Annotated in this window: 211 protein-coding genes, 7 tRNA genes, 1 pseudogene and 1 riboswitch (2 of these 220 cut by a window edge); of the genes and pseudogenes, 155 read left to right on the plus strand and 64 right to left on the minus strand. The window is 71.4% G+C overall.

Going from position 1 to position 230,116, the window contains the following annotated elements; translation table 11 throughout:
- Positions 1-59, minus strand: partial view of a RecB family exonuclease gene (locus tag ACIOGX_RS31795; protein WP_384765773.1) — the 5' end (the start) only. 841 nt of this gene lie to the left of the window's left edge; only the first 59 of its 900 coding nucleotides appear in the window; its start codon is at positions 57-59; its stop codon lies off the left edge, out of view.
- A 106-nt stretch (positions 60-165) separates the two neighbouring features.
- On the opposite strand from ACIOGX_RS31795, the gene ACIOGX_RS31800 reads away from it, so the two are divergent.
- The 3 genes from ACIOGX_RS31800 (at position 166) to ACIOGX_RS31810 (ending at position 3,176) form a co-directional block, all read left to right on the plus strand.
- Positions 166-1,413, plus strand: a complete 1,248-nt coding sequence (locus ACIOGX_RS31800; protein ID WP_129772610.1) for a site-2 protease family protein — start codon at positions 166-168, stop codon at positions 1,411-1,413.
- A gap of 62 nt (positions 1,414-1,475) precedes the next feature.
- The gene (locus ACIOGX_RS31805; protein ID WP_356514135.1) at positions 1,476-2,378 is read left to right on the plus strand and encodes a tRNA (adenine-N1)-methyltransferase; all 903 of its coding nucleotides are present in this window, start codon (positions 1,476-1,478) and stop codon (positions 2,376-2,378) included.
- A 204-nt stretch (positions 2,379-2,582) separates the two neighbouring features.
- Positions 2,583-3,176: a hypothetical protein gene (locus ACIOGX_RS31810; RefSeq protein ID WP_383960824.1), complete on the plus strand. Its 594-nt coding sequence runs from the start codon at positions 2,583-2,585 to the stop codon at positions 3,174-3,176.
- A gap of 44 nt (positions 3,177-3,220) precedes the next feature.
- Here the strand turns inward: ACIOGX_RS31810 and ACIOGX_RS31815 are convergent, their stop codons facing one another.
- Positions 3,221-3,541 carry a ferredoxin gene (locus tag ACIOGX_RS31815; RefSeq protein WP_356514131.1) on the minus strand — a complete coding sequence of 107 codons (321 nt, stop codon included), beginning with the start codon at positions 3,539-3,541 and terminating at the stop codon, positions 3,221-3,223.
- A 253-nt stretch (positions 3,542-3,794) separates the two neighbouring features.
- On the opposite strand from ACIOGX_RS31815, the gene arc reads away from it, so the two are divergent.
- The 5 genes from arc to prcA all read left to right on the plus strand — a co-directional run bounded on the left by arc (position 3,795) and on the right by prcA (position 9,564).
- Positions 3,795-5,561, plus strand: a complete 1,767-nt coding sequence (arc, locus tag ACIOGX_RS31820; protein WP_129772613.1) for a proteasome ATPase — start codon at positions 3,795-3,797, stop codon at positions 5,559-5,561.
- A 242-nt stretch (positions 5,562-5,803) separates the two neighbouring features.
- On the plus strand, positions 5,804-7,315 hold the full coding sequence (gene dop / locus ACIOGX_RS31825; protein WP_345790167.1) for a depupylase/deamidase Dop: 1,512 nt from the start codon (positions 5,804-5,806) through the stop codon (positions 7,313-7,315).
- A 134-nt stretch (positions 7,316-7,449) separates the two neighbouring features.
- Complete coding sequence (locus tag ACIOGX_RS31830) at positions 7,450-7,668, plus strand: ubiquitin-like protein Pup (RefSeq protein ID WP_030754525.1); 219 nt, start codon at positions 7,450-7,452, stop codon at positions 7,666-7,668.
- 143 nt (positions 7,669-7,811) lie between these two features.
- Positions 7,812-8,657 (plus strand): proteasome subunit beta, encoded by an 846-nt coding sequence (prcB, locus tag ACIOGX_RS31835; protein WP_401918110.1) that lies wholly within the window; start codon positions 7,812-7,814, stop codon positions 8,655-8,657.
- Positions 8,658-8,709: 52 nt separating this feature from the next.
- Positions 8,710-9,564, plus strand: coding sequence for a proteasome subunit alpha (prcA, locus tag ACIOGX_RS31840; protein WP_401918112.1), 855 nt, complete (start codon positions 8,710-8,712; stop codon positions 9,562-9,564).
- An 83-nt stretch (positions 9,565-9,647) separates the two neighbouring features.
- Here the strand turns inward: prcA and ACIOGX_RS31845 are convergent, their stop codons facing one another.
- Entirely contained in the window at positions 9,648-10,685 is a 1,038-nt protein-coding gene (locus tag ACIOGX_RS31845) for a LacI family DNA-binding transcriptional regulator (RefSeq protein ID WP_356514125.1), read from the minus strand.
- A gap of 149 nt (positions 10,686-10,834) precedes the next feature.
- Between ACIOGX_RS31845 and ACIOGX_RS31850 the strand changes: the two genes are divergently transcribed.
- The 11 genes from ACIOGX_RS31850 to ACIOGX_RS31900 all read left to right on the plus strand — a co-directional run bounded on the left by ACIOGX_RS31850 (position 10,835) and on the right by ACIOGX_RS31900 (position 22,048).
- On the plus strand, positions 10,835-12,094 hold the full coding sequence (locus tag ACIOGX_RS31850) for an MFS transporter (protein ID WP_401918114.1): 1,260 nt from the start codon (positions 10,835-10,837) through the stop codon (positions 12,092-12,094).
- Between the two features lie 9 nt (positions 12,095-12,103).
- Positions 12,104-13,465: a Pup--protein ligase gene (pafA, locus tag ACIOGX_RS31855; RefSeq protein WP_030354603.1), complete on the plus strand. Its 1,362-nt coding sequence runs from the start codon at positions 12,104-12,106 to the stop codon at positions 13,463-13,465.
- Positions 13,466-13,587: 122 nt separating this feature from the next.
- The gene (locus ACIOGX_RS31860; protein WP_356514121.1) at positions 13,588-14,523 is read left to right on the plus strand and encodes an FKBP-type peptidyl-prolyl cis-trans isomerase; all 936 of its coding nucleotides are present in this window, start codon (positions 13,588-13,590) and stop codon (positions 14,521-14,523) included.
- A gap of 42 nt (positions 14,524-14,565) precedes the next feature.
- A complete protein-coding gene (locus tag ACIOGX_RS31865) occupies positions 14,566-14,940 on the plus strand; it encodes an FKBP-type peptidyl-prolyl cis-trans isomerase (RefSeq protein ID WP_356514119.1) in 375 nt (124 codons plus the stop codon).
- Between the two features lie 138 nt (positions 14,941-15,078).
- Complete coding sequence (locus ACIOGX_RS31870) at positions 15,079-16,035, plus strand: WYL domain-containing protein (protein WP_356514117.1); 957 nt, start codon at positions 15,079-15,081, stop codon at positions 16,033-16,035.
- Positions 16,036-16,052: 17 nt separating this feature from the next.
- Positions 16,053-17,009, plus strand: coding sequence for a helix-turn-helix transcriptional regulator (locus ACIOGX_RS31875; protein WP_401918117.1), 957 nt, complete (start codon positions 16,053-16,055; stop codon positions 17,007-17,009).
- A 34-nt stretch (positions 17,010-17,043) separates the two neighbouring features.
- Positions 17,044-17,304, plus strand: a complete 261-nt coding sequence (locus ACIOGX_RS31880) for a hypothetical protein (RefSeq protein WP_356514113.1) — start codon at positions 17,044-17,046, stop codon at positions 17,302-17,304.
- Positions 17,305-17,398: 94 nt separating this feature from the next.
- Positions 17,399-17,596: a hypothetical protein gene (locus ACIOGX_RS31885; protein ID WP_129772622.1), complete on the plus strand. Its 198-nt coding sequence runs from the start codon at positions 17,399-17,401 to the stop codon at positions 17,594-17,596.
- Between the two features lie 209 nt (positions 17,597-17,805).
- Positions 17,806-18,099: a Sec-independent protein translocase subunit TatA gene (gene tatA / locus ACIOGX_RS31890; protein WP_356514111.1), complete on the plus strand. Its 294-nt coding sequence runs from the start codon at positions 17,806-17,808 to the stop codon at positions 18,097-18,099.
- Positions 18,100-18,161: 62 nt separating this feature from the next.
- Entirely contained in the window at positions 18,162-19,115 is a 954-nt protein-coding gene (tatC, locus tag ACIOGX_RS31895) for a twin-arginine translocase subunit TatC (protein WP_401918120.1), read from the plus strand.
- A 104-nt stretch (positions 19,116-19,219) separates the two neighbouring features.
- Entirely contained in the window at positions 19,220-22,048 is a 2,829-nt protein-coding gene (locus ACIOGX_RS31900) for a DEAD/DEAH box helicase (RefSeq protein WP_383960846.1), read from the plus strand.
- Positions 22,049-22,180: 132 nt separating this feature from the next.
- Here ACIOGX_RS31900 and ACIOGX_RS31905 read toward each other — a convergent pair whose 3' ends face one another.
- The 5 genes from ACIOGX_RS31905 to ACIOGX_RS31925 all read right to left on the minus strand — a co-directional run bounded on the left by ACIOGX_RS31905 (position 22,181) and on the right by ACIOGX_RS31925 (position 27,598).
- On the minus strand, positions 22,181-22,843 hold the full coding sequence (locus ACIOGX_RS31905; RefSeq protein ID WP_401918122.1) for a fasciclin domain-containing protein: 663 nt from the start codon (positions 22,841-22,843) through the stop codon (positions 22,181-22,183).
- 103 nt (positions 22,844-22,946) lie between these two features.
- The gene (locus tag ACIOGX_RS31910; RefSeq protein WP_401918314.1) at positions 22,947-24,548 is read right to left on the minus strand and encodes a molybdopterin-dependent oxidoreductase; all 1,602 of its coding nucleotides are present in this window, start codon (positions 24,546-24,548) and stop codon (positions 22,947-22,949) included.
- A gap of 233 nt (positions 24,549-24,781) precedes the next feature.
- A complete protein-coding gene (locus ACIOGX_RS31915) occupies positions 24,782-26,152 on the minus strand; it encodes a cryptochrome/photolyase family protein (RefSeq protein WP_401918124.1) in 1,371 nt (456 codons plus the stop codon).
- Between the two features lie 109 nt (positions 26,153-26,261).
- The gene (locus ACIOGX_RS31920; protein WP_401918126.1) at positions 26,262-27,017 is read right to left on the minus strand and encodes an anti-sigma factor domain-containing protein; all 756 of its coding nucleotides are present in this window, start codon (positions 27,015-27,017) and stop codon (positions 26,262-26,264) included.
- A complete protein-coding gene (locus ACIOGX_RS31925) occupies positions 27,014-27,598 on the minus strand; it encodes a sigma-70 family RNA polymerase sigma factor (protein WP_129772632.1) in 585 nt (194 codons plus the stop codon). The genes ACIOGX_RS31920 and ACIOGX_RS31925 overlap by 4 nt, the downstream gene beginning before the upstream one ends.
- Positions 27,599-27,844: 246 nt before the next feature.
- Between ACIOGX_RS31925 and ACIOGX_RS31930 the strand changes: the two genes are divergently transcribed.
- From ACIOGX_RS31930 to ACIOGX_RS31940, 3 genes are all read left to right on the plus strand, one after another.
- A complete protein-coding gene (locus ACIOGX_RS31930) occupies positions 27,845-28,525 on the plus strand; it encodes a PadR family transcriptional regulator (protein ID WP_401764761.1) in 681 nt (226 codons plus the stop codon).
- 251 nt (positions 28,526-28,776) lie between these two features.
- Positions 28,777-29,844 (plus strand): ATP-binding cassette domain-containing protein, encoded by a 1,068-nt coding sequence (locus ACIOGX_RS31935; RefSeq protein WP_387015173.1) that lies wholly within the window; start codon positions 28,777-28,779, stop codon positions 29,842-29,844.
- Between the two features lie 29 nt (positions 29,845-29,873).
- Positions 29,874-30,620, plus strand: a complete 747-nt coding sequence (locus ACIOGX_RS31940) for an ABC transporter permease (RefSeq protein WP_401918316.1) — start codon at positions 29,874-29,876, stop codon at positions 30,618-30,620.
- A gap of 98 nt (positions 30,621-30,718) precedes the next feature.
- Here the strand turns inward: ACIOGX_RS31940 and ACIOGX_RS31945 are convergent, their stop codons facing one another.
- Both ACIOGX_RS31945 and ACIOGX_RS31950 read right to left on the minus strand, forming a co-directional pair.
- The gene (locus ACIOGX_RS31945) at positions 30,719-31,564 is read right to left on the minus strand and encodes a siderophore-interacting protein (protein ID WP_401918128.1); all 846 of its coding nucleotides are present in this window, start codon (positions 31,562-31,564) and stop codon (positions 30,719-30,721) included.
- A gap of 48 nt (positions 31,565-31,612) precedes the next feature.
- Positions 31,613-32,518, minus strand: coding sequence for a 5'-3' exonuclease H3TH domain-containing protein (locus ACIOGX_RS31950; RefSeq protein WP_383961085.1), 906 nt, complete (start codon positions 32,516-32,518; stop codon positions 31,613-31,615).
- A 409-nt stretch (positions 32,519-32,927) separates the two neighbouring features.
- On the opposite strand from ACIOGX_RS31950, the gene ACIOGX_RS31955 reads away from it, so the two are divergent.
- The 4 genes from ACIOGX_RS31955 (at position 32,928) to ACIOGX_RS31970 (ending at position 38,357) form a co-directional block, all read left to right on the plus strand.
- On the plus strand, positions 32,928-34,073 hold the full coding sequence (locus tag ACIOGX_RS31955; RefSeq protein ID WP_401918130.1) for a glycine betaine/L-proline ABC transporter ATP-binding protein: 1,146 nt from the start codon (positions 32,928-32,930) through the stop codon (positions 34,071-34,073).
- Positions 34,066-36,702, plus strand: a complete 2,637-nt coding sequence (locus tag ACIOGX_RS31960) for an ABC transporter permease/substrate binding protein (RefSeq protein ID WP_401918132.1) — start codon at positions 34,066-34,068, stop codon at positions 36,700-36,702. Before ACIOGX_RS31955 ends, ACIOGX_RS31960 begins: the two co-directional genes overlap by 8 nt.
- Positions 36,703-37,030: 328 nt before the next feature.
- Positions 37,031-37,582, plus strand: a complete 552-nt coding sequence (locus tag ACIOGX_RS31965) for a helix-turn-helix domain-containing protein (protein WP_129772637.1) — start codon at positions 37,031-37,033, stop codon at positions 37,580-37,582.
- Positions 37,583-37,592: 10 nt separating this feature from the next.
- The gene (locus tag ACIOGX_RS31970) at positions 37,593-38,357 is read left to right on the plus strand and encodes a helical backbone metal receptor (protein WP_401918134.1); all 765 of its coding nucleotides are present in this window, start codon (positions 37,593-37,595) and stop codon (positions 38,355-38,357) included.
- Here ACIOGX_RS31970 and ACIOGX_RS31975 read toward each other — a convergent pair.
- The gene (locus ACIOGX_RS31975) at positions 38,296-39,447 is read right to left on the minus strand and encodes a TDT family transporter (protein ID WP_401918136.1); all 1,152 of its coding nucleotides are present in this window, start codon (positions 39,445-39,447) and stop codon (positions 38,296-38,298) included. The two genes, ACIOGX_RS31970 and ACIOGX_RS31975, sit on opposite strands and share 62 nt — an antisense overlap.
- Positions 39,448-39,518: 71 nt before the next feature.
- Here ACIOGX_RS31975 and ACIOGX_RS31980 point away from each other — a divergent pair, with 71 nt between their 5' ends.
- Positions 39,519-40,502, plus strand: a complete 984-nt coding sequence (locus ACIOGX_RS31980; protein ID WP_401918138.1) for a LysR family transcriptional regulator — start codon at positions 39,519-39,521, stop codon at positions 40,500-40,502.
- A 25-nt stretch (positions 40,503-40,527) separates the two neighbouring features.
- Here ACIOGX_RS31980 and ACIOGX_RS31985 read toward each other — a convergent pair whose 3' ends face one another.
- The 3 genes from ACIOGX_RS31985 to ACIOGX_RS31995 form a co-directional block, all read right to left on the minus strand.
- Positions 40,528-41,232 carry a gamma-glutamyl-gamma-aminobutyrate hydrolase family protein gene (locus tag ACIOGX_RS31985; RefSeq protein WP_401918140.1) on the minus strand — a complete coding sequence of 235 codons (705 nt, stop codon included), beginning with the start codon at positions 41,230-41,232 and terminating at the stop codon, positions 40,528-40,530.
- A 63-nt stretch (positions 41,233-41,295) separates the two neighbouring features.
- Positions 41,296-42,780 carry an ethanolamine permease gene (eat, locus tag ACIOGX_RS31990; protein WP_384765738.1) on the minus strand — a complete coding sequence of 495 codons (1,485 nt, stop codon included), beginning with the start codon at positions 42,778-42,780 and terminating at the stop codon, positions 41,296-41,298.
- Positions 42,781-42,984: 204 nt separating this feature from the next.
- A complete protein-coding gene (locus ACIOGX_RS31995) occupies positions 42,985-43,719 on the minus strand; it encodes a FadR/GntR family transcriptional regulator (RefSeq protein WP_401918318.1) in 735 nt (244 codons plus the stop codon).
- A 99-nt stretch (positions 43,720-43,818) separates the two neighbouring features.
- Between ACIOGX_RS31995 and ACIOGX_RS32000 the strand changes: the two genes are divergently transcribed.
- From ACIOGX_RS32000 to ACIOGX_RS32015, 4 genes and pseudogenes are all read left to right on the plus strand, one after another.
- Complete coding sequence (locus ACIOGX_RS32000) at positions 43,819-45,183, plus strand: glutamine synthetase family protein (RefSeq protein WP_384765736.1); 1,365 nt, start codon at positions 43,819-43,821, stop codon at positions 45,181-45,183.
- Positions 45,184-45,191: 8 nt separating this feature from the next.
- Entirely contained in the window at positions 45,192-46,568 is a 1,377-nt protein-coding gene (locus tag ACIOGX_RS32005) for an aldehyde dehydrogenase family protein (RefSeq protein ID WP_401918143.1), read from the plus strand.
- A gap of 6 nt (positions 46,569-46,574) precedes the next feature.
- Positions 46,575-47,366 carry a 3-oxoacyl-ACP reductase gene (locus tag ACIOGX_RS32010; protein WP_356514075.1) on the plus strand — a complete coding sequence of 264 codons (792 nt, stop codon included), beginning with the start codon at positions 46,575-46,577 and terminating at the stop codon, positions 47,364-47,366.
- 45 nt (positions 47,367-47,411) lie between these two features.
- Positions 47,412-47,570 (plus strand): annotated as a pseudogene (locus ACIOGX_RS32015) (hypothetical protein); the annotation flags it as partial.
- On the opposite strand, the gene ACIOGX_RS32020 reads toward ACIOGX_RS32015, so the two are convergent.
- A complete protein-coding gene (locus ACIOGX_RS32020) occupies positions 47,540-48,742 on the minus strand; it encodes an amino acid deaminase/aldolase (protein WP_383960904.1) in 1,203 nt (400 codons plus the stop codon). The pseudogene ACIOGX_RS32015 and the gene ACIOGX_RS32020 overlap by 31 nt on opposite strands.
- A gap of 603 nt (positions 48,743-49,345) precedes the next feature.
- Between ACIOGX_RS32020 and ACIOGX_RS32025 the strand changes: the two genes are divergently transcribed.
- Entirely contained in the window at positions 49,346-50,317 is a 972-nt protein-coding gene (locus tag ACIOGX_RS32025; protein WP_401918145.1) for a hypothetical protein, read from the plus strand.
- A gap of 8 nt (positions 50,318-50,325) precedes the next feature.
- Positions 50,326-51,552 carry a type VII secretion-associated serine protease mycosin gene (mycP, locus tag ACIOGX_RS32030; protein ID WP_356514069.1) on the plus strand — a complete coding sequence of 409 codons (1,227 nt, stop codon included), beginning with the start codon at positions 50,326-50,328 and terminating at the stop codon, positions 51,550-51,552.
- Here mycP and ACIOGX_RS32035 read toward each other — a convergent pair.
- Positions 51,527-52,207 carry a serine hydrolase gene (locus ACIOGX_RS32035; RefSeq protein WP_401918148.1) on the minus strand — a complete coding sequence of 227 codons (681 nt, stop codon included), beginning with the start codon at positions 52,205-52,207 and terminating at the stop codon, positions 51,527-51,529. The genes mycP and ACIOGX_RS32035 overlap by 26 nt on opposite strands.
- 41 nt (positions 52,208-52,248) lie before the next feature.
- On the opposite strand from ACIOGX_RS32035, the gene ACIOGX_RS32040 reads away from it, so the two are divergent.
- The gene (locus tag ACIOGX_RS32040; protein WP_356514065.1) at positions 52,249-52,983 is read left to right on the plus strand and encodes an SseB family protein; all 735 of its coding nucleotides are present in this window, start codon (positions 52,249-52,251) and stop codon (positions 52,981-52,983) included.
- Between the two features lie 103 nt (positions 52,984-53,086).
- Here the strand turns inward: ACIOGX_RS32040 and ACIOGX_RS32045 are convergent, their stop codons facing one another.
- Positions 53,087-53,449 (minus strand): DUF1844 domain-containing protein, encoded by a 363-nt coding sequence (locus ACIOGX_RS32045; RefSeq protein WP_129772650.1) that lies wholly within the window; start codon positions 53,447-53,449, stop codon positions 53,087-53,089.
- Positions 53,450-53,814: 365 nt separating this feature from the next.
- Between ACIOGX_RS32045 and infC the strand changes: the two genes are divergently transcribed.
- The 10 genes from infC to ACIOGX_RS32095 all read left to right on the plus strand — a co-directional run bounded on the left by infC (position 53,815) and on the right by ACIOGX_RS32095 (position 65,005).
- On the plus strand, positions 53,815-54,477 hold the full coding sequence (infC, locus tag ACIOGX_RS32050; protein ID WP_129772651.1) for a translation initiation factor IF-3: 663 nt from the start codon (positions 53,815-53,817) through the stop codon (positions 54,475-54,477).
- Positions 54,478-54,601: 124 nt separating this feature from the next.
- Positions 54,602-54,796 carry a 50S ribosomal protein L35 gene (gene rpmI / locus ACIOGX_RS32055; RefSeq protein WP_030355333.1) on the plus strand — a complete coding sequence of 65 codons (195 nt, stop codon included), beginning with the start codon at positions 54,602-54,604 and terminating at the stop codon, positions 54,794-54,796.
- A gap of 100 nt (positions 54,797-54,896) precedes the next feature.
- Entirely contained in the window at positions 54,897-55,283 is a 387-nt protein-coding gene (gene rplT / locus ACIOGX_RS32060; protein ID WP_030355332.1) for a 50S ribosomal protein L20, read from the plus strand.
- A gap of 156 nt (positions 55,284-55,439) precedes the next feature.
- Positions 55,440-56,279 carry an RNA methyltransferase gene (locus ACIOGX_RS32065; RefSeq protein WP_356514061.1) on the plus strand — a complete coding sequence of 280 codons (840 nt, stop codon included), beginning with the start codon at positions 55,440-55,442 and terminating at the stop codon, positions 56,277-56,279.
- 84 nt (positions 56,280-56,363) lie between these two features.
- The gene (locus tag ACIOGX_RS32070) at positions 56,364-57,569 is read left to right on the plus strand and encodes an ATP-binding protein (protein WP_356514059.1); all 1,206 of its coding nucleotides are present in this window, start codon (positions 56,364-56,366) and stop codon (positions 57,567-57,569) included.
- Positions 57,570-57,692: 123 nt separating this feature from the next.
- Positions 57,693-58,820, plus strand: a complete 1,128-nt coding sequence (pheS, locus tag ACIOGX_RS32075; RefSeq protein ID WP_383960920.1) for a phenylalanine--tRNA ligase subunit alpha — start codon at positions 57,693-57,695, stop codon at positions 58,818-58,820.
- Complete coding sequence (gene pheT / locus ACIOGX_RS32080; RefSeq protein ID WP_383960923.1) at positions 58,820-61,348, plus strand: phenylalanine--tRNA ligase subunit beta; 2,529 nt, start codon at positions 58,820-58,822, stop codon at positions 61,346-61,348. Before pheS ends, pheT begins: the two co-directional genes overlap by 1 nt.
- 204 nt (positions 61,349-61,552) lie before the next feature.
- Positions 61,553-62,677: a PP2C family protein-serine/threonine phosphatase gene (locus ACIOGX_RS32085; RefSeq protein ID WP_356514053.1), complete on the plus strand. Its 1,125-nt coding sequence runs from the start codon at positions 61,553-61,555 to the stop codon at positions 62,675-62,677.
- Between the two features lie 370 nt (positions 62,678-63,047).
- Complete coding sequence (locus tag ACIOGX_RS32090) at positions 63,048-64,388, plus strand: transcriptional regulator (protein WP_356514051.1); 1,341 nt, start codon at positions 63,048-63,050, stop codon at positions 64,386-64,388.
- 86 nt (positions 64,389-64,474) lie between these two features.
- Entirely contained in the window at positions 64,475-65,005 is a 531-nt protein-coding gene (locus ACIOGX_RS32095; protein ID WP_030355325.1) for an NUDIX hydrolase, read from the plus strand.
- A gap of 90 nt (positions 65,006-65,095) precedes the next feature.
- Here the strand turns inward: ACIOGX_RS32095 and ACIOGX_RS32100 are convergent, their stop codons facing one another.
- Positions 65,096-65,353, minus strand: coding sequence for a hypothetical protein (locus ACIOGX_RS32100; protein WP_129772659.1), 258 nt, complete (start codon positions 65,351-65,353; stop codon positions 65,096-65,098).
- A gap of 173 nt (positions 65,354-65,526) precedes the next feature.
- Positions 65,527-66,387 (minus strand): 3-hydroxybutyryl-CoA dehydrogenase, encoded by an 861-nt coding sequence (locus ACIOGX_RS32105; RefSeq protein WP_356514242.1) that lies wholly within the window; start codon positions 66,385-66,387, stop codon positions 65,527-65,529.
- A 193-nt stretch (positions 66,388-66,580) separates the two neighbouring features.
- Between ACIOGX_RS32105 and ACIOGX_RS32110 the strand changes: the two genes are divergently transcribed.
- A complete protein-coding gene (locus ACIOGX_RS32110) occupies positions 66,581-67,819 on the plus strand; it encodes a glycoside hydrolase family 10 protein (RefSeq protein ID WP_384765719.1) in 1,239 nt (412 codons plus the stop codon).
- A gap of 121 nt (positions 67,820-67,940) precedes the next feature.
- Here the strand turns inward: ACIOGX_RS32110 and ACIOGX_RS32115 are convergent, their stop codons facing one another.
- On the minus strand, positions 67,941-68,981 hold the full coding sequence (locus ACIOGX_RS32115) for a DMT family transporter (protein WP_401918154.1): 1,041 nt from the start codon (positions 68,979-68,981) through the stop codon (positions 67,941-67,943).
- On the opposite strand from ACIOGX_RS32115, the gene ACIOGX_RS32120 reads away from it, so the two are divergent.
- Together ACIOGX_RS32120 and ACIOGX_RS32125 are read left to right on the plus strand one after the other, a co-directional pair.
- A complete protein-coding gene (locus ACIOGX_RS32120) occupies positions 68,980-70,416 on the plus strand; it encodes a PLP-dependent aminotransferase family protein (RefSeq protein ID WP_401918156.1) in 1,437 nt (478 codons plus the stop codon). The two genes, ACIOGX_RS32115 and ACIOGX_RS32120, sit on opposite strands and share 2 nt — an antisense overlap.
- 122 nt (positions 70,417-70,538) lie before the next feature.
- Positions 70,539-71,114 (plus strand): histidine phosphatase family protein, encoded by a 576-nt coding sequence (locus ACIOGX_RS32125; protein WP_356514042.1) that lies wholly within the window; start codon positions 70,539-70,541, stop codon positions 71,112-71,114.
- A gap of 55 nt (positions 71,115-71,169) precedes the next feature.
- Here ACIOGX_RS32125 and ACIOGX_RS32130 read toward each other — a convergent pair whose 3' ends face one another.
- Entirely contained in the window at positions 71,170-72,009 is an 840-nt protein-coding gene (locus ACIOGX_RS32130) for a hypothetical protein (RefSeq protein ID WP_401918158.1), read from the minus strand.
- 44 nt (positions 72,010-72,053) lie between these two features.
- Positions 72,054-73,874, minus strand: coding sequence for a DNA helicase RecQ (recQ, locus tag ACIOGX_RS32135; RefSeq protein ID WP_356514038.1), 1,821 nt, complete (start codon positions 73,872-73,874; stop codon positions 72,054-72,056).
- Positions 73,875-74,198: 324 nt separating this feature from the next.
- Between recQ and ACIOGX_RS32140 the strand changes: the two genes are divergently transcribed.
- The gene (locus tag ACIOGX_RS32140) at positions 74,199-74,975 is read left to right on the plus strand and encodes a VOC family protein (RefSeq protein ID WP_401918160.1); all 777 of its coding nucleotides are present in this window, start codon (positions 74,199-74,201) and stop codon (positions 74,973-74,975) included.
- A 100-nt stretch (positions 74,976-75,075) separates the two neighbouring features.
- Here the strand turns inward: ACIOGX_RS32140 and ACIOGX_RS32145 are convergent, their stop codons facing one another.
- The 7 genes from ACIOGX_RS32145 to ACIOGX_RS32175 all read right to left on the minus strand — a co-directional run bounded on the left by ACIOGX_RS32145 (position 75,076) and on the right by ACIOGX_RS32175 (position 84,781).
- Positions 75,076-75,267 (minus strand): DUF1059 domain-containing protein, encoded by a 192-nt coding sequence (locus tag ACIOGX_RS32145; RefSeq protein ID WP_129772666.1) that lies wholly within the window; start codon positions 75,265-75,267, stop codon positions 75,076-75,078.
- Positions 75,268-75,352: 85 nt separating this feature from the next.
- A complete protein-coding gene (locus ACIOGX_RS32150; protein WP_401918162.1) occupies positions 75,353-76,618 on the minus strand; it encodes an RNA polymerase sigma factor in 1,266 nt (421 codons plus the stop codon).
- Between the two features lie 42 nt (positions 76,619-76,660).
- Positions 76,661-77,017, minus strand: a complete 357-nt coding sequence (locus ACIOGX_RS32155; protein ID WP_356514031.1) for a YciI family protein — start codon at positions 77,015-77,017, stop codon at positions 76,661-76,663.
- Positions 77,018-77,165: 148 nt separating this feature from the next.
- A complete protein-coding gene (locus ACIOGX_RS32160) occupies positions 77,166-77,528 on the minus strand; it encodes a hypothetical protein (RefSeq protein WP_356514029.1) in 363 nt (120 codons plus the stop codon).
- A gap of 86 nt (positions 77,529-77,614) precedes the next feature.
- Positions 77,615-78,610, minus strand: a complete 996-nt coding sequence (locus ACIOGX_RS32165) for an ABC transporter ATP-binding protein (protein WP_401764694.1) — start codon at positions 78,608-78,610, stop codon at positions 77,615-77,617.
- Positions 78,607-81,420, minus strand: a complete 2,814-nt coding sequence (locus tag ACIOGX_RS32170; protein WP_401918165.1) for an ABC transporter permease — start codon at positions 81,418-81,420, stop codon at positions 78,607-78,609. Before ACIOGX_RS32170 ends, ACIOGX_RS32165 begins: the two co-directional genes overlap by 4 nt.
- A gap of 1 nt (position 81,421) precedes the next feature.
- Positions 81,422-84,781 (minus strand): FtsX-like permease family protein, encoded by a 3,360-nt coding sequence (locus ACIOGX_RS32175; protein ID WP_401918320.1) that lies wholly within the window; start codon positions 84,779-84,781, stop codon positions 81,422-81,424.
- Between the two features lie 152 nt (positions 84,782-84,933).
- On the opposite strand from ACIOGX_RS32175, the gene ACIOGX_RS32180 reads away from it, so the two are divergent.
- From ACIOGX_RS32180 to ACIOGX_RS32205, 6 genes are all read left to right on the plus strand, one after another.
- Positions 84,934-85,668 (plus strand): ABC transporter ATP-binding protein, encoded by a 735-nt coding sequence (locus tag ACIOGX_RS32180; RefSeq protein WP_356514023.1) that lies wholly within the window; start codon positions 84,934-84,936, stop codon positions 85,666-85,668.
- Positions 85,669-85,787: 119 nt separating this feature from the next.
- Positions 85,788-86,825: an N-acetyl-gamma-glutamyl-phosphate reductase gene (gene argC / locus ACIOGX_RS32185; RefSeq protein ID WP_356514021.1), complete on the plus strand. Its 1,038-nt coding sequence runs from the start codon at positions 85,788-85,790 to the stop codon at positions 86,823-86,825.
- The gene (argJ, locus tag ACIOGX_RS32190; RefSeq protein WP_401764685.1) at positions 86,822-88,006 is read left to right on the plus strand and encodes a bifunctional glutamate N-acetyltransferase/amino-acid acetyltransferase ArgJ; all 1,185 of its coding nucleotides are present in this window, start codon (positions 86,822-86,824) and stop codon (positions 88,004-88,006) included. The genes argC and argJ overlap by 4 nt, the downstream gene beginning before the upstream one ends.
- A complete protein-coding gene (gene argB, locus ACIOGX_RS32195; protein WP_356514017.1) occupies positions 88,003-88,908 on the plus strand; it encodes an acetylglutamate kinase in 906 nt (301 codons plus the stop codon). The genes argJ and argB overlap by 4 nt, the downstream gene beginning before the upstream one ends.
- Entirely contained in the window at positions 88,905-90,098 is a 1,194-nt protein-coding gene (locus ACIOGX_RS32200; protein ID WP_401918168.1) for an acetylornithine transaminase, read from the plus strand. The genes argB and ACIOGX_RS32200 overlap by 4 nt, the downstream gene beginning before the upstream one ends.
- A gap of 14 nt (positions 90,099-90,112) precedes the next feature.
- On the plus strand, positions 90,113-90,649 hold the full coding sequence (locus ACIOGX_RS32205) for an arginine repressor (RefSeq protein WP_030355301.1): 537 nt from the start codon (positions 90,113-90,115) through the stop codon (positions 90,647-90,649).
- A gap of 74 nt (positions 90,650-90,723) precedes the next feature.
- Here the strand turns inward: ACIOGX_RS32205 and ACIOGX_RS32210 are convergent, their stop codons facing one another.
- The 5 genes from ACIOGX_RS32210 to ACIOGX_RS32230 form a co-directional block, all read right to left on the minus strand.
- The gene (locus ACIOGX_RS32210) at positions 90,724-91,497 is read right to left on the minus strand and encodes an FAD:protein FMN transferase (RefSeq protein ID WP_401764678.1); all 774 of its coding nucleotides are present in this window, start codon (positions 91,495-91,497) and stop codon (positions 90,724-90,726) included.
- Positions 91,497-91,988, minus strand: a complete 492-nt coding sequence (locus tag ACIOGX_RS32215; RefSeq protein WP_387015110.1) for an FMN-binding protein — start codon at positions 91,986-91,988, stop codon at positions 91,497-91,499. Before ACIOGX_RS32215 ends, ACIOGX_RS32210 begins: the two co-directional genes overlap by 1 nt.
- A gap of 17 nt (positions 91,989-92,005) precedes the next feature.
- Complete coding sequence (locus tag ACIOGX_RS32220; RefSeq protein WP_401918322.1) at positions 92,006-93,373, minus strand: ferric reductase-like transmembrane domain-containing protein; 1,368 nt, start codon at positions 93,371-93,373, stop codon at positions 92,006-92,008.
- 110 nt (positions 93,374-93,483) lie between these two features.
- The gene (locus ACIOGX_RS32225; protein ID WP_356514009.1) at positions 93,484-94,215 is read right to left on the minus strand and encodes a L,D-transpeptidase family protein; all 732 of its coding nucleotides are present in this window, start codon (positions 94,213-94,215) and stop codon (positions 93,484-93,486) included.
- Between the two features lie 155 nt (positions 94,216-94,370).
- Entirely contained in the window at positions 94,371-94,952 is a 582-nt protein-coding gene (locus ACIOGX_RS32230; protein WP_356514007.1) for a pyridoxamine 5'-phosphate oxidase family protein, read from the minus strand.
- Between the two features lie 83 nt (positions 94,953-95,035).
- Here ACIOGX_RS32230 and ACIOGX_RS32235 point away from each other — a divergent pair, with 83 nt between their 5' ends.
- The 3 genes from ACIOGX_RS32235 (at position 95,036) to argH (ending at position 98,201) form a co-directional block, all read left to right on the plus strand.
- Positions 95,036-95,434, plus strand: coding sequence for a DUF488 domain-containing protein (locus ACIOGX_RS32235; RefSeq protein ID WP_401918172.1), 399 nt, complete (start codon positions 95,036-95,038; stop codon positions 95,432-95,434).
- Positions 95,435-95,496: 62 nt separating this feature from the next.
- A complete protein-coding gene (locus tag ACIOGX_RS32240) occupies positions 95,497-96,690 on the plus strand; it encodes an argininosuccinate synthase (protein ID WP_356514003.1) in 1,194 nt (397 codons plus the stop codon).
- A gap of 83 nt (positions 96,691-96,773) precedes the next feature.
- Positions 96,774-98,201: an argininosuccinate lyase gene (gene argH, locus ACIOGX_RS32245; protein WP_356514001.1), complete on the plus strand. Its 1,428-nt coding sequence runs from the start codon at positions 96,774-96,776 to the stop codon at positions 98,199-98,201.
- Positions 98,202-98,256: 55 nt separating this feature from the next.
- Here argH and ACIOGX_RS32250 read toward each other — a convergent pair whose 3' ends face one another.
- Positions 98,257-98,793 carry a hypothetical protein gene (locus tag ACIOGX_RS32250; RefSeq protein ID WP_401918174.1) on the minus strand — a complete coding sequence of 179 codons (537 nt, stop codon included), beginning with the start codon at positions 98,791-98,793 and terminating at the stop codon, positions 98,257-98,259.
- 116 nt (positions 98,794-98,909) lie between these two features.
- Between ACIOGX_RS32250 and ACIOGX_RS32255 the strand changes: the two genes are divergently transcribed.
- Both ACIOGX_RS32255 and ACIOGX_RS32260 read left to right on the plus strand, forming a co-directional pair.
- The gene (locus ACIOGX_RS32255) at positions 98,910-99,458 is read left to right on the plus strand and encodes a helix-turn-helix domain-containing protein (RefSeq protein WP_356513997.1); all 549 of its coding nucleotides are present in this window, start codon (positions 98,910-98,912) and stop codon (positions 99,456-99,458) included.
- On the plus strand, positions 99,455-100,996 hold the full coding sequence (locus ACIOGX_RS32260; RefSeq protein WP_384765683.1) for an MFS transporter: 1,542 nt from the start codon (positions 99,455-99,457) through the stop codon (positions 100,994-100,996). The genes ACIOGX_RS32255 and ACIOGX_RS32260 overlap by 4 nt, the downstream gene beginning before the upstream one ends.
- A 107-nt stretch (positions 100,997-101,103) precedes the next feature.
- Here the strand turns inward: ACIOGX_RS32260 and ACIOGX_RS32265 are convergent, their stop codons facing one another.
- Positions 101,104-101,733: a 1-acyl-sn-glycerol-3-phosphate acyltransferase gene (locus tag ACIOGX_RS32265; protein ID WP_240046022.1), complete on the minus strand. Its 630-nt coding sequence runs from the start codon at positions 101,731-101,733 to the stop codon at positions 101,104-101,106.
- A gap of 277 nt (positions 101,734-102,010) precedes the next feature.
- Here ACIOGX_RS32265 and ACIOGX_RS32270 point away from each other — a divergent pair, with 277 nt between their 5' ends.
- The 3 genes from ACIOGX_RS32270 (at position 102,011) to ACIOGX_RS32280 (ending at position 104,455) form a co-directional block, all read left to right on the plus strand.
- Positions 102,011-103,174, plus strand: a complete 1,164-nt coding sequence (locus ACIOGX_RS32270) for a glycerophosphodiester phosphodiesterase (protein ID WP_356513993.1) — start codon at positions 102,011-102,013, stop codon at positions 103,172-103,174.
- 128 nt (positions 103,175-103,302) lie between these two features.
- Positions 103,303-103,899, plus strand: a complete 597-nt coding sequence (locus ACIOGX_RS32275; RefSeq protein WP_356513991.1) for a sigma-70 family RNA polymerase sigma factor — start codon at positions 103,303-103,305, stop codon at positions 103,897-103,899.
- A 37-nt stretch (positions 103,900-103,936) separates the two neighbouring features.
- Positions 103,937-104,455, plus strand: coding sequence for a GNAT family N-acetyltransferase (locus ACIOGX_RS32280; protein WP_356513989.1), 519 nt, complete (start codon positions 103,937-103,939; stop codon positions 104,453-104,455).
- A 75-nt stretch (positions 104,456-104,530) separates the two neighbouring features.
- Here ACIOGX_RS32280 and ACIOGX_RS32285 read toward each other — a convergent pair whose 3' ends face one another.
- Both ACIOGX_RS32285 and ACIOGX_RS32290 read right to left on the minus strand, forming a co-directional pair.
- The gene (locus ACIOGX_RS32285) at positions 104,531-105,001 is read right to left on the minus strand and encodes a hypothetical protein (protein ID WP_383960991.1); all 471 of its coding nucleotides are present in this window, start codon (positions 104,999-105,001) and stop codon (positions 104,531-104,533) included.
- 4 nt (positions 105,002-105,005) lie between these two features.
- Positions 105,006-105,365, minus strand: a complete 360-nt coding sequence (locus tag ACIOGX_RS32290) for a hypothetical protein (RefSeq protein WP_401918178.1) — start codon at positions 105,363-105,365, stop codon at positions 105,006-105,008.
- A gap of 656 nt (positions 105,366-106,021) precedes the next feature.
- Here ACIOGX_RS32290 and ACIOGX_RS32295 point away from each other — a divergent pair.
- From ACIOGX_RS32295 to cobA, 7 genes are all read left to right on the plus strand, one after another.
- Positions 106,022-107,146, plus strand: coding sequence for a methionine ABC transporter ATP-binding protein (locus tag ACIOGX_RS32295; RefSeq protein WP_401918180.1), 1,125 nt, complete (start codon positions 106,022-106,024; stop codon positions 107,144-107,146).
- The gene (locus ACIOGX_RS32300) at positions 107,143-107,814 is read left to right on the plus strand and encodes a methionine ABC transporter permease (RefSeq protein ID WP_356513981.1); all 672 of its coding nucleotides are present in this window, start codon (positions 107,143-107,145) and stop codon (positions 107,812-107,814) included. Before ACIOGX_RS32295 ends, ACIOGX_RS32300 begins: the two co-directional genes overlap by 4 nt.
- Positions 107,815-107,887: 73 nt before the next feature.
- A complete protein-coding gene (locus tag ACIOGX_RS32305; RefSeq protein WP_356513979.1) occupies positions 107,888-108,748 on the plus strand; it encodes a MetQ/NlpA family ABC transporter substrate-binding protein in 861 nt (286 codons plus the stop codon).
- 147 nt (positions 108,749-108,895) lie between these two features.
- Positions 108,896-109,534 carry a GNAT family N-acetyltransferase gene (locus ACIOGX_RS32310; protein ID WP_356513977.1) on the plus strand — a complete coding sequence of 213 codons (639 nt, stop codon included), beginning with the start codon at positions 108,896-108,898 and terminating at the stop codon, positions 109,532-109,534.
- Between the two features lie 205 nt (positions 109,535-109,739).
- Complete coding sequence (cbiE, locus tag ACIOGX_RS32315; RefSeq protein WP_356513975.1) at positions 109,740-110,960, plus strand: precorrin-6y C5,15-methyltransferase (decarboxylating) subunit CbiE; 1,221 nt, start codon at positions 109,740-109,742, stop codon at positions 110,958-110,960.
- A 344-nt stretch (positions 110,961-111,304) separates the two neighbouring features.
- Positions 111,305-114,634: a nicotinate-nucleotide--dimethylbenzimidazole phosphoribosyltransferase gene (cobT, locus tag ACIOGX_RS32320; protein ID WP_401918183.1), complete on the plus strand. Its 3,330-nt coding sequence runs from the start codon at positions 111,305-111,307 to the stop codon at positions 114,632-114,634.
- A 449-nt stretch (positions 114,635-115,083) separates the two neighbouring features.
- Positions 115,084-116,418 (plus strand): uroporphyrinogen-III C-methyltransferase, encoded by a 1,335-nt coding sequence (gene cobA / locus ACIOGX_RS32325; protein ID WP_401918185.1) that lies wholly within the window; start codon positions 115,084-115,086, stop codon positions 116,416-116,418.
- A 49-nt stretch (positions 116,419-116,467) separates the two neighbouring features.
- Here cobA and ACIOGX_RS32330 read toward each other — a convergent pair whose 3' ends face one another.
- Positions 116,468-117,448: an aldo/keto reductase gene (locus tag ACIOGX_RS32330; protein ID WP_401918187.1), complete on the minus strand. Its 981-nt coding sequence runs from the start codon at positions 117,446-117,448 to the stop codon at positions 116,468-116,470.
- A 176-nt stretch (positions 117,449-117,624) separates the two neighbouring features.
- Here ACIOGX_RS32330 and ACIOGX_RS32335 point away from each other — a divergent pair, with 176 nt between their 5' ends.
- Together ACIOGX_RS32335 and ACIOGX_RS32340 are read left to right on the plus strand one after the other, a co-directional pair.
- Positions 117,625-118,536, plus strand: a complete 912-nt coding sequence (locus ACIOGX_RS32335) for a helix-turn-helix transcriptional regulator (RefSeq protein WP_401918189.1) — start codon at positions 117,625-117,627, stop codon at positions 118,534-118,536.
- Between the two features lie 214 nt (positions 118,537-118,750).
- Positions 118,751-119,569, plus strand: a complete 819-nt coding sequence (locus ACIOGX_RS32340) for an RNA methyltransferase (RefSeq protein ID WP_356513965.1) — start codon at positions 118,751-118,753, stop codon at positions 119,567-119,569.
- 33 nt (positions 119,570-119,602) lie between these two features.
- On the opposite strand, the gene ACIOGX_RS32345 is transcribed toward ACIOGX_RS32340, so the two are convergent.
- Positions 119,603-120,823 carry a protein kinase gene (locus ACIOGX_RS32345; protein WP_401918324.1) on the minus strand — a complete coding sequence of 407 codons (1,221 nt, stop codon included), beginning with the start codon at positions 120,821-120,823 and terminating at the stop codon, positions 119,603-119,605.
- A gap of 205 nt (positions 120,824-121,028) precedes the next feature.
- Between ACIOGX_RS32345 and ACIOGX_RS32350 the strand changes: the two genes are divergently transcribed.
- The 4 genes from ACIOGX_RS32350 to ACIOGX_RS32365 all read left to right on the plus strand — a co-directional run bounded on the left by ACIOGX_RS32350 (position 121,029) and on the right by ACIOGX_RS32365 (position 123,320).
- The gene (locus ACIOGX_RS32350) at positions 121,029-121,298 is read left to right on the plus strand and encodes a hypothetical protein (protein WP_383961014.1); all 270 of its coding nucleotides are present in this window, start codon (positions 121,029-121,031) and stop codon (positions 121,296-121,298) included.
- A gap of 186 nt (positions 121,299-121,484) precedes the next feature.
- Entirely contained in the window at positions 121,485-121,691 is a 207-nt protein-coding gene (locus tag ACIOGX_RS32355; protein WP_356513961.1) for a hypothetical protein, read from the plus strand.
- A 206-nt stretch (positions 121,692-121,897) separates the two neighbouring features.
- Complete coding sequence (locus ACIOGX_RS32360) at positions 121,898-122,932, plus strand: phosphotransferase family protein (RefSeq protein WP_401918192.1); 1,035 nt, start codon at positions 121,898-121,900, stop codon at positions 122,930-122,932.
- A 79-nt stretch (positions 122,933-123,011) separates the two neighbouring features.
- Positions 123,012-123,320 (plus strand): zf-TFIIB domain-containing protein, encoded by a 309-nt coding sequence (locus ACIOGX_RS32365; RefSeq protein WP_030355449.1) that lies wholly within the window; start codon positions 123,012-123,014, stop codon positions 123,318-123,320.
- An 81-nt stretch (positions 123,321-123,401) separates the two neighbouring features.
- Here ACIOGX_RS32365 and ACIOGX_RS32370 read toward each other — a convergent pair.
- The 5 genes from ACIOGX_RS32370 to ACIOGX_RS32390 all read right to left on the minus strand — a co-directional run bounded on the left by ACIOGX_RS32370 (position 123,402) and on the right by ACIOGX_RS32390 (position 123,851).
- Positions 123,402-123,473 (minus strand) — tRNA-Val (locus tag ACIOGX_RS32370).
- A 29-nt stretch (positions 123,474-123,502) separates the two neighbouring features.
- Positions 123,503-123,574, minus strand: a tRNA-Val gene (locus ACIOGX_RS32375).
- 20 nt (positions 123,575-123,594) lie between these two features.
- A tRNA-Val gene (locus tag ACIOGX_RS32380) sits at positions 123,595-123,666 on the minus strand.
- Between the two features lies 1 nt (position 123,667).
- Positions 123,668-123,741, minus strand: a tRNA-Cys gene (locus ACIOGX_RS32385).
- Positions 123,742-123,778: 37 nt separating this feature from the next.
- Positions 123,779-123,851 (minus strand) — tRNA-Gly (locus ACIOGX_RS32390).
- 155 nt (positions 123,852-124,006) lie between these two features.
- On the opposite strand from ACIOGX_RS32390, the gene ACIOGX_RS32395 reads away from it, so the two are divergent.
- The 3 genes from ACIOGX_RS32395 to ACIOGX_RS32405 all read left to right on the plus strand — a co-directional run bounded on the left by ACIOGX_RS32395 (position 124,007) and on the right by ACIOGX_RS32405 (position 126,795).
- Positions 124,007-125,062 carry a chorismate-binding protein gene (locus ACIOGX_RS32395; protein ID WP_383961021.1) on the plus strand — a complete coding sequence of 352 codons (1,056 nt, stop codon included), beginning with the start codon at positions 124,007-124,009 and terminating at the stop codon, positions 125,060-125,062.
- A complete protein-coding gene (locus tag ACIOGX_RS32400) occupies positions 125,063-125,884 on the plus strand; it encodes an aminodeoxychorismate lyase (protein WP_356513957.1) in 822 nt (273 codons plus the stop codon).
- 71 nt (positions 125,885-125,955) lie between these two features.
- Positions 125,956-126,795 (plus strand): GNAT family N-acetyltransferase, encoded by an 840-nt coding sequence (locus ACIOGX_RS32405; RefSeq protein WP_401918195.1) that lies wholly within the window; start codon positions 125,956-125,958, stop codon positions 126,793-126,795.
- A 41-nt stretch (positions 126,796-126,836) separates the two neighbouring features.
- Here ACIOGX_RS32405 and ACIOGX_RS32410 read toward each other — a convergent pair whose 3' ends face one another.
- Positions 126,837-127,349: a DsbA family protein gene (locus tag ACIOGX_RS32410; protein ID WP_401764630.1), complete on the minus strand. Its 513-nt coding sequence runs from the start codon at positions 127,347-127,349 to the stop codon at positions 126,837-126,839.
- Positions 127,350-127,530: 181 nt separating this feature from the next.
- On the opposite strand from ACIOGX_RS32410, the gene ACIOGX_RS32415 reads away from it, so the two are divergent.
- Together ACIOGX_RS32415 and ACIOGX_RS32420 are read left to right on the plus strand one after the other, a co-directional pair.
- Positions 127,531-127,980, plus strand: coding sequence for a hypothetical protein (locus ACIOGX_RS32415; protein WP_356514232.1), 450 nt, complete (start codon positions 127,531-127,533; stop codon positions 127,978-127,980).
- Between the two features lie 198 nt (positions 127,981-128,178).
- A complete protein-coding gene (locus tag ACIOGX_RS32420) occupies positions 128,179-128,331 on the plus strand; it encodes a hypothetical protein (RefSeq protein WP_165372044.1) in 153 nt (50 codons plus the stop codon).
- A 6-nt stretch (positions 128,332-128,337) separates the two neighbouring features.
- Here ACIOGX_RS32420 and ACIOGX_RS32425 read toward each other — a convergent pair whose 3' ends face one another.
- Together ACIOGX_RS32425 and ACIOGX_RS32430 are read right to left on the minus strand one after the other, a co-directional pair.
- Complete coding sequence (locus tag ACIOGX_RS32425; protein WP_356513950.1) at positions 128,338-128,913, minus strand: CGNR zinc finger domain-containing protein; 576 nt, start codon at positions 128,911-128,913, stop codon at positions 128,338-128,340.
- A 208-nt stretch (positions 128,914-129,121) separates the two neighbouring features.
- The gene (locus ACIOGX_RS32430) at positions 129,122-129,535 is read right to left on the minus strand and encodes an SsgA family sporulation/cell division regulator (protein WP_003959770.1); all 414 of its coding nucleotides are present in this window, start codon (positions 129,533-129,535) and stop codon (positions 129,122-129,124) included.
- 190 nt (positions 129,536-129,725) lie between these two features.
- On the opposite strand from ACIOGX_RS32430, the gene ACIOGX_RS32435 reads away from it, so the two are divergent.
- The 3 genes from ACIOGX_RS32435 (at position 129,726) to ACIOGX_RS32445 (ending at position 130,575) form a co-directional block, all read left to right on the plus strand.
- Positions 129,726-130,196: a TIGR02611 family protein gene (locus ACIOGX_RS32435; RefSeq protein WP_383961031.1), complete on the plus strand. Its 471-nt coding sequence runs from the start codon at positions 129,726-129,728 to the stop codon at positions 130,194-130,196.
- Positions 130,197-130,250: 54 nt separating this feature from the next.
- A tRNA-Val gene (locus ACIOGX_RS32440) sits at positions 130,251-130,322 on the plus strand.
- Positions 130,323-130,503: 181 nt separating this feature from the next.
- Positions 130,504-130,575: transfer RNA gene (locus ACIOGX_RS32445), tRNA-Val, on the plus strand.
- A gap of 89 nt (positions 130,576-130,664) precedes the next feature.
- On the opposite strand, the gene ACIOGX_RS32450 is transcribed toward ACIOGX_RS32445, so the two are convergent.
- Positions 130,665-131,399: a 3'-5' exonuclease gene (locus tag ACIOGX_RS32450; RefSeq protein ID WP_356513945.1), complete on the minus strand. Its 735-nt coding sequence runs from the start codon at positions 131,397-131,399 to the stop codon at positions 130,665-130,667.
- A 262-nt stretch (positions 131,400-131,661) separates the two neighbouring features.
- Between ACIOGX_RS32450 and thrS the strand changes: the two genes are divergently transcribed.
- Positions 131,662-133,638, plus strand: a complete 1,977-nt coding sequence (gene thrS, locus ACIOGX_RS32455; RefSeq protein WP_129772709.1) for a threonine--tRNA ligase — start codon at positions 131,662-131,664, stop codon at positions 133,636-133,638.
- A gap of 131 nt (positions 133,639-133,769) precedes the next feature.
- On the opposite strand, the gene ACIOGX_RS32460 is transcribed toward thrS, so the two are convergent.
- On the minus strand, positions 133,770-134,459 hold the full coding sequence (locus tag ACIOGX_RS32460) for a potassium channel family protein (RefSeq protein WP_356513941.1): 690 nt from the start codon (positions 134,457-134,459) through the stop codon (positions 133,770-133,772).
- A 66-nt stretch (positions 134,460-134,525) separates the two neighbouring features.
- Here ACIOGX_RS32460 and ACIOGX_RS32465 point away from each other — a divergent pair, with 66 nt between their 5' ends.
- Positions 134,526-135,086 carry an HIT domain-containing protein gene (locus ACIOGX_RS32465; RefSeq protein ID WP_356513939.1) on the plus strand — a complete coding sequence of 187 codons (561 nt, stop codon included), beginning with the start codon at positions 134,526-134,528 and terminating at the stop codon, positions 135,084-135,086.
- 44 nt (positions 135,087-135,130) lie between these two features.
- On the opposite strand, the gene ACIOGX_RS32470 is transcribed toward ACIOGX_RS32465, so the two are convergent.
- Together ACIOGX_RS32470 and ACIOGX_RS32475 are read right to left on the minus strand one after the other, a co-directional pair.
- A complete protein-coding gene (locus tag ACIOGX_RS32470) occupies positions 135,131-136,786 on the minus strand; it encodes a hypothetical protein (protein WP_356513937.1) in 1,656 nt (551 codons plus the stop codon).
- Positions 136,787-137,014: 228 nt separating this feature from the next.
- On the minus strand, positions 137,015-139,222 hold the full coding sequence (locus ACIOGX_RS32475) for an elongation factor G-like protein EF-G2 (RefSeq protein ID WP_401918200.1): 2,208 nt from the start codon (positions 139,220-139,222) through the stop codon (positions 137,015-137,017).
- Between the two features lie 286 nt (positions 139,223-139,508).
- Here ACIOGX_RS32475 and pgsA point away from each other — a divergent pair, with 286 nt between their 5' ends.
- The 15 genes from pgsA to ACIOGX_RS32550 all read left to right on the plus strand — a co-directional run bounded on the left by pgsA (position 139,509) and on the right by ACIOGX_RS32550 (position 154,894).
- Entirely contained in the window at positions 139,509-140,177 is a 669-nt protein-coding gene (gene pgsA / locus ACIOGX_RS32480; protein ID WP_401918202.1) for a phosphatidylinositol phosphate synthase, read from the plus strand.
- Positions 140,174-141,079, plus strand: a complete 906-nt coding sequence (locus ACIOGX_RS32485; RefSeq protein ID WP_129772715.1) for a phosphatidylinositol mannoside acyltransferase — start codon at positions 140,174-140,176, stop codon at positions 141,077-141,079. The genes pgsA and ACIOGX_RS32485 overlap by 4 nt, the downstream gene beginning before the upstream one ends.
- Positions 141,076-142,266 (plus strand): glycosyltransferase family 4 protein, encoded by a 1,191-nt coding sequence (locus ACIOGX_RS32490; RefSeq protein ID WP_129772716.1) that lies wholly within the window; start codon positions 141,076-141,078, stop codon positions 142,264-142,266. Before ACIOGX_RS32485 ends, ACIOGX_RS32490 begins: the two co-directional genes overlap by 4 nt.
- A 246-nt stretch (positions 142,267-142,512) precedes the next feature.
- The gene (locus ACIOGX_RS32495) at positions 142,513-143,058 is read left to right on the plus strand and encodes a hypothetical protein (protein ID WP_129772717.1); all 546 of its coding nucleotides are present in this window, start codon (positions 142,513-142,515) and stop codon (positions 143,056-143,058) included.
- A 108-nt stretch (positions 143,059-143,166) separates the two neighbouring features.
- Entirely contained in the window at positions 143,167-144,081 is a 915-nt protein-coding gene (gene pdxS / locus ACIOGX_RS32500; RefSeq protein WP_356513928.1) for a pyridoxal 5'-phosphate synthase lyase subunit PdxS, read from the plus strand.
- Between the two features lie 6 nt (positions 144,082-144,087).
- Positions 144,088-144,678, plus strand: a complete 591-nt coding sequence (gene pdxT / locus ACIOGX_RS32505) for a pyridoxal 5'-phosphate synthase glutaminase subunit PdxT (protein WP_356513926.1) — start codon at positions 144,088-144,090, stop codon at positions 144,676-144,678.
- A 62-nt stretch (positions 144,679-144,740) separates the two neighbouring features.
- Complete coding sequence (locus ACIOGX_RS32510; protein WP_249951051.1) at positions 144,741-145,493, plus strand: YebC/PmpR family DNA-binding transcriptional regulator; 753 nt, start codon at positions 144,741-144,743, stop codon at positions 145,491-145,493.
- Between the two features lie 128 nt (positions 145,494-145,621).
- Positions 145,622-146,179, plus strand: a complete 558-nt coding sequence (gene ruvC / locus ACIOGX_RS32515) for a crossover junction endodeoxyribonuclease RuvC (protein WP_401764611.1) — start codon at positions 145,622-145,624, stop codon at positions 146,177-146,179.
- Entirely contained in the window at positions 146,176-146,799 is a 624-nt protein-coding gene (gene ruvA, locus ACIOGX_RS32520; RefSeq protein ID WP_356513921.1) for a Holliday junction branch migration protein RuvA, read from the plus strand. Before ruvC ends, ruvA begins: the two co-directional genes overlap by 4 nt.
- A 77-nt stretch (positions 146,800-146,876) precedes the next feature.
- Positions 146,877-147,959 carry a Holliday junction branch migration DNA helicase RuvB gene (ruvB, locus tag ACIOGX_RS32525; RefSeq protein WP_356513919.1) on the plus strand — a complete coding sequence of 361 codons (1,083 nt, stop codon included), beginning with the start codon at positions 146,877-146,879 and terminating at the stop codon, positions 147,957-147,959.
- A 165-nt stretch (positions 147,960-148,124) separates the two neighbouring features.
- Complete coding sequence (yajC, locus tag ACIOGX_RS32530) at positions 148,125-148,577, plus strand: preprotein translocase subunit YajC (RefSeq protein WP_356513917.1); 453 nt, start codon at positions 148,125-148,127, stop codon at positions 148,575-148,577.
- Between the two features lie 144 nt (positions 148,578-148,721).
- Positions 148,722-150,509, plus strand: coding sequence for a protein translocase subunit SecD (gene secD, locus ACIOGX_RS32535; protein WP_401918207.1), 1,788 nt, complete (start codon positions 148,722-148,724; stop codon positions 150,507-150,509).
- 1 nt (position 150,510) lies between these two features.
- Positions 150,511-151,638, plus strand: coding sequence for a protein translocase subunit SecF (gene secF / locus ACIOGX_RS32540; RefSeq protein WP_356513913.1), 1,128 nt, complete (start codon positions 150,511-150,513; stop codon positions 151,636-151,638).
- Positions 151,635-152,180 (plus strand): adenine phosphoribosyltransferase, encoded by a 546-nt coding sequence (locus ACIOGX_RS32545; RefSeq protein WP_356513911.1) that lies wholly within the window; start codon positions 151,635-151,637, stop codon positions 152,178-152,180. Before secF ends, ACIOGX_RS32545 begins: the two co-directional genes overlap by 4 nt.
- Positions 152,181-152,338: 158 nt before the next feature.
- Entirely contained in the window at positions 152,339-154,894 is a 2,556-nt protein-coding gene (locus tag ACIOGX_RS32550; RefSeq protein WP_356513909.1) for a bifunctional (p)ppGpp synthetase/guanosine-3',5'-bis(diphosphate) 3'-pyrophosphohydrolase, read from the plus strand.
- A gap of 131 nt (positions 154,895-155,025) precedes the next feature.
- On the opposite strand, the gene ACIOGX_RS32555 is transcribed toward ACIOGX_RS32550, so the two are convergent.
- On the minus strand, positions 155,026-156,255 hold the full coding sequence (locus tag ACIOGX_RS32555) for a DUF349 domain-containing protein (protein WP_129772727.1): 1,230 nt from the start codon (positions 156,253-156,255) through the stop codon (positions 155,026-155,028).
- A 150-nt stretch (positions 156,256-156,405) separates the two neighbouring features.
- Positions 156,406-157,203: a peptidylprolyl isomerase gene (locus ACIOGX_RS32560; protein ID WP_356513907.1), complete on the minus strand. Its 798-nt coding sequence runs from the start codon at positions 157,201-157,203 to the stop codon at positions 156,406-156,408.
- A gap of 141 nt (positions 157,204-157,344) precedes the next feature.
- Between ACIOGX_RS32560 and ACIOGX_RS32565 the strand changes: the two genes are divergently transcribed.
- From ACIOGX_RS32565 to ACIOGX_RS32580, 4 genes are all read left to right on the plus strand, one after another.
- Positions 157,345-158,067, plus strand: a complete 723-nt coding sequence (locus ACIOGX_RS32565; protein WP_356513905.1) for an MBL fold metallo-hydrolase — start codon at positions 157,345-157,347, stop codon at positions 158,065-158,067.
- Between the two features lie 13 nt (positions 158,068-158,080).
- Positions 158,081-159,343: a histidine--tRNA ligase gene (hisS, locus tag ACIOGX_RS32570; protein WP_401918210.1), complete on the plus strand. Its 1,263-nt coding sequence runs from the start codon at positions 158,081-158,083 to the stop codon at positions 159,341-159,343.
- A gap of 183 nt (positions 159,344-159,526) precedes the next feature.
- Positions 159,527-160,162, plus strand: coding sequence for a vitamin K epoxide reductase family protein (locus tag ACIOGX_RS32575; RefSeq protein ID WP_356513901.1), 636 nt, complete (start codon positions 159,527-159,529; stop codon positions 160,160-160,162).
- A 69-nt stretch (positions 160,163-160,231) separates the two neighbouring features.
- Positions 160,232-161,587 carry a replication-associated recombination protein A gene (locus tag ACIOGX_RS32580; RefSeq protein ID WP_356513899.1) on the plus strand — a complete coding sequence of 452 codons (1,356 nt, stop codon included), beginning with the start codon at positions 160,232-160,234 and terminating at the stop codon, positions 161,585-161,587.
- Positions 161,588-161,590: 3 nt separating this feature from the next.
- Here the strand turns inward: ACIOGX_RS32580 and ACIOGX_RS32585 are convergent, their stop codons facing one another.
- Positions 161,591-162,292: a DUF2470 domain-containing protein gene (locus ACIOGX_RS32585; protein WP_401764596.1), complete on the minus strand. Its 702-nt coding sequence runs from the start codon at positions 162,290-162,292 to the stop codon at positions 161,591-161,593.
- Positions 162,293-162,468: 176 nt separating this feature from the next.
- Between ACIOGX_RS32585 and rpsD the strand changes: the two genes are divergently transcribed.
- A complete protein-coding gene (gene rpsD, locus ACIOGX_RS32590) occupies positions 162,469-163,083 on the plus strand; it encodes a 30S ribosomal protein S4 (protein ID WP_030355486.1) in 615 nt (204 codons plus the stop codon).
- A gap of 15 nt (positions 163,084-163,098) precedes the next feature.
- Here the strand turns inward: rpsD and ACIOGX_RS32595 are convergent, their stop codons facing one another.
- A complete protein-coding gene (locus ACIOGX_RS32595) occupies positions 163,099-165,330 on the minus strand; it encodes an ATP-binding protein (RefSeq protein ID WP_401918213.1) in 2,232 nt (743 codons plus the stop codon).
- 169 nt (positions 165,331-165,499) lie between these two features.
- Between ACIOGX_RS32595 and ACIOGX_RS32600 the strand changes: the two genes are divergently transcribed.
- The 14 genes from ACIOGX_RS32600 (at position 165,500) to nusB (ending at position 179,242) form a co-directional block, all read left to right on the plus strand.
- Positions 165,500-165,943 carry a DUF948 domain-containing protein gene (locus ACIOGX_RS32600; RefSeq protein WP_356513892.1) on the plus strand — a complete coding sequence of 148 codons (444 nt, stop codon included), beginning with the start codon at positions 165,500-165,502 and terminating at the stop codon, positions 165,941-165,943.
- Between the two features lie 7 nt (positions 165,944-165,950).
- The gene (locus tag ACIOGX_RS32605; RefSeq protein ID WP_356513890.1) at positions 165,951-166,313 is read left to right on the plus strand and encodes a DUF6167 family protein; all 363 of its coding nucleotides are present in this window, start codon (positions 165,951-165,953) and stop codon (positions 166,311-166,313) included.
- Entirely contained in the window at positions 166,313-168,982 is a 2,670-nt protein-coding gene (gene alaS, locus ACIOGX_RS32610) for an alanine--tRNA ligase (protein WP_356513888.1), read from the plus strand. Before ACIOGX_RS32605 ends, alaS begins: the two co-directional genes overlap by 1 nt.
- A 6-nt stretch (positions 168,983-168,988) precedes the next feature.
- Complete coding sequence (ruvX, locus tag ACIOGX_RS32615; RefSeq protein ID WP_129772738.1) at positions 168,989-169,453, plus strand: Holliday junction resolvase RuvX; 465 nt, start codon at positions 168,989-168,991, stop codon at positions 169,451-169,453.
- 123 nt (positions 169,454-169,576) lie between these two features.
- Positions 169,577-171,400 (plus strand): endolytic transglycosylase MltG, encoded by a 1,824-nt coding sequence (gene mltG, locus ACIOGX_RS32620; RefSeq protein ID WP_401918216.1) that lies wholly within the window; start codon positions 169,577-169,579, stop codon positions 171,398-171,400.
- Positions 171,397-172,260 carry a shikimate dehydrogenase gene (locus tag ACIOGX_RS32625; protein WP_356513883.1) on the plus strand — a complete coding sequence of 288 codons (864 nt, stop codon included), beginning with the start codon at positions 171,397-171,399 and terminating at the stop codon, positions 172,258-172,260. The genes mltG and ACIOGX_RS32625 overlap by 4 nt, the downstream gene beginning before the upstream one ends.
- 171 nt (positions 172,261-172,431) lie before the next feature.
- Positions 172,432-173,616 carry a chorismate synthase gene (gene aroC / locus ACIOGX_RS32630; RefSeq protein WP_356513881.1) on the plus strand — a complete coding sequence of 395 codons (1,185 nt, stop codon included), beginning with the start codon at positions 172,432-172,434 and terminating at the stop codon, positions 173,614-173,616.
- Between the two features lie 65 nt (positions 173,617-173,681).
- Positions 173,682-174,239 carry a shikimate kinase gene (locus ACIOGX_RS32635; RefSeq protein ID WP_401918219.1) on the plus strand — a complete coding sequence of 186 codons (558 nt, stop codon included), beginning with the start codon at positions 173,682-173,684 and terminating at the stop codon, positions 174,237-174,239.
- A complete protein-coding gene (aroB, locus tag ACIOGX_RS32640) occupies positions 174,236-175,330 on the plus strand; it encodes a 3-dehydroquinate synthase (protein ID WP_356513877.1) in 1,095 nt (364 codons plus the stop codon). Before ACIOGX_RS32635 ends, aroB begins: the two co-directional genes overlap by 4 nt.
- Positions 175,327-175,767, plus strand: coding sequence for a type II 3-dehydroquinate dehydratase (gene aroQ, locus ACIOGX_RS32645; RefSeq protein WP_129772743.1), 441 nt, complete (start codon positions 175,327-175,329; stop codon positions 175,765-175,767). The genes aroB and aroQ overlap by 4 nt, the downstream gene beginning before the upstream one ends.
- 129 nt (positions 175,768-175,896) lie before the next feature.
- On the plus strand, positions 175,897-176,880 hold the full coding sequence (locus tag ACIOGX_RS32650) for an AAA family ATPase (RefSeq protein WP_401918221.1): 984 nt from the start codon (positions 175,897-175,899) through the stop codon (positions 176,878-176,880).
- Between the two features lie 199 nt (positions 176,881-177,079).
- Positions 177,080-178,195, plus strand: coding sequence for an aminopeptidase P family protein (locus ACIOGX_RS32655; protein ID WP_129772745.1), 1,116 nt, complete (start codon positions 177,080-177,082; stop codon positions 178,193-178,195).
- Between the two features lie 49 nt (positions 178,196-178,244).
- Positions 178,245-178,811, plus strand: a complete 567-nt coding sequence (gene efp / locus ACIOGX_RS32660; RefSeq protein ID WP_129772746.1) for an elongation factor P — start codon at positions 178,245-178,247, stop codon at positions 178,809-178,811.
- A 2-nt stretch (positions 178,812-178,813) separates the two neighbouring features.
- Positions 178,814-179,242 carry a transcription antitermination factor NusB gene (gene nusB / locus ACIOGX_RS32665; RefSeq protein ID WP_030355501.1) on the plus strand — a complete coding sequence of 143 codons (429 nt, stop codon included), beginning with the start codon at positions 178,814-178,816 and terminating at the stop codon, positions 179,240-179,242.
- A 259-nt stretch (positions 179,243-179,501) separates the two neighbouring features.
- Here the strand turns inward: nusB and bldD are convergent, their stop codons facing one another.
- A complete protein-coding gene (bldD, locus tag ACIOGX_RS32670) occupies positions 179,502-180,002 on the minus strand; it encodes a transcriptional regulator BldD (RefSeq protein WP_030355502.1) in 501 nt (166 codons plus the stop codon).
- 221 nt (positions 180,003-180,223) lie between these two features.
- Between bldD and pyrR the strand changes: the two genes are divergently transcribed.
- The 14 genes from pyrR (at position 180,224) to ACIOGX_RS32740 (ending at position 197,450) form a co-directional block, all read left to right on the plus strand.
- Entirely contained in the window at positions 180,224-180,853 is a 630-nt protein-coding gene (pyrR, locus tag ACIOGX_RS32675) for a bifunctional pyr operon transcriptional regulator/uracil phosphoribosyltransferase PyrR (protein WP_356513869.1), read from the plus strand.
- 82 nt (positions 180,854-180,935) lie between these two features.
- A complete protein-coding gene (locus ACIOGX_RS32680; RefSeq protein WP_356513867.1) occupies positions 180,936-181,952 on the plus strand; it encodes an aspartate carbamoyltransferase catalytic subunit in 1,017 nt (338 codons plus the stop codon).
- A 2-nt stretch (positions 181,953-181,954) separates the two neighbouring features.
- A complete protein-coding gene (locus ACIOGX_RS32685; RefSeq protein ID WP_129772748.1) occupies positions 181,955-183,244 on the plus strand; it encodes a dihydroorotase in 1,290 nt (429 codons plus the stop codon).
- Positions 183,241-183,819: a hypothetical protein gene (locus ACIOGX_RS32690; protein WP_401918225.1), complete on the plus strand. Its 579-nt coding sequence runs from the start codon at positions 183,241-183,243 to the stop codon at positions 183,817-183,819. Before ACIOGX_RS32685 ends, ACIOGX_RS32690 begins: the two co-directional genes overlap by 4 nt.
- Positions 183,816-184,988: a glutamine-hydrolyzing carbamoyl-phosphate synthase small subunit gene (gene carA, locus ACIOGX_RS32695; RefSeq protein ID WP_356513863.1), complete on the plus strand. Its 1,173-nt coding sequence runs from the start codon at positions 183,816-183,818 to the stop codon at positions 184,986-184,988. Before ACIOGX_RS32690 ends, carA begins: the two co-directional genes overlap by 4 nt.
- Positions 184,981-188,316, plus strand: a complete 3,336-nt coding sequence (gene carB / locus ACIOGX_RS32700; protein WP_356513861.1) for a carbamoyl-phosphate synthase large subunit — start codon at positions 184,981-184,983, stop codon at positions 188,314-188,316. Before carA ends, carB begins: the two co-directional genes overlap by 8 nt.
- 101 nt (positions 188,317-188,417) lie before the next feature.
- Entirely contained in the window at positions 188,418-189,527 is a 1,110-nt protein-coding gene (locus ACIOGX_RS32705) for a quinone-dependent dihydroorotate dehydrogenase (RefSeq protein WP_401918227.1), read from the plus strand.
- Positions 189,524-190,420 carry an orotidine-5'-phosphate decarboxylase gene (gene pyrF / locus ACIOGX_RS32710; protein ID WP_401918229.1) on the plus strand — a complete coding sequence of 299 codons (897 nt, stop codon included), beginning with the start codon at positions 189,524-189,526 and terminating at the stop codon, positions 190,418-190,420. The genes ACIOGX_RS32705 and pyrF overlap by 4 nt, the downstream gene beginning before the upstream one ends.
- A gap of 344 nt (positions 190,421-190,764) precedes the next feature.
- A complete protein-coding gene (locus ACIOGX_RS32715; protein WP_030355512.1) occupies positions 190,765-191,088 on the plus strand; it encodes an integration host factor in 324 nt (107 codons plus the stop codon).
- Between the two features lie 38 nt (positions 191,089-191,126).
- Positions 191,127-191,690, plus strand: a complete 564-nt coding sequence (gmk, locus tag ACIOGX_RS32720) for a guanylate kinase (RefSeq protein ID WP_356513854.1) — start codon at positions 191,127-191,129, stop codon at positions 191,688-191,690.
- A 77-nt stretch (positions 191,691-191,767) separates the two neighbouring features.
- Entirely contained in the window at positions 191,768-192,040 is a 273-nt protein-coding gene (gene rpoZ, locus ACIOGX_RS32725) for a DNA-directed RNA polymerase subunit omega (protein ID WP_030355514.1), read from the plus strand.
- Between the two features lie 190 nt (positions 192,041-192,230).
- Complete coding sequence (locus tag ACIOGX_RS32730) at positions 192,231-193,532, plus strand: bifunctional phosphopantothenoylcysteine decarboxylase/phosphopantothenate synthase (RefSeq protein ID WP_356513852.1); 1,302 nt, start codon at positions 192,231-192,233, stop codon at positions 193,530-193,532.
- A gap of 412 nt (positions 193,533-193,944) precedes the next feature.
- Positions 193,945-195,153: a methionine adenosyltransferase gene (metK, locus tag ACIOGX_RS32735; protein WP_356513850.1), complete on the plus strand. Its 1,209-nt coding sequence runs from the start codon at positions 193,945-193,947 to the stop codon at positions 195,151-195,153.
- Between the two features lie 152 nt (positions 195,154-195,305).
- Entirely contained in the window at positions 195,306-197,450 is a 2,145-nt protein-coding gene (locus ACIOGX_RS32740) for a primosomal protein N' (RefSeq protein WP_387378434.1), read from the plus strand.
- Positions 197,451-197,634: 184 nt separating this feature from the next.
- Here ACIOGX_RS32740 and ACIOGX_RS32745 read toward each other — a convergent pair whose 3' ends face one another.
- Positions 197,635-198,159: a hypothetical protein gene (locus ACIOGX_RS32745; RefSeq protein WP_356513846.1), complete on the minus strand. Its 525-nt coding sequence runs from the start codon at positions 198,157-198,159 to the stop codon at positions 197,635-197,637.
- A 229-nt stretch (positions 198,160-198,388) separates the two neighbouring features.
- Here ACIOGX_RS32745 and fmt point away from each other — a divergent pair, with 229 nt between their 5' ends.
- Positions 198,389-199,327, plus strand: coding sequence for a methionyl-tRNA formyltransferase (gene fmt / locus ACIOGX_RS32750; protein ID WP_401918233.1), 939 nt, complete (start codon positions 198,389-198,391; stop codon positions 199,325-199,327).
- Positions 199,328-199,430: 103 nt separating this feature from the next.
- A complete protein-coding gene (locus ACIOGX_RS32755) occupies positions 199,431-200,864 on the plus strand; it encodes an RsmB/NOP family class I SAM-dependent RNA methyltransferase (protein ID WP_401918235.1) in 1,434 nt (477 codons plus the stop codon).
- Positions 200,865-200,892: 28 nt separating this feature from the next.
- Here ACIOGX_RS32755 and ACIOGX_RS32760 read toward each other — a convergent pair whose 3' ends face one another.
- Entirely contained in the window at positions 200,893-202,692 is a 1,800-nt protein-coding gene (locus tag ACIOGX_RS32760) for a TIGR03086 family metal-binding protein (RefSeq protein ID WP_401918237.1), read from the minus strand.
- Positions 202,693-203,008: 316 nt separating this feature from the next.
- On the opposite strand from ACIOGX_RS32760, the gene rpe reads away from it, so the two are divergent.
- The 4 genes from rpe to ACIOGX_RS32780 all read left to right on the plus strand — a co-directional run bounded on the left by rpe (position 203,009) and on the right by ACIOGX_RS32780 (position 207,698).
- Complete coding sequence (gene rpe, locus ACIOGX_RS32765; protein ID WP_356513838.1) at positions 203,009-203,692, plus strand: ribulose-phosphate 3-epimerase; 684 nt, start codon at positions 203,009-203,011, stop codon at positions 203,690-203,692.
- A 118-nt stretch (positions 203,693-203,810) separates the two neighbouring features.
- Positions 203,811-204,860 carry a sugar-binding domain-containing protein gene (locus tag ACIOGX_RS32770; RefSeq protein WP_356513836.1) on the plus strand — a complete coding sequence of 350 codons (1,050 nt, stop codon included), beginning with the start codon at positions 203,811-203,813 and terminating at the stop codon, positions 204,858-204,860.
- Between the two features lie 333 nt (positions 204,861-205,193).
- Complete coding sequence (locus tag ACIOGX_RS32775) at positions 205,194-206,642, plus strand: GuaB1 family IMP dehydrogenase-related protein (protein ID WP_401765031.1); 1,449 nt, start codon at positions 205,194-205,196, stop codon at positions 206,640-206,642.
- A gap of 189 nt (positions 206,643-206,831) precedes the next feature.
- Entirely contained in the window at positions 206,832-207,698 is an 867-nt protein-coding gene (locus ACIOGX_RS32780; protein WP_401764532.1) for an RNA polymerase sigma factor SigF, read from the plus strand.
- A 144-nt stretch (positions 207,699-207,842) separates the two neighbouring features.
- Here ACIOGX_RS32780 and ACIOGX_RS32785 read toward each other — a convergent pair whose 3' ends face one another.
- A complete protein-coding gene (locus ACIOGX_RS32785; RefSeq protein WP_401918240.1) occupies positions 207,843-208,250 on the minus strand; it encodes an ATP-binding protein in 408 nt (135 codons plus the stop codon).
- Positions 208,251-208,410: 160 nt separating this feature from the next.
- On the opposite strand from ACIOGX_RS32785, the gene ACIOGX_RS32790 reads away from it, so the two are divergent.
- The 3 genes from ACIOGX_RS32790 to ACIOGX_RS32800 all read left to right on the plus strand — a co-directional run bounded on the left by ACIOGX_RS32790 (position 208,411) and on the right by ACIOGX_RS32800 (position 211,835).
- The gene (locus ACIOGX_RS32790) at positions 208,411-208,884 is read left to right on the plus strand and encodes an Lrp/AsnC family transcriptional regulator (protein WP_356513830.1); all 474 of its coding nucleotides are present in this window, start codon (positions 208,411-208,413) and stop codon (positions 208,882-208,884) included.
- 186 nt (positions 208,885-209,070) lie between these two features.
- A complete protein-coding gene (locus ACIOGX_RS32795) occupies positions 209,071-209,919 on the plus strand; it encodes a carbon-nitrogen hydrolase family protein (protein WP_401918242.1) in 849 nt (282 codons plus the stop codon).
- A gap of 194 nt (positions 209,920-210,113) precedes the next feature.
- Positions 210,114-211,835, plus strand: a complete 1,722-nt coding sequence (locus tag ACIOGX_RS32800; protein ID WP_401918244.1) for a flavin monoamine oxidase family protein — start codon at positions 210,114-210,116, stop codon at positions 211,833-211,835.
- 113 nt (positions 211,836-211,948) lie between these two features.
- Here ACIOGX_RS32800 and ACIOGX_RS32805 read toward each other — a convergent pair whose 3' ends face one another.
- A complete protein-coding gene (locus tag ACIOGX_RS32805; RefSeq protein WP_356513824.1) occupies positions 211,949-212,878 on the minus strand; it encodes an LLM class F420-dependent oxidoreductase in 930 nt (309 codons plus the stop codon).
- A gap of 316 nt (positions 212,879-213,194) precedes the next feature.
- Between ACIOGX_RS32805 and ACIOGX_RS32810 the strand changes: the two genes are divergently transcribed.
- On the plus strand, positions 213,195-214,472 hold the full coding sequence (locus ACIOGX_RS32810; RefSeq protein WP_401765028.1) for an alginate lyase family protein: 1,278 nt from the start codon (positions 213,195-213,197) through the stop codon (positions 214,470-214,472).
- 48 nt (positions 214,473-214,520) lie between these two features.
- Here the strand turns inward: ACIOGX_RS32810 and ACIOGX_RS32815 are convergent, their stop codons facing one another.
- Positions 214,521-215,747, minus strand: coding sequence for an MFS transporter (locus tag ACIOGX_RS32815; RefSeq protein WP_356513822.1), 1,227 nt, complete (start codon positions 215,745-215,747; stop codon positions 214,521-214,523).
- A gap of 158 nt (positions 215,748-215,905) precedes the next feature.
- Between ACIOGX_RS32815 and ACIOGX_RS32820 the strand changes: the two genes are divergently transcribed.
- The 11 genes from ACIOGX_RS32820 (at position 215,906) to ACIOGX_RS32870 (ending at position 226,434) form a co-directional block, all read left to right on the plus strand.
- The gene (locus ACIOGX_RS32820; RefSeq protein WP_401918247.1) at positions 215,906-217,117 is read left to right on the plus strand and encodes an ROK family transcriptional regulator; all 1,212 of its coding nucleotides are present in this window, start codon (positions 215,906-215,908) and stop codon (positions 217,115-217,117) included.
- A gap of 170 nt (positions 217,118-217,287) precedes the next feature.
- Positions 217,288-217,418: riboswitch (FMN riboswitch) on the plus strand.
- 182 nt (positions 217,419-217,600) lie between these two features.
- Complete coding sequence (gene ribD / locus ACIOGX_RS32825; protein WP_401918327.1) at positions 217,601-218,767, plus strand: bifunctional diaminohydroxyphosphoribosylaminopyrimidine deaminase/5-amino-6-(5-phosphoribosylamino)uracil reductase RibD; 1,167 nt, start codon at positions 217,601-217,603, stop codon at positions 218,765-218,767.
- Positions 218,768-219,433: a riboflavin synthase gene (locus ACIOGX_RS32830; RefSeq protein ID WP_401918249.1), complete on the plus strand. Its 666-nt coding sequence runs from the start codon at positions 218,768-218,770 to the stop codon at positions 219,431-219,433.
- Positions 219,430-220,080, plus strand: coding sequence for a nicotinamide mononucleotide transporter family protein (locus ACIOGX_RS32835; protein WP_356513815.1), 651 nt, complete (start codon positions 219,430-219,432; stop codon positions 220,078-220,080). Before ACIOGX_RS32830 ends, ACIOGX_RS32835 begins: the two co-directional genes overlap by 4 nt.
- A 5-nt stretch (positions 220,081-220,085) precedes the next feature.
- Positions 220,086-221,375 carry a bifunctional 3,4-dihydroxy-2-butanone-4-phosphate synthase/GTP cyclohydrolase II gene (locus ACIOGX_RS32840; protein WP_384772959.1) on the plus strand — a complete coding sequence of 430 codons (1,290 nt, stop codon included), beginning with the start codon at positions 220,086-220,088 and terminating at the stop codon, positions 221,373-221,375.
- Positions 221,376-221,439: 64 nt separating this feature from the next.
- Entirely contained in the window at positions 221,440-221,952 is a 513-nt protein-coding gene (gene ribH, locus ACIOGX_RS32845) for a 6,7-dimethyl-8-ribityllumazine synthase (RefSeq protein WP_356513811.1), read from the plus strand.
- Positions 221,953-221,960: 8 nt separating this feature from the next.
- Complete coding sequence (locus tag ACIOGX_RS32850) at positions 221,961-222,233, plus strand: phosphoribosyl-ATP diphosphatase (protein WP_356513809.1); 273 nt, start codon at positions 221,961-221,963, stop codon at positions 222,231-222,233.
- A gap of 88 nt (positions 222,234-222,321) precedes the next feature.
- The gene (gene hisG, locus ACIOGX_RS32855; RefSeq protein WP_356513807.1) at positions 222,322-223,170 is read left to right on the plus strand and encodes an ATP phosphoribosyltransferase; all 849 of its coding nucleotides are present in this window, start codon (positions 222,322-222,324) and stop codon (positions 223,168-223,170) included.
- 112 nt (positions 223,171-223,282) lie between these two features.
- Positions 223,283-223,747, plus strand: a complete 465-nt coding sequence (locus ACIOGX_RS32860) for a PH domain-containing protein (protein ID WP_401918252.1) — start codon at positions 223,283-223,285, stop codon at positions 223,745-223,747.
- Positions 223,748-223,957: 210 nt separating this feature from the next.
- Complete coding sequence (locus ACIOGX_RS32865; protein ID WP_401764509.1) at positions 223,958-225,334, plus strand: hemolysin family protein; 1,377 nt, start codon at positions 223,958-223,960, stop codon at positions 225,332-225,334.
- Positions 225,331-226,434 carry a hemolysin family protein gene (locus ACIOGX_RS32870; RefSeq protein WP_240046012.1) on the plus strand — a complete coding sequence of 368 codons (1,104 nt, stop codon included), beginning with the start codon at positions 225,331-225,333 and terminating at the stop codon, positions 226,432-226,434. Before ACIOGX_RS32865 ends, ACIOGX_RS32870 begins: the two co-directional genes overlap by 4 nt.
- 119 nt (positions 226,435-226,553) lie before the next feature.
- Here ACIOGX_RS32870 and ACIOGX_RS32875 read toward each other — a convergent pair whose 3' ends face one another.
- The gene (locus ACIOGX_RS32875) at positions 226,554-228,458 is read right to left on the minus strand and encodes an AAA family ATPase (RefSeq protein WP_383974407.1); all 1,905 of its coding nucleotides are present in this window, start codon (positions 228,456-228,458) and stop codon (positions 226,554-226,556) included.
- Between the two features lie 371 nt (positions 228,459-228,829).
- Positions 228,830-229,459 carry a uridine kinase gene (locus ACIOGX_RS32880; protein WP_401764502.1) on the minus strand — a complete coding sequence of 210 codons (630 nt, stop codon included), beginning with the start codon at positions 229,457-229,459 and terminating at the stop codon, positions 228,830-228,832.
- Between the two features lie 253 nt (positions 229,460-229,712).
- Between ACIOGX_RS32880 and ACIOGX_RS32885 the strand changes: the two genes are divergently transcribed.
- Positions 229,713-230,116 carry the start of a peptidase C39 family protein gene (locus ACIOGX_RS32885; RefSeq protein WP_356513797.1) on the plus strand. The gene runs 997 nt beyond the window's last position, so 404 of the gene's 1,401 nt are visible here — the first part of the coding sequence; it begins with the start codon at positions 229,713-229,715; the stop codon falls past the right edge of the window.

A 230,116-nucleotide genomic window follows, 5' to 3' on the forward strand; every position in this document is an offset into this window, starting at 1 on the left:
TCGCCCGGAGACGCGGCGGGCGGCAAGCTCGGAGACGTGGGCGGCAGGCTCGTACTCATGACGCAGACCCTATGACCCGACACTGACAGCGATCCGAATACCATCGACTACAGAGCCTCTCGCACTGCATGATCGAGCGAGCGACGCTGCCGACGAAGGGAACCCGTGAAAGAGGACGACGAGCGCGGCGAGAGCAAGCCGTCGCAGCCCGGCAAGGGGGATACGGGCCCCGGCGGCAAACCGCCGCGCCGCGAAGACCCGGGCGGTGGCATTCTCATGGGCCGCCCCTTCGGCGTGCCGGTCTACGTCGCCCCGAGCTGGTTCCTGGTGGCCGCGCTCATCACCTGGATCTTCGGAGGCCAGCTGGAGCGGGTCCTCCCTCAACTGGGCGGCCTCCGCTATCTGCTGGCGCTCTTCTTCGCCGTCGCCTTCTACGCCTCCGTACTCGTCCACGAACTGGCCCACACCGTCGCCGCGCTCCGCTTCAAGCTGCCGGTGCGCAGGATCCAGCTCCAGTTCTTCGGCGGCGTCTCCGAGATCGAGAAGGAGTCCGAGACCCCGGGCCGTGAATTCATCCTGGCCTTCGTCGGGCCGCTGCTCTCGCTGGTGCTCTCCGGGATCTTCTACCTCGGCCTGCTGGCCGTCGAGCCCGGTACGGTCCCCGGCGTCCTGCTCGCGGGGCTGACGATCTCCAATCTGATCGTCGCCGCCTTCAACCTGCTCCCCGGCCTTCCACTGGACGGTGGCCGGATGCTGCGCGCGGTCGTCTGGAAGATCACCGGCAAGCCCATGAGCGGCACCGTCGCCGCCGCCTGGGTCGGCCGGGCGCTCGCCGTCGCCGTCCTGATCGGCCTGCCGCTCCTCACCCGAACGGGCGCCCTGGGCACCTCGGCCAGGAACGTCAGCGGCATGGAGACCGTCACCGACGCGCTGCTCGCCGCGATCCTCGCCGCGATCATCTGGACCGGCGCGGGCAACAGCCTGCGGATGGCCAGGCTCCGCGAACACCTCCCCGAACTCCAGGCCCGCGCCCTCACCCGGCGCGCGGTTCCGGTCGAGTCCTCCACCCCGCTCTCCGAGGCGCTGCGCCGGGCCAACGAGGCGGGCGCCCGCGCCCTCGTCGTCGTCGACGGCCAGGGCGACCCGACGGCCCTGGTCAGGGAGTCCGCGATCGTCGGCGTACCGCAGCACCGACGCCCCTGGGTCGCGGTCAGCGGCCTCGCCCAGGACCTCACGGAGGGCATGAAGGTACCCGCGGACCTGGCGGGCGAGGCCCTCCTCGAACGGCTCAGGGCCAGTCCCGCGACGGAGTACCTGGTGCTGGAGGAGACGGGCGAGATCTACGGAGTCCTCTCGACCGCCGACGTCGAGCGCGCCTTTGTCGCGGCGATGGCCCGCCCGCAGGGGAAGTGAGCACCGCCGGGGCCGCCCACCGGGCGAAACGAGCCCCCGGAAAAAGCGGCTAAGCTTCAAACATGTCCGAACCGACCGGTGCCGCCCGACGTCGCGGCCCCTTCAAGGTCGGGGACCAGGTTCAGCTCACCGACCCCAAGGGACGCCACTACACCTTCACGCTCGAAGCCGGGAAGAATTTCCACACCCACAAAGGGTCCTTCCCGCACGACGAGCTGATCGGTGCTCCCGAGGGCAGTGTTGTCCGTACCACGGGAAACGTCGCCTATCTCGCGCTGCGCCCCCTGCTCCCCGACTATGTCCTGTCCATGCCCCGCGGCGCCGCGGTGGTCTACCCGAAGGACGCCGGCCAGATCCTGGCCTTCGCCGATATCTTTCCCGGCGCGCGCGTCGTCGAGGCGGGCGTGGGCTCCGGCTCGCTCAGCAGTTTCCTGCTGCGCGTCATCGGGGACCAGGGCATGCTGCACTCCTACGAGCGCCGCCAGGACTTCGCCGACATCGCCCAGCAGAACGTGGAGCGCTACTTCGGCGAGCCGCACCCCGCCTGGCAGCTGACGGTCGGTGACCTCCAGGACAATCTGTCCGACACGGACGTCGACCGCGTGATCCTCGACATGCTCGCCCCCTGGGAGTGCGTCGAGGCCGTCTCCAAGGCGCTCGTACCCGGCGGCATCCTCTGCGCGTACGTCGCGACGACCACCCAACTCGCCCGTACCGTCGAGACGATCAGGGAGTTCGGCACGTTCAACGAGCCGGCCGCCTGGGAGTCGATGATCCGCAACTGGCACGTCGAGGGTCTCGCCGTACGTCCGGACCACCGGATGATCGGCCACACCGGCTTCCTGGTGACCGCGCGCCGGCTCGCGGACGGCGTCGAGCCGCCGCTGCGCCGCCGCCGTCCCGCCAAGGGCGCGTACGGCGACGACTACGACGGTCCCGGCAGCGGCAGCGGCTCGCGCGGCTGACCGGCTCTCCCTCCCGCCACGGCGACCGTCAACACGGCGACAGCGCCGCCGAGTTCCCCTCAGGAACGGGGGAACTCGGCGGCGCTCTCTTTACGTTGGTCTTACGGACCCCGCTGTTCCGCCGCCCTGTGACGTGTGGCACGATGCTGTCTCCCTCCCACCGTTGGTCATTCGCCGTCACCGCCTTCACAGGAGACACTCCGCGTGCAGCTCTCCGACGTCCCGGACCTCGCGCACACCCGGCCCCGCGCCGTGCACTGGCTCGCGACGGCCACCGCGATGGCCGCTGTCGTGGCCCTGGCGGGCCTGCTCCAGCCCGGCGCCGCGACGGCGTCCCAGACGGGCTCGGGATCCCCGAAGGCCGCGGACCCGGGCCGGGCCCCGCTGCCCGCCCCCGACCCCTCCGGCGTGGACTTCCCACTGGAGTGCGGGGGAGTGGGCACGACCGTCACGAAGAAGGCCTCGGGCGATCTCGACGGGGACGACAACCCCGAGACCGTGGCGGTCGTACGCTGCGCGGCCGGATCCGGCACCCCGCCCAACGGTGTGTACGTACTGACCAGGGCCGGAAGCGAGGGCGGGCGGGCCAGGATCGTGGCGACGCTGGTGGACCCCGCGGACAAGCTCACCGTCGGTCCCGACTTCGCCGTGCGCGACGGGGAGATCCTCGCGACCCTGTTCGGCTACTCGGGCCCCACGGTCCCCAGCTGCTGTCCCGACGAGGAACAGCGGGTCTCCTGGCGGTGGCAGAACGGCGCGTTCGTACGCGGTGAGCGTCCCGTCGCACGGAGTGTGTGAAAGATCACCACCGATGGCGCCATGCGACGGGCCGTGACAGGGAGTTACGCCGCGTCGGGGCCGTAGACCTCGACCTGGTCCGTCACACGGCGTACATGGATGCAGTCACCGGGACACTCCTTGGCGGAATCCACCACATCGCGCAGCAGCGGCAGCGGTACGCGCGTGGTCGCGCCCGGGGCCTGGAGCAGCTCGTCGTCGGGGCTCTTCACATAGGCCAGGCCGTCGATGTCCAGCTCGAACACCTCAGGGGCGTACTGCGCACAGATCCCGTCCCCGGTGCAGAGGTCCTGGTCGATCCAGACCTCCAGCGGCTCACCGTTCTCGGTGACGCCTTCGGTGGGAGCCTCCTGCTGCACGGTCATCTCTCCTGCCGTTTACTGCGCCGGGCAGCGCATTATGGAGTAAGTCGCTGCGGCCCTGACGGGTGTTGAACGCTTCGACGATACAACCGACAGCTTTCCGATGTTCCTGGGTGGGTATTCCCCTGGCGTGAGGGAGGGCGCAAGGGTGAAGATCGGACCTACCCCGACAGTCTTTGTGATCTAGGGGTTTCAATCATCACCCACCCAGGTAGGGTCAGGAAGCGTCCAGCTCCCCTTGGAGGAGGTGAGGACCGTGGCAGCCCACGACGACGACATCAACCGCGGCATCCGGCCCGGGCGGGGGTCCGAAGACCCAGCCGGCCAGGTTGCCTATCTCGAGCAGGAAATCGCCGTCCTGCGACGTAAGCTCGCCGACTCTCCGCGGCACACGAGGATTCTCGAAGAGCGGATCGTCGAGTTGCAGACGAATCTTGCGGGTGTGTCCGCACAGAACGAGCGGCTCGCCAATACGCTGCGTGAGGCCCGCGATCAGATCGTGGCCCTCAAGGAGGAGGTCGACCGGCTCGCGCAGCCGCCGGCCGGATTCGGTGTCTTTCTGCAGGCCAATGAGGACGGCACGGCCGATATCTTCACCGGGGGCCGCAAGCTCCGGGTGAATGTCAGCCCCGGCGTCGAGCTCGAAGAGCTACGGCGCGGCCAGGAAGTCATGCTCAATGAAGCGCTCAACGTGGTCGAGGCCATGGAGTACGAGCGCGCCGGGGACATCGTCACCCTCAAGGAGATCCTCGAGGACGGCGAGCGCGCCCTGGTGATCGGGCACACCGACGAGGAACGGGTGGTGCGGCTCGCCGAGCCTCTGCTGGACATCACCGTCCGTCCCGGCGACGCCCTCCTGCTCGAACCCCGCTCCGGCTACGTCTACGAAGTGGTTCCCAAGAGCGAGGTCGAGGAGCTCGTCCTCGAAGAGGTTCCGGACGTCGATTACAACAAGATCGGCGGTCTGGGCGGCCAGATCGAGATGATCCGCGACGCGGTCGAGCTTCCGTACCTCCACCCGGACCTCTTCAAGGAGCACGAACTGCGACCGCCGAAGGGCATCCTGCTCTACGGCCCTCCCGGCTGCGGCAAGACACTGATCGCCAAGGCCGTGGCGAACTCCCTCGCCAAGAAGGTCGCCGAGGTGACCGGCCGGCCCGCGGGGAAGAGCTACTTCCTCAACATCAAGGGTCCCGAGCTCCTCAACAAGTACGTCGGTGAGACCGAGCGCCACATCCGCCTGGTCTTCCAGCGTGCGCGGGAGAAGGCGAGCGAGGGCACGCCCGTCATCGTCTTCTTCGACGAGATGGAATCCCTCTTCCGCACCCGCGGATCCGGTGTCAGCTCGGACGTGGAGAACACCATCGTCCCCCAGCTGCTCGCCGAGATCGACGGTGTGGAGGGTCTGGAGAACGTCATCGTCATCGGCGCCTCCAACCGCGAGGACATGATCGACCCCGCGATCCTGCGGCCCGGCCGGCTCGATGTGAAGATCAAGATCGAGCGTCCGGACGCGGAGGCGGCGAAGGACATCTTCGCGAAGTATCTGACGCCCTCGCTGCCGCTGCACGTGGACGACGTCTCGGAGCACAACGGCTCCAAGGAGGCCGCGGCCCACGGGATGATCCAGTCCGTCGTGGAGCAGATGTACGCGGAATCCGAGGAGAACCGCTTCCTGGAGGTCACGTACGCGAACGGCGACAAGGAAGTCCTGTATTTCAAGGACTTCAACTCCGGTGCGATGATCCAGAACATTGTCGACCGGGCCAAGAAGATGGCCATCAAGGCATTCCTCGACCACGACCAGAAGGGCCTTCGGGTCTCCCATCTCCTCCAGGCCTGCGTGGATGAGTTCAAGGAGAACGAGGACCTGCCGAACACCACGAACCCGGACGACTGGGCCCGTATCTCCGGTAAGAAGGGCGAGCGGATCGTCTTCATCCGTACCCTGGTGACCGGAAAGCAGGGCGCGGACACCGGACGCTCCATCGACACGGTGGCGAACACCGGTCAGTACCTGTAGAGCGCGGCCCGGCTGCGGATGTCCGGAAGGGCATCCGCAGCCGGTTGCTTTCCCCGTACCTTCCACCACACCAGGCCAATGACGGAAATGATCTCCCCACCGGCCCGGAGGCGTTCTAGGCTCTTTCCTACCGCCGCGTCGCGCAGTGCGGGGTCGGGCACCGCACACGCATACGCGACGGAGAGACAGCGGTACTTGAGCGGCGCTTCCGGAGGGGAGTGCCGCCGGGCAAGGAGGGCCGCATGACCGTACGGCGAGTAATGGGCATCGAGACGGAGTACGGCATCTCCGTTCCGGGTCACCCGAACGCCAATGCCATGCTCACCTCGTCCCAGATCGTCAACGCCTACGCGGCGGCGATGCACCGGGCACGACGTGCCCGCTGGGATTTCGAGGAGGAGAATCCGCTGCGGGACGCCCGTGGCTTCGACCTCGCCCGCGAGACGGCCGATTCCAGCCAGCTCACCGACGAGGACATCGGGCTGGCCAATGTGATTCTCACGAATGGCGCACGGCTGTATGTCGACCACGCCCACCCGGAATACAGCTCTCCCGAGATCACCAATCCGCGCGACGCCGTTCTCTGGGACAAGGCGGGCGAGCGCATCATGGCCGAGGCCGCGGAACGAGCGGCACAGCTTCCGGGCGCCCAGCCGATCCATCTGTACAAGAACAACACCGACAACAAGGGCGCGTCCTACGGCACGCACGAGAACTATCTGATGAAGCGGGAGACCCCGTTCTCGGACATCGTGCGCCATCTGACGCCGTTCTTCGTCTCCCGGCAGGTCGTCACCGGTGCGGGCCGGGTCGGCATCGGCCAGGACGGGCACGAGCACGGCTTCCAGATCAGCCAGCGCGCGGACTATTTCGAGGTCGAGGTCGGCCTGGAGACCACGCTCAAGCGCCCCATCATCAATACCCGCGACGAACCCCATTCCGACGCGGAGAAATACCGCCGGCTGCATGTGATCATCGGCGACGCGAATCTGTCGGAGATCTCCACCTATCTCAAGCTCGGCACGACCTCGCTCGTCCTCTCCATGATCGAGGACGGCTTCATCAACGTCGATCTCGCCGTCGACCAGCCGGTCCGCACGCTGCACCAGGTCTCGCACGACCCCGGCCTCGGCCGGCTGGTCACGCTCCGCAGCGGACGGACACTCACCGCTGTCCAGCTCCAGATGGAGTACTACGAGCTGGCCAGAAAGTATGTGGAGGAGCGCTACGGCGTTGACGCCGACGAGCAGACCAAGGACGTCCTGGGCCGCTGGGAGGACACCCTCAACCGGCTGGAGAACGATCCGATGAGCCTGTCGGGAGAGCTCGACTGGATCACCAAGCGGGAGATCCTGGAGGGCTACCGGCGCCGGGACAACCTGGACTGGGACGAGGCCCGGCTGCACCTCGTGGACCTCCAGTACGCCGACGTACGCCCCGCCAAGGGCCTCTACAACCGTCTGGTGGCCCGCGGCAAGATGCGGCGGCTCCTGGACGACCAGGACGTCGAGCGGGCCAGGACGAAGCCTCCGGAGGACACCAGGGCGTATTTCCGGGGACGGTGCCTGGAGCAGTACGCGGACGACGTGGCGGCAGCCTCGTGGGATTCGGTCATCTTCGACCTGCCCGGCCGTGACTCGCTCCAGCGCGTACCCACCCTGGAGCCCCTGCGGGGCACCCGGAACCACGTCAAGGAGCTGCTCGACCGGTGCCGCACGGCGGAGGAGCTGGTCCGGGTGCTGTCCGGAGGCTGAAACGGTCCCGGTCCGGGAATGATCGAGGTGGTACCCGGACGTTGTCAGAAGTGCGGGGCCGATGTCGGACCCTCCTTGTAGGGTCTGATCTTGTAGGTCACATCGAGCGGGGCGAACCGAGCGGGGTGAGGGTTATGGCGACCAAGGACACCGGCGGCGGACAGCAGAAGGCGACGCGTTCCACCGAGGAGACCGAGGAGCAGGCGCAGGAGGCGCAGGCGTCCGAGGACCTCAAGGAGCGCCAGGAGAAATTGTCCGATGACGTGGACTCCGTCCTGGACGAGATCGACGACGTCCTCGAGGAGAACGCCGAGGACTTCGTGCGCTCCTTCGTCCAAAAGGGCGGCCAGTAGCAGCGGTTGTCCGTCCCGGTGCGCCGGTGAAAGCCGGTCGCACCGGGACGGATGACACGCGGCGGCGCGGGTAAGGTCCGTGCACAGTTCTTAAGATCGGCCCGGCGCGAGCGGCGGGCCGCCGCCCATCCGGAAGGAAACGCGTGGAAGCCAACCCTCGTAACAACGGGCGTCTGCCGGCGGCCTTCCTGACGCCCGGCTCGTCCTCGTTCATGGACTTCCTGTCCCACCAGTCGCCGGAGATGCTGCCCGGCAAGCGCTCGCTGCCGCCCCTCCAGGGCGCCATCGAGGCGCCGCACGGCACGACGATCGTCGCGGTCAGCTTCCCCGGCGGTGTGGTGCTCGCCGGTGACCGGCGAGCGACGATGGGCAACATGATCGCCCAGCGCGACATCGAGAAGGTCTTCCCGGCCGACGAGTACTCGGCCGTGGGCATCGCGGGCACCGCGGGTCTCGCCGTGGAGATGGTCAAGCTCTTCCAACTGGAGCTGGAGCACTTCGAGAAGGTCGAAGGAGCGCAGCTCTCCCTGGAGGGCAAGGCCAACCGGCTCTCCACGATGATCCGCAGCAATCTGGCCATGGCCATGCAGGGCCTGGCCGTCGTCCCGCTCTTCGCGGGCTGGGACGTGGACCGCGAGAAGGGCCGCATCTTCTCGTACGACGTGACGGGCGGCCGTTCCGAGGAGGTGGGCTACGCGTCCACCGGCTCCGGCTCGATCTTCGCCCGTGGCGCGATGAAGAAGCTCTACCGCGAGGATCTGACCGAGGACCAGGCCACCACCCTGGTCATCCAGGCGCTCTACGACGCCGCGGACGACGACTCGGCGACGGGCGGCCCCGATGTGGCCCGCCGGATCTATCCCATCGTCACCGTCATCACCGAACAGGGCTTCCGGAAGCTGACCGACGAGGAATCCGCCGAGATCGCCCGCTCGATCCTGGAGCGCCGGCTGGAACAGCCCGACGGCCCGCGCGCCGCGCTGCTCTGATGCCGCTCTCTTCTGAAAAAACATGCCACTGACAGAAAGGGACGGATAGCCGGTGTCGACGCCGTTCTATGTCTCACCCCAGCAGGCCATGGCCGACCGGGCGGAATACGCCCGCAAGGGCATCGCCCGCGGTCGCAGCCTGGTCGTGCTGCAGTACGCCGACGGCATTGTCTTCGTCGGCGAGAACCCGTCCCGCGCACTTCACAAGTTCAGCGAGATCTATGACCGGATCGGCTTCGCGGCCGCCGGGAAGTACAACGAGTACGAGAATCTGCGCATCGGCGGGGTGCGCTACGCGGATCTGCGCGGATACACCTACGACCGCGACGACGTGACCGCCCGCGGTCTCGCGAATGTCTACGCCCAGACGCTCGGCACGATCTTCTCCAGCGCCGGTGAGAAGCCGTACGAGGTGGAACTGGTGGTCGCCGAGGTGGGCGCCACGCCGGACGGCGACCAGATCTACCGGCTGCCGCACGACGGCTCGATCGTGGACGAGCACGGCTCGGTCGCGGTCGGCGGCAGCTCGGAGCAGATCAGCTCCTATCTGGACCAGCGGCACCGCGACGGCATGTCCCTCGCCGAGGCCCTGAAGCTGGCCGTCCAGGCGCTCTCCAGGGACACCAACGGCGGCGAGCGGGAGATCCCGGCCGAGCGGCTTGAGGTGGCGGTCCTGGACCGTACGCGGCCGCAGCAGCGCAAGTTCAAGCGGATCGTCGGCCGCCAGCTCTCCCGGCTGCTGGAGGCGGACGGCGCGGCCTCCACGCCGACCGACGCCCCCTCGGACACCGAGGAGCCGGACGGCGCCACGCCCGCCCCGGCGAAGACGCCGTCCAAGGCCCCCGAGGCGTCCGAGGGCAAGGACAGCGGCAAGCCGGACGGGAAGGACAAGGACTCCGGCGAGTAGCCCGGCGGAAACGTCTCACCATGCCCCGGCGCGCTCGTACGCGCCGGGGCATCGCCGTGTCGCGGCGCGGGTCGCCCGTCGTGTCAGGGCACGGGTCGTGCGGGCGGCGGGGGCGCCGTGGAGTCCCGGACCGCCAGCGAGACCGGGAGATCGCCGGTCTCCGGCCGGCGGCCGTCCAGGACGGCCAGCAGGGCCGACATCCCGCGCTCGCCCACCCGTTCGGCGGGCAGCCGTACCGTTGTCAGCTCCGGCTCGACCGCCGTCGCGAGCGCCAGATCGTCGAAGCCGCTGACCGAGATGTCCTCCGGCACCCGCAGACCGAGCCGCCGTACGGCCTTGCAGGCGCCCGCGGCCAGGATGTCGTCGTCGCACACCAGCGCCGTCGGCCGGGGCCCGGGACCGGCGAGGGCGCGCTCGGTGGCCTCCCGTGCGGCGCCCACCTCCAGCGGCGCGGAGATCGTGCTCAGGACCGCGCCCGGCACCCCCCGTACCGTCTCGGCCAGAGTCGCGGCCCGTACGTCGAAGGTCCAGGAGGCGACGGCGGAGGAGAGATGGACCAGCCGCCGGTGGCCGAGGCCCAGCAGGTGCCCGGCGACCTGCCGCATGCCGTCGGCGATGTCGAGGTTCACCCGAGCGGCGGCTCCGGGAGCCGCCGGATCGCTGTCGAGCATCACCAGCGGCAGATCCGCGCCGTCCGAGCCGCGGATCGCGTCCAGCGCGTCGGTCGCCATCGAGGAGGCGATCACCCCGTCCAGCGCGGCCCGCGCGGAGGCGAACGGGTCCTTGGCGGGACCGACCCCCGCCGGTGACGGGTAGAGGACGACTCCGAAGCCGTGCTCCGCGGCCACCCTGGCCGCTCCCGTGTAGACACGGGCGAAGAACTCGTTGGTGAGCGCGGGAACGACCAGGAGCGCCGTTCTGGTGGTGCCGAGCCGCAGATTGCGGGCCGCGAGATTGGGCCGGTAGCCCAGAGCGCGCGAGGCCTCCCGCACCAGCCCGGCGGTCCGCTCCGAGACCCTGCCCCGCCACTTGTCGCCGAGGACGAGGGAGACCGTCGCCTGGGACACTCCCGCGGCGCGCGCCACGTCCTTGCTGGTGGGCCTCGCGGACTGCTCTGTCATGACTGCCGTTCTCCGTCGCGCGGTGAGGCTCGCGGTGGACCCGCGGACTGCGATCATGGTACGTATGGCGCTGCACGTTATACGTAAAACCGCACGGACGGGACCGGACGGCGCTGCCCGGGGACGAGCCGAGGGAAAGAAGAGGCGACATGGCCACGGGGTATCTGGACATCCTCAAGGCGCCGTACGCCGCACGGCTGCTCACCGGCACGCTGGTGGGCCGGCTGCCGAACGCCACGGGCCCCATCGCGATCGTCCTGTTCATCCGGGCCGATGACGGCGGCTACACCCTGGCCGGGGTGTTCGTGGCGCTCTACGGCATCGCCACGGCCATCGGCCAGCCGCTGCTGGGCAGGGCCGTGGACCTGTTCGGGCAGCCCCGTGTGCAGCTCCCGGCGGCGCTGGTCTCGGGCCTCGGCATGGTGGTCTTCGTGGCCGTCGGCACAGACGTGCCGGCCCTCGCGTACCCCGCCGTGGCGATCGCGGGCCTCTTCACCCCGCCGCTGGAGGGCGGCCTCAGGGCGCTGTGGCCGAGTGTGCTGGGCAGCGAGGACCGGGTGCACCGGGCGTACGCCATGGACGCCGTGGCCCAGGAGGTCATGTTCACGGTCGGTCCGCTCCTCGTCACCCTGCTGGTCGCGCTCTGGTCCCCGGGCGCCGCGCTGTTCGTCATCAACATCGTCGGCATACTCGGCGCGCTCTCCGTCGTCCTGTCCGGGCCCTCCAGGGCCTGGCGCTCCGCGCCCCGGGAGGCGCACTGGCTCGGCGCCCTGCGCTCGCCGGGGCTGCTCGCCCTGCTCGGCGCGTTCCTCTTCGTCGGCATGGCCCTCGGCTCCATCACCGTCGCGGGCGTCGCCTACGCCGACGACCACGGCGACGCGTCCGTGTACGGCTGGCTGATGGCCGCCCTCGGCCTCGGCGCGCTGATCGGCGGCGTGGCGTACGGATCGCGGCAGTGGGCCGGAGGCCCCGAGCGCCGGCTGCGGGGCATCGTCGCCCTGCTGGCCCTCTGCTACCTCCCGCTGATGCTCACCCCCGGGGTGGTCGCGATGACCGCGCTGTCCGCCCTCGCGGGTGTCTTCCTGGCGCCGGCGCTGGCCTGCGCCTTCATCGTCGTCGACCGGCACGCCCCGCGCGGCACGGTCACCGAGGCGTTCTCCTGGCTCGTCACCACGTTCGGTGTCGGCGCCGCGCTCGGCACCGGCGCCGCCGGCCCCGCCGTGGAGGCCGGCGGCACCGTGGCCGGCTTCGCCGTGGCGGGGGGAGGGGGTTTCGCCGCGCTCCTGGTACTCCTGGCCACCCAGCGGGTCCTGAAGGCTCCCACCGCCCCTTCGGATGCCACCATCCGGACGGAAAATGATCGAAGCGGTGCGGCCCAACCCGGTTTCAGCTCTGGTCATCAGGCGTAATGTTCAGACATGGACCGCCGCATTTTCGGGCTGGAGAACGAGTACGGCGTCACGTGCACGTTCAGGGGACAGCGCCGACTGTCACCTGACGAAGTGGCGCGCTACCTCTTCCGCCGTGTTGTCTCATGGGGCCGCAGCAGCAATGTCTTCCTGCGGAACGGCGCCCGCCTCTACCTCGACGTGGGTTCGCATCCGGAATACGCAACTCCCGAATGCGACAACATCTCCGAGCTGGTCACGCACGACAAGGCGGGCGAGCGCATTCTGGAGGGGCTGCTCGTCGACGCCGAACGCCGCCTGCACGAGGAGGGAATCGCGGGCGACGTCTATCTCTTCAAGAACAACACCGATTCCGCCGGAAACTCCTACGGCTGCCACGAGAACTATCTGGTCGCCCGCCACGGGGAGTTCTCCCGGCTCGCGGACATCCTCATCCCCTTCCTCGTCACCCGCCAGCTGCTCTGCGGCGCCGGCAAGGTACTCCAGACCCCGCGGGGCGCGGTCTACTGCGTCAGCCAGCGCGCCGAGCACATCTGGGAAGGCGTCAGCTCCGCCACCACCCGCTCGCGTCCGATCATCAACACCCGTGACGAACCGCACGCGGACGCGGAGCGCTACCGCCGCCTCCATGTCATCGTCGGCGACTCGAACATGTCCGAGACGACCATGCTGCTCAAGGTCGGCGCCACCGATCTCGTCCTGCGCATGATCGAGGCGGGCACGGTGATGCGCGATCTCACCCTGGAGAACCCGATCCGGGCCATCCGCGAGGTCAGCCACGACCTCACCGGCCAGCGCAAGGTGCGCCTGGCGAGCGGCCGGGAAGCCTCCGCCCTGGAGGTCCAGCGCGAGTACTACGAGAAGGCCGTCGACTTCGTGGAGCGCCGGGGCATCCGCACCGGCACCGTCGACCAGGTCCTGGAGCTCTGGGGCCGCACGCTCGACGCGATCGAGGCCGAGGATCTCGACCGTATCGGCACGGAGATCGACTGGGTCATGAAGTACCAGCTCATCGAGCGGTACCGGGCGAAGCACAATATGACGATGTCGCATCCGAGGGTCGCTCAGATAGACCTCGCCTATCACGACATCCACCGCCGCCGCGGTCTCTACTACCTGCTGGAGAAGAAGGGCCAGGCCGCCCGCATCTGCAACGACATGAAGATCTTCGAGGGCAAGTCGGTGCCCCCGCAGACCACCAGGGCGCGACTGCGCGGCGACTTCATCCGCCGGGCGCAGGAGCAGCGCAGGGACTTCACCGTCGACTGGGTGCATCTCAAGCTCAATGACCAGGCACAGCGCACGGTGCTCTGCAAAGACCCGTTCCGCTCGGTGGACGAACGGGTGGAGAAACTGATCGCCGGTATGTGAGCGGGCCGGGGAGACACGCATTGGTGGAATGTGCGGAGGGCCTCGTACGTATCGCGTACGAGGCCCTCGGCACGCCTTAGAGTGGCGGGCAACTACTGTGCCGTCTGAGATCTGAGGAACACGTGCGCCGACTTGCCGGCCTCATCGTCGTCCCGTTGCTGCTGTTGTCGACAGCGGCCTGTGGCAGCGATGGAGGCTCCGACTCCACCCCGTCCAAGAACGGGCTTCCCGCGATCAGCTCGGGTGCCAAGTTCGGTCAGAAGCCGACCCTCGAGAAGGGGGAGGGCACGCCGCCCAAGGAGCTGAAGGTCGACGTCCTCAGCAAGGGTGACGGAGCGACGGTCAAAAAGGGCGATGCGATCCAGGTCAACTATCTGGGCCAGAGCTGGGACTCCGACAAGCCGTTCGACAACAGCTTCGACCGGAAGCAGCCGTTCGATCTGACCGTCGGGGCCGGCATGGTCATCAAGGGCTGGGACCAGGGTCTGGAAGGCCAGAAGGTCGGCAGCCGTGTCGAGCTGGGCATCCCGCCGGAGCTCGGCTACGGAGCCCAGGGCCAGGGCGACATCAAGCCCAACTCGACGCTCGTCTTCGTCGTCGACATCCTGAAGGCCACCCAGGTCCCCGCCTCCGCCAAGGGAACCGCGGTCGCGCAGGACAACATCGACCTGCCCAAGGTCGGGACGAACGACGACGGCAAGGAGCCGACCGTCACCGTCCCGAAGAGCGCCCCGCCCAAGAAGCTGGTCTCCAACTACGTGCTGGAGAGCGACGGCGAGGCCGTCAAGGACTCGGACACCGTCGTGCTGAACTACGCCGCGTACATCTGGAAGGACCGCAAGCAGTTCGACAGCACGTACAAGACCGGCCGCACGCAGACCTTCCCGCTGCCGCAGCTCACGCTGAAGGGCCTCAAGACGGGCATCGTCGGCAAGAAGGTGGGCAGCCGGGTCCTCATCGTGATCCCGCCGGACCAGGCCTTCGGCAACCAGGAGCAGCAGGGCATCCCGAAGAACTCCACGCTGGTCTTCGCGGTGGACATCCTGGCGAAGGTGTAAGACTGTCCCGGTTGCCCGTTCATCATTTAGAGGAGCAGTTCAGTGAGCATCGAGAAGCCCGAGGTCGACTTCCCGGGTGGCGAGCCGCCGGCCGATCTGGAGATCAAGGACATCGTCGAAGGCGATGGCGCGGTGGCCAAGGCGGGCGACTCCGTGTCCGTCCACTACGTGGGCGTCGCGTTCTCCACCGGTGAGGAGTTCGACTCCTCCTGGAACCGCGGTACCCCGCTCCAGTTCCAGCTCGGCGCCGGCCAGGTCATCAAGGGCTGGGACGAGGGCGTGCAGGGCATGAAGGTCGGCGGCCGTCGCCAGCTGATCATCCCCTCGCACCTGGCGTACGGCGAGCGCGGCGCCGGCGGCGGCCGTATCGCCCCCGGCGAGGCGCTGATCTTCGTCTGCGACCTGGTCGCTGTCTGATCACATCAGGACACCCGAGGGCCCATGCTGTCCGGCATGGGCCCTCGGCTTTTACCACGACACCCCGGGGCGGTACGGTCAGCGGGGTGAGCGCGGCACGATCACAGCGCGGCACGATCAAAGGGGTGCGAGGCGTCGATGGCCATTGCCAAGGCCGAGCGGTTGATGAATCTGGCGCTGTGTCTGCTCGGGACCCGGCGTCCGCTCAGCAAGCGTGAGCTGCGGGGCTCCATCGAGGCCTATCTGGAGGCCGGGACCGACGACTCGTTCAACCGGATGTTCGAGCGCGACAAGGACGATCTGCGCGAACTCGGCCTGGTCATCGAGACGGTGGAGAACCTCGACGGCGACACCGGCTATCTCGCCCGCCGCGACAGCAACCGGCTGCCCGCCATCACCCTCGACGCCGAGGAGGCCGCCGCCCTCGGTCTCGCCGCCAAGGTCTGGCAGCAGGCACGGCTGGCCGGTGCGGCGAGCGGCGCCTTGCAGAAGCTGCGCGCCGCCGGGATGCCGGAGGCCGAGGACGCGTACGAGGCACACCACGGCGCGCTCGAACCCCGTATCCCCGTCCACGAGGCCGCCTTCGAACCGCTGATGCTCGCCTGCCGGGACCGGCGCCCCGTCGTCTTCGACTACCGCAAGGCCAACGCCGCCCGCCCGGAGCAGCGCCAGGTCGAGCCATGGACGCTGGAGTGCTGGCGCGGCCACTGGTATCTGGCCGGCTGGGACCGGGACCGCGGCGCCGAGCGGGTCTTCCGGCTCTCCCGGATCACCGGCCGGGTCCGCTCCCGCACGGGCGTCTTCAGCGCGCCCGTACCGGACGTCGTCACCGTACGGGAGACCGTGGAGAGCTGGGCGGGCGAGACCGCGACCCGCTCCGCGCTGATCAAACTGCGCTCCGGGTGCGGCTATCCGCTGCGCGCCAAGGCACTGTCGTCACGGGAACTGGGCGACGGCTGGGACGAGCTGGAGGTCCCGTACGGACACGGGCTGGACGCCTGGCTGGTGGAGTTCGGCCCGGACGTGGTCGTACTGGAGCCCGCGGACCTGCGGGCCGATGTCCTGGACCGGCTGCGCGCCGTGGCCAAGGGCTGAGGGGGACTCGTACAACCATGGCAGCCAACGCCATCGACCAGACCCGGCGGATGCTCTCGCTGGTGACCTATCTGCGGGAGCGCCCCGGCGCGCATGTCAGCGATGTCGCCCGCGCCTTCGGCATCACCGAGGACGAGCTGATCTCCGACCTCGATGTGCTGCCCATGTGCGGCACCAGCTTCCGCGGCGGCGATCTGCTCGACATCGACACCGACGGCGACCGCATCTGGTGGCACAACCCCGACGATGTCGCCGAGCCGCTGCGGCTCGCCGCCGACGAGGCGACGGCGCTGCTCGTCGCCGCCCGCGCCGTCGCCACCCTGCCGGGGCTGCGCGAGGGCGACCGGCAGGCGCTGCTGCGCGCCACCGCCAAGCTGGAGACCGCCGCCGGTGAGGTCGCGGGGGCCAGTTCCCGGCTCTCGGTGACCTTCGAGTCCGAGGGCGGCGTGTTCGCCGAGGTCGACCGGGCCATCTCGGAGCGGCGCCGGCTGTGGCTGCGCTACTACTCCCCGGCGCGTGACGAGCTGACGGAGCGCGAGGTCGACCCGATCCGGCTGTTCGCCGTGGGACACACCTATATGGAGGCCTGGTGCCGGCTCTCCGAGGCGCGGCGTACGTTCCGCCTCGACCGGGTCGCCGAGATCAAACTGCTCGACGCGCCCGCCGCGCCTCCGGAGCTGGAGCTGAGGGATCTGTCGGAAGGGCTGGTGCAGCCCTCCGCCGAGGACCCCGAGGTGGTGATCGAGGTCGGGCCGGGCGGCCGGTGGGTGGCGGAGTACTACCCGCACGACAGCGCGGTCGAACTCTCCGACGGCGGGCTGCGGATCACATTGCGCACCCCCGCCCCCGCCTCGCTCAGACGGCTGGCGCTGCGGCTCGGCGGGGACGGACGGATCGTCTCCCCGCCGGAGCTGGCGGAAAGCGCGCGGCGGGCGGCGGCCGAAGCGCTCGCGGCCTACGACGAGCACCGGTGAACGGCTGAGGACGAGGACAAGGAGAACCACGCGCATGTCGACCATAGCTGGGCTGTCCGGACTTTCGGCCGTCGCTCCGGTCCTCTTCAAAGCGGCCTGTCCCGAGTGCCGTGCCCGCTTCGAGCTCTCCGCGGGCGCCCTGCGGCTGGCGATAGGCGCCAGCGCGAAGACCACCTTCTACTCCTTCACCTGTCCCGAGTGCGAGGCCATGGTGCGCAAGCCCGCCGGGGAGCGGATCGTGGAACTCCTCACCGGCGGTGGGGTACGTACCCTGCGTCTCCACTCCGGCCCCTGAATCACCACCCAGAATCACCACCCCCTGAATCACCCCTGCTGAACCCACCTCCACTCCACTGAAACCACTCCCTGGAACGGTCTAGGCTCTGCCCATGTTCTGGCCCATGCTCGCCATCGCCCTGGGTTTCTGCGGTATCGCCGTGCTCGGTGTGCTGGCCGTCCGCGTCTTCGTGGAAGCCCAGCGGCTCGGCCGGCAGGTCGCCGCCACCACGGAGACGATCAACCGGGCCGCCGAGGACCTGGAGCGCGCGGCCACCCGGCTGGCCGCCACGGGTGACACGTTGAGGTAGCGACGCCCCCTGCTCACCAGGGAAAGAGCGGGGTACGCTGCTGAACGCGGCCCCGGCAGCGAGGCGCGGGCCGCCGACGGAAGTACGCACAGGGATTGCCCCGTGTTCACCCCTGCGCGTTACGATCGCTGGGCAAGTAGGTCGGACACGCGTCCGGCCGGAATTGCGCAGGCCCCTCCCATGCCGCCTCGGTGAGAAGGTAAAAGCTTATGTTCGGAAGGCTCGGTCCCACCGAGATCATTCTCATCCTCGTCGTGATCGTCCTGCTGTTCGGCGCGAAGAAGCTTCCGGACATGGCGCGTTCGCTCGGCAAGTCGGCCCGCATCCTCAAGAGCGAGGCCAAGGCGATGAAGTCGGAGGGCGGGCAGACGGCCCCGGCGGAGCCGAAGGGTGACGAGACCGCTCAGGACCACGTCGTGCCGCGTACGATCCAGGCCGCGCCCGGTGACGTGACCAGCGCGCGCCCGGTGACCGAGCCGACGGACTCGACCACCAAGCGCTGACACCTGGGCCGAAGCGGGTGCCGCTGTCGCGGGCCGCCCGCCGCACGAGATGAGGACGTGGGTTGCTTAAGTCTGCCCGCAAGAAGGAGACCGATCCCGAGGGGCGGATGCCCCTGGTGGAGCACCTGCGTGAGCTGCGCAACCGGCTCGCCAAAGCGCTGGTGGCGATCGTCGTCGTGACGCTCGTCGCCGCGTTCTTCTACAAGGACATCATCGAGTTCTTCACCGACCCCGTACTGAGGTCGGTCGGATGCGAGTCGAGCTTCGCGGAGCTGGCCAAGCGGCAGGACGGCACCTGTGCCCGCATCGTCCTGAACGGTCTGCTGACGCCGTTCACGCTCGCGCTCAAGGTCTCGTTGATGGCCGGTGTCGTGGTCTCCTCACCGATCTGGCTCTACCAGCTCTGGGCCTTTGTCGCCCCAGGGCTGCACAGGGCGGAGAAGAAGTACTCGCTCGCCTTCGTGGCGGCGGGCTTCCCGCTCTTCCTGGCCGGCGGCTTCTTCGCGTACAAGACGCTGCCGACGATGGCGAAGGTGCTGCTCGAATTCTCGCCCGCCAACCTGGACAACCAGCTTCCGCTCGACGACCTGCTCGATCTGATCACCCGCATGGTCGTCGTCTTCGGTCTCGCCTTCGAGCTGCCGCTGCTGCTGGTGATGCTCAACCTCGGCGGGGTGATCACCGGCAAGCGGATGGCCGGCTGGTGGCGCGCCATGATCATGGGCATCACGGTCTTCGCCGCGGTGGCCACGCCCAGCACCGACCCGCTGAGCATGATGGCCCTGGCCGTACCGATCTGGGTGCTGTACTTCGTCGCCACGGCGATCTCGCTCCTGAACGACCGCCGCAAGGCACGGCGCGACGCCCTGGGACCCGATGACGACGAGGCCTCGGACCTGGACCTGACCCCGGAGGCCGTCGGGGAGATCGAGCCCGTCTCGGCGCCGGCCGCTCTTCCCGGGCAGTCCGACAGCAGCGGCACGAAGCGACTGAACGGTTACGACGACATCACCTGATCGCATCCCCCCGGCGCGGATCACGCTCCTCGCGCCGGGGGCTGTCCAAGGGCGATTAAAGATCGGGCTGACTGTCAGAGGTGGCGGGTAGGCTCGACTTCAAGATGACAGAGGACCTCTCACCAGCCGAGCGCTACGCCGCTTCCCGGATGCGCGCCGTCGAGCAGGCCACGGCGCTCGCCCCCTTCCGCGAGATGTACGACTTCGGCCTGGACCCCTTCCAGATCGAGGCATGCCAGGCCCTGGAGGCGGGGAAGGGCGTGCTGGTCGCCGCGCCCACCGGCTCGGGCAAGACGATCGTCGGCGAGTTCGCCGTGCACCTGGCTCTGGCCGAGGGCCGCAAGTGCTTCTACACCACCCCCATCAAGGCGCTGTCCAACCAGAAGTACGCCGATCTGGCCAAGCGCTATGGCGCCGCCAAGGTCGGCCTGCTGACCGGGGACAACAGCGTCAACGCGGACGCTCCGGTGGTCGTCATGACCACCGAGGTGCTGCGCAACATGCTCTACGCGGGCTCCCAGGCGCTCACCGGACTCGGCTATGTGGTGATGGACGAGGTGCACTACCTCTCCGACCGCTTCCGGGGCGCCGTCTGGGAAGAGGTGATCATCCATCTCCCCGAGTCGGTCACGCTGGTCTCGCTCTCGGCGACGGTCTCCAACGCCGAGGAGTTCGGTGACTGGCTGGACACCGTCCGTGGCGACACCGAAGTGATCGTCTCCGAACACCGGCCCGTGCCGCTCTGGCAGCATGTGATGGCCGGGCGCCGGATGTACGACCTCTTCGAGGAGGAGACCGACCACGGCGGCCGTGGCGCGGGCAAGCGCGAGGTCAGCCCGGATCTCGTCCGGCTGGCCCGGATGGAGAACCAGCGCACGTACAACCCGCGCGAGCGCCGGCGCGGGAAGATGATCCGCGAGGCGGACCGGGAGCGCGAGCGCCGCCAGCGCTCCCGGATCTGGACACCCGGCAGACCCGAGGTCATCGAGCGCCTCGACGCCGAGGGGCTGCTGCCCGCGATCACCTTCATCTTCAGCCGGGCCGGCTGCGAGGCCGCCGTACAGCAGTGCATGTACGCGGGGCTCCGGCTCAACAACGACGAGGCACGGCGGCGGGTCCGCGAGATCGTCGAGGAGCGCACCGCCTCGATCCCCGGTGAGGACCTCCATGTCCTCGGCTACTACGAGTGGCTGGAGGGTCTGGAGCGTGGCATCGCCGCGCACCACGCCGGGATGCTGCCGACCTTCAAGGAGGTCGTGGAGGAGCTGTTCGTCCGCGGTCTGGTCAAGGCGGTCTTCGCCACCGAGACCCTGGCGCTCGGCATCAACATGCCCGCCAGGTCCGTGGTGCTGGAGAAGCTCGTCAAATGGAACGGCGAGCAGCACGCCGACATCACCCCCGGTGAGTACACCCAGCTGACCGGGCGGGCGGGGCGGCGCGGGATCGATATCGAGGGCCACGCCGTGGTGCTCTGGCAGCGGGGTATGGACCCGGGCGCGCTCGCCGGGCTCGCCGGGACGCGTACCTATCCGCTGCGCTCCAGCTTCCGGCCCTCGTACAACATGGCCGTCAATCTCGTGCAGCAGTTCGGCAGGCATCGCTCGCGCGAGCTGCTGGAGACGTCTTTCGCCCAGTTCCAGGCCGACAAGTCGGTCGTCGGGATCTCCCGGCAGGTCCAGCGCAACGAGGAGGGGCTCGACGGCTACCGGGAGGGCATGACCTGCCATCTCGGGGACTTCGAGGAGTACGCGCGCATGCGGCGCGACCTCAAGGACCGCGAGACCGAGCTGGCCAAGCAGGGCGCGGCGCAGCGTCGGGCCGCCGCGGCCTCGTCGCTGGAGAAGCTCAAGCCGGGCGATGTCATCCATGTGCCGACCGGGAAGTTCTCCGGTCTCGCGCTGGTGCTCGACCCCGGGCTGCCGGCCGGGCGCGCCAACGGCCATCGCGGACTGGAGTACCAGGACGGGCCACGGCCGCTCGTCCTGACCGCCGAGCGGCAGGTCAAGCGGCTCGCCTCGATGGACTTCCCGGTTCCGGTGGAGGCGCTGGAGCGGATGCGCATCCCCAAGTCGTTCAACGCGCGCTCCCCGCAGTCGCGCCGCGATCTGGCGTCCGTGCTGCGGACGAAGGCCGGGCACATCGTGCCCGAACGGCACCGCAAGCAGCGCGCCGCCGCCGCGGACGACCGGGAGATCGCCCGGCTCCGTACGGAGCTGCGCGCCCACCCCTGTCACGGCTGCGACGAGCGGGAGGACCACGCCCGCTGGGCCGAGCGCTACCACCGGCTCCAGCGGGACACCCGGCAGCTGGAGCGCAGGATCGAGGGGCGGACGAACACCATCGCCCGTACCTTCGACCGGATCGTCGCGCTCCTCACCGAGCTGGACTATCTGCGCGGGGACGAGGTCACGGAGCACGGACGACGGCTGGCCAGGCTCTACGGCGAGCTGGATTTGCTGGCGAGCGAGTGCCTGCGCGACCGGGTGTGGGAAGGGCTCTCCCCGGCCGAGCTGGCCGCCTGTGTCTCGGCGCTGGTGTACGAGGCCAGGCAGTCGGACGACGCGGTGGCGCCCAAGGTCCCCTCGGGCGCGGCGAAGGCCGCGCTGGGCGAGATGGTCCGTATCTGGGGCCGGCTCGATGCCCTGGAGGAGGACCTGAAGATCAGCCAGGCGGAAGGCGTCGGGCAGCGCGAGCCCGATCTCGGCTTCGCCTGGGCGGTCTATATGTGGGCCTCGGGCAAGGGTCTGGACGAGGTGCTGCGCGAGGCGGAGATGCCGGCCGGTGACTTCGTGCGCTGGTCCAAGCAGGTCATCGACGTCCTCGGCCAGATCGCGGCCGCCGCGCCGCGCGAGAACAGCACGGTCGCGAAGAACGCGCGCAAGGCGGTCGAGTCGGTGCTGCGCGGGGTGGTGGCGTACAGCTCGGTCGGCTGACGGCCGGGCCGGGAACGGTGCGTACGGCGCCCCCCGCCGGGTGATCCCGGGCGGGGGGCGCCGTATGCGTTCCGGCCTTGTCCGGGTGCGGCGGGGCGGGGAGCCGCCCCGCCGCCGTGCGAGGACCCCCGGCTACATCGTCGGCATCAGGACCGTGTCGATGATGTGGACGGTGGCGTTGGAGGTGGACACATTGCCGCAGACGACCTTGGCGGAGTCGTTGACGGTGTACGACTCGCCCGAACCCGCCGTGGTCAGCGTGCCCTTCTCCAGGGTCGGGTAGGTGCCGCTCGCCAGCCGCGCCGGGGCCAGCCTCTCGCCGACGACGTGGTAGGTGAGGATCTTGGTCAGGGTGGCCTTGTCGCCGAGGACCTTGTCCAGCTCGGCCTTCGGGATCTTGGCGAAGGCGTCATTGGTCGGCGCGAAGACCGTGATGTTCTGAGCGTTGTTCAGGGTGTCGGCCAGGCCCGCCTTCCGCACCGCTGTGACCAGGGTGGAGAGGGCGGGGTTGTGGGACGCGGCGGTCGCCACCGGGTCCTTCGACATGCCGTCGAAGCTGCCGGCGCCGGACGCCGGGACGGACGCACACGCCGTACCGAACGGCTGGTCACCCGCGCTCGCGGCGTCGTCCGTCGTGCTCTCGGACTCCTGGGGAGCCGCGGCCGAGGCCGCCGAGTCCTTGCTGTCCCTGCTGTCCTTGCCGTCGTCGCCGGAACAGGCGGTGAGGGCCAGCGGGAGTACGACGACACCGGCGACGGCGAGGGCGGCACGGCGGAAACGGGTGGTGGTGGTCACTGGAATCTCCTTGAGGGGTGTACCGAGAAGTGGTGCGGAAAAGGTCTGTTGAGGGCCGGTGCGGTGGTTCGCGTGCGGGGCGCCGATGGCGCCCGCCGGATCGTCAGGTCACGGCGACCACCACCGAGTGCCAGCCCGTGGCGCCGTCGGGCACGGTCCCGACGCGCTTCTCCGTCTGCGTGTAGCCGTCCAGGTCGGTGGCGCGGACTTCGAGGGTGTGGCTGCCGGTGGAGGCCCGCCACTCCCACACCCACTGGCGCCAGGTGTCCCTGGTGTGCTGGGCCGCCAGCCGCGCCGTGTGCCAGTCGCCGCCGTCGACCCGTACCTCGACGCGGGCGATTCCGCGGTGCTGGGCCCAGGCCACTCCGGCGACGGGCACGACGCCCGCCTTCGGAGAGGCGAACGGGCGCGGGGTGTCGATCCGCGACTCGGTCTTGATCGGCGCCCGCCGGTACCAGCTCCGCTTCACCCAGTACGCGTCGTAGTCGGCGAACGTGGTGAGCTCCAGGTCCTGGAGCCACTTGCAGGCCGAGACATAGCCGTAGAGCCCCGGCACCACCATCCGTACCGGGAAGCCGTGGTCGAACGGCAGCGGTTCGCCGTTCATGCCCAGCGCCAGCAGGGCGTCGCGGCCGTCCATCACGGTCTCGACCGGCGACCCGATGGTCATCCCGTCCACCGAGCGCGCCACCAGCTGATCGGCGGGCCCGCCCTTCGAGGGCGGTGCGACCCCGGCCTCGCGCAGCAGATCGGCCAGCCGTACGCCGATCCAGCGGGCGTTGCCGACGTACGGGCCGCCGACCTCGTTGGAGACGCAGGTCAGGGTGATGTCCCGCTCGATCAGCTCGCGACGGAGCAGATCGTCGAAGCTCAGCGTCAGGGGGCGGGTGACGCCCTTTCCGTGGATTTTCAGCCGCCAGCCACCGGCATCGATCCTCGGGACCACCAGAGCGGTGTCGACCCGGTAGAACTCCTTGGTCAGGGTGGTGAACGGCCCCAGACCCCGGACCCCCAGCTCCGCCCCGGCCGGCACGGGGCGGGCCGGTGACGCCGGTGCGGGCAGCACGATGGCGGCGCGCGAGGTGGCGGCCTCGGCCGCGCCCGAGCCGTTGAGCCGGCTGCCCAGCGCACCGATACCGGCCGACGCGGCGACCGCCGCGGTGGCGGCGATCACGAAGCCGCGGCGGTCGAACGTTCCGTCCGGGGCCGCGCCCGGCCCCTGCGTTCCGTTCGATGGTCCGTCCGGTGTTCCGTCCGCCCCCTCAGCCGCCGGGGACGGACGGAACGTGAGCCTGCCGGCCAGCAGGTGGAGCACTCCGCAGGCCGACACGGCGCCCACGACGGAGGGCAGAGCGTCGAGCGGGCCCCCACCGGGCCGCTCGACCGCCGCCACCGCCCCGAGCGCGCCGAAGACCAGCACCGCCGCGAAACCGGCGGGCCGGTGCCGCGGCGCGACCACTCCGACCGCCATGGCGAAGACCGCCAGGAGGGCCAGGATGCCGAGCTGGAGCACCAGCTTGTCGTTGGTCCCGAAGTTCCGGACGGCGAAGTCCTTCAGCCAGGGCGGGGTGCGGTCGATGAACGCGCCGCCCACGGCGTTGACGGGACCGGCCTCGGGCCGTACGACCGCCGCGACCAGCTCCGCCACCGCCAGCGCCGAGGCGCCGGTGACCAGCCCGCTCAGCGCCCCCGCAGCGGCACGCACCAGTCGTGCCGCGGGGCCGGGGCAACCACCCTCCGGCGTCGGGACCTTCAGATCTTCGCTCACACTCGCCATTCGGCACCGGAACGACGGCGGATTGGTCAGTGACCCGAAGGAGTGAAAAAGTCCCGCCGGCCGAAGAAAGACCGCCCGCCCACCCATCCCCGGCCCGCGCGGCAGCGAATACCTTCCGGTCGTTCTACGCGGGCTCGCGCAGAACGACCGGGCTTACTCGGCTAGGAGAGACCGCGGGCCCGCGAGAAGCGATCCCGGCCCTCGGTGAGGTCCACGATCGGGTCGGGGTAGTCGAGCCGGCCCCGGTCCCGGGCGTCCAGCAGCCACGGCTGGTGGACGGCCGCCCCGGCCACCCCGGCCACCCCGGCCAGCTCCGGTACCCAGCGCCGTACGTAGTCGCCGTGCGGATCGAACCGTTTGGCCTGGGTGAGCGGATTGAGGACGCGGTTGGGGCGGGTGTCCGTGCCGGTGCCCGCCGTCCACTGCCAGTTGAGCTGGTTGTTGGCGAGGTCGCCGTCCACCAGCAGATCCAGGAAGTGCCGCGCGCCGACGCGCCAGTCCGCGTACAGCGTCTTGGTCAGGAAGCTCGCCACCAGCAGCCGTCCCCGGTTGTGCATCCAGCCCTCGTGGGACAGCTGGCGCATGGCCGCGTCGACGACCGGATAGCCGGTGCGCCCCTCCCGCCAGGCGCTGATCTCCTTCTCGTCCGTACGCCAGTGATCCCCGCGCGGCCGGTAGTCGGACCACGCCGACGCGGGGCGCGCGGCCAGTACCTGATGGTGGAAGTCCCGCCAGGCCAGCTGCCGTACGAACGCCGCCGCCCCCGGACCGCGCCGGCGCCGGGCCTGTCGGACCAGCTCCACCGGTGAGAGACAGCCGAAGTGGAGGTACGGCGAGAGCCGGGAGGTCGCGTCGCCGGACAGGTCGTCGTGACGGTCCTCGTACGACGCGATCCCGTCGGCCAGCCAGGCCGCCAGCCGCTCGCGCGCCACCTTCTCGCCGCCCTCGGCCAGACCGGGCGAGACCCCCTCGACCGCACCGCGCACGGGCAGCGGCTCACTGTCGATCCGCGGCACCCGTACGCTCCCGGGCGCGGTTGTCACCGCGCGCCGGCCCGTCTCCTCCCAGCGGCGGAAGTACGGGGTGAAGACCGCGAAATGGTCCCTGCCCGCCGGGACGATCTGCCCAGGCGGTACCACCGTGACCACCGCGTCGTGCACGGTCAGGGCGGCTCCCGCGGCCGGCAGTTCCGTACGCAGCCGCTCCTCCCGGCGTGCCGCGTACCGGCTCACCCCGCCCGCCACATGGACCCGCCGGGCGCCGCTCTCGCGCACGACCCGGCAGACCAGTTCGACGGGATCACCCGAACGGATGACCAGCCGGCCGCCTCGCTCGCGCAGGGCGGTGTCCAGCGAGGCCAGGCAATCGGCCAGGAAGGCACGGCGGTTGGGCGCGTCGAAGCCCACCGCCGCCACCCCGGGATCGCGGACGAAGAGCGGCACCACCTCCTCCGCGCCGTCCACGGCGGCGCGCAGCACCGGCTGGTCGTGCACCCGCAGATCCGAGGTGAAGAGCACCACCGCAACGCTCATGTCCCTGTTCCTCGTGTCCCTGTTCCTCGCTGCCACTCGCCTCACGGCCCGTCCGTCCGCGCATGTCCTGTCCGCGCACGTCCTGTCCGCGCGCGTTCCCGACGTTGCCCTACGCGGCCGGGAAGTTCATCTGGGCCAGCGGCGGCGATGTCGGCCGCACGGAGCCGCCCGACGGTTCCACCGTGATGCCCATACCCGACGCCGTGCCCACCCGGCCGGCCATCAGGACGGTGTCCGCGCCGCCCGTGGGGTCCATCAGGCCGGCGGAGCGCATCGTCCCTCCGTCGTCGTACCAGAGCTGGTAGACCTTGCCCCTCGGCGGTTTCGGCATCCCCGACGCGATGAAGGCGGCCTTGTCGCGGCCACGGGAGACGACCACGGTGCCGGTCGCGCCGTCCGGCAGCCTGCCGCCGGTGATCCTGGCGTCCGGGGCGCCGAGTACCGCGGCCAGTTCCGCGGACCGCTGTTCCGAGGCGCGCGCCTGCTGCTGCGCGTCCCGTGCCTCCTCGTGCTGCCACACCGCGACCCCTCCGAACACCGCCGCCGCGGCCAGGCACGCCGCCAGGGCGAACCGGGAGAGCGCGCGCCCCCGGGCGATTCCGCCTCCGGGGCGGGGCCGCGGGGCGACCTTCGGCGGCTCCTGCCGTTCGGTGGCGATCCTGCGCAGCACCTGCTCCTTGAGCGCGGCCGGCGGGGTCACGGTGACCGCCCGTCCCAACCGGGCCGCCGTGGCGGCCAGTTCGCGTACCTCCTGGTCGCAGGCCGGGCAGACCGCCCTGTGCCGTTCGAACGCGGCGCGTTCCCCGGGCTCCAGGGCGTGCAGCGCGTACGCGCCGGTCAGCGTGTGCAGATCCGCGGTGGTCACGCGTTCACCCCCAGGCAGTCGCGCAGCCGGATGAGGCCGTCGCGGAGTCGTGTCTTGACCGTGCCCAGCGGGACCGAGAGGAGTTCCGCCACTTCGCGATAGGACAGGCCCCGGTAGTACGCGAGCGTCACGGACTGGTTCTGGAGCTCGGTGAGGGTGCGCAGACAGCGGCGCACCTGTTCCCGTTCGAGGGTGGCCTCGACCTGCTCGGTGACCTGGTCGAAGGCGGGGGTACGGTCGAGCAGCGCGGCGCGGTGCTCACGGTCGCCCGCCGCCTGCGCCGAGCGCACCCGGTCCACCGCCCGGCGGTGGGCGAGCGTCAGCACCCAGGTCATGGCGCTGCCCCGGCTGGGCCGGAAGCGCGCGGCGGTGCGCCAGACCTCCAGCAGCACTTCCTGTGCCACCTCCTCGGACTGGGCCGGATCGCGCAGTACGGAGCGCACCAGCCCCAGGACGGGGCCGCAGACCTGGTCGTAGACGCGCGAGAACGCCTCCTGGTCGCCCCTGGCCACCTGGCCGAGCAGTTCCTGCAAATCGGGCCCCGCCGCAGCGGGCCCGCCGATGTGTACGGCTTCTTTCACGCGGCTTTCCTCCACGGAGCGGACGGAGCCGACCCGCTCGTCCGGCATCATCCCGTCCGGCCATCCGACCAGACGTCACCGTGTATTCGGAGCCGGGACACCGATGGATTGGTCCGTCCCGCGGATTGATTTCGCACCGGATGGCACGGAAGAATTGCGATGTATCGCGATTGACGGGTAAGGGGAACTCGCGATATGTTCGCAGACGAGTATTTGGGGTGGAGTAAAGAAGGCGAGAGGGTCGCGATGGGGGTGAAACGGCGCAAGCTGGGCAATCCGCTGGCGCTCGCGGTGATGGCGCTCCTCTCGGAGCGGCCGATGCACCCGTACCAGATCGCGCAGACGCTGCGGCAGCGCGGCAAGGAGAACAGCGTCAAGATCAACTTCGGATCGCTCTACACCGTCGTCCAGAACCTGGAGAAGCACGGCTTCGTCGAGGTGGCGGAGGTGCAGCGGCAGGGCAACCGGCCCGAGCGCACGCTGTACGGCCTCACCTCCAGCGGGCACGAGGAGATGCTGGAGTGGATGGCGGATCTGCTGGCCGTCCCCGCCCGTGAGTTCCCGCTGTTCGAGACGGGCCTCTCGCTGATGGGTGTCCTGCCGCCGGACGAGGTCACCTCGCTGCTGGAGGACCGGGCCTCGGCGCTGCGCGTCCAGGCCGCCGGTATGCGAGGGGTGCTGGAGCAGCTCTACGAGACGCTGCCGCGGCTCTTCGTCGTGGAGACCGAGTTCCAGCTGCACATGATCGAGGCCGAGGAGGCCTGGATCCAGGGATTCCTCAAGGAGATGGGCGAGGGATCGCTCTCCGGTCTCGACGGCTGGCGGACCCTGCACGAAACCGGCCGGCCGCCACCGGAATGGCAGGAGCTGGAGCATGAGCGGCCGTTGGACACCGCGGGGGAGGAGGACCGCTCCCGGAAACCCTGACCCGGCCGACTCCGGCCCTCAACGGAAACGACCCCGGCGGTCGCTGTTGCAGCAGCCCCCGCCGGGGTCTCTCACCCCGGACCGGACCACCGTGAAGGCGCCCGGCGATCGAGGCGCGGCACGCCCAGGATAGCCCGGCGCTCTTCGCGTGGACCGGCCCGGACGTGCCCGAGCGACCCGCTCGGGCACGGACACCCCCGAGCCACCCGCGCAACCCAGGAGAGCTAGTCGTGAGCACGAGTATGGGAACCATGAGTACCGGATCCACGCGTACCGGACCGACCGGCAGCGGACCTACGAGTAACGGAACGCCCGTCGTACGGGCGGACGATCTGGTCAAGACCTATCCCGGCGGAGTCACCGCCCTGAACGGCCTGGGCCTGACCGTCGAGGCCGGCACCGTCCTCGGACTGCTCGGCCCCAACGGCGCAGGCAAGTCCACCACCGTCAAGATCCTCACCACCCTCGCCCGCCCCGACAGCGGCACGGCCACGGTCGCCGGCCATGATGTGCTGCGCCACCCCGGCCGGGTACGCCGCGCGATCGGCGTCGTCGCCCAGAAGTCCGGCGCCGATCCCGCCGCCACCGGCCGGGAGAACCTCGTCCTCCAGGGCAGGCTGTACGGCCTGAGAGGGGCGGAACTGAACCGGCGCGTCGACGAACTGCTGGACCGGTTCGCTCTCACCGACGCCGCGCGGCGGCTGGTCAAGGGGTACTCCGGCGGTATGCGGCGCCGGCTCGATGTGGCGCTCGGCCTGGTCCACCGGCCCGAGGTGCTCTTCCTGGACGAGCCGACGACCGGGCTCGACCCGGAGGCCCGTACCGCCATGTGGGACGAGATCACCCGCCTCTCCGGTGACGAGGGTCTGACCATCCTGCTCACCACGCACTATCTGGAGGAGGCCGACCGGCTCGCCGAGCGCATCGCGATCGTCGACCGCGGCCGGATCGTGGTCGAGGGCACCCCCGACGCGCTCAAGGGTGAACTGCGCGGCGACGCCGTCCATCTGGAGCTGCGGGCCGACGGCGACAGGGCGGCTCTCACCGGCGTACTCGCCGGGCTGGCCGGTCTGCACGACCTGGCGGTCGACGGCCGCCGGGTCAGTGTCCGCGCCGACGACGGCGCCGCCGCCGTACCCGTCCTGCTCGCAGCGCTGGAGCGCGCCGGAGCGTCCGTGGCCGCCGCGACCGTGGCCCGCCCCTCCCTGGACGACGTCTATCTGCGGTACGCGGGACGCCGGTTCTCCGAGGCCGAGGCCCAGGCGGACAGCGCCGGAGCCGGTACCTCCGGCCAGGCCGCCGACGGAGGTGCCCGGTGAGTACCGAAACCCTCGCCCACACCTGGTATATGACGCAGCGTCAGCTGATGGCGATCGTGCGTCAGCCCGTCTTTCTGCTGATCTCGCTGATCCAGCCGGTGATCTGGCTGTTCCTCTTCGGTAATCTCTTCAAGAGAGTCGTCGAGCTGGGCGGCTTCGGCACCACGACCTATCTGGACTATCTGGTCCCGGGCATCGTGGTGATGAGCGCGCTCGGCTCCAGCATGTGGGCCGGGATGGGGACGCTGGAGGAGATCGAACGCGGCACGCTCAACCGCTTCCTGACCACCCCGGTCAGCCGCAGCGCCCTCATGCACGCCAATGTCGTGCAGAACGGCATCAGCACGGCCGGCCAGTCGGTGATCATCGTGCTGCTCGGGCTGCTCGGCGGGGCCCGCTACCCGGGCGGGGCGGGCGGACTGCTCGTGCTGGTCGCCGCCTCGATCCTGCTCGGTACGGTCTTCGGGGCGCTCTCCAACGCGCTGGGCATGCTGGTGCGCGAGCGTGAGTCGATCATCGGCATCAACACGTTTCTGCTGCTGCCGCTGACGTTTCTCTCCTCCGCCTTCATGGCGTCTTCCCAGATGCCGTCCTGGATGGCCACGATCGCGGACTTCAACCCGGTCAACTGGGCGATGGTCGCGGGACGTTCCGCGCTGGCGGCCGAGCCCGACTGGGGCGACGTACTGACCAGGGGCGGTGCGCTGCTGGCCCTGGCGGTGGCGGCGGTCTGGCTGTCGACCCGTACGTTCCGCTCGTACCAGAAGTCCGTTTAGGACCCGAGCCCGGCCCGTTGCCCTCGCGCGCACCCGTCGGCCCCTGTTCGCACGCGCGACAGGGGCCGAAGGGGAGGGAGCGAAGGGAGAGGGCGTGCTCAGGCGGCCGGGGTCTCCTGCTCGCGCTCCACCCGCTCGTTCCACTCGCGCTTGACGGCCCGCCAGGCCTCGTCGGTCTGGCCGAGCCGCCAGTACCCCGAGATCGAGAGCCGCTCGCGCGGGACGTTCCGCTCCAGCCGCAGATGGCGGCGCAGCTCCTTCACGAAGCCCGCCTCGCCGTGTACGAACGCGAGGACGTCCCCCGCGGGGAAGTCGAGGCCGCGGACGGCGGCGATCAGTGCCTCGCCCACCGGGCGCTCCCCCCGGTGCAGCCAGGTGATCCCGGTCCCGTCGGGCGTCGTGACCTTCTGCTCCTCCTCGGCACCCGAGATCTCGACGAAGGCGTGGACCAGGGCGCCGGCCGGCATCCGTTCCAGCGACGCGGCGATCGCGGGCAGGGCGCTCTCGTCCCCCACCAGCAGATGCCAGTCCGCCGCCGGGTCCGGTACATAGAGACCGCCGGGGCCGAGGAAGCGCACCGTCTCGCCCGGCCGCGCACGCGCCGCCCACGGACCCGCCAGCCCCTCGTCGCCGTGCACGACGAAGTCGATGGCCAGTTCGCGCGCCGCCGGGTCCCAACCGCGGACCGTGTACGTACGGTTGGCGGGCCACTGGTCGCGCGGGAACTCCGCGCGGATGCGCTCCATGTCGAACGGTTCGGGGTAGCTGACCCCTTCGGGGGCGAACAGCACCTTCACGTAGTGATCGCTGAATTCGCCGCACTCCACCGAGGCCAGCCCCTCACCGCCCAGGACCACGCGCACCATGTGCGGGGTGATCCACTCGGTACGTACGACCTGCCCCTCGTGGGCCTTCGGCGACGTGCGGGCCGGCTTTTCTGCCACGGCGGTCTCCCTGACGATTGCGCTGCTTAGGTTTACCTAAGCTAACACTCACGGCTGGAGGGTGGCGAGCAGTCGCCGCAGGGCGCCGCCCAGCCCCCACCGGGTGGCGAGCGCGTCGACCATGGCCGGATCGCGCGGCGCCGCGGGCAGCGTCGGGTCGAAGTCCGGCAGCGGTACGTCGCCGGCCACCCGGACCACCGTGGGCGCGACCGCCACATAGTCCCGGGCTTCGTCCAGCCGCTTGCGCTGGGACGGGGTGAGCTTCGACCGCGGATCGTCGACCGCCGCCATGATCCCGGCCAGATCGCCGAAGGCGTCGAGCAGCTTGGCCGCGGTCTTCTCGCCGATCCCCGGCACCCCGGGCAGCCCGTCGCTCGGGTCCCCGCGCAGCAGGGCCAGATCGACATAGCCGGGGCCGTCGACCCCGTACTTCTCCCGCAGCGCCGCCTCGTCCGTGAGATGCAGCGACCCCACGCCCTTGAGGGGGTAGAGCACCCGCACCCCGCGCTTGTCGTCGATCAGCTGATAGAGATCGCGGTCGCCGGTGACGATGTCCACCGGGCCCGTCGCCCGGCCGGCGAGCGTGCCGATCACATCGTCCGCCTCGTAGCCCGCGACCCCCACCCTGGCGATGCCGAGCGCGTCGAGCACCGCCTCGATGATCGGGACCTGTGGCGCCAGCGTGTCCGGGGTCTCCTCCTCGTCGGGCCCCTCCTCATGCGGCTGTGCCACGCGGTGGGCCTTGTAGGAGGGGATCAGCTCCACCCGCCACGCGGGCCGCCAGTCGGCGTCCATGCAGGCCACCAGCTCGTCCGGGCGGTGGTCCTGGACCAGACGGCCGATGAAGTCCAGCAGACCGCGCACCGCGTTGACCGGGGTGCCGTCGGGGGCCCGTACGGAGTCGGGGACCCCGAAGTAGGCCCGGTAGTAGAGGGAGGCGGTGTCGAGGAGCATCAGGCGTCGCGTCACACCCCGATGATGCCCCAGCCCACTGACAACGCCCCGTACCGCATCCGTGAGCCCGCATCGGGCGACGGGCACGCGGACCGCATCGGGGCGGACGGATACACAGGCCGCATCGGGGCGGACGGATACACAGGCCGTTGCGGGGCGCACGGGTGCACACGGTGACCGACGGTGATCGGTCCGTCTCGGAAAGAGCCTTTCAGGTCGAAGTGTTCCCTCAGGAGAGTGACCTGGGACACCTTTCTGTTTGGTCGGTGTAAGCGCGGGCAGGCGCGCGACTGGAGCGAACCAGGTCGCGGTGTCACCCACCGTGTCCTGTCAGCGGACAGAATCCGCCCGCTCCACGGCCCGCCCGCGGGGGTGACGGGCCGTTTTCCGTTCAACGCGTGAGGTGTATGTGTCCAGGCTGCAAGCCGAACACCTGTACAAGGTATTCGGCAGACGACCAGACGAAGCCGTGACGAAGCTCGAAAACGGTACGGACCGTGACGAGCTTCGCGCCGACGGTACGACCGCAGCGGTGATCGACGCCTCGTTCTCGGTCGAGCCCGGGCAGATATTCGTGGTGATGGGTCTCTCCGGATCCGGCAAGTCCACGCTGCTGCGCATGCTCAACGGACTGCTGGACCCGACCTCGGGACGGGTGCTCTTCGACGGCCAGGACCTGACCGCCCTGAGCCCGCTGGAGCTGCGCCGCGTCCGCTCCACCAAGATCAGCATGGTCTTCCAGCACTTCGCGCTCTTCCCGCACCGCAGCGTCCTGGAGAACGCCGGGTACGGCCTCGAAGTGCAGGGCGTGCCCCGGGCCGAGCGCGAGAAGCGCGCCGCCGAGGCGCTGGAACTCACCGGCCTGGGCGGCTGGGAGACGTCCTGGCCCGATGAGCTCTCCGGCGGTATGCAGCAGCGCGTCGGCCTCGCCCGCGCGCTCGCCACCGACGCCGATCTGCTGCTGATGGACGAGTCCTTCAGCGCCCTCGACCCGCTGATCCGCCGCGATATGCAGGATCAGCTGCTCCAGCTCCAGAAGCGGCTCAAGAAGACCATCGTGTTCATCACCCACGACCTCAACGAGGCCATGCGCCTCGGTGACCGGATCGCGGTCATGCGCGACGGGGCGATCGTCCAGCAGGGCAGCGCCGAGGACATCCTCGTCACCCCGGCCAACGACTACGTCGCCTCCTTCACCCAGGACGTCGACCGCTCCCGGGTGCTCACCGCCGGTGCGATCATGGCCGACCCGGAGACCGCCTTCGGCGCCCGCGCGGACGGTGGCAAGGAACTGCGTACGGCGCGGGAGGTGCTCGACGCGGCGCCCGCCAGGGTGGCCGAGTCCACCCCGATCATCGAGCTGTTCACGCCCTGCTCCACCAGCGCGGTTCCCGTGGCCGTCACCGACGACGCGGGCGAGCTGGTCGGAGTCGTCCCGCGCGCCAGGCTGCTGGCCGTCCTCGGTGAGCCGATGACGCCCTCGGTCCCCGTGGACGAGCCCGCCGGGACCACCGTCTCGAAGACCAGGACCGACAAGGCGGTAGCCAGTGCCTAGGCTCCCTCTCGGCGACTGGGTCGACAACGCGGTCGACTTCCTCCAGAACCACCTTTCCTGGCTGTTCGACGCGATCGGTTCGGTCGTCTCGGGCATGTACGACGGCATCAACGCGGTGCTCTCCGCACCTGAGCCGCTGCTCCTCGCGGGCATTCTGGCCGTGCTCGCCTGGTGGCTGCGCAGCCTGTCCGCGGGTGTCCTCACCTTCGCCGGCTTCGCGCTGATCGACTCGATCGAGCTGTGGGACGAGTCGATGGAGACTCTCTCGCTGGTGCTCGTGGCGACGATCATCGTCCTGGTCATCTCGATCCCACTGGGCATCTGGGCCGCGCGCTCCAAGACGGTCAGCTCCATCGTCCGGCCGGTGCTCGACCTGATGCAGACCATGCCCGCGATGGTCTATCTGATCCCGGGCGTCGTCTTCTTCGGGATCGGCGTGGTGCCCGGCATCATCGCCACGATCATCTTCGCCCTGCCGCCCGGCGTCCGGATGACCGAACTCGGTATCCGGCAGGTCGACGGGGAACTGGTCGAGGCCGCGGAGGCGTTCGGCACCAGCCCGCGCAACACCCTGCTGCGGGTCCAGCTGCCGCTGGCCCTCCAGACGATCATGGCGGGCATCAACCAGGTCATCATGCTGGGCCTGTCCATGGTGGTCATCGCCGGCATGGTCGGCGGCGGCGGCCTCGGTGGCGCCGTCTACCGCGCCCTGGGCAACATCGACATCGGTCTCGGCTTCGAGGCGGGTCTCTCCGTCGTCATCCTGGCCGTGTACCTGGACCGGATCACCGGCTCGCTCAGCCTCCAGGTCTCCCCGGTCGGCCGCCGCGCGCTGGCCAAGGCGAAGGAGCTGACCGGCGGACTGAAGATCTGGAACCACCGTCCCCAGCCCGTCGTCGCGATCGCCGGTGTGGTCGTGCTCGCGCTCGTCGCGGGCGGCATCGGCCTGTTCGGCGGCTCCTCGTCCGGCGGCACCGCCGCCGACGGGAAGAACGTCGGCCAGGGCAAGAAGATCAGCATGGGCTACATCCCCTGGGACGAGGGCATCGCCTCCACCTTCCTCTGGAAGGAACTGCTGGAGCAGCGCGGCTACGAGGTCGACGCGCGGCAGTACGAGGCCGGCTCGCTCTACACCGGCCAGGCGGCCGGTCAGATCGACATCCAGACCGACTCCTGGCTGCCGGTCACCCACGCCACCTACTGGGCCAAGTACAAGGACAAGCTGGAGGACATGGGGGCCTGGTACGACAAGACCTCCCTGGAGATCTCCGTGCCCTCGTACGTCAAGGGCGTCAACTCCCTGGCCGACCTGAAGGGCAAGTCCTCCACCTTCAAGGGCCGGATCGTCGGCATCGAGCCCAGCGCGGGCGAGATGGGCCTGCTCAAGGACAAGGTCCTCAAGGCGTACGGCCTCGACACCGAGTACGAACTCATCGACGGCTCGACGTCCGGCATGCTCGCCGAGCTGAAGCGGGCGTACGCGAAGAAGGAGCCGATCGCGGTCGTGCTCTGGTCCCCGCACTGGGCGTACAACGACTACGACCTGACCAAGCTGGCGGACCCGAAGAAGGCCTTCGGCGCGGAGAGCGACGGCGTCCACACCCTCGCCCGCAAGGGCTTCTCGGACGACAACCCGCAGGTGGCCAAGTGGCTCAAGGACTTCTCGATGACCGAGAAGCAGCTCACCAGCCTTGAGGCCAAGATCCAGGTCACCGGCAAGGGCAAGGAGCAGGACGCCGTCCGCGCCTGGCTCAAGGAGAACCCCGGTGTCGCCGACAAGTGGACCCCGGTCGCCCAGGGCGGCAAGGCCGCCAAGGCCGCGAACGGCAAGGACGAACGCGAGCGTCCGTTGCAGGTCGCGTGGTTCCCGTGGGAGGAGGACATCGCCGCCACCTATCTGTGGAAGGCGGTCCTGGAGGAGCGCGGGTACACGATGAACCTCAAGCAGTTCGAGGTCGGCCCGATGTACGCGGCGATGTCCCGCGGTCAGATCGATGTCCAGTTCGACGGCTGGCTGCCCAACACGCAGAAGAGATACTGGGACAAGTACCACGAGAGTCTGCACAACCTCGGGTCCTGGTACGGCCCGACCTCGCTGGAGATCGCCGTCCCCTCGTATGTCAAGGGCGTCGAGACCCTCGACGACCTCAAGGGCCGCGAGGACGAGTTCAAGGGCCGTATCGTCGGGATCGAGGCCGGCACGGAGACCATGAACATCCTCAAGGACAAGGTCCTGCCGGAGTACGGGCTCGACAAGTCCTACGAGGTCATCGACAGCTCCACGCCCAGCATGCTCGCCGAGCTGAAGCGGGCGTACGCGAAGAAGGAGCCGATCGCGGTCATGCTCTGGACCCCGCACTGGGCCTACAACGAGTACGACCTGACCAAACTGAAGGACCCGAAGAAGGCCTTCGGCGAGGGCGACCAGCTCACCACCGTCACCAACAAGGACTTCCCCGAGAACTACCCGCAGCTGACCAAGTGGTTCAAGGACTTCAAGCTGACCGAGCAGCAGCTCGGCGGGCTGGAGAACGAGATCCAGAAGCGCGGTACGGGACACGAGGAAGAGGCGGTGAAGGCCTGGATGGCGGATAATCCGGGCATCGCGGACGCCATGGCCCCGGTGTAGCGGGAGCGGTTCGCGGAAGCGCGTGCACGGAGGTGTCCCGGGGAGGCGTTCTCGCGGATACCGTTCGTGGAGACGTGTTCGTGGAGACGCGTTCGCGGAGGCACGTTCGCGGGAGGGATGGGCAGCGTCTGGTGCGCGGCCCATCCCTCCTCCACGTTCCGGTTCGGCCCGCTCGCGCGCATCATTGATCCAGGGGCACACATCCCTTTTCGCTCGCGTGTACGCACGGACGGCGGATTCGCCGGGTCCGGCACCGGGTGAGGCAGGACAGCTCTTGTCCGGGCGTCAACTCTGAGAGGATGACGATCCGGGCGGGAGGGAGCCAGTCATGGACGACAAGGAAGCGCTCAGGGTGGGCGCGGCCGTCCGCAGGAGGCGCAGGTCCCTGGGCCTGACGCTGGCGGCGGTCGCCGGCCGAAGCGGACTGTCCGTGCCGTTCCTCAGCCAGATCGAGAATGAGCGCGCCAGGCCGAGCATCCGCTCACTTGAGCGGGTGGCGGACGCCCTGGAGACGACCCCCGCCCAGCTGCACGCCGCCGCGGACTCGGCACGGACCGTCGATGTCGTACGAGCCGCCCCCGCACCCGGCCCCGGGGTCCGCCGCGTGGTACGCGGCGGTCACCAGCTGAACGCCAAGGAATTCACCGGCGAGCAGGACACCGGCAGGGAGTACCAGCACCGCAACGACGAGGTGATGTACATCGCCGACGGCGCCGCGGAGGTCGAGGCCGAGGGCAGGGCGTACCGGCTGGAACGCGGTGACACGCTGTATCTCTCCGGTGGCGTACGGCACCGCTGGCGCGCCACCGAACCCGGCACCCGCATCCTGGTCGTCGCCGTCGCCGAACACATCGACGCGACCATCGACCCGCCACGCTGAGGGGTACGCCGTGTCCGCCGGGCGCGAGCGCGGTCCGCGCGTCGTCTCGCTCGTCCCCTCGCTCACCGAAGCGATCGCCGTCAGCGCGCCCGGACTGCTGGTGGGCGCCACCGACTGGTGCGTGCGTCCGGCCGGCCTCGACGTCGTCCGTGTCGGCGGCACGAAGAACCCCGATGTGGCGGCGATCATCGCGCTCCGGCCCGATCTGGTCGTCGCCAACGAGGAGGAGAACCGCGCCCCGGATCTCGCCGTGTTGCGGGGCGCCGGGCTCGACGTGCTGGTCACCGAGGTCAGGACGCTGGACCAGGCCCTCACCGAGCTGGAACGGGTGCTCGTGACGGGATGCGGAGTGCGGGCGCCGCGCTGGCTGGCCGACGCCAGGGCCGCCTGGGAAGCGCCCCCGCCCCCGCCCCCGCCCGCGTCCTACGGACAGTACGGGCGGCGTGGGCAGCGCCGGGCCGTCGTACCGATCTGGCGTCGCCCCTGGATGGTGCTCGGACGCGACACCTTCGCCGGGGATCTGCTGGCCCGGCTGGGCGTGGTCAATGTGTACGGAAGCCACCCCGAGCGCTATCCGCGCATCCCGCTCGACGAACTGCGGGCCGCCGGAGCCGACCTGGTCGTGCTGCCCGACGAGCCGTACCGCTTCACCGCCGACGACGGGCCCGAAGCCTTCCCCGGAATGCCCGCCGCGCTTGTCGACGGGCGGTACCTCACCTGGTACGGACCGTCACTGGCCGAGGCACCGGCGGCGCTGCGGGCAGCGCTCCGCTGAACACTCCGCGCAGCGTGTACCACCCGGCCGCGGACCAGGCCGCCACCAGCAGCGTGAACAGCCCGACCGCCAGCCACTCCAGGGCCACCAGACCGGTGTGCCGGCCCAGCCCCGCCGCGCCCGTCACACACGTACCGAGCGGGAAGGTGAACGCCCACCACGTCATCGTGAACCGCATCCCGCGCCGCACGGCCCGCACCACCAGCGCCGCCGACAGCGCCAGCCACAGCAGGGCGAACCCCATCACCGGCACCCCGTACACCACGGCGAAGGCGCCCAGCGCCCCCGCGTACGGAGCGCCGATCGCCCCGGGCGCCACATCGGCCAGCTGACCGACCGCGGTGGTCGACTGACCCAGCGGGCCGAGCACCAGAAAGAGCAGCGGGGTCAGCGCGAGCGGGAGCGGGCCGTGCGCCACCAGCCGGCCGAAGACCAGCGGCAGGATCATCAGCGTCGCGAGCAGACTCGCCCCGAACAGGGCGTAGCAGCCGAGCAGCAGCGCCTCGCGCCCCTGGCCCGGCGCCAGATGCGGCACCAGCAGCGGTCCGACCGCCGCCGAGACCATCGGGGGCACCACCGGCAGCAGCCAGACGGGCGAAGCGTCCGCGAGTCCGACGCGATGGCGGACGACCATCAGATACGGGATCGCCACGGCGACGACGAGACCGAGCAGTGTCCCCGCCCCGAACAGCACCGCGTCCACGGCGACCGCGGCCCGCTCGCCCAGTACATCGCGCCCCGCCAGCAGCGTCGCGCCGCCGACGGCCAGCAGCGCCATGGCCGCGCAGCCGTAGAACGGCGCCACGGCAGGATCGAGCAGATCGGCGCGCGCCCGGTCGCGGTGGTGCAGCCAGTGCCCGGCGCGGGCGACGAGGACGACGACGAGCAGCACCGCCGACAGCGCCCACACCACGACACTGGCGGCCCGCAGCCCCGGTATCTCCAGCGGCAGCCCGGCACCCGCGCTCGCCACGATCGCCGTGCCCATCACCGTCGCGTACCAGTTGGGCCCGAACTGCCGGAGCGCCGGCGGCCGTACGCGCGCGGTGGCGAGCGAGGCGGGGGCGGCGGGGTGCGCGAGGGTAGTCATGACTTCCAGCCTCGGGGTCGTGTACGGCCCCCACCAGCCCCGTTGTCCCTATGAGGTCATAACCTGGGCTTATGGCCGATGTACCGCTCGCCGCTCCCTCCGCCGGACCGCCCTCCGCCGGACCGCCCTCAGCGGCTTCGCCCGCCGCGCAGCTCGCGCGCCGGGTGCCCGACCTCGGTGCGCTGGAGCTGCTGCTCGCCGTCGCCAGGCTCGGCAGTCTGGGCCGGGCCGCCCGCGAGCTCGGGATCTCCCAGCCCGCCGCCAGCAGCCGGATCCGGGCCATGGAACGGCTGCTCGGGGTCTCGCTGGTGGACCGTTCACCGCGCGGTTCCCGGCTCACCGACGCCGGCACTCTCGTCACCGACTGGGCGAGGCGCGTGGTGGAGGCCGCCGAGGCATTCGACGCGGGAGCGCAGGCGCTGCGCGACCGCCGGGACTCCCGGCTGCGCGTCGCCGCCTCCATGACGATCGCCGAGTATCTGCTGCCCGGCTGGCTGATAGCGCTCCGCCGGGCCCGGCCCGACACCGCCGTCTCGCTGCACGCGGGCAACTCCGCCGCGGTCGCCGAACGGCTGCTCGGCCACGAGGCGGACCTCGGTTTCGTCGAGGGCGTGGCCGCTCCGGAGGGGCTCGACTCCGCTGTCATCGGCCATGACCGGCTGCTGGTGGTCGCGGCCCCCGGTCATCCCTGGGCCCGCCGCCGTACCCCGCTCGACCCGGCGGAGCTGGCCGCGACCCCGCTGATCCTGCGCGAACCCGGCTCCGGCACCCGTCAGGTGCTGGACGCCGGGCTCAGCGCGTACGGCGGTCTCGCCGAGCCGCTGCTCGAACTGGCCTCCACGACCGCGCTGAAGGCCGCCGCGGTCAGCGGGGCCGGTCCCTGTGTGCTGAGCGAACTCGCGGTCGGCGAGGAACTGGCGGCCCGCCGGCTCGTCAGGGTGCCGGTCGAGGGCATCCGGCTCCGCCGCGATCTGCGCGCGGTCTGGCCGGTCGGCAACCGCCCCGCGGGCCCGGCCCGCGACCTGCTGTCCCTGACACGCGGAGCCCTGGACTGAACGGCCGGTCCTCCGCCGGCCGCCGTCAGGACCCGGAGCCCCCGTCCTGGTCACCCGCCGCTTCGACCAGGGCGGTCATGACGCGGGTGTCCTCGGCCATCTCGGGGTGCCACTGAACGCCCAGGACCCAGCGCGGTCCCGGCAGTTCGACCGCCTCGACCGTGCCGTCCGCCGCGACCGCCGAGACGGTCAGCCCCTTCCCGAGCCGGTCCACCGTCTGGTGATGGTGGGTCGGTACGGCGAACTCCTCCGGCACCAGGGCCCCGTAGCGGGTACCCGCCACCGGCGTCACCGGATGCTCGCCGAAGGCACCGGCCACCGGTGAGGTATGGCCGTCCACATGCTGACGGAGCGTCCCGCCGAGGGCCACATTGAGCAGCTGCATCCCCCGGCAGATCCCCAGCAGGGGGGTGCCGGAGGCCAGCGCCGCCTCGATCAGGGCCAGTTCCCAGGCGTCCCGCTCCCGGGCGGGCGGTCCGGTACGGGGATCCGGCTCGGCTCCGTACCGTACGGGCTCCACATCAGGACCGCCCGCGATCACCACCCCGTCGAGCCGCGCCACCATCCGGGCGGCGGCCGACGGGTCGTCCGGCGGCAGCATCGCGGCCAGCCCGCCCGCGCGCTGGACGAGCCGGGGATAGCCGGCCGGCAGCAGCGCGGCGGGCAGGTTCCAGACCCCCCACGCGGCGGACTCCTCCAGATAGGTGCTGACGCCGATGAGCGGCTTCATCGATCCGGCCTCCGTCGTTCGCCGTTCGTCGTTCGTGCTCTTCCGTATGTGTACGCGCTCGCGTCAGTCTCGTTCGAGCTCGGCCTCGGCCGCGGCCAGCGCCGCGAACTCCTCTTCCGGGGCCGCCGCGACCAGCCGGTGCCGACTGTAGAAGGTGAAGTAGGCGAGGGCGACGACATAGACGCCCAGCGCGATGAACGCCGCGTCCTTGTCCACCAGGAACGTCGCGACCAGCGCCGACAGCGCGAGGACGAAGGCGACACCGGAGGTGAGCATGCCGCCGGGCGTGCGATACGGGCGGGGCAGCTCCGGCTCGCGGCGGCGCAGTACGAGATGGGACAGCGCCATCAGCGCGTACGAGATCGTCGCGCCGAACACCGCGACATTGAGCATCCGGCCGCCGTCGCCGGTGCCCGCCGCGAGAGCGAAACCGATCGCGCCCGGGATCAGAAGACCCAGATAGGGGGCTTTGCGGCCGCTCGTGAGGGACAGGAACCGGGGCAGATAACCCGCGCGGGAGAGCGCGAACAGCTGCCGGGACCCGGCGTAGATGAGGGAGAAGAAGGAGGCGACGAGACCCGCGAGCCCCGCGTAATTGACGAACCGGCTCAGCGCGGTCGGATCCCCGTCCCCCTGGAGCGCCACCACCAGCGGATTGCCCGCGTCCTGGACGGCGGCCGAACCGCGAGCACCCGTCGCCGCGAAGAAGGTGATCAGCGCGAGCAGTACGAGCACGCCCATGGCGATCGACAGTGCCTTCGGCATCGACCGGACCGGGTCCTTGGCCTCCTCGGCGGCCAGCGGCACGCCCTCCACCCCCAGGAAGAACCACATACCGAAGGGGAAGGCCGCCCAGATACCCAGGACTCCGTACGGCAGCCAGGAGCCGGAGCCGAACGCGTCCTGGTCGACGGGGATGTCATTGAGGCCACTGGCGTCGAACTCGGTGAACGCCCCGACCGCGAAGATCAGCAGCGCGGCCACCGCGATCGCCGTCACCACCAGGCTGAAGCGCAGCGCCTCGCCCACGCCCCAGAGATGGATTCCGATGAAGATCACGAAGCAGGCGAGATAGACCGGCCAGCCGGCCGTCAGACCGAAGAGATCGAGGGACTCGACATATTCGCCGATGAAGATGGAGATGGCGGCCGGCGCGAGGATGTACTCGATGAGGATGGCCGTGCCGGTCAGGAAGCCGCCCCAGGTGCCGAGCGCGCGCCGGGCGAAGCCATAACCGCCGCCCGCGGTGGGCAGGATGGCGGACAGTTCGGCGAGCGAGAAGACCAGACAGGCGTACATCACCCCCATCAGCAGCGTGGCGATCGCGAGACCGCCGAAGCCCCCCTCGGAGAGTCCGATGTTCCACCCCGAGAAGTCCCCGGAGACGACATAGGCGACCCCGAGACCGGTGAGCAGCAGCCAGCCCGCGCTGCCCCGGCGCAGCGTGCGCCGTCGCAGATACTCGGCGTCCCCCTGGGGCGTGCCCCGCTCGGCGGCGCCGTCGGCCGCGTCGGCCGGTGGGACGCGCGAGTCCGTGCCTTCGGACATGATCCGCTCCTGCCTCGGAGTAATGGTGTGGGGCCATACCATTGCTCCACGAGCGGCGCGGCGCAAGCCCCATGCGTAAACCGGCTGTTACGGATCGGGAAAGCCTCTGGCGGGCCGTTCGGCGCGCTCCGGGCTCCGGCCGCCGGGGTCCCGGCTCCGGCCGCCGGGGTCCCGGCTCCGGCCGCCGGGCCGCGGGGCGCCGGTTCAGGCCAGGAAGCCGCGCAGCAGCGCCGCCGTGCCGCCGCAGTGCTCGCGCGCGATCTCGCGTGCCGCGTCCGCGTCACCGTCGAGCACCGCCTCGACCAGCGCCGTGTGCTGCCGCTGCGAGTGCTCCAGATTCCGCACCAGCAGCGGGATGCAGTCCAGCAGATCATTCACGGTCGCCCGCACGGCCGCGTACTGCGCGGTCAGGGTCGCGGAGCCGGACAGCTCGGCGAGCGTGAGATGCAGCATCGTGTCCGGCCTGCGGTACTCCGACAGCGGCGCGTCCCGTGTCGCCGCCAGCGCGGAGCGCAGCCGCCGCGGCTGCTCACCGGTGAGTCCGTGCGCCGCGCACAGCCCCGCCGCGCCGACCTCCAGGACCTCACGGAAGCGCAGTACGTCCTCGATGTCCACGCCCGCCACCCGGCGCCGCAGCTCCTCCTCGGCCCCACCGGTCGGTGCGTCGGGCCGCTGTCGTACGAATGTGCCGCCGTATCTGCCGCGCCGGCTCTCCAGCAGCCCCTGGTCCTGGAGGACCTTGAGAACGTCGCGCAGCGTGACCCGGCTGATCCCCAGCCGCTCCGCCAGCTCCCGCTCGGCGGGCAGCCGCTCACCGCCCGCCACCAGCCCGAGCCGTACCACCTGGAGGATCTGCTCCAGTGCCTCCTCGAAACCGTTTCCCGCCCGCACGGGCCGCAGCACCGGCGTCAGCGGGTCCGCGTTCGGCGGCGGGTCCATCGGCTCGTTCGTCTTCGCCACGTGGCCGTTTCCCCTTCCCAACCAAAGGTCTTCAGGAATACCTTATGGCTTCCGGCTGACCGAAGGAGGAGTAATCCCGTGGCAGACCGCACACCCCCGCTCCGCGTCGAGGAGCTGCGCGTCCTCGTGGAGAGCGGCGAGATCGACACGGTCGTCCTGGCCTTCCCCGATATGCAGGGCCGACTCCAGGGAAAGCGGTTCGCCGCGCAGTTCTTCCTTGACGACGTCCTGGAGCACGGTACCGAGGGCTGCAACTACCTCCTCGCCGTCGACACCGAGATGAACACCGTCGACGGATACGCGATGTCCTCCTGGGACCGCGGCTACGGCGACTTCGCGATGCGCCCCGACCTCGCCACCCTGCGCCGCGTGCCCTGGAACGAGGGCACGGCCATGGTCATCGCCGACCTCGTCTGGAACGACGGCACACCCGTCGTCGCCGCACCCCGCCAGATCCTCCGCCGCCAGCTGGAGCGCCTCGCCGGACACGGCTTCACCGCGTACGCCGGCACGGAGCTGGAGTTCCTCGTCTTCAAGGACACCTACGAGCAGGCCTGGGACAGCCACTACCGCGGGCTGACCCCCGTCAACCAGTACAACGTCGACTACTCCGTCCTCGGCACCGGACGTGTCGAACCGCTGCTGCGCCGGATCCGCAAGGAGATGGCCGCGGCCGGACTGACCGTCGAGTCCGCCAAGGGCGAATGCAACCCCGGCCAGCACGAGATCACCTTCAAGTACGACGAAGCCCTCGTCACCTGCGACCAGCACGCCATCTACAAGAACGGCGCCAAGGAGATCGCCTCCCAGGAGGGTGTCTCGCTCACCTTCATGGCCAAGTACAACGAGCGCGAGGGCAACTCCTGCCATATCCATCTCTCGCTCCAGGACGCGCACGGCACCAATGTCATGGCCGGGGACGGACCCGGCGGGATGTCGCCCGTGATGCGCCACTTCCTGGCGGGCCAGCTCGCCGCGCTCCGGGACTTCTCCCTGCTGTACGCGCCCACCATCAACGCGTACAAGCGCTTCCAGCCGGGATCCTTCGCCCCCACCGCCGTCGCCTGGGGCTACGACAATCGCACCTGTTCGCTGCGGGTGGTCGGCCACGGCCGGTCCCTGCGTTTCGAGAACCGGCTCCCCGGCGGCGACGTCAACCCGCATCTCGCCGTCGCGGGCCTGGTCGCCGCCGGTCTGTACGGCATCGAGAACGAGCTGGAACTCCCCGAACCCTGCGCGGGCAACGCCTACGCGTCCGGCTACGACCAGGTCCCGACCACCCTGCGCGAAGCCGCCGAGCTCTGGGAGAACAGCCCCATCGCCCGCGCCGCCTTCGGCGACGAGGTCGTGGCGCACTACCGCAATATGGCGCGCGTCGAGGTCGAGGCCTTCGACGCCGCGGTGACCGACTGGGAGCTTCGCCGCTCCTTCGAACGTCTGTGAGGAACGACGTGCACGAACACCACGCCGCCGGACATCAGATCCTCGACCCCGCCACCGGCGAGACCATCGCCACGGTCGCCGCGACGACCGCCGCGGAGGTCGACACGGCGGTACGCCGGGCCGCGGCGGCCCAACGCGGCTGGGCGGCGACCGCCCCCGCCGACCGCGCGCGGCTGCTGCGCCGCTTCGCCGTCGTCGTCGACGAACACAACGAGGAACTGGCCCGGCTGGAGGTCCGCGAGGCGGGCCACACCCTCGGCAACGCCCGCTGGGAGGCGGGGAACGTCCGCGATCTCCTGGACTACAGCGCCGGGGGAGTGGAGCGGCTGACCGGCCGGCAGATCCCGGTCGCGGGCGGACTCGACATCACCCTCCTGGAACCGCTCGGCGTCGTCGGCGTGATCGCCCCGTGGAACTTCCCCATGCCGATCGCCGCCTGGGGCACCGCCCCCGCGCTCGCGGCGGGCAACGCGGTGCTGCTCAAGCCCGCCGAGACCACCCCGCTCACCGCGCTCCGGCTGGCCGAACTGGCCCTGGAGGCAGGACTTCCCGAGCATCTCTTCCAGGTCCTGCCCGGAGCGGGCGATATCGCGGGCAACGCGCTGGTCGAACATCCGGGCGTCGCCAAGATCGTCTTCACCGGATCCACCCGCGTCGGCAAGCAGATCATGGCGAAGGGCAGCGCGCTGCTGAAGCGTGTGACCCTCGAACTCGGCGGCAAGAGCCCCAATATCGTCTTCGCCGACTCCGATCTGGAGCTGGCCGCCGCGACCGCCCCGATGGCCTTCCTCGACAACTCCGGACAGGACTGCTGCGCCCGTACCCGCATCCTGGTCCAGCGCGAGGTCCACGACCGGTTCCTGGAACTGCTCGCCCCGGCCATCGAGTCGGTCGTCGTCGGCGACCCGTCCGACGAGAAGACCCAGATGGGCCCGCTGATCTCGGCGGTCCAGCTGGAGCGCGTACGGTCGTACGTCCCCGACGGCGCGAAGGGCATCCGCGGCACCGCGCCCGAAGGGCCCGGGTTCTGGTTCCCGCCGACCGTCCTCACCGATGCCGCCGCCGACTCCCCGGTCGCCACGGAGGAGGTCTTCGGCCCGGTCGCGGTCGTCCTGCCCTTCGAGGACGAGGAGGACGCCGTCCGGCTCGCCAACGACACCGACTACGGGCTCGCGGGGTCGATCTGGACCCGCGACGTGGGCCGCGCCCTGCGGGTCTCGCGCGCCGTCGCCGCCGGCAACCTCTCCGTCAATTCACACAGCGCCGTCCGGTACGGGACACCGTTCGGCGGCTACAAACAGTCCGGACTCGGCCGCGAACTGGGCCCCGACGCCCTGGCCGCCTTCACCGAAACCAAGAACGTCTTCATCAGCACGGAGGCCTGAGCCATCATGACCGCCCCTACCAACGACGTCATCTGCCGCCGGCTTGTCGGCCGCACCGCCGTGATCACCGGTGCCGGCAGCGGCATCGGCCTGGCCACCGCCCGCCGGCTCGCCGCCGAGGGCGCGCACATCGTCTGCGGCGACATCGACGAGACCGCGGGCAAAGCCGCGGCCGAACAGGTCGACGGGACCTTCGTACGCGTCGACGTGACCAACGCCGACGAGGTCGACGCCCTGTTCAGGATCGCCCACGAGACCTACGGCAGCGTCGACATCGCCTTCAACAACGCGGGCATCTCGCCCCCCGAGGACGACTCGATCCTCACCACCGGCCTGGACGCCTGGCGGAAGGTCCAGGAGGTCAACCTCACCTCCGTATATCTGTGCTGCAAGGCGGCCATCCCCTATATGCGGCGGCAGGGCCGGGGCTCGATCATCAACACCGCCTCGTTCGTGGCACGCATGGGCGCGGCGACCTCCCAGATCTCGTACACCGCGTCCAAGGGCGGGGTGCTCGCGATGTCCCGTGAGCTGGGCGTGCAGTTCGCCCGCGAGGGGATCCGGGTGAACGCCCTGTGCCCGGGGCCCGTCAACACCCCGCTGCTCCAGGAGCTGTTCGCCAAGGACCCGGAGCGCGCCGCCCGCCGGCTCGTGCACATTCCGGTCGGCCGGTTCGCCGAGGCCGACGAGATCGCTGCGGCGGTCGCCTTCCTCGCCAGTGACGACTCCTCGTTCGTGAACGCCACGGACTTCCTCGTCGACGGAGGCATCTCGGGGGCGTACGTCACGCCCGTCTAGACCCCGTCCGGCCCTGCGGCCACCTCTGGTCGGTATCCCGGTCCAGGTGTCCCCACCATCGAACGCCGGTGGGACGGGACTTCCTGGGCCGGGCACCCCCGACCGCTCGACCCGGGGATCGTCCTCGTGAGGGGGAGAGCGGGCACCGGGGCCACGTTCATGAGGAGCGATCCTCAGAGGAACGTGCGGCCCTCACCCCGGTAGGTCGGCACGGCCGCCACCACCCGGTCGCCCTCCACCAGATGCAACGTGTCGAAGCGCTCGCACAGTTCACCCGCCTTGGCATGCCGGAACCACACCTTGTCGCCGAGCAGCAGATCGTCGGCGGCGGGCCCCAGCAGCGGGGTCTGCACCTCGCCGGCCCCCTCCTGCCGGTCGTAGCGCAGCCCTTCGGGCAGATACGGCACGGGCAGCCGGTCGGCACCCGGCGCCCCCGACGCCGGATAGCCGCCGCCGAGCACGGTCACCACACCGACCCCCGGCCTGCGCACCACGGGCTGGGCGAAGAGCGCCGCCGGACGGCCCGTGAACGATGTGTAGTTGTCAAAGAGCCGTGGTACGTAGAGCCCCGAGCCCGCGGCGATCTCCGTCACCGCCTCCTCGGCCGCCGTGTGCTGGACGCTGCCCGTGCCGCCGCCGTTGACGAACTCCAGCTCCGGCGCGACGGCCCGCACCGCGCGCACCACCGCCGCGCGTCGCTCCGCCAGCTCTCCGCGGGCCGCGGACTGCATCAGCCGGATCGCACGCGACCGCAGCGGCCGTCCTGCCAGGGCGTCCCCTACCCCGGCCACATGTCCTTCGTATGCCATGAGCCCGACCAGCCGGAATCCGGGGCGTCGGGCTATCGATCTGGCGAGCTCGGCCAGTTGGGCCGGCTCGCGCAGCGGGGAGCGCAGTGCACCAATCCTGACCCGCCCGCCGAACAGCCGCAAGGCCGTGTCCAGTTCAAGACAGATCCGGAATTCCTCACGTCCGCCGTCCCGCGCCGCGTCGATGAGGTCCAGCTGCGCCGGGTCGTCGATCATCACGGTGACGGCGGCGGCGAGCTTGGGATCGGCGGCCAGCTCCGCGTAGGCGGCGCGGTCCGCCGACGGATAGGCGAGGAGTACGTCCTCGAACCCGGCCCGCGCCAGCCACAGCGACTCGGCCAGTGTGAACGACATGATCCCCGCGAAGCCCTCGCGCCCCAGCACTCGTTCCAGCAGCGCCCTGCAACGCACCGACTTGCTCGCCACCCGGATCGGCTTGCCCGCCGCCCGCCGGACGAGATCGTCCGCGTTGGCGTCGAAGGCTTCGAGATCAACGAGGGCGAGCGGGGCGTCGAGGTGAGCGGTGGCGCGGTCGTACCGTGCCCGGTCAGTGGCGCGCGGAGTCATGGTCCGAGCTTGCCAGACGGGATTACCGCACGGTAGGGGGATGATCTGGGCAGATCACCACGGGCCTTCGCGGTCGTTCCCGCCGGGCCCGCTCCACCCCGTAGAGTGACGCACACGCCGCGTCGAACGGGCCTGTTCCGTACGGCGGTCGACACGGTGGGACCGGTCTGCACAGGTGGCACAGGGGGACGGATGAGTACCGAAGCGCGACGCGCTCCCGTACCACCCCGCCCGGCGACACCACCGTCCGCGCCGGAGTCCGGGACGGCCGGGACCGGGGAGGACGCGTCGGCCGACGCCCCGCGTCCGCCGAGATCACGGATCTCCGACGCGCTGCTGCCCCCGCCCGAGCCGGTACGGATACCACCACCGCCGTCCGGACCTCCCGCTCCGCCCGCGGCCAAGTCCATGGCGCCGACGGTGAAACCGGCCCCGGCCGCGGTCGCCCAACCGGCCCCGGCTGTGCACCCCGCCCCGGCTGCGCATCCGGCCCCGGGCGTGATCCCGGCCCGCCCCCCGGCGCCGCCCCCGCCACCAGCCCCGGCCCCGCCCCCCGCGACAGCCCCGGCTCCGGCCCCGCCCGCCGCCGCACCCCCCACGCCCGTGGAGACCACCACCCGCCTCCGGCCGGTGCCCCCGGCCCCCGCCGGAGCGGTGCCGCGCACGCCGCCCCCGCCTTCCGCGCCGCCGCCGCCCGTACCCGCCAGTCCGCCGCTGCGCCCGCCCGGTTTCCCGACCCCGCCGCCGTACCCCTGGGGCGGGCAGCGTCCCGAGACGCCGCAGGAGACCACCACCAGGCTGCGCCCCGTTCCCTCCCGGCAGCACCCCTTCAGGGTCGCCGCCGCCGTGGCCTGCGTCGTGCTCGGGCTCGGACTGATCGGCGGCGCCGCCACCGGGAGCTGGCTGACCGGGGACTCGGCCGCCGAGCCCGCCGCCCGGGACACCTTCGCCACCGCGCGCGGCCTCTGGCACAACGTGCCCGTCGACACCCTCTTCCCCCGCACCCTCGCGGGAGACGGCGCGGGACCCGGCGGCGCGGACCGTGAGTGGACCAGGATCGGCGTCGCACCCGACAGCGGCTGTACCGGCACCCTCGACCCGCTGCTGCTCGGCACGCTGCGCCCCGTCGGCTGCGCGCGCGTGCTGCGCGCCACCTACGCCGACGCCACCTCCAGCAGCGTCACCACCGTCGGTCTGGTCTTCACCCAGGCCGACGCCCTCGCGATGGACACCCTGCGCGTCCGGTTCCGCGACGAGCGCCTCGCCGAACGCACCGATCTGATGCCCCGTACGTTCCCCGTCAAGGGCACCGTCGCGGGCGGCTTCGGTGACGCCCAGCGCGCGAGCTGGACGGTGCGTGTGCTCACCGACGCGCCTGTCGTCGTGTTCGCCGTCTCCGGCTTCGCCGACGGACGACCGGTCCCCACTCCCCAGCCCATCGGCAAGGCCATGGCCAAGGGCGCCACGACCGCGCCCGCGCAGTCCGGTCTCGGTCACGAGGCCAAGGGCATCGCGGACCGGATAGAACGAGGGCTGCGCAAGACCGTGGGCGCCCGAACGGCGGCTCCTCGATGACCTCGCACATGACCTCGGAACCTTCCCGTCCCGCGCCTTCCGGCCGTCCGTCCCGGCGCCACCGTCTCGCCGCCGCCTTCGCCGCCACGTCCGTCCTGCTGCTCGTCCCCGCCCCTCCGGCGCACGCCGACGCGATCCGGGCGCAGCAGTGGGCCCTCGACGCCATGCACACCGAGGAGGCGTGGCGCACCGCGCAGGGCCGGGGCATCACCGTCGCCGTCCTGGACACCGGCGTCGACGCCACCCATCCCGACCTGGAGGGCCAGGTGCTCCCCGGCCGGGATCTGATCGGTTTCGGGGCACGCAGCGGCGACCGCGCCTGGGCCCGTCACGGCACCGCCATGGCCGGCATCATCGCCGGACACGGCCATGGCGCCAATCGCGCGGACGGAGTCCTCGGGATCGCGCCCGAGGCGAAGATCCTCCCGGTCCGCGTCATCCTCGAAGGCACCGACCCCGCCCGCGCCAAGGCGCGCTCCTCCAAGGGAGGCGCCCTCGCCGAGGGCATCCGCTGGGCCGCCGACCAGGGCGCCGACGTCATCAACCTCTCCCTCGGCGACGACAGCGAGTCCGCCCATCCGGAACCGGGGGAGGACGCGGCCGTCCAGTACGCGCTGGCCAAGGGCGCCGTCGTGGTGGCCTCGGCGGGCAACGGCGGCGAGAAGGGCGACCATGTCTCGTACCCCGCGGCCTATCCCGGGGTGATCGCGGTGACGGCCGTGGACGAGTACGGGACGCGCGCCGCGTTCTCCACCCGCCGCTGGTACGCCACCGTCAGCGCGCCGGGCGTCAATGTGGTCATCGCCGATCCCGACCGCCGCTACTACGAGGGCTGGGGCACCAGCGCCGCCGCCGCGTTCGTCTCCGGCGCCGTCGCGCTCGTACGCTCCGCCCACCCCGATCTCACCCCGGCGCAGATCAAGAAGCTCCTCGCGGACACCGCCCGCGACGCGCCGGAGGACGGCCATGACGACGCCCGTGGGCACGGGCTCGTCGATCCCGCCGCCGCGATCAAGGCCGGGGCGAAACTGTCCCGTACGGATCTGAAGAGCGAGGCCGCGGCCGCCGACGGGTACGACAAGCGGTACTTCGGCAGCGGCCCCGACGCCCCGCGCGCGGACGCGGAACCCGCCGCCTGGCTCGCGCCCGCGGTGGGCGGCGCCGGGGCCCTCCTGCTGGCCTGCGCGGTGCTGCTGTGGCGCGGCGGCCTCAGGCGAACCGGCGTACGGCGCTGACGGCGGCCTCCTCGACCCGCGCGATCCCCGCGTCCTTCGCCGTGTGCCCGTCGGACAGCACGGCGACCAGACAGTCCCGTACCCGCCCGACCGAGTGGACGACCCACAGGCCGCTGTCGCTTCGCGGCAGCCAGCCGTTCTTCAGCGCCCAGTCGCCGTCCGTCGCCGCCGCGGAGACGCCCCAGTCCTGTCCGGGCACCACCCGCCCCATCAGCCCCGCCAGATAGCGACGCGACCTCTCGTCGAGACCTGTGGGCACCGCCGGATCCGTGACGGCGGGCGTCGCCGGATCCGCGCCGGCGAACACCGCCCTCAGCAGCGTCAGCTGGTCGCGCGCGGTGGTGCGGGTGAGCCCCCAGGCGGGCGCCGCCGACGTCCGGGTCATCCCGAGCCGGGCATGCGCCGCGTCCAGTCCCGCCACGCCCCCGGCCGCCGCCCGCAGCGCCGTCGCCGCCTCGTTGTCGCTGCGCTCGATCATGGCCTCCGCGAGCCGCTCCTCACCGGCCGTCAGCCACCGCCCCGCGTCCCGCGCCCGCAGCAGCAGCGCCGCCAGGACCGCGACCTTGACGATGCTCGCGGTGACATACGTCCGGTCCTCGCCGCACGCCCACTCGCCCCCGCCTGCGAGGTCGTACACCGCGACCGAGAGATCCACCCGACGACCGTACGTCCCACCGGGCCCCTTAGGCTCGTCCCGTGGCCCTCAAGAACATCCCCGACTCCGGATTCTCCGACGACGACGGCACCGCCGCGCCCGAGCTGACGGCCGCGCTCGCGGCCTGGGCCGGGGACCGGTCGGCCGAGCCGCGCGTCCTGGCGGCGCTCAAGGACGCCCGGCTGCTGGTCCCCGTGGTCGCCGTGCTCGGAGAGACGGAGGAGGACGAGGCGAGCGGCCTGCGCCGCGAGAAGACCAGCGACATGGCCGTCCCGACCCTTCGGGCGGGCGACCGCCGCGCGCTGCCCGCCTTCACCTCCGTCGCGGCGCTGGCCCGCTGGGACCCGGAGGCCCGGCCCGTCGCCGTACCGCTGCACCAGGCGCTCCGGGCCGCCGCGCACGAGCGGGCGGACACGGTGGTGATCGACCTCGCGGGTCCCGTCACCTACCAGCTCACCGGACCCGCGCTGCTGGCTCTCGCCGAGGGCCGTACCAGCACCGATCCGCTCGCGGATCCCGCCGTCGGCGCGGCGGTGCGGTCCGCCGTCGCCGCCGAGCCCGCCGTGCTCCGCGCGCATCTCGGCCCCGGCAGCGCGGACGGGACGCTCGCGCTCGTGCTCGATCCGGCCGCGCGTCCCGCCGAGACGGCCCGCCGGATCGCCGAGGCCCTCGCGGCCGATGACGTACTGAGGGCCCGCCTGGTACGCGGACTCGACCTGGCACTGCTGCCGGCCGAGGCCACACCACCCGGCGAGCCCCTTTTCGTCCGCGCGTGACGTACGTACGCGGGAGAGGTGCTCAGTCCGCGCGTGACCCACGCACGCGACGCGCTTGAGCGCGCGCGTGGTGCCCCTCCGCGCGGGACGTGACGGGGACGGATCAGCCGTAGACCGGCCCCGTGTACTTCTCGCCGGGACCCTGCCCCGGCTCGTCCGGCACGAGCGACGCCTCGCGGAACGCCAGCTGGAGCGACTTCAGCCCGTCACGCAGCGGAGCCGCGTGGAAGGAGCTGATCTCCGTCGCGCTCGCGTCCATCAGCCCGGCCAGCGCGTGGACCAGCTTGCGCGCCTCGTCCAGGTCCTTGTGCTCGTCGCCCTCCTCGGTCAGCCCGAGCTTGACGGCCGCCGCGCTCATCAGATTCACGGCGACCGTGACGATCACCTCGACGGCGGGGACTTCCGCGATGTCGCGGGCCATGGCGTCATAGCCGGGGGTTTCCTGGGGAGAGGTCGCGTCGCTCATGCCCACACGATAGGCGTACGCCTGAGTGGCCCCGGCCGCGGGAGCGGACTGGTACGCGGGGTTCGCACCACCCCCGAGGAGCTGCTAACCTTGTGTAACGACCGGTCGGACACGTGTGTGCCCGGCCCACAAGTGGAGGCTCCGATCTCCCACCTGGCTGCTCCTCAGGGGCGGCGGGTCACCGGTCAGGTGGTGCCCATCGTTCCGTACGGACGATGGAACCGCCCGATGCGCCCCGTGGCATACGCGCGGCGGTGCTCCGGTATTCGAGGAGCTCCTGCCTGTGTGCCGTCCGGGGCATTTTTGATGTTCCGCCGCGGTTGGTCTGCATACACAGACGTTACGCGGCTGTCTGCCAGGCAGTCGTGTGGTGCTACCGAGGAGGATCCATCAGCGCCGAGCCCCGCATCAACGACCGGATTCGCGTTCCCGAAGTGCGACTTGTCGGTCCCAGTGGCGAGCAGGTGGGCATTGTCCCGCTCGCCAAGGCCCTAGAGCTTGCGCAGGAGTACGACCTGGACCTGGTCGAGGTCGCGGCGAACGCCCGTCCGCCCGTGTGCAAGCTCATGGACTACGGGAAGTTCAAGTACGAGTCGGCCATGAAGGCCCGTGAGGCGCGCAAGAACCAGGCGCACACGGTCATCAAGGAGATGAAGCTCCGGCCGAAGATCGACCCGCACGACTATGACACCAAGAAGGGTCATGTCGTCCGGTTCCTCAAGCAGGGGGACAAGGTCAAGATCACGATCATGTTCCGTGGTCGTGAGCAGTCCCGCCCCGAGCTGGGTTTCCGACTGCTCCAGCGTCTCGCTTCGGATGTCGAGGAGCTCGGCTTCATCGAGTCGAACCCGAAGCAGGACGGCCGGAACATGATCATGGTTCTTGGCCCGCACAAGAAGAAGACCGAGGCCATGGCCGAGGCCCGTGAGGCGCAGGCCGCCCGCAAGGCGGAGCGCCAGGGGTACCCGACCGAGGAATCCGCGGACACTGCGGCCGAGGCTCCGGCCGAGGCATCTTCCGAAGCGTGATCCGGGGGGCGCCGACAGGCGGCGCCTCGGATCCGGTCCGGAACCACACACCAGAGATATGACGCTCCCGAGCGCCGGCCGACCGGCCGGCTGGGAGCGCCACTGACGAGGAGAGAGCGGCGCCATGCCGAAGAACAAGACGCACAGCGGTGCAAAGAAGCGCTTCCGCGTGACCGGCTCGGGCAAGGTGCTCCGGCAGCGCGCCGGCCGTCGCCACTACCTGGAGCACAAGCCCTCGACGCTGACGCGCCGCCTCGCCGGCACCGTCGAGCTCGCGCCGGGCGACGCCGCCAAGGCGAAGAAGCTTCTCGGCCTGTAGTCCGCGCGTCCCGCCGCAGCGCGGGGCCGGGACACCTACAGGAACCATGCCGTTCTTGGGTCACGCCACCACCCGTGACCCAGCTACAAGGAGTTAACACGTGGCACGCGTCAAGCGGGCAGTCAACGCCCACAAGAAGCGCCGGGCAATCCTCGAGGCGGCCAGCGGTTACCGCGGCCAGCGCTCGCGTCTGTACCGGAAGGCGAAGGAGCAGGTCACCCACTCCCTCGTTTACAACTACAACGACCGCAAGAAGCGCAAGGGCGACTTCCGTCAGCTGTGGATCCAGCGGATCAACGCCGCTGCCCGCGCCAACGGCATCACCTACAACCGCTTCATCCAGGGTCTGAAGGCCGCCAACGTCGAGGTGGACCGCAAGATCCTCGCCGAGCTGGCCGTCAATGACTCCAGCGCGTTCGCCGCGCTCGTCGAGGTGGCCCAGAAGGCCCTCCCGAGCGACGTCAACGCCCCGAAGGCCGCCGCCTGATCCCGTCAGGCCGCCGTACTTCCCGCCGGACCCGCAGGCATCGCGCCTGCGGGTCCGGCGCGTTCCGCGCCTCCCTCCGCGTCCGTCCGGACCCCTGCGTCCGGTATGCCGCCCGTATCCGTTCGTCCTCATACGAGAAGTGAGATAACGCCGTCCATGGGCACCCCCGAGCTGATCTCCCCGCGTTCCCCGCGCGTCACGGCCGCCAGGAGACTCGCCAAGCGCGCCTTCCGCGGCAAGGAACGCCGGTTCATCGCCGAGGGGCCGCAGGCCGTACGGGAAGCGGTGCTCCATCGCGGTGACGGCGGGGAGCCCACGCTCGTCGAGCTGTTCACCACCGTCGAGGCCGCCGAGCGGTACGCCGACATCGTCGACGCCGCGCGCGCCACCGGGGCCCGGGTGCACCTCGCGCCCGACGCCGTGCTCGCCGAGGTGTCCCAGACCGTCACCCCGCAGGGGCTGCTCGGGGTGTGCCGGTTCCTCGACTCGCCGTTCGAGGAGATCCTGCGCGCCAGGCCCCGGCTCGTCGCCGTACTGGCGCATGTCCGCGACCCCGGGAACGCCGGTACGGTGCTGCGCTGCGCCGACGCCGCGGGCGCCGACGCCGTCGTCCTCACCGATGCCTCCGTCGATCTCTACAACCCCAAATCCGTCCGGGCGTCCGTCGGCTCGCTCTTCCATCTGCCGGTCGCCGTCGGCGTCCCCGTCGAGCAGGCCGTCCGGGGGCTGCGGGACGCGGGCGTACGGATCCTGGCCGCCGACGGCGCGGGCGAGAACGACCTGGACGACGAACTGGACGCGGGCACCATGGGCGGGCCCACCGCCTGGATCTTCGGCAACGAGGCCTGGGGACTGCCGGCCGAGACCCGCGCCCTCGCGGACGCGGTGGTACGGGTGCCGATCCACGGAAAGGCCGAGAGTCTGAACCTCGCGACGGCCGCGGCCGTATGTCTCTATGCCTCGGCGCGCGCCCAGCGCGTGCGCGGTACGTGCTGAGGGGGTCCCGCTCCGTCACGTTCAGCTAGTACTGTTGCGCTTTCTGGGGCCCACTGAGCTACGCGGAAGAGGTGGGATGCGGGGATGAGTGTCGGGGCGAGCGGACCCGCCGCGGTCCAGGGAGCCTTACCGCCCCCGTACGGGACCGGCGCGGGTGAGCCGCCCGGCGCGGACGAGCGGACCGGTGTGGACGAGCGGATCGGCACGGGCGACGGGGGGATCCACCCCGACGAACTGCCCGACGGGCTGGTCGTCGCCGACGAGACCGGCAGGGTGATCTGCTTCAACGCCGCCGCCGCCCGGATCACCGCCGTCCCGTGCGCCGACGCCCTCGGCCGCCCGCTGGAACGGGCGCTGCCGCTGGAGGACCTGAAGGGCCGCCGCTGGTGGGCGCTGACCGACCCGTACGGCGGGCTCGCCACCCGGGTGGGCCAGCCCGAGCGCAATCTGCTGCTGCCGGGCGGCCGGGAGGTCCTGGTCTCCGCCCGCTACGTCCGCACGCACCCGACCGGGCCCGTACGCCGGCTGGTCGTCTCCATCCGGGGCACGGAGGCGCGACGGCGTACCGAACTGAGCCACGCCGAACTCATCGCGACCGTCGCCCATGAACTGCGCTCCCCGCTCACCTCCGTCAAGGGGTTCACGGCGACGCTGCTCGCCAAGTGGGAGCGCTTCACCGACGACCAGAAGCGGCTGATGCTGGAGACCGTCGACGCCGACGCCAACCGGGTCACCCGGCTGATCGCGGAGCTGCTGGACATCTCCAGGATCGACTCGGGCCGGCTGGAGGTGCGCCGGCAGCCGGTGGACATCGGCGCGGCCGTGGGACGCCATGTCCAGTCGCACACCGCCGCGGGCCAGTCGCCGGACCGGTTCCTCGTACGGATACAGCAGCCGCTGCCCGATCTGTGGGCGGATCCCGACAAGATCGATCAGGTGCTCGGCAATCTGCTGGAAAACGCGGTGCGCCACGGGGAGGGAACCGTCACCATCGAGGTGGCCGCCGCGACGCTCAGCCACGCGGCGCGGCCGGAAACCGAGACGGAGCCGGAGAAGGGAACGGCCGTCACCGTGTGCGACGAGGGTCCCGGCATCCCCGAGGAGTCGATGGGCCGTGTCTTCACCCGCTTCTGGCGGGGGAGCAAGCGCGGCGGGACCGGCCTCGGCCTGTATATCGTCAAGGGCATTGTCGAGGCGCACGGCGGGACGATCACCGTCGGCCGCGGACCCGGCGGCGGTGCCGAGTTCCGGTTTATCCTGCCCGTCGGCGCTCCGGCCTACCTGTCCTGAGCGGCCCACGGGCTTCTTCACCTTCGTACGACCTTTAGACTCGACTTTTGGCACCTTCGCGCCTTCGCGCTCCCCAGTGATCGAGCAGGGTCGTTTCGCCAGCCAAACGGAAGTACGGAAGAGATGTCGGCACCCAACAAGTCGTACGACCCAGTCGAGGTCGAGGCACTGAAACCGGAAGAGATCGAGCGGATGCGGGACGAGGCGCTCGCCGCCTTCGCCGCCGCCGGTGATCTCGACGCGCTCGCGCACGAGAAGACCGCGCACACCGGAGGTACCTCGCCGCTCGCCCTCGCCAACCGGGAGATCGGCGCCCTGCCCCCGCAGGCCAAGGCCGAGGCGGGCAAGCGCGTGGGCCAGGCCCGCGGCGCCGTCAACAAGGCCCTCGCCGCCCGCCAGAGCGAGCTGGAGGCGGAGCGTGACGCCCGGGTGCTGGTCGAGGAGGCGGTGGACGTCACGCTGCCGTACGACCGCACCCCGCCCGGTGCCCGCCACCCGCTGACCGGCTTCATGGAGCGGGTCGCGGACGTCTTCGTGGCCATGGGCTACGAGGTCGCCGAGGGCCCCGAGGCCGAGGCGGAGTGGTTCAACTTCGACGCGCTCAACTTCGTGCCCGACCACCCGGCGCGCCAGATGCAGGACACCTTCTTCGTCCGGGGCCCCGAGGGCACGGAAGGCGACGAGTCCGGTGTGGTGCTCCGTACGCACACCTCCCCGGTCCAGGCGCGCGCTCTGCTCGACCGCGAGCCGCCCGTGTACATCGTCTGCCCGGGGCGGGTCTACCGCACCGACGAGCTGGACGCCACGCACACCCCGGTCTTCCACCAGATCGAGCTGCTCGCCGTCGACGAGGGCCTGACCATGGCCGACCTCAAGGGCACTCTGGACCACATGGTCCAGGCGCTCTTCGGCGCGGACATGAAGACCCGGCTCCGTCCGAACTTCTTCCCCTTCACCGAGCCGTCCGCCGAGATGGACATGGTCTGTTACGTGTGCCGCGGCGCCTCGGTCGGCAACCCCGACCGGCCCTGCCGCACCTGCGGCAGCGAAGGCTGGATCGAGCTGGGCGGCTGCGGCATGGTCAACCCCAAGGTGCTCATCGCCTGCGGTGTCGACCCCAGGAAGTACAGCGGATTCGCCTTCGGGTTCGGCATCGAACGGATGCTGATGTTCCGCCACAACGTCGAAGACATGCGAGACATGGTCGAGGGTGACGTCCGGTTCACCCGGCCGTTCGGGATGGAGATCTGATGCGCGTCCCGCTTTCCTGGCTGCGGGAGTACGTCGACCTGCCGGCGACGGAGACCGGCCGTGACGTCCAGGCCAAGCTCGTCTCCGCCGGTCTCGAGGTCGAGACCGTCGAGCAGCTCGGCGCGGGCCTCAAGGGCCCCCTCGTCGTCGGCAAGGTGCTCACCATCGAGGAGCTGGAGGGCTTCAAGAAGCCCATCCGCTTCTGCACGGTGGATGTCGGCACGGCCAACGGCACCGGCGAGCCGCAGGAGATCGTCTGCGGCGCGCGGAACTTCTCCGTCGGCGACAAGGTCGTCGTGGTCCTCCCCGGCGCGGTCCTGCCGGGCGACTTCGCGATCGCCGCGCGCAAGACGTACGGCAGGACGTCCCACGGCATGATCTGCTCCGGCGACGAGCTGGGCATGGGCGATGACGGCTCGGGCGGCATCATCGTGCTCCCGCCCGAGCACGAGGCCGGCAGCGACGCCATCGCGCTCCTGGAGCTGGTGGACGAGGTCCTCGACATCGCCGTCACGCCCGACCGCGGCTACTGCCTCTCGCTCCGCGGGGTCGCCCGCGAGACCGCCATCGCGTACGGACTGACCCTGCGGGACCCGGCGCTGCTCGACGTGCCCGCGCCCAACTCGTACGGCCACCCGGTGAAGGTCGCCGACCCGAGGGGCTGCGACCGCTTCACGGCCCGTACGGTCACCGGCCTCGACCCGGAGGCGCACAGCCCCATCTGGCTGCGCCGCCGGCTCCAGAAGGCCGGGATGCGGCCGATCTCGCTCGCTGTCGACATCACCAACTACGTGATGCTGGAGCTCGGCCAGCCGCTGCACGCGTACGACCGCTCCCGGCTGGAGGGCGCCATCGGCGTCCGCCGTGCCCGGCCCGGCGAGAAGATCACCACGCTCGACGGCGTCCAGCGGGTGCTGGACGCCCAGGACCTGGTCATCACCGACGACCGCGGGCCCATCGGCCTCGCGGGCGTGATGGGCGGCGCGAACACCGAGATCGCCGACACCACGACCCATCCGGAAACGGGCGAGACCCAGGGCACCACCGACGTGGTGATCGAGGCCGCGCACTTCGACGCGATCTCCATCGCCCGTACCGCGCGCCGCCACAAGCTGGCCTCCGAGGCGTCCAAGCGCTTCGAGCGCGGGGTCGACCCGCAGGCCGCGTCCGCCGCCGCGCAGCGGACCGTCGACCTGCTGGTGCTGCTCGCCGGCGGCTCCGCCGGGGCCGGCGTCACTGAGATCATCGCGCCCTCCGCGCCGCACACCATCACCATGCCCGCCGACCACCCCGACCGGGTCGCCGGTGTCACCTACGGCCGGGAGACGGTCGTACGGCGGCTCCAGCAGATCGGCTGCGACGTCTACGGCCAGGACGAGCTGGTCGTCACCGTGCCGTCCTGGCGCCCCGACCTCGGCGAGCCCAATGACCTCGCCGAGGAGGTCATCCGGCTCGAGGGGTACGAGAACCTTCCCTCGACGCTGCCGACCCCGCCGTCCGGCCGCGGGCTCACCGAGCGCCAGCGGCTGCACCGCCGCGTCGGCCGCGCCCTGGCCGGCGCCGGTTATGTCGAGGCGCTGAACTACCCGTTCCTCGGCGACGCGGCGCTCGACGCGCTCGGGCTGCCGGCCGACGACGACCGGCGCCGTACGGTCACGCTCGTCAACCCGCTCTCCGACGAGGAGCCCGCGCTGCGCACCACGCTGCTGCCGGGCCTGCTCACGGCGCTGCGGCGCAACGACGGCCGGGGTTCGCACGATCTGGCGCTCTTCGAGACCGGACTGGTCTTCCTGCCCACCGGCCACGAGACCGTGCCGGTACGGCTGCCCGTCGACCGGCGGCCGACCGACGAGGAGGTGGCGGCGCTCGACGCCGCGCTGCCGCGCCAGCCGCGGCACGCCGCCGTCGTGCTGGCCGGGGCGCGCGAGCAGGCCGGCTGGTGGGGCAAGGGACGCCCCGCGCAGTGGTCGGACGCCGTCGAGGCCGCCCGTACCGTCGCCCGCGAGGCCGGGGCCGAACTGACCGTACGGGCCGGGCAGTACGAGCCGTGGCACCCCGGCCGGTGCGCGGCGCTGTTCGCCACCGTGGACGGTGAGGAGACGCTCCTCGGCCACGCCGGAGAGCTGCACCCGCGCGTCCTGAAGGCGCTCGGACTGCCGGAGCGCGGCTGCGCCATGGAGATCGATCTCGATCTGCTGGAGCGCGCGGGCACCGGCGTGATCAAGGCGCCGCGGATTTCCACCTATCCGGTGGCGACGCAGGATGTCGCGCTTGTCGTACCGGCCGAGGTGCCGGCCGCCGAGGTGGAGCGGGCGCTGCGCGAGGGCGCCGGGGAACTCCTGGAGTCCCTGCGGCTGTTCGACGTGTTCGCCGGCGAGCAGATCGGCGAGGGGCACAAGTCCCTTGCCTACGCGCTGCGTTTCCGCGCGGCGGACCGCACACTGACGGTCGACGAGGCCACGGCGGCCCGTGACGCGGCCGTCGCGCTCGCCGCCGAACGGACCGGGGCGGTCCTGCGCGGCGCGTGACCACCCTGCCGCGCGCCGTCGCTGTACTGGCTCTCGGCCGGTGAGGGGCGCATCCGGATCATCGGATGCGCCCCTCACTCATTCGGGTGAGAAGTCCTGGCGTGTCACGTCATGGGGCTTCCGTGATCGACAGAATCGATCCGGCCGAGACGGTCGACGTACGCCCCACGGCTTAGCGGCCGGACGGCCGAGGGAGGCCGACGGATGAACCGGACCAAGGCAACAGAGGAAGCGCAGGCGGAAGCGCCGGCCTCCTGGGGCCTTGTCGAATGCGCGATCCCGGGCGGTCTGCTCACAGCGGTGATCACCTGGGAGCTCACCCGCCCGGCGGCGGACCGCGACGATCTGCTCTCGCGCATCGTGACCTGCGTCGTCTTCCTGCTGGTGGTGGCGTATCTGCTGATCCGTGTACGGCGGCGGGCGGCCCGGGAGCTGCGGGAGGTCAAGGCCGTGGCGCGGGCGGCCCAGGAGGTGCTGATCAGGACCCTGCCGCCCCGGCTGGACGGTCTCACGCTCTCCGCACGCCAGCTCTCCGCGTCGCGCGGTGCCGATGTCGGCGGCGATCTGTACGAGGCGGTGGCCACGGCCTACGGGGTGCGGATCGTCATCGGGGATGTGCGCGGCCATGGACTGCCCGCCATCGGGGCGGTGGCCGCGGTCCTCGGCAGCTTCCGGGAAGCGGCCCATGACGAGGCCGGGCTCGACGGCGTGCTGCGCCGGCTCGACCGGGCCCACCAGCGCCATCTGCGGGAGCTGGCGCGCCAGGAGCCGCCCGCCGCCGCGGGGCAGGAGCCGGACTCCCTGTCGGCGGAGGAGTTCGTCACCGTACTGCTGCTGGAGATCGGGGCCGACGCGGAGGTACGGGCCCTCAACTGCGGGCATCCCTGGCCCTATCGGCTCGGCCGGGGCGCCGCGCGGCTGGCGTCGGGCGAGCCGCTGCCGCCGCTGGGCGCCTTTCCGCTGCCCCCCGATCTGCTGCCGTATCAGTGCGGTCCGCTGCTGCCCGGTGAGGCGCTGTTCCTGCACACCGACGGGGCGGAGGACGCCCGGGACTCCGCGGGACGGTTCTTCGCACTGGAGGAAGCGCTCACGGAGGCCGCCGCGGGGCCGCCCCTGGCGCCCGCCGCCGTCGTGCGCACGGTCCACGCGGCGCTGCTGCGGCACACCGGCGGGCGGATCACCGACGACATGGCGCTGCTCGTGCTGCGCAACGACCGCCCACCGGTGGGCGATTCCTCGCGTGTGCCGGCGCAGCCCGGCGGGCCGGGCCTGTGCCGTACGTGGGTCCCCGCGCGGGAGGCCACCACGCACGCGCCCGGCCCGGGATGACGGCGCATCCCCTCCCACGAACGCCCCTGCCGAACGCTCCCCGTCGAACGCCCCCTGTCGGAAGGCCCCGCCGGATGCCCGGCCCCGCGGTCCCGGCCCCGCTGTCCCGTATGGGCGGTCCCGTACACGCGCCGTCCACTCTGCCGCGGAGTGTCGGGCAGGTCGGCAGGGCGGACGGCGCGGTTGTGGGCCACCGCACTGTACGAGGGGGAGCCGGCGGCCCGGCGCCTCTTTTGCGAGGCGATTCAGTCAACAGGCCACGCTTTCCCGGCGGGAGGGTGCACGGGGCGCGTTTCCGGGCATTACGTTCACACCCCGTGCGTTTCCCGTTCCACTACGCTGGTTCGGCCGAGCCACCGGAGGGGCACTCATGCACCCCAATTCTCTGCTCGATTCCCTGCTCGACGAGGCGGGTATCTCCCATGCCGGTCTCGCCGCGCGGGTCAACCAAGCCGGCCGGGCCAGAGGTCTCGCCCTGCGCTACGAACACACCGCCGTCTCACGGTGGCTGAAGGGACAGCGGCCGCGCGGCCAAGTGCCCGACCTGATCTGCGCGGTGCTGAGCGAGCGGCTGCACCGCTCGCTCACGCTGGACGACATCGGGCTCGGGGTGACGGGGGAGTCGCTCGTACCGCACGGCACCCCGCTCTCCGGTTTCGTGGAGCGGGCCACCGCGCTGTGGCGCTGCGACGAACAGCAACGTCCGCACATAGTGGGCGCCCCCACCGTCACCGGGACGCCCGCCGTGATGCCCGTCTGGGAGTGGGAGAACCCTCCCGAGGACGCCGATGTCTCCCGCAGCGGGCGCAACAAGGTCGGCCCGGCCGACATCAAGCTGCTGCGGTCGGCCAGGGCGCACTACGAGCTGATGTACCGGCGGGCGGGCGGAGTCGCCACCCGCGCCAGGATCGTCCGCTTCCTCAACGCCGAGACCGCTCCGCTGCTGCGCGGCGGGTACAGCGACGCGCTGGGCCGCCAACTGCACCGCGCCACCGGCGGTCTGGTGGCGGTGGCCGGTATCTGCGCCTATGACTCGGACGCGCACGGGCTCGCCCAGCGCTACTTCCACCAGGCGCTGCGGCTGGCCAAGGCGAGCGGCGACCGGGGCCTCGGCGCGTATGTGATCGCGCTGCTGGTCAACCAGTCGCTGCACATGGGGGAGTACCGGCAGGCCGTGGCGTTCGCCGAGGCGGCGCTGCGGACGGCCGGGCGCCAGATCACCCCGGCGCTCGCGGCGGACCTGTACGCGATGCAGGCCAAGTCGTATGCGCATCTCGGTGACGGCAGCGGAGCGCTCGGCTGTATCCGGCGCGCCGAGACGGAGGCGGAACGCATCCGGCCGGGTCATGAGCCGGACGAGACGGGCTACGTACAGCCGGGCCTGGTGAACGTACAGGTGGCGGAGGCGCTGCTCAGCCTCGGTGATCTGGCGGCCGCGCGGGCGCACGCGGCGGCGGCCGTGGACACCCCGGCGCACGATCGCGGCCGGGTCCACCGGCTGGCGATGCTCAGCCATATCGAGTTGCGGCAGGGCGAGGCCGACCGCGCCGCCAGGACAGCGGCCGAAATGGCCGAGCGCGCGCGGGGGATGGAGTCCCAGCGCCTGCGAGACCGGTTGCGCGCCGTACGGGAACAGCTGGTGGCCAGCGGATCCACGGACGCAGAGGAGACGGCGGAGCTGATCGAAGGCGCGCTGCGCGTTCCTCTGTGAGCCCCTTTATGAGCCCCCGGCACGTTCCCGTTCGCCGAGACTGCTGCTGCGATATTGCCATCAACTTGTCGGAAGGTGGCAGAAACGTGCAGTGGACGAAACTTAGCGAACAGACCGTGTACGAGAACCGTTGGTTCCGGGTCAATCTCGCGGACGTCAAACTCCCTGACGGCCGGCATCTGGACCACTTCCTCATCCGGCTGCGCCCGGTCGCCGTGGCGACCGCGGTCAACTCCGCCAACGAGGTGCTGATGCTCTGGCGGCACCGCTTCATCACCGACAGCTGGGGCTGGGAGCTGGCCGCGGGGGTCGTCGAGGACGGCGAGGACATCGAGACCGCGGCCGCCAGGGAGATGGAGGAGGAGACCGGGTGGCGCCCGGGACCTCTCCGGCATCTGCTCACGGTCGAGCCGTCCAACGGCCTGACCGACGCCAGGCACCATCTCTACTGGGCGGAGGACGCCACGTACATCGGGCATCCCGAGGACGACTTCGAGTCCTCGCGCCGGGAGTGGGTCCCGCTCAAGCTGGTGCCCGACATGATCGCCCGGGGTGAGATCCCGGCCGCCAACATGACGGCCGGGCTGCTGATGCTCCATCACTTGCGGCTGGGCTAGGGCGCGTTGCGAAAGCCGTGCCCTGCCCGCATCGCGGGCGGACGGCGCCGCTTTCGCAACACGCCCCGGGGCGATACGCCCCTGGCCCGGCTAGCGGCCCAGGGACTGCCAGACCGCCACCGCCAGCGCTCCGAGCGAGCAGAGCGCCGCCACGGCGGGCAGCGGCCACCTGGCGTGCTCCAGAGCCGCGACGCGCGCGGCCAGATCGGTCACATCCTTGTCGGTCTGGTCGTTGCGCTGGGCCAGTAACGCCAGCCTGCCGTCGGTTCTGGCGAGACCGACGTCGAGGCCGCGCCGTAACTCGGCGCACTCTTCGCCGACCACGGAATGGTCAGAGGGGGTGGTCACGAATCCGCTCCTGTTCGGGAAGTCGTCCAACGGTTCTTCGCCGGGCCCCGGTGGTGCCGGGACCAAGCGGAACCGAGTCAACTCCCCTTACGCGCGGGGCAGCAGGGTGTGTGAATGGCATATGCGAGCACCCTTCGCACACGCCGTGCGAATTTCTTCACCCTCCGTGACCGTCACGCGTAGGTGTAGAAGCCCGCGCCCGTCTTACGGCCCAGCCTGCCCGCGTCCACCATCCGCTGGAGCAGCGGAGACGCCGCGTACAGCGGCTCCTTGAACTCGGCGTACATCGAATCGGCGACCGACGCCACGGTGTCCAGACCGATCAGATCGGAGAGCTTGAGCGGGCCCATCGGATGAGCGCAGCCCAGCTCCATCCCGTTGTCGATGTCCTCGCGGCTCGCGATCCCCGACTCGAACATCCGGATCGCGGCGAGCAGATACGGAATCAGCAGCGCGTTCACCACGAACCCGGAACGGTCCTGAGCGCGGATCGCGTGCTTGCCGAGCACCCCCTGGACGACACCCTCGGCCCGCTTGATCGTCTCGTCGGAGGTCGTGAGCGCGGGGATCAGCTCCACCAGCTTCTGCACCGGGGCCGGGTTGAAGAAGTGGATGCCGATGACCTGGTCGGGACGTGAGGTCGCGACGGCCAGCTTGACCAGCGGGATGGAGGAGGTGTTGGAGGCCAGGATCGCGTCCGGACGCGTCACGACCTGATCGAGCACCTGGAAGATCTCTGTCTTGACCTGCTCGTTCTCGACGACGGCCTCGATGACGAGATCGCGGTCGGCGAACTCCCCGAGGTCCGTGGTGAAACTGAGCCTGCCGAGCGTCTCGTCCCGCTCCGCCTCGGTGATCTTGCCGCGTTCCGCGGCCTTCGAGAGGGAGTTCTGAAGCCGGGTACGGCCGATCTCCAGGGCCTCGCCGGTGGTCTCGGCGACCTTGACCTCCAGGCCGCTGCGCGCGGCGACCTCCGCGATGCCTGCGCCCATCTGGCCGCAGCCCACCACTCCGACGCGGGCGATATCGGTCAGGGTGTCGGTCACATCGTGCCTTTCGCTGGTCCGTGTCCCGGCAGGTCCCCCGTGTGATTCCGGCGCCCGCCTCGGGACAGGACGTTACTCCGCCAGGGTGTGTGGACGGGGTGCCGGGGCGGGCATGCTGAGCCCGTACGGCGGGCCGGGTCCCGGTGACCCGGCCGCGCGGACCTGACGCAGGGGACGGCGCATGGGGCAGATCGGCAGAAGAGAGTTCGTGGCGGCGGCGACAGGGGTGGTGACCTCGCTGGTCGCCGCCGGGGACGTGGCGGCCGTGGCCGCGTCCGTACCGCGGCGGCACGCTCCGCGCCGGGAGCTGCGCGGGATGTGGATCGCGACCGTCGTCAACCGCGACTGGCCCTCGGTGCCGGGGCTCACCGCCGACCGGCAGAAGGCCGAGCTGCTCCGGCATCTGGACACGGCGGTCGCCCGCGGGCTGAACGCCGTGGTCTTCCAGGTGCGGCCCACGGCGGACGCGCTGTGGCCCTCGCCGTACGAGCCCTGGTCGCAGTACCTCACCGGCACCCAGGGCAAGGACCCCGGCTGGGACCCGCTGGGCACGGCGGTACGGGAGGCACGCGCGCGCGGACTGGAGCTGCACGCCTGGTTCAACCCGTACCGGGTCGCCAACCACACCGACCCCTCGCGGCTCATCGCGACACATCCGGCCCGGGTCCACCCGGACTGGGTGCTGCCGTACGGCGGGAAGCTCTACTACAACCCGGGTCTGCCCGAGGTCAGGACGTTCGTCCAGGACGCGATGCTCGACGCGGTCAGGCGTTACGACATCGACGCCGTGCACTGGGACGACTACTTCTATCCGTACCCCGTCGCCGGACAGGTCTTCGACGACGACGCGGAGTACGAACGGTACGGCGCGGGCTTCCCCGACAAGGCGGCCTGGCGGCGGGACAACACCGACCGGCTGGTGCGGGAGACGGCCGAGCGGATCAAGAAGATCAAGAAGCATGTGCGGTTCGGGATCAGCCCGTTCGGGGTGTGGCGCAACGCCGCCACGGACCCGCTCGGCTCCGACACCCGGGCCGGGGTGCAGACGTACGACGATCTGTACGCCGACACCCGCGGCTGGATCAAGAAGGGCTGGATCGACTACATCGCCCCGCAGCTGTACTGGAACATCGGCTTCGCCGCCGCCGACTACGCGAAGCTGCTGGCCTGGTGGGACGGCGTCGTCCGGGGGACGGGCGTCGACCTGTACCTCGGCGAGGCCCTCTACAAGGCGGGCGATCCGGCCCAGCCCGCCGCCTGGCAGGATCCGGCCGAGCTGTCCCGTCATCTGACCCTCGCCAAGAAGTACGCGGGAGCGCGCGGGCACTGCTTCTTCTCGGCGAAGGAGGTCGGCGCGGATCCGATCGGGGCGATGACGAGGGTGGTGGCCGACCACTACGGGAAGCGCGCGACGCCATGAGCCGGGCGCGTGCCGGAACGGGCCGGGCGGGGCCGGACTCCCGGATCCGCCCGGGAGGGCGCGGTCGTCCGGGGGCGGTCGTCCGGGCGCGCTGATCCCTGGCCCGTTCGTCCGGGCGCGGTCAGGTGCCGGCGCGCTGGGTGACGGCGATACAGACGAGCACCGCGACGGCCGCGACCGGCGCCGCGGGCGTGAGGTGTTCGCCCAGCAGCAGCACGGACCAGACCAGCGTGAGGACCGGCTGCGCGAGCTGGAGCTGGCTGGCCCTCGCGATACCGATCGACGCCATCCCCCGGTACCAGACGTAGAGACCGAAGAACGTCGAGCCCGCGGCGACCCAGCCGAGTCCGATCACGCCATGGGCCGTCAGCCGCACCGGTTCGAGGGACAGCGCCACCGCCGCGCCCGTCACCGCGAGCGGCAGACAGCCGATCAGCGCCCAGCCCACCACCTGCCAGCCCGGCATCACCCCCGCCAGCCTGCCGCCCTCCGTATAGCCCGCCGCGCACACCAGCAGCGCGCCGAAGAGATAGAGATCCCCGGAGGAGAGGACCCCGCCGCTCTGCCGCACCGCGAACACGATCACCACGGCCGCGCCGGCGAGAGCCGCCAGCCAGAACGCCCTGGAGGGGCGCCTGCCCGTACGGACGGCGGCGAACGCGGCCGTGGTGAGCGGCAGCAGCCCGACCACCACGGCCGCGTGCGAGGTGGTGGAGGTCTCCAGCGCGAGCGTCGTCAGCAGCGGAAAACCCACCACGACCCCGCCGCCGACGACCGCGAGCCCGGCCCAGTGCCGGCGCGCGGGGACCGGGACACGGAGAGCCAGCAGAAAGCAGCCCGCGATGAGCGCGGCGAGCGCGCTGCGTACGGCGACGAAGGACCAGGGGCCGAAACTCTCCAGGCCCCACACGGTGGACGGGAAGGTGAGCGAGAAGGCGACGACGCCCAGCACGGCGAGGAGTGTGCCGCCGCGTGCGCCGGAGGTGCCCCGCGTACCGGGCGAGCCGGGTACGCCGGACGCAGGAGATACGGGGAACGCGGAGGACGTGGGGGAGGCGGGGGACGTGCCGGGCGTGCTGCCGGTACCGCGGCCGGTGCGGCCCTCGCCGTGGCCGCTGACTGATATCGAGTCAGGGGGAGTAGCGCTATCCTGTGCTGTCATGCACGAGCGTAGCAGCGTGGCGGAACTGGCGGATTCCCTGAAGCGGGAGCTGAACCGCTACTCACCCGGTGGAAAGCTGCCGTCCAGCAGGGCCCTGGTCGACCGTTACCGCGTCTCGCCGGTGACCGTCTCCCGCGCCCTCGCCAGACTCGCCGCCGAAGGGCTGGTCGTCACCCGCCCCGGCGCCGGGGCCTTCCGCGCACCCGCCAGGAACGCCGCCGTGCGGCCGGGCGACACCTCCTGGCAGGAGGTCGCCCTCAGCGCCGACGCCGCCACCGAACTCGTACCGCGCTCGGTCGACGCCACCGGCGTACTGGTCACGCTCGCCGCGCCGCCGCCCGGCGTCATCGAGTTCAACGGCGGCTATCTGCACCCCTCGCTCCAGCCGGAGCAGGCGATGGCCGCCGCGCTGGCACGGGCGGGCAGACGGCCCGGCGCCTGGGGCAGACCGCCCACCGACGGCCTGCCCGAACTGCGCGACTGGTTCGCGCGGGGGATCGGGGACACCTGGACCGCCGCCGAAGTCCTCGTCACGGCAGGCGGCCAGAGCGCGCTGACCACCGCGCTGCGCGCGCTCGCCCCGCCCGGCGCGCCGGTCCTGGTCGAATCGCCCACCTACCCGGGGATGCTGGCGATCGCCCGCGCCGCCGGGCTGCGCCCCGTACCGGTGCCGGTGGACCCCGACGGCGTACGGCCCGACCTCCTCGCCGCCGCCTTCCGGGCCAGCGGCGCCCGGGTCTTCGTCTGCCAGCCGCTCTTCCAGAACCCCACCGGAGCCGTGCTCTCCGCGGCCCGCAGACCCGACGTCCTGCGCATCGCACGGGAGGCCGGGGCATTCGTCGTGGAGGACGACTTCGTACGGCGGCTGGTGCACGAGGACGCGGGCCCGCTGCCCGGACCACTCGCCGCCGACGACCCCGACGGCGTCGTCGTCCATGTCTGCTCCCTCACCAAGGCGACCTCCCCGAGCCTGCGGGTCGGCGTCCTGGCCGCCCGGGGCCCGGTCCTCGAACGGCTGCGCGCCATCCATGTCGTCGACACCTTCTTCGTACCGCGCCCGTTCCAGGAAGCCGCCCTGGAACTGGTCGGCTCCGCCGCCTGGAACCGCCATCTGCGCTCCGTCTCCGCCGCGTTGAAGACCCGCAGGGACACCCTCACCACCGCGCTGCGCACGGAACTGCCGGGGCCGGCGCTCCCGCACATCCCGTCCGGCGGCTACCACCTCTGGCTGCGCCTCCCGGACGGTACGGACGAACAGGCCGTCGTCTCGGCCGCCCTGCGCGCGGGCGTCGCGGTCGCCCCGGGCCGCCCGTACTTCAGCGCCGAACCGCCCGCCCCTCATCTGCGGCTGAGCTTCGCCGCGGTGGCGGGGCCCGCGGAGATCACCGACGGCGTACGACGGCTCCGTACGGCCTGGGACGAGACCCTCGGCTGAACCGGCACGGGACCGCCGGGCCGACAGGGCGGGGAAGACGCCGGTCGCCTGTCCGTAAGCGTTTCCTCACCGCCCTCGGCCGCCTCTTGACCGGTCCGGTTTTCGGCCGCACGATCACGGCCATGAGTGTTCGGGTCACTTTGGTCGCCGCCGCGCGCAGCTCGGACCTGTACGACGAGCGCTTCGACGACGACCGCCCCCTCGACCGGGTCGGCTGGTACGAGATGCAGCGCGTCGCCCACGCCCTCGTCCCGCTGTCCGCCGCCGACCTCCGCTACTGCTCGCCGACGCCGCGCAGCCGTACCACCGGCGACGCGCTCGGCTACGCGCCGCTCGCGCAACCCGCCCTGCGCGACTGCGACATGGGCCGCTGGCGCGGCTTCACCCTCGCCGAGGTGATGGCCCGCGAACCGGCCGCCGTCGACGCCTGGGTCGCCGACCCGCGCTCCGCCCCGCACGGCGGTGAGACACTGCTCGCCTTCATCTCCCGGATAGGAGGCTGGCTGGACACCCGGCCCGCCGAGGACATCGCCGCGATCGTGGCGGTCGCCGAACCGGCCGTCGTACGGGCGGCGCTGGTGTACGCGCTCAAGGCGCCGCCGCGCACGTACTGGTACGTGGATGTCCAGCCGCTGTCGACGGTCACCCTGACGGGCACCCCCGGCCGGTGGAGTCTGCGGCTGGACGGCGGCGGCTGAGCGGCCCGTCCAGGGCGTGGTGCGCAAGTCCCGCCTGGCCTGCGGGCGGACGGCGCTACTTTCGCAACCCGCCCTGGTCGGCCCGGTGGTGGCCCGGGGCCAGGACCGGCGGGGACGCGGCGTCGTCGGGCGGTGCCGGGAAATCGGCGATGGCGAGGTCGATGTCGTCCCGGCAGTCCGCCCGTCCGCACTCGCAGGCGAAGGCGTGCACGGCCGTCCGCGCGTCGCCCGGGGACCACGGGCGCGCGAAGAACGCCTCGTACTGAGCGACCGTGGCCCGGTTGGCGTACCGCAGCAGCCGAGCCCGCTCCCCGGCCGTCTCCGCCACCGGTCCACCGCCCAGAGTCCCGGCGAAGATCTTCTCGACCGCCGCCACGGTCTCCTCGACCCCGCCGCTCCCGTCGATCACCAGACTCCGGGCCCCGTACTCCGCCACCTCGGCCTCGATCTCGCCGACCAGCGACCGGTAGAGCGTGAGCGGTCCGTCGGACAGCCCGCGCCCGGCCAGCCGGGCGCGCTGGACCTCGGCCGACGGCCGGAGCCAGACGGACGCGGCCGGGCCACCGGGGATCGTCGCGACCACCGCCGGGGTGATCGGGGTGCCCTCCGCGATGATCAGCGGCGCGGCCGGCAGCGCGCGGAGATCGTCGACGATCATCCGCCCGCGCTCATGGTGCAGGGACATCGCGATCAGCTCCGCCTCGGGCAGGGACCAGCGCTCGGCGCGCGGCAGCGCCTCGAACCGGATCGCCGCCGGGTGCCCGGCGGCGATCGCGCGGTCGCGGTGCTCCCAGGTGTGGGCGTCGGCGTTGTACCAGCGCAGTCCGTACCGCCGGGCGATCAGCCGGGCCACGGTCGTCTTGCCGGCCCCCGGCGGCCCGCCGATCCAGAGCACGTGCGGCAGCGGTGGCCGTGGTGCGTGAGACGACCGGGACCGGCTCATTCCGCCGTACCGGCCGCCGCCGCCGTACCGAGCGTCTCCAGGATCTGCTCCCCGTACTTCGCCAGCTTGTTCTCGCCGACCCCGGTGACCGTGCCCAGCTCCGCCAGCGTCGACGGCGCCAGCGTCGCGATCTCGCGCAGCGTCGCGTCATGGAAGATGACATACGCGGGAACGCCCTGCTCCTTCGCCGACGCCGCCCGCCACGCACGCAGCGTCTCGAACACCGGCACGGCCTCTTCCGGCAGATCCACGGGCGCGGAACGCTGCCTGGACGACTTCTCCGCGCGCGCCGGCCTGGCCGCCTTCTCGGGCTCGCGCCGCAGGACGACCGGGCGCCGCCCGCCGAGGACCTCGCCGCTCTCGTCGGTGAGGACCAGCGTCCCGTAGTCGCCCTCGACGGCGATCAGCCCCTGCGCCAGCAGCTGCCGCGCCACGCTCCGCCACTCGGCCTCGCGCAGCTCCGTACCGATACCGAAGACGCTCAGCGCGTCATGGTCGAACTGGATGACCTTGGCCGTCTTCCTGCCCAGCAGGATGTCGGTGATCTGCCCCGCGCCGAACTTCTGGTTGCGCTCGCGCTTCAGCCTGACCACGGTCGACAGCAGCTTCTGCGCGGGGACCGTGCCGTCCCAGGACTCCGCGGGCGTCAGACACGTGTCGCAGTTGCCGCACGCGGTGCTCCGCTGCCCGAAGTACGCGAGCAGCTGGACACGCCGGCATTCGACGGTCTCGCACAGCGCGAGCATGGCGTCGACATGGGCGCCCAGCCGCCGGCGGTGCGCGTCGTCGCCCTCGGACGTCTCGATCATCTTGCGCTGCTGGACGACGTCCTGGAGTCCGTACGCAAGCCAGGCCGTGGACGGCAGCCCGTCACGGCCCGCGCGCCCGGTCTCCTGGTAGTACCCCTCGACGGACTTCGGCAGATCGAGATGGGCCACGAACCGTACGTCGGGCTTGTCGATGCCCATGCCGAACGCGATCGTCGCGACCATCACCATCCCGTCCTCCCGCAGGAAGCGCGCCTGGTTCCCGGCGCGCGTACGGGCGTCGAGCCCCGCGTGGTACGGCAGCGCGTCGACGCCGTTCTTCACCAGGAACTCGGCGGTCTTCTCCACCGACGCGCGCGAGAGGCAGTAGACGATGCCCGCGTCGCCGGGGTGCTCGGCGCGCAGCAGCTGAAGAAGCTGCCGCTTCGGGTCGTTCTTCGGCGCGATGCGGTACTGGATGTTGGGCCGGTCGAAGCTGGCCACGAAGTGCCGCGCGTCCTGGAGGCCGAGCCGGGACGCGATCTCCGCGTGGGTGGCCTCGGTGGCGGTCGCGGTCAGCGCGATACGCGGCACATCGGGCCAGCGTTCGTGCAGCGAGGAGAGGGCGAGGTAGTCGGGGCGGAAGTCGTGTCCCCACTGGGCGACGCAGTGCGCCTCGTCGATGGCGAACAGCGAGATCGTGCCGCGCTCCAGCAGCCGTACGGTCGACTCGACGCGCAGCCGTTCCGGCGCCAGATAGAGCAGATCCAGCTCCCCGGCGAGGAACTCGGCCTCGACGAGGCGCCGTTCGTCGAGATCCTGGGTGGAGTTGAGGAATCCGGCCCGTACACCGAGCGCCCTCAGGGCGTCGACCTGGTCCTGCATGAGCGCGATGAGCGGGGATACGACGACCCCGACGCCCTTACGCACCAGGGAGGGGATCTGGTAGCAGAGCGACTTGCCGCCACCGGTGGGCATGAGCACGAGCGCGTCGCCGCCGGCGACCACATGCTCGATGATCTCCTGCTGGCCGCCCCGGAAGGAGTCGTATCCGAAGACGCGACGCAGCACTTCGAGCGACTCGGTCGCTGCCGGACCCGTCGCTGCCGGACCTGTCGCTGCCGGACCTGTCGCGGAAACCGCCTCAGGACCCGTCCCGGGACCTCTGTCCTGACCCGTCCCAGGACCGGTCTCTGGAACTGCTTCACGGCGCGTTTCGGGAGGGGTGCCGGTTTCCGGGGAGCTCATCCGCCGATTCTACGAGGGTCCACCGACATCGATCGGGCCGATCGCGATCTTCCGTGTAGGACATGGTCTGACCTGCATCGCCTCTAGCGTCGGAGACCCGGCACGGAGCAAACCTCCGGGCACGCAGCGATCGATCAGGAGCGAACGATGAGCCATGTCACCCGCAATCAGCCGGCCGGTACCCCCACCTGGATCGACCTCGACGTACCCGATGTCGAGCGCGCGAAGGAGTTCTACGGCGCGCTGTTCGGCTGGGAGTACGAGCCGGGTGAGCCCGCCTATACGCTCTGCCGGCTGCGCGGCCGGGCGGTGGCCGGATTCCGGAAGGTCCCCGCTCCGGAGCCCCGGGACACGGCGCGCCCCGGCCTGTGGTGCGTGTACTTCGCGACCGACGACTCCGACGCCACCGTGAAGCGGATCGCCGACGCGGGCGGCACCCTGACGCGGGGCCCGCTGGAGATCGGGGACCAGGGCCGGCTGACGCTCGCCACGGACCCGTCCGGCGCCCGGTTCGGCCTCTGGGAGGGGCGCGCGCTCGTCGGCTGCGAGACCGTGAACGAGCCGGGCAGCCTTCTGCGCAACGACCTGACCAGCCCGGACCCGGGTCCGGCGCGAAAGTTCTACCCGGCGGTCTTCGATTTCACCCTGGACGGCAACGACGATCTCCCCGGCGTCGACTTCACCTTCCTGCGCCGGCCCGACGGTCATGAGATCGGCGGGATCATGGGGGTTCCGGAGACGCCGTCCGCCGTGTGGGAGACCCTGTTCGAGGTCGCCGACGCGGACGCGGCGGCGGAGCGGGCGGTGGCCGCCGGCGGCACCGCGAGCGTCCCCTCGGACACGATCTACGCGCGGATGGCGAAGATCACCGACCCCTTCGGCAATGCCTTCGAGGTGGGCGCCCGGCTGGCGGACACGCCGTAGGACCCCTGTCCGGGGCGTAGGGCTTGTCGCCGTGGGCCCTGTCCGGGGCCGGGCCGGTCATGGCCGGCCCGCCGGGCCAGGTCATGACCGGCCCCGGGCCTCAGGCGTGCTGCGGCATCTCGTCCTTGAGCGCGGAGCGGATCTGCTCACGCAGTTCCGGGCTGCTCTTGTGGCCGTGCATGGACACAGCGTGCTCGCTGGCGGCGCGGACCACTTCCTCCTCCTCGCCCGAGATGGCGAGGGTGCAATTGGTCTCGCTCGGGAAATCCCGGCAGTCGGCTATCTTGCGCATGACGTACCTCCTCCTGCCGGTATCCAGTCTCCTCCCTTCTGCCCGGTCGGGGCCATTCGGGGGATCCCGCCCGTGGGAGGTTCCGTCACTCCGGGGCGGGAGACTCCGGGCCGGGAGCGGACCGGGCGGCCCGTTCCAGGAGGAGTGCCCGTTCCCGTGCGTTACGGGTCAGGGACGCCGCCCGCTCGAACTCCGCGCGCGCCTCGTCCCCGCGCCCCAGGCGCTCCAGCAGATCTCCCCGGACGCTCGGCAGCAGGTGGTAGTCCTTGAGGGCCGGTCCTTCCGCCAGGGCGTCCACCAGTCTCAGTCCGGCCGCGGGGCCCTCCGCCATCGAGACGGCGACCGCCCGGTTCAGCTCCACCACCGGGGACGGCGTCAGCGCCGTGAGCCGCCCGTACAGCGCCGCGATCGCCGTCCAGTCCGTGTCCTCGTAGCGCACCGCCCGCGCGTGGCACGCGGCGATCGCGGCCTGGACGGAGTAGGGGCCGGTGCCCGCGCGCCGCAGGGACTCGACGCCGCGGAGGATGAGCGCGCGGTTCCACCGGTGGCGGTCCTGGTCGGCGAGCAGCACCGGTTCGCCGTCCGGGCCCGTGCGGGCGGCGATCCGCGAACTCTGGAGCTCCAGGAGCGCGGTCAGGCCATGGACCTCGGGCTCCTCGGGCATCAGCCCGGCCAGGACGCGCGCCAGACGCAGCGCGTCCTCACAGAGGGCCGGGCGCACCAGATCGTCCCCGGCCGTCGCGGAGTAGCCCTCGTTGAAGACGAGGTAGATGACCTCGAGCACGGACGAGAGCCGGGCGGCCCGGTCGGCGGCGCCCGGGACCTCGAAGGGGACCCCGGCCCTGGCGAGCGTCCGTTTCGCCCGGACGATGCGCTGGGCCACCGTCGGCTCCGGGGCCAGGAACGCGCGGGCTATCTCCTCCGTCGTCAGCCCGCCCAGCAGCCGCAGCGTGAGCGCGACCCTGGCCTCCGTCGACAGCACGGGATGGCAGGAGGTGAAGATCAGTCGCAGCAGATCGTCGTCGATGTCGTCCTCGCCCGTGGGCTCGGGTGGCGGGGCCACGTCCTCCAGCGCCCTGCCGACCTCCGCCAGCTTGCGCGCGTACGTCTCCTTGCGGCGTACGAGATCGATGGCGCGGTGCTTGGCGGTGGCCATGAGCCAAGCGCCCGGCTTCTCCGGGACGCCCGACTCCGGCCACTGCTCCAGCGCGGCGACCAGGGCGTCCTGCGCGAGTTCCTCGGCGATGCCCACGTCCCGCACGACGCGGGCGACACCCGCGATGATCCGCGCGGACTCGATCCTGAATACCGCCTCGACCGTTTCGGTCGCGCTCGCTGACGTCACGACCACCCATCAGAGCAGCCGTGCCGGAACGGGGCAAGCGCGGCCCGGTCAGCCCTCGGCGATCTCGCGGACCTCGACGGTGACGGTCCAGTTCTTGGGGTGGACCTCAAGGAACCGCTTCGCCCATTCCAGGGCCTCCGCCTTGTTCTCGCAGCGGGTGAGGGAGTAGCCGCCGACGACTTCCTTGCTCTCGGTGAAGGGCCCGTCGGTGTAGCCGAGCTTGCCGTCGGACCAGGTGATCCGGGTGCCCTCGGACGTCGGGGTGAGCCCGGCCGTGTCCAGCATGACCCCGGCCTTGCTGATCTCCTCGAACAGCGCGCCCATCCGCGCGTCGAAGTCGGGGTCGGGGGCCTCGGTGGGGGCATTGCGCTCGTCGATGCGGACCATCGTCAGGTAACGCGGCATGGTGACTCCTCGGTCGGGAGGGCGGGGGCTTTCCCCGCCTCTCACAACCTTGCGTCGAACGGGGCACGGCCGGATCGACAGCCGCTCCGGAAATCTTTCAAGATTTTTTCCGGACCGGCCGCCCCGGCCCCGCACGGCGGTGTTCCCGTCACATGAAGCCGACGATGCGCGGCGGTGCGAACAGATGGCGGGCACGGTGCTCCAGGACCATCTCGTCGCGCATCCGCCTGCCCGACGTGTCCGACACACACCGCTCGCACGCCGGATCGACCGCGGGCACCTCCGATGTGTGCTCGGCGGCGATGTGCTGGGCGAGCCGGATCTGTGTCGTCACCACCGAGTCGAAGGGGTCGTAGTCCACCCCCGGCTCACCGGCCGCCCGCGCCGCCTCCACGACCTCGGGCGCGCGCTTCATCGCCTTGTACAGCCTGTTGCACTCGTGGCAGCTCCACATCCAGGAAGGAGGCAGCGGCCACTCCTCCTCAGGGCGGGGTGCGTCCTTGGCGTCCATGCCGGTCACCGTAGCGGCGGCCGTACGGCGGACGCAGCGGTTCGGAACAACCTCACCCGTGCGTGTGCCCACCGCTCCCCGCGGAGCTATTTCCCGCCCGCGTCGTCGGGCCAGACCCCGATGTGGTCCTGCTCCAGCTCCAGCATCACGCGGTGCTCCATGCCCAGCGCCGTGGCGTACTCCGCGGGCAGCTGGAGCCGTCCGGCCCGGTCCAGCATCGCGTACTCCCGGGCCACCACCGACTCCCGGCCCTCCGCGTCGACCTCCGTACGGCGCAGGACCTCCGACGAGGTGCGGCCGTCCCGGATCGCGACCGTACGGCGTACCTCGTCCGCGACGGCCTGGTCGTGGGTGACGATCACGATCGTCGTGCCCAGCTCCTCGTTGGCCCGGCGGAACGCCGCGAAGACCTGCTCACCCGTCGCCGAGTCCAGCTCGCCGGTCGGCTCGTCGGCGAGCAGGACGGAGGGCGCGTTGGCGAGAGCGACGGCGATCGCGACCCGCTGCTGCTGTCCGCCGGACAGCTGGTGCGGCCGGCGGTCGCCGCAGTCGGCCACCCCCAGCATCGCCAGCAGCTCCGTCGCCCGCTCGGCCTTCCGCTTCGTACCTCCCCGCCCGGCGCGTCCCCGCAGCTGCATCGGGAGCGCCACATTCTGGGCCGCCGTCAGATAGGGGAGGAGGTTGCGGGCCGTCTGCTGCCAGACGAAACCGACCACATGGCGGCGGTAGTCCAGCCGGGCCCTGGCGTCCATCGTGAGCAGATCACGGCCCGCGACCTTGGCCGCGCCCGCCGTGGGCACGTCCAGGCCCGCGAGGATGTTCATCAGCGTCGACTTGCCGCTGCCGGAAGCGCCGACCAGGGCCATCAGCTCGCCCTCCTGGACGGTGAGGTCGAGCCCCTGGAGGGCCTGCACCTCCACCCCGTCCGTGGTGAAGATACGGACCAGCCGGTCGCAGGCGATCAGCGCGTCATGACCGTACGAGGGACGGCCGCCGCGTGCGGCGGCGCGCCGCTCCAGCTCCGCGAGGGTCGGCCGCGCGCCCGGGGTTCCGGCCGCCGGATCGGTCGTCGTGTCGGTCATCGCGAGTCTCCTGCTCTGAGTTCGGTGATCGATCCGCGCCGCCCCGCCCACCAAGCCTGGCCGAGGGCCACGGCCCCTGTCAGCACGACCACGCCGGCCGCGGGCAGCGCGAGCGTCCACACGTCGGTACGCAGCGACACGCCGCCCGCGGGCGTGAGGCCGGAAGCGGCGCTCAGCGCGAGACGGGCCAGGTCGACGCCGGGAGCGAGCAACTGGATGGTGGCCCAGGCGACGAGGATCCCGCCCCCGGCGGCGAGCAGCGCCTGGGGCAGGGCCTCAAGGCCCAGCAACTGACGGCTCTGACGGGTCGTCAGGCCCATGGTGCGCAGCCTGGCCAGCAGCGCGGCCCGTTCCGGCGCCGATCGCAGCAGCGAGAGCAGCAGGGCGAAGAGGGCGTAGGCCGCGCCCGCGGCGACGGCGACGGCGTAGATCCGCTCGGCGCCCGACTGGAGCGGTGAACCGGTGAGCGCCGCGCGTTCCTCGCTCCGGAGCGACACCTCGATCTCCTGCCCGGCGCCTGTCTTGAAGGCGGCCCGCAGCGCCGACGCGTCCATGCCCTCGCCCGTGGCCAGCAGCGTCGTCGGATCGGCGTGCTTCAGGGCCTTGCGGTCGACCAGCAGGAACTCGGAGCGGGGGGCGGCCGGAGTATGGGGCCGTACGGTGGCGATCCGTACGGTGACCTCACCGGCGGGCGAGCTGATCCGGCGCGGTGCGGTACCGAGCCGCCCGGCGAGACCCGGTGAGGCGACGGCGTCGAACACCCCGCCCGTGCTCTTCAGCGCGTCGGCGGGGAACGCCTCGAAGCCCAGCTGCCGGGCCAGCCGTGTGTACGACTCCGGCTCGACCCCGATGAGCGTGAGCGGTTTTTGCTGCGCTGTGCCGCCGCCCTCGCCGCGCGCCGGCTCCGCCGACCACTCGACGCGTACGGCCGTCGTGTCCCGTACGCCCGTCACCTTCCGCGCGGCCCGTTCCGCCTCCGCCGGCAGGGGTAGGACGTCGCCGGGGGTCGCGACCCGGGCGTCGGCGCCGACCGCCAGCAGCGCGGCCCGGTCCCGTGCCTCGGTGACGCCGGACAGTACGGAGCCACCGAACGCGGCCGTCGTCAGCGCGATGAGCAGCGCCAGCAACGGCAGCGTTCCCGTCACCGACGACCGGCCCGCGCGGGCCAGCGACAGGAAACCGATCGCGCCGCGCAGCCGCGCGGCGGGACGGGCCGCCCATCGCAGGGGCAGCGGATACAGCCGTATGAGCACGAGCGCGGCGATCAGCGCGACGAGCACCGGAGCCGCGCTCACCAGCAGATCACCGGCTCCGGAGATGCCGCGACGGCGCAGGGTGACCACCGAGGCGACCGCGATGACCAGCAGGGTGAGTTCGGCGACGGTCCGCCGTCTGCCGGGCCTGGCGTGGGCGAGGTCGTCGCGGTCGCCGTGCGCCCGTGGCCGCCGGTGCTGGACGATGGCCCGCACCGGCAGGGTGAGGCAGGCGAGCAGTGCCACCGCGCTCGCGCCGTACACGGCGGGCAGTGCGCGCGCCTCGTCCACCGCGACCATGGCCAGCAGCAGTCCGGCCGCGGACGCGGGCAGCGCGATCACGGCGGTTTCGGCGAGGAGCCGTCCGCCGATGCCGCGCAGGGAGCCGCCGCGGGAGCGCAGAAGGGCGAGTTCGGCGGTGCGGCGCGCGGCGATCAGACCACCGGCCATCGCGAGCACGACGGCGGCGACGGAGCCGATGCCGAAGGCCGCGACGACGACGATGCGGGTGATCACCTCACGTGTCGCGACATGCGAGCCGATCACCGTCTCCAGCCCGGTGCTCAGGACCGCGTTGCCACCGGCGATCTCACGCATCCTCAGCAGGTCGGGCCCGCCTTCGAGGGAGGCGATCCGCTGGAGGAGCGCCGATGTGTCCTGTGCGGTCAGCCCGGCGGTGGCGGGCGCGAGGCGCCAGTACTTCTCCGGCGTCGACTGCGTTCCGAGGAGGGCGGGCCCGGCGTCGGGCGCCAGCAGGAGGCCCGCCTCCCAGCGGTACTGCGGCGGGTTGCTCGGCAGGGCGGTCAGCCCGGGGGTGCGCAGGAGCGGCTCGACGGACCAGTAGGCGCCCAGCGGCTCGCGGGGTTCGATGATCCCGGTGATCCGTACGGTCAGATCCGTGGAGCCGGTGGCGTCGCTCAGGCGGATCACCGAGCCGACCCGCAGACGCAGATCACGGGCGGTCGCCGCGGTCACGGCGGCCTCCAGCTCCCTGGTCTCCGCGGTGATCCGCCCGCCGGTGGCGGGCAGCCGCCCCTCGCGCACGGCCGCGTGAGCGGCCACTCCCGACTGCGCGGCCAGCGTGAAACGGGGCGGCACCCCATCGGGGCGCGGCAGCCAGGTGTCCGTGCCGCTGAGGCCGTCGGCGGTCCGTACCCCATACGCCGACTCCGCCGGGTCCGCCCGCAGCGGCGCGGGCAGACCCGCCCGCGCCGCGCGATGGACGGCCGAGAGCGCGGCGGGCCGCATCTCCTCCTCGCGGGCGGGCCGCGGAATCTCCAGTCCGGGCTGGGGCGCGGTCAGCTCCAGCACCGTCGCGCCCGGGGGCGCGGCGCCGATCTCCCGCCGCAGCCCCTCCGTCTCGTAGGCGTCGACGGCCCGGGGGAGCGCGGCGGCGAGGAACGCCGTGACCAGCACGAGCAGGCCGAAGGCCACGGCCGCCCCGGGGGCTGTCCGCAGCCGCGTCCGCACCCATGGCGCGACCACACGCCCGGTGCGTTCCGCGTGTTTCGTCGGTTCGGCGTGCGTCGTGGGTCCATCGACCGGCCCGCGTGTCATCTCAGTTGTCCCCCTGGTGGCGAAGCGAGCCGGCGGGATCGGCGCGCCGGGCGGCGATGGCCGCGGTGATCAGTAGCGGAACGGCGGCGACGCCCGCGAGGAACAGGGCGACCTGGGACACCGGGAGCTCCACGAGCACCCGGGGGACCGGCTGGGCGGCCTGCGAGGTCAGGACGACCAGCGGCACCACGGCCCGCGTCAGCAGCGTCCCGAGCACCGCGCCCGCGAGCAGCCCGATGCCGATCAGCAGCCCCTGCTTCGTCGCGACCAGCCGGGCGAGACTCCGCCGCGACGCCCCGAGGGCACGCAGGACGGAGAGTTCGGCGGACTGCTCCCGCAGGGAACCGACGGCACTCACCGCGAAACCCACCGCCGCGAGCGCGGCGGCGGCCACCGCGACGGCCATCAGCGCCGCGCGGGGGCCGCTGCCGAGCGGGTCGTCCGACAGCCCGGCCGCGACCTCGTCGCGTACGAGCACCTGGCCGGGCGTGCTGTCCGGGCGGGCCCGCAGCGCCGACGCCACGTCCGCGGACCTGCCGGGGGCGGTGCTCAGCCACCACTCGTTGGGGGAGAGAGCGCCGCTCGCGCGGTCTGCCAGCACCGCGTTGACGGCCCGCAGATCGAGGAGCAGGGCACCGCCGTCCGCCGCCTCGCTCTCCCCCGCGGCGGTCACGGGTCCGGCGTCGCTCCCGGGTCCCGGGGCCGCCGCCCCTCCGGTCGTCGGCAGTTCCCGTACGGCCTTCACGATCGTCACCCGGAGCTGCTCCCCGGCCAGCGTCAGGTCGACGCTCTCCCCGACCCCGGCGCTCGACGCGCGCAGGAAGCCGTCCGTGGCGACGGCCGGGATCCGCTTCTGGGCGGAGGGGCGCGCGAGGTCGAGCCGTACGGAGAGATGGCCGCCGCTCTCGCCCACACTCGGGGTGCCGTACGAGACGGTCAGCGGCGTGGTCGGTGACGCGGCCGGGCTCAGGGTGGTGGGCGCGCCCTCCTCCTCGTTCTCCGTCACGCTCGCGCTGCCCCGCCAGCGCGTGTCACCCGGTACGGACACGGGGCGTCCGGTGTCGTCGGGGCCCGTGGCCAGCAGCCGTTCGACGGTCAGCCGGTGCCGCTCGGATCCCGTGGCCGGGGCCTCCCCGCCGAGCTGGAACCCGGTCACGCCGAGCGGCCCCGCGGGGGCGCCACGCGTTCCCGATGTGGCCGCGTCGAGATCGACGACGACCCGGTGGGCGCGGCCGTCGACGGGCACCGTCCCGGCGCCGAGCCGGTAGGGAATCCCGTAACGGTCCTCGACCAGGACCTGGAGCACGGGCGCGAACCCGGAGGCCCGGCCTCGCGCCGCCTCCTCACGCGCGATACGCACATCGAGCGCGAGTCGGCGCGTGCCGTCGGGCAGCGGTACCACGGCCCGCGGCGGGGTCTTGCCCGGCGCTGCCGCCCGCAGCAGCGCCTCCGCCGGCTCATCGGCGAGATCACCGCGCATCAGCAACCCCTCGCCGGCATGCGCCGTGTCCAGCGCGAGCACCGTCGCCGTACGGCCGCCGGACAGATCCGTGACCGTACGGTGCGCGGGCGCCGCCTGCCGTACCCCCGGCAGCGACGCGTACAGGCCGGCCTGGCCGGGACCGGCGGGCCTGCTGTCCAGCACCCGTACCGAGGCCCCCGTGCCGAAGTCGGCCTGGTCGCGCTGGGACCTGTCCCATGAGGCGCTCTGGCCGATCGCGAGCAGGCCCATCGCCACGGCCAGTACCAGCAGCAGCACGGGCCCGGCGCCGCGCAGCGCCCCCCGGCTGAAATGCCAGCCCGCCAGCGCGGCCGGCAGACCACGGCCGCTCGCGGCCCGCCGCTCCGCGAGCCGCGCCGCGGGAGGCAGCAGCCGCAGCGTGAGCACGGTGCCGGCGAGCAGCGCCAGCGCGGGCGCCATGACCATCAGCGGATCGACGCCCAGCACGCCCTCGCGGTCGCCACTGAGCGCTCCGCCGCCGGACGTCCGGGTCTGCTGGTCGAGTTGCCAGTAGGCGACCGCCGCGATCAGCAGCAGCCCGACGTCCGCCCCGGCGCGTACGGAGCCGGGCAGCGCGGCGGCGCGGCCACGCCGCATCCCGCCGGACGTCGCCGCCAGCGCGGGCGACACGACCGCCGCCGCACAGCAGACGGCGACCGCCGCCGAGACGAGCCACACCGGTCCGGCCGCGAGGTCGCCGAACCGCGATCCGGCGCCGTCGTCCAGCGCGGAGCGCCGTATCAGCAGGCCGGTCAGCGGGCCCGACAGCAGCGGGGCGCAGAGGGCGGCCGGAGCCGCGAGCAGGAGTGCCTCCATCACGGCGAGAGCGGCGAGCCGGCCGCGCGAGGCACCGCGCGCCCGCAGCAGAGCGGTCTCGCCCGCCCGTTCCGCGCCGAGGACCCGGGCGACCAGCAGCAGCGCGTACCCGGCCAGCAGGAGCAGTTGCAGAGCGACGATCAGCAGCGTGGACCGGGACACCAGCAGCGCCCGCTCGGTCCGGTCGAGCAGGGACGGCAGCGCGGTGCTCACGGTCGCGCCGGCCCCGAGCGCAGGCTCCGCGCGCAGGAGCGCGGGGGCGCGTGCGGACGTGCCGCGCAGCGCGCCGATCCGGTCCGTGGTGAGGCTCCGGAAGTCGGCGGTGGCCACCCAGGCGCTGTCGCCGCGGGAGACGGGACCGGAGGTGAGGGCGGCCGGGTCCGTGAGCAGCGGACCGTAGGTGGTGAAGTCGACGTCACGGACTCCCCGGCCGCCGAGCGTGTCCAGCTGCCAGTAGGGATCGGCGGGGTCGGTGGCCTTGTAGACGCCGGTGACGTGGACGGTCAGCCGGGTGCCGGCCAGCCGGTCGGTGAGCGTGACGCGCGCTCCCGCGCGCAACGTCAGCTGTGTGGCGGCGACTTCGGGCACGGCGACGGGTACGGCGCCGTCGGCGGCGTCCCGTCCGGCGCCCGGCCACGCGCCCGACACCAGGGTGAGCCGGGAACGGTCCAGTGCGGCGAAGTGGGTCAGGTCGGGCTTGTCCTCGGGGGCGCCGGACGCCCGGAGCGACGCGGGCAGCGCGTACGTTCCCGAGCGCTGAAGCTTCCGCAGTGTCACGGGCAGTCCGTCGAAGGCCCGCCGCGCGCCCCGGACCGCCGCCTCCTGGGCGGCGTCGCTCCGTTCCGGCGGAATGTCCGCTCGGACGGTGAGCACGGCGGAGGCGGCGCCCCGGCCGCGCAGCGTCTCCCGCAGCGCCGTGTCCGCGAGCGAACCGGAGAACGAGGTGAGGGCGGCGAGCACGCAGGTGGTCAGCACCACCGCGAGCAACGCGGCCGCCAGGAGCAGCCGGTGCCCCGCCGCGCGCAGAAATATGAAGCCCGCCACCCGTTCCCCCGCCCGCTTCCGGATCAACGCCAGTCGATATGGCTTTGTATCAGGAAACAGCACTCGGTCGAAAAGAAGTTCGGCTTCGTTGCCCGCTCGGCGGATGTCCGCACATACTGTGACCGGACCGATCACGCACGGGGGGCGCACCAATGACGCAGCACAGCAGCACCGGCGCCGGGGCCGCCGCCGTCCTGGCCGAACGGTCCGGCGGACCCATGGTCAGGGCGGAGGACCTGCACCGTTCGTACGGCACCGGTGCCGCGGCCGTCCACGCGCTGCGCGGTGCCTCCCTCGACGTCGCGCGCGGCGAGCTGGTCGCCCTCAAGGGCCGTTCCGGCGCCGGGAAGACCACGCTGCTCAACCTGGTCGGCGGTCTGGACTCCCCGGACCGCGGACGGGTCGTCATCGACGGCACCGACCTCGCCACGCTCGGCGAGAACGGGCTGCTGGAACTGCGCCGCGACCGCATCGGCTTCATCTTCCAGTCCTTCGGCCTGATCCCCATCCTCAGCGCGGCGGAGAACGTGGGCGTACCGCTGCGGCTGCGCAGGGCCGATCCGCGTGAGCGCGAGGAGCGGGTGGCGCTGCTGCTCTCGCTCGTGGGCCTCTCCGATCACGCGGCGCAGCGTCCCGGCGAACTCTCCGGCGGCCAGCAGCAGCGCGTCTCCATCGCCCGCGCCCTCGCCAACCGGCCCGCGCTGCTGATCGCGGACGAACCGACGGGGCAGCTGGACGCGCAGACCGGCCTCGCGGTGATGGAACTGCTGCGCACCGTGGTGCACAGCGAGGGCGTCGCCGCGCTCGTCGCCACACACGACCCCCAACTGCTCGATCTGGCCGACCGGGTGGTGGAACTGAGCGACGGCGAGATCACGGAACCCTGAGGCCCGCCGTGGGCCCGGGGCGGACGCCGCGACCGACGGCCGCGGCGCCTTCCTGATCAGTCATTGCATAAAGCTGCGGAGAAACGTATAGTCATGCCATCACGGAGGAGGGTTTTTCGATGGCTGTACGTTCGGTGCGCGCCGCGGTGGCGGGGGCCAGTGGGTACGCGGGCGGGGAACTGCTCCGTCTGCTTCTCGGCCACCCCGGGATCGAGATCGGAGCCCTCACCGGCAACTCCAACGCGGGCCGGCGGCTCGGTGGACTCCAGCCGCATCTGCTGCCGCTGGCCGACCGGGTGCTGGCGGAGACCACGTCCGAGGTGCTCGCCGGCCATGAGGTCGTCTTCCTCGCGCTGCCGCACGGCGAGTCCGCGGCCGTCGCCGAGCAGCTCGGCGACGAGGTGCTCGTCATCGACATGGGCGCCGACTTCCGGCTGAAGGACGCGGCCGACTGGGAGCGGTTCTACGGCTCCGCACACGCCGGGACCTGGCCGTACGGCCTCCCCGAGCTGCCGGGCGCCCGCGCCGCGCTGGAGGGGTCCAAGCGCGTCGCGGTGCCCGGCTGCTATCCCACCGCCGTCTCGCTCGCGCTCTTCCCGGCGTACGCGGCGGGGCTGGCCGAGCCCGAGGCCGTGATCACCGCCGCGTCGGGTACCTCGGGCGCCGGCAAGACGGCCAAGCCGCATCTGCTCGGCTCCGAGGTCATGGGCTCCATGAGCCCGTACGGCGTCGGCGGCGGACACCGGCACACCCCCGAGATGATCCAGAACCTGAGCGAGGCCGCGGGGGAGCGCGTCACCGTCTCCTTCACGCCCACCCTCGCCCCCATGCCGCGCGGCATCCTCGCCACCTGCTCCGCCAAGGCGAAGCCCGGCACCACCGCGCAGGAGGTCAGGGCCGCGTACGAGAAGGCCCTCGCGGACGAGCCCTTCGTCCGGCTGCTCCCCGAGGGGCAGTGGCCCGCCACGGCGTCCGTCCACGGTTCCAACGCCGTACAGATCCAGGTCGCGTACGACGAGTCCGCGGGCCGCATCATCGCGATCAGCGCCATCGACAACCTCACCAAGGGCACCGCCGGCGGCGCCGTGCAGAGCATGAACATCGCCCTCGGACTCCCCGAGGACACCGGACTTTCCACGATCGGAGTGGCACCTTGAGCGTCACCGCAGCGAAGGGGTTCACGGCAGCGGGCATCGCCGCCGGAATCAAGGAGAACGGCGGCCCGGACCTGGCCCTCGTGGTCAACAACGGTCCGCGCCGCGCCGCCGCGGGCGTCTTCACCTCCAACCGTGTCAAGGCCGCTCCCGTCCTCTGGTCCGAGCAGGTCCTCAAGGGCGGCGCGGTGACCGCCGTCGTCCTCAACTCCGGCGGCGCCAACGCCTGTACGGGGCCGAAGGGCTTCCAGGACACCCACGCCACCGCAGAGAAGGCCGCCGAGGTCCTCGGCGGGTACGGCGCGGACGGGCAGAGCACGGACGGCCACAGCGCCGGTGAGATCGCCGTCGCCTCCACCGGGCTGATCGGCCTGCCGCTCCCCATGGACAAGCTGCTTCCCGGCATCGAGAAGGCCGCCACCGAACTCTCCGCGCACGGTGGCGAGAAGGCCGCCATCGCCATCAAGACCACCGACACGGTGCACAAGACCGCGGTGGTCCAGGGGGACGGCTGGACGGTCGGCGGCATGGCCAAGGGCGCGGGCATGCTCGCCCCCGGCCTCGCCACCATGCTCGTCGTCCTCACCACCGACGCCGACGTCGAGACGCCGGACCTGGACACCGCGCTGCGCGCCGCCACCCGTACCACCTTCGACCGCGTCGACTCCGACGGCTGCATGTCCACCAACGACACCGTGCTGCTGCTCGCCTCCGGCGCGGCCGGGGTGACGCCGGACCACGAGGAGTTCGCCGAGGCGGTCCGTACGGTCTGCGCCGATCTGGCGCGCCAGCTGATCGGCGACGCCGAGGGCGCCTCCAAGGACATCCGCATCGAGGTGATCAACGCCGCGACCGAGGACGACGCCGTCGAGGTGGGCCGCTCCATCGCCCGGAACAACCTCCTCAAGTGCGCCATCCACGGCGAGGACCCCAACTGGGGCCGGGTGCTCTCCGCCATCGGCACCACCGGCGCCGTCTTCGAGCCCGACCGGCTCAATGTCGCCATCAACGACGTCTGGGTGTGCAGGAACGGCTCCGTCGGAGAGGACCGCGACCTCGTCGACATGCGGTACCGCGAGGTACGGATCACCGCCGACCTCGCCGCGGGCACGGACTCCGCGGTCATCTGGGCCAACGACCTCACCGCCGAGTACGTCCACGAGAACAGCGCGTACAGCTCATGACCGCCCGTAAGCACACCGCGCTGCCCAAGGCGCAGATCCTCATCGAGGCGCTGCCCTGGCTCACCCGGCACAACGAGAAGACCGTCGTCATCAAGTTCGGCGGCAACGCCATGATCGACGAGGACCTCAAGGCCGCCTTCGCGCAGGACGTCGTCTTCCTGCGGCAGGCCGGCCTGAAGCCGGTCGTCGTGCACGGCGGCGGTCCGCAGATCAGCGCCCAGCTCGACCGGCACGGTCTGGTCAGCGAGTTCAAGGCCGGACTGCGGGTCACCACGCCCGAGGCGATGGACGTCGTACGGATGGTCCTCGCCGGACAGGTCCAGCGCGAGCTGGTCGGACTGCTCAACCAGCACGGCCCGCTCGCCGTCGGGATGACCGGTGAGGACGCGCACACCATCTCCGCCACCCGGCACCAGCCGCGGATCGACGGGGAGCTGGTCGACATCGGCCGGGTCGGCGAGATCACCGCGATCAACCCGGGCGCCATCGAGGCCCTGCTGGCGGACGGCCGGATCCCGGTCATCTCCTCCATCGCGCGCAGCGCCGACGACGGCCATGTCTACAACGTCAACGCCGACACCGCCGCCGCCGCGCTCGCCGCCGCGCTGGGTGCCGAGACGCTGATGGTCCTCACCGATGTCGAGGGGCTGTACGAGGACTGGCCGAACAGCGACGACGTGATCAGCCGGCTCACGGCCACCGAGCTGGAGAAGCTGCTGCCCGAGCTGTCCAGCGGCATGGTGCCGAAGATGGAGGGCTGTCTGTTCGCCGTGCGCAACGGCGTCACGACCGCGCGCGTCCTGGACGGCCGGGTCCCGCATTCGATCCTGCTGGAGATCTTCACCGACGAGGGCATCGGCACGATGGTCGTGCCCGACGGACAGGAAGGGGCTACGAAGTGACCGGCAACGAGGACCTCGCGCAGCGCTGGCGGGGCGTCATGGCGGACAACTACGGTACGCCGACGCTGTCTCTCGTCCACGGCGAGGGAGCCACGGTCCGGGACGCGGACGGCGTCGCGTACACCGACTTCGTCGGCGGTATCGCGGTCAACGCCCTCGGCCACGCGCACCCCGCCGTCGTCGAGGCCGTCTCCCGTCAGATCGCGTCTCTCGGCCATGTCTCCAACCTCTTCATCGCCGAGCCGCCGGTCGCGCTCGCCGAGCGGCTGATCCAGCTCTTCGGCCGCCCCGGCCGGGTCTTCTTCTGCAACTCCGGCGCGGAGGCGAACGAAGCGGCCTTCAAGATCGGCCGGCTGACGGGCCGTCCGCACATGGTCGCCACCGACGGCGGCTTCCACGGCCGCACGATGGGCGCGCTGGCGCTCACCGGCCAGCCCGCGAAGCAGGAGCCCTTCCGGCCGCTGCCCGGTGACGTCACCCATGTCCCGTACGGGGACGCCGAGGCACTGCGCGCCGCGGTCACCGAGGAGACGGCCCTCGTGATCATCGAGCCGATCCAGGGCGAGAACGGCGTGGTCGTCCCGCCCAAGGGCTATCTGGAGGCGGCCAGGGAGATCACCCGCGCCACCGGCACACTGCTGGTCCTGGACGAGGTCCAGACCGGCATCGGCAGGACGGGGCACTGGTTCGAGTACCAGGCGCACCAAGGCGTCGAGCCCGATGTCGTCACCCTCGCCAAGGGCCTCGGCGGCGGTCTGCCGCTCGGCGCGGCCGTCGCCTTCGGGGAAGCGGCCGAGCTGCTCAGGCCCGGCCAGCACGGTACGACGTTCGGCGGCAACCCGGTCGCCTGCGCCGCCGGACTCGCCGTCCTCGACACGCTCGCCGCCGGCGGACTCCTGGACCAGGTGAAGCGGCTCGGCGAGAAACTGCGGAACGGTATCGAGGGTCTCGGCCATCCGCTGGTCTCGCATGTCCGCGGCTCGGGCCTGCTCCTGGGTATCGTGCTCACCGAGCCACTCGCGCCCCAGGTGCAACAGGCGGCTCAGAGTGCCGGGTTCCTCGTGAATGTGCCCGCTCCGGACGTCGTACGGCTGATGCCCCCGCTGATCATCGGCGACACCGAGGTGGACGCGTTCCTGGGCGCGCTGCCCGGCGTTCTCGGCACAGCCCACGGGGACGGAAGATCCTGAGAAACGAGACGACGATGACCGAGGCCCAGGACACCGAGCACGGCGGGCAGTCCGTACCGCAGACCAGAACCGCCCGCCACCGCAGGATCGTCGACATCCTCAACCGGCAGCCGGTGCGCTCCCAGAGCCAGTTGGCGAAGGTGCTCGCGGACGACGGGCTGAGCGTCACCCAGGCGACGCTCTCCCGGGACCTGGACGAACTGGGCGCGGTCAAGATCCGTAACACCGGTGGTGAGTTGATCTACGCGGTCCCGAGCGAGGGCGGCTTCCGTACCCCGCACGCCCCGCTCGGGGAGTCGGCGAAAGAGGAGCGGATGCGCCGGCTCGCCGGTGAACTGCTCATCTCCGCCGAGGCGTCGGCCAATCTCGTCGTGCTGCGCACGCCGCCGGGCGCGGCCCAGTTCCTCGCCTCGGCCATCGACCAGGCGGAGTTGAGCGACATCCTGGGCACCATCGCGGGGGACGACACCCTGATGCTGATCAGCCGCGACCCGGCGGGCGGCCAGGCGCTCGCGGACCATCTGCTGAAGCTCGCCCAGAACGACCGCTGAGAGCACGGAAGTTCGGAGCCGGCTCGGGGGTCCGGTCCGCGGTCCGGCGGTGGATCCGGTTCCGTTCAGGCGCTTCAGGCACTGACCTTGGCGACATAGCGGTGGAAGCCGCTCGTCGTCCACGTACGGCCGTCGGGCATCACGGCGAAGCCCTCGGTGCCCGGCAGCGCCTCCAGCCAGTCGCGCGCCCGCCCGCCCATCGCGTACGCGGCCGTCGCGCGGGTGTCGGCCGTGGTCAGCCCCTCCGGGCAGACCACGGTGACCGAGGCGAGCCCGCCGACCGGCGGCCGGCCCGTGTACGGATCGATGACATGGCAGCCGCGCTCGGCGGGCCCCGAGGTGGCCACGCCCAGCCCCTCCCCGGACTCGATCACCGTGGCCAGCCCGCCGGGGCGCAGCGGGTCGGAGATCCCCACCCGCCAGGGCCCGCCGAGCAGCTGGATGTCGCCACCGCCGTTGAGACACACCGAACCGGCCCCGGACGAGGCGATCATCCGTACCGCGCGCTCCACCGCCCACCCCTTCACCAGCCCCGTCGGATCGAGACCGCCCGCGTAGCGGGAGGTGAACCATCCCGCGCTCTCCCGCTCCGCCGCCGCGCACAGCTCCAGGACCTCGACGACCTCGCGCGCACACGCGGACAGGGCCAGCTCTCCCCGGCCCAGGCGCAGGATCTGGCTGTCGGGCCGGAAGGTCGAGAAGAGTTCGTCGGCGCGGTGCAGCGAGGCCACGGCCGCGTGCAGTCCGGCGCGGACCCGGGGCTCGTCCCGTACCCCGCGGATGTCGAACGAGAAGACCGTGCCCATCGACTCCTCGACATGGCGCAGCCGGGCGGTGTCCTGGGACATCAGACACCCGCCTTGTCGAGCGCGCTCTGCAAGGAGTCCCGGTAGCCCTGGCTGGTGTAGCTGGCCCCGGAGACGGCGTCGATCCGCGCGTTCTGGGCGGTGACGGCCGCCTGGTTGAGCCGGGGCACGGCGTCGGCGGTGACCGACTGGCTGCGCGCGTCGGCGCCGGGGGCCTGGACCGCCTCCGCGCTGGTGATCGTGGAGCCGTCCAGGGTGATCCGGACCTGGACGGGCCCGTACTGGGTGTCCACGGGATCCCCGACCACGGCCCGCGAGCCGCCGGCGGCCGACTCCCCGCCCCCGGGGCCGGAGGCGCCCGCCGTGGCGGACACCCCGGTGCCGGCCCCCGCCGCGCCCACTCCGGAACCCGCACCCGCGCCCGCCGCCACCGGCGACCCGCCGGGCTGCTTCAGGGCCAGCAGCAGGACAACGCCCGACACGGTCGCGGCGACACCGATCATGGTCCGCCGGAGCGGATGCCGCGTGGCCATCGGTTTCATCGGCTGCCTCACATTTCGAAGGACTCGTGATGGATACGACGGGTGGGCACGCCCGCCTCGCGCAGTGCCTCGTACGACTGATGTGCGAGCCCGGCCGGTCCGCAGAGATAGACATCGTGGTCCCCGATGTCCGGCAGCAGCTCCCGCAGCCGCCGCGGGGTGATCTCCGGCCGGACACCGTCCGGCCCGTTCACCGCGTACAGCAGCCGGGCGCCGCGCGCCGACGCGATCTCCCGCAGCTCCGCCCAGAGCGCCAGGTCCTCGGTCTTGCCCGCCCGGTAGAGCAGCGTCAGATCACCGGGCCCGCCGGGCAGCGTCTCGAACAGCGCCCGCATCGGGGTGATCCCGGCGCCGCCCGCGATCATCAGCACCTTCTCCCTGCTGCGCCGGGCCGCCGTCAGGGCGCCGTACGGGCCCTCCGCCCAGACCCGGGTGCCCGGCTCCAGCCGGGCCAGGGCCGCGCTGTGCCCGCCGTTCGCCTTGACGGTGATGCGCAGCAGATCGGGCCGGGGCGCCGCCGACAGGGAGTACGGATTGGAGCTCCAGCGCAGCCCGTCCGTGAGGAACCGCCAGCGGAAGAACTGGCCGGGCTGGGCGCCGAGCCGGTGCAGCCGCCGGCCGGTGATCAGTACGGAGACCACGCCGGGCGACTCGTACACGGTCTTCTCGACCCGCATCCGGTGCCGCCGGTTGAGCTGGACCGGGGCCAGTACGCGGTACCGCACCAGCAGCACGCCCGCCGTGCCGTACAGCACGTACCAGACGGTGCGGGCCGTCGCGTTCCCGACGAACTCGGCCCCGGTGGCGAGCTGATGCCAGAACGTCAGATAGACGGCGACGTAGGTGAGCAGATGGAGGTAGTACCAGGTCTCGTAGCGCACCCGGCGGCGCACCGCCCCCGCCGAGACCCCGCCGATCACCAGGAAGACCACGGTTCCGATGGCCGCCTCGACCATCCTCGGGTAGCCGAGGACGACATCGGCGCCCTGCTCCACGAAGCCGGTGCCGGTCCGGACCGCGTACCCCCAGACGGTCAGCAGGACATGGGCGAGCACCAGCCCGACCGCGTACCGTCCGCCCCTCGCGTGCCAGCGCGTCACCCGGTCGGAGCCCACCCGCCGCTCCAGCGCCGGGATCCGGGCCATCAGCAGCACCACGATCGCGATCGTGTACCCGCCGAGCAGCCCGGTCAGCCGGCCCGCTCCGGTCAGCCACTCCGCCGCGTCGAGATGGACGACCGGGGTGTTCCGCCACCACAGGGCCAGGACGGCCGCCGCCCCCGCCCAGCAGACCGCCAGTACGGGCAGCGCGCCCGACCGCCGCGGTCGGATCGCGCGCAGGGTCTGCCTTCTGGCGGCCCGGCCGTTGTGCAACATCGCCACAGGACTGCTCCTCCGTTGCCTCCGTGCCCGGCGATACGGATGTGAGCGGCGGAGGGTTCAACGGACGGCCGGCGGAACTCCCGGCGGGCGACTGCCGAGTCCGGTCAGGAGGCGCTCTCGGCGGCCCTCACGGAGGTGATCGCCGTCGGTCCCGAGGCCGTGCCGATCGCGATATGCGGACGGCGGCCCGGATCGGCCCAGGCCAGGACGGCACTCATCGCGCCGGACGGTACGGAGACACAGCCGGCGGTCGCGCCCTCCCCGTTGACGTGCAGAAAGATCCCGGCGCCCCGGCCGCGGACCGGGTGGTCGTAGTTGAAGCCGATCACCAGAGCGAGGCGGTACTGGGCGGGGTAGTCGGCCAGCCGCTCGGACTCCGTCGCCCGGCAGTCCGACGGCAGCCCCTCCACCCAGCGGTTGTACGCGCGCGACTCGTTGTCCTGGCACCACCAGGACTCCTTCGTCACCGGGCGGTAGCCGACGCGTGTCCCGTCCGGCGCGGGCGCGAGGCCGAACCCGTACGGCAGGTCGTACAGCCCGGTCGGGGTGGTCGAGGTGCCCTGCGTACGCGACCGGCCCTCGGTCAGCCCGCCCGCCCCGAAGCGCGCCGTGACGGAACCGGCCGCCACCCACCGCGTGCCGCGCCGGTCCCACCAGGTCACCCGGCCGGTGGTCGCCCCGCGCTCCGGGGCCTCGGCGGTGATCAGCTGGCTGCCGCCGCCGGTGTCCGCCATGCGCTCGGGAAGCGGCACATCGGCGGCGGACGCCCCGGGGGACGCGGCCGTGAGCGAGGCGACGGAGAGCAGGACGGAGCCGAGCACGAGAGCGATGCGCATGCCCGGACCGTACGCCGCCGGGCCGGGATCCGGCCTCCCCGCTGCTCCGAACGGCGCACCGACGCCGTAACGGACGTTCCGTCTGCCCGTCTGCCCGTCTGCCCGTCTGCCCGTCTGCCCGTCCGCCCGTCCGCCCGCCGTGTGCCCGTCCGCCGTCAGTCCGCGCGTGCCGGGAGCGGCAGCGGCAGCGCCGGCAGCCCGTCCACGCTCACTCCGACGTGGTCCTTCTTCGCGCAGTACGCGGCGAACTCCTCGTCCGTCTTCCGGCCGAAGTGCTCGGCGTGCTGGGTGCGCTCCTCCCGGTAGTCCATGAAGGGGACGGCGAACCCGCAGGCGTCACTGACGCGCTCGGCGTGGATCACGATGATCGCGCGGGCGCCGGGCCCGTCGGCGTCCGCGAAGAGGCGGATGTACTCGCTCCAGCGCGGGTCGTCCCGGAAGACCGGCTCCCCGCGTCCGTGCACCCGCAGTACCTTGGGCGGTCCGGTGAACGCGCACCACATCAGCGTGATGCGCCCGTTCTCCCGCAGATGCGCGATGGTCTCGGCGCCGCTGCCGCCGAAGTCCAGATAGGCGAGGGTCAGCTCGTCGACCACGACGAGGGTCCCGGCCCGCCCCTTGGGCGAGAGATTGACATGCCCGTCGGCCGCGAGCGGCGCGGTGGCGGTGAAGAAGACGGGCTGTTCCTCGATGAAGGTCCTTATCCTGCCGTCGATCCGTTCGTAGCGCTTACCCATGTGCTGGATTATCGGCGCCGGGGGCCGGGAGGGAAGGCCGTTTGCAACGGGTGGGACGGCCCGCACGGCCACACGATGGAACGATGACGACAGGGCGGAAGACGAAGCACGGCACCGCGGGGCACGAGGTACGCGTGCGCCGGGTGTACGAAGCGCCGGAGCCCGGTGACGGGACCCGGGTACTGGTGGACCGGCTCTGGCCGCGCGGACTGGCAAAGAGCGAGGCCGCGCTGGACGAGTGGCTGAGGGACGCCGCGCCCTCGGCCGAGCTGCGGAAGTGGTACGGACACGATCCGGCGCGCTTCGGGGAATTCGCCGGCCGGTATGCCGCCGAACTCGCCGGACCCGGACCCGGGCCGGCCCTCGCCCGGCTGCGTGCACTGGCCGCCGAGGACACGCTCACCCTGCTCACGGCCACCAAGGACACGCGGTACAGCCATGCCCTCCTGCTCGCCGCGGAGGTCCGCGGGGGAGCACATTGACAAAACAATACGGTGCATCGCATAGTTATACCTGTCAGTGAATGCACCGTAAGGAGAAACCCGTGACCGAGCGCGTCGTACTCGCCTACTCGGGCGGCCTGGACACCTCCGTCGCCATCGGCTGGATCGCCGAGGAGACGGGCGCCGAGGTCATCGCCGTCGCCGTGGACGTCGGCCAGGGCGGCGAGGACCTGGACGTCATCCGCAAGCGCGCGCTCGCCTGCGGTGCCGTCGAAGCCGAGGTCGCGGACGCGAAGGACGAGTTCGCCGAGGAGTACTGCCTCCCGGCGATCAAGGCCAACGCCCTCTACATGGACCGCTATCCGCTGGTCTCCGCGCTCTCCCGGCCGACGATCGTCAAGCACCTCGTGGCCGCCGCGAAGAAGCACGACGCCGGCATCGTCGCCCACGGCTGCACGGGCAAGGGCAACGACCAGGTGCGGTTCGAGGCCGGTATCACCGCGCTCGGCCCGGACCTGAAGTGCATCGCCCCGGTCCGCGACTACGCGATGACCCGTGACAAGGCGATCGCCTTCTGCGAGGAGAAGAACCTCCCGATCGCGACCACCAAGAAGTCCCCGTACTCCATCGACCAGAACGTCTTCGGACGCGCCGTCGAGACGGGCTTCCTGGAGGACATCTGGAACGGTCCGATCGAGGACGTGTACGAGTACACCTCCAACCCGGCCACGCCCCGTGAGGCCGACGAGGTCATCATCTCCTTCAAGGAGGGCGTGCCCGTCGCCATCGACGGCAAGCCCGTCACCGTCCTCCAGGCGATCCAGCAGCTCAACGAGCGGGCGGGCGCCCAGGGCATCGGCCGGATCGACATGGTCGAGGACCGGCTCGTCGGCATCAAGTCCCGCGAGATCTACGAGGCCCCCGGCGCCATCGCGCTGATCACCGCCCACCAGGAGCTGGAGAACGTCACCGTCGAGCGCGAGCTGGCCCGCTACAAGCGGCAGGTCGAGCAGCGCTGGGGCGAGATCGTCTACGACGGCCTGTGGTTCTCCCCGCTCAAGCGCGCCCTGGACGGCTTCATCAACGAGGCCAACCAGCACGTCACCGGCGACATCCGGATGACCCTGCACGGCGGCCGGGCCGTCGTCACCGGCCGGAAGTCGGACGAGTCGCTGTACGACTTCAACCTCGCCACCTACGACTCGGGCGACACCTTCGACCAGTCCAAGGCGCAGGGCTTCATCGAGATCTTCGGCCTCTCGTCGAAGATCGCCGCCCGGCGTGACCTCGCCTGATCCGAACCGTTTGACAGTCCGCCTCCCCGTTCCTCCGCGGCGGGGAGGCGGTCGCACTTCCCGATCCCTTCTGAGGAGCAGCAGTGAGCAGCAGCAACGGTGATGTCCGGCTCTGGGGCGGCCGGTTCGCCGACGGGCCGTCGGAAGCGCTGGCGGCCCTGTCCGCGTCCGTCCACTTCGACTGGCGGCTCGCGCCGTACGACATCGCCGGCTCCCGCGCCCACGCCCGTGTGCTGCACAAGGCCGGGCTGCTCACCGCCGACGAGCTGACCCGCATGCTGGCCGGTCTGGACCAGCTGGAGGCCGATGTCGCCGACGGCTCGTTCACCGGCACCGTCGCCGACGAGGACGTCCACACCGCGCTGGAGCGTGGGCTGCTGGAGCGGCTCGGCGCCGACCTCGGCGGCAAGCTGCGCGCCGGGCGGTCCCGTAACGACCAGATCGCCACGCTCTTCCGGATGTACCTCCGCGACCACGCCCGGATCATCGGCGCACTGATCGCGGACCTCCAGGACGCGCTGGTCGGTCTCGCCGAGGCACACCCGGACGTGGCGATGCCCGGCCGTACGCATCTCCAGCACGCCCAGCCCGTCCTCTTCGCCCACCATGTGCTGGCGCACGCGCAGTCGCTGTCCCGGGACGCGGAGCGGCTGCGGCAGTGGGACAAGCGCACGGCGGTCTCCCCGTACGGCTCCGGCGCGCTCGCGGGGTCCTCGCTCGGGCTCGACCCCGAGGCGGTCGCCGCCGATCTCGGCTTCGAGCGCGGCTCGGCCGGGAACTCGATCGACGGCACGGCCTCCCGTGACTTCGTCGCCGAGTTCGCCTTCGTCACCGCGATGATCGGCGTCAACCTGTCGCGGATCGCCGAGGAGATCATTCTCTGGAACACGAAGGAGTTCTCCTTCGTCACCCTCCACGACGCCTTCTCCACCGGCTCCTCGATCATGCCGCAGAAGAAGAACCCGGACATCGCCGAGCTGGCGCGCGGCAAGTCCGGCCGGCTGATCGGCAATCTGACCGGGCTGCTGGCCACGCTGAAGGCGCTGCCGCTCGCGTACAACCGCGATCTCCAGGAGGACAAGGAGCCGGTCTTCGACTCCTGCGACCAGCTGGAGGTCCTGCTGCCCGCCTTCACCGGCATGATGGCGACGCTCACCGTCAACCGGGAGCGGATGGCGGAGCTGGCACCGGCCGGCTTCTCGCTCGCCACGGACATCGCCGAGTGGCTGGTCAGGCAGGGCGTGCCGTTCCGGGTGGCGCACGAGGTCGCGGGGGAGTGCGTCAAGGAGTGCGAGACGCTCGGCATCGAGCTGGCCGAGCTGACGGACGAGCAGTTCGCGAAGATCTCCGAGCACCTCACGCCCGGTGTGCGGACGGTGCTTAATGTGGCGGGCTCGCTGGCCTCCCGCGACGGCCGGGGCGGCACGGCCCCGTCGGCCGTCGCCGTCCAGCTCTCCGAGGTCAAGGCCGATCTGGTGATACAGCACGCCTGGGCAGACGCCAAGAAGTAACCGGCTCCTCCGGAACCTCCCCGGCCGCCGGCCTCGTGCCGCGGGCCACCAGCCACTACAACGCCGCCGCCCACTCCGCGAGCGTGTCGAAGTCCCGACGGGTCAGTCCGGTCCCGGGATCGATACGCAGCAACAGGGCGGCGGCGAGGTGGCGTTGGTCCGCCCACTCGCGGTCGTACGAGGTGATCTCGTCGTCGACCCAGGCGAAGGGCCGTCCGGCCGCGTACTCCAGTACGTACGGCGTCTTCCAGAAGGTCCCGGGAGGGGCGCCCCTCCGCTCCGGGCCGGACCACTCGACGTACGGCAGCTCCGGCAGCCCGAGGACCGGCCCGATCCACGCGTTGGCGTCGTCCTCCCACGTGGTGGCCCAGACCAGCTCGTACCGGTCGGCGAGCGCCAGCAGCTCCGCTCCGTGCTCCGGGTTGAGCAGCACGGCCAGCGGCTGATCCTCGGGCCAGCCCGAGGGCCGCATCCAGTGCCGGGCGTATCCCTCAGGCGCCCGCTCGGCCGTCAGGGCGAGATACGGGTTGAGCGGACCGTCGACATCGATCAGCAGCAGCGGCTTCGTACGCGAGCGCTCACGCGAGTCCATACGCGACTTCATACGCGGGTTCTCTCCCTCTGGGTAGTGCCCCGGGGTGCTCCGGGCAGTGGTGCGGCGTTGTATCGAATGAGACATCTGTGTCTCATGTGGGTTATGGTCGTCTCATGACGGTCGATCGTGAACAGGTGCTGCGCACCGCTGCCGCCCTCCTCACGCGCAGGGCAACCGCCACCATGGACGAGGTCGCCCGCTCCGTGGGGATAGGCCGAGCGACCCTGCACCGGCACTTCGCCGGGCGGGACGCGCTGATCAAGGCGCTGGAGGAGCTGGGCCTCAGGGAGCTGGAGACGGCCCTCGACGGCGCCCGGCTCGACGAGGGCCCGGCGGACGAGGCGCTGCGTCGGCTCATCGCCTGCGTCGAGCCCTCCGCCGGGCTGCTCGCCTTCCTCCTCACCGAGAACCAGCTCTTCGAGGGCGACGTCTACGACGGCTGGAACCGCGCCGACGCCCGGATCTCCGCCGTGTTCCGGCGCGGGCAGGAGGAGGGCGCGTTCCGGATCGACCTCAGCCACGCCTGGCTGACGGACGCCTTCTACGGACTGATCAGCGCCGGCGCCTGGACCGTCCATGACGGCCGGGCCGCCCCCAAGGATTTCCAGTACATGATCGCCGAGTTGCTGCTCGGCGGAGCACGACGGAGTGTGAAGCCATGACCAGCAGCCATCTCACCGTGACGGAGAGCGAACAGACGCCCCGTCCCGGCCGCTGGATCGCGCTCTCCGTGCTCGTCCTGGCCGTGCTCCTGGTGGCCGTCGACGCCACCGTACTGGGCCTCGCCACCCCGTTCCTCAGCGAGGACCTGAAGCCGACGGGCACCCAGCTCCTCTGGATCGGCGACATCTACTCGTTCGTCATCGCGGGTCTGCTGGTCTCCATGGGCAGCCTCGGCGACCGGATCGGCCGCAAGAAGCTGCTGCTGACGGGCGCGGTCGCGTTCGGCGGGGTCTCCGTGCTCAACGCCTACGCGACCACCCCGGAAATGATGATCGTGGCCAGGGCCCTGCTGGGTGTCGCGGGCGCGACGCTGATGCCCGCCACCCTCGCCCTGATCCGCAACATCTTCCACGACCCCAAGGAGCGCAGCGTCGCCATCGGTATCTGGGGCGCGATGGCCTCGGCGGGCGCGGCGGTCGGTCCGGTCGTCGGCGGCTTCCTGCTGGAGCACTTCTGGTGGGGCTCGGTCTTCCTGATCAACCTGCCCGTGATGGCCGTCCTGGTGATCGTCGGCGTCAAGACGCTGCCCGAGTCGAAGAACCCCGCGCCGGGCCCCTGGGACCTGACCAGCGTGCTGCTCTCCCTGGTCGGCATCGTCGGTGTGGTCTACGCGATCAAGGAAGGGGCGACGCACGGGCCCGGCTGGAACGTCGTCGTCGTGGGTCTGCTGGGCGTGGGCGCGCTCTACTGGTTCGTACGGCGCCAGCTCACGCTGCCCGCCCCGCTGCTCGACATACGGCTCTTCCACCACCGGGGCTTCTCCGGCGCGGTCCTGGCCGACCTGCTGACCATCCTCGGCCTCTCCGGGCTGGTCTTCTTCCTGTCGCAGTATCTCCAGCTCGTACAGGGCCGCCGGCCGCTGGAGGCGGGGCTGGCCGAACTGCCCGCCGCCGTCGGCGCGGTGGTGGCCGGACTCCTCGCAGGGAACGTCGCACGCCGTTACTCCGTACGGTCCGTGGTGGCCGGCGGGCTCGCGGCGATCGGGCTGTCCCTCGCCGCGCTGGTCACGATCAGCCAGTCCACCGGCTATCCGCTCCTCGGCGCCGTCCTGCTGGTCGTCGGCGTCGGCGCGGGCTTCTCCTTCACCGTCACCGCCGATGTGATCCTCTCCAGCGTCCCCAAGGAGCACGCCGGTTCCGCCTCCGCCGTGTCGGAGACGGCGTACGAACTGGGCGCGGCGCTCGGTATCGCGGTGCTCGGCTCGATCGTCACCGGGGTCTACCGGGGCTTCCCCACCCCGTCGGGGATCCCGGCCGACGCGGCCTCGGCCGCGCACGAGTCCCTGGGCGGCGCCGTCGAGGCCGCCGCCGGACTCCCCGGGCACTCCGGCGCGGCGCTGGTGGCGGCGGCGCAGGAGGCGTTCGTGGACGGCCTGCGCTTCGCGGCGGGGGCGGGCGCGGTGGTGCTGCTCGCCACATCGGTGGCGGCCTGGTTCCTGCTGCGCGGCCAGAAGCTGGAGGAAGGCGTGGAGCACTAGGGTGCCGAGAAGACCGGGTCACCGAGAAGACCGGGTCACCGAGAAGACGTGGAGCACCGACGGGGTGCCGGGCGCGGCGGGAGAGTTCTCCGGCCGCGCCCGGCGGGTTACGCCGCCTTCGCCTTCGTGGCGTACATGTCCACGTACTCCTGCCCCGACAGCCCCATGACCTCGGTCATCACCGAGTCCGTCACCGCCCGCAGCACATAGCGGTCGCGGTCCATGCCCTCGTACCGCGAGAACTCCATCGGCTTGCCGAAGCGCACGGTCACCTTGCCGGTCCTGGGCATGCCCGAGCCGTTCGGCTGGAGCTTGTCCGTACCGATCATCGCGAAGGGCACCACCGGTGCGCCCGTCATCAGCGTCAGCCGCGCGATGCCCGTACGGCCCCGGTACAGCCGGCCGTCGGGGGAGCGGGTGCCCTCCGGGTAGATACCGAAGATATTGCCGCCCTCCAGGATCCGACGGCCCGTCATCAGCGCCGCCACCCCGCCCCGGCCGCCGTCGCGGTCCACCGGGATCATGCCCACACCGGTGAAGAACCAGGCCATCAGCCGGCCCTTGAGGCCCTTGCCCGTGACGTACTCGTCCTTGCCGATGAAGAAGACCTGACGGTCACAGACCAACGGCAGGATCATCGAGTCGATGAAGGTGAGATGGTTGCCGGCGAGGATCACCGGCCCGCTCCCCGGAATGTTCTCGGCGCCTTCCACACGGGTGCGGAACATCAGGCGCATGATCGGTCCGAGCGCTGCCTTGATGAGCGCGAAGCGGGACAACGGGTCCTCCGGTGTCGTGCGATGTTGTTGGACGGCCGAGTAAATCTCTGCAGGTGAGGACGGTACTCGCAACTCCACACGAGCGCACATCGGGTTCACCGACCCGATACGCGCTGTTGACGTGAGTTTTCGCCACGTTCGCCCAGGGTCTCCCGTACGGAAGGCGAGGCCGCCTACGCTCGGCCCTCGTTTGGCAGTCGTTGACAGGTGCGGGACATCACATCGAGGAGCGTTCATGACACAGGGTGCGCGGAATACGCCCGGACGGCGGACCGTACTGGGAGCGGCGGTGCTCGGCTCGGCGGCCGTGGCGCTGCCCGCCTCGGCACAGGCGGCCGAGCGGGCCGCCGAACGCGGCCGGGGCGGCCACGGACCGGCGAAGCCGGCCCTGCCCGTGCCCACGATCATCGGCCACCGCGGCGCCAGCGGCTACCGTCCCGAGCACACCCTCGGCTCGTACCAGCTCGCTCTCGACCTCGGCGCGCATGTGATCGAGCAGGACCTGGTGCCCACCAAGGACGGCCATCTGGTGTGCCGTCACGAGAACGACATCACGGCCACGACCGATGTCGCGGACCACCCGGAGTTCGCGGGCCGCAAGACCACCAAGAGCGTCGACGGCGTCAGCCTCACCGGCTGGTTCACCGAGGACTTCACGCTCGCCGAGCTGAAGACGCTGCGCGCCAAGGAGCGCATCCCCGGCGTCCGGCAGCGCAACACCCTCTACGACGGCCGCTGGGAGATCCCCACCTTCGAGGAGGTGCTGCGCTGGGCGGACGAGCAGGGCCGCCGCCTCGGCCGCAAGATCTGGCTGTACACCGAGACCAAGCACCCCACCTACTTCCGCGGTCTCGGCCTCGGCCTGGAGGAGCCCCTCGCGAAGCTGCTGCGCCGCTACGGGCGCGACCGCAAGGACTCCGCCATATTCCTCCAGTCCTTCGAGCCGAGCAGCATGCAGCGGATGGCGAAGCTGGTCTCCTCGCCGCGCGTCGTCCTGCTCGACGCCGCCGGGACCCGCCCGTGGGACTTCAAGGTCGCGAACGACCCGCGTACCGTCGCCGATCTGGTCAAGCCCGAGGGCCTGAAGTGGATCGCGTCCTACGCGCAGGGCATCGGCCCGACGCTCGACCTGATCATCCCGAAGGACGCCGCGGGCAAGCTGGGCACGCCCACCACGCTCGTACGGGACGCGCACGCCAAGGGGCTGATCCTCCACCCGTACACGCTGCGCGACGAGAACTCCTTCCTGCCGGCCGACTTCCGGCGCGGTACGGACCCGAACGCGTACGGCGACGCCTTCGGCGCGTTCCGGGCCTACTTCGAGCAGGGCATCGACGGCATCTTCACCGACAACCCGGACACCGGTCTGCTGGCGCGGGCGGACTTCGTCAGCCGCTGACCGCGCGTGCCCCGGTCGGGTGACCGCCCGGCCGGGGAGCAACCGCCCGTCGTCGTGCGGACGTCACGGCGGGCATGACGTCAGTCCGGGCCGCCCGGCCCCTCCCCGCTCCCCGACCGCCCCTGCCCGTGGCGCACCGCCCGCCGGCGGGCACGTACCCGTCGGCGGGAACGCGCTCGTCGGAGCCCGCCCGGCCGTCGGAGCCCGCGCGGTCGTCGGCTCTCGTCCACGCGCTGCTTCCGCTGGTGCGCGCGGAGGCGGCGGCGGAGGCGCCGGGGGCCGGGGCCGAGCCGGGAGATCTCGAACAGGCCGCCTGGGTACGGCTGCTGGAGCGGCCGGCCGGCGAGCCCTGGCCCGGCGACACCGCGCGCTGGGTACGGGACGTCGTACGGGCGGAGGCCCGCCGCGCCCGGCGCACCGCCGTCCGCGAACTCCCGTACCGCCACGAACCCGCCGCCGGACCCGAGTCCGACCCCGAGGGCGCGGCGCTGCGCACCGACCGGAGGCAGATGCTCCGCGCGGCGATCGGCCGTACGCCCGGCCGCTGTCCGCTGGTCCTGACCGCGATGCTGTCGCCGGAGGATCTCACCTACCGCGAGATCGCGGGGGAGTTGGGTATGTCACAGGGCAGTTTGGGACCGTTACGTTCCAGATGCCTGGGATGCCTGCGCAGAATGCTGGCCGCCGAGGTTGCGGCTCCTGAACTCGGGGGAAAGGAGCGGTAGACCACCGGCGGACCAAGTGAGCGGGAGGCATGCACACATGGGCATGAGCGTGACCATCTCAGCGGCGAGAGCGCAGGACGCTGAACAGATCCTGAAGCTCCAGTACCTGTGCTACCAGAACGAGGCCGAGCTGTACGGCGACTACACCATCGAGCCCCTGACCCAGACGCTCGACGACCTGCGGGCCGAACTCGCCGAGGGTCACGGCCTGGTGGCCAGGCTCGGCGACGAAGTGGTGGCGTCGGTGCGCGGCAGTATCGACGCGACGGGCACCGCACGGATAGCCAAGCTCATCGTCCATCCCCGGATGCGGCGCCACGGCCTCGGCGGACGGCTGCTCGACGCCATCGAGACGCACTTCGCGGCCCAGCCGGCCGCCCAGCGCTTCCAGCTCTTCACCGGCCACCGCAGCGAAGGCAATCTGCGGCTCTACCGCAGCCGCGGTTACGCCCCGGTGTCGACGGAGCAGGCGGGTCCGCGACTGAGGCTCGTCACCCTGGAGAAGAACGCCGCGAAGGAAGCCGCGGCCGTGGGGGCGTACGTCGCCAGCGCCTGACGTGAGGGCGGAATCCCCGGCGGCACGACTCCAGTGGCACGGCCTCAGGGGTACGAAGGGGGTTCCGCTTCTCGATCAACCGGGACGGTGTTCGGCTTCCCGGTCACCCGGCGCGGGCGGCGGCGCGGTCGCCTGCCGACGGGACGTGCGCAGCCACAGAATGCCGGTGACCGGCAGCAGCACCGGAATGAAGAGATAGCCCATCCCGTAGTCCGACCAGACCGTGGCGTCCGGGAAGGCCGACGGATCGGCCAGCGTCCACGTCCCCACGGTCAGCACGCCCACCAGCTCCGCGGCGCAGCAGATCAGAGCGGCCTTCCGCGCCGTCTCGCCGCCGCGTACCAGCGTGTAGGTGATGAACGCGTAGACCACGGCGGCCAGGCCGGAGAGCGCGTAGGCCAGCGGCGCGCGGTCGAATTCCGTGGCGATCTGGTAGGCGGACCGGGAGACCGCGCCGACCGACATCACGCCGTACAGCCAGACCAGCAGCAGTCCGGGCCCCTGGACCAGCCTGACCGGAGCCCCGTCGGCGCCTTCGGTGGTCATGTCGTCAGCCTTCCCAGATGTCGTACAGCCGTACTTCCAGCACGGCCAGGACGACCGCTCCGGCGGCGACCGTGACCGAGCCCCAGCGGGTCCGCTCGCTCAGCGACAGGAACCCGGCCGCGGGCACCGCGAACAGCGCGCCCAGCAGATACGAGACGAAGATCACCGAGCCCTCGTCGGCCTGCTCGCCGCGCGCCAGCTGAACGATCCCGACGACCAGCTGCGCCAGCACGAGCACCGACACCACGGCCATGCCGATGAAGTGCCAGTCCTTGGTGGGCTGGTCGCGGTAGGCGGCGAAGCCGCACCAGGCGGCGAGGGCGAGCGCGGTCACGGAGACCGCGACCGTCAGGGCGACAAGCATGGGCCGAGCGTATTACGGGGCGAAAGACCCGCCGCGCCCGCCCCCGTGGGGCCGGTGCCACCGCCCCGCGCGGGCGGTCCCCGGGGCGGTGCCCACCGCCCCGGGGACCGTGGCCTTGGCCACAGAGGGCGACCGCTCCGGCCTGGCCCCGGCCGGAGCCCGCGCTCCCCGATCCGGGGCATCCGTGCAGGTCACAGCCGGTACGGTGGGGACAAGGGCCGGCCGTGACCGTCCCCGCACGGCCTCGTGGACCTGGACGGCGTGTCCGTATGCCGCGACGATTCTGTCCGCTATACGGACAACTCCCGGGGGTCCGAAGGCACGTCTGTTTTACTGACGACATGACCACAACGAGCTACCGCGTCCCCGCGACCGAGGCGAACCACACGCCCGGTGCTCGTTGTCTGTGTCGAATGTGCGCCAACTGAGGGCCCCTGCCTGAGCCTCGCGCCCCGAAGCGAGACCCGACGGCCGAGCCGCGTCCGGACCTGCGAAGGCCATGAGAGCCATGGCCCGAAGGTCCGCCGACGCGTCGTGCCCGCCCCCGCGTGCGCCGCCTCCCGGTCACCCACCGCGTCAGCGCGCCATGTCGGAATGACGAATGCCCCGTGCCCGGCGGACTCCTCGCCGCGCACTCGACAGTGATGGAAACCCCTGTGATCACTACTACGGGCCTGACGAAGATCTACCGGTCCGCCTCGTCGCACGGCCGCGACGTCACCGCACTCGACGGCGTCGACCTGCACGTCCGCGAGGGCGAGGTCTTCGGGGTCGTGGGACAGAGCGGCGCCGGGAAGTCCTCGCTCATCCGCTGCGTCAATCTCCTCGAACGCCCCACCGCCGGCACGGTCACCGTCGACGGCCGGGACCTGACCGCGCTCGCCGGCCGCGGGCGACGGGCGGGCAAGGATCTGCGCCGGGCGCGCGGTTCGATCGGCATGGTCTTCCAGCACTTCAACCTGCTGTCCTCCCGCACGGTCAGGGACAACGTCGAACTGCCGCTGGAGATCCTCGGCGTGGCGGGCCGGGAACGTACGCGCCGCGCCCTGGAACTGCTGGATCTGGTCGGTCTCGGCGACAAGGCCACGGCGTATCCGGCGCAGCTCTCCGGCGGTCAGAAGCAGCGGGTCGGTATCGCCCGCGCGCTGGCGGGCAACCCGAAGGTGCTGCTCTCGGACGAGGCGACGAGCGCCCTGGACCCGGAGACCACCCGCTCGATCCTCCAGCTGCTGCGCGACCTCAACCGGCAGCTCGGTCTCACGGTGCTGCTCATCACACACGAGATGGAGGTCGTGAAGACGATCTGTGACTCCGCGGCGCTGATGCGCGAGGGCCGGATCGTCGAGTCGGGCACGGTCGGCGAACTGCTCGCCACGCCCGGTTCGCAGCTGGCGCAGGAGCTGTTCCCGGTGGGCGGCGCGGCCACGGGCCCCGGCCGTACGGTCCTCGACGTCACCTTCCACGGCGCCGCCGCCACCCAGCCGGTGATCTCGCAGCTCGCCAGGACCTACAACATCGACATATCGATCCTGGGCGCCGCGATGGACACCGTCGGCGGCCGGCAGATCGGCCGGATGCGGATCGAACTGCCCGGCGCCTACGAGGACAACGTCGTACCGATCGGCTTCCTGCGCGAGCAGGGACTCCAGGCCGAGATCGTGGACGACGCGGCCACAGACGAAGCCACAGACGAAGGCGCGGCCGCAGCCACAGCCGCAGACGAAGCCGCGGCCACCGTCCCCGCGCAGAGCCCCGCACCGGTGAAGGAAGATGCCCAGTGACCTGGTCGGAAATGCAGCCGCTGCTGTCCCAGGGGACCATCGACACCCTCTATATGGTGCTGTGGTCCGCGCTCGTCACCCTCGCCGGCGGGCTGCCCCTCGGCATCCTGCTGGTCCTCACCGACAAGGGCGGACTGCTCCAGAACGCCCCGGTCAACAAGGCCGTCGGAGTGATCGTGAACATCGGCCGCTCGCTGCCTTTCATGATCCTGCTGATCGCGCTGATCCCGTTCACCACCCTGATCGTCGGCACCTTCATCGGCCCCACCGCGATGATCGTGCCGCTGGCGATCGGCGCCATCCCGTTCTTCGCGCGGCTCGTCGAGACGGCCATCCGCGAGGTCGACCACGGACTGGTCGAGGCCGTCCAGGCGATGGGCGGCTCGATCCCCACCATCGTCCGCAAGGTGCTGCTGCCGCAGGCCCTGCCGTCGCTGGTGTCCGCCGTCACCACCACCGTCATCGTGCTCATCGGCTACTCCGCCATGGCCGGGGCGGTCGGCGGTGAGGGGCTCGGATCCAAGGCCGTCACCTATGGATTCCAGCGTTTCGAGAACGGCTTCATGATCGCCACGGTCGTCCTGCTGATCGCGATCGTCACCGTGGTCCAGCTGCTCGGGGACGGCGTCGTACGGCTGCTGGCCCGCCGCGGCCGTACCGCCACCTGACCCGATTCCACCCTCCGGCCCGCACTCCTTGTCCGGGCCACGTCACCCGCATCACCGGAAAGAGGCACTCTTCGTGCGTACCACCGTCAAGTTCAGCGCGGCAGCCGCCGCCACCGCCGCTCTCGCCCTCGGCCTCAGCGCCTGCGGCACCTCCTCCGACCCGGGCGCCTCGTCCGCCGCCGGAGCCTCCGCCGACACCTCCGAGCCGCTCGTCGTCGCCGCGTCCCCGACGCCGCACGCCGACATCCTGAACTTCGTCAAGAAGAACCTGGCGGACAAGGAGGGCCTCAAGCTGGAGGTCAAGGAGTTCACGGACTACGTCCTGCCGAACACCGCCACCCAGAGCGGCGAGGTCGACGCCAACTTCTTCCAGCACAAGCCCTATCTGGACGACTTCAACAAGAAGAAGGGCACCGACATCGTGCCCGTCGTCAATGTCGAGCTGGAGCCCCTCGGCCTCTACTCCAAGAAGGTCAAGGACCTCAAGGAGCTGAAGTCCGGCCAGAGCGTCGCCCTCCCCAACGACACCACCAACGAGGGCCGCGCGCTGAAGCTGCTCGCGGACAACGGCCTGATCACCCTGAAGGACGGCGCGGGCACCGACGCCAACCTCGCCGACGTCAAGGACGCCAAGGGCCTGAAGTTCAAGGAGCTGGAGGCCGCCACGCTGCCCCGCGCCCTGAACGATGTCGACGCCGCCGTCATCAACGGCAACTACGCCATCGAGGCCGACCTCAAGCCCGCCGAGGACGCGCTGGCCCTGGAGAAGCCCGACGGCAACCCGTACGCCAACTTCCTCGCCGTCAAGCGCGGCAACGAGAAGGACCCGCGGGTGGAGAAGCTCGCGAAGCTCCTCAACTCGCCCGAGGTGCGGAAGTACATCGAGGACACCTACGAGGGCTCGATCGTGCCCGCTTTCGGTGCGGTCAAGTAGTCACCGCAGTAACGTTCTTGTCGGCGAGAGCCCCGTACACGCCCGTCGTGTGCGGGGCTTCCGCATCCGTACGGACCCGGCCATGCGCATCCTCCACCCGATGCTGCATGCTGTGCATTTACGACGGACTGAGGCATGGAGCTGTGCATGACTACCACCTTTCCGGACGTTTCCATCAGCACGGAGCGGTTGGTGCTGCGCCCCTTCGAGCCGGCGGACATCCCGGCACACATCGAGATGATGAATGACGAGCTGGTCACGGCCTGGACCTCCGTCCCCCATCCGTATACGAGAAGAGACGCCGAGGAGTGGACCGGCAGAATCGCCCCCGCCGAACGCCTGGAAGGGCGCGGGATCGCGTTCGCCGTCACCGAGTTCCTCACCCAGCGGCTCGTCGGCGTCGTACGGCTGCGGAACACCAACTGGCACGCACTCGCCACCGAGGCCGCCTATGTGACCGCGCCCTGGGCACGCGGTGAGGGATACGCCACCGAATCGGTGCTCGCGGTCGCCCAGTGGCTCTTCCGCGACCAGAAGTTCGAACGCATCGAGGTGCGCACCCCCGCGGGCAACACCGCCTCCCAGCAGGTCGCGCAGAAGATCGGCTGCATCAGCGAGGGCGTCCTGCGCAACGCCTGGATAGCGCGCACCCAGACCGAGGACGGCGGCTGGACCGACATCCGCACCGACCTGATCGTCTGGAGCCTGCTGCCCGAGGACCTCGAAGGCGTCGCCGAACAGATGGCGGACGCGACGGGCTACGCGTCCTTCACCGACTGGAACTGACGGCCGCCACCCGCACCGCCCGGCCGTCACCCGGCCGCCACCCACACCGCCCGGCCGCCTCCCGACCCGGCCAGGTACTCTCACCGTGCGCTCGCGACCGTACGGGCAGTGCTCCGTGCGGCGGCGGCGATCGACGACCACCGGCAGCGATCTCCCCCTCTGCCCCGCTTCCGCCCGCTCGACGACATTACGGAGACTGACGACGATGGCCGACCGCGTCACGGTGATCGGCTGGGACGGCTCGCCCCTCACCGCCGCGGCCAAGTCCGCGCTCTCCGCAGCCACTCTGGTGGCCGGAGCCGCCCACCATCTGGCGCTCCCCGAGGTGCCGCGAGGCGCCGAGCGCATCCGCCTCGGGTCGATAGACCTCGCGGCCCGCAGAATCGCCGGACACCGCGGCAGCGCCGTGGTCCTCGCCGACGGCGACCCCGGCTTCTTCGGGGTCGTACGCACCCTGCGCGCCCCGGAACACGGCCTGGAGGTCGAAGTCGTCCCCGCGGTCTCCGCCGTGGCCGGCGCCTTCGCGCGGGCCGGGATGGCCTGGGACGACGCCCAAGTCGTCGTCGCCCAACGCCGTACGCTCCGCCGCGCCGTCAACGTCTGCCGGGCGCACACCAAGGTCGCCGTCCTCACCTCCCCGGGCGCCGGCCCCGCCGAACTCGCGCTGCTCCTCGACGGGGTCCACCGCACCTTCGTCATCTGCGAGGAGCTCGGCACCGAACGGGAACAGGTCACCGTCCTCACCTCCGACAAGGCCGCCGACCACGTCTGGCGCGACCCGAACGTGGTGATCGTCATCGGCGGAGTCGGCACCGCGGTCTCCCCGGGCAGCGGCTGGATCGCCGGCCGCGACCCCGGATACCCGCCAGCCGCACGCGGCTGGGCGCTGCCCACCGAGGAGTACGGCATCGAGCTGGACGAGGGCGAGTCGACCTGGCTGCGCGCCGCCCAGCTGGCCAGGCTCGGCGCCCGTACCGGCGATCTCGTCTGGGACATCGGCTGCGGCAGCGGCGCCCTCGCCGCCGAGGCGGCCCGCTTCGGCGCGGCCGTCATCGCCGTCGACGACGAGCCGGGAGCCTGCGCCAGCACGGCCGCCGCCGCCCGCCGCGCCGGCGTACAGCTCCAGGTCGTCGAGGGACGGGCGCCGCACGCACTGGAGCGGCTGCCCGAGCCCGATGTCGTACGGATCGGCGGCGGCGGTGTCGATGTGGTCACCGCCTGCGCCGACCGCAGGCCCGAGCGCATCGTCACCCACGCGGCCACCCGGGACGAGGCCGAGGCGGTCGGAACGGCCTTGGCGGCGGGCGGATATGAGGTGGAGTGCGCACTGCTCCAGTCCGTCGGCCTCGACACCGGCGACTGGTCCGAGCGTGAGCGATCCGTCGTCTTCCTCGTCTCCGGCCGACGTCCGGAAAGCGGCCCCTGACCCTGCTTCCGCGCCGCGCGAGGTAGGCTGGCCGATCGTTGTACAGCAGCCGGGCGTTCGTCACTTCGTTCGTCAATGTCCGGAAAAGGGGCCCGTTTTGAGCCCTGATGTGGTACGGCGACAACCGGGGGACGCGCGACGTGGCGCAGTCCACAGCGGGCCGTGGCGGACACCACCGCCAGGGCTGTGAAAGACCGCGGGAGCCCAGACATCAGGGCCGACGCGGGCTTTCGTGCCGCCCGGCGCCCACGCTCGTTGTGTATGACGGGCGCCGGAAGCGCCGCGGATCGGGCGCCCCGGTGGAAGGGCTGAAGGAGCAGAACCAATGGGCGAGGGGTACGCACATGACTGACACCGGCCAGGTCCCGGTCGAGGGACTGCCGGAGAACGCAGGCATGGTGGAGCAGCCGGGCATCCCCGCTCCCGGCGCGTACACCTACCTCGACCCCTCCGCACCCGTCACCGAGGACGAAGACCTCCTCCTCATGCCGAGCGCCCAGGGCGGCTGGAACGACCCCCAGGTGGTGCCCGGCGAGGTGCCCGTCGCCTATGCCACGCCCGAGGGGTACGCCACGCCCGACGGGTACGCCGCCGCGCCGGAGAGCTATGCCCCGGCGGCGCCCGAGGGGTACGCCGTTCCCGAGCAGGCTCTGATCCAGCAGCAGATGCCGCCCATAGAACAGCCGGCGTCGATCCAGGAGCCGGTGGCGCAGGTCCGGGCCGAGGCGCCGGACGGGTACCAGCCGCAGCAGGAGTTCGCCGCCGAGCCCGCGCAGCCGGAGCAGGCCCCGGCCGCCGAGGCCGAGTTCGCACCGCCCGCCGCCCCCGTGGAGCCCGCGGCCCCGGTCGCGCCCGAGGAGGCGACGGATCTCGCGCAGCCTGCGCGGACAGCGCACCAGCCGGGTGCCCATGAGGCAGGGGGCCGGGACTCCGGTTCGGTCGATCTCACCGGCGTACGCATGCCACCGCCCGTACCGGCTCCCGCGCCCGCCCCCGCCCAGGCGCCGATGCGCCGCCCGCTGCACATGGGCCCGCCGGTACCCGACCCGACGGGCGGCGTGGTGCGTTCGCTCGCCGACCGGGGGCCCGCGGGGGCGCCGACGCAGGCCGTCCGGGTACGCGCCCAGGCGCAGGGGCCGGCCACCACGGGCCCGGAGTATCTGGACGTCCCGCGTGAGGAGTCCGCCCTCCTCGCGGGGCCGCAGCTGAGCGAGATCCCGCCGCAGGCCGGGGTTCCGTGGTCGGCCGAGCCGCCGGCCGCCGAGCCCGTGGCGGTGGCCGTGGCGCCGGAGGCGGCAGCAGAAACGGTCGTCCCGGAGCCGGAAGCCCAAGCCGAGCCCGTCGCCGAGCCCGTCCCGGTTCCGGCCGCGCCGGAGCCGGAGGTGGAGGCGGCCGTCGAGCCGGAACCGCGACCCGAGCCGATCGCCCCCGAACCGCCCGCCGCGGAGCACCAGCCGGAGCCCGCCCCCGAGCCGGAGCCTGCCCCGGAACCGCAGCCCGAGCCCGCGGCTGAGCCCGCGGCCGAGCCCGGGGCCCCGGCCGCCGTCGTGGTCGAGCCGGCCGAAGCGCAGGAGGAACCGGCTCCCGCCGCCGAGCAGGCCGAGCAGCCGACGGAAGAGCCCGTACACGTACCGGCCCCTGAGCCCGAGGCCGCCGCCCCGGAACCGGAGCCTGTCCAGGAGTCCGCCCCCGAGGCCGAGCCGGAGCCCGAGCCCGCACCCGTCCAGGAATCCGCGCCCGAACCGGCGCCTGAGCCTGCCCCCGAGCCGGAGCCGCAGCCGGAGCCGGAACCGCAGCCCCTCGCGGAGGCCGCCCCGGAACCCGTCCCCGAACCGGCGCCGGAGCCCGCCGCCGTACCGGAGCCCGAGCCTCAGCCCGCAGCGGCGGCGGCGGCCGAGGCCGAAGCCGTGCCCGAGCCCGCACCCGTCGCGCAGGAAGGCACCGCGGCCCCGTCCGGCTACGACGACGCCGAACGCGACGCCGTGCTCCGCGTGATGCGCGAGCGCCGGGACATCCGCAACGGCTTCCGCTCCGACCCCATCCCGCACGAGGTCCTGCTGCGCGTCCTGGAAGCCGCGCACACCGCGCCCAGCGTCGGCCACTCCCAGCCCTGGGACTTCGTCGTCATCCGCTCCGCCGAGACCCGGCGGTCCATGCACGAGCTGGCGCAGCGTCAGCGTGACGCGTACGCCAAGGCACTGCCCAAGGGCCGGGCCAAACAGTTCAAGGAACTGAAGATCGAGGCCATCCTCGACACCCCGGTGAACATCGTCGTCACCGCGGACCCCACGCGCGGCGGCCGGCACACCCTCGGCCGGCACACCCAGCCGCAGATGGCCCCGTACTCCTCGGCGCTCGCCGTGGAGAACCTGTGGCTCGCCGCCCGCGCCGAGGGCCTCGGCGTCGGCTGGGTCAGCTTCTTCGACGAGAGCGAGATGGTACGCGCGCTCGGGCTGCCCGAACATCTCGACGTCGTGGCGTATCTCTGCGTCGGATACGTGGACGAATTCCCCGTCGAGCCCGAGCTGATGCAGGCCGGCTGGTCCAAGCGCCGGCCGCTCTCCTGGGTCGTCCACGAGGAGACCTACGGCCGTCGCGCCCTGCCGGGCAAGGAGCCGCACGACCTCCTCCAGGAGACCATCGCCGGTATCCGCCCGCTGGACGCCAAGGCGCTGGGCGAGGCGTGGGAGCGGCAGAAGCGGATGACCAAGCCCGCCGGCGCGCTCGGCATGCTGGAGATCATCTCCGCCCAGCTCAGCGGATTGTCCCGGCTCTGCCCGCCGCCCATCCCGGAACCGGCGGCCGTCGCGATCTTCGCGGGCGACCACGGCGTACACGCGCAGGGGGTGACCCCGTGGCCGCAGGAGGTGACCGGCCAGATGGTCGCCAACTTCCTCGGCGGCGGCGCGGTGTGCAACGCGTTCGCGAACCAGGTGGGCGCGGAGGTCTGCGTCATCGACGTGGGCGTCGCGGGCGAACTCACGGCGACACCCGGCCTGGTGCCCCGCAAGGTCCGCGCCGGTACGGCCGACTTCACGACGGGCCCCGCGCTGAGCCGCGAGGACGTCCTCGCCGCGATCGAGGTCGGCATCGAGACGGCGCGCGATCTGGTGGCCGCGGGCAACAAGGCCCTGCTCACCGGCGAGATGGGCATCGCCAACACGACCGTGTCGGCCGCGCTGATCTGCGTCTACACCGGCCAGGACCCGGCGGAGGTCACCGGCCGGGGGACCGGCATCAACGACGAGATGCACGCCCGCAAGGTCGACGTCGTCCGCCGGGGTCTCGACCTCCACCGGCCCGACCCGTCCGACCCGGTCGGCGTCCTCGCGGCGATCGGCGGCCTGGAGCACGCGGCGCTGGTCGGATTCCTGCTGGGCGGCGCGTCGCTGCGTACGCCGGTCATCCTGGACGGCGTGAGCGCGGGCGCGGCGGCACTGGTCGCACGGGCGATCGCCCCGGAGGCGCTGGCGGCCTGCATCGCGGGCCACCGCAGCGCGGAGCCCGGCCATGTCGCGGCCCTCAACAAACTCGGCCTGCGCCCGCTGGTGGACCTGGACCTCCGCCTGGGCGAGGGCACGGGCGCGCTGCTGGCACTGCCGGTGGTGCAGAGCGCGGCGCGGGCGATGCATGAGGTGGCGACGTTCGACTCGGCGGGCGTAACGGAGAAGTAGCCTCCGGCGGTGCGTCTCCCGGCGGGGAGTCGTGGATCCGGGTGCGTTTCGGCTGGGGCCGGTGGTCTGGTGCGGGTTGTCGCCGGGGTGCGCGGTGGGCCTCCGGCGGGCCGTGGTCCGGGGTGCGTTTTGGCTGAGGTCGGTGGTCTGCGTGCGGGTTGTCGCCGGGGTGCGAGTCGGGGCCTCGTGCCCGGGACTCCATGATGTACGGCGGTCCGGGGGGTGTCCCCCGGGAAGACACAGCATGCCGTCCGGACCTGTGCCACCGGAGGCCCCGGCCCCCGGCCCGGCCACGACAACCGCAACCCGGCGACCGCACCCCGCACCCCGCACCCCCACCCCCACCCCCGCCGGAGCCGCACCGCCCCCGCCGTAAGCTGGACGCGCCCGACCGCACCGCACCCCACCTGCCGCTTCACACCCCGCCCGCCCGAGGAGCCCCCACCCACATGCCCGAGCACGACGAGTACGCGCACGACGAGCAGGCGCACGCGCACGAGCACGCGAACCAGCAAGCGCACCCGCATCCCGCCTACCCCGTCGGACTCCGCCTCGCCGGGCGGCGCGTTGTCGTCGTCGGTGGCGGGCAGGTCGCGCAGCGCCGGCTGCCCGCGCTCATCGCGGCCGGTGCGGACATCGTGCTGGTGTCGCCGTCCGCGAAGCCCTCCGTCGAGGCCATGGCGGCGGCCGGCGAGATCCGCTGGGAGCGCCGCCGCTACGAAGAGGGCGACCTCGCCGACGCCTGGTACGTCCTCGTCGCGTCCAGCGACGAGGACGCCAACCGCACCGCGTCCGCCGAGGCCGAGCGCCACCGCGTCTGGTGCGTGCGCAGCGACGACGCGGAGGCCGCCACCGCCTGGACCCCCGCCACCGGCCGCAGCGCGGGCCTCACCGTCGCCGTGCTCACCGGGCGCGACCCGCGTCGCTCCGCCGCCGTGCGGGACGCCATCGTGGAGGGGCTGCGCGACGGCACGCTCGCCGCCCCGCACCGTCGCAGCCGTACCCCTGGCGTCGCCCTCGTCGGCGGTGGTCCCGGCGACCCGGACCTGATCACCGTGCGCGGCCGGAGGCTCCTCGCCGAGGCGGATGTCGTGATCGCCGACCGTCTCGGCCCGCGTGATCTGCTGGACGAACTGCCGCCGCACGTCGAGGTGATCGACGCCGCGAAGATCCCGTACGGCCGTGCCATGGCGCAGGAGGCGATCAACGACGCGCTGATCGAGCATGCCAAGGCGGGCAAGGCCGTGGTCCGGCTCAAGGGGGGCGATCCGTTCGTCTTCGGGCGGGGCATGGAGGAGGCGCACGCACTGGCCGCGGCCGGTATCCCGTGCACCGTCGTGCCGGGTATCTCCAGCTCGATCAGCGTGCCGGGCGCGGTCGGAATCCCCGTCACACACCGGGGCGTCGCCCACGAGTTCACCGTGGTCAGTGGCCATGTCGCCCCGGACGACGACCGTTCGCTCGTCGACTGGGCTGCGCTCGCCCGGCTCCGTGGCACGCTCGTCCTGCTGATGGCCGTGGACAAGATCGGCGCGATCGCCCAGGCGCTCGTCGAGCACGGCAGGGCCCCCGGGACGCCGGTCGCGCTGGTGCAGGAAGGCACCACGGCCGCCCAGCGGAGGGTGGACGCCACGCTCGCGACGGTCGCGGAGGTCGTACGGGCCGAGGAGATCCGGCCCCCGGCGGTCATCGTCATCGGCGATGTCGTCGCCCTGGGGGACGGCACCTCAGCATCCCCGTCGGCCGGGCCCTCGCCGAGTCGCGGAAGGACCGGCACGGAGTGACGCGCTCCTCGTTGTCACATGTGCTGTGCGATCGACAGCGGGGACGGGGTCAGAAGAACGTGGGCAGGCGCGTGACGTAGGGCTCTTCGAGGGAGTCGATCTCCTCGGCGGTGAGCTCGATGTCGAGCGCGGCGACGGCGTCGGGGAGATGGTGCGGCTTGGTCGCGCCCACGATCGGGGCGGAGACCACCGGGTTCTTCAACACCCAGGCCATCGCGATCTGCGCCATCGACACGCCGCGGGCCAGGGCGATGCGCTGGATGGCCTCGACGACGGCCCGGTCGCTGTCGAGGAAAATCGGCCGGCCCTGCTGGTCGACTCTCCGGTTGATCTCCGCGCGCTGCGTGGAGCGTTCGCCCCAGGGGCGGGTGACCAGGCCCCCGGCCAGCGGGCTCCACGGGATGCTTCCCACGCCCTGGTGGGCGAGCAGGCCGAACATCTCGCGTTCCTCCTCGCGGTGGATCAGGCTGTACTGGTCCTGCATGGAGATGAACCGGGTCCAGCCGTGGGTCCGCGCGGCATGCTGCATCGCGGCGAACTGCCAGGCCCACATCGACGAAGCGCCGATATAGCGGGCCTTGCCCGCCTTGACCACGTCGTGCAGCGCTTCCATCGTCTCCTCGATCGGCGTCTGCGGGTCGAAGCGGTGGATCTGGTAGAGGTCGACGAAGTCGGTGCCGAGGCGCCGCAGCGAGGCGTCGATCTGCTCCATGACGGCCTTGCGGGACAGACCCGCCCCGCCCGGACCTTGGTCCATCGGCGCCCACAGCTTGGTGGCCAGAACGATGTCCTCGCGGCGGGTGTACGTGCGCAGCGCCCGCCCGACGATCTCCTCCGAGGTGCCCAGGCCGTAGATGTTCGCGGTGTCCCAGAACGTGATGCCGAGCTCGACGGCCTGGCGGAAGATCGGCTCGGCCGCGCTGTCGTCGAGCACCCAGGTGTCCCTCTTGGCGGGGTCGCCGAAGCTCATACAGCCCAGGGCGATCCGGCTGATCCTGAGCCCTGACGTTCCCAAGCGCGTGTACTCCATGGCCTGCTCCTGCCCGGTGATGTGGACGTGTGTACGTGTCCCGAAGAAGGCGGCCGCCTTCACACTCCCCACCGTGGCACGGACTGCGGCTCATGGCCTCCCACCAGGGAGTTCCTGCGGTTGCGGGTACTGCCAGAGCCCCCCACGCTCACGGAAACGGACGTATCGTCGTCGGCATGGACGCCCGCTCCGAGTTCCGCGACTTCCTCACCTCCCGCCGGGCACGAATCACTCCCGGACAAGCGGGCCTGCCCGTCAGCGGCGGAAACCGCCGGGTGACCGGGTTGCGCCGCGAGGAGGTCGCGCTCCTGGCCGGCGTGAGCGCCGACTACTACATCAAACTCGAACGCGGGAACGCCCGCGGCGTCTCCGACGGCGTCCTGGAGGCCCTCGCCCGCGCCCTCCACCTCGACGAGGCCGAACGCGCACATCTGTTTGATCTGGCCCGCGCCGCCGGCACCGGCACGCGGACACCCGGGCGCACCCCCAAGCCTCACGTGCGCCCCAGCGTCCAGCGCATCCTGGATTCCATGTCAGGCACCCCTGCCTACGTACGCAACCGCCGCCTGGACATCCTGGCCACCAACCAACTCGGCGAGGCCCTCCTCCAGCCGATCCTCGCGGGCCCGCGCCTGCCGCCCAACGTGGCTCGCTTCATGTTCCTGGACCCGGCCGCCGCCGATTACTACCTCGACTGGGAACGCATAGCCGCCGGCACCGTCGCGATCCTGCGCGCCGAAGCCGGACGCGACCCTCACGACCGGGCCCTGACCGAGCTGGTCGGAGAACTCTCCACCCGGAGCGACCTCTTCCGCACCCGCTGGGCCACCCACAACGTCCACCTGCACCGCGGCGGCGTCAAACAGCTCCGTCATCCCCTCGTCGGCGAACTCACCCTCGAATACGAGGCCCTGGAACTGCCGGCCGACACCGGACTGACCATCATGGCCTACAGCGCCGAACCCGCCACACCCGCACGCGACGCCCTGAACCTGCTGGCCGGCCGGGCCGCGGCCGACGACCAGGACAGCGTCTCCGATGAGGGGACTCGTCCCGCTCCCGCTCCGTGGCCCGGCACCTCCGCCTGAAACCCCAGCCGCCTGCCGCGGTGCCGGAATCGTCCATATCTACGCAGTACGTATGTGCGGTACGTGGATGATCCACCGTGCGATGCTCCCCGCAGCCGGAACAGCGCGGGGGTACCCCCTGCACCGGACCGCCGCGGCCGATCCGCGATGATCCGTCGGACAGGCCCTGGCCGTCCGCCCCGCACACCACTCACCGACAAGGCAGTGTCACCCCGTGGCTGAACTCATCACCGTCGACGACCCCGACGACCCCCGTCTGCGCGACTACACCGGTCTGACCGATGTCGAGCTGCGCCGCAGGCGCGAGCCGGCCGAAGGGCTGTTCATCGCGGAGGGCGAGAAAGTCATCCGCCGGGCCGGGCAGGCCGGCTACCCGATGCGGTCGATGCTGCTGTCGGCCAAGTGGGTCGACACCATGCGGGACATCATCGACGAGGTCACGGCCCCGGTGTACGCGGTCAGCCCCGAGCTGGCCGAGCGCGTGACCGGCTACCACGTGCACCGCGGCGCCCTCGCCTCCATGGCCCGCAAACCGCTGCCCACGGTGGACGAGGTGCTCCGTACGGCCCGCCGCGTCGCCGTCATGGAGGCGGTGAACGACCACACCAACATCGGCGCGATCTTCCGCAGCGCCGCCGCGCTCGGGATGGACGCCGTACTGCTCTCCCCGGACTGCGCCGATCCGCTCTACCGCCGTTCGGTGAAGGTCTCGATGGGCGCGGTGTTCTCCGTGCCGTACGCCCGGCTCGAAGGCTGGCCACGGGCGCTGGACACCGTACGGGAGGCCGGTTTCCGGCTGCTGGCGCTCACCCCCGACGAGCGGGCGGTCCCGATGGACGAGGCCGCTCCGCACCGGCTGGAGCGTGTCGCGCTGATGCTGGGCGCGGAGGGCGCCGGGCTGTCCGGGCGGGCGCTGGGCGCGGCCGACACCTGGGTGCGTATCCCCATGGCGCACGGAGTGGACTCGCTGAACGTCGGCGCGGCGGCGGCGGTCGCCTTCTACGCGGTCACGACGGGCCGCCCGGAGAGCTGACCGACCCGGGCCGTGCGGCGGAGGCCGTACGGCTCAGAGCTGCTGGGCCGCGGCGATGCCCAGCGCGACGATCAGGGTCACGACGACGAAGACGATCAGCCGCTGCCGCAGCAGGCGCGGGTTGGCGGGCCGCAGCTTGCCCGCACCCGTCCGGGGGCCGGGCTTCGGACGGGTGCCGCCCGTACGCACGGCGCCCCGGGACCGCGGCGGGCGCGGGGCGCCGTTGCGGGGGGAGGAACCGCCGGTACGGGGGGAGGCGCCCGTGCTCCGGGAAGGCCCGGGACGCGACGCCTGGCCACCGGACGCTCCCGGCGCACGGCCCGGCGCGCCGAGTCCGGGGCTCCGCTCCGTATAACGCTCGGTCAGCCGGCCGGTCGGCAGCTCCTGCCCGTTCCGCGTCCGCTGTACGGGCGGCCGGCTGTCCGAGAGCCCCTGGGCCTCGCGCGCCGCGATCTCCTTGAGCCGCATCGAGAGCTGGAGCGTGCTGGGACGTTCCTCCGGGTCCTTGGCCAGACAGGCCCGCACCAGCGGAGCGAGCGCGTCCGGCATCCCGTCGAGATGCGCCTCCTCATGCACCACCCGGTAGAGCATGACCTCGGAACTGCCGTGTCCGAACGGGGAGTCGGCGGTCGCCGCGTACGCCAGCGTGGCGCCCAGCGAGAACACGTCCGTGGCCGGGGTGACCGCCGCGCCGCGTACCTGTTCCGGGGCGAGGAAGCCCGGCGACCCGACGGCCGTACCGACATGGGTCAGCGTGCTCGCGCCCGTCGCCCAGGCGATGCCGAAGTCGATGATGCGCGGGCCCTTGGGGGAGAGCAGGATGTTCGACGGTTTGAGATCGCGGTGGACGACGCCCGCCTCGTGCACGGCCACCAGCCCCTCGGAGAGCGCGGCGCCCACGGAGGCGACCTCGGCCGCCGAGAGCGGCCCCTCCTCGTTGATCTTGTCGTGCAGTGAGGGACCCGGCACGTACTGGGTGGCGAACCACGGGCGGTCCGCGTCCAGATCCGCGGCCACCAGCCGTGCCGTACAGCCGCCCCGGATCCGCCGCGCCGCGGAGACCTCGCGGGCGAACCGCGACCGGAACTCCTGATCCTCGGCCAGATCCGGCCGGATCACCTTCAGCGCGACCCGCTGGCCGCGCCGGTCGGAGCCCAGATACACGACCCCCATACCGCCGGCCCCCAGCCGCCGGTGAATCCTGAACGAACCGACGACACGCGGGTCCTCGCGCCGGAGCCGCATCATCGCCATGTCCATCCCCGCTGCCCGGTCGTCCGTGTGACGTGGCACAGCTTACGTACCCGCGCCCCGGCGCGCTCATAGGCCGCGCCCTCGCGTACGGACCGATTGTCAGTGCCGGGTGGGAAACTTGAGCAGTGGTCAGGGGAGTGGCGGAGCCCAGGTCCTCCGGCCCGTGCGTGATCTCAAAGATCCGACACAGAAGGGGGATTGGATCGTGAAGGGTGACCGGGTGGAGATAGTCGTGGACGCGGGGGACACGACACGGACCTACGAAGTGGTGGCGAGCCGGGCGGGCCGCAGAGTGGAGACCGCGGTGCGCAGGGGAGTGGTGGAAGTGAGCGAAGTCACCCGCAGCGGAGGGGTGGTCAGAACGGCGCGTTTCATGGCCACGCGGGTCCTCGCGTTGGTCGAGCAGCCGGTGCCCCGGGTGGAGTCCTCGGAGCGCTCCGAGGAGCGTCCCGTCCGGGACGACCCCGGGTACTAGGGGGTCTCCACCCAGGGGAGTACGTACCGGCGTCCGGCTCATCCTCCGGGAGGCCCGGCAATGGGTACGCGGGCATGACGACCGGGGCCCGCCCGCTCCCTAATGTTGAGGTCAAGCGGCGGGTGCGGTGCTCGTCCCCCGAGGTCGGACACTCGCCGCTCTTGGAATCAGGACAGGAGAAGGACCATGGCGGACACGGCATCGCGGGCGATGATCCGCACGCAGGGACGCAAGGCGTTCGCCGCGTTCGGCGGGCGCCGGTCCGGCACCCGTCACCCCCTGGTGGCGACCGCCATGGTCCTTCCTCTGGCAGCCCTGCTGGTAGTCGCCTTCGGCGGCTGGGACGCAGTGGTGACACAAGCGTCGTCCGTGGGCGTGATGCTGGGGCGCTGAGCGGCGCTTCGGATCCGGGAGAGCGGCCCGGATCGGGGACATCCGGCCAACAACCCCGTGGGGACGGGGGTGCGGCGGACGGCAGCGTTTGGCCGGTCAGCTGGGGAGCTGACCGGCCATCGCGCTGTCCGGACCGATCCGCACGGCACGCCCCGGGTCCTTCGCCGTACGCTCGCCGCGGAACACCACGCATCAGAGGGGCCTCCGTGACCGCTTCCGTCGTACGCGCGCTGGGCCGCGTCGCCCGTGACACCGCCCATCCGGCGCTGCGCGCGGCGGACCCGGCGGGCTGCCGGGCCTGCGGCCGGGGGAGTACCGTCCTCGCCGACCGGCCGGACGGGATCGTCGTACGGCACGGCGAGGTCGTCGCCAAGGCCCATGCCGACGGTACGGACCGGGCCGGGCACCGCGCCAGGCTCGCCGTCGCCGCGCATCCCCTGCTCGCCGGCGTACTGCTGCCGCCGCTTCCGGCCGCCACCGCGGAGGTGGGCGGCCGTCCGGTGACCGCGTGGCCGTACGGCGCCCCGGTCGACCCCGCCGACCCCGACGCGGCCCCCTGGGAGCAGGCCGGCACGCTCCTCGCCCGGCTGCACACCCTGCCGCTCGCGACGCTCTCCGAAGCGGTGGCCGGGACCGGAGCCGTGGCGGGAGCCCTCGTGGCAGCGGGCGGCCGTCCGGGGCTGCCGGACATGCGGGGACCCGCCAAGGCCGCCCGCGCCGTCGCGCGGATGCGCGCCGCCGGGCCTCACCCCGCCGCCCTTCCCGTAGAGCGCGCCTGGCAGCGCCTGCCCGCCTGGGCCCGTGGTGAGGCGCGCGCTCCGGGGCCGTACGCCCTGTGCCACGGCGATCTGCACCTGGGCCAGCTCGTACGCCACCCGGCCCCCGACGGCCCCTGGCTGCTCATCGACATCGACGACCTCGGACTCGGCGACCCGGCCTGGGACTTGGCCCGCCCCGCCGCCTGGTACGCCGCCGGACTGCTGCCCCCCGAGGCCTGGCTGCGCTTCCTCGGCGCCTACCGGTCCGCGCACGGCCCCGCCGTGCCCGCCGGCCCCGACGCGGATCCCTGGCCCCGGCTGGACATCGCGGCCCGCGCCCTCACCGTGCAGACCGCCGCACTGGCCGTCGCCAAGTCGGCCGCCGAGGGCCGGGATCCGGACGACGTCGAGCAGCTGATGATCGACGCCTGCGCCCGGATCGCGGCCGTCGCAACCGAGTTGTCGCCGGAGGCGTCGTCGTAGGGTGGGGCCACAGACGAACCCACGGCCGCCGGGAGCGTGTTACGGCGACGCCGGACGAACGGCGAGGAGCGAGCAGACCATGCAGTGTCCCAAGTGCCATGCGGCGATGCACACATACAACCGCAACGGTGTCCAGATAGAGCAGTGCAGCGGCTGCCGGGGGATCTTCCTCGACTACGGCGAGCTGGAGTCCCTGACCCGCCTGGAGTCGCAGTGGTCGCAGCAGGCGCCGCCCGTACAGCAGGCGCCGCCCCCGCCCCCGCAGGCGTACCCCGCCGCCCCCGCCCCCGCCTGGGGCGCGCCGCAGCACGGCGGCGGCCACTACGGGGGTCACCACGGCGGACACCACCGTCAGAAGAGCTTCGGGCGGATGCTGTTCTCCTCCTGAGGCAAACTGAGAGCCAGGCGACTGAGAGCCAGGCATACGACGAAGCCCCCGGCCATGGAGACGGCCGGGGGCTTCGGACTGTGCGCGATACTGGGATTGAACCAGTGACCTCTTCCGTGTCAGGGAAGCGCTCTCCCGCTGAGCTAATCGCGCGGGTGGGACCTCATGTGGTGCGTGCTGCGTGCGCGATACTGGGATTGAACCAGTGACCTCTTCCGTGTCAGGGAAGCGCTCTCCCGCTGAGCTAATCGCGCGCGAATCCAAGTGGATCCAGTGGACGATACTGGGATTGAACCAGTGACCTCTTCCGTGTCAGGGAAGCGCTCTCCCGCTGAGCTAATCGTCCTTGGAGGTGGAGACGGGATTTGAACCCGTGTAGACGGCTTTGCAGGCCGTTGCCTCGCCTCTCGGCCACTCCACCAGGAGTACGGGGGTTCGGGAAGGATCCCCCATATTCGAGCGGACGACCAGGTTCGAACTGGCGACCTCAACCTTGGCAAGGTTGCGCTCTACCAACTGAGCTACGTCCGCGTATCGTTTCCGGACCGTCGTACGGCCCGGCGACGTGTTGAACTCTAGCGGATTCCGGGGCCAGCACAAAAACGCGTTTCCGCAGCGTGCTGGGGTGCGTTCGCCGTACGTTCAGCCCGGAGCGGCCCGACGGTGGCTGTTCTAGACTCGCAAGCGTGCACGACCTCGCTCCTTTGGCCCGCTTCGGCGGCCTTCTGGCCACCGGTCTGCGGGATGTCACCCATGATCCGGAAGCGCTCGACTCCGCCGGGTTCTGGGCCGTCGCCGCGGACTTCGAGGGCCGTCTCACCTGCGCGCGCTTCGACGACGTACGAGCCGATCCCGTGCCCGCACCGGTGCCGGGACAGTGGCGCGGGCCCGCCGCCGGTGACTGGACGTCGTCGCTCGACCGCGACGCGTACACCAAGGGCGTCCGCCGGATCCGCGAGTACATCGCCGCGGGCGACGTGTACCAGGTGAACCTCTGCCGGGTGCTCTCCGCGCCGCTGCCCGCCCCGGACACGGCCGATGTCGACGCGCTGACGGCCCTGCTCGCGCGTGACAACCCCGCGCCGTACGCCGGAACGATCCGGCTGCCCGCGCACGGCGTGGAGATCGCGACCGCCTCGCCCGAGCTGTATCTGAGCACGGCCGGCCGTACCGTCGAGTCCGGTCCGATCAAGGGCACCGCCCGAAGCGCGGAGGAGATGCTGGAGAAGGACCACGCCGAGAACGTGATGATCGTGGACCTCGTCCGCAACGACCTGGGCCGTGTCTGCGCCACCGGATCCGTGACGGTCCCCGCGCTCTGCGCGGTCGAGCCGCACCCCGGACTGGTCCATCTCGTCTCGACCGTACGGGGCCGGCTCGCCGAGAAGGCGGGCTGGCCGGAGCTGCTGCCCGCCACGTTCCCGCCCGGCTCGGTCACCGGCGCCCCCAAGTCCAGCGCCCTGCGGATCATCGAAGAGCTGGAGACCGCCCCGCGCGGCCCTTACTGCGGTGGTATCGGCTGGGTCGACGCCGACCGCGGCACCGCCGCGCTGGCCGTCGGGATCCGTACCTTCTGGATCGACCGCGACACGGCCCCCGGACCCGTCCTGCGCTTCGGCGCCGGCGCGGGCATCACCTGGGGATCCGACCCCGAGGGGGAGTGGGAGGAGACCGAGCTGAAGGCCGCCCGGCTGCTCGCGATAGCGTCGGGTGCGTACGAAGCGAGTGGAAGGACCGGGTAGATGAAGATCTGGGTCAACGGCGCACTCCACACGGCCGAGGGTGCCCTCGTGTCCGTGCTGGATCATGGACTGACCGTGGGGGACGGCATCTTCGAGACGGTCAAGACCGTCCAGGGCCGGCCCTTCGCCCTCACCCGGCATCTGGACCGGCTGAGCCGCTCCGCCCGGGGACTCGGACTGACGGAGCCGGATCTCGACGAGGTACGCCGCGCCTGCGCGGCCGTTCTCGACGCCAATCCCGTGGAGTTGGGGCGGCTGCGGATCACCTACACCGGCGGGCTCTCCCCGCTCGGCTCCGACCGGGGCGAGGCGGGGCCGACGCTGGTGGTCGCCGTCGGCGGGACGAAGCGCCGGCCCGACACCACCGCCGCCATCACCGTGCCGTGGGCGCGCAACGAGCGCGGCGCGGTGACCGGCCTCAAGACCACCTCGTACGCGGAGAACGTCGTCGCCCTCGCGCGGGCGCGCGAGCGGGGCGCGAGCGAGGCGCTCTTCGCCAATACGGTCGGCGCCCTCTGCGAGGGCACGGGCTCCAACGTCTTCGTCGTCCTCGACGGCGAGTTGCACACCCCGCCGCTCGCGTCCGGCTGTCTCGCCGGCATCACCCGGGCCCTGACGGCCGAGTGGTGCGGTGCCCATGAGACGGATCTGCCGCTGGACGTCCTGGAGCGCGCGGACGAGATCTTCCTGACCTCCACGCTGCGCGACGTACAGGCCGTCCACCGTCTCGACGACCGTCAACTGCCCGCCGCCCCGGGGCCGGTGACCACCAAGGCGATGCGCGTCTTCGAGGAGCGGGCAGGCGCCGACCTGGACCCCTGAGCCCTGGTGAGCGGCGCCGCCGGTCCGTAAAGCGGATGACTCCGCGCCACGCGTTGGGTACAACTCCCCTGATGACCACCACTCTGCGGCCGACCGGGCCGCTTCAGCAGGCCGACGACGGCGGGAAATCACGCTCCTACGAGGTCTGCGTGAACAGCCGCCCCGTCGGCACGATCGCACTCGCCACGGACCCCGGCTTCGGGCACAGGGCCGGGATCATCGAGGCCCTCCGCGTCGACGAACCCGACCGCGGACGCGGCCGGGGCACCGTCGCGCTGCTCGCCGCCGAGGAGGTGCTGCGCGGCTGGGGCTGCGGCCAGGTGCTGGCCGCCGTACCGTCCGACGCGGTGCCCGCGCTCCGTCTGCTGGAGTCCCTCGGCTACACCGAGCGCAGCCGCAACATGGACAAGGCGGTACCGGCCCGGCCTCCACGGCTTCCGGCGGATGTCGAGGGCCGTCCGATGAACGACGCGGAGTACGAGGTCTGGGAGGCACAGGCCCTCGACGACTACGCCCGCAACTGGACGGCCCGTGGCGTGCCGCCCGAGCAGGCCCGCGGCAAGGCGGAGGCCAGCCACCGCGAGAACCTCCCCCAGGGCCTGGCCACCCCGGGCGTCTCGATCAGCGTCCTCGTCCACGCCGGAACCACCGTCGGCCATGTCTGGGTCGCGCCGCGCGAGGTGCGACCCGGCGAGTGGGGCTCGTGGGTGTACGACGTGGCGGTCGCCGAGGACCAGCGCGGCAAGGGCTACGGCCGCGCGCTGATGCTGCTCGCCGAGCGGGCGGCGCTGGAGACCGGGGACAGCCTGCTGGGGCTGCATGTGTTCGCGAACAACACCCCGGCGATCCGGCTGTACGAATCGCTCCAGTACGCCACCACGAACCGCAACTTCTTCAAACAACTGCTCTGAGCACGGCCCCCGAGACCCCCTGACGCTCGACCGGACGGGGCCTAAACGCCCGCCAGCAGCCGGTCCGCGATCTCCTCGATGCGCCCGCGCAGCCCTTCCTGGCTCTTGCCGCCGTCCAGCCGCTCGTCCCCGATGACATACGTGGGGGTGCCGGTGACCCCGATCGCCTTGCCCTCGGCCTGGTCGGCGTCGACGGCCAGGAGGTGCCGGCCGTCGATCAGCGCGGTGTCGAACTCCTCGGCGTCCAGTCCCAGCTCACGCGCCACCTCCAGCAGGACGGGTTCCCCCTCGGCCGCCAGCTCCGCCGTCCTGGCCAGTACGGCTTCGACGTACGGCCAGCCGCGCCCCTGCTCCGCGGCTTCCTCGGCGGCCTGCGCGGCGGCGTACGCGTGCTTGTGCTTCTCCAGGGGGAAGTGCCGCAGCCGCGGCTCCAGCCGGTCCCCGTAGCGGGCGCGCAGCGCGCGCACATCGTCCAGGGCCCGGTGGCAGTCGGGGCATTCCAGGTCGCACCAGATGTCGAGGACGACGGGACGGATGGCGGTGGAGTCGTTCATGGGTCCAGTCTTCCAGCCCGCGGGACCCCGGCCGACCGGGACCTGGGGAGGACACCGCCCCCGAGATCTCCCCCAGATCCGTCCGGCCTCGCCCCGCACCGTGGCCCCGAGCCGGTCGCGAGGTGCAGGATGGAGAGCGAGACGTTTCCGGCCGATGAGACGCGCCTGCCTGGAGGACCTGATGATTGCCGAGACCATTTGCTCCGCGGTGTCAGCAGCGGGCCTGGGCATCGCCGCGATCACGGCGTACCGGAAGCGCTTCCTCGCCGCGGCCCGCATCGCGGCCTATGCGCTGGTGCCGGTGGCGCTGGCGATGACGGGCATCGTGAAATGGGCCGCCAGCACGGCGTTCAGCCCGATGGCGTGGGCGGGCTTCGGCGTCCTGGCGGTGGCATGGCTGCTGTTCATGACCACCCGGGCGGTGGAGCGCCGGCGGGGCGGGACGCGCAAGGAGCGCAGAGCCGCTGCGAAGGCCGCGCGCCAGGGCGCCGCGGTCGAGCCCGCCGCGTCCGCGCCCTCACTGGGCCCCGGCACCCGGCCGGCCGCTCAGCCCAAGGCCAAGGAGCCCGCGGCGAAGCCGGGCGACGACTTCAGTGACATCGAGGCCATTCTCAAGAAGCACGGCATCTGAGCCTTCTCGCGACCTGCCGGGACCTGCCGGGACCGGCCGGAGCGCCCTCCCCGTTTCCGGGAGTGCGGGGCAGCATCGCAGGTGAGACGGGATTCGGCGGGATTTCGTGGATGTTTTCCACGGAATATGATGAACTCCCGCTCCGAGGACGCGTGTTGGTCAACAGGCCGGTTCGGGGTGCGTCATGATCGCCCCGAGATGCTCGATACCTCACGGGGTGAACCCCCCGCACCCACCGATGAGCAGCGCGGTTGTCTTTTCGCGCTCTCCCAGCCGCCGTTGATGATCTTCCTGACGGTGATCGGCTCGCTGCTGCTGATGGCGGCGGTCCACGATCTCTTCCTGCTGTGAGTGCCCTCAGCCGGCCGCCGCTTCCTTGCGGCGTGCCCGGTACGCGGCCACATGCAGCCGGTTGCCGCAGGTGCGGCTGTCGCAGTAACGGCGCGAGCGGTTCCGCGACAGGTCGACGAACGCGTGCCCGCAGTCCGGGGCCTCGCAGCGGCGCAGCCTTTCCTGTTCTCCGGCCACGACCATGAACGCCAGGGCCATGCCGCAGTCGGCGGCGAGATGATCGGCGACGGAGGCGCCCGGCGCGAAGTAGTGCACATGCCAGTCGTAGCCGTCGTGATCGGTCAGCTGCGGCGTCGTCCCCGCGGCCGCGACGAGCTGATTGATCAGATCGGCCGCGGAGCGCGGGTCCCGCGCCGCGAAGACCTCCGCGAACCGGGCCCGTACGTTCAGTACGGCCCGCAGATCGCGGTTGCCCAGCTCTCCCACCCCGCTGATGTCATGGGTCCGTACGAAGCCGTACAGCGCCTCGACGTCCCCGAGCCCGTCCGTACCGCCGGCGCCGTCCGAATCCTCCTCCGGTGCGGTGTTCACCAGATCGACGACCGTGTCGAGCGCGATCCGGGTGTCGTGTGGAATCAGCACGATCCGCTCCCTGCCTGCCGCGGGCCGGTGCCCGCCTGATCCCGCCGACTTTAGTCGCTGGCCGCGCCGGACGGGGCCGGGCCGGAAACGCACCGGCGCCGTCGTCGCGGTGGGTTCCGCGGCGACGGCGTCGGTGTCCTCCGTATGCGGTTGTCCGCGCGGCGCCGTCTCCCCGAGTCGGACGGCGCCGTGCAGTCCTCTGCCTGGCTCAGCTCTCGGCCAGGATGTGTGAGAGTTCCGTGTCGAGGTCGAAGTGACGGTGCTCGGTGCCGGGTGGCACCGCGGCGTCGGTCCGCTTGAGGAACGACTCCAGGGCCCGCGCCGGGGCCTCGAGCAAGGCTTCGCCCTCAGGGGAGCTCAGAGCGATGCAGACGACGCCCTGACCGTGACTGCGGGACGGCCAGACTCGGACGTCGCCGGTGCCGGTGGGCCGGTGCAGCCCCTCGGCGAGAAGGTCGCGGGCGAAGACCCACTCGACCGTCTCTTCGGCTCCGGTGTGGAAGGTGGCGTGCACGGCATAGGGATCGGCCGTGTCATACCGGAGGCCCGCGGGTACAGGCAGTGAGGACTCGCTCGATACAACGAGGCGCAGGTGCAGCTCGCAGCTGACCGTGGTGTTCATAAGCGCCAGGGCCTTTCGCTCAGTGTGCGCTCGGGGATTCGCACGTCGGCGAAGTCGACATGCCACCTACGGTGCCGTTGTAAACCCCTCTGTCTGTTTTGTGATTCTTCGGGTAGCTCGTACGGCGGTGTGTGACTTCGGGTTATACGGCCATTCCGGTGACGCGGACGGTTCCGGTACGTTGGGACCCATGCGTGCGGAGAGTGACGAGCGAGGGCGGGTCGTGGTGCCGACGGCCGAGCGGCCTGTCCCGGGGGACGTGGCGGAGGGTGTGACGGCGAACCCGGAGCGTGAGCTCGGGTCCCGTGCGCCCCGATTCATCAAGGCGTCGCGGACGCTGCATCTGAGCTGGCAGGTCGGTGTCTTCGTCGTCGGCCTCGCGGTGGTGATCGCGGGCGTCTTCATGCTCGTGCTGCCGGGGCCCGGCTGGCTGGTGATCTTCGGCGGTATGGCGATCTGGGCGACCGAGTTCGTCTGGGCGCAGCTGGTGCTGCGCTGGACCCGGCGCAAGGTCACCGAGGCGGCCCAGAAGGCCCTGGACCCGAAGGTGAGGCGGCGCAACATCATCCTCACCACCATCGGCCTGGTGATCATCGCCGTACTGCTCGGGATCTATCTCTGGAAGTTCGGGATCGTCATGCCCTGGAAGATCGACCAGTGATCCGGAACGCGTCCGGGGACGCCGCTGACATGGGGTAATGTTTGCGGTGCGTCCGGGCGATTAGCTCAGTGGGAGAGCGCTTCGTTCACACCGAAGAGGTCACTGGTTCGAACCCAGTATCGCCCACCCGGAACCGAGGCTCCGAAGACCGACAAGGTCTTCGGAGCCTCGGTCGTTCCGTCGGCGTCCGTCGGTGTCCGTCGGCGAGTTCGCCATCACCGCGCACGCGCACTCGAATACGCGGGTGGGTGCGCCGCATTCGGTTTGAAGGAAGCCCGCGAGGACCTGTATGGTTCAGTCCGTTCCCGGGCGATTAGCTCAGTGGGAGAGCGCTTCGTTCACACCGAAGAGGTCACTGGTTCGAACCCAGTATCGCCCACCGGGAAAGGCCGGTCCGTCGCTGACGGACCGGCCTTCGCGCGTTCCGCCCCCTTGGGTCACGGCCCTCCGGAGTCACGGCCCTCCGGATCAGGCTGCCTCCGCGGGCAGTTCGGGCCGCAGGGGCCAGGCCGGATCCGCCGTATCCTCGCCGCCGCGCGAGAACCACGTCTGCTGGCCCCGGATCTGCGCCGCGTGCCAGACGGCCTGGAGCGTGTGCAATTCGGTGGCGCTCAGCCGCTCCATCCGCGCGGAGAAACGCCGTCCGACCGCGCGCACGACGTCGAGCGCCGCCTGCGCGGCCAGTTCGCCACCGGTCGCGTCCCGCACCCCGTCCAGCTCGATCTCGTAATGGGCGCAGAGATCGGCGAGCGTACGGCCGCCCTTGCGGTACCGGTCCAGATGGTTGTCCAGGACCAGGGGGTCCAGCACGCACAGCGGCACGTTCTGGAGACACTCGGCGAGCGACGAGGCGCGGTGGCGGCGCAGCTCACGGTCGAGGACCGTCAGATCGAACGGCGCGTCCATCACCACGAGCGGGCGGCCCGCCGCGCACTGCCCGGCCAGCGCCCGCGCCATCTCCTCCATCGCCGGCGCCGGCCAGCGGCCGTTGCGGTGCAGGAAGTCGTCCGTGAGCCCGTGCACCTCGGTGGCGGCCGCGGGCACCGGCACACCGGGATCGATCAGCCAGCGCGTCACCCGCGGCCGGGTGCCCGCCATGTCCTGGACGACCAGCGCGGCCGAAACGATCCGGTCCTCCTCGGCGTCCACCCCCGTCGTCTCGGTGTCGAATGCGGCCAGCGGCCCTTCGTACCAACACGTCATTCCCGAACTCCTCGCGCATGAGCGGCAGATGTTCCAGCTCTGCCCGAAAAGGGGATACCCGGACAGGTCGTTCGGTACGCGCCGTGTCCGGTGGGCGCCTTACGGTGACCGGACGGGATACGGGGCGGGACGAGAGCGGCCGGTACCGCGCCGTTCCGTCTGTGTCCCGGTCAACCGTTTCGCGCGCGGCCCTCCGGGCTCGGTACGATTCAGAACGCGCAGCGACCGCTGTCGCGCCTCGCGAGTACAGCAGGAGAGACCGGTGTCAGACGTCCGTGTGATCATCCAACGCGATTCCGAGCGGGAAGAGCGCGTGGTGACGACGGGCACTACGGCGGCCGAGCTCTTCCCCGGTGAGCGCACCGTGATCGCCGCGCGCGTGGGCGGCGAGCTGAAGGACCTGGCGTACGAGATCGGCGAGGGCGAGGTCGTCGAGCCCGTCGAGATCTCCTCCGAGGACGGCCTCGCCATCCTGCGCCACTCCACCGCGCATGTCATGGCACAGGCCGTACAGGAGCTGCACCCCGAGGCCAAGCTGGGCATCGGCCCGCCGGTCAAGGACGGCTTCTACTACGACTTCGACGTGGCGACCCCCTTCACCCCCGATGACCTCAAGGCCATCGAGAAGAAGATGCAGGAGATCCAGAAGCGCGGTCAGCGCTTCTCGCGCCGCGTCGTCACCGACGAGGCGGCCCGCGAGGAGCTGGCGGCCGAGCCGTACAAGCTGGAGCTCATCGGCATCAAGGGCGCCGCGTCCACCGACGACGGCGCGGATGTCGAGGTGGGCGGCGGCGAGCTGACCATCTACGACAACTTGGACGCCAAGACCGGCGAGCTGTGCTGGAAGGACCTCTGCCGCGGCCCCCACCTGCCCACCACCCGCAACATCCCGGCGTTCAAGCTGATGCGGAACGCCGCCGCGTACTGGCGGGGCAGCGAGAAGAACCCGATGCTCCAGCGCATCTACGGCACCGCGTGGCCGTCGAAGGAAGAGCTGAAGGCGCATCTGGAGTTCCTCGCCGAGGCCGAGAAGCGCGATCACCGCAAGCTCGGCAGCGAGCTTGACCTGTTCTCCTTCCCCGACGAGGTCGGTTCCGGTCTCGCGGTCTTCCACCCCAAGGGCGGCGTCATCCGCCGGGCGATGGAGGACTACTCGCGCCGCCGGCACGAGGAGGAGGGGTACGAGTTCGTCTACACGCCGCACGCCACGAAGGGGAAGCTCTTCGAGAAGTCCGGGCACCTGGACTGGTACGCCGACGGCATGTACCCGCCCATGCAGCTCGACGAGGGCGTGGACTACTACCTCAAGCCCATGAACTGCCCGATGCACAACCTGGTCTTCGACGCGCGGGGCCGCTCCTACCGTGAGCTGCCTCTGCGGCTGTTCGAGTTCGGGACGGTCTACCGGTACGAGAAGTCGGGCGTCGTGCACGGGCTGACCAGGGCCCGCGGCTTCACGCAGGACGACGCGCACATCTACTGCACCAAGGAGCAGATGGCGGACGAGCTGGACTCGACGCTCACCTTCGTGCTGAACCTGCTGCGCGACTACGGACTGACCGACTTCTATCTGGAGCTGTCCACCAAGGACCCGGAGAAGTTCGTCGGCACGGACGAGGCGTGGGAAGAGGCCACCGAGGTCCTGCGCGCGGTGGCCGAGAAGCAGGGGCTGCCGCTGACCCCCGACCCGGGCGGCGCCGCGTTCTACGGTCCGAAGATCTCGGTGCAGGCGCGGGACGCCATCGGCCGTACGTGGCAGATGTCGACCGTGCAGCTGGACTTCAATCTGCCGGAGCGCTTCAACCTGGAGTACACCTCGCCGGACGGGTCCAAGCAGCGTCCCGTCATGATCCATCGCGCGCTGTTCGGGTCCATCGAGCGCTTCTTCGCGGTGCTCCTGGAGCACTACGCGGGCGCGTTCCCGGCGTGGCTGGCGCCGGTGCAGGCGACGGGCATCCCGATCGGCGACGCGCATATCCCGTACCTCCAGGAGTTCGCCAAGGCCGCGCGGGCCAGGGGGCTGCGGGTCGAGGTGGACTCGTCGTCGGACCGTATGCAGAAGAAGATCAGGAACGCGCAGAAGCAGAAGGTTCCGTTCATGATCATCGCGGGCGACGAGGACATGGCCAACGGGGCCGTCTCCTTCCGGTACCGCGACGGTTCGCAGGAGAACGGGATCCCCGTCGACGAGGCCATCGCGAAGATCGCCAAGGTCGTCGACGAGCGCGCCCAGATCTGAGGACGAGGTCGGATCCGCGATCGCGGTCGGTCCGGGATCGCGGCCGGTCCGAGACCGTCGTCGGTCCGTGATCGCAGTCGGTCCGAGACCGTCGTCGGTCCCTGACCGCGGTCGGTCCCAGTCCCGGCCGGTCAGGACGAAGCCCCCGGGGAGCCGTCGCCCCCCGGGGGCTCCTCCTCGCCCTCCCTGTCGAAGACCTGGATCAGCCAGGACGAGAACGAACCGGTCACCGCGCCGAGGAGCGCCAGCCCGCACCCCATCAGGAACACGGCGAACACCCGGCCGAGCGGCGTCACGGGCGTCACATCGCCGTAGCCGACGGTGGTGATCGCCGAGCAGGCCCACCAGACCGCGTCGCCGAACGTGGTGATCGTGGCCCCCGGCGCGTCGTGCTCCTGCTGGTAGACGGCGAGGGCGGCGGCGAGGCTCAGCAGGACGGACGTGATCCCGGCGTACGCCATCACCCGCCCGTACAGACTGAGCCGGGGACGGTCCCGGCGCCGCTGGACCGTCACATAGGTGTTCACGATCCGCAGCGGACGCAGCAGCGGCAGTACCAGTACGACGGTGTCCAGCCAGTGCGTACGGACGAACCGGAGGCCCTGGCCGCTGAGCACCAGCCGCACCCCGTAGTCCACCGCGAAGAGCAGCCAGATCAGCAGGGCCAGGCCCATCGCGAGGTCGCGCCAGAACGGGTCGGGGCTGTGGTTCAGGACCCGTACCGCGTAGCAGGCGAGGAACAGCACCGAGGCCACGAGCAGCGGCAGCTCCGTACGCCGCTCCCAGCCGAGCTGCCGGTCGGGCCCATTTCGGACATGCATCGCCCCAGCATCGCCGGGGCCCGTCGGGCGCGGGCCCGGCGACACGCTCCACGGGGCCGAAGTCATATGCTGCACAGCATGACGAGTGAGCCGGAGCAGCAGATCGGAGTGGGGACCCAGGACGCGTTCCAGCGCCTGTGGACGCCCCATCGGATGGCCTACATCCAGGGCGAGAACAAGCCCACCGGACCGGGCGCCGAGGACGGCTGTCCCTTCTGCTCCATCCCGTCCAAGTCCGACGAGGACGGACTGGTCATCGCGCGCGGCGAGCGCGTGTACGCGGTGCTGAACCTCTACCCGTACAACGGCGGGCACCTGATGGTGGTGCCGTTCCGTCATGTCGCCGACTACACGGAGCTGGACGAGGCGGAGACCGCCGAGCTGGGCCTGTTCACCAAGCGGGCGATGACCGCGCTCCGTACGGCGTCCGGCGCGCACGGCTTCAACATCGGGATGAACCAGGGCACGGTGGCAGGGGCCGGCATCGCCGCCCATCTGCATCAGCATGTGGTGCCCCGCTGGGGCGGCGACACCAACTTCATGCCTGTCGTCGGACATACGAAGGTGCTTCCGCAGCTGCTCGCCGACACCCGGGCGATGCTGGCCGACGCCTGGCCGCGCCCGTAGGCGCGGTGAGCACGCGCACGCAGGCGCGCTCGTAGGCGCCGCCGTTACGCGTCGTAGGCGTCGGCCTTCTTCGGCGACAGGTCCTGCACCGCGCCGCTCAGCGAGGACGCGCGGCCCTTGAAGCGCTCGGTGTCCACGCCGTGCTCCTCCAGCACCCGCAGCGCGGCGTTGTGCGCCACGCGCAGTACGGGGGTGGCGGCGCGCATCGCGTCGTCGGCCATGAAGCGGTGGCGCCAGGGCTGATCGGCCCAGGCGTGCCGCAGACCGAAGGGCTCGGGCAGCGACAGCTTGCCGCCGAGGAAGTCCAGGATCGGCGGATACCAGGTGAACGGCGCACGGACCGCGAGCCGCACCACCTCGGGCGGATCGATCAGGGGCAGCGTCCGTGAGGTGGTCTCCCAGAACCGGACCGTCTTGGCGACCGTGACCGTCTTGGGCGAGGACTTCGTGGTGAACAGGCCATGCACCGGGCCCAGGGCATGGCCGGTGACCTCGATGCGCAGGGTCTCGTGGAGCACCGTGACCGTGATCATCATGGTGATCACCAGCTGGCCGTCCCAGAGGACGAACTGCACGCCCAGATAGTGCCGGTCGCCGCTGCCGAACTGCTGGTGGTTGCAGATCCGCTGTATCTCGTGGGGCTTGACCTGGAACGCCTCCACGTCCTGGCCCTCACGCCGGGACACCGAGCCCGCGCCCTCGCCGACCGGCGACACGATCCAGTGCTTCACGGAAGGCGTCGGAAAACCACCGGAGTTGAGCGGCCCGCGCTCCAGCAGCTTCATCTGGTCGTGGATCGCCCGTATCACGTCATAGGCGCGGAACTGGTGGATCTCCTTGCCCGCGTCCTTGGGGACGAGCTCCTCGGCCAGCTGCCAGCTGCCCCAGCGGGTGCCCATGCCCAATATGCCCTTGGGGCCCGCGTAGAAGACCATGTTGGACCGCTGCTCGGCGGTGAGCTTCTCCAGGCCCTGGCGGAGCGCCTCGCGGGTGGCGTCGCCCGGGTTCCCCGGCACGGCTTCGGGGATCTTGGCTCCCACACCGCCGCCCGAGAGGAGATTGTCCCAGCGGGTGCGCAGATCCTTCGCGGTCATCTCACAGATCCGCCTGGCGACCAGCCAGCCGATGACGGGCGCGACGATCATGCCGCGCAGATACCAGCCCAGCACGCCGTTGAACGGCAGCGCGACCAGCACGATCACCGCCAGCGCCGCCACCGCGAACAGCAGGGCGCCGCCCACCATGCCGGCACGCTTGTCCTTGGCCCCCGCCAGCGTGCGGCGCAGCTGGAACACGCCCAGCCAGAGCAGCAGTCCGGGCAGGAACAGCACCCCGAACACCACCGTCACGGCGGTGAGTTTGGAGTCACGCTCCTTGCGGATACGCGACGCCGCCAGGGCGTGCTCCACCACGGTCTGCGGCTCCATGCCGAAGGACTGGATCAGCGCGCCACGGCCGCCGCCGAGCATCCGGAGCTGTACGGCACGGGAGAACGCCTCGCCCAGATTCGGCTCGAAGAGCGAGAACTTGCCCTTCGAGACAGAGGACTTGTGCCACTCGTTGTCGGCCTTGAGGATCTCCTCGACCGGACTGTCCCGGTACGCGGCCGAGGCGAGGGCATGCGTCGCCGCGGTCTGTCCGTCCGAACCCATGATCGGGACCTGTGCCCCCGGGCCGAAGTCGAATACGTCGTCCGCCACTGACGCCCCTTCGCCACAAGGTTCCGCTGCCGCGGCCGGCCACCCGGCGCGCGTGCCCCGCACACCTGCTGGAGCTGGGCACCACAGCGTAACCGGGCCGTGCCCTCCGCGTCAGGAGACCTGGCGCTCTTTCGCCACACGCGGCACCCGAAAGCCTGGAACGGGACAACTCTCCTGCCCCGGAACGGATGTACCGGACAGGGCTCGGACCCCCGGCCGGAACGGATGTCAGACCCCGGCCCCCTCCCGCTCGCGCAGCCGGTCCGCGACCGCGGGCGGCATGGGCTCGTGGCGCGCGTACGACCGGCTGAAGCGGCCGGTGCCGTGCGAGACCGACCGCAGGTCCACCGCGTACCGCCCGATCTCCAGCTCCGGGACCTCGGCCTTCACCAACGTCCTTCCCCGCCCGGCCTGTTCGGTGCCGACCACCCGGCCGCGCCGGCCGGACAGATCGCTCATCACCTGCCCCACGTACTCGTCGGGCACCAGGACCGCCAACTCCGCGACCGGCTCCAGCAGATGGATGGACGCGTCGCCCGCGGCCTCGCGCAGCGCCAGGGCGCCCGCCGTCTGGAACGCGGCGTCGGAGGAGTCCACCGAGTGGGCCTTGCCGTCCAGCAGCGTGATCCGGATGTCGACGAGCGGATGACCCGCCGCGACACCCCGCGCCGCCTGGAGCCGTATGCCCTTCTCGACGGAGGGGATGAACTGCCGCGGCACCGCGCCGCCCACGACCTTGTCGACGAACTCGATCCCGGAGCCGGGAGGCAGCGGATCCACCTCGATCTCACAGATCGCGAACTGGCCGTGGCCGCCGGACTGCTTCACATGCCGGCCGCGCCCCGCCGAACTCTCGCCGAAGGTCTCCCGCAGCGCGACCCGGTACGGTACGGCGTCCACCTGCACCCCGTACCTGCTGCGCAGCCGGTCCAGCGCGACCTCCCGATGGGCCTCGCCCAGGCACCAGAGGACCACCTGATGGGTGTCCTGGTTCTGTTCGAGCCGCATCGTCGGGTCCTCCGCGACCAGCCGCGCGAGCCCCTGGGACAGCTTGTCCTCATCGGCCTTGCTGTGCGCCTCGACGGCCAGCGGCAGCAGCGGATCGGGCATGACCCAGGGCTCCACCAGAAGCGGATCGTCCTTGGCGGACAGCGTGTCGCCCGTCTCGGCACTGGACAGCTTCCCGACACAGGCCAGATCACCGGCGACACAGTGGGCCAGCACGCGCTGCTGCTTGCCGAAGGGGGAGGACAGGGCGCCGATCCGCTCGTCGACGTCGTGATCCTCGTGCCCCCGGTCGGTCAGCCCGTGGCCCGAGACATGGACCGTCTCGTCCGGCCGCAGGGTGCCGGAGAAGACCCGTACGAGAGAGACCCTGCCGACGTACGGATCCGAGGCGGTCTTGACCACCTCCGCCACCAGCGGACCCCGCGGGTCGCAGTGGATGTCCGGGCGCGGGTCGCCCTGCGGGGTCGTCACGACGGGGGCCGGCCGCTCCAGCGGGGTCGGGAAGCCGCCGACGATCAGGTCCAGCATCTCGACCGTGCCCAGGCCCTGCCGGGCGCCGGGCGGCGCGGGAGCCGCCGCGAGCACCGGATGGAAGACGCCACGCGCCACGGCCTTCTCCAGATCCTCGGTCAGCGTCCCGACATCGATCTCCTCGCCGCCGAGGTAGCGGTCCATGAGGGTCTCGTCCTCGCTCTCCGCGATGATCCCCTCGATCAGCCGGTCGCGCGCCTCCTCGATCCGCGGCAGCTCGTCGGGACCCGGCGGATTCTCCCGGCGCTCCCCGGAGGCGTAGTCGGAGATCTTCCGCGTCAGCAGCCCCACGAGCCCGGTGGCCGGGGCGTGTCCGTCGGGGCCCTCCGCTCCCCGCACCGGGAGACAGAGCGGCAGTACGGCGTCCGGATCGTCCCCGCCGAAGATCCGCGCGCAGATCCGGGTCATCTCGTCGAAGCCGGTGCGCGCCGTGTCCAGATGCGTGACGACGATCGCGCGCGGCATCCCGACCGCCGCGCACTCGTCCCAGACCGTACGGGTCGCACCCGCCACGGCCTCCGCCTCCTGGGCGGCCGACACAACGAAGAGGGCCGCGTCCGCTGCTCGCAGACCGGCCCTCAGCTCTCCGACGAAATCCGCGTAGCCGGGGGTGTCCAGCAGATTGATCTTGCACCCGCCCCATTCCAGGGGCACGAGAGAAAGCTGTACGGAACGCTGCTGGCGGTGCTCGATCTCGTCGTAGTCCGAGACCGTCGCGCCGTCCTCGACCCGTCCCGCCCGGTTCACCGCTCCGGCGGTGAGCGCCAGAGCCTCGACCAGCGTGGTCTTTCCCGAACCGCTGTGGCCCACCAGCACCACGTTCCGTACGGACGCGGGCCGGTCGGCCGTCGGCGCCCTTCCGGCGGCCCCGGGGTGTATACGCGCCTTGTCGCCCATGATCCCTGCCTCCCGATCGTCCACGTGAGGGGATGGAGAGAGGAGCGGGCCGGGTGAGCCGCGCGGCAGCTCCGGCGAGGCCCGCGGTGGTCCTTCGAGCTTCGCACCCCGGCCACGGTGCGTCCATACGTCGTACGCGGGCGCATGGTGCGGGTGCCCCGGAGTACGGCGCCGGGGTCCTGGCTACGATGGGCCAGGTCCTGTCCGAAGGCCCACGGAGACCCACCGGACAGGGCCCAGCCGGTGGCCGTCGGGGCCACGCGGCCCACCGAACCTCGGGAAGGCCATGCTGAACAAGTACGCGCGTGCATTCTTCACGCGTGTCCTCACACCGTTCGCCGCATTTCTGCTCCGCCGCGGAGTCAGCCCGGATGCGGTCACGCTCATCGGTACGGCCGGAGTGGTGGCGGGTGCGCTGGTCTTCTTCCCTCGCGGGGAGTTCTTCTGGGGCACCATCGTCATCACCGTCTTCGTCTTCTCCGATCTCATCGACGGCAATATGGCCAGGCAGGCAGGGATCTCCAGCCGCTGGGGCGCCTTCCTGGACTCGACCCTCGACCGGGTCGCGGACGGCGCGATCTTCGCCGGATTCGCGCTCTGGTACGCGGGCACCGGCGACAGCAACGCGCTCTGCGCCGTCGCGATCTTCTGCCTGGCCAGCGGCCAGGTCGTCTCGTACACCAAGGCCCGGGGGGAGTCCATCGGGCTGCCCGTGGCCGTCAACGGACTGGTCGAGCGCGCCGAGCGGCTGGTCATCTCGCTGGTCGCGGCCGGTCTCGCCGGGCTGCACGGCTTCGGAGTCCCGGGCATCGACATCCTGCTGCCGATCGCCCTGTGGATCGTCGCCGTGGGCAGCGTGGTCACACTCGGCCAGCGCGTCGTCACGGTACGCCGCGAATCCGCCGAGGCCGACGCCGCCGCGGCCGGCTCCCGGGGCAGCGGGGCCACCTCATGAGCGGGGCGCGCGACCGCGTGACCGACGCGCTGTACGGGCTCGGCTGGGGCGCGGTCAAGAAGCTGCCGGAGCCCGTGGCCACGGCCCTCGGCCGGACCATCGCGGACACCGTGTGGAAGCGGCGCGGGCCGAGCGTCCTGCGCCTCGAATCCAATCTCGCGCGTGTGGTGCCCGACGCCGGGCCCGAGCGGCTCGCCGCACTCTCCAAGGCCGGGATGCGCTCGTACATGCGCTACTGGATGGAGTCCTTCCGGCTGCCCGCCTGGAGCACGGAGCGCGTGCGCGCGGGCGCCGAGATCAAGGACATCGACCTGCTGATGGACGGACTCGCCTCCGGACGCGGCGTCGTACTGGCCCTCCCGCACATGGCCAACTGGGACCTCGCGGGCGCGTGGCTCACCCGGGGACAGGGGGTGCCGTTCACGACGGTCGCCGAGCGGCTCAAGCCCGAGACGCTGTACGACCGGTTCGTCGCCTACCGCGAGAGCCTGGGCATGGAGGTCCTGCCGCACACCGGCGGCTCCGCCTTCGGCCGGCTCGCGCGGCGGCTGCGCGGCGGCGGACTGGTCTGCCTGGTCGCCGACCGCGATCTGTCGTCGTCCGGCGTCGAGGTCGACTTCTTCGGGGACGCCGCCCGGATGCCGGCGGGGCCCGCGCTGCTCGCCCAGCAGACCGGGGCGCTTCTCATGCCGGCGGCGCTCTGGTTCGACGATTCGACGGTCATGCGGGGACGCGTGTACCCGGCGATCGAGGTACCCGGGACAGGTACCCGCGCCGAGAAGACGTCTGTGATGACACAGGCGATGGCCGATGCCTTCGCCGACGGAATCGCCGAGCACCCGGAGGACTGGCACATGCTGCAACGGCTGTGGCTCAAGGACCTGGAGCGGGGGCCCGAGTGAGGATCGGCATCGTCTGCCCGTACTCCTGGGACGTACCGGGCGGAGTCCAGTTCCACATCAGGGATCTGGCGGACCATCTGATCCGGCTCGGACACGAGGTGTCCGTACTGGCCCCCGCGGACGACGAGACCCCGCTCCCGCCGTACGTCGTCTCGGCCGGCCGCGCCGTGCCCGTCCCGTACAACGGCTCGGTCGCCCGGCTGAACTTCGGCTTCCTGTCGGCCGCGCGGGTACGGCGCTGGCTGCACGACGGCGCTTTCGACGTGATCCACATCCACGAACCGACCGCGCCGTCGCTGGGTCTGCTCACCTGCTGGGCCGCGCAGGGCCCCATCGTCGCCACGTTCCACACCTCGAACCCGCGGTCGCGGGCCATGATCGCCGCGTACCCGATCCTCCAGCCCGCGCTGGAGAAGATCAGCGCGCGGATCGCGGTGAGCGAGTACGCGCGACGGACGCTGGTGGAGCACCTGGGCGGCGACGCCGTGGTCATCCCGAACGGCGTCGACGTCGACTTCTTCGCCAAGGCCGACGTCAACCCCGACTGGCAGGGGCGCACCATCGGCTTCATCGGCCGGATCGACGAGCCGCGCAAGGGCCTGCCGGTGCTGATGAACGCCCTCCCGAAGATCCTCGCCGTCTACCCGGAGACACGGCTGCTGGTGGCGGGGCGCGGGGACGAGAAGGAAGCGGTGGAGTCGCTCCCCAAGGAGATGCGGGAGCGCGTCGAGTTCCTCGGCATGGTCAGCGACGAGGACAAGGCGCGGCTGCTGCGCAGCGTCGACCTGTACGTCGCGCCCAACACGGGCGGCGAGAGCTTCGGCATCATCCTCGTCGAGGCGCTGTCGGCGGGCGCGGCGGTACTGGCGAGCGATCTGGACGCGTTCGCGCAGGTCCTGGACCAGGGGGCGGCGGGCGAACTGTTCACGAACGAGGACGCGGACGCGCTGGCGGGGGCGGCCGTACGGCTGCTGGGCGACGCGGAGAGGCGCGCGGAGCTGCGGGAGCGGGGGAGCGCGCATGTGCGGCGCTTCGACTGGTCGACGGTGGGGGCGGACATTCTGGCGGTGTACGAGACGGTGACGGACGGGGCGGCGTCGGTGGCGACGGACGAACGGACGGGACTGCGGGGCCGGCTGTGGCGGCGGGGAGAGGGCGACGGCGAGGCGCTCTTCTCGGGCGGGTAGCCGTTCGTTTCGGCGGGGCCGGTGCGCCGTCCGGGGGCGGTCGTCTTCGGCGGGGGCCGGTTTCCGGGTGCGTTTCGGCTGGGGCCGGTGGTGCGGTGCGGGTCGTCGCCGGGGTGCGCTCCGGGGGCGTCCCCCGGGATAACACTGCATGCCCTCCGGACAGGTACCTCCGGAGCCCCCGCTCCCGGCCCACGACAACGCGACCGCGCCACGACCCCTCGCCGGGAGGCGATACCGTTGCCCGTTGTGATCGAGACCCTTATCTGGATCGTCGTCGCCGTCGTCGCGATCGGCCTCTACCTCAGCTGGACCGCCGGCCGCCTCGACCGGCTGCACGCCCGTATCGACGCCGCCCGCGCCGCCCTCGACGCCCAGTTGCTGCGGCGCGCCTCGGTCACTCAGGAGCTGGCCTCCTCCGGCGTGCTCGATCCCGCCGCGTCGATCGTCCTGTATCAGGCCGCGCACGCCGCCCGGCAGGCCGAGGAGGAGCAGCGGGAGGTCGCCGAGAGCGAGTTGAGCCAGGCGCTGCGGGCCGTCTTCGGGGAGACCGCTCAGGTGGAGGCGGTGCAGGCCGCGCCCGGGGGCGAGGAGGCCGCCGGGGAGCTCGCCGCCGCGGTGCGGCGCGTACCCATGGCGCGCCGGTTCCACAACGACTCCGTACGCGCGGCCCGCGCGCTGCGCCGGCACCGCAAGGTCCGCTGGTTCCGGCTCGCCGGCCACGCGCCGTTCCCGCTCGCGTTCGAGATGGACGACGAGCCGCCGGTCGCGCTGGCCGACCGGCCGGGTACCTGAGCACGCGAAACGAGCCACCGCCTCCTCATTGGCTCTTGCTGTGGACTGGTTCCGGGGCGTTTTCTTGGGGTGCAGTTCCCCATCGTTTTCAGCCAGTGAGGTCGCTCCGTGTCCACCACGCTTCCCACCGTTCCCCAGTCCCCCGAGACCGGCACCGCGCGCGTGAAGCGCGGTATGGCCGAGCAGCTCAAGGGGGGTGTGATCATGGACGTCGTCACGCCGGAGCAGGCGAAGATCGCCGAGGACGCCGGCGCGGTCGCCGTGATGGCGCTGGAGCGGGTGCCCGCCGATATCCGCAAGGACGGCGGCGTCGCCCGGATGTCCGACCCGGACATGATCGAGGGGATCATCGACGCGGTCTCGATCCCGGTGATGGCGAAGTCGCGGATCGGTCACTTCGTGGAGGCCCAGGTCCTTCAGTCGCTGGGCGTGGACTACATCGACGAGTCCGAGGTGCTGACCCCGGCCGACGAGGTCAACCACTCCGACAAGTGGGCGTTCACCACGCCCTTCGTCTGTGGTGCCACCAACCTGGGGGAGGCGCTGCGCCGGATCGGCGAGGGCGCGGCGATGATCCGTTCCAAGGGCGAGGCGGGCACGGGCAATGTCGTGGAGGCCGTCAGGCATCTGCGGCAGATCAAGAACGAGATCGCCAGGCTCCGCGGCTTCGACGGCAACGAGCTGTACGCCGCCGCCAAGGAGCTGCGCGCGCCGTACGAGATCGTCAAGGAGGTCGCGGCGCTCGGCAAGCTGCCGGTGGTGCTGTTCTCCGCGGGCGGTGTCGCCACCCCCGCCGACGCGGCGCTGATGCGGCAGCTCGGTGCCGAGGGCGTCTTCGTCGGGTCCGGCATCTTCAAGTCCGGTGACCCGGCCAAGCGCGCCGCGGCGATCGTGAAGGCCACCACCTTCTACGACGACCCGAAGGTCATCGCGGAGGCGTCCCGCGATCTGGGCGAGGCCATGGTCGGCATCAACTGCGACACCCTGCCCGAGGCCGAGCGCTACGCGAACCGTGGCTGGTAACCGGCGATGAGCACCCCTGTGATCGGCGTCCTGGCGCTCCAGGGCGACGTCCGGGAGCATCTGGCGGCCCTGGCGACGGCGGGAGCCGAGGCCAGGACCGTCCGGCGCCCGGCGGAGCTCGACGAGGTCGAGGGGCTGGTGATCCCCGGCGGCGAGTCCACCACGATGTCCAAGCTGGCGGCGCTCTTCGGCATGCTGGAGCCGCTGCGCGAGCGGGTGGGGGCCGGGATGCCGGTCTACGGCACCTGTGCCGGGATGATCATGCTCGCCGAGAAGATCCTCGATCCGCGCTCCGGCCAGGAGACGGTCGGCGGGATCGACATGATCGTCCGCCGGAACGCCTTCGGCAGGCAGAACGAGTCCTTCGAGGCGGCGGTCGAGGTCAGCGGTGTCGACGGCGGCCCCGTGGAGGGCGTCTTCATCCGGGCCCCCTGGGTCGAGTCGGTCGGCGCCGAGGTGCGGGTGCTCGCGGAGTACGGGGGCCATGTGGTCGCCGTACGGCAGGGCAACGCCCTCGCGACCTCGTTCCATCCGGAGCTGACGGGCGACCACAGGCTGCACCGGTTCTTCACCGACATGGTGCGCTCCGCACGGTGACCGTATCCCGGTAGGATCGCTGCCGAACGGAGCAGGATTGGTTACGCGAAGGAGACAGGCAGATGTCCGGCCACTCTAAATGGGCTACGACGAAGCACAAGAAGGCCGTGATCGACGCCAAGCGCGGCAAGCTCTTCGCGAAGCTGATCAAGAACATCGAGGTCGCGGCCCGGACCGGCGGTGCCGATGTCGACGGCAACCCGACTCTCTTCGACGCCATTCAGAAGGCGAAGAAGAGCTCGGTGCCGAACAAGAACATCGACTCGGCCGTCAAGCGTGGTGCCGGCCTGGAGGCCGGTGGCGCCGACTACGAGACGATCATGTACGAGGGGTACGGCCCGAACGGTGTCGCGGTGCTCATCGAGTGCCTGACCGACAACCGCAACCGCGCCGCCTCCGACGTCCGCGTCGCCATGACCCGTAACGGTGGCTCGATGGCCGACCCGGGCTCCGTCTCGTACCTCTTCAACCGCAAGGGCGTCGTGATCGTCCCCAAGGGCGAGCTGGGCGAGGACGACGTCCTGGGCGCGGTCCTCGACGCGGGCGCCGAGGAGGTCAACGACCTCGGTGAGTCCTTCGAGGTGCTCAGCGAGGCGACCGACCTGGTCGCGGTCCGCACCGCGCTCCAGGAGGCGGGTATCGACTACGACTCCGCCGACGCCAACTTCGTCCCGACCATGCAGGTCGAGCTGGACGAGGAGGGCGCGCGCAAGATCTTCAAGCTGATCGACGCCCTTGAGGACAGCGACGACGTGCAGAACGTCTTCGCCAACTTCGACGTCTCGGACGATGTGATGGAGAAGGTCGACGCCTGACGGTCACGGCTGACACGGCTTCATCTGACGGGCCGACGGGACACGCCCTCCCGTCGGCCCGTCGCGTTGTCGGTGGCGACCGATACTGTGCTGATCAGCGGGAACATTTGACCGAAGGAGGGGGCGCCATGCGGGTGCTGGGAGTTGATCCCGGGCTGACCCGGTGCGGTGTGGGCGTCGTCGAGGGCGTCGCGGGCCGTCCGCTGACCATGCTCGGCGTCGGCGTGGTCCGTACGCCCGCGGACGCCGAGACCAGCCTGCGGCTGGTCGCCATCGAGCGGGGCATCGACGGCTGGCTGGACGAGCACCGGCCCGAACTCGTCGCGGTGGAGCGGGTGTTCGCCCAGCACAATGTGCGTACGGTCATGGGCACCGCGCAGGCCAGCGCGGTCGCCATGCTCTGCGCCGCGCGCCGCGGCATCCCCGTGGCCCTGCACACCCCCAGCGAGGTCAAGGCGGCCATCACCGGCAGCGGCCGGGCGGACAAGGCCCAGGTCGGCGCGATGGTGACCCGGCTGCTGCGGCTCGACGCCCCGCCGAAGCCGGCCGACGCCGCCGACGCCCTCGCGCTCGCCATCTGCCATATCTGGCGTGCCCCCGTGCTGAACCGGCTTCAGCGGGCGCAGGCCGCGGCCCGTCCCTCCCGTGTCCCCACCACCGCATCCGTACGGAAGGTCACGCGATGATCGCCTTCGTCAGCGGCCCGGTCGCCGCCCTCGCCCCGACCACGGCGGTGATCGAGGTCGGCGGCGTCGGCATGGCCGTCCAGTGCACGCCCGGGACGCTCGCCGGGCTGCGCGTCGGCCAGGAGGCGAGGCTCGCCACCTCCCTGGTCGTGCGGGAGGACTCCCTGACCCTGTACGGCTTCGCGGACGACGACGAACGCCAGGTCTTCGAGCTGTTGCAGACCGCCAGCGGGGTGGGCCCGAGGCTGGCGCAGGCCATGCTCGCCGTGCACAGCCCGGACGCGCTGCGTCTCGCCGTCTCCACGGGCGACGAGAAGGCGCTGACCGCGGTCCCCGGCATCGGCAAGAAGGGCGCCCAGAAGCTGCTGCTCGAACTGAAGGACCGGCTCGGTGAACCGGTCGGCGTGGCCGGGCGGCAGGGCGTCGGCTCCGCCGTCTCCGCCTCCTGGAGCGACCAGCTGCACGCCGCGCTGATCGGTCTCGGCTATGCCACCCGCGAGGCGGATGACGCGGTGGCCCTGGTCACCCCGCAGGCCGAGGCGGCGCTCGCCGAGGGGACACAGCCCCCCGTGCCGCGGCTGCTGCGGGCCGCGCTCCAGAGCCTGAACAGAACGCGCTGAGCCGGCGCCGGCCGCCCTTCCGTGCCGTACTCCGAGGCGCCGTCGAGCGACGCGCCCCTTTCCCGAGGTGAAACAGAGTGAACTGGGACGACACCAGCGGCGGTACGCCGCCGGACGACACGGCCGAGCGGCTCGTCGGCTCGTCCGCCGACGGCGAGGACCAGGCCGTCGAGGCGGCGCTGCGGCCCAAGTCGCTGGGTGAGTTCGTCGGGCAGGAGCGGGTCCGCGAGCAGCTCGACCTGGTACTGAAGGCGGCCCTGGCACGTGGCGCGACCGCCGACCACGTACTGCTCTCGGGCGCTCCGGGGCTGGGCAAGACAACCCTCTCCATGATCATCGCGGCTGAGATGAAGGCCCCGATCCGGATCACCTCGGGCCCCGCCATCCAGCACGCCGGCGATCTCGCGGCGATCCTGTCCTCCCTCCAGGAGGGTGAGGTTCTCTTCCTGGACGAGATCCACCGGATGTCCCGGCCCGCCGAGGAGATGCTCTACATGGCGATGGAGGACTTCCGGGTCGACGTGATCGTCGGCAAGGGTCCTGGCGCCACCGCCATCCCGCTGGAGCTGCCCCCGTTCACTCTGGTGGGTGCCACCACCCGGGCCGGTCTGCTGCCGCCCCCGCTGCGCGACCGCTTCGGTTTCACGGGCCATATGGAGTTCTACGAGAGCGCCGAGCTGGAGCGTGTGATCCACCGCTCCGCCCACCTCCTCGACCTGGAGATCGACACCGCGGGCGCGGCGGAGATCGCGGGACGCTCCCGCGGCACGCCCCGTATCGCCAACCGGCTGCTGCGGCGCGTACGCGACTACGCGCAGGTCAAGGCGGACGGCGTCATCAACCGCGAGGTGGCCGCCGTGGCCCTCGGGGTCTACGAGGTCGACGCCCGCGGCCTGGACCGGCTCGACCGCGCCGTACTGACAGCCCTGCTCAAGCTCTTCGGCGGCGGCCCCGTCGGCCTGTCGACCCTGGCGGTGGCCGTGGGGGAGGAGCGTGAGACGGTGGAGGAGGTCGCGGAGCCCTTTCTCGTACGGGAGGGACTGCTCGCCCGTACTCCGCGCGGCCGGGTCGCGACCCCCGCCGCCTGGGCACACCTGGGGCTCGCACCCCCTCAGCAGGCCCCCGGCGCGGGTGGACAGCCGGGTTTGTTCGGGGCGTGAGGGCGATGGCACTCGCCGGGTCAGGAACCCCGGTGCGATGCTGGGCGTTGTTCCAACGAAGCGGACTCGCTTAGACTCCGCCGATGCCGCCCTTCCGGGTCGGCGTGCCCACCCCCGTATACCAGGCCGCTCGACAGCGCGGTCGTGCGAAGGAAGTTCCCTCCCGTGAGTATCGTGACCCTCCTCCCCTTCATCGTGCTCATCGGGGCCATGTTCCTGATGACCCGGTCCGCCAAGAAGAAGCAGCAGGCAGCCGCGCAGATGCGCGACGAAATGCAGCCGGGCACCGGCGTCCGCACCATCGGCGGCATGTACGCCACCGTCAAGGAGGTGCACGACGACATGGTCCTTCTGGAGGTCGCTCCCGGCGTCCACGCCGTCTACGCCAAGAACGCCATCGGCGCCGTCCTGGACGACGACGAGTACAACCGCATCGTGCACGGCGAGGACGACCTCAAGAGCGACCTCGACGCTCCGGTCGTCCCGGACGACGCCTCCTCGCTGACCGGGACGGACAGCACCCCGGAAGACGCCAAGATCGACCTGGGCAAGAAGCCCGAGGCCGACGACGCCGAGGCCAAGGACGGCAAGGCCGACGGCGAGGCCGGCGCGAAGTAGTCCCGACCGTGCCGACGGGCCGCGCCGCGGCCCGTCGCGGCGTACGGTCGCGCTGGAATTCTGCGGGGGCAGGTCCCCACAACACTTCGTGGCCGCTCCGGCGCACACCCGGCGTGGGGCGGTTGGACAGGGAGAAACGAGAAGGTGGCAGCACCTAATAAGGGCCGCAGGCAAGCGGGGTCCCCAGGCAGGCCAGGGCGCACCCTGGCACTGTTCCTGATTGCCATGGTCGCCCTCACGGGCGGGATGTTCTGGTCCGGTCATGTCACGCCACGCCTGGGAATCGACCTCGCCGGCGGCACGAGCATCACGCTCCAGGCGAAGAACACGCCGGGCAAGCCGAACGCGATCAACAAGACCAACATGGACACCGCCGTCAGCATCATCGAGCGGCGTGTCAACGGTCTTGGTGTCTCGGAGGCCGAGGTCCAGACGCAGGGCAGCAGCAACATCATCGTCAACATCCCCAAGGGGACGAACGAGAAGCAGGCCCGTGATCAGGTCGGCACTACGGCCCAGCTGTACTTCCGGCCGGTACTGACCGTCGCCGCGGGCGGCCCGGCCGCTCCGCAGCCCTCGGCCGGCGGTACTCCGAGCGGCTCCCCCTCCTCCTCCGCGGGCAACCCGTCGAGCGACGAGTCCGCCGGCAACTCGGACCCGTCGCCCTCGTCGAGCTCCACCGCTCAGGGCCGTGCCGTCACGGACGGTCTGAAGAAGGACGTGACGCCCTCCCCGGGCGCGTCCTCCTCGGGTGCGTCCTCGGACAAGGACAAGCCCGGCGCCTCGGACAAGCCCTCCCCCTCCACCACTCCCTCCACCGACCCGGCCACGGCCGCGCTGGAGAAGAAGTTCACGGACCTGGACTGCACCAACCAGGCCGCGCGCACCAAGGCCAACCAGGGAGCCGCGCCCAAGGACACGATCGTGGCCTGTGGCAAGAACTCCGGCGGCGAGTGGGAGAAGTACATCCTCGGCCCCGCCGAGCTGGAGGGCACGGACGTCGATGACGCCAAGGGCGTTCTCGACCCGCAGCGTGGCATCTGGATCGTCACGATGGACTTCAGCAGCGGTGGCACGAAGAAGTTCCAGTCCATCACCGGCAAGCTCTCCCAGCAGCAGCCGCCGATGAACCAGTTCGCCATCGTGCTCGACGGCAATGTCGTCTCGGCACCCTCGGTGAGCCAGACGCTCGGCGGCAGCGCCGAGATCTCCGGCAGCTTCACCCAGCAGTCCGCCCAGGACCTGGCCAACATCCTGTCGTACGGCGCGCTGCCGCTCTCCTTCCAGGAGCAGAGCGTCACGACGGTCACCGCCGCGCTCGGCGGTGAGCAGCTGGAGGCGGGCCTGATCGCCGGTGCGATCGGCCTCGCCCTGGTGGTCATCTACCTGGTGGCCTACTACCGAGGTCTCGCCGGCATCGCGATCCTCAGCCTCGGCGCGTCGGGCGTCATGACGTACACGATCATGTCGCTGCTCGGCCCGGGTATCGGCTTCGCGCTGAACCTGCCCGCCGTGTGCGGTGCGATCGTCGCCATCGGTATCACCGCGGACTCGTTCATCGTCTACTTCGAGCGCATCCGTGACGAGATCCGCGAGGGCCGCACGCTCAGGCCCGCCGTCGAACGCGCCTGGCCGCGCGCCCGGCGCACGATCCTGGTCTCCGACTTCGTGTCGTTCCTCGCCGCCGCCGTGCTGTTCCTCGTCACGGTCGGCAAGGTCCAGGGCTTCGCGTTCACCCTCGGTCTGACCACTCTCCTCGACGTGGTCGTGGTGTTCTTCTTCACCAAGCCGGTGATGACGCTCCTCGCCCGCACCACGTTCTTCGCCAGCGGTCACCCCTGGTCCGGACTGGACCCGAAGCGGCTCGGCGCCAAGCCCCCGCTGCGCCGCTCCCGCCGTGTCAGCGCTCCCACCGACCCGAAGGAGGCGTGAGATGTCGCGACTCGGCGCACTCGGCGCCCGGCTCTACCGCGGTGAAGTCGGCTACGACTTCATCGGGAAGCGCAAGTTCTGGTACGCGCTCTCGATCCTGATCACCATCACGGCCATCGCGGGCGTGGCGGTACGCGGTCTCAACATGGGCATCGAGTTCAAGGGCGGTGCCGTCTTCACCATCCCGAGCACGAGCGTCTCCGTGACGCAGGCCCGGACGATCACCGAAGAGGCCTCGGGCCACGACGCGATCGTCCAGCAGCTCGGCAACGGCGGCATGCGGATCCAGGTCACCGAACTGGACACCAAGCAGGCCGACGGCGTGCGCACGGAGCTGGCCAAGGACCTGAAGGTCGACGAGGCGAAGATCAACGCCGAACTCGTCGGTCCGAGCTGGGGCGCGACGATCGCCAACAAGGCCTGGATGGGCCTGGGGATCTTCATGGTCCTGGTGGTGATCTATCTGGCGATCGCCTTCGAATGGAGAATGGCGGTCGCGGCCCTGATCGCCCTGATCCATGACCTCACGATCACCGTCGGTGTGTACGCGCTGGTCGGCTTCGAGGTCACCCCGGGTACGGTGATCGGTCTGCTCACCATCCTCGGTTACTCCCTCTACGACACCGTCGTCGTCTTCGACAGTCTCAAGGAGGGGTCGAAGGACATCACCAAACAGACCCGCTGGACCTACAGCGAGGTCGCCAACCGCTCGATCAACAGCACGCTGGTGCGTTCCATCAACACCACCGTGGTCGCGCTGCTGCCGGTCGCCGGTCTGCTCTTCATCGGCGGCGGTTTCCTCGGCGCCGGCATGCTGAACGACATCTCGCTCTCGCTCTTCGTCGGCCTCGCCGCCGGTGCGTACTCCTCGATCTTCATCGCCACGCCGCTCGTCGCCGACCTGAAGGAACGCGACCCGCGGATCAAGGCGCTGAAGAAGCGGGTGCTCGCCAAGCGGGCCGCCGCAGCCGCCAAGGGGGAGCGGCCCGACGGCCCCTCGGACGATGACGACGGCATCGAGGACGACGGTCCCGAGGACCTGGTCCCCGGAGCGCCGGCGGCCGCCGTGGCCGGCCAGCGCGCCAGGGGCGGGCGTGGCCGCCCGTCGGGCTCGGGGAGGCGTCGGTGACGGACACCAGCACGCGGGAGCTGCTGCTCAGCCGTATCCGTGATGTCGCGGACCACCCCGAGCCGGGCGTCGTCTTCAAGGACATCACGCCGCTGCTGGCCGACCCGAAGGCCTTCACGGCGCTCACCGACGCGCTCGCGGAGCTGTGCGTGCGGTACGGCGCGACGAAGATCGTGGGCCTGGAGGCCCGCGGCTTCATCCTGGCGGCCCCCGTGGCGGTCCGGGCGGGCGTGGGCTTCATCCCCGTACGCAAGGCGGGCAAGCTCCCCGGCGCGACGCTGTCGCAGACGTACGAGCTGGAGTACGGCTCCGCGGAGATAGAGATCCACGCGGAGGACCTTGACCAGGACGACCGGGTCCTCGTCATCGACGACGTACTGGCCACCGGCGGCACGGCCGAGGCCTCGCTGGAGCTGGTCCGGCGGGCCGGCGCCGAGGTGGTGGGCGTCGCGGTCCTGATGGAGCTGGGTTTCCTGGGCGGCAGGGCCCGTCTTGAGCCCGTCCTGGGCGGGGCCCCGCTGGAGGCTCTGATCACGCTCTGAGCGGCCCTTCGAGGCATACGGACGGGCACCCGGGAACAACCGGGTGCCCGTCCGTCGTTCCAGGGCTCTCAGGTCCTGGGGCGAGAGGGACGCCCGAGGTCGATACCATGGAACCTCCGGGCCTGACCGGGGGACCTGGATCCGCACGAGGAGCGCCCTTGCCAGAAGAGGTCCAGCCACTGGCCGCCGCAACGCCCGATCACTCTGCCGAGCAGGCCGCGGCGGCATCGTCCGTGTCGCGGCACCAGGCCGCGGTCGCGGCGGAGGAGAAGGCCGCCCGCGCGTCCGCGGAGACCTCGGACGGGCGCCCCGTGGAGGCGCCCCCGGCGCCCGTGCCCCCCGCGCCCCCGGAACGCCCCTCCACGCCCGTCAGCGCCCCCAAGCCCGGCCCCGCGGCCACGCCGCGTTCCGGCGGGTCCTCCAACCGCGTACGGGCCCGGCTCGCCCGTCTCGGGGTACAGCGCTCGTCGCCGTACAACCCGGTGCTCGAACCGCTCCTGCGGACCGTGCGGGGCAACGACCCGAAGATCGAGACGGCCACGCTCCGCCAGATCGAGCGCGCCTACCAGGTCGCCGAGCGCTGGCACCGCGGTCAGAAGCGCAAGAGCGGCGACCCGTACATCACGCATCCCCTCGCGGTGACGACGATCCTCGCGGAGCTGGGCATGGACCCTGCCACTCTGATGGCGGGTCTGCTGCACGACACCGTCGAGGACACCGAGTACGGCCTCGACACCCTGCGCCGCGACTTCGGCGACCAGGTCGCGCTGCTCGTCGACGGGGTCACCAAGCTGGACAAGGTCAAGTTCGGCGAGGCGGCGCAGGCCGAGACCGTACGCAAGATGGTCGTCGCCATGGCCAAGGACCCGCGGGTCCTGGTCATCAAGCTCGCCGACCGGCTGCACAACATGCGCACCATGCGCTATCTCAAGCGGGAGAAGCAGGAGAAGAAGGCCCGCGAGACGCTGGAGATCTACGCGCCCCTGGCCCACCGGCTGGGCATGAACACCATCAAGTGGGAGCTGGAGGACCTCGCCTTCGCGATCCTCTACCCGAAGATGTACGACGAGATCGTCCGGCTCGTCGCGGAGCGCGCCCCCAAGCGGGACGAGTATCTGGCCATAGTGACCGACGAGGTCCAGTCGGATCTGCGCGCCGCCCGGATCAAGGCCACCGTCACCGGCCGCCCGAAGCACTACTACAGCGTCTACCAGAAGATGATCGTCCGCGGCCGGGACTTCGCGGAGATCTACGACCTGGTGGGGATCCGCGTCCTCGTCGACACCGTCCGCGACTGCTACGCGGCGCTCGGCACCGTCCACGCGCGATGGAATCCGGTCCCCGGCCGGTTCAAGGACTACATCGCGATGCCCAAGTTCAACATGTACCAGTCGCTGCACACGACGGTCATCGGACCCAACGGCAAGCCCGTCGAGCTCCAGATCCGTACGTTCGACATGCACCGCCGCGCCGAGTACGGCATCGCCGCGCACTGGAAGTACAAGCAGGAGGCCGTCGCGGGCGCCTCCAAGGTGCGTACGGACGTGCCCAGGAACGCGGGCAAGGGCGCGGGCCAGGACACCGTCAACGACATGGCGTGGCTGCGGCAGCTGCTGGACTGGCAGAAGGAGACCGAGGACCCCAGCGAGTTCCTGGAGTCGCTCCGCTTCGACCTGTCCCGCAACGAGGTCTTCGTCTTCACGCCCAAGGGTGACGTGATAGCGCTGCCCGCCGGTGCCACCCCCGTCGACTTCGCGTACGCGGTGCACACGGAGGTCGGCCACCGGACCATAGGAGCCCGGGTCAACGGGCGGCTCGTACCGCTCGAATCGACGCTGGACAACGGCGATCTGGTGGAGGTCTTCACCTCCAAGGCGTCCGGTGCGGGCCCCTCGCGCGACTGGCTGGGCTTCGTCAAGTCACCGCGGGCCAGGAACAAGATCCGCGCGTGGTTCTCCAAGGAGCGCCGCGACGAGGCGATCGAGCAGGGCAAGGACGCCATCGCGCGGGCCATGCGCAAGCAGAACCTGCCGATCCAGCGCATCCTCACAGGCGACTCGCTGGTCACGCTCGCGCACGAGATGCGCTATCCCGACATCTCGTCCCTGTACGCGGCGATCGGCGAGGGCCATGTCGCCGCGCAGGGCGTCGTACAGAAGCTGGTGCAGGCCCTCGGCGGTGAGGAGGCCGCCAACGAGGACATCGCCGAGAGCGCCCCGCCCTCGCACGGCCGCGGCAAGCGCCGCGCCAACGCCGACCCCGGCGTGGTCGTCAAGGGCGTCGAGGACGTCTGGGTCAAGCTCGCCCGCTGCTGTACGCCGGTCCCGGGCGACCCGATCATCGGCTTCGTCACGCGCGGCAGCGGTGTCTCGGTGCACCGCGCCGACTGCGTCAATGTCGACTCCCTCTCCCAGCAGCCCGAACGGATCCTCGAGGTCGAGTGGGCCCCCACCCAGTCGTCGGTCTTCCTGGTCGCCATCCAGGTCGAGGCGCTGGACCGCTCCCGGCTGCTGTCGGACGTCACCCGCGTCCTGTCCGACCAGCATGTGAACATCCTGTCCGCGGCCGTCCAGACCTCCCGCGACCGGGTCGCCACCTCCCGGTTCACCTTCGAGATGGGCGACCCGAAGCACCTGGGACACGTCCTGAAGGCCGTACGGGGTGTGGAGGGCGTCTACGACGTCTACCGCGTCACCTCGGCGCGCAGGCCGTAGAGGACGACGGACGAGGGGCGACGAACGGCAACGACGAAGGCAACGACGAAAGGGGCTCCCCGCAGCGGATGCGGGGAGCCCCTTCGTCGTCTCCGGATGACGCCGGGCCGGGTGGTGCCCGGCCCGGTCCGTCAGCCGCCGAACTCCTGGAGACCCTTCAGCGCCTGGTCCAGCAGGGCCTGCCGGCCCTCCAGCTCCTTGGCGAGCTTGTCCGCCTTGGCGTTGTTGCCCGCCGCGCGCGCCGCGTCGATCTGCGTACGCAGCTTGTCGACCGCGCCCTGGAGCTGACCCGTCAGACCCGCGGCGCGCGCACGCGCCTCCGGGTTCGTCCGGCGCCACTCGTTCTCCTCGGACTCCTGAAGAGCCCGCTCCACCGCGTGCATCCGGCCCTCGACCTTGGGCCGGGCGTCACGCGGTACGTGGCCGATGGCCTCCCAGCGCTCGTTGAGCGCCCGGAACGCCGCCCTGGCCGCCTTGAGGTCCGTGACCGGCACCAGCCGCTCGGCCTCGACCGCGAGTTCCTCCTTGAGCTTGAGGTTCTCGCCCTGCTCGGCGTCCCGCTCGGCGAAGACCTCGCCACGCGCGGCGAAGAAGACGTCCTGGGCGCCGCGGAAGCGGTTCCACAGATCGTCCTCGGCCTCGCGCTGGGCGCGGCCCGCCGCCTTCCACTCGGTCATCAGCTCGCGGTAGCGGGCTGCCGTACCGCCCCAGTCGGTGGAGCCGGACAGCGATTCGGCCTCCGCGACCAGCTTCTCCTTGGCCTTGCGGGCGTCCTCGCGCTGCGCGTCGAGCGCCGCGAAGTGCGCCTTGCGGCGCTTGGAGAACGCCGAGCGCGCGTGCGAGAAGCGGTGCCACAGCTCGTCGTCGGACTTCCGGTCCAGCCTCGGCAGGCCCTTCCAGGTGTCCACCAGTGCCCGCAGCCGCTCACCGGCCGACCGCCACTGATCGCTCTGCGCCAGCTCCTCCGCCTCGGTGACCAGCGCCTCCTTGGCGTGGCGCGCCTCGTCGGTCTGCTTCGCCCGCTGCGCCTTGCGCTCCTCACGGCGCGAGTCGACCGTCGCCACCAGCGCGTCGAGCCGCTTGCGCAGCGCTTCGAGATCGCCCACGGCGTGGTGCTCGTCGACCTGTCCGCGCAGATGCTCGATGGCGGTCGTCGCATCCTTCGCGGACAGATCGGTGGTCTTCACCCGCCGTTCGAGGAGGCCGATCTCGACAACCAGGCCCTCGTACTTGCGCTCGAAATAGGCCAGAGCCTCCTCCGGAGAGCCAGCCTGCCACGATCCGACGACCTGTTCGCCCTCGGCCGTACGCACGTACACGGTGCCCGTCTCATCGACGCGGCCCCACGGGTCGCTGCTCACAGCGCCTCCTCCACCTGATGTCCGTGAGGGGTGTGGCCCCCGGGCATCATCCACAGTTTCCTGGGACGGGCTGCGCCCGCCCTGCACAACGCCAATCTAGGCGACCGGCCGCCCGGCTGTCCGCACTCAGCGCGGCCGAAATTCACAGGGTCACGCCGTGTCGACCGTGCCCTTCTCCACGGTGACGGTCTTCTTGGGCGCGCCGTCGCCCGTGCCGCCGTCCACTCCGGCCTTCGCCACGGCTTCCACGACCTTCAGGCCGGCGTCGTCCATGGTCCCGAACGGCGTGTAGCTGGGCGGGAGTTTGGTGTCCTTGTAGACCAGGAAGAACTGGCTGCCGCCGGTGTGCGGCTGGCCGGTATTGGCCATCGCGACCGTCCCCGCCGGGTACGTGACCGAGCCGTCGGCGCCCGCCTTGCCGAGGGCCGTCAGATTCTCGTCCTCGATCGTGTAGCCGGGACCGCCGGTGCCGTCGCCCTTCGGATCGCCGCACTGGAGCACGAAGATGCCCTCGGTGGTCAGCCGGTGACACTTCGTGCCGTCGAAGTACTTCTTGTCCGCGAGGGCCTTGAACGAGTTCACCGTGTGCGGTGTCTTCTTGGCGTCCATCGCGATGGAGATGTCGCCCTGGCTCGTCGTGAGCGCCATGGTGTATTTGGCGTTCTTGTCGATCGTCATCTTCGGCTCGGGCTCGCTGCTCTCGCTCGGCGAGGGCGAGGGCGAGGTGGAGGCGCTCGACTCCGGGGCGGCGGCCTTGTCGCTGCTGTCGCCGTCCGTCAGGCCGACCGAGGCGTACGCCGCGGCTCCCGCGAGCACCACCACGGCCAGCACGGACGCGATGATGACATTGCGGCGCTTCGCCTTGTTCCGGGCCTCGGCCCGGCGCTGCTGCTGCCGCTCGAACTTCTCCCGGGCGAGCTGCCGCCGCCGCTGATCGCTGTTGACCACCGGGTCCACTCCTCGTATGTGTATGTGATCCTGTCCGGCCTGATCTAGCCCGTTACCGTATATGGGTTCGCTGTGGATTGAGGACCGCCGGTAGTCTCTGAACTGCTGCATTCTCCCGACGGACGACATATAAGGACGATCGTGCTCATTGCCGGGTTCCCCGCCGGGGCCTGGGGGACCAATTGCTATCTGGTCGCCCCCGCCGCGGGCGAGGAGTGCGTGATCATCGACCCGGGCCACCAGGCCGCTCAGGGCGTCGAGGACGCGGTTCGCAAGCACCGGCTCAAGCCCGTCGCCGTCATCCTGACTCATGGGCACATCGACCATGTCGCCTCGGTCGTCCCCGTGTGCGGAGCACATGACGTACCGGCGTGGATCCACCCCGCGGACCGCTACATGATGAGCGACCCCGAGAAGGCGCTCGGCCGCTCGATCGGGATGCCGCTGATGGGCGAGCTGACCGTGGGGGAGCCGGCCGAGGTCCAGGAGCTGACGGACGGCGCCGAACTGGCGCTGGCGGGACTGGAGTTCACCGTCGCGCACGCCCCGGGCCATACCAAGGGGTCGGTGACGTTCGGAACGCCCGAGGCGGTCGGCGGTGCCGATATCCCGCCGGTTCTCTTCTCGGGCGATCTGCTCTTCGCCGGCTCCATCGGACGCACCGATCTGCCCGGTGGCGACCACGCCGAGATCATCGAGTCCCTGGCACGGGTGTGCCTGCCGCTCGACGACTCGACCGTGGTCCTGTCCGGACACGGCCCCCAGACGACCATCGGCCGCGAGCGCGCCGCCAACCCTTATCTGAGGGAGCTGGCCGCCGGCCACGGAAGCGGCCCGACCGCCGCTCCGCGACGAGGAATGTGAAGCACCGATCTCCATGAGCACCTTCCGGGCCCCCAAGGGCACCTACGACCTCATCCCGCCCGCCTCGGCGGTCTATCTCGCCGTGCGCGAGGCCATCTCCGCGCCGCTGCGCAACTCCGGCTACGGCTATATCGAGACGCCCGGTTTCGAGAAGGTCGAGCTGTTCGCCCGCGGCGTCGGCGAGTCCACCGACATCGTCTCCAAGGAGATGTACGCCTTCGAGACCAAGGGCGGCGACAAGCTGGCGCTGCGCCCCGAAGGCACCGCCTCCGTGCTGCGCGCCGCGCTGGAGGCCAATCTGCACAAGGCCGGGAATCTGCCGGTCAAGCTCTGGTACTCCGGCTCGTACTACCGCTACGAGCGTCCCCAGAAGGGCCGTTACCGCCACTTCTCGCAGGTCGGCGCCGAGGCGATCGGCGCCGAGGACCCCGCGCTCGACGCCGAACTGATCATCCTGGCCGACCAGGCGTACCGCTCCCTGGGGCTGCGCGACTTCCGTATCCTGCTCAACTCGCTGGGTGACAAGGAGTGCCGCCCCGTCTACCGCGAGGTGCTCCAGAACTTCCTGCGCGGGCTCGACCTGGACGAGGACACGCGCCGGCGCATCGAGATCAACCCGCTGCGGGTGCTCGACGACAAGCGCGCCGACGTACAGAAGCAGCTCGTCGGGGCGCCGATGCTGCGCGACTATCTGTGCGACGCGTGCAAGGCGTACCACGAGGAGGTCCGCGAGCTGCTGACGGCCGCCGGGGTGGCGTACGAGGACGACGAGAAGCTCGTACGCGGTCTCGACTACTACACCAGGACCACCTTCGAGTTCGTGCACGACGGGCTCGGCGCGCAGTCCGCGGTGGGCGGCGGCGGCCGGTACGACGGGCTCTCCGAGATGATCGGCGGCCCGGCGCTCCCGTCGGTCGGCTGGGCGCTCGGCGTGGACCGTACGGTGCTGGCGCTGGAGGCCGAGGGGATCAGGCTCGATCTCCCGAACGCCACCAGCGTCTTCGCGGTGCCGCTCGGCGAGGAGGCGCGGCGACGGCTGTTCGCCGTCGTCACCGAGCTGCGCAGGGCCGGGATCCCCGCGGACTTCTCGTACGGCGCGAAGGGCCTCAAGGGCGCCATGAAGAACGCCAACAGGTCCGGTGCCCGCTACACGATCGTCGTGGGCGAGCGCGATCTCGCGGAGGGCGTCGCCCAGCTCAAGGACATGGAGAGCGGCGAGCAGTCGGCGGTGCCGCTCGACGACCTTGTGACGGAGCTGACACAGCGGCTCGGCTGACCGCGCGGAAACGGTGCGGGGCCTGGACGGAGACCGTCCGGGCCCCGCTTTCCTTATGCCGGGCGAACGGTGGACCCGGGGGCCTGTGCGGCACAATGAGCCTGCCCCGGAGGTCTCCGAGTGCGCTAGCTCCCCGTGTGAACTCCCTGAGCGCGCGAACTCCCCGAGTGATGGAACGGTGATATGACGCGAGCAGTGGTGGACGACGTCTCCTCCGACCGCGAGGAAGGGACGGCCACGGGCACCGTCGGCGGCAGCCGGGCGTTCGCGCTCCTGCTGGTCATCACAGGCGCGGCGGGGCTGCTGGCGGCCTGGGTGATCACCCTCGACAAGTTCAAGCTGCTGGAGGACCCGTCCTTCACGCCCGGTTGCAGCCTGAACCCGGTGGTCTCCTGCGGCAACATCATGAAGAGCGACCAGGCGTCCGCCTTCGGCTTCCCGAACCCGATGCTGGGACTCGTCACCTACGCCGTCGTGATCTTCATCGGGGTCGGACTGCTCGCCGGGGCGCGCTACCGGAACTGGTTCTGGCTCGGGCTGAACGCGGGCACCCTCTTCGGCGTCGGATTCTGCACCTGGCTCCAGTACCAGTCGCTGTACACCATCAACTCGCTCTGCCTGTGGTGCTGCCTGGCCTGGGTCGCCACGATCCTGATGTTCTGGTACGTCACGTCCCACAACATCCGCGAGGGTGTCCTGCCCGCGCCGTCGTGGCTGCGCGGTTTCCTGGGCGAGTTCACATGGGTGCTGCCGGTGCTGCACATCGGGATCATCGGGATGCTCATCCTGACCCGCTGGTGGGACTTCTGGACCGGCTGAGGACACCGTAGGCGGACCGGGGCCGCCGAGGGCGACGGCGTTGTCAGTGGTCTGGCATAGGCTTCACGCGTGGAGCCCGACCTCTTTACCGCAGCGGCGGAAGACCGCCAGGAGAAGGACCCGTCCAGCAGCCCCCTGGCCGTCCGGATGCGCCCGCGCGTCCTCGACGAAGTCGTCGGCCAGAGCCATCTGCTGAAGCCCGGATCCCCGCTGCGGAGACTGGTGGGCGAGGGGAACGGCGGCCCGGCCGGTCCTTCGTCCGTGATTCTCTGGGGCCCGCCGGGCACGGGCAAGACGACCCTCGCGTATGTCGTCTCCAAGGCGACCAACAAACGCTTCGTGGAGCTCTCCGCGATCACCGCGGGCGTCAAGGAGGTCAGGGCCGTCATCGACGGGGCCCGCCGCGCGTCCGGGGGCTTCGGCAAGGAGACCGTCCTCTTCCTCGACGAGATCCACCGCTTCAGCAAGGCCCAGCAGGACTCCCTGCTGCCCGCGGTCGAGAACCGCTGGGTCACGCTCATCGCCGCCACCACCGAGAATCCGTACTTCTCGGTGATCTCCCCGCTCCTCTCCCGCTCCCTGCTGCTCACGCTGGAGCCGCTCAGCGACGACGATCTGCGCGGTCTGCTGCGGCGGGCCCTCACCGAGGAGCGCGGTCTCGGCGGCGCGGTCACGCTCCCCGACGACGCCGAGGCGCATCTGCTGCGGATCGCGGGCGGCGACGCACGGCGCGCGCTGACGGCGCTGGAGGCGGCGGCCGGCGCCGCGATCGACAAGAGCGAGAAGGAGATCGGCCTCCGGACCGTGGAGGAGACCGTCGACCGGGCGGCGGTGGCCTACGACCGTGAGGGCGATCAGCACTACGACGTGGCGAGCGCGCTCATCAAGTCCATCCGCGGCTCCGACGTCGACGCGGCACTGCACTATCTGGCCCGGATGATCGAGGCGGGGGAAGACCCCCGGTTCATCGCCAGACGGCTGATGATCTCGGCGAGCGAGGACATCGGTCTGGCCGATCCCACCGCACTGCCGACGGCGGTCGCCGCCGCCCAGGCCGTGGCCATGATCGGATTCCCGGAGGCCGCTCTCACCCTGAGCCACGCCACCATCGCGCTGGCGCTGGCCCCCAAGTCGAACGCGGCCACGACCGCCATCTCCGCCGCCCTGGAGGACGTCAAGAAGGGGCTGGCGGGGCCGGTCCCCACGCATCTGCGCGACGGCCACTACAAGGGCGCGGCCAAGCTCGGCCACGCCCAGGGCTATATCTATCCGCACGATGTGCCGGGCGGTATCGCCGCCCAGCAGTACGCGCCGGAAGAGGTGCGGGGCAGGCGCTACTACGAGCCCACGCGGTACGGCGCGGAGGCGCGGTACGCGGACGTGGTCGACAAGGTGCGCGAACGGCTGCGCGGGGACAGGGCCTAGGCGCTATCCCGCGGCCGCGTCGAAGAGCGTGTGCATCGCGTACCGCAGCTCGTTGACGTTCCGCACCGGCTCGGGGAAGTCGAAGCGGGCGTCGAAGCACCGCACTCCGGTGAAGCGCACCCGCAGCCCGAAACGGTCGAGCGCGACGGGTACGGCGACGGTCCCGGCGGCCCCGGACTCCGAGGGGCCGGTGGCCCGTTCGCCGAGCAGCCCGCGCAGCGACCGGACCTCCGCGCCGTGCGCGGAGTGCAGATGCTGGAGCAGTTCCGCCTCGTGCTCCACGAGCGGATCGGCCGCGGCCGTGGCGAAGTCCTCGGGCTCCACCGAGTCCGCGCCCCAGAGATCGTCCACGCACGCCTCGCCGACCTCCAGCCGCAGCGTCATACGACCGGGTTCGGCGCCGCCCGGTACGCGGGTGAGCCAGCCGGAGAGCCAGGCCCGGCCCCGGATACGGTGGGGTACGGACACGGGCGCGACATCCGTGACCTCCAGCACCGCGTTCAGCTCGTCGTCCTGCGCGTGCGCCGCGGCGCGTACGGCGGGGGAGTCCGCGGGGAACGCGAGGAACACCTCGCCGTCCGGTCCGACGCTCCGCGCGTCGGGCATCAGCTGGTACGGCTTGGCCCCGTCCAGGCCCGGAATGATCAGTACTGCCGAGCATGTACTCTGTACGAGAGTTCGTGTGCGCTCGGCTGCTGACGGCATCCGATCGATTTCAAGCCCGCTGGGACGCGGCTGACCATGAGCTGATCGGACCTCCGTCGAATCGTCGCTCTGTGCGCCGAGGCTGTCTGTGATGCGCGTGGTGTTCCCAGGGCGAGACATGCGATCTCCTTAAGTAAGGTGAGCCTAACCTAACCTACAACGGAGGTCTGGAGAACGTGCCTAACCAGTCGCGTCCCAAGGTCAAGAAGTCACGCGCGCTCGGTATCGCGCTGACGCCGAAGGCTGTCAAGTACTTCGAGGCCCGTCCCTACCCGCCGGGCGAGCACGGCCGTGGACGCAAGCAGAACAGTGACTACAAGGTCCGTCTGCTGGAGAAGCAGCGCCTGCGCGCCCAGTACGACATCAGCGAGCGCCAGATGGCCCGCGCCTACGACCGCGCCCGCAAGGCCGAGGGCAAGACGGGCGAGGCCCTGGTCGTCGAGCTGGAGCGCCGCCTCGACGCGCTGGTCCTGCGGTCGGGCATCGCCCGCACCATCTACCAGGCCCGCCAGATGGTCGTCCACGGCCACATCGAGGTCAACGGTGGCAAGGTCGACAAGCCGTCGTTCCGCGTCCGTCCCGACGACGTCGTGATGGTCCGCGAGCGCAGCCGCGAGAAGGTCCCCTTCCAGGTCGCGCGCGAGGGTGGCTACGACACCGACGGCGAGACCCCGCGCTACCTGCAGGTCAACCTGAAGGCCCTGGCGTTCCGCCTGGACCGTGACCCGCAGCGCAAGGAGATCCCGGTCATCTGCGACGAGCAGCTGGTCGTCGAGTACTACGCCCGCTGACGCGGACCCGAAGTCTCAGCCCGCCGCTTCCCCGCCCCGCGCGGTGGGGGAGCCGGCGGGCTTCCGCGTTTTCCGGGCCGGCCGGCGGGCTTCCCGCTGCTGGTGCCGCGGCGTGGCGGCCGGCCGCCGCACGGCGAGCGCGCGCTCCACGGCCGCGCCCGGCGACAGCCCGAGCCCCTCGCCCTCGTACGCCGCGTACCGCTCCGTACCCAGCTCCTCGCTCGCGCGCCGCTCGCACAGCGCGCGCGGCGCACCGAAGAAGCCGGAGCCGAACAGCTGCGGGCCGACCGACTCCCACAGCCCGTTCGCGGCCCCCTGGAGCACCGCGGCCTCCGCCGGATCGCCCTCGCTCTCGGTCACCAGCGCCATCAGCTCGACGGCCAGCACCAGCCCCACCAGATCGTTGAATCCATGGTGGATGGCGATCGACTCCGCGATGAGCGCGCGCGCCTCGGTGTGCCCCTCGCGCGTCCAGGCGGAGTAGGCCAGTACATACAGCGCGTACGCCCTGGTCCAGCGCTCGCCGCTGTCCTCGCAGATCTCGCGCACCTCCTCGCACAGCGCGACCGCCGCCTCCAGATCGCCCTGGAACACCAGCGCCATGGCCAGCTCGACCTGGCCCATCAGCACATTGCTGTTCAGCTCGCCGAGTTCCCGGTACGAAGCGAGCGCCGAGCGCAGCAGCCGTTCGGCGCGCGGCATGTCGTCGGTGAGCAGCGCCTGACAGCCCAGTCGGTGCACGGCATAGGCGCGCGCCAGCGCGTTGCCGGTGCGCTCCGCCTCCTCCCGGCACTCGTGCAGGGCGCCGGACGCGGCCGTGTTGTCCCCCTGGAGCACCGCGACATAGCCGAGCACCCACAGGGCCTTGAGCCGCGACTCGTCATACGGGGTGTCCAGCGCGAGAGCCCGGCCCAGCCAGTGCCGCCCCTCGGTGAGCCGGCCGCATCCCGCCCAGTAGAACCAGAGCGTGCCCGCCAGATGCTGGCCCAGATGCGCTTCGTCGGGACTCTCCAGACACAGTTCGAGCGCGGCGCGCAGATTGGGCAGCGCGCTCTCCGTACCGGCCGCGACCTCCGCCTGACGCGGGCTGAACCAGTCCAGCTCGTACCAGGTCGCCAGCCCCATGTACCAGTCGCGATGGCGGCGGCGCATCCGGTCGGTGTCCTCCAGGGCGTCCAGCCACTCGGCGCCGTACGCCCTGACGGTGTCCAGCATCCGGTAGCGCGTACCCGCCCGGGTCTCCTCGCGGACGACCAGGGACTGGGAGATCAGCTCGGCGAGGACGTCCAGGACGTCTTCCTCCGGCAGCTCGGGTCCGCCGCACACATACTCGGCGGCCTCCAGATCGAACGGTCCGGCGAAGACCGACAGCCGCGCCCACAGCAGCCGTTCGGCCGGGGTGCACAGCTCATGGCTCCAGCCGATCGCGGTCCTGAGCGTCTGGTGGCGCGGCGGCGCGCCCCGTCTGCCGTCGGTGAGCACCCGGAAGCGGTCCCCGACGCGGTCGAGGATCTGTTCGACGGAGAGGGCATGGAGCCGCCCGGCCGCCAGTTCCAGCGCGAGCGGGATCCCGTCGAGGCGCCGGCACAGCTCCCGGACGGCCGCGGACGGGGCGTCGGCCCGCCCCGGACCCGGACCGTGCCGCGGACCCGGACCCGGACCGTGCCGCGGACCGGGTGATACGGCGGCGGCCCGTTCGGTGAAGAGCCGGACCGCGTCCGTCTCCGTCATCGGGGCGAGCGCGAACGTCAGCTCGCCGTCCACCCTGAGCGGACGCCTGCCGACGGCGAGCACCCGCAACTCCGGTGCCCGGCGCAGCAGTTCCCGTACGAGCGTGGCGCAGGCGTCGACGAGCTGCTCGAACCCGTCGATGACCAGCAGTAGTTGACGCGTGGCGAGATGGCCGGCGAGCACCCGGCGCGTGGGCCTGCCGCTGTGGTCCGTCAGTCCGAGCGCCTCCGCCAACGCGTGGTCGAGCAGCTCGGGGTCGCGGAGCGCGGAGAGTTCGGCGAGCCGGACGCCATCGCAGTAGCGTTTCTTCATGGCATCCGCGGCTTTCAGGGCCAGCCGGGTCTTGCCGACTCCGCCCACCCCCACCACCGTGACCAGCCGGGACGCCCCGAGCTGCCGTGTCAGGGAGGCCAGCTCGTCGTCGCGCCCCACGAAGCGGTTCAGCTCGGCGGGGAGACTGCCCGGAGCCGGGGCGGGCACGGCCGACGGAGGGCCGGAGCGAAAGGGGCGTCGCATGGGACACGCAGAGTACTCAACCCGCCGCACTCCGTACAATCTCTCCCGCTGAACGCCACCCCGGCCGCCGCTAATCCGGTACGGGACGCGACCCCCGGCGCGATAGGGTCGGAGGACGACTTTCCAGTCGCTTTCCAGATGACCTTCGACGATCAGGGAGCGGTGCGGCGTGACCGGTGGAGAGGTTGCCGGGATCCTGGTGGCCGTGTTCTGGGCCATTCTGGTCTCCTTCCTGGCCGTGGTGCTGGTGAGGCTGGCGCAGACCCTCAAGGCGACCACCAGGCTGGTGGCGGACGTGACCGAACAGGCCGTGCCGCTGCTGGCGGACGCGTCCGCGACGGTCCGCTCCGCGCAGACCCAGCTCGACCGGGTCGACGCCATCGCGACGGACGTCCAGGAAGTCACCTCCAACGCCTCGGCGCTCTCCACGACGGTCGCCTCGACCTTCGGCGGCCCGCTGGTCAAGGTCGCCGCGTTCGGCTACGGCGTACGCCAGGCGCTCGGACGCAGGGGAGCACCGGACGCCGCCGCGGCGCCCGAGCCGGCCGTCCGGCGCAGGGTCATCCCCGGGCGTACGCTGCCGTCCGCCCGGCGCAGGAAGAAGAAGGGCTGACGCAGCGATGTTCCGCCGTACGTTCTGGTTCACCGCGGGCGCGGCCGCCGGTGTCTGGGCCACCACCAAGGTCCACCGCAAGATCAAGCAGCTGACCCCGGAGAGCCTCGCGGCCCAGGCCGCGAACAAGGCGATCGACGCCGGGCACAAAGTCAGGGAATTCGCCGTTGACGTCAGAGCCGGGATGGCACGGCGCGAGGCGGAGCTCGGCGAGGCGCTCGGTCTCGACGCGTCCGCCGACCACGCGCTTCCCGCTCCCCGGCACCGCGCCGCCATCGAGTACACGGAACAGTCCCGGACCGTGTACTCCGCCCACCCGCGGAACCACCCGCGTCACCACGACCCGCACAACCGGAATGAGGACCACTGATGGAGTCGGCTGAAATTCGTCGCCGCTGGCTGCGCTTCTTCGAGGAGCGCGGTCACACCGTCGTCCCTTCGGCGTCGCTCATCGCGGACGACCCGACTCTGCTGCTGGTCCCGGCGGGCATGGTGCCCTTCAAGCCGTACTTCCTCGGCGAGGTCAAGCCGCCGTACCAGCGCGCCACCAGCGTGCAGAAGTGCGTGCGCACACCGGACATCGAAGAGGTCGGCAAGACCACCCGGCACGGCACGTTCTTCCAGATGTGCGGCAACTTCTCGTTCGGCGACTACTTCAAGGAAGGCGCGATCACCTACGCCTGGGAGCTGCTCACCAGCTCCGTGGCGGACGGCGGTTACGGGCTCGACCCGGAGCGCCTGTGGATCACCGTCTACCTCGACGACGACGAGGCCGAGCGGATCTGGCGCGAGAAGATCGGCGTACCGGCCGAGCGCATCCAGCGCCTGGGCATGGGCCCCAACTTCTGGTCCATGGGCGTGCCCGGCCCCTGCGGTCCCTGTTCCGAGATCAACTACGACCGGGGCCCCGAGTTCGGCGTCGAGGGCGGCCCCGCCGTCAACGACGAGCGGTACGTGGAGATCTGGAACCTGGTCTTCATGGAGTCCGAGCGCGGTGAGGGGACCGGCAAGGAGGACTTCGAGATCCTCGGGGACCTGCCGTCGAAGAACATCGACACGGGTCTCGGCCTCGAACGCCTCGCCATGATCCTCCAGGGCGTACAGAACATGTACGAGACCGACACCCTGCGCGTCGTCATGGACAAGGCCACCGAGCTGACGGGCGTGCGGTACGGCGCCGAGCACGGCTCCGACGTCTCCCTGCGCGTGGTCGCCGACCATATCCGTACGTCCGCCATGCTCATCGGCGACGGCGTCACCCCCGGCAACGAGGGCCGCGGCTATGTGCTGCGCCGCATCATGCGCCGCGCCATCCGCAACATGCGGCTGCTCGGCGCCACCGAACCGGTCGTCGCCGATCTGATCGACGTGGTCATCAAGACCATGGGCGAGCAGTACCCGGAGCTGGAGACCGACCGCAAGCGCATCGAGACCGTGGCCCTCGCCGAGGAGGCCGCCTTCCTCAAGGCCCTCAAGGGCGGCACGAACATCCTCGACACCGCCGTCACCGAGACCAAGTCCGCCGGTGGCCGGGTCCTCTCCGGCGACAAGGCGTTCCTGCTCCACGACACCTGGGGCTTCCCGATCGACCTCACCCTGGAGATGGCCGCCGAACAGGGCCTCTCCGTGGACGAGGACGGCTTCCGGCGGCTGATGAAGGAGCAGCGGGAGCGGGCCAAGGCCGACGCCAAGGCCAAGAAGTCCGGCCACGCCGACCTCTCCGCCTACCGCGCCGTCGCCGACAACAGCGGTTCCACCGAGTTCACCGGCTACACCTCCACCGCGGGCGAGTCCACCATCGTCGGCCTCCTCGTGGACGGTGTGCCGTCGCCCGCCGCCACCGAGGGCGACGAGGTCGAGATCGTCCTCGACCGCACGCCCTTCTACGCCGAGGGCGGCGGCCAGCTCGCCGACCAGGGCCGGATCAAGCTCGACACCGGCGCCGTCATCCAGGTCCGCGACGTCCAGCAGCCGGTCCCCGGTGTCTCCGTGCACAAGGGATCCGTGCAGGTCGGCGAGGTGACGGTGGGCTCCTCCGCCTATGCCGCCATCGACATCAACCGCCGCCGCGCCATCGCCCGCGCCCACAGCGCCACGCACCTCACGCACCAGGCGCTGCGTGACGCCCTCGGCCCGACGGCCGCCCAGGCCGGCTCGGAGAACTCGCCGGGCCGCTTCCGCTTCGACTTCGGCTCGCCCGCCGCCGTACCCGGCACGGTCCTCCTCGATGTCGAGCAGAAGATCAATGAGGTCCTCTCCCGCGAGCTGGACGTGCAGGCCGAGGTCATGTCGATCGACGAGGCCAAGAAGCAGGGCGCCATCGCCGAGTTCGGCGAGAAGTACGGCGAGCGGGTCCGCGTCGTCACCATCGGCGACTTCTCCAAGGAGCTGTGCGGCGGTACGCATGTCCACAACACCGCCCAGCTGGGTCTGGTGAAGCTGCTCGGCGAGTCGTCGATCGGTTCCGGGGTGCGGCGCATCGAGGCTCTGGTCGGCGTGGACGCCTACCACTTCCTCGCCAAGGAGCACACCGTCGTCGCCCAGCTCCAGGAGCTGGTCAAGGGCCGTTCCGAGGAACTGCCCGAGAAGATCTCCGGCATGCTGGCCAAGCTGAAGGACGCCGAGAAGGAGATCGAGAAGTTCCGCGCGGAGAAGGTGCTCGCCGCCGCCGCCGGACTCGCCGAGAGCGCCAAGGACGTACGGGGCACGGCGCTGGTCACCGGGCAGGTCCCGGACGGCACCTCGGCCGACGATCTGCGCAAGCTGGTCCTCGACGTCCGCGGCCGTATCCAGGGCGACCGGCCGGCCGTCGTGGCGCTGTTCACCACGGCCAACGGACGCCCGCTGACGGTCATCGCCACCAACGAGGCCGCCCGTGGACGCGGTCTCAAGGCCGGTGACCTGGTCCGTACCGCCGCCAAGACCCTCGGTGGCGGCGGTGGCGGCAAGCCGGACGTCGCCCAGGGCGGCGGCCAGAACCCGGACGCCATCGGGGACGCCGTCGCCGCTGTGGAACGCCTCGTCGCCGAGACGGCCTGACGCCGTATGCGACGCGGACGCCGGCTCGCGATCGATGTCGGGGACGCCCGGATCGGGGTCGCCTCGTGCGACCCCGACGGGATCCTGGCCACGCCGGTGGAGACCGTGCCGGGGCGTGACGTCCCGGCCGCCCACCGGCGGCTGCGCCAGATCGTCGAGGAGTACGAACCGATCGAGGTGCTGATCGGGCTCCCGCGCTCGCTCAACGGGGGCGAGGGACCGGCCGCGGCGAAGGTACGGACGTTCGCCGAGGAGATGGCGCGGTCCGTCGCGCCGCTGCCCGTACGACTGGTCGATGAGCGGATGAGCACAGTGACGGCCAGTCAGGGATTGCGGGCCTCGGGCGTGAAGGCGAAGAAGGGCCGGTCCGTGATCGACCAAGTGGCGGCGGTCGTCATCCTCCAGAGCGCGCTTGAGGCCGAACGGGTATCAGGTAATCCTCCCGGCGAGGGCGTCGAAGTGGTCATCTGATCGCGATACGGTAACGTTCCGCGCGATGCGGCAGTGTTCGAACAGCTGCCGCACAGCAAAGAGGCGAAAGGGACGCGGCGCCAGGGCGCTCCGCGATCATCGCCTCGCGGCTCTAGGGGATCGATGACTGACTATGGCCGGGGCCCCGGCTCCGAACCGTGGCACCCAGAGGACCCTTTGTACGGGGACCAGGGGTGGGCGGCACAGCAGGCCACCGACGGCAGCGCTCCCTATGCCGGGCAGCCTCAGCAGCAGTACGCGCAGCAGCCGCACCCGCAGGGGCAGGCACAGTACGGGGGCGGTCAGGACCCGTACCAGCAGCAGTACCACCCGCAGCACGGCGGGCAGCCGCACTACGAGGCGCAGCAGCCGCAGTACGACGGGCAGCAGTACCACAACCCCCAGTACGGCGACGCGCAGCAGTCCCACCAGGCCCACCTGGCGCAGCAGTACGGCGGTCATCAGCAGCATTCCCAGCAGCATGCCCAGGCGCGGCAGTCACCTCCGCAGCATCCGCAGCCGCAGTACAACGACCCGCAGTACAACGGCAGTTGGGACAACGGCCAGCAGGCCACCATGCCGTACGGCGGGCAGCCCGGAACGTCCTACGACGCACAGCAGCCCGCCGGCTACGGCGACAACCAGGATTACTACGCCACCCCCGACGCGTATCCGCCGCCGCAGCCGCCCGCTCAGCGACGCACCGAGCCGGAGCCGGCGCTCGAGCAGGACGACGGCTGGGACGACGGGCAGCAGAAGGAGACCCACCCCTTCTTCACCGGTGACGGCGACGGCGACGGCGAGGACACCGAACCGGGCGAGGGCCGCCGGGGCGGTGGCCGCGACCGGCGCGGCAAGACGAAGAAGAAGGGCCGCAACGGCGTCGCCTGCGTGGTGGTGGCCGCGGTGCTGGTCGGCGGTGTCGGCGGCGTCGGCTATGTCGGCTACCAGTACTGGCAGACGAAATTCGGCCCTCCGCCGGACTTCGCCGGTACCGGATCGGGCTCCGTGGAGGTGGAGATCCCCCAGGGTGCCGGCGGTTATGAGATCGCCGCACTTCTGGTGAAGAAGGGCGTGGTGAAGAGCCAGCGCGCCTTTGTCTCCGCCCAGCAGGCGAATCCCAAGGGAAATACGATCCAGGCGGGCGTCTACCGGCTCAGCAAGAAAATGTCCGCGGCGAACGCGGTGAAGACAATGCTCAGCCCGAGCAGCCGTAACGCGCTGGTCATTCCCGAGGGCCGGCGCAATGTCTGGGTCTACGAGCAGATCGACAAGCGGCTCGGCCTCAAGGCGGGCGAGACCGCCGCTGTCGCCAAGGCGGAGGCGAAGAACCTCGGTCTGCCGAAGTGGGCGAATGACAACAAGGACATCAAGGATCCGCTGGAGGGATTCCTCTTCCCCGCGAGCTATCCCGTCGCCAAGGGAATGAAGCCCGAGGCCGTCCTCAAGAAGATGGTCATCCGCGCCAACGCCGAATACGGCAAGCAGGATCTCAAGGGCGAGGCCGAGAAGCTCGGACTGAAATCACCGCTCCAGCTGATCGCGGTCGCGAGCCTCGTCCAGGCGGAAGGCAAGTACAAGCACGACTTCGAGAAGGTCGCGCGCGTCGTCTACAACCGCCTCCAGCCGGAGAACACGGAGACCGTCGGACGTCTCGAATTCGACTCCACGGTCAACTACATCAAGAGCCAGAGCCGCCTGGATATCGGTGCGGTCGACGATCTCCGGAAGATCAAGGACCCGTACAACACGTACGACATCAAGGGTCTTCCGCCGGGCCCGATCGGAAATCCGGGTACCGACGCCCTGAATTCGGCGATCGATCCGGCCGACGGTCCCTGGTACTACTTCGTCTCGGTGACCTCGGACAAGACGCTCTTCGCCGTCACCAATGAGGAGCACGAGGAGAACCGTCAGCAGTACGAGAAGGAAAGCAAGAAACCGTGACCCGACGCCGGCGGGCGGCGGTCCTCGGATCGCCCATCGCCCACTCCCTGTCCCCGGTGCTGCATCGCGCCGCGTACGACGCGCTGGGCCTCGACGACTGGTCGTACGACCGGTTCGAGGTCGGAGAGGTCGGGCTGCCCGGCTTCTTCGAGACGCTGCGGGACGATCCGTCCTGGGCCGGTCTCTCGCTGACCATGCCGCTCAAGCGGGCCGTCATCCCGCTGCTGGACGAGATCACCGACACCGCGGCGTCGGTGGAGGCGGTCAACACCGTCGTCTTCACCGAGGACGGCCGGCGTACCGGCGACAACACCGATATCCCCGGAATGATCGCCGCGCTGCGTGAGCGCGGCGTCGAGAAGGTGGAGTCCGCGGCGATCCTCGGCGCGGGCGCGACCGCCTCGTCCGCCGTCGCGGCGCTCGCCCTGATCTGCACGGGCCCGGTCACCGCGTACGTACGCAGTGAGACGCGCGCGGCCGAGATGCGCGGCTGGGCCGAGCGGCTCGCCGTCGACGTCCGGATCGCCGACTGGGCGGAGGCGGACCGGGCGCTGCACGCCCCTCTCGTGATCGCCACCACCCCGGCCGGTGCCACCGACGAGCTGACCGAGGCCGTCCCGGCCGGGGCCGGGACGCTCTTCGACGTGCTGTACGAGCCCTGGCCGACACCGCTCGCGGCGGCCTGGGCCGCGCGCGACGGGGCGGTCATCGGCGGGCTCGACCTGCTGGTGCACCAAGCGGTGCTCCAGGTGGAACTGATGACGGGCCGCTCGCCCGCGCCGCTCGCCGTCATGCGGGCGGCGGGAACCGCCGCGCTCGGCTCGTCCTCGTTCCCCTCCTCGTCCTCGTTCCCGTCCTGACGGCGGGCGCCCGCCGCGCGTCTTCGTCCCGGTCTTCGTCCGGGTCTTTGTCCGCGTATCGGACCGTGTCGCCGGTCCGCGTCCCGGCCGTGGGAGGATCGGACAAGGCGGGCCAGGGCCGCGCACCCGGTCGTGCCGCTGCAGTTCCGGGCGCGAGTATGAGGAGCACCGTTGAGCAGGTTGCGCTGGCTGACCGCGGGGGAGTCCCACGGCCCCGCACTCGTGGCGACGCTGGAGGGACTTCCCGCCGGTGTGCCCATCACCACGGAGATGGTGGCGGACCACCTGGCCCGGCGGCGCCTCGGCTATGGGCGCGGTGCCCGGATGAAGTTCGAGCGCGACGAGGTCACCTTCCTCGGCGGCGTACGGCACGGTCTGACCATGGGATCGCCCGTCGCGATCATGGTGGGCAATACCGAGTGGCCCAAGTGGGAACAGGTCATGGCGGCCGATCCGGTCGACCCCGACGTACTGGCGGGACTCGCCCGTAACGAGCCGCTGACCCGGCCCCGGCCCGGCCACGCCGATCTCGCCGGGATGCAGAAGTACGGCTTCGACGAGGCACGGCCGGTCCTGGAGCGGGCCAGCGCGCGGGAGACCGCCGCGCGGGTCGCGCTCGGCGCGGTGGCGCGTTCGTATCTGAAGGAGACGGCCGGGATCGAGATCGTGTCCCATGTCGTCGAGCTGGCCGCGGCCAAGGCTCCGTACGGGGTGTACCCGGTCCCGTCCGACGTGGCGAAGCTGGACGCGGATCCGGTGCGCTGTCTGGACGCGGACGCGAGCGAGGCGATGGTCGCGGAGATCGACCAGGCCCACAAGGACGGCGACACCCTCGGCGGCGTCGTCGAGGTGCTGGCGTACGGAGTGCCCGTCGGGCTCGGCTCGCACGTGCACTGGGACCGCAGGCTCGACGCACGTCTCGCCGCTGCCCTGATGGGCATTCAGGCGATCAAGGGCGTCGAGGTCGGCGACGGCTTCGGGCTGGCGCGGGTGCCCGGTTCGCAGGCGCACGACGAGATCGTGGCGACCGACGACGGCATCAGGCGCGCGTCCGGCCGCTCCGGCGGCACCGAGGGCGGGCTGACGACCGGTGAGCTGCTGCGCGTACGGGCCGCGATGAAGCCCATCGCGACCGTGCCGCGCGCGCTGGCCACCGTCGACGTGGTCACCGGCGAGGCCACGAAGGCGCACCACCAGCGCTCCGACGTGTGCGCCGTGCCGGCCGCCGGCATCGTCGCCGAGGCCATGGTCGCGCTGACGCTCGCGGACGCGGTCGCCGAGAAGTTCGGCGGCGACAGCGTGCCCGAGACCCGGCGCAACGTCCGCTCGTACCTCGACAACCTGCGGATCCGATGAGTGGGCCGGATCCGGCGGAGAAGGCGAAGAAGGCAGATCCGGTGAAGGCGAAGGGGGCGGATCGGGTGAGCGCACCGGTCATCGTGCTGGTCGGGCCGATGGGCGTCGGCAAGTCCACCGTGGGCGAACTGCTCGCCGAGCGTCTCGGCACCGGCTTCCGCGACAGCGACGCCGATATCGTCGCCACCCAGGGACGGTCGATCGCGGACATCTTCGTCGACGAGGGCGAGCCGCGCTTCCGCGAGCTGGAGCGCGAGGCGGTACGGCTGGCGGTCGCCGAGCACCGTGGCGTACTGGCCCTCGGCGGCGGCGCGGTCCTCGACGCCGCCACGCGTGAGCTGCTCACCGGGCTGCCCGTCGTCTATCTGTCGATGGAGGTCGGTGAGGCGGTGAAGCGGGTCGGCCTGAACATCGCCCGCCCGCTGCTGGCCGTCAACCCCCGCCAGCAGTGGAAGACGCTGATGGAGGCCCGCCGCCATCACTACACGGATGTGGCCCGGGTGGTGGTCCCGACCGACGACCGCACGCCCGAAGAGGTCGCCGAGGCCGTCCTCGACGCGCTGGAGCTGAAGCACCTCCCGGCAGAAGAACTCCGGACCCCCGGCAAGGAGAACCCCGCATGACGGACCAGACAGTCACCCGTATCCAGGTCGGCGGCACGGCCGGGCACGACCCGTACGAGGTGCTGGTCGGCCGGCAGCTGCTGGGGGAGCTGCCCGCGCTCGTCGGCCCCAAGGCCAAGCGGGTCGCGGTCCTGCACCCCGAGGCGCTGGAGGGCACGGGCGAGGCGCTGCGCCAGGATCTGGCGGACCAGGGGTACGAGGCCGTCGCGATCCAGGTGCCCAACGCCGAGGAGGCCAAGACCGCCGAGGTCGCCGCGTACTGCTGGAAGGCGCTCGGACAGACCGGCTTCACCCGTACCGATGTGATCATCGGTGTCGGCGGCGGCGCCACCACCGACCTGGCCGGGTTCGTCGCCGCGACCTGGCTGCGCGGGGTGCGCTGGATCGCCGTACCGACCACGGTGCTCGGCATGGTCGACGCGGCGGTGGGCGGCAAGACGGGGATCAACACCGCGGAGGGCAAGAACCTCGTCGGCGCCTTCCACCCGCCCGCCGGGGTGCTCTGCGACCTCGCCGCGCTGGACTCGCTGGGCGTCCACGACTACGTCAGCGGCATGGCCGAGATCATCAAGGCCGGCTTCATCGCGGACCCCGCCATCCTCGATCTCGTCGAGTCCGACCCCGAAGGCGCGCGCACGCCCTCCGGCCCGCACACCGCCGAGCTGATCGAGCGCTCGATCCGGGTCAAGGCCGAGGTCGTCTCCAACGACCTCAAGGAATCCGGGCTGCGCGAGATCCTGAACTACGGCCACACCCTCGCCCACGCGATCGAGAAGAACGAACGCTACAAGTGGCGGCACGGCGCGGCCGTCTCCGTCGGCATGGTCTTCGCCGCCGAACTGGGCCGGCTCGCCGGCCGGCTGGACGACGCGACCGCGGACCGGCACCGCTCCGTGCTGGAGTCCGTCGGGCTGCCGCTGACCTACCGCGGTGACCAGTGGCCCAAGCTGCTGGAGACGATGAAGGTCGACAAGAAGTCCCGCGGCGATCTGCTGCGGTTCATCGTGCTGGACGGGCTCGCCAAGCCGACCGTCCTGGAGGGCCCCGACCCGGCGGTGCTGCTCGCCGCGTACGGGGAGGTGTCGGCGTGACCCGACGGGTCCTCGTCCTCAACGGCCCCAACCTCGGCCGGCTCGGCTCGCGCGAGCCCGATGTCTACGGAGCGACCTCGTACGCGGGTCTGGTGGACGCCTGCCGTGAGCTGGGCAAGGAGCTCGGCTTCGAGGTCGACGTCCGTGAGACGAACGACGAGGGCGAGATGATCCGCTGGCTGCACGAGGCCGCGGATGGCTCAATTCCGGTCGTTCTCAACCCCGGTGCGTTCACCCACTACTCGTACGGGATGCGGGACGCGGCAGCTCAGCGCACCGCGCCGCTCATCGAGGTGCACATCTCGAATCCGTACGCACGGGAGGAATTCCGCCACACCTCGGTGGTCGCCGCCGTCGCCAGCGGTACGGTCGCGGGCTTCGGCATCGGCTCGTACCGGCTCGCCCTGCGCGCGCTCGCGGAGGAAGTGACCGGCTGACGGGGCACTGTTGGCGCACCCCGGCCGTTGCCAGTGTGGCGGCCGGGGGCGGTACCGTTCGGTAGCGCGCGGCCGACAGGGCAGGGAGCCGCCGACCAGCGTCAGTCGCACGAGACGGAGTGGCACCGGATGCAGCACTCAGCGGGGGCTCCGTTGCCGCCTTCCCAGGGACCGGGGTACGGATCCGGCGGGTGGGCGCACCAAGGAGCACAACCGGGGCCACAGCAACCTCCTGTGCCGCATCAGCCCCCAACACCCCAGCAGCCTCCGGGGCCGCACCACGCGCCCGCGCAGCACCAGGCACCGGGCCCGCACCAGCCGCCCGGCCCGCACCAGGCACCGGGCCCCCATCAGCCGCCCGGCCCGCACCAGCCTCCCAGCTCGCACCAGCCGCCCGGCCCTCGTCCGGCGCATGGACCGCACGGCGCGCCCGTACCGCCGCAGGGGCCGCCCCCGGCGCCGCCCTCCGCGGACTCCACCGGGCACATCCAGCTGCCGCCCGGCGGCCCGGTGCCCGTACCCGCCCCGCCGCCGGTCCCCGACGGCGGTACCGGCGCGGCGACCCTCGCCGTCCTGCTGATCGGCCCGGCCGGCGCGGGCAAGACGACCGTGGCCAGGCACTGGGCCATGAGCCGCCGGGTGCCCACGGCGCACATCAGCCTGGACGACGTCCGTGAATGGGTCTGCTCCGGGTTCGCGGATCCGCAGTCCGGATGGAACGACCACTCCGAGGCGCAGTACCGGCTGGCCCGCCGCACCTGCGGCTTCGCCGCGCGCAACTTCCTCGCCAACAGCATCTCCTGCATCCTGGACGACGCGGTCTTCCCCGACCGGCCGGTCGTCGGCCTCGGGGGCTGGAAGCGCCATGTCGGTCCCGGGCTGCTGCCGGTGGTGCTGCTGCCGGGTCTGGAGATCGTGCTGGAGCGGAACGCCGAGCGCAGTGGCAACCGCAGGCTGTCCGACGAGGAGGTGGCCAGCATCCACGGCCGCATGGCCGGCTGGTATGGCTCCGGACTGCCGATCATCGACAACTCCAAGTACGACGTGGAGACCACGGCCCGGGTCCTCGACGACGTCCTCGCCCGTTCCCTCACGAGCCCGCCCAGCTGGTGACGCCCGACGGACCCGACGCCCGACGGGACCTGAGGCCCGACGGCCCGACGAGCGGCTGACGGCCGACAGCGGCGCGCGGGCGTGGACGGCGGACGTGAGCCGCGCTCACGGCGTGCGTCGCGCGCCCACGGCCCGAGCGCGCCCCCCGGTCGGACGCGCTGAACCGGCCGGGTGACGCCCTCGCTCATACGCTCGGGTCATGTCAGACGTGTATGCGGCCCGCCGCGCGCGGCTGCGTGACCGGTGCTCGGCGGCGGGCGACGCCGCGGCCCTGGTCTCCCGCCCCGCCAATGTCCGCTACCTCGCGGGCGGGGCGCCCCCCGGCGCCGTCCTGCTGCTCGGCGCCGGCCCCGACGGAGACATGCTGTTCTGCCCGCGTCCCCCCGCCGACGACGACGCCGGGGGACGGCGGATCGACGAACACCTCCGGCTCACCGTCCTGCCCCACACCACCGGCGACCCCGCGATCGCCGCCGCCGGAACCCTCGGCTCGTCGGTCGCCGGGACCTTCGCCGTGGAGGAGCACCATCTGACCGTCGCCCGCCACCGCGCGATCGGCTCCGTGGCGCCACGGCTGCGGCTGACCGATCTGGGCGGCGCCGTCGAACAGCAGCGGATCGTCAAGGACGAGGAGGAGATCGCCTGCCTGCGCATCGCGGCCGAGATCGCCGACCAGGCGCTGGGCGAGCTGCTGGAGTCGATCCTCGTGGGCCGTACCGAACGCCATCTCGCGCTGGAGCTGGAGAGGCGCCTCGTCGACCACGGCGCGGACGGCCCCGCCTTCCCGACCGCCGTCGCCACCGGCCCCAACTCCGGCCGCTGCGGGCACCATCCCTCGGACCGCCGGGTCGAGGAGGGCGATTTCCTCTCCGTCAGCCTCGGTGCCGACTACCGCGGCTACCGCTGTCTGATCGGCCGCACGTTCGTCATCGGGACCTCCCCCGCCGACTGGCAGATCGAGCTGTACGAACTGGTCTTCGCGGCACAACGGGCAGGTCGGGAGGCCCTTGTGCCGAGCGCCGGTTACCGCGAGGTGGACCACGCCACCCGGCATCCGCTGGAGGTGGCGGGGCACGGCGAGGGGCTCGCACCCCGTACGGGACATGGTGTCGGACTCGAAATCGACGAGGACCCGCAGCTGGCCCCCGCGGCCATGGGTAAACTGGACGCTTGTGTGCCGGTCACCGTCGGACCGGGGGTCCACCTCCCGGGCCGGGGCGGTGTCCGGATCGATGACACGCTCGTCGTCCGCCCCGAGGCGGACGGCGGACCCGAGCTACTCACCATCACGACCAAGGAACTGCTCGCGCTCTAGTGCGCACCCTCGGTCGTCCACCAGCTTCAGTCCAGGAGATTCCGCAACCGTGGCTTCCACGAACGACCTCAAGAACGGCCTGGTGCTCAAGCTCGACGGGGGCCAGCTCTGGTCCGTCGTCGAGTTCCAGCACGTCAAGCCCGGCAAGGGCCCGGCCTTCGTGCGCACCAAGCTGAAGAACGTGCTCTCCGGCAAGGTCGTCGACAAGACCTTCAACGCCGGCGTGAAGGTCGAGACGGCCACCGTTGACCGCCGCGACATGCAGTTCTCGTACATGGACGGCGAGTACTTCGTCTTCATGGACATGCAGACCTATGACCAGCTGATGGTCGACCGCAAGGCAGTCGGCGACGCCGCCAACTACCTGATCGAGGGCTTCACGGCCAGCGTCGCCACCCACGAGGGCGAGGTGCTGTACGTCGAGCTGCCCGCCGCCGTCGAGCTGACGATCCAGCACACCGACCCCGGCGTCCAGGGCGACCGCTCCACGGGTGGCACCAAGCCCGCCACGCTGGAGACCGGTTACGAGATCGGTGTCCCGCTCTTCATCACCACCGGTGAGAAGATCAAGGTCGACACGCGCTCCGGTGAGTACCTCGGCCGGGTGAACAGCTAACCGTGGCTGCCCGGAACAAGGCCCGTAAGCGCGCCTTCCAGATTCTCTTCGAGGCCGACCAGCGCGGGGCGTCCGTGCAGACGGTCCTCGCGGACTGGATACGGCACGCCCGGACCGACGACCGCCAGCCGCCGGTGGGCGAGTACACGATGGAACTGGTCGAGGGGTACGCGGAGTACGCGGACCGCATCGACGAGCTCATCTCCACCTACTCGGTGGGCTGGACGCTCGACCGGATGCCGGTCGTCGACCGGAACATCGTGCGGCTCGGCGCGTATGAGCTGGTGTGGGTGGACGAGACCCCGGACGCGGTGGTGATCGACGAGGCGGTGCAGCTCGCCAAGGAGTTCTCCACCGACGACTCCCCGTCCTTCGTGAACGGCCTGCTCGGCCGGTTCAAGGACCTCAAGCCGAGCCTGCGCCGCGTCTGAGCACCGGCTTCCGGAACCTCCGGATCACGGCACTGGCCGACGTACCGCGAGTCGGCGCACCGAGAGCAGGCGTACCGAGCGGCGGCGTACCGCGAAAGCGCCGGGCGGGCTGTCCCAGCCCTGTCCGGCGCTTTGTCGCTTCCCGAGGGTTCGCGGGCCGCTGGTCGCGGGGCGCTGAACGCACCGGAGGGTGGGCCCGTACGGCATACGGGACCCACCCTCCGGAGGTGACGTTTCTGCTGGTCGGCGGCGGGCCGGCTCAGCCCTCCTCGTGGGCGACCGCACGGCGCGCGTCGGCGTCCAGAACGCCCCAGCTGATCAGCTGCTCGGTCAGGACCGAGGGCGACTGGTCGTAGATCACGGCGAGCGTGCGCAGGTCGTCCTGGCGGATCGACAGCACCTTGCCGTTGTAGTCGCCGCGCTGGCTCTGGATCGTCGCCGCGTAACGCTGGAGGGGGCCCGCCTTCTCCTGCGGCACATGGGCCAGCCGCTCCAGGTCGAGGACGAGCTTCGGCGGCGGCTCGGCGGCTCCGCCGGGGGTCGTGCCGGGAAGAAGCTCCTGCACGGGGACCCCGTAGAAATCCGCCAGCTCGGCGAGGCGCTGCACCGTCACGGCACGGTCGCCACGCTCGTACGAACCGACCACCACTGCCTTCCAGCGGCCCTGGGACTTCTCCTCCACGCCATGGAGCGAGAGGCCCTGCTGGGTGCGGATGGCGCGGAGTTTGGCCCCGAGCTGCTTTGCGTATTCGCTGGACATATAGCTCCCCGGACGAAGTCTGGTAACTCACTGTGAGGTTACGCAGCGTTACTTGGATGCGTCAAGCCGAAGGAGTCACGCCAAGGTCCGCGGTGGGCTTCCCGCCGTGCCACGACAGGGGTGCGACCACGTACTCCGATGGCCTCCTGCTAGCCTGGGTGGCGTAATTTCGACGTCCTTTAAGATCCGTCCCGTGAGGCGGAGAAGGAGGTCCGTTTCATATGGACACCAGCAACACCAGTGACACCGGCCCGACCGTCCACAGCGGCGAGGCCGACCGGGCAGAAGGCGCAGGCGAGGCGGCACGCCCCGTCCTGGAGGCCCCCGACATCGCACGGGCCCTGACCCGTATCGCGCACGAGATCGTCGAACGCGCCAAGGGCGCCGACGACGTGGTGCTGCTCGGCATTCCGACCCGCGGAGTCTTCCTGGCCCGCCGGCTGGCCGGAAAGCTCGCGGAGATCACCGGCCGCTCGATCCCCGTCGGCTCCCTCGACATCACCATGTACCGCGACGATCTGCGCCTGCGGCCCGCCCGCGCGCTGGCCCGTACCGACATCCCCGGCGACGGCGTCGACGGACGGCTGGTCGTCCTCGTCGACGACGTGCTCTTCTCCGGCCGTACGATCCGCGCCGCCCTCGACGCGCTCGGCGACATCGGGCGGCCTCGCGCCGTCCAGCTCGCCGTACTCGTCGACCGGGGCCATCGCGAGCTGCCGATCCGCGCCGACTACGTCGGCAAGAACCTGCCCACCTCGCTGCGCGAGACGGTCAAGGTCCAGCTCGCGGAGGAAGACGGCCGGGACACCGTGCTGCTCGGCCTCAAGCAGTCCGCGTCCGGCGACCGCTAGCACGCCTCCGTACGCCACCCATCCCGTACGGATGCCTTCGCGCGCCCGCACGCCCGCACACCCACACAACGGAGCACTCCAGATGCTGCGCCTCCCGGGGGCCGGCCCCCGCACACCCGGCCATCTCATCTCCGCCGCCGACCTCAGCCGCGACGAGGCCGTCCTGATTCTCGACACCGCGGAGGAGATGGCGCGGGTCGCCGACCGGCCCATCAAGAAGCTGCCGACCCTGCGCGGCCGCACTGTGGTGAACCTCTTCTTCGAGGACTCGACCCGTACCCGGATCTCCTTCGAGGCCGCCGCCAAGCGCCTGTCGGCCGATGTCATCAACTTCTCCGCCAAGGGCTCGTCCGTCTCCAAGGGCGAGTCGCTCAAGGACACCGCGCTGACCCTGGAGGCGATGGGCGCCGACGCCGTCGTCATCCGGCACGGCGCCTCGGGCGCCCCGTACCGGCTCGCCACCTCCGGGTGGATCGACGGCGTCGTCGTCAACGCCGGCGACGGTACGCACGAACACCCCACGCAGGCGCTGCTCGACGCCTTCACCCTGCGCCGCCGGCTCGTCGGCGCGGACGCGGGCATCGGGCGGGATCTCGACGGGCGGCGCGTCACCATCGTCGGCGATGTGCTGCACAGCAGGGTCGCGCGCTCCAATGTCCTGCTGCTGCACACGCTCGGCGCCCAGGTCACCGTGGTCGCCCCGCCCACGCTCGTACCGATCGGGGTCGAGCGGTGGCCGTGCGAGGTCTCGTACGACCTGGACCGGGTGCTGCCCCAGTCCGACGCCGTGATGATGCTGCGGGTGCAGCGCGAGCGGATGAACGCCGCCTTCTTCCCGACCGAGCGGGAGTACTCCCGCCGCTACGGGCTGGACGGCGAGCGCATGGGCCGCATGCCCGGGAAGTCGATCGTGATGCACCCGGGGCCGATGAACCGCGGCATGGAGATCACCGCCGAGGTCGCCGACTCCGACCGCTGTACCGCCGTCGAGCAGGTCGCCAACGGTGTCTCGATCCGGATGGCCGTGCTCTATCTGCTGCTGGGCGGCAACGAGCCCGCCGTCACCCATTCCCGCCTGAACGCCGAGGAGAACAAGTAACCATGAGCAAGATTCTGATCCGGGGCGCGCGGGTACTCGGCGGCGAGGCACAGGACGTACTGATCGACGGCGAGACCATCGCCCAGGTGGGCACCGGGCTGCCGGCGGACGGCGCGACGACCGTCGTCGAGGCCGGGGGCCGGATCCTGCTGCCGGGGCTGGTCGATCTGCACACCCATCTGCGCGAGCCCGGCCGCGAGGACTCCGAGACCGTGCTGACCGGCACGAAGGCCGCGGCCGTGGGCGGATTCACCGCCGTCCACGCCATGGCGAACACCTTCCCCGTGGCCGACACCGCCGGAGTGGTCGAGCAGGTCTGGCGGCTCGGCAGGGAGTCGGGCTACTGCGACGTCCAGCCCGTCGGCGCCGTCACCGTCGGCCTGGCGGGCAAGCACCTGGCCGAGCTGGGCGCGATGCACGACTCGGCCGCCACCGTCCGGGTCTTCTCCGACGACGGCAAGTGCGTGGACGACGCGGTGATCATGCGCCGCGCGCTGGAGTACGTGAAGGCCTTCGACGGGGTGATCGCCCAGCACGCCCAGGAACCGCGGCTGACCGAGGGCGCGCAGATGAACGAGGGCATCGTCTCGGCCGAGCTCGGACTCGGCGGCTGGCCCGCCGTGGCCGAGGAGTCGATCATCGCCCGCGATGTGCTCCTCGCCGCCCATGTCGGCTCGCGCGTGCACATCTGCCATCTCTCCACCGCCGGCTCGGTGGAGCTGATCCGCTGGGCGAAGTCCAAGGGCTGGAACGTCACCGCCGAGGTCACCCCGCACCATCTGCTGCTCACCGACGAACTCGTACGGTCCTACAACCCCGTCTACAAGGTGAACCCGCCGCTGCGCACCGAGGCCGATGTGATGGCCCTGCGCGAGGCGCTCGCGGACGGCACGATCGACTGCGTCGCCACCGACCACGCCCCGCACCCGCACGAGGACAAGGACTGCGAGTGGGCCGCCGCGGCCATGGGCATGGTGGGGCTGGAGACGGCACTGTCGGTGGTCCAGGAGACGATGGTCGAGACCGGACTGCTCGACTGGGCCGGGGTCGCCGACCGCATGTCGTTCCGGCCGGCCCGTATCGGCAGGCTCGACGGCCACGGCCGTCCCGTCTCGCCGGGTGAGCCCGCCAACCTCACGCTGGTGGATCCGGCATACCGTGGTGCCGTGGACCCCGCGGGGTTCGCCTCCCGCAGCCGTAACACCCCCTACGAGGGGCGTGAGCTGCCGGGGCGGGTGACCCACACCTTCCTGCGGGGCCGTGCCACGGTCGTCGACGGGAATCTGGCGTGACTACTGCGAACCTTCTGCTTCCACTGGCCGCCGAACAGAAATCGGCGGAGGTGACCGACTGGGCCGCCCGGATCGGCTGGGTCCTCGGCCTGCTGCTCTTCATCGCCTTCGTGTACTGGCTGATGCGCCAGGGCTGGAAATGGCGCGGCAGCCTCCAGTCGGATCTGCCGGAGCTGCCCGGCGCGCCCGAAGCGCCCGGTGAGGCCAAGCTGAGCATGAGCGGCCGTTACCACGGCTCCACGACCGCCGGGCAGTGGCTCGACCGGATCGTGGCCCATGGCCTCGGCGCCCGCAGCCGCGTCGAGCTGACGCTCACGGACGCGGGACTGGATGTCGTACGCCCCGGCGCGAACGACTTCTTCGTCCCCGCCGCCCAGCTGCGCGAGGCCCGGCTCGACAAGGGCATCGCCGGCAAGGTGCTGGCCGAGGGCGGGCTGCTGATCGTCACCTGGCAGCACGGCGACAAGCTGATCGACTCCGGCTTCCGCTCCGACCACTCCGCCGAGCACCCCGCATGGGTCGAGGCCATCAACCTCACCAACCAGTTCACGACGACGGAAGGCCCCGCACGATGACCACCTCCACCCCGGGAACCGCCCGCGACAAGGCGACTCCCGCCGTACTCGTCCTGGAGGACGGCCGCAGCTTCCGCGGCCGTGCCTACGGGGCCGTGGGGGAGACCTTCGGCGAGGCGGTGTTCTCCACCGGCATGACCGGCTACCAGGAGACCCTGACCGACCCGTCGTACCACCGCCAGGTCGTCGTGATGACCGCGCCGCACATCGGCAACACCGGCGTCAACGACGAGGACGCCGAATCGCGGCGGATCTGGGTCTCCGGCTATGTCGTACGCGACCCCGCGCGCACCCCCTCCAACTGGCGCTCCCGGCGCTCCCTCGACGACGAACTGGTCGCCCAGGGCGTCGTCGGCATCAGCGGGATCGACACCCGCGCGCTCACCCGCCATCTGCGCGAGCGCGGCGCGATGCGCGTCGGCATCTTCTCCGGAGCCTCCCTGGCCGACGAGGCGACGCTGCTCGCCCGTGTCCAGCGGGCCCCCGAGATGACCGGCGCCGACCTGTCCGCCGAGGTCGCCACCGAGCGGACGTACGTCGTCCCCGCGCTCGGCCCCGACGGCGAGGAACTCCCGCTGGGCACGGCGCGCTTCACCGTCGCCGCGCTCGACCTGGGCATCAAGGGCATGACCCCGCGCCGGATGGCCGAGCGCGGCATAGAGGTGCACGTCCTGCCCGCCACCGCCACCCTCGACGAGGTGTACGCGACCCGGCCCGACGGAGTGTTCCTCTCCAACGGCCCCGGCGACCCGGCCACCGCCGATCTCACCGTCGTCAAGGGCGTGCTGGAGCGCGGCACCCCGCTCTTCGGCATCTGCTTCGGCAACCAGCTGCTCGGCCGCGCGCTCGGGTTCGGCACGTACAAGCTGAAGTACGGCCACCGGGGGATCAACCAGCCCGTGCAGGACCGTACGACCGGCAAGGTCGAGGTCACCGCCCACAACCACGGATTCGCCGTCGACGCACCGCTCGACCGGGTCTCCGACACCCCCTACGGCCGCGCCGAGGTTTCCCACGTCTGTCTCAACGACCACGTGGTCGAGGGGCTCAGGCTGCTCGACCGGCCCGTCTTCAGCGTCCAGTACCACCCCGAGGCGGCGGCGGGCCCGCACGACGCCGCGTACCTGTTCGACCGCTTCACACAGCTCATGGAGGGCCAGCGTGCCTAAGCGCACCGATATCCAGTCCGTCCTGGTCATCGGTTCAGGACCGATCGTCATCGGCCAGGCCGCTGAGTTCGACTACTCCGGTACCCAGGCGTGCCGCGTCCTCAAATCCGAGGGACTGCGGGTCATCCTGGTCAACTCCAACCCCGCCACGATCATGACGGACCCGGAGATCGCCGACGCCACCTACGTCGAGCCGATCACCCCCGACTTCGTCGAGAAGATCATCGCCAAGGAGCGCCCCGACGCGCTGCTGCCCACCCTCGGCGGGCAGACCGCGCTCAACACCGCGATCTCGCTCCATGACGCGGGCACGCTCGACAAGTACGGCGTCGAGCTGATCGGCGCCAACGTCGAGGCCATCAACAAGGGCGAGGACCGCGACCTCTTCAAGGACGTCGTCAAGGCCGTCCACACCAAGATCGGCCACGGCGAGTCCGCGCGCTCGGTCATCTGCCACTCCATGGACGACGTGCTCAAGGGCGTCGACGAACTGGGCGGCTACCCCGTTGTCGTACGCCCCTCCTTCACCATGGGCGGCGCCGGCTCCGGCTTCGCGCACACCGAGGAGGACCTGCGCCGGATCGCCGGACAGGGCCTGATGCTCTCCCCGACCACCGAGGTGCTCCTGGAGGAGTCCATCCTCGGCTGGAAGGAGTACGAGCTGGAGCTGATGCGCGACAAGCACGACAACGTCGTGGTCGTCTGCTCCATCGAGAACTTCGACCCGATGGGCGTGCACACCGGCGACTCGATCACCGTCGCGCCCGCGATGACGCTCACCGACCGCGAGTACCAGATCCTGCGGGACATCGGCATCGCCGTGATCCGCGAGGTCGGCGTCGACACCGGCGGCTGCAACATCCAGTTCGCGATCAACCCCGACGACGGCCGGGTCATCGTCATCGAGATGAACCCGCGCGTCTCCCGCTCCTCCGCGCTCGCCTCCAAGGCCACCGGCTTCCCGATCGCGAAGATCGCCGCCCGGCTCGCCGTCGGCTACACGCTGGACGAGATCCCCAACGACATCACCGAGAAGACCCCGGCGTCCTTCGAGCCCACGCTCGACTATGTCGTCGTGAAGGTGCCGCGCTTCGCCTTCGAGAAGTTCCCGGCGGCGGACGCCAGCCTCACCACCACCATGAAGTCGGTCGGCGAGGCCATGGCCATCGGCCGTAACTTCACCGAGGCGCTCCAGAAGGCGCTGCGCTCGCTGGAGAAGGCGGGCAGCCAGTTCGACTTCACCGGCGAGGCGGGCGGCCCCGCCGAGAAGGACGCCCTGCTGGAGACCGCCAAGGTCCCCACCGACGGCCGGATCAACACCGTCATGCACGCCATCCGGGCCGGTGCCACCCCCGAGGAGGTCTTCGACGCCACGAAGATCGACCCGTGGTTCGTCGACCAGCTGTTCCTGATCAAGGAGTACGCGGACGAGCTGGCCTCGGCGCCCAAGCTCGACCCCGAGCTGCTCGCCGAGGCGAAGCGGCACGGCTTCTCCGACGCCCAGATCGCCGGGATCCGCGGACTGCGCGAGGACGTGGTCCGCGAGGTCAGGCACGCGCTCGGCATCCGCCCGGTCTACAAGACGGTCGACACCTGCGCCGCCGAGTTCGCCGCGAAGACCCCGTACTTCTACTCCTCCTACGACGAGGAGAGCGAGGTCGCGCCGCGCGAGAAGCCCGCCGTGATCATCCTCGGCTCCGGCCCCAACCGGATCGGCCAGGGCATCGAGTTCGACTACTCCTGTGTCCACGCCTCCTTCGCGCTCAGCACGGCGCCGACTCCTGTGGGGGGCTACGAGACCGTGATGGTCAACTGCAACCCGGAGACCGTCTCCACCGACTACGACACCTCCGACCGGCTCTACTTCGAGCCGCTCACCCTGGAGGATGTCCTGGAGATCGTGCACGCGGAGACGCTGGCCGGGCCCCTCGCGGGCGTCATCGTCCAGCTCGGCGGGCAGACCCCGCTCGGCCTCGCCCAGGCGCTCAAGGACAACGGCGTACCGGTCGTCGGCACGCCCCCCGAGGCGATCCACGCCGCCGAGGACCGCGGCGCCTTCGGCCGGGTACTCGCCGAGGCCGGGCTGCCCGCGCCCAAGCACGGCACCGCCACCACCTTCGCCGAGGCCAAGGCCATCGCCGACGAGATCGGCTACCCCGTGCTGGTCCGCCCCTCGTACGTGCTCGGCGGACGCGGCATGGAGATCGTGTACGACGAGATCAGGCTCTCCTCGTACATCGCCGAATCCACCGAGATCAGTCCCACCCGGCCCGTCCTGGTGGACCGGTTCCTCGACGACGCCATCGAGATCGACGTGGACGCGCTCTACGACGGCACCGAGCTGTACCTCGGCGGCGTCATGGAGCACATCGAGGAGGCGGGGATCCACTCCGGCGACTCGGCGTGCGCGCTGCCCCCCATCACGCTGGGCGGCTTCGACATCAAGCGGCTGCGCGCCTCGACCGAGGCCATCGCCAAGGGCGTCGGCGTCCGCGGGCTGATCAACATCCAGTTCGCGATGGCCGGCGACATCCTGTACGTGCTGGAGGCCAACCCGCGCGCCTCCCGCACGGTCCCCTTCACCTCCAAGGCTACGGCCGTACCGCTCGCCAAGGCGGCGGCCCGTATCTCGCTCGGCGCCACCGTCGCCGAGCTGCGCGCCGAGGGGCTGCTGCCGGCCCAGGGCGACGGCGGCACGCTGCCGCTCGACGCGCCGATCTCCGTCAAGGAGGCCGTGATGCCGTGGTCGCGCTTCCGCGACATCCACGGACGCGGGGTGGACACCGTCCTCGGCCCGGAGATGCGGTCGACCGGTGAGGTGATGGGCATCGACTCCGCCTTCGGCACGGCGTACGCCAAGTCGCAGGCCGGCGCGTACGGCCCGCTGCCCACCAAGGGCCGCGCCTTCATCTCCGTCGCCAACCGCGACAAGCGCTCGATGATCTTCCCGGCCCGTGAGCTGGTCGCCCACGGCTTCGAACTGCTCGCCACCTCGGGCACCGCTGAGGTGCTCAAGCGCAACGGCATCAACGCCACCGTCGTACGCAAGCAGAGCGAGGGCGAGGGCCCGGACGGCGAGAAGACCATCGTCCGGATGATCCACGACGGAGGTGTCGACCTGATCGTCAACACCCCGTACGGCACCGGCGGCCGGCTCGACGGCTACGACATCCGCACGGCGGCCGTGGCGCGCGGCGTTCCCTGCCTGACGACGGTCCAGGCGCTGGCCGCCGCCGTCCAGGGCATCGACGCCCTCAAACACGGCGAGGTCGGCGTCCGTTCCCTCCAGGAACACGCCCGGCACCTGATCGCGGCACGCGAAAGCTAGCCGGTCCGAAGACGGGGGACACCGAAACCGGTGTCCCCCTCTTCATGAGGTCATGCGGCCTCTTCATGGACACGCCACTCCGTTCGAGGACACATCACTCCATGTACAAGATCTTCTTCAGGCTGGTCTTCCGCCGGATGGACCCGGAGCGGGCCCACCACCTGGCGTTCCGCTGGATCCGGCTCGCCGCCCGTATCCCCGTCCTGCGTACGTTCGTCGCCGCCGCCCTGGCCCCGCGCCACCGGGAACTGCGCACCGAGGCGTTCGGGCTGCGGATGCACGGCCCCTTCGGGCTCGCGGCGGGCTTCGACAAGAACGCCGTGGCCATCGACGGCATGGCGATGCTCGGCTTCGACCACATCGAGATCGGCACGGTCACCGGCGAGCCACAGCCGGGCAACCCGCGGACGCGGCTCTTCCGGCTCGTCGCCGACCGCGCGCTCATCAACCGGATGGGCTTCAACAACGAGGGTTCGGCCGCCGTGGCGGCCCGGCTGGCGGCCCGCAGGCCCGTCTTCAGGACCACCGTCGGCGTCAACATCGGCAAGACCAAGGTCGTCCCGGAGAGTGAGGCGACCGGCGACTACGTGCTCTCGACGGAGCGGCTGGCCGGGCACGCCGACTATCTCGTGGTCAACGTCAGCTCGCCCAACACCCCGGGACTGCGCAGCCTCCAGGCCGTCGACCAGCTGCGCCCGCTGCTCACCGCCGTACGCGAGGCCGCCGACCGCACCGTCACCCACCGCCGCGTACCTCTTCTGGTCAAGATCGCGCCCGATCTCGCCGACGAGGACATCGACGCGGTCGCCGACCTGGCCGTGGAACTGGGCCTGGACGGCATCATCGCCACCAACACCACCATCGCGCGCGAGGGGCTCGGGCTGCGCTCGGACCCGGCGCGGGTCGCGGAGAAGGGCGGACTGTCCGGCGCTCCGCTGAAGGCACGCTCACTGGAGGTGCTGCGCCGGCTGTACGCGCGCGTGGGCGACCGGATCACACTCGTCGGGGTCGGCGGCATCGAGAACGCCGAGGACGCCTGGCAGCGCATCCTCGCGGGCGCCACGCTCGTCCAGGGCTACAGCGCCTTCATCTACGAGGGCCCGTTCTGGAGCCGCGCGATCCACAAGGGGCTCGCCGCCAGGCTGGCGGTCAGCCCGTACGCCACGCTCGCCGAGGCCGTCGGCGCCGACACCCGGAAGGTGACCGCATGACCCGCAGCGCTTCCACCCCGACCACGCCGACCACGCCGGACGCCTCGACCGCCTCGGTCCCGGGGGAGCCCTTCGGGGCCCGGCTGCGGCGCGCCATGGACACGCGCGGACCGCTCTGCGTCGGCATCGACCCGCACGGCTCGCTGCTCACGGACTGGGGCCTGGCCGACGACATCGCGGGCCTGGAGCGCTTCGCCCGTACGACGGTGGAGGCACTGGCGGGCCGGGTGGCCGTGCTCAAGCCCCAGTCGGCGTTCTTCGAGCGCTTCGGGTCGCGCGGGACCGCCGTCCTGGAGAAGACCGTCGAGGAGGCGCGGGCGGCCGGGGCGCTGGTCCTGATGGACGCCAAGCGGGGTGACATCGGCTCGACCATGGGCGCGTACGCGGCGACCTATCTGGACAAGGACTCGCCGCTCTTCTCGGACGCCGTGACGGTCTCCCCGTACCTCGGCTTCGGATCGCTGCGTCCGGCGCTGGACGCGGCGGCGTCCAGCGGCTCGGGCGTCTTCGTACTCGCCCTGACCTCCAACCCCGAGGGCGCGGAGGTGCAGCGCGCCACCGCCGCCGACGGCCGGCCGGTCGCGCAGCTGATGCTGGACCACATGGCCGCGGAGAACGCGGGCGCGACCCCGCTCGGCTCGGTCGGCGCGGTCGTCGGCGCCACCCTGGGGGACGCGGGGGTCGACCTCGCGATCAACGGGCCGCTGCTCGCGCCCGGAATCGGCGCGCAGGGCGCGACCCCGGCCGATCTGCCCCGCGTGTTCGGCGCGGCCGTCGGCAATGTGGTCCCGAGCGTCAGCCGGGGCGTACTGCGGCACGGTCCGGACCTCGGCGCGCTGAGGGAGGCGGCGGAGCGTTTCACCGATGAGGTGAGGGCGGCGGTCGGCGCGTAGGGCGTGCCGGGGAGACGGCTCGGGGCGTACGCCGGGGGCGTGCCGGGAGGCTTTCGAGGGTGACTCTGAACACCAGGGGAACACCGATGGGACGCGGACGGGACGCCGCCGGGACGCCGATGAAGAGATTCTTGGCCGAAAAGCTGGGCAATATGCCTGAAATGTACGGCCCGATCGACGTTGACCAGGACTTTTCGTCTGTTCTCGCTGACTCCGGCGGCCATGGCCGCTAGTCTCCGTCGAGAGCCAACGTGCAGTGCGTTGCCCGTTGCTCGCCTGGTGTGGGGCGATTAGGTTCCTCACCGGTCCGTATCCGACAGTTCGACATCCGAGGTGACGTAGGCGTGGCTCTTCCGCCCCTTACCCCTGAACAGCGCGCAGCCGCGCTCGAAAAGGCCGCCGCGGCTCGCCGGGAGCGGGCCGAGGTCAAGAATCGACTCAAGCACTCCGGCGCCTCCCTCCATGACGTCATCAAGCAGGGTCAGGAGAACGACGTCATCGGGAAGATGAAGGTCTCCGCACTGCTCGAGTCCCTGCCCGGCGTGGGCAAGGTCCGCGCCAAGCAGATCATGGAGCGGCTCGGCATCTCCGAGAGCCGCCGAGTGCGTGGTCTTGGCTCCAACCAGATCGCCTCCCTGGAGCGCGAGTTCGGCGGCAAGGCCGCCTGACGTTCCCGGGCACTCCCGGGAACCTGGATAATCGCTGCATGGCAGCAGAGGTACGACCGCGGCTGACCGTGCTCTCCGGCCCCTCCGGGGTCGGCAAGAGCACGGTCGTCGCCCATATGCGCAAGGTCCACCCCGAGGTATGGCTCTCGGTGTCGGCCACCACCAGAAAGCCGCGCCCCGGCGAACGTCATGGCGTCCAGTATTTCTTCGTCACCGACGATGAATTCGACAAGCTGGTCGCCAATGGTGAGTTGCTGGAATGGGCGGAGTTCGCGGGCAACCGCTACGGCACACCGCGCCAGGCGGTCCTCGACCGGCTGGGCTCGGGCGAGCCCGTGCTGCTGGAGATCGATCTCCAGGGCGCACGGCAGGTCAAGGAGTCGATGCCCGATTCCCGGCTGGTCTTTCTGGCGCCCCCGGGCTGGGACGAGCTGGTACGCCGGCTCACCGGCCGTGGCACGGAATCGCCCGAGGTGATCGAGCGGCGTCTGGAGGCCGCCAAAGTGGAGCTGGCCGCCGAGTCGGAGTTCGATACGACGCTGGTCAACACCTCGGTCGAGGACGTCGCGCGCGAGCTGCTAGCCTTGATGGCAGTTGCATGATCTTTTGTGGGATTTCCTTCCATCGTGAATCCCGCGATTACCGGTTTCTCCCTGAATTTTCTTCGGAAGGCTAGAGAGTGTCCTCTTCCATCACCACGCCCGAGGGCATCATCAACCCGCCGATCGATGAGCTGCTCGAGGCCACGGACTCGAAGTACAGCCTCGTGATCTACGCGGCCAAGCGCGCGCGCCAGATCAACGCGTACTACTCGCAGCTCGGTGAGGGCCTGCTTGAGTACGTCGGCCCGCTCGTGGACACCCACGTCCACGAGAAGCCGCTTTCGATCGCCCTGCGTGAGATCAACGCGGGTCTGCTGACCTCCGAGGCCATCGACGGCCCCGCCCAGTAGGCGTACACACTCTTCGGTACAGGCTTTTCACCACAGGCCCGGCGGTACGACCGCCGGGCCTGTGGTGTGTCATGTCCCTAGGGCCGGGGACGGACGACTGCGGACGAGGGCCGGCGGTGGACGAGCGCCGGGTACGGACGCGCGCCGGGTACGGCGAGAGCCGGGTACGGACGAGAGAGGTGGAGACACGGTGGACAAGCCGAAGGTCGTTCTGGGGGTCGCGGGCGGGATCGCCGCGTACAAGGCGTGCGAGCTGCTGCGACGGCTGACCGAGTCGGGCCATGACGTACGGGTCGTACCGACCGACTCGGCGCTGCACTTCGTGGGGGCGGCCACCTGGTCGGCCCTCTCCGGCCACCCGGTCTCCACCGAGGTCTGGACCGATGTCCACGAGGTGCCGCATGTGCGGATCGGGCAGTCCGCCGATCTGGTCGTCGTCGCGCCGGCCACCGCCGATCTGCTCGCCAAGGCGGCGCACGGGCTCGCCGACGACCTGCTGACCAATACGCTCCTCACCGCCCGCTGTCCGGTCGTCTTCGCGCCGGCCATGCACACGGAGATGTGGGAGCACCCCGCCACGCAGGAGAACGTCGCGACGCTCCGCCGCCGTGGCGCCGTCGTCATCGAGCCCGCCGTCGGCCGCCTCACCGGCGTCGACACGGGCAAGGGGCGGCTGCCGGAACCGGGAGAGATCTTCGAGGTCTGCCGGCGCGTGCTGGCGCGAGGAGTGTCCGCACCGGGCTCCGCCGACCTCGTATCCGGTTCCGCCGACTCCGTATCCGGCTCCGCCGTCGTACCCGGCTCCGTGGCCGACCTGGCGGGACAGCATGTCGTGATCAGCGCGGGCGGCACGCGCGAGCCACTCGATCCGGTGCGCTACCTGGGGAACCGTTCCTCCGGGAAGCAGGGATACGCCCTTGCCCGTACGGCGGTGGCGCGCGGCGCGCGGGTCACCCTGATCGAGGCGAACACCGGGTTCACGGACCCCGCGGGTGTGGACGTGGTCCACGTCGGGACCGCCGTGCAGCTGCGCGAGGCCGTGCTGAAGGCCGCGGCGGAGGCCGACGCCGTGGTCATGGCGGCGGCCGTGGCCGACTTCCGGCCCGCCTTCTACGCCGCGGGAAAGATCAAGAAGAAGGACGGCGAGGAGCCCGCGCCGGTGGAGCTGGTCCGCAACCCGGACATCCTCGCCGAGATCTCCGCCGAGCGGGCCCGCCCCGGACAGGTGATCGTGGGCTTCGCGGCGGAGACGGACGACGTCCTGGCCAACGGCAGGAAGAAGTTGCGGCGCAAGGGGTGCGACCTGCTCGTGGTCAATGAGGTCGGGGAGCGGAAGACCTTCGGGGCCGAGGAGAACGAGGCGGTCGTGCTCGCGGCGGACGGCGGCGAGACAGCGGTGCCGTACGGCCCCAAGGAAGCGCTGGCGGATGTCGTCTGGGACCTGGTGGCGCCGCGGCTGAGGGCCCGAGGGCCTGAGGGCCTGAGGGTCTGAGGGGCCGAGGGGCGCCGGAGGCCAGGGGGCTGGGAGCGGGGACACGGGGCGGGGCGCGGCGGAGGGGCGTACGCCGGGCGCGCGCGGAGGCCCGGCCGCGCCTTGATCGCGTCGGCTGAACGCGAAACGTGCTGCGCGTGAATTCTTTGTTGCCCCTCTCTCGCCCCGTTCCCGGGGGAATCTCCGCGGTGCCGGGCCAAAATCCGGAGAATCCCGGCGTAGCGCCCCCTGGCCAGGGTCGATCGGCGTATCGCATAATGCAGAGCCGCGGGCGCGGGACTCCCACAGATCGAGACACTTGCCCCCGTGGCCCGATTCGACCGATAAAGTGGTCGTGGACCGTCGCGGGGCTGCAGCCCTCCGCCGGTCCGCCCATGATCAGCCAGCAGCCGCTGCAACCACAGGGAGCGATGTGTCCCGCCGTCTGTTCACCTCGGAGTCCGTGACCGAAGGTCACCCCGACAAGATCGCTGACCAGATCAGCGACACCATTCTTGACGCACTCCTGCAGGAGGACCCGTCCTCCCGGGTCGCCGTGGAAACCTTGATCACCACCGGTCTGGTGCACGTGGCCGGCGAGGTGACCACCAAGGCCTACGCGCCGATCGCCCAGCTGGTGCGCAACAAGATCCTGGAGATCGGTTACGACTCCTCGAAGAAGGGCTTCGACGGCGCCTCCTGCGGCGTCTCGGTGTCCATCGGCGCTCAGTCGCCGGACATCGCGCAGGGTGTCGACACGGCGTACGAGAAGCGCGTCGAGGGCGACGAGGACGAGCTGGACAAGCAGGGCGCCGGCGACCAGGGCCTGATGTTCGGCTACGCCTGCGACGAGACGCCCGAGCTGATGCCGCTCCCGATCCACCTCGCGCACCGGCTCTCGCGCCGCCTCTCCGAGGTCCGCAAGAACGGGACCATCCCGTACCTGCGCCCGGACGGCAAGACGCAGGTCACCATCGAGTACGACGGCGACAAGGCCGTCCGTCTCGACACGGTCGTGGTCTCCTCGCAGCACGCCTCGGACATCGACCTGGACTCGCTGCTCGCCCCCGACGTGCGTGAGTTCGTCGTCGAGCACGTGCTCAAGGAGCTCGTCGACGACGGCATCAAGCTGGACACCGAGGGCTACCGTCTGCTGGTCAACCCGACGGGCCGGTTCGAGATCGGCGGTCCGATGGGCGACGCGGGCCTGACCGGCCGCAAGATCATCATCGACACGTACGGCGGCATGGCCCGCCACGGCGGCGGCGCCTTCTCCGGCAAGGACCCGTCCAAGGTCGACCGCTCGGCGGCGTACGCGATGCGCTGGGTCGCGAAGAACGTCGTCGCGGCCGGTCTGGCCTCGCGTTGCGAGGTCCAGGTCGCCTACGCGATCGGCAAGGCGGAGCCGGTCGGTCTCTTCGTGGAGACCTTCGGTACGGCCACGGTCGACACGGACACGATCGAGCAGGCCATCGTGCAGGTCTTCGACCTCCGCCCGGCGGCGATCATCCGTGACCTCGACCTGCTGCGCCCGATCTACGCGCAGACGGCGGCGTACGGCCACTTCGGCCGCGAGCTGCCCGAATTCACCTGGGAGCGCACGGACCGCGTGGACGCCCTGCGCAAGGCCGCGGGAGTCTGACCCTTCGGGGTTCGTCCCCTTGAGATGTGCCGTTGAGGCCCCGGACCGCACGACGGTCCGGGGCCTCAACCGTGGGTTCCCGCTTCGCCCGCTACTCCTCCTGTCTCCCTGTGAGGCGGGGGGTGTCGGTGCTGTCTGGTAGGTATGAAGCTGTGAGCAGCGACGACAGGCAGGCCGAGGATCCCGCCGGGGGTGGGCCTGAGCAGCTTGCGCTGATTCGGGAGAGCGTGCGGAAGGCCAAGGTGCCGCGGGCGAAGCCGCGGACGTGGCGGGGGGCCGCGCTGGCCGGGGAGTTGCCGGTCGCGCGGGTGGTGGTCAACAAGGGCGTGCTGCATCTTGATCAGTTCTTCGACTACGCCGTGCCCGAGGAGCTGGACGAGGCCGCGCAGCCGGGGGTGCGGGTGCGGGTGCGGTTCGGGGCCGGGGCGCATCAGGTGCGGGGCGGGCGGCGTGAGGGCGGGCGGCTGATCGACGGGTTCGTGGTCGAGCGGCGGGCCGAGTCGGACTACTCCGGGCCGCTCGCCGCGCTCGCCGATGTCGTGTCGCCCGAGCCCGTGCTCAGCGCGGAGCTGCTGGGGCTGGCCCGTGCCGTTGCCGACCGGTACGCGGGAAGCCTGGCGGATGTGCTCCAGCTCGCGATTCCGCCGAGGAACGCGCGGGCCGAGTCGAAGCCCTCCCCCGAGCCGCTGCCGCCCCCCGCCGCGCCGGAGGCCGGGAGCTGGGAGCGGTACGTCAACGGGCCCGCCTTCCTCGCCGCGCTCGCCGGCGGTGGTGCGCCCCGGGCCGTGTGGACCGCCCTGCCCGGTCCCCAGTGGGCCGACGAGCTGGCGCGCGCCGTGGCGGCCGCGCTGGCCTCGGGGCGGGGCGCGCTCGTCGTCGTACCGGACGGGCGGGTCGCCGCTCGGGTCGACGCGGCGCTGACGGCGCTGCTCGGCCCAGGGCGGCACGCGCTGCTCACGGCCGAGGCGGGGCCCGAGAAGCGTTACCGGGAGTGGCTCGCCGTACGGCGCGGAGCGGTCCGGGCGGTCGTCGGGACCCGCGCGGCCATGTTCGCGCCGGTGCGGGACCTGGGACTGGTGGTGATCTGGGACGACGGCGACGGCAGCCACAGCGAGCAGCACGCACCCCAGCCGCACGCCCGCGAGGTACTGCTGCTGCGGGCCGCGCACGACAAATGCGCCTTCCTGCTGGGCGGCACGTCCTGCACCGTCGAGGCGGCCCAACTGGTCGGCACCGGCTGGGCGCTGCCCCTCGCGGCCGGCCGCGAGCAGGTGCGTACGGCCGCGCCGCTCGTGCGCACCGTCGGCGACGGCGAGCTGGCGCGGGACGAGGCGGCGCGCGCCGCGCGGCTGCCCAGTCTCGCCTGGCAGGCCGTCAGGGACGGACTGAAGACCGGGCCGGTGCTGGTGCAGGTGCCCCGGCGCGGCTATGTGCCCCGGCTGGCCTGCGAACGCTGCCGTACGCCCGCCCGCTGCCGGCACTGCGCGGGGCCGCTGGAGGCGCCGCGGGAACGGGAGTTGCACTGCGGCTGGTGCGGCCGGGACGAACCGTCCTGGCACTGCGTGGAGTGCGGGAACACCCGGCTGCGCGCCCGGATCGTGGGGGCGCGGCGGACGGCGGAGGAACTGGGACGGGCGTTCCCGGCCGTCCCCGTCCGTACCTCGGGACGCGACCACGTGCTCGATTCCGTCCCCGGCCGCCCCGCCCTCGTGGTCAGCACCCCCGGCGCCGAACCGGTGGCGGAGGGCGGCTACGCGGCCGCGCTGCTCCTCGACGGCTGGGCCATGCTCGGGCGGCCTGACCTGCGGGCAGGGGAGGAAGCCCTGCGCCGCTGGATACAGGCGGGGTCGCTCGTACGCGGACAGAGCGAGGGCGGCACGGTGGTCGTGGTCGCCGAGCCGACGCTCCGGCCGGTGCAGGCGCTGGTGCGCTGGGATCCGGTGGGGCACGCGCAGCGCGAGCTGGCGGAACGGGCCGAGCTGGGGTTTCCGCCGGTGTCGCGGATGGCGGCGGTGCTGGGGCGGGGGGAGGCGGTGGCCGCGTTTCTGGCGGCTGCCGGGCTGCCCGTCGACGCGGAGGTGCTGGGGCCTGTGCCGATGCCGGTCACGGATCCGGGCAGGCCGCGCCGGGCGGGTGACGCGCCGGTGGGGGAGCGGTGGGAACGGGCGCTGGTACGGGTACCGCCGGGCAGCGGGGCCGCGCTCGCCGGGGCACTGAAGGCGGCGCAGGCGGCGCGGTTGGCCCGGGGCGGGGGGGACCCGGTACGGGTGCGGATCGATCCGCCGGACATTGGGTGAGTTGCGCCTCCCGGCACGGGGTGTGTCGTGGGGCCGGGGGCCGGGGCCTCCGGAGGTGCGTGTCCGGACTGCGCTGCGGTTTACGTCCGGACACGCACCTCCTCCGACCCCGACCCCCTCCCCCGGTGGGCACGCTCGCCCTCGCGCACGGCCGGGGGATCGGAGGCCCGGGTGCGGGTGGCGGTCAGCCGCCCCTCGGGCCCGGGAAGACGTTCGGGCGGGGTTCCTCACGGAGGGATTGCGTGCCGGCCGTCGGCTGCGGTGGCATCGACCGGGCCGCCGGTACCGCGGCCGGCACCGTGGTGCGGGGCGTCGCGGGGTCCTGCGGGCGGTCCGCCTCGGGCGCGGTCGGCTGCTGGGCGGTACGGCGCGTACCGTAACGACGGTGCACCGCCTGCTTGGTGACGCCGAGCGCCGAACCCACCGCGTCCCAGGAGAAGCCCAGCGAGCGGTCGAAGTCCACCGCGGCGGTCACCAGGGTCTCTACGCTGTCCCTCAGCTCCTGCGCGAGCCGTACGGTCGGCGCGGGTGCTCTGCCGTACACGACGAAGCCCGTCGAAGGACCCGATCGCCGCGGGCGGTAGACATTGCCCAACTGGGCGGTGAGGGTGCGCAATGCGTCCACCTGCCGCCGGACCCGCTCGATGTCGCGCACCAACAGGTGCAGACTTGCTCGGGCTTGTGCGTCGTGGGTTGCGTGGTCGGCCATGAACAAGCCTCTCGAACCGGCGTTGAAAAGGATCCGGGCCGCACCGGTGCGGCCCGTGCTGGTCAATCTCCCTTGACAACGCGCCACCTGGCGTTGTGGTCACGCTGCGGGGGCGTATGCGCATATGCGCGGGGCGCGTGGGCCGTCGTACGCCCCCTGACGTCATGGCCCATAGACTGGTGCGCTGCCCGATCACCGCACTTTCAGCCCGAGAGGCAGTCAGCCACCGATGAAGCTCGTCTTCGCCGGCACCCCCGAGGTCGCCGTACCCGCCCTGGACGCACTCATCGCCTCCGAACGGCATGAGGTCGTCGCCGTCGTGACCCGGCCCGACGCCCCGGCCGGGCGCGGTCGCAGGCTGGTCGCCAGCCCTGTCGCCCAGCGCGCGGAGGAGGCCGGCATCGAGGTGCTCAAGCCGGCGAAGCCGCGCGAGGAGGACTTCCTGGCCCGGCTGCGCGAGATCGCGCCCGACTGCTGTCCGGTCGTCGCGTACGGTGCGCTGCTGCCGAGGGTCGCCCTCGATGTGCCGGTCCACGGTTGGGTGAATCTGCACTTCTCGCTGTTGCCGGCCTGGCGCGGTGCCGCGCCCGTGCAGCACGCCGTCATGGCGGGCGACGAGATGACCGGCGCGTCCACCTTCCAGATCGAGGAAGGGCTGGACTCCGGACCGGTGTACGGCGTGATCACGGAGCACGTACGGCCCACCGACACCAGTGGTGATCTGCTGACCCGGCTGGCCTTCGCGGGCTCCGGGCTGCTCGCGGCGACCATGGACGGGATCGGGGACGGCTCGCTCAAGCCCGTACCGCAGCCCGCCGAGGGCGTCACGCTCGCACCCAAGATCACGGTCGAGGACGCGCGGGTGGAGTGGTCCGCGCCCGCGCTGCGCGTGGACCGGGTGGTTCGCGGCTGCACACCGGCGCCCGGCGCCTGGACGGTCTTCCGCGGGGAGCGGCTCAAACTGATCCACCTGGGGCTGCTGCCGGAGCGTACGGAGCTGGTGCCCGGGGCGCTCGCCGTCGGCAAGAACAACGTGTACGTGGGCACCGGATCGCACGACGCCGAGCTGCTGTGGGTGCAGCCGCAGGGGAAGAAGCCGATGCGCGCCGCCGACTGGGCGCGCGGGGTGCGGATCGCCCCGGGCGAGCGGCTCGGGCAGGAGCGGTAGACGCGTACGTCCGAGGCGGCGCGGTGCGCCCGGAGGGCGGAAAGGGCGTCGGGCTCACTCGTCTAGGCTGGGAGGGATCAATTCTTCTCACCGCGGAGCACCTTTGAACCAGCAGGCCCCCCGCCGCCCCTCCAAGCCGTATCGCCGCCCCAAGAAGGACCCTGTGCGGCTCCTCGCCTTCGAGGCGCTCAGGGCGGTCGACGAGCGGGCCGCGTACGCGAATCTCGTCCTGCCGCCGCTGCTCAAGAAGGCGCGCGAGAACAGCGGCTTCGAGGCACGGGACGCGGCGCTGGCCACCGAGCTGGTGTACGGGACGCTGCGGCGCCAGGGCACGTACGACGCGATCATCTCGGCCTGCATCGACCGGCCGCTGCGCGAGGTCGACCCGCCCGTCCTCGATGTGCTGGCCCTTGGGGCGCACCAGCTGCTCGGGACACGGATCCCGACACATGCCGCCGTCTCCGCGAGCGTGGAGCTGGCCCGGGTGGTGCTCGGGGACGGCCGCGCCAAGTTCGTCAACGCCGTACTGCGCAAGATCTCCAGGGACGATCTGGACACCTGGCTGCAACGGGTCGCGCCGCCGTACGAGGAGGACGCCGAGGACCATCTCGCGGTCGTCCACTCGCATCCCCGCTGGGTGGTCTCCGCGCTCTGGGACGCGCTGGGCGGTGGCCGCGCCGGTATCGAGGATCTCCTGGAGGCCGACAACGAACGGCCCGAGGTGACACTGGTGGCCCGGCCGGGCCGCTCGACCGCCGACGAGCTGCTCGATGTGCTCGGTGAGGACTCCGGACTGCACGGCCGGTGGTCGCCGTATGCCGTACGGCTCACCGAGGGCGGTGAGCCGGGTGCGCTCGACGCCGTACGGGAGGGGCGGGCCGGCGTCCAGGACGAGGGCAGTCAGCTGGTCGCGATCGCTCTGGCCAACGCGCCGCTGGAGGGGGCGGACGCGCGCTGGCTCGACGGGTGCGCCGGTCCCGGCGGCAAGGCGGCGCTGCTGGCCGCGCTGGCCGCCGGACGCGGCGCCTCCCTGCTGGCGGCCGAGAAGCAGCCGCACCGGGCCAGGCTCGTGGCCCGCGCGCTGGCCGGAAACCCCGGCCCGTATCAGGTGATCGCCGCCGACGGCACCCGGCCGCCCTGGGTCCCCGGCTCCTTCGACCGGGTCCTGGTCGATGTGCCGTGCACGGGCCTCGGTGCCCTGCGGCGCAGGCCGGAGGCGCGCTGGCGGCGCCGTCCGGAGGATCTGGAGGGCTTCGCGCCGCTCCAACGCGGCCTGCTGCGCGAGGCGTTCAACGCGGTACGGGTCGGCGGCGTCGTCGGTTACGCGACGTGCTCCCCGCATCCCGCCGAGACCAAGGCGGTCGTCGAGGACGTCCTCAAGGGGCGCGGCGGCCCGGCGGTCGAGGCGGAGTGGATCGACGCCAGGCCGCTGATGCCGGGCGTACCGGCGCTGGGGGACGGTCCCGACGTCCAGCTGTGGCCGCATCTGCACGGGACGGACGCCATGTACCTGGCGCTGCTGCGGCGTACCGCCTGACAGCCGGGGGCCGGCGCGGCCGGCTCGGCTACGGCGTCCGTACGACCCGTCTGCCGAGGAAGGCCGCCAGCCGGTCCGTCGCGCTCGACCCGTCCGGCACCGGCGCTTCGGGCGCGAACGAACCGCCCGGGGTCCGGGGCAGCGCGCCGTAGATCTCCCGTACGGAGGGGAGGACGGCCTCCACGGTCTCCTCCGCGAAGCCGGGCCGCTGTCCGGTGGCCATGGCCAGATCCCAGCCGTGCACCAGCATTTCGATCAGCAACTGCTCGACCAGCCTCCGGCCGGGGGCCGGGCCGTAGCGACGCTCCAGCATGCCGGGGCGACGGAAGGCGGTCATCGTCGCCGACGCGGCGGCGCGGAACGCGGCGAGAGGGTCCGCGCCGAGGTGGTCGGCCCCGTGATCGGTGGGCGGTGAGCCCTCGGCCAGCCCGGCCCAGATCAGGTTCTCCCAGACCAGATGGTCCAGCAGGGCGCGTACGTCCCAGTCGGCGCACGGGGTCGGATCGCCGAAGCGGTCGGGCCCCACGGCGGTCACCAGCCGTTCGACCTCGGCCAGTACCGAGGCGAAGGCGTCCACGAGGCCGGTCCCGGGCGGCTCCGGTGCGCCGGGCGCGGCGTCCCCGTCGTAGAGCGCTTCGAGCGCCGTGGCGCGGGCGCCGGGCGTCGGGTTGGTCCTGAGGGCCGTGATCAGCCAGGCGCCGGCCGGGGCCAGGCTCGGCCGCACGGGCAGGCCGTTGATGACACAGACCAGCTGCCAGTACCGCTCGGCGCGGGCGTCGGCGGCCATCTCCAGCTGCTCCAGCAGCCGGGCGCGGGCCGCCGGTCCATCGCGGTCCGGTGCGCCGGGCGTGCCGCTCTGGAGGGGAAGCCACTCCGCCACGACGGCCGTCACCACCGCGTCCGCCGCGGGTGAGTCCGGCGCCAGGCAGCCGTCCATCGCCGCGGACACCCGCCGTACCCAGGCGTCGGTCAGCCGCTCGGCCGCCTCGGCCTGGCTCCTGTCCTCCGCCTGGCTCCCGTCCCCGTCCTGGCTCCCGTTCTGGGCCTGGCTCCCGGCCCCGGCCCCGTGCCCGTCCTCGGCCCCGGTCCCGGTCCCGTGCCCGTCCTCGGCCCCGGTCCCGGTCCCGTGCCCGTCCTCGGCCCCGTTCCCGGCCGTGGGCGCGTGCGCCGTGGACGCGTCGGCCGGGGCGTACCGGGCCGCGTACTCGGCCATCCGCCGCAGCGCCGCGGCCAGGGCCGGATCCCGTACGAGAGCGCTCAGCTCGCACCAGGCGTCGACCTGTTCGGCTGTGGGGTCGGCGGGCAGCTCGGGCAACGCCGCCAGCAGGCCCCGGCCGAAGGACGAGGTCCCGACGTCCCCGAGCGCCTCCGCCACGAACGCGCGGACGATCGCCTCGCGTTCGGCGGCGGACATCCGGACCAGTTCGTCGAGGGCGGTCAGCTCCGCCGCGTCCGCACCGCGACGGGCGACCGACCGGAGCACCGCCTGCCGCAGCCGCAGCGTCCGGATCCGGGCCTCCAGGGCGTCGGCATGTACCGCCGCGACCTCGGGCAGGTCCCGTTCACGGTCGAGAACGTCCCGGATCGTGGACAGGCCGAGACCGAGGTCCCGGAGCGTACGCGCCAGATCGAGACGGGCCACCGCCTCGGGGCCGTACCGGCGGTAGCCGGCCTCGGTGCGGTCGGCGGGCGGCGCGATGCCGAGATCCGACCAGTGGCGGATGAGCTTCACCGGCAGACCGGTGCGCTCGGCCACCGCGCCGATGGTGAGCAGTACGGGTTCCGGTGCGAGATCCGGCGCCGGGGCCGGTACGGGTTCGCTGTGCATGGTGCCACCGTGCGGTCTCCCTCCGTGGGAGAGTCAAGACGGCTGAGCCAGAGCCATGGCGGAAGAAGCCGGACTGAAGAAGCCGGACTGAAGAAGCCGGACTGAAGAAGCCGGACTGAAGGAGCCGAGGCAGGGGAGTCGGGGCGGGAGACCCGGGGCCGGAAGGCCGAGCGGGCGCGTCGGGCCGCTGTTCGGCCGGGCAAGACGCGAGGATTGCGCGGACTGTGCCGTTCCCGCACCGCCTCGCGGCGCATTGGTCCATACCGAGGTCCCCCGGGCGGTCCGGAAGTGGTCCCGGACATGGCAGGCTTGGCACATGGCTCAGATCAACCCCAGCATCCTGTCCGCCGACTTCTCCCGGCTCGCCGAAGAGGCGAAGGCGGTGGAAGGCGCCGACTGGCTTCACGTCGATGTCATGGACAACCACTTCGTGCCCAATCTGACCCTGGGCGTGCCGGTGGTCGAAGCGCTCGGACGGGCGACGGACACCCCGCTGGACTGCCATCTGATGATCGAGGAGCCCGACCGCTGGGCCCCGCAGTACGTCGAGGCCGGCGCCGGTTCGGTGACGTTCCATGTGGAGGCGGCCGCCGCCCCCGTACGACTGGCCCGCGAGATCCGTGCCAAGGGCGCCAGGGCGTCCATGGCGCTCAAGCCCGCGACGGCCATCGAGCCGTACGAGGACCTGCTGCCCGAGCTGGACATGCTGCTGATCATGACGGTGGAGCCGGGCTTCGGCGGCCAGGCGTTCCTGGACATCATGCTGCCCAAGATCCGCCGTACCCGTGAGCTGATCTCCAAGCACGGTCTTGAACTGTGGCTCCAGGTCGACGGCGGGGTCTCGGCCACCACCATCGAACGCTGCGCCGAGGCGGGCGCCGATGTCTTCGTCGCGGGATCCGCGGTGTACGGCACGGACGATCCCGCCGCGGCGGTGCGGATGCTCCGCAACCAGGCGACCGAGGCCACCTCCGCCGCCTCATGGGCGTGCGGTCACTGACCCTCCGCGCGAGCGGACGGGGCTCCGGTGGACCAGTGCGCCACGGGAACATGAACGGCGCCCTTCGGGGCTGATCAAGGATCGCTGGATCTGACAGGATGAACAGCGAGTCCAGAGTGTGAACAGCAGTGAGGAGATCGCGGTGTCTGGTATGTCGGCGGGTCGGCCAGCCCTGCGGATGGGACCCGCGGAACTGGTGCAGGCGGCGGCCATGGCCCGCCGTTTCTACCTGGAGGGCAAGTCCAAGATCCAGATCGCCGAGGAGTTCGGCGTCAGCCGCTTCAAGGTGGCCCGGGTCCTGGAGACCGCGCTGGAGCGCGACCTCGTCAGGATCGAGATCCGCGTCCCGTCCGAGCTGGACGCCGAGCGCTCCGACGCGCTGCGCGCCCGCTACGGACTGCGGCACGCGGTGGTCGTCGAGTCGCCCACGGAGGCCGAGGACGAGTCGCCCGACCCGGAGAACCTGGGCGAGGTCGCCGCCGATCTCCTCGGTGAGCTGGTGGTCGAGGGCGATGTGCTGGGCCTGGCCTGGGGCCGGTCCACCATCCACATGGCCGCCGCGCTCGACCGGCTGCCGCCCTGCACGGTCGTCCAGCTCACGGGCGTGTACGACGCGGGCACCGCCGAGCGCGGCTCGGTCGAGGCCGTACGGCGGGCCGCGCAGGTGTCCGGGGGAGAGGCGCACCCCATCTACGCGCCGATGCTGCTCCCCGACCCGGCGACCGCGGCCGCGCTGCGCAGCCAGACCGGGATCGCGCGCGCCTTCGAGTACTTCGACAAGGTGACCGTCGCCGCCGTCTCCATCGGCTCCTGGGAGCCGGGCATCTCCACGGTGCACGACATGATCACCGAGGAGGAGCGGACCCACTACGCCTCGCTCGGCGTCGCCGCCGAGATGTCCGCGCATCTCTTCGACGCGGAGGGCAGACGGGTCGGCCGCGATCTGGGCGAGCGGTGCATCACGGTCGAGGCCGACCGGCTGCGCCGGATCCCGGAGGTCGTGGCGATCGCGGGCGGGCTGCGCAAGGCGGAGGCGATCGGGGCCGTACTCCGTTCCGGACTGGTCACCAGCCTGGTCACGGACACGGCAGCGGCGGACTTCCTGCTGACGGAGTTCAGCCCGGGGCCGCGGCCCGCGCTGGAGCGGGTCGACCCGGACGAGACCTGACCCGACCGGTCTGCCAGGACCCGGCTTCCATTGACCTGACCTGACCTGACCTGACCTGACCTGACCTGACCTGACCTGACCTGACCTGACTGAGCTGGTCCGTTCGGTTTGTTCGGTCCGATCTGGTCCGGCCTGAGGTGGTGCGGTGTATCCCGGACGGTGTCCGGCGGGTCACCGTCCGGAGCCGGGGGGTTTTGGATCATCGTACGAGGGCACCCCTTCTGAGCTGGATGTTCCTCCCCGGCCGGGTATCCGGTCCGGCATGGGAGAATCAAGTACGTGCGTTTTCCCCGGCTCCACCGACCGGGGCCAACTCCGATCGACTGGGATGTTCTGCACGTGCGTTTTCTCAATGACCTGAAGCCGCCGTACGACCTCACATACGACGACGTGTTCATGGTGCCGAGCCGTTCGGCCGTGGGCTCCCGCCAGGCGGTGGACCTCTCCGCCCCGGACGGCACCGGCACCACCATCCCCCTCGTCGTGGCGAACATGACCGCGATCGCGGGCCGCAGGATGGCCGAGACCGTCGCCCGGCGCGGTGGTCTCGTCGTCATCCCGCAGGACATCCCGATCGAGGTCGTCACCGACGTCATCTCATGGGTCAAGACGCGCCATCTCGTACTCGACACCCCGATCGTGCTCGCCCCCCTCCAGACCGTGGGCGACGCCCTGTCCCTGCTGCCCAAGAGGGCGCACGGCGCGGGCGTCGTGGTCGACGCCGAGGGCCGGCCCGTCGGTGTCGTCACCGACCACGACCTGACCGGGGTCGACCGCTTCACCCAGCTGTCCGAGGTGATGTCGAAGGACCTGCTGCTGATCTCCGCGGACATGGACCCCCGCGAGGCGTTCAACACCCTCGACAACGCCAATCGCAAGATCGCCCCCGCCATCGACTCCGAGGGCAGGCTGGCCGGTGTCCTCACCCGCAAGGGCGCTCTGCGCGCGACCCTCTACACGCCCGCGACCGACGCCCGGGGCAAGCTGCGGATAGCCGCCGCGGTCGGCGTCAACGGCGACGTCGCGGGCAAGGCGGCACAGCTGCTCGACGCGGGCGTCGACACGCTTGTCGTCGATACGGCGCACGGCCACCAGGAGTCGATGCTCTCCGCCATCAAGGCCGTCCGCGCGCTCGACCCGAAGGTGCCGGTCGTCGCGGGCAATATCGTCGCCGCCGAGGGCGTACGGGATCTGATCGAGGCCGGCGCGGACATCATCAAGGTCGGTGTCGGGCCGGGTGCCATGTGCACCACCCGCATGATGACCGGTGTGGGCCGGCCCCAGTTCTCCGCCGTCATGGAGTGCGCGGCGGAGGCGAAGAAGTTCGGCAAGCACGTCTGGGCCGACGGCGGGGTCAGGCACCCGCGCGATGTCGCCATGGCGCTCGCCGCCGGCGCCTCGAACGTCATGATCGGTTCCTGGTTCGCCGGTACGTACGAGTCCCCGGGCGACCTTCAGCAGGCCGCCGACGGACGGCTCTACAAGGAGTCCTTCGGCATGGCCTCCGCCCGCGCCGTACGCAACCGTACGAGCGAGGAGTCGGCGTACGACCGGGCGCGCAAGGCGCTGTTCGAGGAGGGCATCTCCACCTCGCGGATGTTCCTCGACCCGTCCCGCCCCGGGGTGGAGGACCTGATCGACTCGATCATCGCGGGGGTGCGCTCCTCGTGCACCTACGCCGGCGCCGACTCGCTGGAGGAGTTCGCGCGCAAGGCGATCGTCGGTGTCCAGAGCGCCGCCGGTTACGCCGAGGGCAAGCCGCTGCACGCCAGTTGGAGCTAGACGGGACTTCGGGCCCACTCGTCCGGGCCCTGTCCGCTCGGCCCACCGTCCGGCCGCCGTCCCGCGCGGCGGCCGGACGCGGTTGACGACCAGATTTATTTATCCGGCATCCGGCACGCATGAGTGTGCTGGGAGCGGGTACACGCGCTGTGCACTGACCACGGAGCAGGGGAGGACAAAGTGTCCACGGTGAGCACGGTCCCGACCGAAAGCACGCAATACGGAACCCAGCAGCGCGCGGAGGCGGCGGAGCTGGAACTTCCCTACGTGGAGTGCCCGGCGGAAGTGGCGCCCAAGGACGCGCGGGAAATCTCGAAGCTCTTCTTCGCCCGGCTGGTGGAGCTGGAAGAAGGCACCCACGAATACCAGTACGTACGCAACACCCTGATCGAGCTGAATCTGGCGCTGGTCCGCTACGCGGCCACCCGGTTCCGTAACCGCGCGGACCAGATGGAGGACATCGTCCAGGTCGGCACCATCGGCCTGATCAAGGCGATCGACCGCTTCGAGCTCAGCCGTGAGGTGGAGTTCGCGACCTTCGCCGTGCCGTACATCGTCGGCGAGATCAAGCGGTTCTTCCGTGACACCAGCTGGGCCGTGCACGTGCCGCGCCGCCTTCAGGAGCTGCGGATCGATCTGGCCAAGGCGACGGACGAGCTGTCCCAGCGGCTCGACCGCGCGCCCACCACCCCCGAACTGGCCGAGCATCTCGGTCTGGACGAGGAGGAGGTCATCGAGGGTGTCGTCGCGAGCAACGGCTATACGGCCGGTTCGATCGACATGCCGACGGACGACGCGTCGGGCTCCCCGGCTCCGCTCTCGGACCGGATCGGCGCACCCGACGCCGGGATGGAGACGGCCGAGAACGTCCAGGCGCTCAAGCCGCTCATCGAGGAGCTCGACGAGCGGGAGCGGCGCATCCTGCGCATGCGCTTCGGCGACGAGATGACCCAGTCGGAGATCGGTGCCGAACTGGGCGTCTCCCAGATGCATGTGTCCCGGCTGCTGTCGCGGATCACCGGGCGGCTGAGGGCGGGTCTGCTCGCGGTGGAGTGAGCCGCTGAGCCGGTCGCGCGCAGGCGACGTACGAGGGGGGCGCTCCGCGGCTGGAGCGCCCCCCTCGTACGTCCGCTCGCGTACGCCCTCGTCCGCCTGCCGTCGTCGGCTACGCCTGCCGTGGTCGGCCGACGTGCCCGGCGGTCAGACCGGGGCGGGGGCAGGGGCGGGGACCGCCGGCCGCCGCCAGACCGCCTGGACACGCTTGCCCTCCGGCAGCGGCCGTACCTCGACATGGCCCGCGAGCCTCAGCACCATGTGCCAGCCGAACCCGCCGCCCCCGGAGAAGTCGGGCGCGCGGGCGACCGGCGGCTCTGGACTGGAGTCGTCCATCTCCACCGTCAACGTCTCGTCCTCCGCGATGAGATGGAGCCGCCACCACCCCGGGGTGTGCCGGACGGCGTTCGCGACGAGTTCCGAGACGACGAGCAGCACCGCGTCCAGATCGGCCCACGGACAGTGCTGCTGGAGGAATGCGGCGGCGGTGGCGCGGGCCGCCGCACTGTCCCGGTACGGCGAGTCCACGACCACCACATGCGGCTCGTTGCTCATCACTGCCCCATCTACCCCGTTGTCGGTCTTTCACCGGCATCGGCCTCATTCTGATCCCGGCCCGGCGGCCACACATCACCGGGTCCCGCGGACCGTGTTCTACTTCGGTGACGGCCCTCCGCCGCACCTCCGGCCACCGCAGAGAAGTGAACCACCAGCCGTGCGACTCAACGATCTCGACGAACGCATCGTCCATGCCCTCGCCGCGGACGCCCGCCGCTCCTACGCCGATATCGGCTCCCTCGTCGGCCTGTCCGCGCCCGCGGTGAAGCGGCGCGTCGACCGGCTGCGCGCCGAGGGCGCGATCACCGGCTTCACCGTGCGGGTGGACCCCGCGGCGCTCGGCTGGGAGACCGAGGGGTTCATCGAGATCTACTGCCGTCGCAAGACCTCGCCCGAAGCCATTCAACGGGGCCTGGAACGGCTCCCGGAGGTGGTGTCCGCCTCCACCGTCACCGGAGAGGCGGACGCGATCGTGCAGGTCTTCGCCGCCGACATGCGCCACTTCGAGCAGGTGCTCGAACGCATCGCGGGCGAGCCGTATGTGGAGCGTACGAAGTCCGTGCTCGTGCTGTCCCCGCTGCTGAGGCGCTACTCGGGGCTCGAACAGACCGGGACCGGCGCCCACCGCTGAGCGCGACCGATCACGTGTGACGGATCGAGCGCGACGGATCGCGCGCAACGAATCGCCGAGAGCGCCGCGGCACACGCAATGGATCGATGGTCGGCGCGCAACGGTCCCGTCTTGTCCACGCCGCCGGCCGGACCGTAGCGTCAATGACGTCACCCCCGCGTCCCTTCGCACCGCCCGAGGTCAGCCATGCCGCCGCTGCGCACCGCCCTGCTCCAGAGCTCCGGCCGACCCGGTTCGGTCGCCGGGAACCTCAAGGTGCTCGACGAGGAGGCGGCCCGTGCCGCCGCCGCGGGCGCCGGGCTGCTGGTCTGCCCCGAGATGTTCCTGACCGGCTACACGCTCGGCGACCAGGTGCCCCGGCTGGCGGAGCCCGCGGACGGCCCGGGGGCCGCGGCCGTCGCCGAGATCGCCGTACGCCATGGACTCGCGGTGCTGTACGGCTACCCCGAACGCGACGGGGAGCACGGTGGCGAGCGGGACGGCGAGCGCGACCGCGAGCGGATCTACAACGCCGCGCAGCTGATCGGACCCGATGGCACGCGGCTCGCCAACTACCGCAAGACCCATCTCTTCGGCGGCTACGAACGCGAGTGGTTCACCCCGGGGGAGCGGCCCGTCGTCCAGGCCGAGCTGGCCGGGCTGCGGATCGGGATCATGATCTGTTACGACGTCGAGTTCCCCGAGAACGTACGGTCGCACGCCCTGGCCGGTACCGATCTGCTGCTGGTGCCCACCGCCCTGATGCATCCGTTCCCGTTCGTCGCCGAATCCGTCGTGCCGGTCCGGGCCTTCGAGAACCAGATGTATGTGGCGTATGTGAACAGGACGGGCCAGGAAGGCGAGTTCGACTTCGTCGGGCTGAGCTGTCTCGCCGGCCCCGACGGGACCGTCCGGGCGCGCGCGGGGCGGAGCGAGGAGCTGGTGCTCGGAGAGGCGGACGGCGAGCTGCTGACCGCCTCCCGCGCGGCCAATCCGTATCTGCGGGACCGCCATCCCGGGCTGTACACCTCGCTCGTCCGAGCCGACCACTGCTGACGACCACCCCTGACGCCCCCTTCTGACGCCCCCTTCTGACGACCGCCGCTGAGCCGACCCCCACCGGCCCCCAACGGGCCCACCGGGCCGACCGGCCCCACCGGTCCGACCCGAGCCGGCCCGCGCCGCTCCCGCCCGTCCTCGTAGCGGCCGTACCCGCCGCACCAGCCGTACCCGCAAGGAGTCCGTACCCCATGACGTCCACGGTGCCCACCGCCGTCCAGCCCACCGACGCGCAGCCCGCCGCCGTACAGCCGCCGATCACCATGTTCGGACCGGACTTCCCCTACGCGTACGACGACTACCTGGCGCACCCCGCCGGGCTCGGCCAGATACCCGCGACCGAGCACGGCGCCGAGGTCGCCGTCATCGGCGGCGGGCTCTCCGCTCTCGTCGCCGCGTACGAGCTGATGAAGATGGGCCTCAAGCCCGTCGTGTACGAGGCCGACCGGATCGGCGGGCGGCTGCGTACGGTCGGCTTCGAGGGCTGCGACCCGGAACTGACCGCCGAGATGGGCGCGATGCGCTTCCCGCCCTCCTCCACCGCGCTGCGGCACTACATCGATCTGGTGGGCCTGGAGACCCGGCCGTTCCCCAATCCGCTGGCGCCCGGCACCCCGTCGACCGTGGTCGATCTCAAGGGCGAGTCCCACTACGCGAAGACGGTGGACGATCTGCCGCCGGTCTACCGCGAGGTGATGGACGCCTGGACCACCTGTCTGGAGGAGGGCGCGGACTTCTCCGGCATGAACCGCGCCCTGCGCGAGCGCGATGTGCCGCGGATCCGGGAGATCTGGGCCCGGTTGGTCGAGAAGCTCGACGATCAGACCTTCTACGGGTTCCTCTGCGACTCCCCGGCCTTCAAGTCCTTCCGCCACCGGGAGATCTTCGGCCAGGTCGGCTTCGGCACCGGCGGCTGGGACACCGACTTCCCCAACTCCATCCTGGAGATCCTGCGGGTCGTCTACACCGAGGCCGACGACCACCACCACTCCATCGTCGGCGGCAGCCAGCGGTTGCCGCTGCGGCTGTGGGAGGACGAGCCACGGAAGATCACGTACTGGCCGGCCGGGACCTCGCTGTCGTCCCTGCACGAGGGCGCGCCGCTGCCGGCCGTGACCCGGCTGCACCGCACCTCGGGCAACCGGATCACCGTCACGGACGCCTCCGGCCGGATCCGTACCTACCGCGCCGCCGTCTTCACCGCGCAGTCCTGGCTGCTGCTCTCCAAGATCGCCTGCGACGACTCGCTCTTCCCGATCGACCACTGGACGGCGATGGAGCGCACCCATTACATGGAGTCGTCCAAGCTGTTCGTGCCGGTCGACCGGCCGTTCTGGCTGGACCCGGCCGTGGACGACCGGGGCGTGCCGACCGGGCGCGACACGATGTCCATGACGCTCACCGACCGGATGACCCGGGGCACGTATCTGCTGGACAACGGCCCCGACCGGCCCGCCGTCATCTGTCTCTCGTACACCTGGTGCGACGACAGTCTCAAGTGGCTGCCGCTCTCCGCCGAGGAGCGGATGGAGGTCATGCTGAACTCGCTGCGCGAGATCTATCCCACGGTGGACATCCGCAAGCACCTCATCGGCAGCCCCGTGACCGTCTCCTGGGAGAACGAGCCGTACTTCATGGGCGCGTTCAAGGCCAATCTGCCGGGGCACTACCGCTACCAGCGACGGCTGTTCACCCACTTCATGCAGGACCGGCTGCCCGCCGACAAGCGGGGGATCTTCCTGGCGGGCGACGACATCTCGTGGACCGCGGGCTGGGCGGAGGGCGCCGTTCAGACCGCGCTCAACGCGGTGTGGGGCGTGATGCACCACTTCGGGGGTGCCACGGACGCCACGAATCCGGGGCCCGGTGATCTGTACGACGAGCTGGCGCCGGTCGAACTGCCCGAGGACTGACGGTGACGTGGCCCGCTCCGGGAGGGGGGGAGCGGGCCTCGTCGCCGTCGCCGTCGGACGTCGTGCGCGCCCGTCTGCGTCAGGGGCTTCGTCCGACGCGCGCGGCGGGTCCGTCAGACGCCCGCGGCGCGCGCCTCCGCGTACACCTCGGCCGCCACATCGACCAGCTCCGCCGCGTCACGCGTCGTGCTCTGGAGGTCCAGCATGATCTCCGGAACCCCCGACTCCGCGTGTGCCGCCAGGTCCTCGACGATCTGCGCCACACTGCCCTGGAACGGCTGCCGGCCCTCGCCCTCGAACGGCTTGGCGCTGTAGAGCGCGTTGGCACGGGCACAGGCGTCGAGCGGACGCTCCCTGCCGCGCTCGGCGGCCAGCTCCCGCACCTGCCGCCACTGCTCGGTCAGCTGCGCCGCGCCCATGGCCACGGGCACCCAGCCGTCCGCCCGGTCCACCAGGCGCCGGGTGGCGCGCGGGCTGTTCGCGGGCAGAAAGACCGGGATGGGACGGACCGGCTTGGGGCCGACCTCGGACGGCGCGATGGTGGTCAGCTCGCCCTCGTACGAGACCGGGTCCGGGCCCCAGACGGCCGCGCAGACGTCGAGCACCTCGTCCAGGACCGCGCCGCGCTTCTCGAACGGGGCGACGGAGGAGGCGGCGTACTCGTCGAGCGACCAGCCCGTGCCGAGGCCGGCGATCACCCGGCCGCCGCTCGCGACATCGAGCGAGGCCAGCGAGCGGGCCAGCTGGAACGGTACGTGCAGGGGCGCGACCAGGACGCTCGTGCCCAGCCGGGCCCGCTCGGTGGCCGCGGCGGCCAGCGTGAGGGTGATCAGCGGGTCGGCGACGCTCCGGTAATGGTCGGGCCAGGGCAGCCCCGGTACGCCGTACAGCCCCTGGGTGGCGGGCTCGGGGAAGAGGACGCGTTCGAAGACCCAGAGACTCTCGTATCCGGCCTCCTCCGCTGCCCGCGCCACGGCGGGCACATCGCGGCCGAGGCTGTACTGCTTCATCTGCGGAAGACCGAGACCGAGTCTGACCGGCATGTGTGCACTCCTTCGTGCGGATTCGTGCGATCGGTGGGACAACTACCGTAAGGCAACGCCTTGTTGAGCGCTCAACCTTTGGACCTCCCTACGGTACGGTTCCGGCCGCCGGGGGCGGTGCGCGGCGCGCCGTCGCGCGGGGGAGTGGGGTCCGTTCGGTATCCGACGCCGGTCGTCCCCATTCATGAATCGTGCGCAGATCATTGTCAGTGATACCGGTCGCCTCTACGCTCGCACGGCCTCGTTCGTGAATGTAGTTCACGTACATGATTGGAGTGTCTCAGTGAGCGAATCCATCCGACGGCGTCCGGCCGTCATGCTCGCCGTCATGTCCACCGTCGCCGCCGTACTCGCCCCGGCGGTGGCCTTCGCCGCGTCGCCCCTCGCGTCCCAGCCCTCCGGCCGACACCACACGGATCCCGTGGCCCCGCAGACCGTGGTGATCGACGGCAAGCGGATGCGGCAGGCCCGTATCGCCCTCGACCGCGGTGATCCCGCCCTCCGCGCGGCGGTCAAGTCCCTGACCGCGCAAGCGGACGCATGGCTGGGCCAGGGCCCCTGGACCGTCACCGACAAGCCGAGGCCCGCCCCCAGCGGTGACCCGCACGACTACCTCAGCCAGGCTCCGTACTGGTGGCCGTCCCAGCCGAAGACCGACGCCAACCCCTGGGGCTGCCCGTACGTCCAGCGCGACGGCGAGCGGAACCCCGAGGTCGACACCGGCACCGACCGCCCCAACATCGGCAAGGTCTTCAACTCCGCCACCACACTCAGCCTGGCCTGGTACTACACGGGCAAGAAGCGGTACGCGGAGCACGCGGCGCGGATCCTGCGCACCTGGTTCATCGACCCCGCGACCCGGATGAACCCGAACCTCGACCACGGGCAGTTCATTCCCTGCAAGTACGACGGCCGTGCCATCGGCATCATCGACTTCTCCCAGCAGTACACCAGCGTCCTCGACGCCCTCGCGATCCTCGGCACCGGAGCCCCGGGGTGGACCAGCGGCGACCGCGCGGGGATGCGTACGTGGAACAAGGCGTTCCTGGACTGGCTGGTCAACTCGCCCTTCGGCAAGGAGGAGTCGGCCGCCAAGAACAACCACGGCACCTTCATGGACATGCAGGTCGCCGGTCTCGCGCTCGCCACCGGCGACCGCGGGCTCGCGCGGAAGACCGTCCTCGCTGCCCGTGAGAAGCGCATCGACCCGCAGATCGCGGGCGACGGCAGTCAGCCCCAGGAACTGACCCGTACGCGCAGCTGGCACTACTCGACGTTCGATCTGGTCGCCTACACGCGCCTCGCGGCCATCGGGGAAAAGGTCGGCGTCGACCTCTGGGCGTACGAAGGGCCGCAGGGGCAGAGCCTGTTCAAGGCCGTCGAGTATCTGCTGCCGGCCGCGACCGGCGCCGCCCCCTGGCCGCACCCCGAGCTGGAGTTCAAGCGCTTCGCGGCGAGCGACATCGTCCACGCGGCGGCCGACGCGGGGAGCCGCGCGGCCCGCGCCGCGGTTCCCCGCCTGGAGACCCCGCCCGGGGGTGACCTCTGGACACTGCGGCCCGCCGCGGAACAGCTGGACTCCATAGCGGGCTGAGGCGGAAGGACCCGGGCACCCGCGCGGAGGGGTACCCGGGGCCGTGGCCTACGTCTCCGGGGTGGGGGCCGGCGCGGGCCTGGTGGTGGGGTCGGCGGCGGTCGCCACGGTGCGGCGGTCGCCCGTGCGGAGCACACCCGCGCCCACCATCAGCCCGCAGGCGAGCAGCGTCACCAGGCCGAACGAGACCACGAGCGAGGTCGCGTCCGCGACCGCGCCGATCGCCGAGGGCGCGATCAGGCCCGAGGTGTAGGTGATGGTGGCGACACCCGCGATGGCCTGGCTCGGGTTGGGCCCCGCGCGGCCCGCCGCCGCGAAGGCGAGCGGTACGACCACGGCCACGCCGAGCCCGAGGAACGCGAACCCGGCCATGGCGACCAGCGGTTGCGGTGCGACGACCACCAGGAAGCCGCCCACCACGGCCAGCGCTCCGCCCGTCCGCACGGTCCGTACCGCGCCGAACCGGTCGATCACCCGGTCGCCCGCGAGCCGCGCCACCGCCATGGTGAGCGCGAACGCCGTGGTCGACGCCGCCGCGACGCCCGGCGAGGTGTCCAGCACGTCCCGGAGGTAGACCGCCGACCAGTCGAGGCTCGCGCCCTCCGCGAAGACCGCGCAGAACCCGATCGCGCCGATCAGCAGCGCGGACTTCGGCGGCAGCGCGAACCGCGGCGGCGGGTCCTCCTCGGGCGCGCTGCGCAGGTCGAGCACGGCCTGGCAGGCCAGCAGGCCCAGCACCGTGAGCACGGCGGCGGCGAGCAGATGGTGCAGCCGGGCGTCACTGCCCAGATGGGCCGCGAGGGTGCCGGCGGCGGAGCCGATCAGCGCACCCGTGCTCCACATACCGTGCAGACTCGACATGATCGACTTGTCGAGCCGGTTCTCGACCTCCACCCCGAGGGCGTTCATCACCACGTCCGACAGGCCCGAGGCGGCGCCGTACACGAACAGGGCCGCGCACAGCGTGAGGAGATTCGGCGCCAGGGACGGCAGGGTCAGCGCGAGCGTCCAGAGGGCGAGCAGGACGCGCAGCGCGTTGCGCGAGCCGAAACGGTGGCTGATCCCGCTCGCCAGCGGCATCGCGACGGACGCGCCGATCGCCGGGAAGGCGAGCGCGAGCCCGAGCTGTCCCGCGCTGATCCCGGCGTGGTCCTGGATCCACGGGATACGGGTGGCGAAGCTGCCGGTGACGGCTCCGTGTACGCAGAAGACGGCGGCGACCGCGAACCGGGCCCGCCGCAACCTCTGTTTGTCGTGGACCACTTCAGCCGACATGTGTGCCTGTTCCTCCCCTGTGAGGTGCCCGTGTCCGACGCACCCGGCGGCGCACCGTCGTCGGTGCCGGAGTAAATTATCAGGAACCCTGCCTGATAAATAGGCCTTAATGAGCTGGGCGCGCGTGGGCCGCCCCGGCGATCTGGAAGGATTCCGGCATGGCCGCCTCCCCGAGCACCGCCAGAGCCATCAACGACCGGCTCGCCCTGCGACTGCTCCAGCAGGAAGGCCCGTTGACGGCGGGACAGCTGAAGACGCTGACCGGGCTCTCCCGGCCCACCGTCGCCGATCTGGTGGAGCGGCTCCAGGAGTCCGGACTGGTCAGGGTGGTCGGTGAGACGGGCGACCGGCGCCGCGGCCCGAACGCGCGGCTGTACGGGATCGTCGCGGACCGCGCCCATCTCGCGGCCCTCGACGTACGCACCCACAGCGTCTCCGTCGTGGTCGCCGATCTGCTCGGCGAGACCCTCGCCGAGGCGGTCCTGCCCATCGGCAGCGACACCGCCACGGAAGCCGCCGTCGAGCGGGCCGTGGCCCTGCTGGAGCGTACGGCAGGGAAGGCGGGCTCCGTACCCCTGCACAGCGTGGGCATCGGCGCCCCGGGCCTGGTCGACCCGGTCACCGGCGAACTGCGCGACTCCAGCGGACTGCCCGCCTGGCACCGCAGGCTCGTCGCCGTGCTCCAGGAACGGCTGCCCGCCACCGTTCTGGTCGAGAACGAGACCAATCTCGCCGCGCTCGCGGAACAGCGCCTCGGCGCGGCCCGTGGCCAGGACACCTTCGTCCTGCTCTGGCTCGGCCACGGGGTGGGCGCGGCCGTCATGCTCGACGGCAGGCTCCGCAGGGGCGCCTCCGGGGGAGCGGGCGAGATCGGTTTCCTGCCCGTGCCCGGCACCTCGCGGCTGCCCTCGGCGATCGCCTGTGACGGCGGTTTCCACACCCTGGCGGGCTCGGCGGGCGTCGCCGAGCTGGCCGGGCGGTACGGCATCACGGCCGTCCCCGCGCCTCAGGAACCGCCCTCCGCCGCGCTGGTACGCACAGCGGTGAGAGCCGCCGGGGACGCCCCGGGGGAGCAGGCGCGGTCCGCGGCGGCGTTTCTCGACGACCTCGCCGAACGGCTCGCCCTCGGTGCGGCGGCGGTCAGCGCCGTACTCGACCCCGGCCGGATCGTGCTGGCCGGCGAGGCGGGCCACGCGGGGGGCGAGGCGCTGGCGGCCCGGGTCGAGGAGCGGCTGGCCGCGATGACACCGCTGCGTACGGAGGTCAGAGCCGGGGCGCTCGGCGGCGCGGGCGTGCTGCGCGGCGCCCTGCTGACGGCGCGGGACGCGGCGCAGGACGAACTGTTCGCCCCCCAGCCCGTGAACGGCTGAGATTCGCCCCCCCGCACGTGAAGGGTCGTGGTCCGATCCGCCGCGCCGGCCGCGCGGGCTCGCCACGGCCGCGGCCCTGCGCGTCTCACGGACCGGACCTGTGAGTCAGCCCACAACCCTCCCCCGACTGGCCCACGATCAGCCGTGGCACACTGGTCGGGTACCAGAAGCAGCGCACTCCGGGGTCGGTGCAATTCCGAACCGGCGGTTATAGTCCGCGACCCGTCCGCATCCAGCGGCCGGTTGACCAGGTGAGATTCCTGGACCGACGGTGAAAGTCCGGATGGGAGGCAGTGCGCGGCGGGCCCTCACAGGTACGCCGCCGTCGGCGGTTCGTCCTCGGACGAGCCGGATCTTCGGCCTCGGCGTCCCCCTGTGCGTTCCCGCTTCTCTGTCGTCATCGACAGGCCCCGGAGTCCGTGCCCGAAGAGGCAGGAGGACCCGGTGGCCACGGAAACCGACGTCGTGGGCGACGCCGACGCCATGCGTCGCGCCATCGCGCTCGCCGCACGCGGACTCGGTTCCACCAGCCCCAATCCCGTCGTCGGATGCGTGATCCTCGATGCCTCGGGACGCCTCGCCGGCGAGGGATTCCACCGGCGCGCGGGCGGCCCGCACGCCGAGATCCACGCGCTGCGCGCGGCCGGTGAACGGGCCCGCGGCGGCACGGCGTACGTCACCCTCGAACCCTGCGCCCACACCGGCCGTACCGGACCCTGCGCCCAGGCGCTCATCGACGCCGGTGTCGCCCGGGTCAGCTACGCCGTCGCCGACCCGAACCCACAGGCGGCGGGCGGCGCCGACACCCTGCGAGCGGCCGGACTCACCGTCACCCGCGGGCTCCTCGGCGAGGAGGCAGAGGCGGGCAACGCGGCCTGGCTCACCTCCGTACGCCACGGCCGTCCCCACGTCCTGTGGAAGTACGCGGCCACGCTCGACGGCCGGATCGCCGCCGCCGACTCCACCAGCCGCTGGATCACCTCCGCCGAGGCGCGCGCGGATGTCCACCGGCTGCGCGCCGAGGCCGACGCGGTCGTGGTCGGCTCGGGCACCGCGCGCGCCGACGATCCGCATCTCGCCGTACGCGGCATCGAGGGCGCCGTGCAGCCGCTGCGGGTCGTCGTCGACACCGACGCGACCGCCGTGAAGCCCGGGGCCCGGGTGCTCGACGGCGCGGCGCCCACCCTGATCGCGATCGCCGAGGACGCCGACGCGGGGGAACTGCCCGAGGTCGTACGGCTGCCGCGGGCCGGACGCGGTCTGGACATCCCCGCCCTGCTGGCCGCCCTGCACGCGCGCGGCGTCCGCTCCGTACTCCTCGAAGGCGGCCCGGCCCTGGCCGGCTCCTTCGTCGCCGCCGGAGCCGTCGACAAGGTCGTCGGCTATCTCGCCCCCGTGCTGCTCGGCGCGGGCCGTACGGCACTCGGCGACGCCGGAATCAGCACCATCGGCGAGGCGTTGCGACTCCGGATGACGGAGAGCGTACGGATCGGACCCGACCTGCGGATCACCGCGGTCCCCGAGCCCGGACACGTTCCCGGACCCATCCCCGGACACGGACACGGACACGGACACGGACACGGATCCGGATCCGGACAGGCGCTCGCACCCGCGCCCGCCATGAATGTCCCCACCACGAAGGAGCGTTGAGTGTTCACCGGAATCGTCGAAGAACTGGGTGAGGTCACCGCCATCGAGAACCTCGGTGACTCCTCACGCTTCCGCCTCCGCGGACCCGTCGTCACCGAGAACGCCAAGCACGGCGACTCGATCGCCGTCAACGGTGTCTGTCTCACGGTCGTGGACTTCGAGGACGGTGAGTTCACCGCCGATGTGATGGCCGAGACGCTGAACCGCTCCAGCCTCGGCGCGCTGGAGACCGGCTCCCGGGTCAACCTGGAGCGGCCCGTGGCCGTCGGCGGCCGGCTCGGCGGGCATATCGTCCAGGGCCATGTGGACGGCACCGGCACCGTCGTCGAGCGCACCCCGTCCGAGAACTGGGAGCTGGTCAAGGTCGCGCTCCCCGCCGGCCTGTCGCGCTATGTCGTCGAGAAGGGCTCGATCACCGTCGACGGCGTCAGCCTGACGGTCGTCGACGCCGGGCCCGACTACTTCACCATCAGCCTCATCCCCACCACGCTCGCCCTGACCACGCTCGGTATCAAGGGACCCGGCGACCCGGTCAACCTCGAAGTCGACGTCCTCGCGAAGTACGTCGAGCGGCTGCTCGGCAGCGGCACGGGACGAACCGGGGAGACCGGCACGGCGCCGACCGGGGAGACCGGTACGGCACAGACCGAGGAGTCGGCCCGGTGAACGCTCTGACCTGGCTGAACGGCGAGGCCTTCACGGCCTTCGGCCAGCACATCCTGTGGTCCGACATGATCGGCAACACCATCGGTCTGGCCGCCCTCGCGCTCGGCTGGCGGCGCTCGATCTGGACCTGGCCCGCCCAGTTCCTGTCCGGCGTCATCCTCGTCGGCGCGTACGCCTCCGCCCACCTCAGCGGCGGTGTCGGCAAGCAACTGCTGGTCATCGGTGTGGCGTTGTGGGGCTGGCGGCAGTGGCAGCGCGGCAGGCGGCAGGCGCAGGACGGCTCGATCGCCGTACGGTTCGCCACCTGGCGCGAGCGCGGGGTGCTGCTCGGCGGTACGGCGCTGGGCACCCTGGCGGTCGGCGGCCTCTTCTCCGCCGTCCCCGATCTGTCCTGGAACCCCTGGCCGGACGCGTACATCTTCGTCGGCACGCTCGCCGCGATGGTCGCCCAGGCCCGTGGACTGGTCGAGTTCTGGTTCGCCTGGCTGCTCGTGGACATCGTCGGCGTCCCGCTCGCCTTCAGCAGCGGACTCGCCTTCTCCGGCCTCGTGTACGTCATCTACCTCGCCCTCGTCCTCTGGGGGATGCGCGACTGGTGGCTCCGTTCCCGCGCGACCGCCCCGGCTCTGGAAGGAGCAGCAGCATGACCGCACTGCCGACCCAGCCCACCTGGTACTCCACCGACAATGTCGAGGACCTCTCGCTCGACCCCGTGGAGCAGGCCATACGGGAGATCGCCGCCGGACGCCCGGTCGTGGTGGTCGACGACGAGGACCGCGAGAACGAGGGCGATCTCGTCATCGCGGCCGAGATGGCCACCCCCGAGATCATCGCCTTCATGATGAGCGAGTGCCGCGGACTGATCTGCGCCCCCATGGAGGGCGCGGAGCTGGACCGGCTCGAACTCCCGCAGATGGTCGGCCACAACACCGAATCGATGCGTACGGCCTTCACGGTCTCCGTCGACGCGTCGGCCGCCCATGGCGTCACCACCGGTATCTCCGCCGCCGACCGGGCCACCACCCTCCGGCTGCTCGCCGCGGGGGACGCGGAGCCCGGTGACTTCGTCAGGCCCGGCCATGTCTTCCCGCTGCGCGCCAAGACCGGCGGGGTGCTCGTACGCAACGGTCACACCGAGGCGGCCGTCGATCTGGCGCGCCTCGCCGGGCTGCGTCCCGCCGGGGCGATCGTGGAGATCGCGGGCGAGGACGGGGTGATGCTGCGGCTGCCCGAGCTGATCCCGTTCGCCCGCAAGCACGGCCTCACGATCATCTCCATCGAGGATCTGATCGCCTACCGCCGCACCTCGGAGCCCACGGTCCGCCGGGAGGCGGAGGTACGCCTGCCCACCGTCCACGGCGAGTTCACCGCGTACGGCTACCGCTCCACGGTCGACGGCGTCGAGCATGTCGCGCTCGTCCACGGCGACATCGGCGACGGCGAGGACCTGCTCGTACGGGTCCACTCCGAATGCCTCACCGGCGACATCTTCGGCTCGCTGCGCTGCGACTGCGGCCCCCAGCTCCAGGCGTCCATGGAGCGGATCACCAAGGAGGGCCGCGGAGTCGTCGTCTATCTGCGCGGCCACGAGGGCCGGGGCATCGGGCTGCTGTCCAAGCTGCGCGCGTACGAGCTCCAGGAGCGCGGCCACGACACACTGGACGCCAACCTCGAACTCGGCCTGCCCGCCGACGCCCGCGACTACGCGGCGGGCGCGCGGATCCTCGACGACCTCGGGGTCCGCGGGCTGCGGCTGATGACCAACAACCCCGACAAGACGACGGCGCTCGTCCGGCACGGGCTGCGGGTCACCGGACGCGAGCCGATGCCCGTCCAGGCGGGGGAGCACAACCTCCGCTATCTGCGCACCAAGCGCGACCGGATGGGACACGACCTGCCGTGGCTGGACGCGTCCACCGCGTCCGCCTGCGACAACCAGTGACCACCCACCGCACCATCCACCACACCACCCAGAAGACCAGCGGCGAACAGCTTCGAGGAGAGACGTGAGCGGCAAGGGCGCACCCGAACTGAGTGTGAAGAACTGCGGAGACCTCCGGGTCGCCGTGATCGCGGCGCAGTGGCACGAGCAGGTCATGGACGGCCTCGTCGACGGCGCCCTGCGGGCCCTGCGGGACCTCGGCATCGACGAGCCGACCCTGCTCCGCGTACCGGGCAGCTTCGAGCTCCCGGTCGTCGCGAAGGTGCTGGCCGGCCGCGGCTACGACGCGGTCGTCGCCCTCGGCGTCGTCATCAGGGGCGGCACCCCGCACTTCGAGTATGTGTGCCAGGGCGTGACGCAGGGCCTCACACAGGTCTCCGTCGACACGGGTGTCCCGGTCGGCTTCGGCGTGCTGACCTGCGACACCGAGGAGCAGGCGCTCGACCGGGCCGGGCTGGAGGGCTCGCACGAGGACAAGGGGCACGAGGCGGTCACCGCCGCCGTCGCCACCGCGACCACCCTGCGGACCATCGCCGAACCCTGGCGCCAGGGAGCCACGTCCGGCCGCGTAAAGTGACCCTCACCATGTCCAAGAAGACGTTCGAGGAGCTCTTCGCCGAGCTCCAGCAGAAGGCCGCCGAGGGCGACCCCGCCACCTCCCGTACCGCCGAGCTGGTGGGCAAGGGCGTCCATGCCATCGGCAAGAAGGTCGTCGAAGAGGCGGCCGAAGTATGGATGGCCGCCGAGTACGAGGGCAAGGAAGCCGCCGCCGAGGAGATCTCCCAGCTCCTCTACCACGTCCAGGTGATGATGGTCGCGCGCGGAATCTCCCTCGACGACGTGTACGCCCATCTCTGATTCGCCCATCTCCGAGCACACGCGTCACGTTTCGTCCCGTATCACCTGTTCTGTACAACAGCCCCTTCGCACAAAGGAATCCGACCTCATGCTGCGCATCGCCGTTCCCAACAAGGGTTCACTCTCAGGACCTGCGTCGGCGATGCTCCATGAGGCCGGCTACCAGCAGCGCAAGGAGTCCAAGGAACTCGTCCTGGTCGACCCGGACAACGAGGTGGAGTTCTTCTACCTCCGCCCGCGCGACATCGCGATCTATGTGAGTTCGGGACGGCTGGACATCGGCATCACCGGCCGGGATCTGCTGCTGGACTCCGGCGCCAACGCGGAGGAGATCCTTCCGCTCGGCTTCGCGCGCTCCACGTTCCGCTACGCCACCAAGCCCGGCACCGCGGGCGGCGTGGCGGACTTCGGCGGCATGACCGTCGCCACCTCGTACGAGGGCATCGTCGCCAAGCACCTCGCGGACAACGGCGTCGACGCCTCGGTCGTCCACCTGGACGGCGCGGTCGAGACCGCCATCGAGCTGGGTGTCGCCCAGGTCATCGCCGATGTGGTGGAGACCGGCACCTCGCTGCGCAACGCGGGCCTGGAGGTGATCGGCGAGCCGATCATGACCTCGGAGGCGGTCGTCATCCGCCGCAGCGGCGCCGACGGCGAGGAGCCCAAGGTGCAGCAGTTCCTGCGCAGGCTCCAGGGCGTCCTCGTGGCCCGTACGTACGTGATGATGGACTACGACTGCCGCGCCGAACACCTGGAGCGCGCCGTCGCCCTCACCCCGGGCCTGGAGTCGCCGACCGTCTCCCCGCTGCACAACGAGGGCTGGGTCGCCGTCCGCGCGATGGTCCCGGCCAAGGAGGCACAGCGGATCATGGACGGTCTGTACGAGCTGGGCGCCCGCGCCATCCTCACCACGGCCATCCACGCCTGCCGCCTCTGATCCCGCGCCGGTCACCCGGCCACCGCACCCACTCCCGGAAGTCAGAGAACGTATGTCCGCCCCCGTGCCCCAGCCAGGTCCGTCCGGTCAGCCCGCACAGGAACCGTCCGGTGTGTCAGGTCCGTCCGGCCGATCCGGTCCGCCCCCGCTTCCGGTCACCTTCCGGCCGACCCGTACCCGGGCCGTGCTGCTGACCGTCGGCGTGGTCATGTTCGCCGTCATCACGGCCATCGGCCTGGTACTCGACCAGCTGAGCGCGGGGGAGCGGATGAGCTTCATCTTCACGGCCCTGCTGTTCCTCGGGGTACTGATGCTGCTCAGCCGCCCCAAGGCCGTGGCCGACGACACGGGAGTGACTGTCGTCAATATCACGCGCCGCCGCCGACTGGAGTGGGCCGAGATCCTGCGCGTCAATCTGCGCCCCGGCGACCCCTGGGTCTTCCTCGACCTCAGCGACGGCAGCAGCCTGCCCGTACTGGCCATCCAGCCCGGAATCGCCAGGGCACACGCCATCCGCGACGCCCGCGCCCTGCGTGCGCTCGCCGACTCCCACTCCTCCGCCGCCGGCCACGGCTGACCGTACGGCGCCCCATCCACGGCCGTACAGCACTGCCCTCTTCGCCGCTGTCTTGATTACTCTGGTGCCGGAGGCGCCGAGTGCGCCCCGCTCCGCATCCGACGGCCGCATCCGGCCCGCGGGGCACCTGCGACCCGAGGAGTGACTCCCTCCAGCAATGGACGGATCGTCCGGTAGTACCTGCGCCGCCCCCTTCGAAGAGGCGGCGGCATGACCATCCCCCTTCTGCTGCTCGCCGCGGCATTCCTTCTGATCCTCGCCAACGGATTCTTCGTGGCCGCCGAGTTCGGCCTCGTCACCGTGGACCGTCCCGACGCCGAACGCGCCGCCGCCGCGGGTGACCGCCGCGCCCGTACGGTCGTCAGGTCCCTGCGGGAACTGTCCTTCCAGCTCTCCGGCACCCAGCTGGGCATCACCATCACCTCGCTGGTCGTCGGCATGCTCGCCGAGCCCGCGCTCGCCCAGCTGCTGGACGCCCCGCTCTCCGCGACCGGACTGCCCGAAGGGGCCGTCTCCGGGGTCGCGGTGGTGATCGGCATGCTGCTGGCCTCCGCCGTCCAGATGGTGATCGGCGAACTCGTCCCGAAGAACTGGGCGGTCTCCCGGCCGCTCCAGGTCGCGCGGTTCGTGGCGGGCCCCCAGTATCTCTTCGCCACCGTGTTCCGGCCGGTGATCTCCCTGCTCAACACCGTCGCCAACCGGCTCGTCCGGCTGCTGGGCGTGGAACCGACCGACGAACTCGCCTCGGCCCGCACCCCCGGCGAACTGGTCTCCCTGGCCCGCCACTCCGCCCGCGCGGGCACCCTCGAACAGGACACCGCCGATCTGTTCGTACGGACCCTCTCACTCGGCCGGCTCACCGCGCAGCATGTGATGACCCCCCGGGTGAAGGTGAGCGCCCTCCAGGCCGACGCGACCGCCGCGGACGTCCTCAACCTCACCCGTGCCACCGGTCTGTCCCGCTTCCCCGTCTACCGGGAGCGCATCGACGAGATCGTGGGCATGGTGCATCTCAAGGACGCGCTCGCGGTCCCGGTGGAGCGGCGGCTGCGCACCCCGGCCGGCCGGATCGCCGTACCGGCCCTGCTGGTCCCCGAGACCCTGCCCGTGCAGCAGCTCCTCGAACGGCTGCGCAGCGAGCAGCCGATAGCCATCGTGGTCGACGAGTACGGCGGTACGGCCGGTGTCGTCACCCTGGAGGACATCATCGAGGAGCTGGTCGGCGAGGTGCGCGACGAGCACGACGCCGAGGGCGACGGACGGCCGGAACTGGCCCCCGTCGCGTCCGAGGACGGCCGCCCCGCCTGGGACGCCGACGGCAGCGCCCGGGTCCTCACCCTGCGGCGGATCGGACTCGACGTACCCGAGGGGCCGTACGAGACCCTCGCCGGTCTCGTCGCCGATCTGCTGGGCCGTATCCCGGCCCCCGGCGACCGGGCGGAACTGCCGGGCTGGCGGCTCTCCGTGCGCCAGGTGGACCGCTACCGGGCCGAGCGGGTCCGGCTGGTACGGACCGCCGAGCTTCCGGCGGGCACCCCGGCCGATCAGCGGGCCTGTGTCCCGGCGATGGCGGAGGGGCCCCGATGAGCGCCCTGCAACTCGTCTTCGCCCTGCTGCTCGTCCTGGCCAACGGCTTCTTCGTCGGAGCCGAGTTCGCCCTCGTCTCCGTACGCCGCAGCCAGATCGAACCGCACGCCGCACGCGGCTCCGCGCGGGCCAGACAGGTGCTGCACGGTCTGGAGAATCTGCCGCAGATGATGGCGGCCGCGCAGTTCGGCATCACCGTCTGCTCCCTGACGCTCGGCGCGGTCGCCGAGCCCACGGTGGCGCATCTGCTGGAGCCCGTCTTCCACGCCGCCCATGTGCCCGAGGGACTGATCCATCCGCTGGGCTATGTCATAGCCCTCGCGCTGGTCGTCTTCCTGCATCTGGTCATCGGCGAGATGGTCCCGAAGAACCTCGCCATGGCCGCGCCCGAGAAGACCGCGCTCTGGTTCAGCCCCGGTCTGGTCGGTTTCGCCCGGCTGTGCCGCCCGGTGACGGCCGGCCTCGGCGCCTGCGCCCGGCTGGTGCTGCGGGCCTTCCACGTCGAGCCCAAGGACGAGGTGGAGGCGGTCTTCACCAGCGAGCAGCTCAACCGGCTCGTCGAGGACTCGGGCCAGGCGGGACTGCTCGAACCGGAGGCGCAGGAACGGCTGGAGGACGCCCTGGAGCTGGGCAGCCGCCCGGTCACGGACGTACTCCTGACCCGCGCCTCCCTGGTGACGGTGACCCCCGCGGTCACCCCGCGCGAGATCGAGGAGCTGACGGTACGCACCGGCTACTCCCGCTACCCGGTCTGCGCGGAGGGCGGCGGGGCCTTCATGGGCTATCTGCATGTCAAGGACGTCCTCGATCTGGAAGCCGGCGAACGCGCCGTGCCGCAGCACATCTGGCGGCCGATGGCGACGCTGCGGGCGGAACTCCCGCTGGACGACGCGCTCACCGTGATGCGCCGCGCGGCCTCGCATCTCGCGCAGGTCGCGGACGCGTCCGGCCGGGTGCTCGGTCTGGTGGCCCTGGAGGACGTCCTGGAAATGCTGGTCGGTGAGGTACGCGACCCGTCCCACCGGGCGACGGCGGCGCCGAAGCCGGCCCTGGTGGGTGAGCAGCGCACGGACCAGTCCGATCAGGTCCTGGCACGCTGACGGGACGGTCCACGGCAGGCGGCGCGCCCGAGGCGAGAGTGCCGACGGCGCGCCGCTGTCGAAGGGGAGGCCGCGCTCGATGTACGCGGCTCGATGTACGCGGCGCGATGTACGGATCCTCAGGCGGGCGGGAGGTCCTGGGGGCCGCGGTTCGCCGGGCCGCGCCCCGAGAGCACCTCGCCGTACGCCTGCATCAGATCGGGCAGCCGCAGCGTCGCCAGATCGTCGCGGGTCGGCGTCCCGCTGTACCCGGACAGCCGCAGATCGCGGTACGCGCAGCTCTTCTCGTACAGCGTCCGCACGAAGCGCCCGTTGCCCAGCTCGTCGATCCATCCCTGGTCCACGACATGGCCGCTGATCGAGCGCAGCTCGTCCGCCGCCTCCTCGTCCCAGACGTCGCCGTTCTCCGCGGCCAGCACGCCGCCGATGGCGGTCAGTTCCAGTGGCCGGTAGCTGGGGAAGTCGACACGGCTGGTGAAGCGTGAGGAGAGGCCCGGATTGGCGGCGAGCAGCCGGTCCATGCCCTCCGGATAGCCGGCCAGGATGACCACGAGATGGTCGCGGTTGTCCTCGGCGCGCTTCAGCAGCACCTGGAGGGCCTCGTCGCCGTACGCGTCGCCCTTGCTGTAGCCCGAGTTGGAGAGGCTGTACGCCTCGTCGACGAAGAGCACCCCGCCGATCGCCGAGTCGATCAGCTCATTCGCCTTGACGGCGGTCTGGCCCAGGAACTCGCCGACCATGTCGGCCCGCTGGGCCTCGACCAGATGGTCCCCGCCGAGCAGCCCCAGGGCGTAGAAGATCCGCCCGAGGATCCGGGCGACGGTGGTCTTGCCGGTGCCGGAGGGGCCGGAGAAGACAAAGTGACGTTTCGGCGGCTGGACGGGCAGCCCCTGGCCGGCCCGCAGCCGCGCCATGTGCAGTTGCGCCGTCGCCGCCTTGACCTGCCGTTTCACCGGCTCCAGACCGACCATCCGCTCCAGCTCGGCGAGGGCCTCGGCGAGCAGCGCCGGATCGGTCGGGCCGTCCGGGAAGCGCGGTGGAGCGGGTGGCGCGGGCGGCGGGGCCTTCTCCCGTACGCCTTCGCGTGCCGGGGGCGGGGTGACCCCGCCCAGCTGGGGCTGGACCTCGTTGCCGATCCGTACGTCGGAGCCGACCGAGCCCTCTGGCTCGCCCCCGGACTCCGCCGTGTCCGCCGCGTCCTGGCCGAGCCCCGCGCGCGCGACGGAGGCGATCCCCACCGGATCGTCCGGCCCTTCGTACCCGTCGGAATCGGTGATCGCGGCGAGCCGGGCCGCGGTGTCCATGAACGCAGGATCGAGCCGGTGCACGGCCCGGTAGAGCGGCAGCGCGGCGGCGCTGCGTCCGGTGCCCTCATGGGCGCGGGCCAGCCAGTACCGCAGCTCCTTGCGCTGCGGCTGTTCGCTGCGGCAGCGCATCAGCGCGGTGGACAGCAGCGGCTCCGCCTGCCCGTACATCTCCAGCCGCACCCGCGCCATCCCGCCGAAGAGCCCGGCCTCGATCCCCAGCAGCGGGTCATGGACGAGCGGTTCGGTGTGGCGCACCAACTGGTCCCAGTCCTTGACCAGATAGGCGCGGCAGGCGTGCAGGAAGCGCACCTGCGGATCGGCGTCCACCGGCGGCAGACCCGCGAGAGCCCGGTCGAGCTCCGGCACATGGCGGCCGTCCAGCCAGTGCGAGGCGTGGGCGAGCAGCAGATCACGCCCGCTCTCCAGCACCGGCTGCACCCACCAGCCGAGCCAGTACCAGGAGTTGAGGGTGCGGCGGTGGCGGGAGCGCTGCTCGCCGAAGCGGTCGCGGTGGCGGTACATGCGCAGCAGGGCGGTGGTGGTGTCGACGCGCAGCGCGTGCAGCCCGAGCCAGCCGTCGGCCATCCCGGGATCGAGCCGTACGGCGGTCCTGAACTCTTCCTCCGCCTGGGGATAGGCCCCCATCGTGTAGGCGTCCACACCGCGCACCCAGGCGAGGTCGGCCGGGGCCTGTGTGCCCTGCGCGCCGATATCCATCAGGTCCCCCACAAACCGTGCCCCCGGAATGTCCCGCCGGGCGGGCGCCCGCCGGCAGCGTGCCGAACCACCTTGTCGCGGACGGGAATTGACCGCACCGAGAGGCATCGTACCTGCGCAGAGGGTGTGCGACGAAGGGCACCGCAGCGTGGGCGGAGCGGTGACCCAGGGTGAGCGCGGGAGGGGTACGGCACGGGTGGAGGGGCGACGAACAGGTCCGAAGGGCAGAACGAAGCCCCCGATCACGGGGGAACAACCGGGGGCTTCGCGTCTGCGGCGGCTCCGAAAAGCCGCACATTAAGAACGTAAGACCTGTCCGGCCCCTCGGTCAAGCCGAGTTGGGCACTCTCCCGGGGTCGATTTCCGACTGCTCAGTATGGAGGCAGAAGCTGATCACACTGTGTGACGGTTTGGTCCGCCCTCGCGGTCGTCACCGGCCCCGTACGTATCACGTACCCCGTCTGTCGCTCGGTTACCAGGGCATCGGCGAAGGGCCGCGAGGGGTCGGCCGAGAAATGGCGTGTCTCCGCCGTCGTCCACCCGTCCCAGAAGGCGGAGAGCGCGGGGCCGTCGCGCCGCCGGCCCCGCTCCCAGGACTCCTCCGCGCCCCGGTCCATCCAGAAGAGCCGGGCGAGACACGGCCGGAGCGCCCGCCGCCCGGCCCCCACACCCTCGATGATCACCACGGGAGCGGGCGGCAGCGGACGCGGCGCGGTGAACCGCCGCAGCGTCCAGTCGTACGGCGCGTAGCGCGCGCTCACACCGCGCGAGAGCGGCTCGATGACCTGCGACCTCAGCCGGTCCACCCACGCGAAGAACTGCTCGTGCGTCGCCAGGTCGTCGAGCCGCAGTACGGGCGCCCCGTCCAGCTCCGCCGACAGCCGCGTCGCGAACGTGCTCTTGCCGGAGCCCGCGTGCCCGTCGACCGCGATCAGCCGGACGGGACCACAGGAGGGCGGCAGCGCGCGCAGGGCCGTGGCCGCTTCGGTCAGGTCGTTCATCCGTCCCACCCTACGAGGCCGCGTCCCGCGCGGCCCGGCGCCGTCGCCGCCGCAGGTCACGCCACCGGTGAAGACCAATATTGGTGGGCCGACGCGGTCCGAATCGCTGGCAGAGGCCCACCGCGAACCGCGATAGTGGACGACTGTCGAACCGCCGTCATCTCTCCGCGCTCTCCCGTATCCCCGGCGTTCTCACCGCTCTCAGCGTTCCGAACGTTCTCACCGCTCGCTCCGCCTTCGACCGGAGGTTCTCATGACCAGCCCCACCTCACGCAGAACCGTGCTGGCCGCCGCGCTCGCGGCTGTCGCGGGCACCGGCGCGGCGGGCGCGGTCCCGGCCGCCGCCGCTTCCGCCCCGACCCGGGACCCGGCCCCCGCCTCACCCCCCTCGACCTCAACGGCTCCCACCGGGGCGAAACCTCTCGTGGACAACGCCTTCTGGACCTCGTACGCCGACTGGCGCGCCGGTACCGCGAAGGGCACCCGCGCGGTGTCCGGCACCCGGCCCTCGCTGGTGATCGGCGCCCCCGCCGGCCGCACCGACTACGCCGATCCGCACACCGGTACGACCACCACCTGGGAGTACGGGACCTGGACCTCGCCCCTGCACCGCTCGAAGGTCCCCGCCACCGAGGTGATCGCCTCCTGGAACGCCAG

The organism is Streptomyces sp. NPDC088147 (genome assembly GCF_044741565.1).
In the GTDB taxonomy this organism is placed as follows: Bacteria; Actinomycetota; Actinomycetes; order Streptomycetales; family Streptomycetaceae; genus Streptomyces.

Coding starts and splice junctions, on each gene's coding strand:
- ACIOGX_RS31805 (WP_356514135.1), top strand. CDS start 1,476: ATGTCCGAACCGACCGGTGCCGCCCGACGTCGCGGCCCCTTCAAGGTC.
- ACIOGX_RS31815 (WP_356514131.1), bottom strand. CDS start 3,541: ATGACCGTGCAGCAGGAGGCTCCCACCGAAGGCGTCACCGAGAACGGT.
- dop (WP_345790167.1), top strand. CDS start 5,804: ATGACCGTACGGCGAGTAATGGGCATCGAGACGGAGTACGGCATCTCC.
- ACIOGX_RS31830 (WP_030754525.1), top strand. CDS start 7,450: ATGGCGACCAAGGACACCGGCGGCGGACAGCAGAAGGCGACGCGTTCC.
- ACIOGX_RS31845 (WP_356514125.1), bottom strand. CDS start 10,685: ATGACAGAGCAGTCCGCGAGGCCCACCAGCAAGGACGTGGCGCGCGCC.
- ACIOGX_RS31850 (WP_401918114.1), top strand. CDS start 10,835: ATGGCCACGGGGTATCTGGACATCCTCAAGGCGCCGTACGCCGCACGG.
- pafA (WP_030354603.1), top strand. CDS start 12,104: ATGGACCGCCGCATTTTCGGGCTGGAGAACGAGTACGGCGTCACGTGC.
- ACIOGX_RS31870 (WP_356514117.1), top strand. CDS start 15,079: ATGGCCATTGCCAAGGCCGAGCGGTTGATGAATCTGGCGCTGTGTCTG.
- ACIOGX_RS31875 (WP_401918117.1), top strand. CDS start 16,053: ATGGCAGCCAACGCCATCGACCAGACCCGGCGGATGCTCTCGCTGGTG.
- ACIOGX_RS31880 (WP_356514113.1), top strand. CDS start 17,044: ATGTCGACCATAGCTGGGCTGTCCGGACTTTCGGCCGTCGCTCCGGTC.
- ACIOGX_RS31885 (WP_129772622.1), top strand. CDS start 17,399: ATGTTCTGGCCCATGCTCGCCATCGCCCTGGGTTTCTGCGGTATCGCC.
- tatA (WP_356514111.1), top strand. CDS start 17,806: ATGTTCGGAAGGCTCGGTCCCACCGAGATCATTCTCATCCTCGTCGTG.
- ACIOGX_RS31900 (WP_383960846.1), top strand. CDS start 19,220: ATGACAGAGGACCTCTCACCAGCCGAGCGCTACGCCGCTTCCCGGATG.
- ACIOGX_RS31915 (WP_401918124.1), bottom strand. CDS start 26,152: ATGAGCGTTGCGGTGGTGCTCTTCACCTCGGATCTGCGGGTGCACGAC.
- ACIOGX_RS31930 (WP_401764761.1), top strand. CDS start 27,845: ATGGGGGTGAAACGGCGCAAGCTGGGCAATCCGCTGGCGCTCGCGGTG.
- ACIOGX_RS31935 (WP_387015173.1), top strand. CDS start 28,777: ATGAGTACCGGATCCACGCGTACCGGACCGACCGGCAGCGGACCTACG.
- ACIOGX_RS31940 (WP_401918316.1), top strand. CDS start 29,874: ATGACGCAGCGTCAGCTGATGGCGATCGTGCGTCAGCCCGTCTTTCTG.
- ACIOGX_RS31950 (WP_383961085.1), bottom strand. CDS start 32,518: ATGCTCCTCGACACCGCCTCCCTCTACTACCGGGCCTACTTCGGGGTC.
- ACIOGX_RS31965 (WP_129772637.1), top strand. CDS start 37,031: ATGGACGACAAGGAAGCGCTCAGGGTGGGCGCGGCCGTCCGCAGGAGG.
- ACIOGX_RS31975 (WP_401918136.1), bottom strand. CDS start 39,447: ATGACTACCCTCGCGCACCCCGCCGCCCCCGCCTCGCTCGCCACCGCG.
- ACIOGX_RS31980 (WP_401918138.1), top strand. CDS start 39,519: ATGGCCGATGTACCGCTCGCCGCTCCCTCCGCCGGACCGCCCTCCGCC.
- ACIOGX_RS31985 (WP_401918140.1), bottom strand. CDS start 41,232: ATGAAGCCGCTCATCGGCGTCAGCACCTATCTGGAGGAGTCCGCCGCG.
- eat (WP_384765738.1), bottom strand. CDS start 42,780: ATGTCCGAAGGCACGGACTCGCGCGTCCCACCGGCCGACGCGGCCGAC.
- ACIOGX_RS31995 (WP_401918318.1), bottom strand. CDS start 43,719: ATGGACCCGCCGCCGAACGCGGACCCGCTGACGCCGGTGCTGCGGCCC.
- ACIOGX_RS32010 (WP_356514075.1), top strand. CDS start 46,575: ATGACCGCCCCTACCAACGACGTCATCTGCCGCCGGCTTGTCGGCCGC.
- ACIOGX_RS32020 (WP_383960904.1), bottom strand. CDS start 48,742: ATGACTCCGCGCGCCACTGACCGGGCACGGTACGACCGCGCCACCGCT.
- mycP (WP_356514069.1), top strand. CDS start 50,326: ATGACCTCGGAACCTTCCCGTCCCGCGCCTTCCGGCCGTCCGTCCCGG.
- ACIOGX_RS32045 (WP_129772650.1), bottom strand. CDS start 53,449: ATGAGCGACGCGACCTCTCCCCAGGAAACCCCCGGCTATGACGCCATG.
- rpmI (WP_030355333.1), top strand. CDS start 54,602: ATGCCGAAGAACAAGACGCACAGCGGTGCAAAGAAGCGCTTCCGCGTG.
- ACIOGX_RS32065 (WP_356514061.1), top strand. CDS start 55,440: ATGGGCACCCCCGAGCTGATCTCCCCGCGTTCCCCGCGCGTCACGGCC.
- ACIOGX_RS32070 (WP_356514059.1), top strand. CDS start 56,364: ATGAGTGTCGGGGCGAGCGGACCCGCCGCGGTCCAGGGAGCCTTACCG.
- pheS (WP_383960920.1), top strand. CDS start 57,693: ATGTCGGCACCCAACAAGTCGTACGACCCAGTCGAGGTCGAGGCACTG.
- pheT (WP_383960923.1), top strand. CDS start 58,820: ATGCGCGTCCCGCTTTCCTGGCTGCGGGAGTACGTCGACCTGCCGGCG.
- ACIOGX_RS32085 (WP_356514053.1), top strand. CDS start 61,553: ATGAACCGGACCAAGGCAACAGAGGAAGCGCAGGCGGAAGCGCCGGCC.
- ACIOGX_RS32090 (WP_356514051.1), top strand. CDS start 63,048: ATGCACCCCAATTCTCTGCTCGATTCCCTGCTCGACGAGGCGGGTATC.
- ACIOGX_RS32110 (WP_384765719.1), top strand. CDS start 66,581: ATGGGGCAGATCGGCAGAAGAGAGTTCGTGGCGGCGGCGACAGGGGTG.
- ACIOGX_RS32120 (WP_401918156.1), top strand. CDS start 68,980: ATGCACGAGCGTAGCAGCGTGGCGGAACTGGCGGATTCCCTGAAGCGG.
- ACIOGX_RS32115 (WP_401918154.1), bottom strand. CDS start 68,981: ATGACAGCACAGGATAGCGCTACTCCCCCTGACTCGATATCAGTCAGC.
- ACIOGX_RS32125 (WP_356514042.1), top strand. CDS start 70,539: ATGAGTGTTCGGGTCACTTTGGTCGCCGCCGCGCGCAGCTCGGACCTG.
- ACIOGX_RS32140 (WP_401918160.1), top strand. CDS start 74,199: ATGAGCCATGTCACCCGCAATCAGCCGGCCGGTACCCCCACCTGGATC.
- ACIOGX_RS32145 (WP_129772666.1), bottom strand. CDS start 75,267: ATGCGCAAGATAGCCGACTGCCGGGATTTCCCGAGCGAGACCAATTGC.
- ACIOGX_RS32155 (WP_356514031.1), bottom strand. CDS start 77,017: ATGCCGCGTTACCTGACGATGGTCCGCATCGACGAGCGCAATGCCCCC.
- ACIOGX_RS32160 (WP_356514029.1), bottom strand. CDS start 77,528: ATGGACGCCAAGGACGCACCCCGCCCTGAGGAGGAGTGGCCGCTGCCT.
- ACIOGX_RS32165 (WP_401764694.1), bottom strand. CDS start 78,610: ATGACCGACACGACGACCGATCCGGCGGCCGGAACCCCGGGCGCGCGG.
- ACIOGX_RS32170 (WP_401918165.1), bottom strand. CDS start 81,420: ATGACACGCGGGCCGGTCGATGGACCCACGACGCACGCCGAACCGACG.
- ACIOGX_RS32180 (WP_356514023.1), top strand. CDS start 84,934: ATGACGCAGCACAGCAGCACCGGCGCCGGGGCCGCCGCCGTCCTGGCC.
- argC (WP_356514021.1), top strand. CDS start 85,788: ATGGCTGTACGTTCGGTGCGCGCCGCGGTGGCGGGGGCCAGTGGGTAC.
- argB (WP_356514017.1), top strand. CDS start 88,003: ATGACCGCCCGTAAGCACACCGCGCTGCCCAAGGCGCAGATCCTCATC.
- ACIOGX_RS32205 (WP_030355301.1), top strand. CDS start 90,113: ATGACCGAGGCCCAGGACACCGAGCACGGCGGGCAGTCCGTACCGCAG.
- ACIOGX_RS32210 (WP_401764678.1), bottom strand. CDS start 91,497: ATGTCCCAGGACACCGCCCGGCTGCGCCATGTCGAGGAGTCGATGGGC.
- ACIOGX_RS32215 (WP_387015110.1), bottom strand. CDS start 91,988: ATGGCCACGCGGCATCCGCTCCGGCGGACCATGATCGGTGTCGCCGCG.
- ACIOGX_RS32220 (WP_401918322.1), bottom strand. CDS start 93,373: ATGTTGCACAACGGCCGGGCCGCCAGAAGGCAGACCCTGCGCGCGATC.
- ACIOGX_RS32225 (WP_356514009.1), bottom strand. CDS start 94,215: ATGCGCATCGCTCTCGTGCTCGGCTCCGTCCTGCTCTCCGTCGCCTCG.
- ACIOGX_RS32230 (WP_356514007.1), bottom strand. CDS start 94,952: ATGGGTAAGCGCTACGAACGGATCGACGGCAGGATAAGGACCTTCATC.
- ACIOGX_RS32235 (WP_401918172.1), top strand. CDS start 95,036: ATGACGACAGGGCGGAAGACGAAGCACGGCACCGCGGGGCACGAGGTA.
- ACIOGX_RS32250 (WP_401918174.1), bottom strand. CDS start 98,793: ATGGACTCGCGTGAGCGCTCGCGTACGAAGCCGCTGCTGCTGATCGAT.
- ACIOGX_RS32255 (WP_356513997.1), top strand. CDS start 98,910: ATGACGGTCGATCGTGAACAGGTGCTGCGCACCGCTGCCGCCCTCCTC.
- ACIOGX_RS32260 (WP_384765683.1), top strand. CDS start 99,455: ATGACCAGCAGCCATCTCACCGTGACGGAGAGCGAACAGACGCCCCGT.
- ACIOGX_RS32265 (WP_240046022.1), bottom strand. CDS start 101,733: ATGCGCCTGATGTTCCGCACCCGTGTGGAAGGCGCCGAGAACATTCCG.
- ACIOGX_RS32270 (WP_356513993.1), top strand. CDS start 102,011: ATGACACAGGGTGCGCGGAATACGCCCGGACGGCGGACCGTACTGGGA.
- ACIOGX_RS32280 (WP_356513989.1), top strand. CDS start 103,937: ATGGGCATGAGCGTGACCATCTCAGCGGCGAGAGCGCAGGACGCTGAA.
- ACIOGX_RS32285 (WP_383960991.1), bottom strand. CDS start 105,001: ATGACCACCGAAGGCGCCGACGGGGCTCCGGTCAGGCTGGTCCAGGGG.
- ACIOGX_RS32290 (WP_401918178.1), bottom strand. CDS start 105,365: ATGCTTGTCGCCCTGACGGTCGCGGTCTCCGTGACCGCGCTCGCCCTC.
- ACIOGX_RS32310 (WP_356513977.1), top strand. CDS start 108,896: ATGACTACCACCTTTCCGGACGTTTCCATCAGCACGGAGCGGTTGGTG.
- cbiE (WP_356513975.1), top strand. CDS start 109,740: ATGGCCGACCGCGTCACGGTGATCGGCTGGGACGGCTCGCCCCTCACC.
- cobT (WP_401918183.1), top strand. CDS start 111,305: ATGACTGACACCGGCCAGGTCCCGGTCGAGGGACTGCCGGAGAACGCA.
- cobA (WP_401918185.1), top strand. CDS start 115,084: ATGCCCGAGCACGACGAGTACGCGCACGACGAGCAGGCGCACGCGCAC.
- ACIOGX_RS32330 (WP_401918187.1), bottom strand. CDS start 117,448: ATGGAGTACACGCGCTTGGGAACGTCAGGGCTCAGGATCAGCCGGATC.
- ACIOGX_RS32335 (WP_401918189.1), top strand. CDS start 117,625: ATGGACGCCCGCTCCGAGTTCCGCGACTTCCTCACCTCCCGCCGGGCA.
- ACIOGX_RS32345 (WP_401918324.1), bottom strand. CDS start 120,823: ATGGCGATGATGCGGCTCCGGCGCGAGGACCCGCGTGTCGTCGGTTCG.
- ACIOGX_RS32355 (WP_356513961.1), top strand. CDS start 121,485: ATGGCGGACACGGCATCGCGGGCGATGATCCGCACGCAGGGACGCAAG.
- ACIOGX_RS32365 (WP_030355449.1), top strand. CDS start 123,012: ATGCAGTGTCCCAAGTGCCATGCGGCGATGCACACATACAACCGCAAC.
- ACIOGX_RS32400 (WP_356513957.1), top strand. CDS start 125,063: ATGAAGATCTGGGTCAACGGCGCACTCCACACGGCCGAGGGTGCCCTC.
- ACIOGX_RS32405 (WP_401918195.1), top strand. CDS start 125,956: ATGACCACCACTCTGCGGCCGACCGGGCCGCTTCAGCAGGCCGACGAC.
- ACIOGX_RS32410 (WP_401764630.1), bottom strand. CDS start 127,349: ATGAACGACTCCACCGCCATCCGTCCCGTCGTCCTCGACATCTGGTGC.
- ACIOGX_RS32415 (WP_356514232.1), top strand. CDS start 127,531: ATGATTGCCGAGACCATTTGCTCCGCGGTGTCAGCAGCGGGCCTGGGC.
- ACIOGX_RS32420 (WP_165372044.1), top strand. CDS start 128,179: ATGCTCGATACCTCACGGGGTGAACCCCCCGCACCCACCGATGAGCAG.
- ACIOGX_RS32430 (WP_003959770.1), bottom strand. CDS start 129,535: ATGAACACCACGGTCAGCTGCGAGCTGCACCTGCGCCTCGTTGTATCG.
- ACIOGX_RS32435 (WP_383961031.1), top strand. CDS start 129,726: ATGCGTGCGGAGAGTGACGAGCGAGGGCGGGTCGTGGTGCCGACGGCC.
- ACIOGX_RS32450 (WP_356513945.1), bottom strand. CDS start 131,399: ATGACGTGTTGGTACGAAGGGCCGCTGGCCGCATTCGACACCGAGACG.
- ACIOGX_RS32460 (WP_356513941.1), bottom strand. CDS start 134,459: ATGCATGTCCGAAATGGGCCCGACCGGCAGCTCGGCTGGGAGCGGCGT.
- ACIOGX_RS32465 (WP_356513939.1), top strand. CDS start 134,526: ATGCTGCACAGCATGACGAGTGAGCCGGAGCAGCAGATCGGAGTGGGG.
- ACIOGX_RS32475 (WP_401918200.1), bottom strand. CDS start 139,222: ATGGGCGACAAGGCGCGTATACACCCCGGGGCCGCCGGAAGGGCGCCG.
- pgsA (WP_401918202.1), top strand. CDS start 139,509: ATGCTGAACAAGTACGCGCGTGCATTCTTCACGCGTGTCCTCACACCG.
- ACIOGX_RS32485 (WP_129772715.1), top strand. CDS start 140,174: ATGAGCGGGGCGCGCGACCGCGTGACCGACGCGCTGTACGGGCTCGGC.
- pdxT (WP_356513926.1), top strand. CDS start 144,088: ATGAGCACCCCTGTGATCGGCGTCCTGGCGCTCCAGGGCGACGTCCGG.
- ACIOGX_RS32510 (WP_249951051.1), top strand. CDS start 144,741: ATGTCCGGCCACTCTAAATGGGCTACGACGAAGCACAAGAAGGCCGTG.
- ruvC (WP_401764611.1), top strand. CDS start 145,622: ATGCGGGTGCTGGGAGTTGATCCCGGGCTGACCCGGTGCGGTGTGGGC.
- ruvA (WP_356513921.1), top strand. CDS start 146,176: ATGATCGCCTTCGTCAGCGGCCCGGTCGCCGCCCTCGCCCCGACCACG.
- secF (WP_356513913.1), top strand. CDS start 150,511: ATGTCGCGACTCGGCGCACTCGGCGCCCGGCTCTACCGCGGTGAAGTC.
- hisS (WP_401918210.1), top strand. CDS start 158,081: ATGAGCACCTTCCGGGCCCCCAAGGGCACCTACGACCTCATCCCGCCC.
- ACIOGX_RS32575 (WP_356513901.1), top strand. CDS start 159,527: ATGACGCGAGCAGTGGTGGACGACGTCTCCTCCGACCGCGAGGAAGGG.
- ACIOGX_RS32585 (WP_401764596.1), bottom strand. CDS start 162,292: ATGCCGTCAGCAGCCGAGCGCACACGAACTCTCGTACAGAGTACATGC.
- ACIOGX_RS32595 (WP_401918213.1), bottom strand. CDS start 165,330: ATGCGACGCCCCTTTCGCTCCGGCCCTCCGTCGGCCGTGCCCGCCCCG.
- ACIOGX_RS32605 (WP_356513890.1), top strand. CDS start 165,951: ATGTTCCGCCGTACGTTCTGGTTCACCGCGGGCGCGGCCGCCGGTGTC.
- alaS (WP_356513888.1), top strand. CDS start 166,313: ATGGAGTCGGCTGAAATTCGTCGCCGCTGGCTGCGCTTCTTCGAGGAG.
- ruvX (WP_129772738.1), top strand. CDS start 168,989: ATGCGACGCGGACGCCGGCTCGCGATCGATGTCGGGGACGCCCGGATC.
- mltG (WP_401918216.1), top strand. CDS start 169,577: ATGACTGACTATGGCCGGGGCCCCGGCTCCGAACCGTGGCACCCAGAG.
- aroB (WP_356513877.1), top strand. CDS start 174,236: ATGACGGACCAGACAGTCACCCGTATCCAGGTCGGCGGCACGGCCGGG.
- ACIOGX_RS32650 (WP_401918221.1), top strand. CDS start 175,897: ATGCAGCACTCAGCGGGGGCTCCGTTGCCGCCTTCCCAGGGACCGGGG.
- ACIOGX_RS32655 (WP_129772745.1), top strand. CDS start 177,080: ATGTCAGACGTGTATGCGGCCCGCCGCGCGCGGCTGCGTGACCGGTGC.
- bldD (WP_030355502.1), bottom strand. CDS start 180,002: ATGTCCAGCGAATACGCAAAGCAGCTCGGGGCCAAACTCCGCGCCATC.
- pyrR (WP_356513869.1), top strand. CDS start 180,224: ATGGACACCAGCAACACCAGTGACACCGGCCCGACCGTCCACAGCGGC.
- ACIOGX_RS32680 (WP_356513867.1), top strand. CDS start 180,936: ATGCTGCGCCTCCCGGGGGCCGGCCCCCGCACACCCGGCCATCTCATC.
- ACIOGX_RS32685 (WP_129772748.1), top strand. CDS start 181,955: ATGAGCAAGATTCTGATCCGGGGCGCGCGGGTACTCGGCGGCGAGGCA.
- carA (WP_356513863.1), top strand. CDS start 183,816: ATGACCACCTCCACCCCGGGAACCGCCCGCGACAAGGCGACTCCCGCC.
- ACIOGX_RS32705 (WP_401918227.1), top strand. CDS start 188,418: ATGTACAAGATCTTCTTCAGGCTGGTCTTCCGCCGGATGGACCCGGAG.
- pyrF (WP_401918229.1), top strand. CDS start 189,524: ATGACCCGCAGCGCTTCCACCCCGACCACGCCGACCACGCCGGACGCC.
- gmk (WP_356513854.1), top strand. CDS start 191,127: ATGGCAGCAGAGGTACGACCGCGGCTGACCGTGCTCTCCGGCCCCTCC.
- ACIOGX_RS32745 (WP_356513846.1), bottom strand. CDS start 198,159: ATGGCCGACCACGCAACCCACGACGCACAAGCCCGAGCAAGTCTGCAC.
- fmt (WP_401918233.1), top strand. CDS start 198,389: ATGAAGCTCGTCTTCGCCGGCACCCCCGAGGTCGCCGTACCCGCCCTG.
- ACIOGX_RS32760 (WP_401918237.1), bottom strand. CDS start 202,692: ATGCACAGCGAACCCGTACCGGCCCCGGCGCCGGATCTCGCACCGGAA.
- rpe (WP_356513838.1), top strand. CDS start 203,009: ATGGCTCAGATCAACCCCAGCATCCTGTCCGCCGACTTCTCCCGGCTC.
- ACIOGX_RS32785 (WP_401918240.1), bottom strand. CDS start 208,250: ATGAGCAACGAGCCGCATGTGGTGGTCGTGGACTCGCCGTACCGGGAC.
- ACIOGX_RS32795 (WP_401918242.1), top strand. CDS start 209,071: ATGCCGCCGCTGCGCACCGCCCTGCTCCAGAGCTCCGGCCGACCCGGT.
- ACIOGX_RS32800 (WP_401918244.1), top strand. CDS start 210,114: ATGACGTCCACGGTGCCCACCGCCGTCCAGCCCACCGACGCGCAGCCC.
- ACIOGX_RS32805 (WP_356513824.1), bottom strand. CDS start 212,878: ATGCCGGTCAGACTCGGTCTCGGTCTTCCGCAGATGAAGCAGTACAGC.
- ACIOGX_RS32810 (WP_401765028.1), top strand. CDS start 213,195: ATGCTCGCCGTCATGTCCACCGTCGCCGCCGTACTCGCCCCGGCGGTG.
- ACIOGX_RS32815 (WP_356513822.1), bottom strand. CDS start 215,747: ATGTCGGCTGAAGTGGTCCACGACAAACAGAGGTTGCGGCGGGCCCGG.
- ACIOGX_RS32820 (WP_401918247.1), top strand. CDS start 215,906: ATGGCCGCCTCCCCGAGCACCGCCAGAGCCATCAACGACCGGCTCGCC.
- ribD (WP_401918327.1), top strand. CDS start 217,601: ATGCGTCGCGCCATCGCGCTCGCCGCACGCGGACTCGGTTCCACCAGC.
- ACIOGX_RS32850 (WP_356513809.1), top strand. CDS start 221,961: ATGTCCAAGAAGACGTTCGAGGAGCTCTTCGCCGAGCTCCAGCAGAAG.
- hisG (WP_356513807.1), top strand. CDS start 222,322: ATGCTGCGCATCGCCGTTCCCAACAAGGGTTCACTCTCAGGACCTGCG.
- ACIOGX_RS32865 (WP_401764509.1), top strand. CDS start 223,958: ATGACCATCCCCCTTCTGCTGCTCGCCGCGGCATTCCTTCTGATCCTC.
- ACIOGX_RS32870 (WP_240046012.1), top strand. CDS start 225,331: ATGAGCGCCCTGCAACTCGTCTTCGCCCTGCTGCTCGTCCTGGCCAAC.
- ACIOGX_RS32875 (WP_383974407.1), bottom strand. CDS start 228,458: ATGGATATCGGCGCGCAGGGCACACAGGCCCCGGCCGACCTCGCCTGG.
- ACIOGX_RS32880 (WP_401764502.1), bottom strand. CDS start 229,459: ATGAACGACCTGACCGAAGCGGCCACGGCCCTGCGCGCGCTGCCGCCC.